Raw genomic sequence first — 230,686 nt, forward strand, 5'->3', positions numbered from 1 at the left:
TTCCAGATTGGTGAGTTCACCAACGCGGCTGGCGCGGTATTCCACGGTGATATCAACCGCTTCTACGCAGGTGACGGCACCGCGGGCATGTTCATGTCCGGCTTCTTCCCAATCATGATGTTTGGTCTGCCTGGCGCCGCGCTGGCAATGTACCTGGCTGCGCCGAAAGCGCGTCGCCCAATGGTTGGCGGGATGCTGCTGTCCGTTGCGATCACCGCCTTCCTGACCGGCGTGACCGAGCCGCTGGAATTCCTGTTCATGTTCCTGGCTCCGCTGCTGTATCTGATGCACGCGATCCTGACCGGTATCAGCCTGTTCGTTGCCACCCTTCTGGGTATCCATGCAGGCTTCTCCTTCTCCGCAGGCGCTATCGACTATGTGTTGATGTACAACCTGCCGGCGGCAAGCAGCAACGTCTGGATGCTGGTGGTGATGGGCCTGATCTTCTTCGTTATCTACTTCGTTCTGTTCAGCGCGGTTATTCGTATGTTTAACCTGAAGACGCCGGGCCGCGAAGATACGAAAGATGATGTTGTGACCAGTGAAGCCAACAGCAACACCGAAGAGGGTTTAACCCAGCTGGCAACCAGCTATATTGCCGCTGTGGGTGGCACCGACAACCTGAAAGCGATCGATGCCTGTATTACCCGTCTGCGTCTGACCGTGGGCGACTCCGCGCGCGTGAGCGATGCAATGTGCAAACGCCTTGGTGCGTCTGGTGTGGTGAAGCTGAACAAACAAACCATCCAGGTTATCGTGGGTGCGAAAGCCGAATCTATCGGCGATGAAATGAAAAAAGTGGTTGCCCGTGGGCCGGTCGCTGCCGCCTCAACGGATAACGCGCCAGTGGCTGACACGCCGGTTGCAAAACCGCAGGCTGTGCCAAATGCGGTGACCATCGCTGCGCTGGTTTCTCCGGTGACAGGTGACGTTGTTGCGCTTGAGCAGGTGCCTGACGAAGCGTTCGCCAGCAAAGCGGTTGGTGATGGCGTGGCGGTGAAACCAACGGACAAAACCGTGGTCTCTCCGGCAGCCGGTACTATCGTGAAAATCTTCAACACCAACCACGCGTTCTGCCTGGAAACGGAAAAAGGCGCGGAGATCGTTGTCCATATGGGTATCGATACCGTTGCGCTGAACGGTCAGGGCTTTACTCGCCTGGTGGAAGAGGGCGCTGAAGTGGCGGCAGGCCAGCCGATTCTGGAAATGGATCTGGAGTTCCTGAACGCCAACGCGCGCTCCATGATAAGCCCGGTAGTGTGCAGCAACATCGACGACTTCAGCGGTCTGGTGATCCAGGCGCAGGGGCAGGTAGTTGCAGGCCAAACGCCACTGTATGAGATTAAAGGCAAGTAATCGCTCCTGAGTAGAGTTATGCCTTTAGCGGCGGGGGATATCCTCCGCCGCTTTTTTTTGCAGCAATTGCCCCCATTATTTTCTTCCGGGACGTTTTAAGGGTTGTCACTACGTCCGGCTTATAAGATCATATGCCGTTATACGTTGTTTACGCTTTGAGGAATCCACGATGAGTGAGGCAGAAGCCCGCCCGAGTAACTTTATTCGTCAGATCATCGATGAAGATCTGGCCAGTGGTAAGCACACCACAGTCCACACGCGTTTCCCGCCGGAGCCAAATGGCTACCTGCACATTGGTCACGCTAAATCGATCTGCCTGAACTTTGGTATTGCGCAAGACTACCAGGGGCAGTGCAACCTGCGTTTCGATGACACCAACCCAGTAAAAGAAGACATCGAATACGTTGAGTCGATTAAAAACGACGTGCAATGGCTGGGCTTCAACTGGTCTGGCGATATCTGCTACTCCTCAGACTATTTCGATCAGCTGTATGCCTATGCGGTTGAACTGATTAACAAGGGTCTGGCATACGTCGATGAGCTCTCTGCTGACGAAATCCGTGAATACCGCGGTACGCTGACTCAGCCCGGTAAGAACAGTCCGTTCCGCGATCGTAGCGTGGAAGAGAACCTGGCGCTGTTTGAAAAAATGCGTGCCGGTGGCTTTGAAGAAGGTAAAGCGTGTCTGCGTGCCAAAATCGATATGGCGTCTCCGTTCATCGTGATGCGCGATCCGGTGCTGTACCGCATTAAGTTCGCAGAACACCACCAGACCGGTAACAAGTGGTGCATCTACCCGATGTACGACTTCACCCACTGCATCAGCGATGCGCTGGAAGGCATTACGCACTCTCTGTGCACGCTGGAATTCCAGGACAACCGTCGTCTGTACGACTGGGTGCTGGATAACATCACCATTCCTGTGCATCCGCGTCAGTACGAGTTCTCTCGTCTGAACCTGGAATACACCGTGATGTCCAAGCGTAAGCTGAACCTGCTGGTCACTGACAAGCACGTTGAAGGCTGGGACGACCCACGTATGCCGACCATTTCTGGCCTGCGTCGTCGTGGCTACACCTCCGCCTCCATTCGTGAGTTCTGCAAACGTATCGGCGTCACCAAGCAGGACAACACCATCGAAATGGCGTCTCTGGAATCCTGCATTCGTGAAGACCTGAACGAAAACGCGCCGCGCGCGATGGCGGTGATCGATCCAGTGAAACTGGTTATCGAAAACTATCCGCAGGGCGGGAGCGAACTGGTCTCTATGCCTAATCATCCGAACAAACCGGAAATGGGCACCCGCGACGTGCCGTTCAGCGGTGAAATCTGGATCGATCGTGCCGACTTCCGCGAAGAAGCGAACAAGCAGTACAAGCGTCTGGTGCTGGGCAAAGAAGTACGTCTGCGTAACGCCTATGTAATCAAAGCCGAGCGCGTAGAGAAAGATGCGGAAGGTAACATCACGACCATCTTCTGTACGTACGACGCAGAAACGCTGAGCAAAGATCCGGCGGATGGCCGTAAAGTGAAAGGTGTAATCCACTGGGTGAGCGCGCAGCATGCGCTGCCGGTTGAGATCCGTCTCTACGACCGTCTGTTCAGCGTGCCTAACCCAGGCGCAGCGGAAGACTTCCTGGCGGTTATTAACCCTGAGTCGCTGATTATCAAGCAGGGGTATGCCGAGCCGTCTCTGAAAGCCGCTGAAGCCGGTAAAGCGTTCCAGTTCGAACGTGAGGGTTATTTCTGCCTGGACAGCCGTTACAGCACGGCAGAAAAACCGGTATTTAACCGTACCGTGGGTCTGCGTGATACCTGGACTAAGATCGGCGAATAATAACGCTGCTCTGGTCAATGAGAAACAAACGCCGCGTAATGCGGCGTTTTTTTATTTAACGATCATGTCGTTAAGCATCGGGATAATCTTTTAAAGCCAACATTCCAGGTCAATGTGGTGCTACTTATTTTATTTAAAAAAGTTTGTTGTTTTCCAAATACAGAAACGCTGAAAAATATATTCTCAATCTCAATGTTACTTACTGAAAATTAGCGTATTCCCCCGCCAGTACTCGCTTCCCGGTAAATGTTACAAAGCACTACGAAATATGTGCTCTTCGTCATAATCCTGACTTTTGCCTGATTAAAAGCATTGATAATTCGCGTCGCGAAAAATAACCTAAAGACGGTAGTTAATTCGAGGGTATTTCTGACTACCCCTGACCATTTGGTCTTTTCTGATTTTCGCCGTTTAAGGCGTTTTAATTCGTCAAAGAGGAATAATCTATGCGTACGTTCAGTGGCAAACGTAGTGCGCTGGCGCTGGCTATCGCCGGTGTGACAGCAATGTCGGGCCTGGTGGTTGCGCCAGAGGCAAAAGCAGCAGGTTTCATTGAAGATTCCACCCTTACGGGCGGTATTTATTACTGGCAACGTGAGCGTGACCGTAAAGACGTCACTGAAGATAAATACAAAACTAACCTTTCTCACTCGACCTGGAACGCCAACCTGGATTTCCAGTCGGGATATGCCGCCGATATGTTCGGGATCGATATTGCAGCGTTCACCGCAATTGAAATGGCCGAAAATGGCGACAGCGGCCATCCGAACGAAATTGCGTTCTCCTCCAGCAATAAAGCTTACGACGAAGACTGGTCCGGCGATAAAAGCGGAATCAGCCTGTATAAAGCGGCTGCAAAATTCAAATATGGCCCGGTCTGGGCGCGTGGTGGTTATATCCAGCCAACCGGTCAGACGCTGTTAGCGCCGCACTGGAGCTTTATGCCAGGTACCTATCAGGGCGCGGAAGCCGGTGCTAATTTTGACTACGGCGATGCGGGGGCGTTGAGCTTCTCCTATATGTGGACCAACGAGTACAAAGCGCCGTGGCACATTGAGATGGACAAGTTCTATCAAAACGATAAAAAAACCAAAGTTGATTATCTCCACTCGCTGGGGGCGAAGTACGACTTCAAAAACGATCTGGTGCTGGAAGCGGCTTTTGGTCAGGCTGAAGGTTATATTGATCAGTACTTTGCTAAAGCCAGCTACAAATTTGATATCGCAGGTAGCCCGCTGAGCACCAGCTATCAGTTCTACGGTACGCGCGACAAGGTCAGCGATGGCAGCGTAAATGATATTTATGACGGCACCGCGTGGTTACAGGCGCTGACCTTCGGCTACAAGGTGGGTCAGGTTGATTTGCGTCTGGAGGGTACATGGGTCAAGTCAGAAGGGCAGCAGGGCTATTTCCTGCAACGTATGACGCCAACCTACGCCTCTTCCAATGGTCGTCTGGATATCTGGTGGGATAACCGCTCTGACTTCAACGCCGACGGCGAAAAAGCAGTCTTCTTCGGCGCAATGTATGACCTGAAGAACTGGAACCTGCCTGGCTGGGCAGTGGGCGCGTCCTACGCGTACGCCTGGGACGCGAAGCCAGCGGATATGGCTACGCCAGACGCCTACTACGATCCGAACTACCGTCTGAAAGAGTCTTCATACAGTCTGGATGCGATTTATACCCTGCAGGAGGGTCGTGCGAAAGGCACGATGTTCAAACTGCACTTCACCCAGTATGACAACCACTCCGATATCCCGAGCTACGCGGGCGGTTACGGCAACATCTTCCAGGATGAGCGCGACGTGAAATTTATGGTCATTGCGCCATTTACCATCTTCTGATGAATGCTGCGGCGGGCTGTGTCCCGCCGTTATGGAGACTGAACATGATGAAAAAAAGGGTAATCGTTGCGCTGCTGGCATTCGGGCTGGTGGCGTGCGCGCAGGATCAGGCGCCGAAAGAAGACTCCCGTCTTAAAGAGGCGTATAGCGCTTGCATCAATACCGCACAAGGTTCACCTGAGAAGATTGAAGCCTGTCAAAGCGTGCTGAACGTGCTGAAAAAAGACAAAGCCCATGAGCAATTCGCCACGCAGGAAAACGTTCGCGTGATGGATTACCAGGCCTGTATTCAGGCGCGTAAAACCGGTAACGATCAGGAAGTGGCGAAGCGTTGCGATAAGATTTGGGACGAGATTCGCAATAACAATAAATAAGTTGCTTTACGCCCGGTGGCGCTGCGCTTACCGGGCTTTTTCCAGGCAAAAAAAAGCCAACCTCACGGCTGGCTCAGAGTATGAACACTGACTTATTTTGCGTCGTGCGCATGTTCATTTTCGCGGCAATCCCCTTCAGCACAGTGACCGTACAGGTACAGGCTGTGGTTGGTCAGGCGGATGCCATGACGGGCGGCGATTTCACGCTGGCGTGATTCAATGGAATCATCGCTAAATTCAATGACCTTGCCACAGTCGAGGCAGATCAGGTGATCGTGGTGGTGCTGCTGAGTCAGCTCGAACACGGATTTACCGCCTTCGAAATTATGACGAGTAACAATGCCCGCGTCATCAAACTGGTTCAGCACACGATAGACGGTTGCCAGCCCAATCTCTTCACCCATATCGATAAGACGCTTATAAAGGTCTTCCGCACTGACATGGTGATTGTCTGGCCCCTGAAGCACTTCAAGGATTTTTAACCGAGGAAGCGTTACTTTCAGGCCAGCTTTCTTTAATGCGGTATTGTTGTCAGTCATGCGGAATCTGTCCTGTTGCTAAACGATTCACTTCAAAAGAAGAAGTGACAGAAAATGCACTTGGGATAATGCGTCTCATTATAGAACTGCCATGGCTAAATGAAAACTGCAAGTCTCAAGCAAAGTATGCTTATAAAAACGTGGTATCACCAACAAACTTGTTCGATGGCACCCACTTTTTACCAGGGGGATATTGTACAGGTCTGGACGAAAAAGTTAAAAGTTTGTAGCAATTAATTTAATCGGTTTTACCTGGACAACGGGCGCAACCGGAGTTGCGCCGCAGGGATATCAGGCGTTAAGGATATCGTCCAGGTTCAGCTCTTCACGAACCTGCTTAACCCATTTTTCTACACGCTCTGCGGTCAGCTCTGGCTGACGGTCTTCATCAATGGCAAGGCCAACGAAGTGATCGTCATCTGCCAGACCTTTGGAAGCTTCAAAGTGGTAACCCGCTGTTGGCCAGTGACCAACGATCGCCGCACCGCGCGGCTCAATGATGTCGCGAATAGTGCCCAGCGCATCACAGAAATACTCAGCGTAGTCTTCCTGATCGCCACAGCCAAACAGGGCAACCAGCTTGCCGTTGAAGTCGACTTCTTCCAGCGTCGGGAAGAAATCGTCCCAGTCACACTGTGCTTCACCGTAGTACCAGGTCGGGATGCCCAGCAGCAGGATGTCATAGCCCTCGAGATCTTCTTTGCTGCTCTTGGCGATGTCATGCACATCAGCAACGTCTTTACCGAGCTGTTTTTGAATGTTTTTTGCGATATTTTCAGTATTGCCGGTATCACTGCCAAAGAAAATGCCGATGATTGCCATGAGTAAAATAACCTCTTGAAACTTAATGGTATGGTGGCGCAAATTGTCCACGGATAAGGGCAATAATAGCAGAACAGGCAACCCTGCGGAAACAGCTATCACGCAGGACTGCACTCTGTGCTACATGAAAAAGGTAATATTGGGGATTTTCTGACTCACGCCTTGCCGCGTAACGTCTCAAGCTGGGCGATCAGCATCTCTTCGATCAGTTCGCTGCGGCTGATGTTGCGCGCGTCAGCTAACTCGTTAAGCGCATCGACGGCATCGGCATTCAGCTTGAGTTCGACACGCTTAAGCCCACGATTTTTATCGCGTTTAAGCTGGTTGCGTTTATTGATACGCAGCTGTTCATCGCGCGAAAGCGGATTCGTTTTCGGTCGTCCCGGTCGACGCTCATTCGCGAACAGATCTAGTGTCGTACGGTCCGTTTGTTCTTTGGCCATGATTCTGAGACTTCGGGGGAAACACGCCGCCCTGCTAATGCCCGGGCGATAAGCGCGCCATCATACATCACCCATATCCACACGCCAACGACTGGAAGCCCGTCGTCTTCCGGTCGCTGGCTTTTTAATCAATTCGCTGTATCAGTAAGATAGCGGCGAATGGCGCGCAGGACGGCATCCGGTTTTTCCGCGTGGACCCAGTGCCCGGCACCGGCGATGACGTGAGCGCGAGCCTGCGGAAATTGCGCCAGCAGCGTGTCACGGTACGCGTCAGTGACGTAAGGGGAGTTGCCGCCGCGAATAAAGAGGGTAGGGTGCGGCCAGGCGGGGACATTTTCCCACCCCACAATATGCGAATACTGATCCCACAGTACCGGGACGTTAAAGCGCCATTGTCCGTCAACAAAGGATTTCAGCAGGAACTGGACCACGCCTTCTTCATCGAGATGCTCGCGCATAACGGCTGCCGCCTGCTGGCGTGTGGAGACGCCTGACTCTGTCACAGCATTGATCGCAGCGAAAATCTCATCATGACGGCGAACGTCGTAATTGACGGGCGCAACGTCAATGACCACCAGACCGGAAATTCGCTCAGGGGCCAGCGCAGTGAGCGCCATCACCGCTTTACCGCCCATTGAATGCCCGATGAGCGTCGCTTTCTGGATATTATTCGCATCGAGGGTGTCCCGCAGATCCTGCGCCATGGCTGCGTAGGTCATCTCCTCAGAGCGCCCTGAAAGACCGTGATTGCGCATATCAACCTGGAGGATCTCGTGATCGGTCACTAAATCGCGCGCCAGCACGCCCAGGTTATCCAGGCTACCAAACAGGCCGTGAACCAGTACGATGGGAGAATTATTGTTCGGCGATTGTGCAGTTTGCGCTCGGGTATTCAATTTCATGGCAAAGTTCTTTTTTTAGGTTTGTCAGGTTAGGGTATCATGTTGACCATTCTGCCGCCCGGGGGCAAGGATCCAGTTTAATCTGACTTTTGCCGCCAACCTGGTTTGACGCTATCCGCTGTTGGGATTAGACCTTATAATCTCAACGACTTGTATTCAGATAAGATATCGCACTGGATTAAGATGAAAACAATCGAAGTTGATGACGAACTCTATCAGTATATTGCCAGCCAGACGCGGCATATTGGGGAGAGCGCGTCCGACATTTTACGGCGCATGCTTAAAATTTCCGCCGCCTCACAGCCCACTCCTGTCACTAAAGATGTCGTGTCTCAGCCGAGCGTTGTTGCACAAGTAAAACCTGCCGTCATGCCGGCAAAAGACAAAGTGCGCGCGATGCGCGAGCTGCTGCTGTCCGATGAATATGCAGAGCAGAAAAAGGCGGTTAACCGCTTTATGCTGGTGCTGTCTACACTTTATTCACTGGATAACAACGCATTTGCAGAAGCGACAGAGTCGCTGCACGGTCGCACGCGCGTTTACTTCTCAGGTGACGAGCAGACCCTGCTGCAAAATGGCAACCAAACCAAACCCAAACATGTTCCCGGTACGCCATACTGGGTGATCACCAATACCAATACGGGCCGCAAGTGCAGCATGATCGAACATATCATGCAGTCCATGCAGTTCCCGGCGGAATTGATCGAAAAGGTTTGCGGTACAATTTAACCCTTGCATCAGAAGGACCAGGCAATGGCAAATCACAGCCGTGCAGGACAACCTGCACAACAACGCGATTTGATTAACGTCGCTCAACTGACCGCGCAGTACTACGTGCTGAAGCCGGTGGTGGGCAACGCAGAACACGCAGTGAAGTTTGGTACATCTGGCCACCGCGGCAGCGCGGCGCGCCACAGCTTTAACGAACCGCACATTCTGGCCATTGCTCAGGCCATCGCGGAAGAGCGCGCCAAAAATGGCGTCACCGGTCCGTGCTATGTTGGGAAAGATACCCACGCCCTGTCTGAACCTGCCTTTATCTCCGTGCTGGAAGTACTGGCGGCAAACGGCGTAGACGTGATTGTTCAGGAGAACAACGGTTTCACGCCAACGCCTGCGGTTTCTAACGCTATTCTGGTACATAACAAAAAAGGTGGCGCGCAGGCGGACGGTATTGTGATCACCCCGTCCCACAACCCACCGGAAGATGGCGGCATCAAGTACAACCCACCTAACGGTGGCCCGGCGGATACCAACGTCACGAAAGTGGTGGAAGATCGCGCCAACGCGTTACTGGCTAACGGTCTGAACGGCGTGAAGCGCATCTCGCTGGATGAAGCCATGGCGTCCGGCCACGTGAAAGAGCAGGATCTGGTGCAGCCGTTCGTGGAAGGGCTGGCGGATATCGTCGATATGGCCGCTATCCAGAAAGCCGGTCTGAAGCTGGGCGTGGATCCGCTGGGCGGCTCCGGTATTGAATACTGGAAACGCATTGCCGAGCACTACAAGCTGGATCTGACCATCGTGAACGATCACGTCGATCAGACCTTCCGCTTTATGCACCTGGACAAAGACGGCGCGATCCGTATGGACTGCTCCTCCGAATGCGCAATGGCGGGCCTGCTGGCGCTGCGCGACAAGTTCGATCTGGCGTTTGCCAACGACCCGGACTACGACCGCCACGGTATCGTCACCCCGGCTGGGCTGATGAACCCTAACCACTACCTGGCTGTTGCGATCAATTATCTCTTCCAGCATCGTCCGCAGTGGGGCGAAGAGGTTGCGGTGGGTAAAACGCTGGTCTCTTCCGCCATGATTGACCGTGTGGTCGATGCGCTGGGCCGCAAGCTGGTGGAAGTGCCGGTGGGCTTCAAGTGGTTTGTTGACGGTCTGCACGACGGCAGCTTCGGCTTTGGTGGTGAAGAGAGCGCGGGGGCATCCTTCCTGCGCTTCGACGGCACCCCATGGTCAACCGATAAAGACGGCATCATAATGTGCCTGCTGGCGGCGGAAATCACCGCGGTTACCGGTAAGAACCCGCAGGAACATTACAACGACCTGGCAGCACGCTTTGGTGCGCCAAGCTATAACCGTATTCAGGCTGGCGCGACCTCTGCTCAGAAAGCCGCTCTGTCCAAACTCTCTCCGGAGATGGTCAGCGCAAGCACCCTGGCAGGTGACCCGATCACCGCGCGTCTGACGGCGGCACCGGGTAACGGCGCATCCATCGGCGGCCTGAAAGTGATGACCGAAAACGGCTGGTTCGCCGCGCGTCCATCCGGTACGGAAGATGCGTACAAAATCTATTGCGAAAGCTTCCTCGGCGCTGAGCACCGCCAGCAGATTGAGAAAGAAGCGGTAGAGATTGTCAGCGAAGTGCTGAAAAACGCGTAAGTGGTGTCTGGTGCGGGCTGATGCCCTCACCCAGGCCCTCTCCCACAGGGAGAGGGAGAAAACATTGATCTCGTAGGCCCGGTAAGCGTTAGCGCCACCGGGCTTCTTTTTTAACTATGCTTATTCTTCAGTTCAAACCGTGGTGACACCAGACCGTACAGCGTCCAGCCCATAAAGGTCACCATCGCGCCATACAGCATCGCCTCCTGACCGGACGAGTAGAGCGCATAGAAGCTGTAAATCGCCCCAATCAGCGCCACGATATTGGCCGCCCGGGCTTTGCGCGGATCCACCTTCGCCACCTTCTGAATAATCACCAGTGCCGCCATCGACAGAATGTACGGAATGATGTTCGTCACCACCGCCAGGTTGACCAGTACATTAAACTGGCTGTTCAGTGACGGGCTGATGGTCATCAGCGACAAACCGCTCTGGAAAATCACAATCGCCAGCATACCCTGTACCGGCGCATCCGCTTTGGTGACGCGGGAGAAGATTTTCGGGAAATAACCTTCGTCAGCGGAGGATTTGAATACCTGGGCGATGGTGAACTGCCAGCCCAGCAGCGAGCCGCAGCAGGACATTACCATCAGTCCCATGATCACTTTCCCTACCTCTGGCGTAAACATCTGCGCAAACGCCAGCCCGAACGGCGCCGTGGAGTTAGCGAGATCCATGTTGGGCACAATTCCCGCAATCACGTTGGTTGAGACGATATAGATCACCGCCGCCCCCAGCGTCCCGCCGAGTACCGCGATCGGCACGTTCTTTTCCGGGTTTTCCACCACTTCCGCATTCGCACAGGCTGACTCGAGACCGAGGAAAGCCCATAGCGTCATGGCGATGGACGATCCCACGGCGGTGAAGAACGGCACGTGGTGCGGGTTCCAGGAATTGGCGTACAGCGTCGGGCTGAACCAGAACCAGCCGATGATGCACAGACCGACAACCGGAATGATCACGCCCCAGACGGTGATGCTGCTGAGTTGTCCGGTGATGCGCGCGCCGCCAAAGTTGGCGACGGTGCAGATCCACAGCACGCCGATGGTCGCCAGCCCAATCTGCACCGGGGTCAGCGTCGCGCCAAACAGCTCCGTACCGTAACCGACAGCGGAAATGGCAATCGCCACGTTGGCGATCAGCAGCGACACGCCGTAGGTGTAGTTGGCCATAAAGTTGCCCGACTTGCCAAACGCATATTCGGCATAGCCGCCCATGCCGCCAGACTTACGGCTGAACATCCCGCACTTGGCAAACGCCCACGCCAGCGCCATTGAGCCGACTGCCGTTACCAGCCAGGAGATAATCGAAATCGTCCCCACTTCAGCGAGCTTAGTGGGCAGCATGATGATCCCGGACCCCATCATATTCACCATGGTGAGGATAGTGAGTTGTACCACGCCCATCTTGTTGGACTTACTCATAATTTTTCTCCTTTCAGCAGAGACGGCTGAGCGGCGGGTTGTTTAATGACGTAGCAGCGCACCTGTTTGCGCCCGTCACACTCCTCGACGTAAACCCCCTGTAACTCCGGCGCAAAGCCCGGCAGCAGATTGATCCCGTCTTCCAGCGCGGCGAAATAGCGCAGCACGGAACCGCCCCAGACTTCCCCCGGAACCACGCACAACACCCCCGGTGGGTAAGGCAGCGCGCCTTCCGCGGCGATACGGCCTTCCGCGTCGCGCAGTGACACCAGCTCGACCTCACCGCGCAGATAGGCATAGTTCGCCTCCTGCGGGTTCATCATGACGCGCGGGAAGTGAGACTTGCGGAACATCTCTTTCTGCAACTGCTTCACGTTATGGCGGGCGTAGAGGTCGTGCATCTCCTGACAAATCTGACGCAGGGAATAATCCGCATAACGTTCCGGATGTTGCTTATAAAGAGAGGGCAGAACCTCTTTCAGCGGCACATCGCTCTGGAGCAGTTTTTCGAAGCGCACCAGCTGGGCGACGAGCTGCTGCAATTTGCCCATGTCCTCCGCCGGGGTGAGCAGGAACAGAATGGAATTGAGGTCGCATTTTTCCGGCACGATGCCGTTTTCACGCAGGAAGTTGGCGAGGATGGTGGCGGGCACGCCGAAATCATCATACTCGCCGGTGCGGGCGTTGATGCCTGGCGTGGTCAGCAGCAGTTTGCAGGGATCAATAAAATACTGATGCTCGGCATATCCCTCAAAGGCGTGCCAGCGTTCGCCCGGAACGAAATGGAAGAAGCGCAGATCGGTGGCGATCTCCGCCGTATCCCAGCTTTCCCACGGACGGCCATCCACCGTCTCCGGCACGAACGGGCGAATAAACTGACAGTTCTGAAGGATCAGTTTTCGCGCTTCGATACCCGTCACCACGCAGTCCATCCACATGTTGCGCCCACTTTGCCCCTCGTGCATGCGGGCGTTGATATCCAGGGCGGCAAACAGCGGATAAAACGGGCTGGTGGAGGCGTGCATCATAAAGGCGTTGTTGAGGCGCTTATGCGGAACATAGCGCGGCTGGCCTTTTATGTGGCTGTCCTTCTTATGGATTTGCGAGGTTTGCGAGAAGCCTGCCTGCTGCTTATGCACCGACTGGGTAACCAGAATGCCCGGATCGTTTTCGTTCAGCTCCAGCAGCAGCGGCGAACAGTCGGCCATCATCGGGATAAACTGCTCGTAACCCACCCAGGCGGAGTCAAACAGGATGTAATCGCACAGGTGACCAATCTTATCCACCACCTGACGGGCGTTATAAATGGTACCGTCGTAGGTGCCCAGCTGGATCACTGCCAGACGGAAGGGACGTTCATCCCGCGCGCGACCAGGCGCGACTTCTGACACCAGTTCCCGCAGGTAACTCTCGTCGAAACAGTGTGCGTCAATACCGCCGATAAACCCGTACGGGTTGCGCGCTGTTTCCAGATACACCGGCGTCGCTCCCGCCTGTAACAGTGCTCCGTGGTGATTAGATTTATGGTTATTGCGATCGAACAGCACCAGATCGCCTGGCGTGAGCAGGGCATTGAGCACTACCTTATTGGAAGAGGAGGTGCCGTTCAGCACGAAGTAGGTTTTATCCGCATTAAAGACTTTTGCCGCATGCTGTTGGGCGATGCATGGCGCACCTTCATGGATCAGCAGATCGCCCATTGCCACGTCGGCATTGCACAGATCGGCGCGGAAAAGCGTTTCGCCAAAGAAATCGACAAACTGGTTTCCGGCCGGATGGCGGCGGAAGAACTGGCCTCCCTGATGTCCGGGGCAGTCAAACGCGCTGTTCCCCTGCTGGACGTAATCGACCAGCGCGCGGAAGAACGGCGGGCGGAGCTGGGTTTCGTACTTCTGCGCAGCCGCTTCAAGCTGGCGTCCGTAGTACGCATTGCTGGTGTCGGAGTACTCAAAAACGCCGTGAATACGCGACAGAAATTCAGCCGGAACCCTTTCTTCTTTATGCGTGGCAATAAACACCGGGATACCGAATCCCGTGGCTTCTATTTCTTCTATGGCGCCATTGAAAATATCGCTGACGGCCAGAACCACGGCTGCCACATCAATATAATCCGATGCGGTGATATCCACGATGTCGCGCGAAGTGGTAAAGCATTCAGGGCAGGCACGGCTGACGGCAATTTTTAACGTTTTCATCTTTATCTCTTTATTTCAGGCAATATGGGGCCCTCGACTTCTTGCGGTAAAGAAATCGATTATTTCCGGAAAAAAAAAGCAAAGCGTGTCCGCTGATACGAAATCAGTTAATTGCTTTTTTGCTGAGTCGAATTCAGTCCGCCCGGTTGCGGAGAATCTGAATCACAAGGAATGAGCGCAGGTGTTCACAGGCAACAGCCTGTAAAATAGCGTTTTTCAGGATAACCTGTAAGCAGATGCGCCAGAAGTCGAAGGACTACCGGGCGTTAAAGAGATGAAAGTCAAAACAGTTACGGTGGGCAAACATCATGATATGTGTTGTCCGCCTTATATGGGGCATTAAACGATTATTGTTTTCCATGTTCAGTTTCCTTTCAGTAATTGAAAGCATGGTCATTTTATCCAGGAAAAAGGGATTAACTGTGAAACAGATCACCAATAACCGATCATTTCAGAAATAATTAGTCGTTTTGAGTGAATAACACAGATCAAAATGCTGTTTTGTTGGTTCGGTGTTAAATTGATGTTTTAATTGTGTTTAAAGAGGGCAGATATAGCTATGAAAATAAACTCATCGTTATTTTCATGGCTATATTAAGGCTGGTATGTTTTTTATTTAAAATTAAAGTGAATGCTTATTCAGATCATAAACCGATATCCGATACCGGTTTCTGTTAATAAATGACGAGGACGCGCGGGATCGGCTTCAAGTTTCTGGCGAAGGTGTCCCATATAAATGCGTAAATAGTGACTATGCTCGACAGCATTCGGTCCCCAGACCTGGCTTAACAGCTGTCGCTGCGTTAACACTTTTCCGTGGTTACTGAGCAACACGGCCAGCAGACGAAACTCGATAGGCGTAAGGTGGATCTCTTCTTCCCCTCGCACGATGCGGCGGGCGGCAAGATCGACGCGGATATCGCCAAAGACGTACACCGGTTCAGAAGGAGTGGTGGCACTGTGTCGACGCAGCGCCACACGAAGCCGGGCCTGTAACTCGCCAATGCCAAACGGTTTGATCAGATAATCATCCGCTCCGGCATCCAGCGCGGCGATTTTATCCGTCTCTTCGGTGCGGGCAGAGAGCACCAGAATGGGCATCTGGCTCCACTGACGCACCTCACGAATAAAATCGATGCCGTCGCCATCCGGGAGTCCCAGATCCAGGATCACCAGATCTGGCTTGCGGGTGGCGGCTTCAATTAACCCCCGTTGAAGCGTTCCGGCTTCATGAACGCGCAAACCGTCGCCTTCCAGCGCGGTACGCAGAAATCGGCTGATAGCGAGCTCATCTTCAACAATCAGAACGTTAATCACAAATCCTCTGGTAATTCATCAAGTTCTGGTGGGGTTTCAAGAGGAAGTGTAACACAAAAGCGTGCCCCACCTTCCGGGCGGTTCTCTGCGGAAATGGTGCCGCCATGCACGTCAACAATCGCCTGGCAGATCGCCAGCCCCAGCCCGACGCCCGGAATGGCAGATTCCTTATTACCGCGCGCAAATTTTTCGAATATGGCGCGCTCCTGGCCGGCCGGAATACCCGGCCCGGTATCCCAGACATCGAGCCGCAGCACACGTTTATCCACCCTGGCAGCAATCCCCAGCCGGGCCTTTGCCCCGGCGTATTTAGCGGCATTTTCCAGAAGATTAATCAGCACGCGCTCAAACAGCGGGCCATCCACATGGATTAACGTCAGGGGTTCCGGCATGTCCAGCTCGATATGGCGCCCGCCGAGACCCGGCTCCAGCATCTTCAGCGCACTGCCGACAACCTCCTCAAGGGTGAGCCACTCTTTTTTGAGGTTAAACCCGCCGGACTGAATGCGCGCCATGTCCAGCAGGTTGTTCACCAGACGCGTGGTATTTAGCACGTGCTGACGAATTTCGCTGGCCTGCATCGCATGTTTTGATCCTTCCGCCGCCAGATCCAGCGTCAGAATTTCGGACTGACCAAACAGCACGGTAAGCGGGGTGCGCAAATCGTGAGACAGCGCTGCCAGCAGCGAATTGCGAATACTTTCGCGCTCGCTTGCCAGCCGCGCCTGCTCTTCGCTGGCGGTGAGCGCCAGCCGTTCAAGGGCGCTGGCGACCAGCAGGGTGAAGGTTTCCAGCAGGCGCTGCTGCTCGGGGATCATCAGCTGACGCAGGTTAGACGGCTCGACGATGACCAGCCCGTGATTTTTATCCGCGCTGCGCAGCGGCAGGATCTGGTAAGGCACCCCGGGCAGAGTGTCGGTGCCGGCACCGGCAGGTAAACCCTTATCAAAGCTCCAGCGGGCAATCGCTTCATCCCAGGGCGTCATCCCCGAAGGGGAGGTCAGCGGGCGAAGGCGCCCCTGCTCGTCGGGGAGCAAAATCAGGTTACTGGCATGAAAGGTCGAACGGATAAACTGCTCGCTGGTCTGGACGATATCCTGCTGCGTGCGGCCGACCGCCAGCGATTTTGACATCTCATACAGATGGCGGGTGCGCTGCTCGCGATAGCGGGCAATGCGTGCCTGGTAGCGCACGCCTGCCGTCAGATTCCCGATCACCAGCCCGACGGTAAGCATCACGGCAAAGGTCAGAATGTACTGCACGTCCGAGACAGCAAGCGTCCCGCGCGGAGCGATAAAAAAGAGGTCGAAGCTGATGACGTTGATCACCGTTGCCAGCACCGACGGCCAGCGGCCATAAAAGAGCGCGACCACAACGACGCCCAGCAGATAAATCATGACCAGATTGGCGGCATCGAAGGCGATGAGCCACTGGCTGGCAATCACCGTAATCAGGGCGCAAAGGACCACGGCCACGAGGCAGCCCCGGATCTGGACGCGCCATTTATCGCCAAAGGTGCGTGCGTCCGGCGTACGGCCGGGCAGGGGGGGGGCTTGTCATCCAGCGCGACGATGACTAAATCCAGATCCGGCGCGCGGCGTGCCAGCCTGTCGGCAAAAGATTCGCGGCTAAACCAGCGGCGATGCTGGCGACGTCCAATGACAATCTTGCCCAGGTTATGCTCGCGCGCGTAGCGCAGAATGGCTTTATCTTCCTGCGGATCGGACAGGGTTGCGGTTTCGGCACCCAGCTCCTGCGCCAGCCGCAGCGCGCTCAAAATGGCGCGACGCTGATTTTCCGGCAGGCCGTGAAGCTGTGGCGTTTCGACATACACCGCGTGCCAGACGCTGCCAAACTTCGCCGCAAGCCGGGCGGCGGTGCGGACCAGTTTTTCATTGCCGCTGCCGTGACCAATGCATAACAGAATGGCGTCACGCGTGTGCCAGACGCGCTCCCGCCCCTGCAGGTCTCGCCAGGCGCGCATCTGGTCATCCACGCGATCGGCGGTGCGGCGCAGGGCCAGCTCGCGCAGGGCAATCAGGTTTCCTTTGCGGAAAAAATGTTCGATAGCGCGTTCGGCCTGGCCGGCAATATACACCTTGCCTTCGTGCAGGCGCTGGCGCAGATCGTCCGGCGGCAGGTCAACCAGTACGACTTCATCGGCAGAATCAAAAAACGGATCGGGGACGGTTTCGCGCACCTGGATACCGGTTACCCCGCTCACCACGTCGTTCAGGCTTTCCAGATGCTGAACATTCACCGTAGTGAAGACGTCGATGCCGGCTTCAAGCAGCTCCTCAACATCCTGCCAGCGCTTCGGGTGGCGTGAGCCAGGCGCGTTGCTGTGCGCCAGTTCGTCCATCAGGATCAGCGCGGGGCGGCGGGCGAGGGCGGCATCAAGATCGAACTCCGTCACCAGCCGACCGCGATGGCTGATACGCTGGGGCGGCTGCGTCGCCAGCCCCGTCAGCAGCGCCGCCGTCTCTTTGCGACCGTGGGTTTCCACCACGCCGATGAGAATATCAAGCCCCTGCGCCCGAAGCCGCTGGGCTTCCGTCAGCATGGCGAAGGTTTTCCCGACGCCCGCGCAGGCGCCGAAGAAAATTTTCAGCTTGCCGCGGTGGGCTTCAGCCGTTTGTTCAAGCAGCCTGTCCGGATCCGGGCGCATGGGCTCATCGGTCATTTAGTTCTTCCTTAGCGCATCCAGCGCCAGATTCAGCTCAACAATGTTCACTACCGGCATGCCGATGAAGCTGACCAGCGGCTTTTGCGTATGTTCTGCAACCAGCTGGCTCACCTGCTCGACGGTCAGCAGACGGGCGGCGGCCACGCGTGGGATCTGCCACGCCGCTGCGTCCGGCGTCAAGCTGTAATCCAGCCCGCTCGCGGAGGCGGTGACCAGCTCAACCGGCACCTCACGGCTGGCCTGCGGATTCGCGGCGCGCAGGGCGGCAACGCGTTCAGCAACGGCTTTGTCCAGGTCAGGATTACTGCCAGCCAGATTGCTGCCGCCGGAGGCCATTGGATTATACGGGCTTTCCGCAGTGGCGGAAGGGCGTCCCTGGAAGTAGCGCGGGTCCGTAAAGTTTTGCCCAATCAGACGCGAGCCACGGTTTTCACCGTTCTGGATAATCAGCGAGCCGTTGGCCTGGTCCTCAAACCACCACTGGCCCAGGGCGGTTGTCATCAGCGGGTAAAGCCCGCCGGTAATCAGAGACAGCAGAATAAACAACAGTATAGCGGGACGTAACATCGTCATGAGATTCACCTTTTAAACCAGCCCGAACAGCATTAACAACATGTCGATAACCTTGATCCCAATAAAGGGCACCACCAGCCCACCCAGACCGTAAATCCACAGGTTACGGCGCAGCATGGCGGCGGCCGTCAGCGGCTTATAGCTCACCCCTTTCAGCGCTAGCGGAATAAGAAAGACAATAATCAGCGCGTTGAAGATCACCGCGCTCAAAATGGCCGAGGCTGGAGAGTGCAGGTGCATTACGTTCAGGGCATTCAGCTGCGGATAGGTTGCCGCAAAGGCCGCCGGGATTATGGCGAAATACTTCGCCACGTCGTTGGCGATACTGAACGTGGTCAGCGAGCCGCGCGTCATCAGCATCTGCTTCCCGATATGCACCACTTCGATCAGCTTGGTCGGGTTCGAGTCGAGATCCACCATGTTGCCCGCCTCTTTTGCCGCCTGGGTACCGGAGTTCATCGCCACCGCCACGTCGGCCTGCGCCAGCGCCGGGGCGTCGTTGGTGCCGTCGCCGGTCATCGCCACCAGACGACCTTCCGCCTGATACTGGCGAATGAGTGCCAGCTTCGCTTCCGGTGTCGCTTCGGAAAGGAAATCATCCACGCCCGCTTCGGCGGCAATGGCCGCCGCAGTCAGACGGTTATCCCCGGTGATCATCACCGTTTTAATGCCCATCTTACGCATCTGGGCGAAACGCTCTTTTATACCGCCTTTAACGATATCCTTCAGAGCGATAACCCCCAGAACGCTTGCACCTTCCGCCACCACCAGCGGGGTTGCCCCCTGACGCGCCACGCTTTCCACCAGGTGGTCGACTTCCGGAGGGAAATGTCCATTATTGGCTTCAATATGACGGCGGATGGCATCAACGGAGCCTTTACGGATCATTCGGTCCTGAATGTTAATTCCACTCATCCGTGTTTGCGCCGTGAAGGGCACGAACGTGGCGTGCAGGCTTTGTACGTCGCGCTGGCGCAGGTTAAAGCGCTGCTTGGCGAGGATCACGATACTGCGACCTTCCGGCGTCTCATCGGCCAGCGAAGAAAGCTGCGCCGCGTCGGCCAGCGTTTTTTCATCCACGCCGGGAGCAGGTAAAAAGTCAGAGGCCTGACGATTACCCAGGGTGATGGTCCCGGTTTTATCCAGCAGCAGTACGTCTACGTCACCCGCCGCTTCAACGGCGCGTCCGCTGGTGGCGATGACGTTCGCGCCCAGCATACGGCTCATCCCCGCCACGCCAATCGCGGAAAGCAGGCCGCCGATAGTGGTGGGGATCAGACAGACCAGCAGGGCGATCAGTACGGTGATGCTGACCGCTGTACCGCCGTAGGCGGAGAAGGGCCACAGGGTCGCCATTGCCAGCAGGAACACAATGGTGAGCGCCACCAGCAGAATGGTCAGGGCGATCTCGTTCGGCGTTTTACGACGCTGTGCGCCTTCCACCATGGCGATCATCCGGTCGAGAAAGGTTTCGCCCGGGTTAACGCTGCACTGGATCACCAGCCAGTCGGAAAGAATGCGCGTTCCGCCGGTAACTGAGGCGAAATCTCCGCCCGACTCACGGATCACGGGCGCGGATTCCCCGGTAATAGCGCTTTCGTCTACCGACGCGCCGCCCTCAATTACCTCCCCGTCGCAGGGGATGATGTCCCCGGCTTCCACCAGCACCACGTCACCTTTGCGCAGTTCATCCGCCGGAACGTGGTCCATCTGCGCGCCGTATTTAGGTTCGCGTAATTTGCGCGCAAAGGCGGTTTTTTTGACCCCTTTCAGACTGTTGGCCTGCGCCTTACTGCGGCCTTCCGCCAGCGCTTCGGCAAAGTTGGCGAACAGCACGGTAAACCACAGCCACAGGCTGATGGCGCCGGTAAAGGTTGCATTTCCTGAAAGGTGTCCCGTTCCCATGGCAATCGCCAGTGCGGTGGTGAGTAAACTTCCAGTCCAGACAATAAACATCACCGGGTTGTGCCACTGCACTCGCGGGCTCAGTTTTTTTACCGCATCCATGAGGGCCTGACGAACTAAGGTTGGTTCGAGCAGGGCCAGTTGTTTACGACTCATGACAAATTCTCCGCAAAATCAGCGTAAAGAGAGATATTCCGCAACCGGGCCTAACGCGAGGGCGGGGATAAAGGTCAAGGCACCTACCAGCAGAACGGTGCCAATCAGCAGGCCGACGAACAGCGCGCCGTGAGTCGGTAACGTACCGGTAGTGGTCGGCTGGATCTTCTTATTCACCAGTGTTCCGGCGATCGCCATGACGGGAATAATCACGCCGAAACGACCGAAGAACATGCAGAACGCCAGCAGACAGTTCCAGAACGGTGAGTTGGCACTTAACCCTGCAAAGGCGCTGCCGTTGTTGTTTGCGGCAGACGAAACGGCGTAAAGCACTTCGCTAAAGCCGTGAATGCCCGGGTTAAAGATGCCGCTGCGCCCGGCGTCGGTCATCAGCGCCAGGGCGGTACCGAGCAGCACAAGGGTGGGGGTGACCAGGATTGCCAGCGCGGTTAATTTCATTTCGCGGACGTCGATTTTTTTGCCGAGATATTCCGGCGTGCGGCCGATCATCAGCCCGGCGATAAACACGGCGAGCAGAACGAACAACAGCATGCCGTACAGCCCCGAACCGACCCCACCGAAGACTACCTCGCCAATCTGCATCAGCCACATCGGGATCATGCCGCCAAGCGCGGTGAAAGAGTCGTGCATGGCGTTCACCGCCCCGCAGGAGGCCGCCGTGGTGACCACCGCATAGAGGCTGCTGGCAAGAATGCCGAAGCGGCTCTCTTTGCCTTCCAGGTTGATATTGCTGTTAGCCCCCAGCTGCATGAAGTGGCTGTTGCCGTTCCATTCGGCCCACATCACCAGTGCTACGCAGACCACGAAGATTAACGACATGGCCCACAGCAGCGTACGGCCCTGGCGGCGATCGTTAACCACATCGCCAAAGGCGAAGCAGAGCGCGGCGGGGATCAGGAATATCGCCAGCATCTGTACAAAATTGGTTAATGCCGTTGGGTTTTCAAACGGATGCGATGAGTTGGCGTTGAAGAACCCGCCCCCGTTGGTGCCCAGCATCTTGATTGCTTCCTGCGACGCCACTGGCCCCATTGGCAGGAGTTCCCTGCCCCCTTCAAGCGAGGTGTAAGGGGTATAAGGCAGCAGGTTTTGCAGAGTGCCTTGCTGTATAAAGAACAGGGCAATAATCAGCGCAACAGGCACCAGGATCCAAAGGGTGATGCGCGTGACATCAACCCACGCGTTGCCGAGCGTGCTGACATTCTGACGGGCAAACGCGCGCGTCAGGGCGAAGATCACCACGATACCGCTGGATGCAGACAGAAAGTTTTGCACGGTTAACCCGGCCATCTGGCTGAAGTAGCTGAGCGTGGTTTCACCGGCGTAAGACTGCCAGTTGGTATTGGTGACAAAGCTGACCGCCGTGTTCAGCGCCAGATGCCAGGATAAACCTGGTAACTGCTGCGGATTCAACGGCAAATTGCCCTGGAGCATGAGCAGCGTAAAGAGGGCAATAAGCCCCACGATATGCAGAAGCAGTATCGCCATCAGGTACTGGCCCCAGCTCATTTCGCGGTCGCTGATACCTGAAATGCGCCAGAGCACGTTTTCAATTTTTCGCGTACCCGGCAGTGGCACGTTGTTTATCAGCCGCGCCAGCGCTGTTCCCAGCGGCGTGGCGAGCACAAGCAGCAGCAGTAAAAAGCTGGCAATAAGCAAAAACGCCTGAGCAGCCATCAGAATGCCTCCGCATTAATCAGGGCATAAATCAGATAACCCAATAACAGGAACACCAGCACGATGCCGGCAATCAGACCTGCACTCACACTCCACCTCCGGGTGACTTTTGTTGTTGTACAAACGGTAGGATTTGTGGCGCAAAGATTTCGCAAAAATCAGAAGGGCAGGTGTAAAAAAAGTATAAAAATGGGAAAGACCATAATTTAACTATTGGTAAGTAAACCGTTAACTTTTTTGTAACTTAATTACAGGCGTGAATGTAAATATTCACGAAATGGATGAAAATAAGTGGTCGGATGAGTAGTAAAATTACAAACAAAGCGGTATTATTTTAACCAGGTCACAAATTTCACATTTTCCGGAGAAGGTTTCCGGCCAACTACAGGGGAGAAAAATATGGATCTTTATAAAGAGTATCCGGCTCATATCGTGTTCATGCGTCGCACTTTCGCCGTAGTGGCTGGCGTGCTGGCCCTGCCGGTGATGCTGTTCTGGAAAGATCGCGCACGTTTTTACAGCTATCTGCACCGCGTCTGGGCGAAAACCAGCGAAAAGCCGGTGTGGATGGATCAGGCCGAGAAAGCAACCTGCGATTTCTACTGATACGGTGTGACATCGTAGCCATAAAAAAACCGCCTACAGCAAAGTGGCGGTTTTTTTGTCCCTCGGGATTCGCGGTCCGTTGGGTAATCTTGCAGCCCCTACCCGGGATTTTTATCATACCCTTCTTTAAAAAGTTCGCAATCCACTTCACCTTTATAAATTCCTAATTTTACTGAAATAACTTACTTTTGGCGTTGGTGTTAATTATGATGCCACGTCCCTTTCCGCCATCTCGCAAATGGGCATCGGTCCTGGGAAAGGTGTATCCATAGCCGTAAAGCAGCCCGCCTACCCGGGCTTGTGTCCACCGATTTATCACCGGTGGTGATAGGTGGAGCGGTTAGCAGCAGGGACCGCATAGTGAAACGCTATTTATGCATCGCGTTCATTGTCGCCAGCGCACTCGTTGTAAAGAGTGATAAACCGGATGTGTTTATTGCCTTTACCCCGATAGCGCAGGACAAGTAGCGTTAAGGCCGCCTCGGGCGGCCTTTTTTATTTCATCCCGTCTACACTTCATGGCAAAGTAGTTCAATGCATGCCTTTTTCCTTTTACGGCATGCCCTTACGGACATAATGGACAATTGCCTGGAGTTTTATGCCCACCCATCTGGTTTGGTTTCGCGCGGATTTACGCATTCACGACAACTTCGCTCTCGCGGCCGCCTGCCGCGCTAAAGACGCGAATGTGCTGGCCCTGTTTATCGCCACGCCTGAACAGTGGCGGCAGCATGACATGGCGCCCCGGCAAGCGGCATTACTCAGCGCGTATCTGAATGACCTGCAACATTCACTGGCCGAAAAAGGCATTCCGCTGATCTATAAAGAGGCCCATGATTTTGCCGCACAGCTTGAGATGGTGCAGGCAATCTGTAAGCAGCACGCGGTAACGCGTCTTTTTTACAACTACCAGTATGAATTTAACGAGCAGCAGCGGGATCGTCAGCTGGAGAAAAACCTTACGGGCGTGGTCTGTGAAGGCTTTGATGACAGCGTGATGCTCGCACCGGGCAGCGTGATGACCGGCAGTCACGAAATGTATAAAGTTTTCACGCCGTTTAAAAATGCTTTTATCAAACGCCTGAAAGAGGGGCTGCCAGAATGCGTTCCCGCTCCGGCCATAAGAGGGGAAACGATAACGGATCTGCAGGACATCAGGCTGAATTATCCCCAGCAGTCGTTTGATGAAACAGTATTCCCCGCCAGCGAGAAAGCGGCTATCGCCCGGTTGCGTCAGTTCTGCGCGCAGGGGGCGGCGGATTACGGGGCGCGGCGGGATTTTCCAGCGATTGAAGGCACCAGCCGCCTGTCGGCCTGTTTAGCGCTGGGCGCGCTCTCCCCGCGCCAGTGTTTACATCGGCTACTGGCGGAACAGCCTCAGGCGGTAGACGGGGGGGCGGGCGCAGTGTGGCTGAACGAACTGATCTGGCGTGAGTTTTATCGCCATCTGATGACGTATCATCCTGATTTATGTAAACATCGCCCCTTCATTCGTTGGACCGATAAGGTACAGTGGCAGTCGAATGATAAGCTGCTGAAGGCATGGCAGCGTGGGCTCACCGGCTTCCCGATTGTTGATGCGGCTATGCGGCAGCTCAATGAAACCGGGTGGATGCATAACCGTCTGCGTATGATTACCGCCAGCTTCCTGGTAAAGGATCTGCTTATCGACTGGCGAACCGGAGAGCGTTATTTTATCTCTCAGCTGATCGATGGCGATCTCGCGGCAAATAACGGCGGCTGGCAGTGGGCGGCCTCCACCGGCACGGATGCGGCTCCCTATTTTCGGATCTTTAATCCGACCACGCAGGGACAACGATTTGACGTCGACGGCGAGTTTATCCGTCGCTGGCTGCCTGAACTTAAGGATGTCCCCGCCAAAGCCATTCATGAACCCTGGGCATGGGCGGATAAACAGCGTGTTACCCTGAACTATCCCCGTCCCATTGTCGACCATAAACAGGCGCGCGTCGCCACGCTGGCGGCGTACGAAACCGCCCGAAAAGTTTGAGAGAATGATGATGAAAAACAGTGAACTGGAACGCCTGATTAACGAAAAACTCAACACGGCCTCGTTTAGCGACTACGGTCCGAATGGCTTACAGGTGGAGGGTCGCGAGACGGTGCAAAAAATCATCACCGGCGTAACGGCAAGCCAGGCGCTGCTGGATGAGGCGGTGCGTCAGGAAGCCGACGCGGTGATTGTCCATCACGGTTATTTCTGGAAAAACGAATCACCGATTATTCGCGGCATGAAGCGCAACCGTCTCAAAACGCTGCTGGCGAATGACATCAACCTGTACGGCTATCACCTGCCGCTCGATGCGCATCCTGAACTGGGGAATAACGTTCAGCTTGCGCAGCTGCTGGGGATTACCGTGATGGGCGAAATTGAACCCCTGGTGCCGTGGGGTGAACTGTCGATGCCGGTTCCGGGTCTGGAGCTGGCATCGTGGATCGAAGCACGCCTGGGGCGTCGTCCGCTGTGGTGCGGCGACACCGGGCCGGATACCGTGAAGCGCGTGGCATGGTGCACCGGCGGCGGCCAGGGCTTTATTGATAGCGCGGCGCGTTTCGGTGTCGACGCCTTCATTACCGGCGAGGTTTCCGAGCAGACCATTCACTCTGCCCGTGAACAAGGCCTGCATTTTTACGCGGCAGGCCATCACGCCACCGAGCGTGGCGGCATCCGCGCCCTCAGCGAGTGGCTGACGGAAAATACCGATCTGGATGTGACGTTTATTGATATCCCTAATCCGGCCTGATGAGAGGTAGTTAAGTGCAGCGAGCGCGTTGTTATCTTCTGGGTGAAACCGCAGTGGTTCTGGAACTTGAGCCTCCGGTGACGCTTGCCACGCAAAAGCGTATCTGGCGTCTGGCTCAACGACTGCCCGAGCTACCTGGCGTGGTTGAAGCTATTCCGGGTATGAATAATATCACCGTGGTGCTGCGTGATCCGCACACGGGGGCGCTGGATGCCATTGAGCGTCTGCAACGCTGGTGGGAGGAGAGCGAGGCGCTGGAGCCGGAATCGCGGACGATTGAGACCCCGGTTGTCTATGGCGGCAAGGGAGGCCCCGACCTTGGCGTGGTGGCCGAACACTGTGGATTAACGGAGAAGCAGGTTGTGGAGCTGCATAGCTCAGTCGACTATGTTGTCTGGTTTTTGGGATTTCAGCCGGGTTTCCCCTATCTGGGCGGGTTATCGCCCCAGTTGCATACGCCGCGCCGGGCTGAGCCGCGCCTGAGCGTACCGGCGGGCAGCGTGGCGATTGGTGGCGAGCAAACGGGAATTTATCCACTCGCCTCGCCGGGAGGCTGGCAGCTTATCGGGCACACGTCCACGCCGTTATTTGAACCAGGCCAGGCCGCGCCCATACTCCTGCGTCCGGGGGATACCCTGCGCTTTATCCCGCAAAAGGAGGGGATATGTTAACGCTTATTCGCGCAGGGCTTTACACCTCGGTACAGGATGCCGGGCGCTTTGGCCTGCGTCAGTCGGGCGTGAGCTACTGCGGTGCGCTTGATCGTCCCTCGCTGGAGATTGCCAACCTGCTGGTAGGCAACGCCGGCAGCACGGCGGCGTTAGAAATTACGCTGGGTCAGTGCGTGATTGAGTTTGGTCAGGAAACCTGGTTTGCCTTAACCGGCGCGGGCTGTGACGCGACGCTGGACGGCAAAGCGGTGTGGACCGGCTGGCGCCTGCGGGCGAAAGCCGGACAGCGTCTGACGCTCAAGCGTCCTCTGCACGGCGTGCGCAGCTATCTTGCGGTGGCGGGAGGTATCGACGTGCCGGAGGTGCTGGGCTCATCCAGCACCGACCAGAAAGCGGGAATGGGCGGACATGAAGGACGGCTGCTGCGCGACGGCGATCGCCTGGCGATTAAGCCATCAGCGCGCCATTTCACCACCACGCAGGGCGTGAAGCAGCTGTTGTGGGGGAATCTGATCCGCGCCCTGCCGGGGCCGGAATATCATGAGTTCGATGAGGCCTCAAAAGAGTCTTTCTGGCGCTCGCCATGGAAGATCAGCCCGCAGAGTAACCGCATGGGTTACCGGCTTCAGGGCCAGCCGCTGACCCGCACGACTGACCGGGAGCTGCTTTCCCATGGTCTGTTGCCGGGGGTGATTCAGGTGCCGGGCAACGGCCAGCCCATCGTACTGATGAACGATGCGCAAACCACGGGAGGATATCCGCGTATTGCCTGCATTATTGAAGCGGATCGCTACCATCTGGCGCAAATTCCTCTCGGTCAACCAATTCATTTTGTGCAGTGTTCGCTGGAGGAGGCGCTGAAAGCCCGTCAGGATCAGCAGCGTTATCTCGAACAGCTGGCGTGGAGGCTCGATGGTAAAGATTGATTTAAACGCCGATCTGGGGGAGGGCAGCAGCGCCGATGCGGCGCTGATGACGCTGGTCTCCTCGGTGAACATCGCCTGTGGGTTTCATGCCGGCGATGCGCAGACCATGCTGGCGAGCGTGCGCAATGCCATGAAAAACGGCGTGGCGATAGGCGCTCACCCCAGCTTTCCGGACCGGGAAAACTTTGGTCGCACGGCGATGGATCTGCCGCCTGAGACGGTTTACGCGCAAATGCTCTACCAGATCGGCGCCCTGGAGGCGATAGTGCGCGCTGAGAAGGGCGAGATGCGCCACGTCAAGCCGCACGGCATGCTCTATAACCAGGCGGCGAAAGATCCGGCGCTGGCAGACGCCATTGCCCGCGCGGTACGGGACTGCAATCCGCGTCTGTTTCTGGTTGGCCTGGCGGGCAGCGAGCTTATCCGTGCCGGCGAACGGCTGGGGCTGATTACGCGGCAGGAAGTGTTTGCCGATCGGGGATACCTGCCGGACGGCAGCCTGGTTCCGCGTACGCAGGCCGGTGCGCTGATCACCGACGAAGGTAAAGCGCTGGCGCAGACGCTGGAGATGGTGCGCTTCGGGCGAGTAACCTCAACGGAGGGTACAACGGCAAACGTTCAGGCTGATACGGTGTGCTTACACGGTGACGGCGAGCATGCGCTCCAGTTTGCGCGACGCCTGCGGGCGGCGTTCTCGGAAGAGGGCATTGTTGTCAGCGCAGAATAATCATGAAAGGACAATAACATGCCAGAAGGTCCGGAGATCCGCCGCGCGGCGGATAGCCTGGAGGCGGCGATAAAGGGCAAACCTCTGACACACGTCTGGTTTGCCTTTCCTCAACTCAAACCGTTTGAATCGCAGCTGGTGGGACAGACGGTGACCCACATTGAAACGCGCGGCAAAGCGTTACTCACCCACTTTTCCCATAACCTGACGTTATACAGCCATAATCAGCTTTACGGCGTTTGGCGGGTGGTGGAGGCGGACGAGCAGCCGCAAACGACCCGCGTGCTGCGCGTGCGGCTACAAACGGCGGATAAGGCGATCCTGCTTTACAGCGCCTCTGATATCGAAATGTTAACGCCGGAGCAGTTGCTCACGCACCCGTTCTTACAGCGGGTCGGGCCGGACGTGCTCGACATGCGTCTGACGGCAAGCGATGTGAAAGCCCGGTTGTTATCCGCCACATTCCGCAACCGGCAGTTTTCCGGGCTGTTGCTCGATCAGGCATTTCTGGCGGGGCTGGGAAACTACCTGCGGGTGGAGATCCTCTGGGAAGTGGGGCTGGCGCCGCAGCGCAAAGCGTCGCAGCTGAGCGATGAACAGCTGGAGGCGCTGTCGTACGCGTTACTGGATATTCCACGGCTGTCGTACAACACGCGCGGCGTGGTGGATGAGAACAAGCATCACGGGGCGCTGTTCCGCTTCAAGGTGTTTCATCGGGCAGGTAAAAAGTGTGAGCGGTGCGGCGGGGTGATTGAGAAGGCGACGATCTCTTCCAGGCCGTTTTACTGGTGTCCTGGGTGCCAGATGTAAAAAAGCCGGGTGGTGGCTACGCCTTACCCGGCCTACATCTCGCACTTGTAGGCCCGGCAAGCGAAGCGCCGCCGGGCGTGTTTTTTAGCGCTTAATGTCAGACTTAAAATCACGCTGCTCGTAGCCGGTATACAGCTGACGAGGACGCGCGATTTTCATGCCTTCGCTGTGCATTTCGTTCCAGTGCGCAATCCAGCCCACGGTACGCGCCATGGCGAAGATCACGGTGAACATGGAAGACGGAATACCCATCGCTTTCAGGATGATACCGGAGTAGAAATCGACGTTCGGATAGAGTTTCTTCTCGATGAAGTACGGGTCGTTCAGCGCGATGTGTTCCAGCTCCATCGCCACTTCCAGCAGATCATCTTTGGTGCCCAGCTCTTTCAGCACTTCGTGGCAGGTCTCACGCATGACGGTCGCCCGCGGGTCGTAGTTTTTGTAAACACGGTGACCGAAGCCCATCAGACGGAAGGAGTCATTCTTGTCTTTCGCGCGGCGCACGAACTCAGGAATGTGCTCAACGGAGCTGATCTCTTCCAGCATTTTCAGTGCTGCTTCGTTCGCGCCGCCGTGCGCCGGTCCCCACAGGGAGGCGATACCCGCAGCGATACAGGCGAACGGGTTCGCGCCGGAAGAGCCCGCGGTACGGACGGTAGAGGTCGAGGCGTTCTGTTCGTGGTCAGCGTGCAGGATCAGAATACGGTCCATCGCGCGTTCCAGCACCGGGTTCACTTCGTACTCTTCACACGGCGTGGAGAACATCATGCGCAGGAAGTTACCTGCGTAGGAGAGGTCGTTGCGTGGATACACAAACGGCTGACCGATAGAGTATTTGTAACACATCGCCGCCATGGTAGGCATTTTGGACAGCAGACGGAACGCCGCGATATCACGGTGACGTGGGTTATTCACGTCCAGAGAATCGTGGTAGAACGCCGCCAGCGCACCGGTAATACCGCACATGACCGCCATCGGATGAGAGTCACGACGGAACGCATGGAACAGACGGGTAATCTGCTCATGGATCATGGTGTGACGGGTCACGGTGGTTTTAAATTCATCGTACTGGGCCTGCGTCGGTTTTTCGCCGTTCAGCAGGATGTAGCACACTTCCAGATAGTTGGATTCGGTGGCTAACTGATCGATGGGGAAGCCGCGATGGAGCAGGATACCTTCGTCACCGTCAATGTAGGTGATTTTGGATTCGCAAGATGCGGTGGAGGTGAATCCAGGGTCAAAGGTGAATACCCCTTTGGAACCCAGCGTACGGATATCAATAACATCCTGACCGAGCGTGCCTTTTAGCACATCCAGTTCAATAGCATCATCACCATTTAGGGTGAGTTTTGCCTTTGTATCAGCCATTTACGGTCTCCTTAGCGCCTTATGCTTAAGACTGCGCTTTACCGGATTTGCTTTCAGCTGTTAATCATCGTTACCAGATTGTTATTTGGCTTACCGCTCAGCTCACGAGGAGAAACCAGGGTACAGAGCTATGGCGCCTTGCAGGTAAACGAATGAAATATCAGTGAAACAACAGCAAATCAGCGTTTTTGCAGTCCGAATTATTCAAACCTGTATATCACTAATAACTGTCCTGATAACTTCGGTCAATACCATCACACTGTTACATAACTATTTGTCAGGTGAAAGAGAGACCTCATAACTTTTGCGCATTATATGCCTTTTCTGATGACGTTTGTAACAATATTGTTTAACATTTGTCAAATCAGATGATTAAAAATTAAAAAGATGTTGTTATCGTGACCCCGATCACTGTTCCAGAGAAAACCCAACAAACTGTATGTAGGTTAATTGTAATGATTTTGTGAACGGCCTATACTGCCGCCAGGTCTCCGGAACACCCTGCAATCCCGAGCCACCCAGCGTTGTAACGTGTCGTTTTAGCATTTGGAAGCAATGTTTTGCATGACGCGCAGTTATAGAAAAGGAACGCTGTCTGACCCGCATCGCAGTCCGGAGGAAGGAAACAATAAGAACAGCATGTGGGCGTTATTCATGATAAGAAATGTGAAAAAACAAAGACCTGTCAATCTGGATCTCAAAACGATCCGATTCCCTGTAACAGCAATAGCGTCCATTCTGCACCGTGTTTCTGGTGTGATTACGTTTGTGGCGGTTGGTATCTTGCTGTGGTTACTGGGAACCAGCCTCTCATCTCCTGAAGGATTCCTCCAGGCCTCAGCCATCATGAACAGCTTCTTCGTGAAATTTATCATGTGGGGTATTCTGACCGCGCTGGCCTATCACGTGGTTGGCGGCGTTCGCCATATGCTGATGGACTTTGGCTACCTGGAAGAGACGTTCGAGGCCGGTAAACGTACCGCTAACATTTCATTTGTGATCACTGTCGTGCTTTCACTTCTCGCAGGAGTTCTCGTATGGTAAGCAACGCCTCCGCATTAGGACGCAACGGCGTACATGACTTCATCCTGGTCCGCGCTACCGCCATCGTCCTCACGCTCTACATCATCTATATGATCGGTTTCTTCGCCACTAGCGGCACACTGACGTGGGAAATCTGGAGTGGTTTCTTCGGATCGGCCTTCACCAAAGTGTTCACCCTGCTGGCCCTGTTCTCCATCCTTATTCATGCCTGGATTGGCATGTGGCAGGTGTTGACCGATTACGTTAAACCGCTGGCGATTCGCCTTCCGCTGCAACTGATTATTGTTGTTGCTCTGCTGGTTTACGTCATTTATGGATTTGTTGTGGTGTGGGGTGTGTAATGAAACTGCCAGTCAGAGAATTTGATGCTGTTGTGATTGGTGCGGGTGGCGCAGGTATGCGTGCCGCACTGCAAATTTCCCAGAGCGGCCAGACCTGTGCGCTGCTCTCTAAAGTATTCCCGACCCGTTCCCACACTGTGTCTGCGCAGGGCGGTATCACCGTTGCGCTGGGTAATTCCCATGAAGATAACTGGGAATGGCACATGTACGATACGGTAAAAGGTTCCGACTACATCGGCGACCAGGATGCCATCGAATATATGTGTAAAACCGGCCCGGAAGCGATTCTGGAGCTGGACCACATGGGTCTGCCGTTCTCCCGTCTGGAAAATGGCACCATCTATCAGCGTCCGTTTGGCGGCCAGTCGAAAAACTTCGGCGGCGAACAGGCGGCACGTACCGCAGCAGCGGCTGACCGTACCGGTCACGCTTTGCTGCACACCCTTTATCAGCAAAACCTGAAAAACCACACCACCATCTTCTCCGAGTGGTATGCGTTGGATCTGGTGAAAAACGCCGATGGCGCGGTGGTGGGTTGTACCGCACTGTGCATTGAAACCGGTGAAGTGGTCTATTTCAAAGCGCGCGCAACCGTGCTGGCCACCGGCGGCGCAGGCCGTATCTATCAGTCCACTACCAACGCCCACATCAACACCGGTGACGGCGTTGGGATGGCTATCCGCGCTGGCGTGCCGGTGCAGGACATGGAGATGTGGCAGTTCCACCCAACCGGTATCGCCGGTGCGGGCGTGCTGGTGACAGAAGGCTGCCGTGGTGAAGGTGGCTATCTGCTGAACAAACATGGCGAGCGCTTCATGGAGCGTTATGCCCCGAATGCGAAAGACCTGGCGGGCCGTGACGTGGTGGCGCGTTCCATCATGATCGAAATCCGTGAAGGCCGCGGCTGCGACGGCCCTTGGGGCCCGCACGCGAAGCTGAAACTCGACCATCTGGGTAAAGAAGTGCTGGAATCCCGTCTGCCGGGCATTCTGGAACTGTCCCGCACCTTCGCCCACGTCGACCCGGTGAAAGAGCCGATTCCGGTTATCCCAACCTGTCACTATATGATGGGCGGTATTCCGACCAAAGTGACCGGTCAGGCGCTGACCGTGAACGAGCAGGGCGAAGACGTGGTCATCCCTGGTCTGTTCGCGGTAGGCGAAATTGCCTGCGTATCCGTGCACGGCGCAAACCGTCTGGGCGGCAACTCCCTGCTGGACCTGGTGGTATTTGGCCGTGCGGTGGGGCTGCATCTCCAGGAATCTATTGCCGAGCAGGGCGCGTTGCGTGATGCGACCGACGACGAAATTGATGCCTCTCTTGAGCGCCTCAACCGCTGGAACGGCAACCGTAACGGCGAAGATCCGGTAGAAATCCGTAAAGCGCTGCAAGAGTGTATGCAGCACAACTTCTCGGTATTCCGTGAAGGTGACGCGATGGCCAAAGGGCTGGAGCAACTGAAAGCGATCCGCGAGCGTCTGAAGAATGCCCGTCTGGACGATACCTCGAGCGAGTTCAACACCCAGCGCGTTGAGTGCCTGGAGCTGGATAACCTGATGGAAACCGCGTTCGCGACCGCGATGTCGGCAAACTTCCGTACCGAAAGCCGTGGCGCCCATAGCCGCTTCGACTTCCCGGATCGTGATGACGAAAACTGGCTGTGCCATTCCCTGTATCTGCCAGAGTCGGAAACCATGACGCGTCGTAGCGTTAACATGGAACCGAAACTGCGTCCGGCGTTCCCGCCGAAGATTCGTACTTACTAATGCGGAGACAGGATAATGAAACTCGAATTCTCAGTTTATCGTTATAACCCGGATGTAGACGATGCTCCGCGTATGCAGGATTACACCCTCGAAGCGGAAGAAGGTCGTGACATGATGCTGCTGGATGCTTTAATCCAGCTGAAAGAAAAAGATCCTACGCTGTCGTTCCGCCGCTCCTGCCGTGAAGGGGTATGTGGCTCTGACGGTGTAAACATGAACGGCAAAAACGGTCTGGCCTGTATCACGCCAATTTCAGCGCTACAGCGTGCAGGCCAGAAAATTGTCATCCGTCCTCTGCCTGGCCTGCCGGTCGTGCGTGATTTGGTGGTGGACATGGGGCAATTCTATGCACAATATGAGAAGATTAAGCCTTACTTATTGAATAATGGGCAAAATCCACCCGCTCGCGAGCACTTACAGTCGCCTGAGCAGCGTGAAAAACTCGATGGGTTGTACGAGTGTATTCTCTGTGCATGCTGTTCAACGTCATGCCCGTCATTCTGGTGGAACCCGGATAAATTTATCGGCCCTGCGGGTCTGCTGGCTGCCTATCGCTTCCTGATCGACAGCCGCGATACCGAAACCGAGAATCGTCTGGAAGGGTTAAGTGACGCTTTCAGCGTATTCCGCTGCCATAGCATCATGAACTGCGTCAGTGTGTGTCCTAAGGGGCTGAACCCGACGCGCGCCATCGGCCATATTAAGTCGATGTTGTTGCAGCGCAGTGCGTAAGTAACAACGCCGGATGGCGCTGCGCTTATCCGGCCTACGTAACAGTAGGCCCGGTAAGCGTAGCGCCACTGGGCAAATTGCAGAAACCTTTAAAAACTGCCCTGAAGTTTAGACAGTTTCTAAAGGTTCCTTCGCGGGCCAAATGAAAAGAGCTCGCAGGTGAACCCCGGCACGTACACGTGGTGTGCGTGGTAGTTTCTACGGCGAAAGTAAGCATAAAAATGCTTAAGGGATCACGATGCAGAACGGCGCAATGAAAGCCTGGCTGGACTCTTCTTACCTCTCTGGTTCAAACCAGAGCTGGATAGAACAGCTCTATGAAGACTTCTTAACCGATCCTGACTCAGTGGACGCAAACTGGCGTTCCATGTTCCAGCAGTTGCCTGGTACAGGGGTCAAACCGGATCAATTCCATTCAAAAACACGTGATTATTTCCGTCGTCTGGCGAAGGATGCCTCACGTTACTCTTCTGCGATTTCCGACCCTGACACCAATGCGAAGCAGGTAAAAGTCCTGCAGCTTATCAACGCTTATCGCTTCCGTGGTCACCAGCATGCGAATCTCGATCCGCTGGGACTGTGGCAGCAGGAACGTGTAGCGGATCTCGATCCGGCTTATCACGATCTGACCGAGGCCGATTTCCAGGAAAGCTTTAACGTAGGTTCCTTTGCCATCGGCAAAGACACGATGAAACTGGGCGATCTGATTGATGCGCTCAAGCAAACCTACTGCGGCTCCATCGGCGCGGAATATATGCACATTACCTCCACCGAAGAGAAACGCTGGATCCAGCAGCGTATCGAATCCGTGGCGGGTCACGCGAATTTCTCAGCAGACGAGAAAAAACGTTTCCTGAGCGAACTGACGGCAGCCGAAGGCCTTGAGCGCTATCTGGGCGCGAAATTCCCGGGCGCAAAACGCTTCTCACTGGAGGGCGGCGATGCGTTAGTCCCGATGCTGAAAGAGCTGATTCGTCATGCCGGTAAGAGCGGCACGCGCGAAGTGGTGCTGGGCATGGCGCACCGTGGCCGTCTGAACGTGCTGGTTAACGTGCTGGGTAAAAAACCGCAGGATCTGTTCGACGAATTTGCGGGTAAACATAAAGAGCACCTCGGCACCGGTGACGTGAAGTACCACATGGGCTTCTCGTCGGATATCGAAACCGAGGGCGGTCAGGTTCACCTGGCGCTGGCGTTTAACCCGTCGCACCTGGAAATCGTCAGCCCGGTGGTTATCGGTTCCGTGCGTGCGCGTCTGGATCGTCTGGACGAGCCGAGCAGCAATAAAGTGCTGCCAATCACCATTCACGGTGATGCGGCAGTCACAGGGCAGGGCGTGGTTCAGGAAACCCTGAACATGTCGAAAGCGCGTGGTTATGAAGTGGGCGGTACCGTTCGCATCGTAATCAACAACCAGGTGGGCTTCACCACCTCTAACCCGCTGGATGCGCGTTCTACCCCGTACTGCACCGACATCGGTAAAATGGTTCAGGCGCCAATCTTCCACGTAAACGCGGATGACCCGGAAGCCGTTGCTTTCGTTACCCGTCTGGCGCTGGACTTCCGTAACACCTTTAAGCGCGACGTGTTCATTGACCTCTTCTGCTACCGCCGTCACGGCCACAACGAAGCGGATGAGCCAAGTGCAACCCAGCCGCTGATGTACCAGAAAATCAAAAAACACCCGACGCCGCGTAAAATCTATGCTGACAAGCTGGAAAGCGAAAAAGTGGCGACGCTGGAAGATGCGACCGAAATGGTCAATCTTTATCGCGACGCGCTGGACGCGGGTGAATGCGTGGTCAAAGAGCTGCGCCCAATGAACATGCACTCCTTTACCTGGTCGCCGTACCTCAACCACGAGTGGGACGAGAGCTACCCGAACAAGGTTGAGATGAAGCGTTTGCAGGAGCTGGCTAAACGCATCAGCACCGTGCCGGAAGCGATCGAGATGCAGTCCCGCGTGGCCAAGATCTATGGCGACCGCCAGGCCATGGCGGCGGGTGAGAAGCTGTTCGACTGGGGCGGCGCGGAAACGCTGGCCTATGCGACGCTGGTTGACGAAGGTATTCCGGTTCGTCTGTCCGGTGAAGATGCGGGTCGTGGCACCTTTTTCCACCGTCATGCGGTTGTACACAACCAGTCTAACGGTTCAACCTATACTCCGCTTCAGCACGTGCATAACGGTCAGGGCCAGTTCAAGGTCTGGGACTCCGTGCTGTCAGAAGAAGCGGTTCTGGCCTTCGAATACGGCTACGCCACCGCAGAACCTCGCACCCTGACTATCTGGGAAGCGCAGTTCGGTGACTTCGCCAACGGTGCGCAGGTCGTCATCGACCAGTTCATCTCCTCCGGTGAGCAGAAGTGGGGCCGTATGTGTGGTCTGGTGATGTTGCTGCCGCACGGCTATGAAGGACAAGGGCCGGAGCACTCCTCCGCGCGTCTGGAGCGTTATCTGCAACTCTGCGCCGAGCAGAACATGCAGGTCTGCGTGCCGTCCACCCCGGCTCAGGTGTACCACATGTTGCGTCGTCAGGCGCTGCGCGGTATGCGTCGTCCGCTGGTGGTCATGTCGCCAAAATCCCTGCTGCGTCATCCGCTGGCGGTTTCGAGCCTGGATGAACTGGCTAACGGCACCTTCCTGCCAGCCATCGGTGAAATTGACGAGCTGGATCCGCAGGCCGTTAAGCGTGTCGTAATGTGTTCTGGTAAGGTTTATTACGACCTGCTGGAACAGCGCCGTAAGAACGATCAGAAAGATGTCGCCATCGTGCGTATCGAGCAGCTTTATCCGTTCCCGCATCAGGCGATGCAGGAAGTGCTGAAACAGTACGCTCACGTTCATGATTTTGTCTGGTGCCAGGAAGAGCCGCTCAACCAGGGCGCATGGTATTGCAGCCAGCATCATTTCCGTGAAGTGATTCCATTTGGGTCTGCCCTGCGTTATGCAGGTCGCCCGGCCTCCGCCTCTCCGGCGGTAGGGTATATGTCCGTTCACCAGAAGCAGCAACAAGATCTGGTCAATGACGCGCTGAACGTCGATTAATTAAAGGATACATAATGAGTAGCGTAGATATTCTTGTTCCCGACCTGCCTGAGTCCGTAGCAGATGCAACCGTCGCCACCTGGCACAAAAAACCAGGCGACGCGGTAACCCGTGACGAAGTGCTGGTAGAAATCGAAACTGACAAAGTGGTACTGGAAGTACCGGCTTCAGCGGATGGCATTCTGGATGCAGTCCTGGAAGACGAAGGTACGACCGTGACTTCTCGCCAGATCCTGGGTCGCCTGCGTGAAGGCAACAGCGCGGGCAAAGAGTCCAGCGCGAAATCTGAAGAGAAAGCGTCTACCCCAGCCCAGCGCCAGCAGGCGTCTCTGGAAGAGCAAACCAATGACGCGCTCAGCCCGGCGATCCGTCGCCTGCTGGCTGAGCACAGCCTCGATCCGGCAGCCATCAAAGGCACCGGCGTGGGTGGCCGTCTGACTCGCGAAGATATCGACAAGCATCTGGCAAAAGCGCCTTCAGAGGCGAAAGCGGAAGCGAAAGCCCCTGCGGCAGCACCAGCGGCACAGCCAGCTCTGGGCGCACGTAGCGAAAAACGCGTGCCGATGACCCGCCTGCGCAAGCGCGTGGCCGAGCGTCTGCTGGAAGCGAAAAACTCCACCGCGATGCTGACCACCTTCAACGAAGTCAACATGAAGCCAATCATGGACCTGCGCAAGCAGTACGGTGACGCGTTTGAAAAACGTCACGGTATCCGTCTGGGCTTCATGTCCTTCTACGTGAAAGCGGTAGTTGAAGCGCTGAAACGCTACCCGGAAGTGAACGCGTCTATCGATGGCGATGACGTGGTTTACCACAACTACTTCGACGTCAGCATGGCGGTTTCTACCCCACGCGGCCTGGTCACCCCGGTTCTGCGTGATGTGGACACCCTGGGTATGGCTGACATTGAGAAGAAAATCAAAGAGCTGGCCGTGAAAGGCCGCGACGGCAAGCTGACCGTTGAAGACCTGACTGGCGGTAACTTCACCATTACCAACGGTGGCGTGTTCGGCTCGCTGATGTCTACCCCGATCATCAACCCGCCGCAGAGCGCGATCCTGGGTATGCACGCCATTAAAGATCGTCCAATGGCGGTAGACGGTAAAGTTGAGATCCTGCCGATGATGTACCTGGCGCTCTCATACGATCACCGCCTGATCGACGGCCGCGAGTCCGTAGGCTTCCTGGTTGCCATTAAAGAGCTGCTGGAAGATCCAACGCGTCTGCTGCTGGACGTTTAGTAACTATTTAGCATCACCTGCCCTGTAGGCCGGATAAGCGTAGCGCCGGTCTACAGGTTTGAAGATAACGATTACCCTGAAGGATGGATAGAACACATGAACTTACATGAATATCAGGCCAAACAGCTGTTTGCCAGGTCAGGCTTACCGGCTCCGGTGGGTTATGCCTGTACTACCCCGCGTGAAGCAGAAGAAGCCGCATCTAAAATCGGTTCCGGCCCGTGGGTAGTTAAATGTCAGGTTCACGCTGGTGGCCGTGGTAAAGCGGGCGGTGTGAAGGTTGTTAAGAGCAAAGAAGAGATCCGTGCGTTTGCTGAACATTGGCTCGGCAAGCGTCTGGTAACCTACCAGACAGATGCGAATGGCCAGCCGGTCAACCAGATCCTGGTTGAAGCGGCAACCGACATCGCGAAAGAATTGTACCTCGGCGCAGTCGTAGACCGTAGCTCCCGTCGCGTGGTGTTCATGGCATCTACCGAAGGCGGCGTGGAAATCGAAAAAGTGGCGGAGGAGACCCCGCACCTGATCCACAAAGTGGCAATCGATCCGCTGGCGGGCCCAATGCCTTACCAGGGACGTGAGCTGGCGTTCAAACTGGGTCTGGAAGGCAAGCTGGTTCAGCAGTTCACCAAGATCTTCATGGGGCTGGCGACCATCTTCCTGGAGCGCGATCTGGCGCTGATCGAGATCAACCCGCTGGTGATCACCACCCAGGGCGACCTGATCTGCCTCGACGGCAAGCTGGGCGCTGACGGCAACGCGCTGTTCCGCCAGGCGGATCTGCGCGAAATGCGCGACCAGTCTCAGGAAGATCCGCGTGAAGCGCAGGCTGCCCAGTGGGAGCTGAACTACGTGGCGCTGGATGGCAACATCGGCTGCATGGTTAACGGTGCGGGCCTGGCAATGGGCACCATGGACATCGTTAAGCTGCACGGCGGTGAGCCAGCGAACTTCCTCGACGTGGGCGGTGGCGCAACCAAAGAGCGCGTAACCGAAGCGTTCAAAATCATTCTCTCTGACAGCAACGTAAAAGCGGTTCTGGTGAACATCTTCGGCGGTATCGTACGTTGCGACCTGATCGCCGACGGTATCATCGGCGCGGTAGGAGAAGTGGGCGTTAACGTTCCGGTTGTTGTACGTCTGGAAGGGAATAACGCTGAACTCGGCGCGAAAAAACTGGCTGACAGCGGCCTGAATATTATTGCAGCGAAAAGTCTGACGGATGCAGCTCAGCAGGTTGTTGCCGCAGTGGAGGGGAAATAATGTCCGTTTTAATTAATAAAGATACCAAGGTTATCTGCCAGGGCTTCACCGGTAGCCAGGGGACTTTCCACTCCGAACAGGCGATTGCCTACGGTACGCAGATGGTTGGCGGCGTAACGCCAGGTAAAGGCGGCACCACGCACCTGGGCCTGCCGGTGTTCAACACCGTGCGTGAAGCAGTAGAAGCGACGGGCGCAACCGCGACCGTGATCTACGTTCCAGCGCCGTTCTGCAAAGACTCTATTCTGGAAGCGATCGACGCAGGCATTAAGCTGATCATCACCATCACCGAAGGCATCCCGACGCTGGATATGCTGACCGTGAAGGTGAAGCTGGACGAAGCAGGCGTGCGCATGATCGGCCCGAACTGCCCAGGCGTTATCACCCCAGGCGAATGCAAAATCGGCATCATGCCGGGCCACATTCACAAACCGGGCAAAGTGGGCATCGTGTCCCGTTCCGGTACCCTGACCTATGAAGCAGTTAAGCAGACCACCGATTACGGCTTCGGCCAGTCCACCTGCGTGGGCATCGGCGGTGACCCGATCCCTGGCTCTAACTTCATCGACATCCTGAAGCTGTTCCAGGAAGATCCACAGACCGAAGCGATCGTGATGATCGGTGAGATCGGTGGTAGCGCGGAAGAAGAAGCGGCTGCTTACATCAAAGATCATGTGACCAAGCCGGTGGTGGGTTACATCGCGGGTGTGACCGCGCCAAAAGGCAAACGTATGGGGCACGCGGGCGCGATTATCGCTGGCGGTAAAGGTACGGCTGATGAGAAATTCGCAGCACTGGAAGCCGCAGGCGTGAAAACCGTTCGCAGCCTGGCGGATATCGGTGAAGCACTGAAATCCATCATTAAGTAAGTCCTCTCTGCTCCCCGAATGGGGCGCGTTGAAGTATAAAAAAATGTCCGTTTCGACATGGTTGGCCGCTGTAAAGCGGCCTTTTTTTATTGCCTGCGTTTAGCCACCAGAGTGAATTTATAGTCGTCGGTGTTAAACACGTTGCGACTGTATTCAAATACCCGGCCGTCTTTAAGGAAGCCGCGGGAAACTTTTTCAAGAATTGGTTTTGCCGGATCGAGCGCCAGGGCGGCAATCGCCTCGTCCGATGGCATGACTGGCACCAGCTCCTGCTCGCTGCGATCGATAACCAGCTTTTTGACCTGCTCAATGTAATGGTATTTCGACTGTTCCATCACTTCCCAGGTGAGGTCGGGGAACATCGCCAGCGGCATCCATGTCTCTTCCAGATTCACCGGCTTTTCCCTGATGAAGCGTACGCGCTTGACGTGCCAGACCTTATCATCCGGATTGAGCGCCAGTTTTGCCGCGAGCCGCTCATCGGCTTTCACCACTTCGAAGACGCTGACGTCGCTGTGCGTATCAACGTTGCGATCCGCCAGTTTTTCGTAAAAGCCGGTAAGCTGATAAATATCGTAATTCACCCGCTCTTCTTTTACATACGAGCCACTGCCCTGAATGCTTTCGATGATCTGCTCGTCGGCGAGCAGCTTCAAAGCCTGCCGCACGGTGACACGGCTAACGTTAAATGCCTCCTGAAGGCTGGATTCCGTCGGCAGCGCGTCTCCGGGTTTTAATTCCCCGGCGTTAATCTTCTCGCGGAACGCATCGGCGATCTGCCGGTACATCGGTTTATTGCCCATTGTGTTACGCCTTTTTAATACCTTTTTAGGGGAATTATGCCTTCAGTGACTGATTTGTAAATAATACAAATTAAATACAAATATCGTTGTTAGTGAAAATGATCACATAAATGTATTATCCAGTCTGCCACAATCCTCCCCAGACAATAACTTTGGATAGGTGAGGATCTTATGAACCTGACGACTCTGACCGACCCCCGTGCTGTCTGCGTGCAGGCGCAGTTTACCAGCCGTGATGAGGCAATCCGTCAGCTTGCGACGCGGCTGGTAGCGTTGGGCAAAATAGCCGACGCCGATACGTTTCTGGCAGAGGTTTTCCATCGCGAATCGCTTGGCCCGACGGCGCTGGGCGAGGGGCTGGCCGTACCCCATGGTAAATCAGCGGCAGTAAAGGAAGCGGCTTTTGCCGTGGCAACACTGCGCGAGCCGCTGGCCTGGGAAGGCGTGGACGGACCGGAGGAGGTCGAGCTGATTTTTTTGCTCGCCATTCCTCCCGCACAAGCGGGATCAACGCATATTCAGGTGCTGACGGAACTGACGTCCCGCCTGGCGGATGACGATCTCAGGGCGCACGTGATGACGGCGACCAGCGCGGAAGCGGTGCTTGCTGCGCTGGAAACGGCGCCTGAGGCGCAAGAAACCGCCGTCGCAGAGAATGCCCCGACGATCGTCTGCGTTACCGCCTGTCCGGCCGGGATCGCCCATACCTACATGGCAGCGGAATATCTCGAAAAAGCGGGACGTAAGCTCGGCGTCAATGTAGTGGTCGAAAAGCAGGGGGCAAACGGTATTGAGGGGCGCATCACCGCGCAGCATTTGCAGGAGGCAAAAGCGTGTATCTTCGCGGCGGAAGTGGCGATCAAAGAGCGTGAGCGTTTTCAGGGGATCCCCGCCATTTCCGTGCCCGTCGCGGAACCCTTGCGCCATGCGGAAGCGCTCATTGAGCGTGCGCTGGCGCTACAGCCTGTATCCGATGCGCGTCCTGCGCACGTCGACACGGACGCGAAAAAGTCCGTTAAAACCGAACTCAAGCAAGCGCTGCTCAGCGGTATCTCCTTTGCGGTGCCGCTGATTGTCGCTGGCGGCACGGTGCTGGCCGTGTCGGTACTCCTGGCGCAAATCCTTGGCTTGCAGCACCTGTTCGATCAGGAAAACTCGTGGCTGTGGATGTACCGTAAACTGGGCGGTGGGATGCTCGGCATTCTGATGGTCCCTGTTCTGGCGGCCTATACCGCTTACTCGCTGGCGGATAAACCTGCGCTTACGCCGGGATTTGCGGCGGGCCTTGCCGCCAATATGATCGGCTCCGGCTTTCTGGGGGCCATCGTCGGCGGGCTGATTGCGGGCTACCTGATGCGCTGGGTGAAAAACCACATCCGGCTGAGTAGCCGCTACAACGGCTTTCTGACCTTTTATCTCTATCCGGTGATTGGCGTACTGGGCGCAGGCAGCCTGATGCTGTTTGTGATCGGCGAACCGGTGGCCTGGATCAATAACGCCCTGACCGCCTGGCTTAATGGTCTCTCCGGTGCGAACGCGTTGCTGCTGGGGGCGATCCTGGGCTTTATGTGCTCGTTCGATCTGGGCGGTCCGGTCAACAAAGCCTCTTACGCGTTCTATCTGGGCGCGATGGCCAACGGCGTATACGGGCCTTATGCGATCTTCGCCTCCGTCAAAATGGTTTCGGCCTTTACCGTGACGGCATCAACGATGCTGGCTCCGAATCTGTTTAAACAGTTCGAAATTGAGACCGGCAAATCCACCTGGCTGCTGGGGCTGGCGGGCATCACCGAAGGGGCAATTCCGATGGCTATCGAGGATCCGTTGCGAGTCATCGGCTCATTTGTTCTGGGGTCAATGGCGACCGGAGCGATTGTCGGAGCGATGGGTATTGGGCTCTCCACCCCGGGCGCGGGCATTTTCTCTCTCTTCTTACTGCATGATGCCGGGCTGGGCGGCGTGATAGCCGCTGCCGGCTGGTTTGGCGCCGCGCTGGTGGGCGCCGCAATCTCTACGCTCATTTTACTGCTCTGGCGACGCCAGGCCGTGAAGAGCGGTACCTACGTGACTGAAGACATACCATCCTAAACACGCACTGACAGGAAACGAAGATGAAAGCTGTATCTCGCGTTCATATCACGCCACATATGCACTGGGACCGGGAGTGGTACTTCACCACCGAAGCGTCACGTATTCTTCTGGTCAATAATATGGAAGAGATCCTCACCCGTCTTGAGCAGGACGCAGAGTATAAATACTACGTTCTCGACGGCCAGACGGCGGTGCTGGAAGATTATTTTGCCGTGAAACCGGAAAACAGGCCACGCGTGAAGGCGCTGGTGGCGGCCGGGAAGCTGATTATCGGGCCGTGGTATACCCAGACGGACACCACCCTTGTCTCCGGCGAGTCGATTGTGCGCAATCTGATGTACGGCATGCGCGACTGTCTGGCCTTTGGCGAGCCGATGAAAATTGGCTATCTGCCGGACTCCTTCGGCATGTCTTCCCAGCTGCCACACATTTACAACGGTTTTGGCATCACGCGCACCATGTTCTGGCGCGGCTGTTCCGAGCGGCACGGTACCGATAAAACCGAATTTCTCTGGCAAAGCCAGGACGGCAGCGAAGTGACGGCACAGGTGCTGCCGCTGGGCTACGCGATTGGTAAGTACTTACCGGAGGATGAAGCCGGACTGCGCAAACGGCTCGACAACTACTTCGAGGTGCTCGAAAAAGCCTCCGTGACGAAAGAAATTTTGCTGCCTAACGGCCATGATCAGATGCCGCTCCAGCAGAACATATTTGCGGTGATGGATAAGCTGCGCAAAATCTATCCGCAGCGTCAGTTTGTGATGAGCCGCTTCGAGGAGGTGTTTGACCATATCGATGCGCACCGCGATGAACTGGCGACGCTGAAAGGGGAATTTATTGACGGTAAATATATGCGGGTGCACCGGACGATCGGCTCCACGCGGATGGACATCAAAATCGCCCACGCCCGGATAGAGAATAAAATCGTCAACGTCCTCGAGCCGTTGGCTACGCTTGCCTGGACGCTGGGCTTTGACTATCACCACGGCTTGCTGGAAAAAATGTGGAAAGAGATCCTCAAGAATCACGCCCACGACAGTATCGGCTGCTGCTGCAGCGATAAAGTGCATCGCGAGGTGATGTCACGCTTTGAGCTGGCGGAAGACATGGCTGATAACCTGACGTGCTTCTATATGCGCAAGATTGTCGACAACATGCCGCAGAGCGAGGAAGACAAACTGGTGATGTTTAACCTCACGCCCTGGCCGCGTGAGGAAGTGATCAACACCACGATACGTCTGCGCGCCAGCCAGTTCCGCCTGTTGGACGAAAAGGGAAATGAAATCCCTTATTATCTCCGCAGCGCGCGTGAGATAGACCCCGGGCTGATTGACCGGCAGATAGTGCATTACGGCAACTACGATCCCTTCATGGAGTTTGACATCCAGCTCAACCAGATCCTGCCATCTATGGGTTACCGCACGCTCTATATCGAGCCGCACGTGGCCGGCAAACTGCAGACGCCAGATAAATCGCCGGAGGCGTTACTGGAAAATGCTTTCTGGGAAGTAACGTTAAACGAGGACGGTACTTTGCGTCTGCTCGATAAAGCGTCCGGGCTTATCTATGACCGCGCGCTGGAAATTGAAGAGAGCTCGGATGATGGCGATGAGTACGACTACTCGCCTTCACGGGAAGAGTGGAGACTCTCTTCCGCGCAGGGCGAACATGAGGTTGAGGTGATCCACGAGGCCTGGCAGAGCAGGGCGGTGATCCGCCATCGAATGGCAGTGCCAGCGGATCTCGCTGAACGTTCTGCGCGTCAGCAGACGGGAACGCTTGAGGCAGAACTCACGGTCACGCTCAGCCATAACAGCCGACGTATCGACGTCGAGGCACGTCTCGGAAATCACGCGGATGACCACCGTGTGCGGGTGCTGATCCCGACACCATTCACCACAGAGACGGTCTTAGCCGATACCCAGTTTGGTTCGCTGACGCGCCCTGTACAGGATGAAGCGATGGCAGACTGGCAGGAGGAGGGATGGAAGGAAGCGCCGCTGCCGGTGTGGAATCTGCTCAACTACGCGGTGCTCCAGGAACGGCGTAACGGGATGGCGCTATTTACCGAAGGGTTGCGCGAATTCGAAGTAACAGGTGAGCGTCAAAACACGTTTGCCCTGACGTTGCTTCGCGGCGTCGGGTTGCTTGGGAAGGAAGACTTACTTCTGCGCCCTGGCAGACCGTCCGGGATCAAAATGCCGGTGCCTGATTCGCAGATGCGGGGCCAGTTAACCTGTCGCTTTAGCCTGTTCAGTTTTAATGGTACGCCCGTCAGTGCTGGCGTTGCGCAGCAGGCGAAGTCGTGGTTAACGCCAGTGCACTGTTATAACAAAATTCCGTGGGATGCGATGAAGCTTAACCGTGCCTCTTTCACCACACCCTGTAGCTATAGCCTGCTAACGCTGGCGCCTAACGGATGTGTACTCAGTGCGCTGAAAAAAGCGGAGGATCGTGACGAGATGATTCTTCGTCTGTACAACCCTTCGGAGACCCGCTCCTGTGACGTGGCTTTGTCTGTGAACCGTGAGGTCCAGGCCTGTTGCGAAACGGACATGAATGAGGTGTGCAAAGCGCAAGGGGAGGAGGGCTCAGCCATTACGGGGCCTTTCCGGCCAGGCCAGTCACGGACCTTCAGCATAAAAATTGAAAGGTAATCTCAAGAACAATATCAAGGCCGCAACCCTGCGGCCTTTATTTCATCAAATAGTCACTAAAGGGTGTTAATTTTAAGATTAGCGAAGGTGAATGAAATGTAATCTTTTTGGCGGGTAGTAAAGCGAAAGAAAAATACTGTGAAGCGGATAACATTATATGTTTCTCTCCCTGCAAAAAGGTCTTTTTTCACACGCGTTAATAAAAATCACAACTGTTTATATTATCTTCTGGCTTTTATAACCATTAATGCCTTTAAATATACATGTTATTAACAAGGTTTTTACTATCCATGTCACAAAGAAACATCATTAACAGTACCGGCTGTTTTTGATTTAAATCAATGTTTAATCCTTGGAAAAAGGCTCCAAAAGGCGTTAAATTGTTCCCGATCAAAATGGCCGAAAAGTGGTAATTTTGCTATAAATTGATCGCCGTCGAAAAACGTAAATCTGTTCGAATAAAAACCTGTTTATTGTAAGGGTTTTGCAGCGTATTATATTTACGGGATCAATTTGGTTTTTTCTTAACGTATTTGTAACCTTTCATCATTGCTTTTTCCTCCTGTAGAGAATAAGCAACGAAGAAGGGAAGCAGATAACTTTGTATTGGGGCATGCGTGTGGATCCTTATCTAACGGGGTTCACTCTCGGAGTCTTCATGCGATGAGCAAGGAGTCATAATGTTAGACGTAGTCGAACTGTCGCGCTTACAGTTTGCCTTGACCGCGATGTACCACTTCCTTTTTGTGCCGCTGACGCTCGGTATGGCGTTCCTGCTGGCCATCATGGAAACGGTTTACGTCCTCTCCGGCAAACAGATTTATAAAGATATGACCAAGTTCTGGGGCAAGTTGTTTGGTATCAACTTTGCGCTGGGCGTGGCAACCGGTCTGACCATGGAGTTCCAGTTCGGGACAAACTGGTCTTACTATTCCCACTATGTAGGGGATATTTTCGGTGCGCCGCTGGCCATTGAAGGTCTGATGGCCTTCTTCCTCGAATCCACCTTTGTAGGTCTGTTCTTCTTCGGTTGGGACCGTCTGGGTAAAGTCCAGCATATGGCGGTAACCTGGCTGGTGGCATTAGGCTCCAACTTGTCCGCACTGTGGATCCTGGTGGCGAACGGCTGGATGCAAAACCCAATCGCCTCTGATTTCAACTTCGAAACCATGCGTATGGAGATGGTCAGCTTCGCTGAGCTAGTCCTGAACCCGGTTGCCCAGGTTAAATTCGTGCACACCGTGGCGTCTGGCTATGTGTGCGGCGCGATGTTCGTGCTGGGCATCAGCTCCTACTATATGCTGCGCGGCCGTGACTTCGCGTTCGCCAAGCGTTCTTTCGCTATCGCAGCAAGCTTCGGTATGGCCGCGATTCTGTCCGTTATTGTTCTGGGTGATGAATCCGGTTACGAAATGGGTGACGTGCAGAAAACCAAACTCGCCGCAATTGAAGCTGAATGGGAAACCCAGCCGGCACCGGCAGCGTTTACCCTGTTCGGCGTGCCTGACCAGGACGCGCAGGAAAACCGCTTCGCCATTCAAATTCCTTACGCTCTGGGTATTATCGCCACGCGCTCCGTCGACAAACAGGTGACTGGCCTGAAAGATCTGATGGTGCAGCATGAAGAGCGTATCCGTAACGGGATGAAAGCCTACTCGCTGCTGGAACAGCTGCGCGCCGGCTCTACCGACCAGGCCGTTCGCGATCAATTTAACGACGTGAAGAAAGACCTCGGTTACGGTCTGCTGCTGAAACGCTATACCCCGAACGTCTCCGACGCGACGGAAGCGCAGATTCAGATGGCAACCAAAGACTCTATTCCACGCGTTGCGCCGCTGTACTTCGCGTTCCGCATCATGGTGGGTTGCGGCATTATCATGCTGCTGATCATCGCGGCCTCGTTCTGGTCAGTCATTCGTAACCGTATCGGTGAGAAAAAATGGCTGCTGCGCACCGCGCTGTACGGTATCCCACTGCCATGGATTGCTATCGAGTCCGGCTGGTTTGTTGCGGAATATGGCCGTCAGCCATGGGCGATCGGTGAGGTGCTGCCAACAGCGGTAGCGAACTCCTCCCTGACCGCAGGCGACCTGATCTTCTCCATGCTGCTGATTTGCGGTCTGTACACCCTGTTCCTGGTGGCTGAACTGTTCCTGATGTTCAAGTTCGCGCGCCTTGGCCCAAGCAGCCTGAAAACCGGTCGCTACCACTACGAGCAGTCTGTTACGACTACTCAGCCGGCACGCTAAGACAGGAGTCATCAAATGATCGATTATGAAGTATTGCGTTTTATCTGGTGGCTGTTGATCGGCGTTCTGCTGATTGGTTTTGCGGTCACCGATGGTTTCGATATGGGCGTGGGCATGCTCACCCGTTTCCTCGGTCGTAATGACACCGAGCGTCGAATCATGATCAACTCCATCGCCCCGCACTGGGACGGTAACCAGGTGTGGCTGATCACCGCAGGCGGCGCGCTGTTCGCTGCCTGGCCGATGGTTTACGCGGCTGCGTTCTCCGGCTTCTATGTGGCGATGATTCTGGTGCTGGCCTCTTTATTCTTCCGTCCGGTAGGTTTTGACTACCGCTCCAAGATTGAAGACACCCGCTGGCGTAACATGTGGGACTGGGGCATCTTCATTGGTAGCTTCGTTCCACCGCTGGTCATTGGTGTGGCGTTCGGTAACCTGTTACAGGGCGTACCGTTCCACGTCGACGAATATATGCGTCTGTTCTACACCGGTAACTTCTTCCAACTGCTGAATCCGTTTGGTCTGCTGGCTGGCGTGGTGAGCGTGGCGATGATCATCACCCAGGGCGCAACCTATCTCCAGATGCGTACCGTGGGTGAACTGCACCTGCGTTCCCGTGCGACCGCTCAGGTGGCGGCGCTGGTGACGCTGGTCTGCTTCGCGCTGGCAGGCGTGTGGGTCGTGTACGGTATTGATGGCTACGTGGTGACCTCCGCCATTAACCATACCGCACCGTCTAACCCGTTGACCAAAGAGGTGGCGCGTCAGGCTGGCGCATGGCTGGTGAACTTCAACAATATGCCTGCGCTGTGGGCTATCCCTGCTCTGGGTGTGCTGCTGCCACTGCTGACAGTGTTAATGTCTCGTCTGGAGAAAGGCGCTATGGCGTTCGTGTTCTCTTCCCTGACGCTGGCGTGCATTATCCTGACGGCAGGTATTGCTATGTTCCCATTCGTGATGCCATCCAGCACCATGATGAATGCTAGCCTGACCATGTGGGATGCAACGTCCAGCCAGTTGACGTTGAACCTGATGACGTACGTTGCTTGCGTGTTCGTGCCGATTATCCTGCTCTACACCGCCTGGTGTTACTGGAAAATGTTCGGTCGCATCACTAAAGAACATATCGAAAGCAACACCCACTCTATGTATTAAGTAAGGAGCTGAATATGTGGTATTTCGCATGGATTTTAGGGACGCTTCTTGCCTGTGCATTTGGTGTCATCACTGCCCTGGCGCTTGAGCATGTAGAAGCGTCTAAAGCAGGTGAAGATAAGCACTAATGAATATTATCGCAACGTTATATGCGGTAATGGACAAGCGCCCCCTGCGGGCGCTTTCCCTCATTATGGCATTACTGCTGGCGGGCTGTATCTTCTGGGACCCGTCGCGCTTCGCGGCTAAAACCAGCGAGCTTGAGATCTGGCACGGCTTCTTGATTATGTGGGCGGTGTGTGCAGGTGTGATTCACGGTGTCGGCTTTCGTCCGAAAGCGCTTCACTGGCAGGGCATCTTCTGCCCGCTGATTGCCGATCTGGTTCTTCTCGCCGGTTTGATTTTCTTCTTCTTCTGAATAAGAAATGTCCGTTAATGATATGGGCTTACCCGAGCCCATAAAAATTTACTCTCCGTTTACTTTCCCCCATTCCAAACCATCATTCCCGCGCGTATAGTAGCGAAGTTTGAAAGCTCCAACTTTTCTTGTATTACCGGGATGTAAAGTGAATACAACGCTGTTTCGATGGCCGGTACGTGTCTATTACGAAGATACCGATGCCGGTGGTGTGGTCTACCACGCCAGCTACGTTGCTTTTTATGAACGGGCACGCACAGAGATGCTGCGCCATCATCACTTTAGTCAACAGGTGCTGTTGGCTGAGCGAGTTGCCTTCGTGGTACGCAAGATGACGCTTGAGTATTTTGCGCCTGCCAGACTCGACGATATGCTCGAAGTCCAAACAGAAATTACATCAATGCGCGGAACTTCACTGGTTTTCACGCAGCGGATAGTCAATGCAGAGAACACGGTACTGAACTCAGCTGAAGTCCTGATTGTCTGTGTTGATCCAACCATAATGAAGCCTCGTGCGCTTCCTAAGTCTATTGTCGCGGAGTTTAAGCAGTGACTGACATGAATATCCTTGATTTGTTCCTGAAGGCAAGCCTTCTGGTTAAACTTATCATGTTGATTTTGATTGGTTTTTCAATCGCATCCTGGGCCATCATCATCCAGAGAACGCGTATCCTCAATGCCGCTGGCCGCGAAGCCGAAGCGTTTGAAGATAAGTTCTGGTCGGGTATAGAGCTTTCTCGTCTCTATCAGGAAAGCCAGGGACGCCGTGATAACCTTTCAGGCTCCGAACAAATTTTTTATAGTGGTTTCAAAGAGTTCGCTCGCTTACACCGTGCTAACAACCATGCGCCGGAAGCCGTGGTAGAAGGTGCGTCGCGTGCGATGCGCATCTCCATGAATCGCGAACTGGAAAATCTTGAAACGCATATTCCTTTCCTCGGAACCGTTGGCTCCATCAGCCCGTATATCGGCCTGTTTGGTACGGTGTGGGGGATCATGCACGCCTTTATCGCCCTGGGGGCGGTGAAGCAGGCAACCTTGCAGATGGTGGCACCGGGTATCGCAGAAGCACTGATCGCGACCGCAATCGGTCTGTTCGCGGCAATTCCGGCGGTAATGGCGTACAACCGTTTGAACCAGCGCGTGAATAAACTGGAACTGAACTACGACAACTTTATGGAAGAGTTCACCGCGATTCTGCATCGTCAGGCGTTTACCAGCACCGAGAGCAACAAGGGGTAAACCATGGCCAGATCGCGTGGACGAGGTCGTCGCGAGCTCAAGTCCGAAATCAATATCGTTCCGTTACTGGACGTGCTGCTGGTGCTGCTGCTGATCTTTATGGCGACAGCGCCCATCATCACCCAGAGCGTGGAAGTGGATCTGCCGGATGCGACAGAATCACAGGCGGTAAGCACCAATGACGATCCTCCGGTCATCATTGAGGTTTCCGGCGTAGGGCAGTACAGCGTGGTGGTAGAGAAAGATCGTATGGATCAGCTTCCGCCCGAGCAGGTTATTGCTGAAGCGCAACGACGCCTGGAGTCAAATCCGAAGACGGTCTTCTTAATCGGTGGTGCGAAAGACGTACCATATGATGAAATTATCAAAGCGCTGAACTTGCTACATAGCGCGGGCGTTAAGTCAGTTGGCTTAATGACTCAGCCTATTTGATCATCTGCGTAGTTTTTGGGAACCGATAGTGTCAAAGGCAACCGAACAGAACGACAAGCTTAAGCGAGCGATAATCGTCTCCGCAGTGCTGCACGTGATTCTTTTTGCAGCGCTGATCTGGAGTTCGTTCGATGAGCACCTTGATGCATCAGGCGGCGGTGGGGGCTCGTCCATCGACGCCGTCATGGTGGATCCCGGTGCGGTAGTGCAGAACTATAATCGCCAGCAACAGCAGCAGGCGAGTGCAAAACGTGCGGAAGAACAGCGTGAAAAACAGGCGCAACAGCAGGCGGAAGAGCTACGTGAAAAGCAGGCCGCCGAGCAGGAGCGTCTGAAGCAGCTTGAGAAAGAGCGTTTGCAGGCACAGGAAGCGGCGAAAGAGCAGGCGGAGCAGCAGAAACAGGCTGAAGCCGCTGCGAAGAAAGCTCAGGAACAGCAGAAGCAAGCGGAAGAGGCGGCAGCCAAAGCCGCAGCAGACGCTAAGGCGCAGGCAGATGCTCAGGCGAAAGTAGCCGCAGAAGCAGCGAAAAAAGCCGCTGCTGACGCGCAGAAGAAGGCCGAAGCAGAAGCCGCGAAGAAAGCCGCTGCTGATGCGAAGAAGAAAGCGGAAGCCGAAGCCGCGAAAAAAGCCGCTGCTGACGCACAGAAGAAAGCCGAAGCAGAAGCCGCGAAGAAAGCCGCCCAGGAAGCAGAGAAAAAAGCGGCCGCCGAAGCGGCGAAGAAAGCGGCTGCCGCTGAGAAAGCTGCGGCAGAAAAAGCCGCCGCTGCGGAAAAAGCCGCTGCTGATAAAAAAGCTGCAGCTGAGAAAGCCGCTGCTGATAAAAAAGCTGCAGCTGAGAAAGCCGCTGCCGATAAGAAAGCAGCAGCCGAAAAAGCCGCTGCTAAAAAGGCCGCTGCCGCTGAGAAAGCTGCCGCAGCCGCAGGAGTTGACGATCTGCTGGGCGACCTGAGTTCCGGTAAGAATGCACCGAAAACGGGCGGTGGGGCGAAAGGAAATGGACAGCCGTCAAAAGACAGCGGTACCTCCGGAGCCAACGGTGGGGCAACAGGTGCAGATATCAGTGCTTATGCCAAACAGATCCAGGTTGCGATTCAGAGCCGACTCTTTGATGCAGGCCTGTATCAGGGCAAGCAATGCGTACTGCACATCAATCTTGCGCCAGACGGCAGGTTGAAAAGCGTGACGTCTGAAGGGGGCGATCCTGCGCTCTGTCAGGCAGCGTTGGCCGCAGCCAGATCGGCGAACATTCCTAAACCGCCTAGCGAGGCTGTTTATGAAAGGATAAAAGATGCCAAACTGGACTTTAAGCTGTAATCAACTCTTCTAACGGAAGTATGAAAAACAGTCTATGGTCGTAAACAGGATAAGTAGTTTTGTCTATTTGGGTTTGTTAACATTCTGCTAAATTATCGTGGGTAAGGTTACCCAGATAAGGGAGATATGATGAAGCAGGCATTACGTGTAGCAGTTAGTTTTTTAATGCTGTGGGCAGCTGTACTGCACGCAGAAGTACGTATCGAGATCACCCAGGGGGTGGACTCGGCGCGTCCGATTGGTGTCGTTCCGTTCCAGTGGGCAGGCCCGGGCGCTGCGCCTGAAGATATTGGCGGCATTGTTGCAGCTGACCTGCGTAACAGCGGTAAATTTAACCCATTAGATCGTTCCCGCCTGCCTCAGCAGCCGGGTACTGCGCAGGACGTTCAGCCTGCTGCATGGTCTGCGCTGGGTATTGATGCGGTAGTTGTCGGTCAGGTTACGCCTGCACCAGACGGCGGCTATAACGTTGCGTATCAGCTGGTTGATACCGGCGGTGCGCCGGGTACCGTTCTGGCTCAGAACACGTATAAAGTGAACAAGCAGTGGCTGCGCTACGCTGGCCATACGGCGAGTGACGAAGTGTTCGAGAAGCTGACCGGTATTAAAGGTGCGTTCCGTACCCGTATCGCGTACGTGGTTCAGACCAACGGCGGACAGTTCCCGTATGAGCTGCGCGTCTCTGACTACGATGGCTACAACCAGTTCACCGTTCACCGTTCTCCACAGCCGCTGATGTCTCCGGCATGGTCTCCTGACGGCTCTAAGCTGGCGTACGTGACCTTCGAGAGCGGCCGTTCCGCGCTGGTTATTCAGACGCTGTCTAACGGTGCCGTGCGCCAGGTTGCTTCATTCCCGCGCCACAACGGTGCACCTGCGTTCTCTCCGGATGGGACTAAGCTGGCCTTTGCCCTGTCTAAAACCGGTAGCCTGAACCTGTATGTGATGGATATTGGATCTGGTCAGATCCGCCAGATTACGGACGGCCGTAGCAACAATACTGAACCAACCTGGTTCCCGGACAGCCAGAATCTGGCCTTTACGTCTGACCAGGCGGGTCGTCCACAAGTCTATAAAATGAATATCAACGGCGGAGCAGCGCAGCGTATTACCTGGGAAGGTTCTCAGAACCAGGATGCTGACGTCAGTGCCGATGGTAAAACAATGGTAATGGTTAGCACTGCGGGTGGTCAGCAGCACATTGCCAAACAAGATCTGGTAACGGGAGGCGTACAAATACTGTCGTCAACGTTCCTGGATGAAACGCCAAGTCTGGCACCTAACGGCACTATGGTAATCTACAGCTCTTCTCAGGGGATGGGATCCGTGCTGAATCTGGTTTCTACAGATGGGCGTTTCAAAGCGCGTCTTCCGGCAACTGATGGACAGGTAAAATCACCTGCCTGGTCGCCGTATCTGTAATAATAATTAATTGATTACTAAAGGAATCTTAGAAATGCAACTGAACAAAGTGCTGAAGGGGCTGATGATCGCTCTGCCTGTTATGGCAATCGCAGCGTGTTCTTCTAACAAGAACGCAAGCAATGACCAGAGCGGCGAAGGCATGATGGGTGCCGGCACCGGTATGGACGCTAACGGCAATGGCAATATGTCTTCTGAAGAGCAAGCGCGTCTTCAGATGCAGCAGTTACAGCAGAACAACATCGTTTACTTCGATCTGGATAAATACGACATCCGTTCTGACTTCGCTGCGATGCTGGATGCGCACGCAAACTTCCTGCGTAGCAACCCGTCTTACAAAGTCACCGTAGAAGGTCACGCGGACGAACGTGGTACTCCGGAGTACAACATCTCCCTGGGTGAACGTCGTGCAAACGCTGTTAAAATGTATTTGCAGGGTAAAGGCGTTTCTGCTGACCAGATCTCCATCGTTTCTTACGGTAAAGAAAAACCAGCAGTACTGGGTCACGACGAAGCGGCTTACTCCAAAAACCGTCGTGCCGTACTCGTTTACTAAGAGAATTGCATGAGCAGTAACTTCAGACATCATCTGATGAGTCTGTCGTTACTGGTTGGAATAGCGGCCCCCTGGGCCGCTTTTGCTCAGGCACCAATCAGTAGTGTCGGCTCAGGCTCGGTAGAAGACCGGGTTACTCAACTCGAGCGTATTTCTAACGCTCACAGCCAACTTTTAACTCAACTCCAGCAGCAGCTTTCCGATAACCAGAATGATATTGATTCCCTTCGTGGTCAGATTCAGGAGAGCCAGTATCAGCTTAATCAGGTTGTGGAGCGCCAGAAGCAAATTTTGTTGCAGATGGATAGCCTGAACAGCGGCGGAGCAACAGCACAGCCAGCAGCAGGCGATCAAAGCGGTACGGCGACGCCTGCACCTGCGGCAGATGCCTCCGCGTCGTCAGGTGCGCCTGTACAGAGCGGTGACGCGAATACGGACTATAACGCGGCCATTGCCCTGGTGCAGGATAAATCGCGCCAGGACGATGCTATCGTTGCGTTTCAGAACTTCGTTAAGAAGTACCCTGATTCCACTTACCAGCCAAATGCGAACTACTGGCTGGGTCAGTTGAATTACAACAAGGGTAAAAAGGATGATGCGGCGTTTTATTTTGCCTCTGTGGTGAAAAATTACCCGAAATCACCGAAAGCGCCTGATGCGATGTATAAAGTCGGCGTGATCATGCAGGACAAAGGCGACACTGCAAAAGCCAAAGCGGTTTATCAGCAGGTGGTTGCAAAATTCCCGGGTACAGACGGCGCCAAACAAGCGCAAAAACGTTTAAGTTCGATGGGTTGATTATCGCATGACCAGAAATCGCGTCATTTCTGGTCGTGCAGCATGATTCCTAAGCAGTTAAGTGATCTTCATCGAAATTTTTGTTGCGCAGAATTCTTAAATCAGTAATATATGCCGCCGTTGCCACGGGATATCAAACAACGTGAAAGCAGCGCAAAAGTGGGTCGTTAGCTCAGTTGGTAGAGCAGTTGACTTTTAATCAATTGGTCGCAGGTTCGAATCCTGCACGACCCACCACTTAAAGCAGTTCCGGCAGTACAGAGTGGGTGATTAGCTCAGTTGGTAGAGCATCTCCTTTACACGGAGGGGGTCGGCGGTTCGAGCCCGTCATCACCCACCACTCGGGTCGTTAGCTCAGTTGGTAGAGCAGTTGACTTTTAATCAATTGGTCGCAGGTTCGAATCCTGCACGACCCACCAATTTTATTGGTTCCGAGTGATAATTCAGGCAACACCCGAATGGGTCGTTAGCTCAGTTGGTAGAGCAGTTGACTTTTAATCAATTGGTCGCAGGTTCGAATCCTGCACGACCCACCAGCCTGAATAGATTTGAAGTACATCCCGCAAGGGGTCGTTAGCTCAGTTGGTAGAGCAGTTGACTTTTAATCAATTGGTCGCAGGTTCGAATCCTGCACGACCCACCAATTTTAATGTCTTACTCAGATACTACACGTGAAGGATAACGTTGCTTTAGCAACGGCCCGAAGGGCGAGGCGAAGCCGAGTCATCCTGCACGACCCACCAGTGTTGAAAGGCGCCCTAAAGGCGCCTTTTTGCTATCTGTCGTTCGCCAGTGCCTTGTAAGTCGGGTAAGGCGAAGCCGCCACCCGACAGATGCTACCGGCATCAATTCCCGATGACATTCCCCCTCAAATTCGCTATCTTGTTTAGTATACAAAACACCATTGCCTCATTTTTGTTATCTCATGCAAAACAAAGGCAATATTGTTAAGCCAGTAAAACGAGAAGCCATAATGAGTGTGATGTTTGATCCCGAAACCGCAATCTATCCCTTCCCGCCGAAGCCAGCTCCGCTAAGCCGGGATGAGAAGCAGTTCTATCGTGAAAAAATCAAGCGCCTCCTTAAAGAGCGTGATGCGGTGATGGTGGCGCATTACTACACCGACCCGGAAATTCAGCAGCTGGCGGAAGAGACGGGCGGCTGTATCTCAGACTCCCTGGAGATGGCGCGTTTCGGTGCTAAGCATTCAGCCTCCACGCTGCTGGTCGCGGGGGTTCGTTTTATGGGTGAAACGGCAAAAATCCTCAGCCCGGAAAAAACGATTCTGATGCCTACGCTGAATGCCGAATGTTCTCTTGACCTCGGTTGCCCGATTGATGAGTTCACCGCCTTCTGTGATGCCCACCCTGACCGTACCGTGGTGGTCTATGCCAATACGTCTGCGGCGGTGAAAGCCCGGGCAGACTGGGTAGTAACGTCCAGTATTGCCGTTGAGCTGATTGAACATCTGGACAGCCTGGGGGAGAAAATCATCTGGGCGCCCGATCGTCACCTGGGAAACTACGTACAAAAACAGACCGGTGCGGATGTTCTGTGCTGGCAGGGCGCCTGTATCGTTCACGACGAGTTTAAGACCCAGGCACTGACCAGGATGAAACGCTTATACCCGCAGGCCGCAATTCTGGTGCATCCGGAGTCGCCGCAGTCGATTGTTGAGATGGCGGACGCCGTCGGCTCAACCAGCCAGTTGATAAACGCGGCAAAAACCCTGCCGCACAAGCAGCTCATCGTGGCGACCGATCGCGGTATCTTCTATAAAATGCAGCAGGCCGTACCAGAAAAAGAGCTGCTCGAAGCGCCAACCGCCGGAGAAGGGGCGACCTGTCGAAGCTGCGCGCACTGCCCGTGGATGGCGATGAATGGACTTAAGGCGATAGCGGAGGGGCTGGAGATCGGTGGCGCAGCGCATGAGATCCACGTGGACGCCGCCCTGCGCGAAGGCGCGTTAATTCCGCTTAACCGTATGCTGGATTTTGCGGCTACACTACGTACTTAACTTATTACGCCCCGGAGAAAAAATGGATTTTTTTAGCACACAGAACATCCTGGTTCATATCCCGATTGGTGCGGGCGGCTATGACCTGTCGTGGATTGAAGCGGTAGGTACGCTGGCCGGTTTACTCTGTATCTGGCTGGCCAGCCTTGAGAAGATCAGTAACTATGCGTTCGGGCTGATAAACGTCACGCTGTTTGCGATCATCTTCTTCCAGATCCAGCTCTACGCCAGCCTGCTTCTGCAGCTGTTCTTCTTCGCGGCCAATATCTATGGCTGGTACGCCTGGTCGCGGCAAAACAGTCAGCAGGAGGCGGAGCTGCAAATCCGCTGGCTGCCGTTGCCAAAAGCCATTGCCTGGCTCGCGGCCTGCGTGGTGGCAATCGGCTTTATGACCGTCTTTATTGACCCGGTATTTGCCTTCCTGACGCGCGTGGCGGTCTCGGTCATGTCGGGTCTGGGATTAAACGTGACGATGCCTGAGCTTCAGCCTGATGCCTTCCCGTTCTGGGATTCCTGCATGATGGTGCTGTCGATTGCCGCAATGATCCTGATGACCCGTAAATACGTTGAAAACTGGCTGCTGTGGGTGGTCATCAACGTGATTAGCGTGGTGATTTTTGCCCGTCAGGGCGTTTATGCCATGTCGCTGGAGTATATGCTGCTGACCGTCATTGCCCTGAACGGTAGCCGCATGTGGATCAACAGCGCGCGTGAGCGTGGCTCTCGCGCGCTTTCCCGCTAATGGTGATGCTCGTGTGAGTGGCCGGACTGCGCCTCGTTCAGGTGACAGTCTGGCCCGTTACAGGGCTGATACTCCATCTGGATGGTGGAGTGCGCAATTTCGTAGTGATGCTCAAGGAAGTGCCGAATACGTTCAAGCAACGCATCGTGATCGTGGGGCGGAATAACCTGAACGTGCAGCGTCATAAGCGGTTTCTCACCCACCAGCCAGACGTGAACGTGGTGAACGTTACGGACTTCAGGAATGGAACGACACAGATTGCGTTTTAGCTCGCCAATATCCAGCGACGTGGGAGCGCCTTCCAGCAGTTCATTCACGCTCTCTTTCAACAGCCGCCAGGCACTGCGTAATACAAGGCACGATACCAGCACGGAAAGAATCGGGTCGATGGGGGTCCAGCCCGTACCCATAATGATCAGCGCGGCGACGATGGCACCTACGGAACCCAGCAGATCGCCCAGCACGTGAAGCGCCGCGGCCCGTACGTTCAGATTTTTTTCGCTGCTGCCGCGGTGCAATATCCAGAATGCCAGAATATTGGCGACCAACCCGGCAATAGCAATCACCATCATCGTCGTTCCGGCTACCGGTTGTGGATGACGAAAGCGCTGAAACGCCTCCCAGACGATAAGAATGGTAATAACCACCAGTGCAATCGCATTCACGAACGCAGCAAGTGTGGTCAGTCTGAGCCAGCCAAAGGTGTGGCGGGCATTGGGAGGGCGACGGGCAAACTGCACGGCCAGCAGAGCAAACAGGAGCGCGGCAGCGTCGGTCAGCATATGCCCGGCATCGGCCAGCAGCGCCAGCGATCCGGAGATCAGTCCGCCTGTCACCTCAATAATCATAAAGGTGGCAGTGACGCCAAAAGCCAGCAGAAGCCGTTTGGCATTTTCATCGCCAGTGGAGTGGGAATGGGAGTGGGAGTGCGCCATGGTATCGTTCCTGATTTATTATTATTTTTAGTGTAGCGTTTTTAAGAGCTTAAATAAAAAAGGAGAGCATTCGCTCTCCCTCTTTTACCTTACGGAAGATTACTGGGTAGTACCGTCCGTTTTGGTATTGGCATCGCTGCCCACTTTGTCATTCGGGTCCGGGCATTTCCCGTCTTTACACATTGAGTTTTTGTGAACTTCGTCAGTGCTCATACCGTCATGGTTCATCGTGCCGGTATTCGTACCGCCGGTGTTGGTATTGCCCGTGTTGATATTACTGTTATCAACATTATTTGGCGCGATATTCTGTTTTGCATCCGGCGCAACCTGGCCCGCTTCGGCAGCGGCATTCGCGTCGCCGTTGCTGCCGGAGGAGCCTGTATCGGCTGCCAGTACGCTACCGCTTGCCAGGGTAAGGGTTGCCGTCAGGAAAAGCGTAGTCAGTTTCGTCATTTTCATCATGGTGCTCCTGTTCTTATCGTTACGCTGGATAACATTCTCCAACAGTGCATCTTGTTCAGTGGCGAAAGATCCCAGATTCCTGAATTATGTCAGGATGGAATCGCGTATAAATATTTAAAAACAGTCGTTACAAGTAAAAAGCTTAGGCGAGATCTCATTTTTCGCTATTTTGTTGCGTATTTTAGGCGAATTCCAGGAATTATCTGCGCGAAGTGTAAAAGCCCGTTTACACTTCGTGACCGACAAGTTAGATTGAAAGCATTGCTTTCATTACTAAAGATATGGCAGAGCCGGAAAGAAGATGAATTATCAGAACGACGATTTACGCATTAAAGAGATCAATGAGTTATTACCTCCCGTAGCGCTCCTTGAAAAATTCCCCGCCACCGAAAATGCCGCCAACACGGTGTCTCATGCCCGCAAGGCGATCCACAAGATCCTGAAAGGTAGCGACGATCGTCTTCTGGTGGTCATCGGACCGTGCTCCATTCACGATCCTGCTGCGGCCAAAGAGTACGCGTCACGTCTGCTCACCCTGCGCGAAGAGCTGAAGGGCGAACTGGAAATTGTGATGCGCGTTTATTTCGAAAAACCGCGTACCACCGTGGGCTGGAAAGGGTTGATCAACGATCCGCACATGGACAACAGTTTCCAGATCAACGACGGCCTGCGTATTGCGCGTAAGCTGCTGCTGGAGATTAACGACAGCGGGCTGCCTGCTGCCGGAGAATTCCTCGATATGATCACCCCGCAGTATCTGGCTGACCTGATGAGCTGGGGCGCTATTGGTGCGCGTACGACTGAATCGCAGGTTCACCGTGAGCTGGCGTCTGGCCTGTCATGCCCGGTGGGTTTCAAAAACGGCACTGATGGCACCATCAAAGTCGCTATTGATGCCATCAATGCGGCTGGCGCGCCGCACTGCTTCCTGTCGGTGACTAAGTGGGGCCACTCGGCTATCGTGAATACCAGCGGTAATGGCGATTGCCATATCATTCTGCGCGGCGGTAAAGAGCCTAACTACAGCGCAAAACACGTGGCGGAAGTGAAGGCGGGTCTGGAGAAAGCGGGACTGGCGCCGCAGATCATGATCGATTTCAGCCATGCGAACTCAAGCAAACAGTTCAAAAAGCAGATGGAAGTTGGTGCAGACGTTTGTCAGCAAATCGCCAACGGTGAACGCGCAGTGATTGGGGTGATGATTGAGAGCCATCTGGTGGAAGGCAATCAGAACCTGGAGGGCAGCGAGCCGCTGGTCTACGGTAAGAGCGTGACGGATGCCTGCATTGGCTGGGATGATACCGATGCGATCCTGCGTCAGCTGGCGGATGCGGTAAAAGCGCGTCGCGGTTAAGTTTATCGCGGGCAATAAAAAAGCGTGGATTGCTCCACGCTTTTTTTATGTCCGGCGAAATTACTTCGCTTTACCCTGGTTCGCCACGGCCGCCGCTTTTGCAGCGATTTCGTCGGCGTTACCCAGGTAGTAATGTTTAACTGGCTTGAAGTTTTCGTCGAACTCGTACACCAGCGGCACGCCGGTAGGGATGTTCAGCTCGAGAATTTCATCTTCACCCATGTTGTCCAGGTATTTCACCAGCGCACGCAGGGAGTTACCGTGAGCAGCGATAATGACGCGCTCGCCGCTTTTCAGGCGTGGCAGAATGGTTTCATTCCAGTAAGGCACAACACGGTCGATGGTCAGCGCCAGGCTTTCGGTCTGCGGCAGTTCAGCCTCAGTCAGCTTCGCGTAACGCGGATCGTGGCCCGGGTAGCGCTCGTCATCTTTGCTCAGCTCTGGAGGCGTGACCGCAAAACCACGACGCCACTGCTTAACCTGCTCGTCACCGTATTTTTCTGCGGTTTCCGCTTTGTTCAGACCTTGCAGCGCACCGTAGTGACGCTCGTTCAGTTTCCAGGATTTCTCAACCGGCAGCCAGGCCTGATCCAGCTCGTCCAGAATGTTCCACAGGGTATGGATGGCACGTTTCAGCACAGAGGTGTAAGCAAAGTCAAAGGTGAAGCCTTCTTCTTTCAGCAGCTTACCTGCCGCTTTTGCTTCGCTCACGCCTTTCTCGGACAGATCAACGTCATACCAACCGGTGAAGCGGTTTTCGTTGTTCCACTGGCTTTCGCCGTGGCGCACCAGGACAAGCTTAGTATTAGCCATTTCTTACTCCTCAAGCATTTTGAATGATAACAATTCTCATTATATTGCCGTGACTGTGCCAGCAGCAACGCTTAACCCTAACCATAGCGAAAATAGTTCGAGAGTGTAAGATGCATGTGAATCCAGGGTTATGATTTTGTCTGCGATCGCCGCTATTTTCAGCAAGCTGAGCGGAAAAAAGCCCTCGCGGTGAGGGCCAGGCTTTTTGCCGGATGGCGCTTCGCTTATCCGGCCTACATTCGTAGGCCCGTGCACGCGTAGCGCCGCCGGACATTATGCGCGCGGAATGAAATGATACTCTGTGACGCTTACGTACTCTTCACCCGGACGCAGCACGCAGTCCGGCTGCGGCCATTCAGGATGGTTAGGACTGTCCGGCAGGAACTCGCTCTCCAGCGCCAGACCTTGCCAGGCGGCGTAGTCGTTATGTTCACGCGCCGTGGTCCCCTCCAGGTAGTTACCGGAGTAGAACTGCAGGGCAGGGGCGGTGGTGTAGACCGTCATCTGTAACTTCTCATCCGCAGACCAGACCTGTGCGGCAGGTTGAGAAAGATCGCCTTTCGCCTGCAACAGGAAAGCGTGGTCGTAGCCTTTCACCTTGCGCTGATCGTCATCACTCAGGAAATCCTGGGCGATGGTTTTCGGCTGACGGAAATCAAAGCTATTACCGCTTACCGGTTTCAGCCCCTGATAAGGGATCCCCATCTCATCGACCGGCAGATACGCGTCCGCCAGGATCTGGAGTTTGTGGCTGCGGACATCGGTCTGATTGCCGTCAAGGTTGAAATAGGCGTGGTTAGTCAGGTTGACCGGACACGGCTTGTCGACGGTCGCGCGGTACTCAATGGCGATACGATTATCTTCGGTCAGGGTAAAGCGTGCGGTTGCGGTGAGATTGCCCGGGAAGCCCTGGTCTCCGTCGAGGGAGTCCAGAGAAAACCAGACCTCACGGTCATTTTGCTGCACAATCTTCCAGCGACGTTTATCAAACCCTTCCGGGCCGCCGTGCAGCTGATTTTCACCCTGGCTGGCAAGCAGGGAATAGGTTACGCCGTCCAGCGTAAACCGGCTTCTGGCGATGCGGTTGGCGTAGCGGCCTATGGATGCGCCCAGAAAAGCGGTCTGCTCGATATATTGCTCGGGCGATGCGCAGCCGAGCAGGGTTTCGCGCACGCTGCCGTCAGGCATTGGTACGCGGGCAGAAAGTAACGTTGCGCCCCAGTCCATCAGCGTAACCACCATCCCGGCGCTGTTGCGCAGGGTCAACAGGCGATACGGCAGACCATCCGGTGCGAGAGTAGGTGTTTCGTTTAGCACTGTCCGGCTCCTTGTGATGCTTTGCAGACATAGAAAGTTTCTTTGATGCCCGTTTTGGCTTCGTACTGTTTAGCCACCGCGTCCTGAATGGCAGGGACCAGCTCTTCCGGCACCAGGGCGACGACACAGCCGCCAAATCCACCCCCGGTCATACGCACGCCGCCTTTGTCGCCAATCGTGGCTTTCACAATTTCAACCAGGGTGTCGATTTGTGGCACGGTGATTTCGAAATCGTCGCGCATGGAGGCATGCGATTCGGCCATCAGCTCGCCCATCCGTTTCAGGTCACCTTTCGCCAGCGCGGAGGCGGCTTCTACGGTACGGGCATTTTCCGTCAGCACGTGACGCACGCGCTTCGTGACAACCGGATCCAGTTCGTGGGCAACCTTGTTAAATTCGTCAAGTGAGACATCACGCAGGGCTGGCTGCTGGAAGAAGCGCGCGCCGGTTTCACACTGCTCGCGGCGGGTGTTGTACTCGCTCCCCACCAGTGTGCGTTTGAAGTTGCTGTTGATGATCACCACAGCCGCACCTTTTGGCAGTGGAACCGCTTTGGTCCCGAGGGAGCGGCAGTCAATCAGCAAAGCATGTTCTTTCTTGCCCAGCGCGGAAATCAGCTGATCCATAATGCCGCAGTTGCAGCCCACGAACTGGTTTTCCGCTTCCTGACCGTTGAGGGCGATCTGCGCCCCGTCCAGCGGCAGATGATAAAGCTGCTGGAACACGGTGCCGACCGCCACTTCCAGCGATGCGGAAGAGCTTAATCCCGCGCCTTGCGGCACGTTGCCGCTGATCACCAGATCGGCCCCGCCGAAATTCTTGTTACGCTTCAGAAGATGCTTCACCACGCCGCGAACATAGTTCGACCACTGCTGGCTGTCGTGGGTCACGATCGGTGCATCAAGGGAAAATTCGTCAATTTCGTTGCCGTAATCCGCGGCGATCACTCGCACGTTACGATCTGAACGTTTCGCGCAGGCGATCACCGTCTGGTAGTCGATGGCACACGGCAGGACAAAACCGTCGTTATAGTCGGTGTGCTCGCCGATCAGATTAACGCGGCCTGGCGCCTGGATAATATGGGTGGCAGGGTAGCCAAATTTTTCAGCAAACAGGGATTGTGTTTTATCTTTCAGACTCATTTTTAAACTCCTGATTCGCGGTAATGGACGTCGCTAACGGCACGCAGGCGTTCTGCCGCCTGTTCCGCCGTCAGGTCGCGCTGGGTTTCCGCCAGCATTTCATAGCCCACCATGAATTTACGTACCGTCGCAGAACGCAGCAGCGGCGGATAGAAGTGTGCATGTAACTGCCAGTGTTGATTCTCTTCGCCGTTAAACGGCGCACCGTGCCAGCCCATGGAGTAGGGGAAGGAACACTGGAACAGGTTGTCGTAGCGGCTGGTCAGTTTTTTCAGCGCCAGGGCAAGGTCGTCTCGCTGGGCGTCGCTGAGGTCCGTAATACGCTGAACATGGGCCTTTGGCAGCAGCAGCGTTTCAAACGGCCACGCCGCCCAGTAAGGGACTACCGCAAGCCAGTGCTCGGTTTCCACCACAGTGCGGCTGCCGTCCGCCAGTTCACGCTGGGTGTAATCCACCAGCATCGGCGAACCGTTCTGGGCGAAATAGGCTTTTTGCAGCCGGTCTTCACGTTCGGCTTCGTTCGGCAGGAAGCTGTTCGCCCAGATCTGACCGTGCGGGTGCGGGTTAGAGCAGCCCATCGCCGCGCCTTTATTTTCAAATACCTGCACCCACGGATAGGTCTGGCCCAGCTCCGCCGTTTGCGCCTGCCAGGTGCTGACCACCTCTTTCAGCGCCTCAACGCTCAGCTCCGGCAGCGTTTTGCTGTGATCGGGAGAGAAGCAGATCACGCGGCTGGTGCCGCGGGCGCTTTCGCAGCGCATCAGCGGGTCATGGCTTTCCGGCGCGTCCGGCGTATCGGTCATCAGCGCCGCAAAATCGTTAGTGAAAACGAAGGTGCCCTTGTAGGTCGGGTTTGTATCGCCCGTCACGCGCGTGTTGCCCGGACAGAGGAAGCAGTCCGGATCGTGCTGTGGCAGCGACTGTTTTGCAGGCGTCTCTTGCGCCCCCTGCCAGGGGCGCTTGGCGCGATGCGGTGAAACTAAAATCCATTGCCCGCTGAGCGGGTTAAAACGACGATGCGGGTGATCAACGGGATTGAATTGTGTCATGACAAATCCTTAATCCGGATAACCCTGCGGATGGCGTGACTGCCAGTGCCAGGTATCCTGTGCCATTTCATCAAGCGTGCGGGTAACACGCCAGTTAAGCTCTTTATCCGCTTTGGTGGCATCGGCCCAGTAAGCCGGGAGGTCGCCATCACGACGCGGCGCGAAGTGATACTTCACTGGCTTGCCGCAGGCTTTACTGAAGGCATTCACCACATCCAGCACGCTGCTGCCGACGCCGGCGCCGAGGTTGTAAATATGCACGCCCGGTTTATCCGCCAGCTGCTGCATCGCCGCCACGTGGCCGTCGGCCAGATCCATCACGTGAATGTAATCGCGCACGCCGGTGCCGTCTTCGGTGGGATAATCGTTACCAAAAATCGCCAGGGAGTCGCGACGCCCTACGGCAACCTGCGCGATATACGGCATCAGGTTATTTGGAATGCCCTGCGGATCTTCACCCATGTCGCCTGACGGATGCGCGCCAACCGGGTTGAAGTAGCGCAGCAGCGCGATGCTCCACTCAGGCTGGGCTTTTTGCAGGTCGGTCAGGATCTGCTCTACCATCAGCTTGCTTTTGCCATACGGGCTTTGCGGCGTACCGGTCGGGAAGCTTTCAACGTAAGGAATTTTTGGCTGATCGCCGTAGACGGTCGCGGAAGAGCTGAAGATAAAGTTTTTCACGTTTGCCGCACGCATGGCGGAGATCAGACGCAGGGTACCGTTGACGTTGTTGTCGTAGTACTCAAGCGGTTTTGCTACCGATTCGCCAACCGCTTTCAGGCCCGCGAAGTGGATAACGGTTTCAATCGCGTGATCGTGAAGGATTTCGGTCATCAATGCTTCATTGCGGATATCGCCTTCCACGAAAGTCGGCTGTTTACCCGAAAGGCGTTCAATGACCGGCAGCACGCTGCGCTTACTGTTGCACAGGTTATCAAGAATGACGACATCGTGGCCGCTTTGCAGAAGTTGTACGCAGGTATGACTTCCTATGTAACCGCTACCACCTGTTACCAAAACTCGCATATTTCGCTCCATTAGGCTTATGGTATGAATTAACCATAGCATATCAGAGACGCGAAAAGTGTGACATGGGATAAAATAGTGGTATCGTTTACACTGGTTTTCACAGGCGCTTTTTCACAGACTGAGTGCATTGTAGATCAAAGAGATAGAGATGTATTGTTGCAGGTTGTCTGAAAAGCGGAGGGCAGCGCCCTCCACGCGTTAATCGATTTTGCTCAGCAGGTAGCGGTAATGCTCGCCGTCAGGCACAAATTCCAGCCGATGGGTGATGCAGGATGGGGCATCCTCAGCATGGTGGGAGACAAACAGCAGCTGGGTTTCACCTTCGCTAATCAGGACATCCACAAAGCGGCGGATCAGCTGACGGTTGAGGGGATCCAGCCCCTGCAACGGTTCATCAAGAATCAGCAGAGTAGGATGCTTAACCAGCGCGCGGACGATCAATGCCAGCCGCTGCTGCCCCCACGACAGGCTGTGGAATGGCGCATCGGCTACCCGGTTGTCCATACCCAGAATATCCAGCCACTGCTGCGCCAGCTTGTGCTGCTTGTCGGATACCGCCTGATAAATACCAATGGAATCGAAGAAGCCAGAGAGGATCACGTTTCGCACCGTAGTGCTCACCCGGTAGTCCAGATGCAGGCTGCTGCTGACATAACCGATATGCTTTTTGATATCCCAGATGGTTTCCCCGCTGCCGCGGCGGCGGCCGAAGAGGGTCAAATCGTTGCTGTAACCCTGCGGGTGATCGCCAGTGATCAGGCTTAGCAGCGTGGATTTACCCGCCCCGTTGGGGCCGACGATCTGCCAGTGCTCACCAGGATTAACCGTCCAGCTGAGATGATTAAGAATAGGGCGATCGTCGTAAGCAACCACCCCATCGCGCAGCACAATGCGCGGCTGGTCAGGATCCAGCCCGTGGCGTGCCGAAGGGGCATCCGGCTCCGGCAGCGCAATACCGTCCAGTTTCTCGCTGTGGGCCAGCTGTGCAATTAGCGCCTGCCGGAGCAGTACGGCTTTCTCGCCGGTTTCGGTCAGGCTACAGTCCGCCAGCACGCCCGCGTAATGTACGAAATCCGGGATCTCATCAAAGCGGTTAAGGACCAGCACAAGGGTGTATCCCTGCTGGTTAAGCGACGCCAGCAACGCTGCCAGCTGCGCGCGGGACTGCACATCCAGTCCGTCAAACGGTTCATCCAGAATCAGGAGTTCCGGCTCGCTCATCAGCGCCTGACACAGCAGCGTTTTGCGCGTCTCGCCGGTAGAGAGATATTTAAAGCGGCGGTTAAGCAGGGCGGTAATGCCAAATTGCTCCGCCAGCTGCTGACAGCGGGCAGGATCTTTTATCTCATCCTGGATAATGTCCGCCGTCGTGCGGCCGGTATCTTCTTCGCCGGGGCTGAGCAAATCGGTATTGTTACGCTGCCACTCATCGCTGACCAGCTTTTGCAGCTGTTCAAAGGAAAGGCGCGTAAGCCGGGTAAAGGTGCACTGACGCTCACCCTTCAGCTGGGTTAATTCGCCTGCCAGAGCGCGGGCCAGCGCGGATTTTCCGCTGCCATTCGTGCCCACAAACGCCCAGCTTTCTCCGGCGCGAAGGGTTAACTCTGGCAGCGATAAGGTACGGGTATCGCTAAGACGAAACGTGCCTTGCGAAATATGCAATGATGACATGTGTTATCCCATTTTTTGCAGCAACAGATGTCAGGGATACTCAGTGTTGGTGGGGTTGTCAATGCGCTTAGCACAATGTGGCGATAATTACCCGGTCTGCATTGAAATATGCGGTCACCACAGCACCTTCATCTAATTCGGTCGCGTCGTTCACCGGAACGGTGGCGCAGAGCGACTGTCCATCCGGCAGGGTCATCAGCACTTCACACTGTTCTGCGCCGCGCTCGATGTGGCTGATACGCCCGCGTAGCTGGTTGTCGGCCTCGGAGGCCTGCTCAGGGTTAAGCGTGATGCTGATCCAGGGCGCTTTGAGTAATACCAGCACCTCCTGACCTTCGTTCAGCCCAAGGCGTTGACCACTTTGCGCGGTGATGGCGGCTTTCAGGCGCGTTGTGCCGTCCGCGAGCAGGATCTCAATATGCTCCTGCACCTGCGAATGATCGCGCCCCGTCACCGTACCAAACCATTGGTTGCGGGCGCTGGTCTGCAAAGAGAAGCGGGAGATGGCGCCCAGCAGGCTGTCCAGCGGCAGGTTGTCGTCATCGCTCAGCACATCAAATGCTTTTTGCTGGATCTGCGCCAGTAAGTCATAGAGCTGGATCAGGCGTTGCCCGTAACGCGTCAACACGGCGCCGCCGCCGCCTTTTCCGCCGGTGGCGCGCTCTACCAGCGTTTGTTCGCTCAGGGTGTTCATGTCGTTAATCGCATCCCAGGCGCTTTTATAGCTGATGCCGGCGTTTTTGGCTCCCTGGCTAATCGAGCCAGTTTGTTCTATTTGTTTTAACAGGGCGATGCGTCGCGGATCGGCGAAAAGCTTCTGCTGAAGTCGTAGGGTGAGGAGAATTTCGGCCTGCATAACAATGTCCCGGCAAAAAGGTTATTGTGACCCAAATGTCCGGGTGCGGAAAGCGCACCGCACAAAAGGGGATGTTTTTCTTACTTTTCAGGGTAGAATAAGCCGTTCACAAGATCTGGAGAAAACCATGTTAGAGTTGTTGAAAAGTCTGGTATTCGCGGTAATCATGGTGCCAGTAGTGATGGCTATCATCCTCGGTGCCATCTACGGCCTGGGTGAAGTGTTCAACGTCTTTTCGAACATTGGTCATCGTCGTGACCAGCCTAAAAAGCAGCAATGATTTCCTCCAAAACGCCCGGCCAGCCCGGGCGTTTTGCTCTCAAGTTTATTCCTCTCCCGCCGATATCTTTTACAACGTTCCTTGAGTTTACGCATTAATGGGTACGATTTAGCGCTAGGAACGCCTGCGATATGTCGTTATATTTGTTTGTATATAACGATACACACAGGAGCTTCAAATGGCACGTTCATGGGTACGCCTTTTCGCAGGGGCAACGCTGACTCTCTCACTCACCGCCCACGCGCTGGCGGATGAAGGAAAAATCACGGTCTTTGCGGCGGCGTCGCTGACTAACGCGATGCAGGATATTGCTGCGGTATACAAAAAAGAGAAAAACGTCGAGGTCGTTTCGTCGTTTGCCTCCTCGTCCACGCTGGCCCGCCAGATCGAAGCGGGGGCTCCGGCTGATCTGTTCATCTCTGCCGATCAGAAATGGATGGACTACGCGGTGGAGAAAAAATCTGTTGATACGGCTAGCCGCGAAACGCTGCTGGGAAATAGCCTGGTGGTGGTCGCGCCCGCAAACAGCAAGCAGGGCGACATCGCCATCAACAAACAGACGGACTGGACCCGTCTGCTCAACGGTGGCCGTCTGGCGGTGGGCGATCCGGAGCATGTCCCTGCCGGGATTTATGCGAAAGAAGCGCTGCAAAAACTGGGCGCATGGGAGACCTTATCGCCGAAGCTGGCTCCCGCAGAAGATGTGCGCGGCGCGCTGGCGCTGGTGGAGCGTAACGAAGCGCCACTCGGGATCGTTTACGGCTCCGATGCCGTCGCCAGTAAAGGTGTGAAGGTGGTCGGTACCTTCCCGGAAGACTCGCATAAGAAAGTAGAATATCCTGTTGCGATAGTTGATGGACATAAAAATGCGACCGTGACGGCCTTCGTTGACTACCTGAAGGGGCCTGAAGCGTCCGCTATCTTTAAACGTTACGGATTTACGACTCACGAATGATATTAACCGAACCTGAATGGCAGGCCGTGCTGCTGAGCCTGAAAGTCTCTTCCCTGGCGGTTGCGCTGAGTTTGCCCTTTGGGGTGTTCTTTGCCTGGTTACTGGTTCGCGTGAAGTTTCCAGGCAAAGCCCTGCTCGACAGTGTTCTCCATCTTCCGCTCGTGTTACCGCCTGTGGTGGTCGGCTATCTGCTGCTGATCTCCATGGGGCGACGCGGTTTTATCGGCGAATGGCTGTACGACTGGTTCGGCCTGACCTTTGCTTTCAGCTGGCGCGGCGCGGTTCTGGCCGCGGCAGTAATGTCCTTCCCGCTAATGGTGCGCGCTATCCGCCTGGCGCTGGAAGGGGTGGATATCCGGCTAGAGCAGGCCGCCCGCACGCTGGGCGCAGGCCGCTGGCGGGTATTCCTGACCATTACGCTTCCGCTCACCTTACCGGGCATTATCGTCGGTACGGTGTTAGCCTTCGCCCGCTCACTGGGTGAGTTCGGCGCGACCATCACCTTTGTGTCCAACATTCCCGGCGAGACGCGGACCATCCCGTCGGCCATGTATACCCTGATTCAAACCCCGGGTGGCGAAGGTGCGGCGGCCCGGCTGTGTATTATTTCGATTGTACTCGCCCTGGTCTCGCTGCTGGTGTCTGAATGGCTGGCGCGCCTCTGCCGTGAACGGATGGGGAAACCGTGATGCTGGAACTCAACTTTACGCAAACCCTGGGCAGCCACACTCTGACGCTTAACGAAACGCTGCCTGCCAGCGGTATCACCGCCATTTTTGGCGTTTCCGGGGCAGGGAAAACGTCGCTGATTAATGCGATTAGCGGCCTGACGCGTCCCCAGTCTGGCCGTATTGTGTTAAATAACCGCGTCTTAAACGACGCGGAGAAGAAGGTCTGCCTGTCACCGGACAAGCGCCGCATCGGCTATGTGTTTCAGGATGCGCGCCTGTTTCCGCACTACAGCGTGCGCGGAAATCTGCGCTATGGCATGGCAAAAAGCATGGCCGGACAGTTCGATAAGCTGGTGGCGCTGCTGGGCATCGAACCGCTGCTCGATCGTCTCCCGTCTTCGCTGTCGGGTGGTGAAAAACAGCGCGTGGCGATTGGCCGCGCCCTGTTAACCGCGCCGGAATTGTTGCTGCTGGATGAGCCGCTGGCCTCGCTGGATATTCCGCGCAAGCGCGAGTTGCTGCCGTATCTGCAACGTCTGGCGCGGGAAATCAACGTGCCCATGCTGTACGTCAGCCATTCGCTGGATGAGATCTTACATCTGGCCGACAAAGTGCTGGTGCTGGAAGCGGGCAGGGTGAAGGCATTCGGCAATCTGGAGGAGGTGTGGGGCAGCAGCGTTATGCATCCATGGCTGCCAAAGGAGCAGCAGAGCAGCATTCTGAAGGTGAGCGTGCTGGAGCACCATCCGCACTACGCGATGACCGCGCTGGCGCTGGGTGACCAGCATTTGTGGGTGAATAAAATCGATACGCCGATTCAGTCCACGTTACGGATCCGCATTCAGGCGTCGGATGTCTCCCTGGTGCTGCAACCGCCGCTGCAAACCAGTATCCGCAATATTTTGCGCGCAAAAGTGGCGCAGTGTTTTGATGATAACGGCCAGGTAGAAGTGCAACTGGAAGTGGGCAACAGAACGCTGTGGGCGCGCATCAGCCCGTGGGCCAGGGATGAGTTAGGCATCAAGCCTGGCCTGTGGCTTTACGCGCAAATCAAGAGCGTCTCTATCACCGCCTGATTACAGCAGGTTGGTATAAATATACTGCGCGATGCTGTCGGTGGTGTTATCGCCAATCACCACGTTAGCACGCGCTTTCACCGCATCATCGGCGTTGCCCATCGCCACGCCCGTTCCGGCCGCTTCCAGCATGCTGATGTCGTTATAGTTATCGCCGAAGGCAATCACGTCCTGCATTGACCAGCCCTGTGACTCAACGAACTGGGTCAGACGCTTTCCTTTGCTGTTGCCTTTGCGGGCGATATCCACCTGATCGTGCCAGGACCATTCACATTCCAGACCCAGCGTATGCTCGACATGTTTTGCGAAGGTGTTCAGTTTGGCGGTGTCTTCATCGGTCAGGGCAAATTTCCAGATTGCCTGGACGTCTTCCGCCGCCTGGCGCAGGGAGGAAACCTGAGTGAACACCGGACGCTGCGCTTCCGGCAGAGACAGGGCCCAGTTGCTGGTGCGGATCACATGGCCGGTAGGGCGTTCATACAGCATGGCGTTATCCACATACATCAGGCCGTGAATCGCGTGCTCATCCAGTAAATCAATCAATTGCAGCGCCTGCGGAACGGGAAGCGGATCAGAGGTTAAAACCTTTTTTGCCTGATAATCATACAAATAAGTGCCATTACAACAAATTGCAGGTGTATCTAAGCCCAGTGCCTGATAAAAAGGATGAATGGCTACGTGATGTCGACCCGTTACGATGAGAAGTTGATACCCCGCTTCCCGGGCTCGTTTGAGGGCCTCAAGAGAAGAGGGGAGCAGGGTTTTCTGAGGGGTAAGCAGTGTTCCGTCTAAATCCAGGGCAATCACTCGCGAGGTCATTTTTTCTTCCGGGTTAATGTTGAATTTAAGGTCTGTCGGGATGGTACACCGAGAGCGGAACCCTGCAAAATCCCGGACTACAATTCAGCATTCACCGTTAAAAATAATCAGGAGTATTCATGAAACAAACCGTTTATACCGCCAGTCCTGAAAGTCAGCAGATCCATGTCTGGCGTTTGAATACAGAAGGTTCGCTTACGCTGGTTCAGGTTGTTGATGTGCCAGGCCAGGTGCAGCCGATGGTCGTCAGCCCGGATAAACGTTTTCTTTATGTCGGGGTACGCCCGGAATTCCGCGTACTCGCATACCGCATCTCCCCGGATGACGGCGCGCTGACCTATACCGCAGAAGCGCCGCTGCCGGGCAGCCCGACCCATATTTCTACCGACCATAAAGGCAACTTTATCTTCAGCGGCTCCTACAATGCAGGCTGCGTGAGCGTCACCCGCCTGGAAGACGGTATTCCCGTTGAAACCGTCGACGTGGTAGAAGGGCTTGAGGGTTGCCACTCCGCCAACATTTCGCCGGATAACCGCACGCTGTGGGTGCCAGCGCTGAAGCAGGATCGCATCTGCCTGTTTACCCTGAGCGATGACGGTCATCTGGCCGCGCAGAGCCCGGCGGAAGTCACCACCGTGGAAGGCGCAGGCCCGCGCCATATGGTCTTCCACCCGAATCAGCAGTATGCCTATGTCGTTAACGAGCTGAACAGCTCGGTAGATGTCTGGGAGCTGAACGATCCTAACGGGCAGATCGAGTGCGTACAGACGCTGGACATGATGCCAGCTGATTTCTCCGATACACGCTGGGCGGCAGACATTCACATCACGCCGGATGGCCGCCACCTGTATGCCTGTGACCGTACCTCCAGTCTGATCACCGTCTTCAGCGTCTCAGAAGACGGCAGCGTTCTGGCAGTTGAGGGCTTCCAGCCGACAGAAACCCAGCCGCGCGGCTTTAATGTCGATCACAGCGGCAAATACCTGATTGCGGCGGGGCAGAAATCCCACCACATCGCGCTCTATGAAATCAAAGGCGTGCAGGGTCTACTGGAAGAGAAAGGACGCTATGCGGTCGGACAAGGGCCGATGTGGGTTGTGATTAACGCTCACTGATCCGTAGACGAAAAAAAACCTCGCACATGCGAGGTTTTTTTATGCGTGGTTAATGCATGAGGTAGGCCGGGTAAGGCGTAGCCGCCACCCGGCAGCAGGCATTTTACTGCTTCGGTTCAGCAACCACTTTGCTACCCAGACCGCGGTTGTTGTATTCCCACATGCGGTTGAAGTTAGCGTCGTTCAGGTTACGCTGCACGTTGTCTTTATCATCCACCGTGCCGGTGTTGCCGGAGAAAGGACGTTTCGAGATCGCCGCATCCGCCCACGGTTTCGCCATGTTAAAGCCTTCGTTAATCACGCTGTCGCGGATCACGACCTGGCCGTTAGTGGCGGAGTCCACGTCCAGAGAGCGGCCAAGCTGCGCCACGCCATCGCCAGCAGCAGTAAAGCGGCTATTCACGGCCAGGAAGCCATAGAACAGATTGGACTGCGTGGCCGGGGCAAAGACGTAACCTTCCTGCTGCGTACGTGAATTCACCACGCGGAAGTCGGTGTTATCAAACACCACCGCGCCGCGACCGGAGACCATATCCACGTCGCCTTCAATGTAGCTGTTGGTGACCAGAGTACGCGTCAGACGATTGTTCTGAAGGGTATTCTGCACGCCGCTGTTGGTCACGAAGAAGGTATTCTGGCGGCCCAGGATATTGACGTTGTTAATCTGTACCTTGTCGCCATCGCTACGCAGCGCCACGGCCTGGTGATTACCGGCGTCAACGCTGTCGCCCAGGGTGTTCTGAATGGTCAGGTTCTGCAATTGCAGGCCATTGTTCTGTGACCAGAATACCGCCGAGCACATCACGCCAATGGTGGCGGCACGTTTGCGCTGGCAGTTATCAAACATATACCACGCCGGTTTACCTGGCATGTATTTACCGGCCGGGTTCACCAGATGGCGCCAGGTGGTGCTGTCGATCTCTGAATCAATCGCCAGGCCAATTTTCACGTCGACCGCTTTTTCGCCAAGTCCGTAAAGCGTAATGCTTCCCGGTGCAGCCGGAACATAAACGGTTCCTTCGTATTCACCCGGCATGATGGCAATGTACTGACGAGATGCGCTGTGTTTGGTGATTGCGGCATCAACAGCTGCCTGAATTGAGGTGTGCGTAACGCCCTCTGCTCCGGCCGGGCCGACAACGAAGTCTGGCTGTTTCGGCAGGTTAATAGAAGAAGGCGTCCATGGGGCTGCATTGGGATCCATCGCCGAGAAATAGTGCGCACGGGTGAAGTTCTTCGCTTCAGCCGCTGACAGGATCGGACGGGAAGCGGTGCCCGGAGCAACTTGCTCAGAAGGTTGCTGATCCGGTGGTGTTGAACTGCAAGCGGATAAAGTCACGCCAAAGGCGAGTGCCAACGCCAGACGGGAAATCCTGGAAATATTCAAGGTAATGCTCCTGGGTATGCAAGTCTTATCTGAATAGACGAAATAGCCTGCTTTTTTATACTAAGTTGAGCGAAACGGGAAGATAAAAACGGGAAAAGTTGCATTTTTGCCCGCAGGCGACGGGAAAGTCATCACAAATAAATAACATTTTTCTGCAAGGCGGTTGACAGCAGGTGACAGATGAAAATAAATGTCTATACAACCCATGACAAGCGGAAGGCACATGCAGCAGCTTCATCCCGATGATGTGATATGGCGAAATGCGCGACTGGCGACCCTGGCGACAGGTGAGCCGGAACCCTACGGCCTGAAAGAACAACATGCCCTCGTCGTGCGCGGCCAGACGATTGCGGCCGTTATTCCTGAAGCCGAGATCCCCTCCGGGCATCGTCAGTGTGTCGATCTCGACGGGCGTCTGGTTACTCCCGGCCTGATCGATTGCCACACCCATCTGGTGTTCGGCGGCGATCGCGCAGCGGAATGGGAACAACGGCTTAACGGCGTGTCGTATCAGACCATCAGCGCGCAGGGCGGCGGTATTAACGCCACGGTCACGGCGACCCGCAACAGTTCGCCGGAAACGCTCCTGAGGGTGGCGCAGCAGCGGCTCCAGCGGCTGATGAATGAAGGCGTAACGACCGTTGAAATCAAATCGGGATACGGACTGAATGCCCAGGCCGAAGAGAAAATGCTGCTGGTTGCCCGCCAGCTCAGCCTGAACAATCTGGTCGATATCAGCCCGACGCTGCTGGCCGCGCACGCCGTTCCTGCCGAGTACCGACAGGATCCGGATGCCTATCTCACGCTGGTCTGTGAGCAGATCATGCCCACGCTGTGGCAAAAAGAGTTATTTGAAGCGGTGGACGTGTTTTGTGAAAACGTCGGCTTTACCCCGGTGCAAACCGAGCGCCTGTTCCGGGCCGCCGCCGCGCTCGGGATCCCGGTAAAAGGGCATGTAGAGCAACTGTCGAATCTGGGCGGCGCGGCGCTGGTCAGCCAGTATAAAGGGCTGTCGGCCGATCATATTGAGTATCTCGATGATTCAGGTATTCAGGCGATGGCGCAAAGCGGCACGGTGGCGGTATTGCTCCCCGGCGCGTTCTATTTTCTTCAGGAGCGCCAGCGTCCACCGGTGGCGCAGCTCAGAGAGCAGGGCGTGCCGATGGCGGTGGCTACCGACTACAACCCGGGCACCAGCCCGTTTGCCAGCCTGCATCTGGCAATGAACATGGCCTGCGTCCAGTTTGGCCTCACGCCGGAAGAGGCCTGGGCTGGCGTGACGCGGCATGCGGCGCAGGCGCTAGGTCGTGGCGCGACGCACGGGCAGTTAAAGCCCGGTTATGTGGCTGATTTCGTCGTCTGGGAGGCGAATCATCCGGTTGAGATGGTTTACGAGCCGGGGCGGAATCCTTTATATCAACGCGTGTTTCGGGGGCAGGTAGCATGAAATTGTGGCATCCCGTTTCCCCGCAGGTCTGGCAGGGTCGTGACGACAGCGCCGAATCCAGCACCGCGAAACGTCTCTTCCAGACCATACAGCAGCGCGAACACTTTGTACCCGTGCCGTCAGGCATCGCCCTGCTGGGCTTTGAATGTGATGAAGGGGTTAAGCGTAACCAGGGCAGGCCCGGTGCTGCACAGGCTCCCGATGTGCTGCGCGGCGCGCTGGCGAATATGGCGAGCCATCAGGGGCATGCGCGCCTCGTGGATATGGGCTCCATTTTTGTTGAAGGCAATGCGCTGGAGGCGGCACAGCAGGCGCTGAGCGAGGCCATAACCGCGTGCCAGCAATCCGGGATGCGTACTCTGGTTTTTGGCGGTGGACATGAAACCGCCTGGGCGCACGGGCGCGGCGTGCTTGACGCCTTTCCGAACGATCGCATTGCGGTGATCAACCTGGATGCGCACCTCGATTTACGTAAGGCTGAACGGGCTACGTCCGGCACGCCGTTCCGCCAGCTGGCGCACTACTGCGCGTCGCAGTCGCGGGCGTTTCACTACGCCTGCCTGGGGGTAAGCCGTGCGGCGAATACCCAGGCGCTGTGGGAGGAAGCTGAACGGTTGAACGTGATGCTGGTTGAAGATCTCGATTTTCGCCGGGATGCGCTATCCGCGCTGGATAGCGTGCTTGCGCAGGCAGACCGGGTCTATCTCACCATTGACCTCGATGTGCTGCCCGCCGCAGAAATGCCCGCCGTATCCGCCCCTGCGGCGTTGGGGATCCCGGCGCTGGATCTGTTCCCGGTGATTGAGCGTATCTGCCGAAGCGGTAAACTACAGGCGGCGGATCTGGTGGAATATAATCCGCACTACGACCGGGACGGTCAGGGGGCGAAGCTTGCCGCCCGACTGGCCTGGCAAATTGCTCACTGGTGGGCATAACAACATTCAAGGAGTCATGATGTTTTCACGCTCGCCCCTGCCGCAGCCGAGCCCTCCCGCGCCTTTTTACGAAAAGGTGAAGCAGGCGATCAGCGAAAAAATTGCTGCCGGCGTCTGGCGTCCGCACGACCGTATTCCCTCCGAAGCTGAACTGGTCGCGCAGTTTGGCTTTAGTCGAATGACCATTAACCGGGCGCTGCGGGAACTGACCGATGAAGGGTTGCTGGTGCGTTTGCAGGGTGTCGGAACCTTTGTCGCCGAGCCAAAAGGACAGTCGGCGCTGTTTGAAATCCGCAGCATTGCCGATGAAATTGCCGCCCGCAACCATCAGCACCACTGCGAAGTGCTGGTGCTTGAAGAGACGCAGGCCAGCGCCGAACAGGCCATTGAGCTGAACGTTAACGAGGGCACCCGGATCTTCCATTCGGTGATGGTGCATTATGAGAACGATATTCCGGTCCAGATTGAAGATCGCTGCGTCAACGCGGAGCGGATCCCGGACTACCTGAACCAGGATTACACCCAAACCACACCGCATGCGTATCTCTCGCTCGTCGCCCCGCTGACGGAAGGGGAGCATATCGTGGAGGCCGTGCGCGCCACGCCTCAGGAGTGCGAGTTGTTGCGTATTAAAGAGCACGATCCCTGCCTGCTGATCCGCCGTCGTACCTGGTCATCCTCGCAGATCGTGTCGCATGCGAAGCTGCTGTTCCCGGGGAATCGTTACCGGTTGCAGGGCCACTTTATGTCATAAGTTTTATAAGCGTGATCGCTAACGCAATATAGCAAAATTGTATCTTTTTTGTTAAATCCGACCTTGTGTGTGCTTGTCTATACAAGTATATCTAAATGCATCACCTGTCCCTTATGAGGAACACACAATGTCGTCAGATAAATACCGCAAGCAGGATGTCCGCGCCGCGCGCGGCACCACGCTCACCGCAAAAAGCTGGCTCACCGAAGCACCGCTGCGCATGTTGATGAACAACCTTGATCCTGAGGTAGCAGAAAATCCCCATGAGCTGGTGGTCTACGGCGGCATTGGCCGCGCCGCGCGCAACTGGGCGTGCTATGACGCGATTGTTGAGTCTTTGACGAATCTCGAAAACGACGAAACGTTGCTGGTGCAATCCGGCAAACCGGTTGGCGTATTCAAAACCCATAAAAATGCGCCCCGTGTGCTGATTGCCAACTCCAACCTGGTGCCGCACTGGGCGACGTGGGAACACTTCAACGAGCTGGACGCAAAAGGGCTGGCCATGTATGGCCAGATGACCGCGGGCAGCTGGATCTACATCGGCAGCCAGGGGATTGTGCAGGGCACCTATGAAACCTTCGTGGAAGCGGGCCGACAGCACTATAACGGCTCACTGAAAGGCCGCTGGGTGCTCACCGCCGGACTGGGCGGCATGGGCGGCGCGCAGCCGCTGGCCGCGACGCTGGCGGGCGCGTGCTCCCTGAACATTGAGTGCCAGCAGAGCCGCATCGATTTCCGTCTGCGTACCCGCTATGTTGATGAACAGGCCGACAACCTCGATGACGCGCTGGCGCGCATCAAAAAGTACACCGCTGAAGGCAAAGCCGTGTCGGTTGCCCTGTGCGGCAACGCGGCGGATATTCTACCGGAACTGGTGGCGCGCGGCGTGCGTCCGGATCTGGTCACCGACCAGACCAGCGCTCACGATCCGCTCCACGGCTATCTGCCAAAAGGCTGGACGTGGGAAGACTACCAGCAAAAAGCGGAAACCGATCCTGAGGGCACGGTACTGGCGGCTAAACGCGCCATGGCGGAACACGTCTCCGCGATGCTCGCCTTCAGTAAGATGGGGATTCCGACCTTTGATTACGGGAATAACATCCGCCAGATGGCGAAAGAGATGGGGGTGAATAACGCCTTTGACTTCCCCGGCTTCGTGCCCGCCTATATTCGTCCGCTGTTCTGCCGCGGCATCGGGCCGTTCCGCTGGGTTGCCCTGTCCGGCGACCCGGAGGATATCTACAAAACCGACGCCAGAGTGAAGGAAATTGTCGCCGACGACGAGCACCTGCACCGCTGGCTGGACATGGCGCGCGAGCGCATTAATTTCCAGGGCCTGCCAGCGCGTATCTGCTGGGTCGGGCTGGAGTGGCGGCAAAAACTCGGCCTCGCCTTTAACGAAATGGTGCGCAGCGGCGAAGTCTCCGCGCCGATCGTCATTGGCCGCGACCACCTGGACTCCGGCTCTGTCGCCAGTCCGAACCGTGAAACCGAAGCCATGCGCGACGGCTCGGATGCGGTCTCCGACTGGCCGCTGCTGAATGCCCTGCTGAACACCGCCAGTGGCGCAACCTGGGTGTCGCTGCACCACGGCGGCGGCGTCGGGATGGGCTTCTCCCAGCACTCCGGGATGGTCATCGTCTGTGACGGTACCGACGAAGCGGCGGCACGTATTGCTCGCGTGCTGCATAACGACCCGGCAACCGGCGTAATGCGCCACGCGGATGCGGGTTACGAGATTGCCATTGATTGTGCCAAAGAGCAGGGCCTGAACCTGCCGATGATCCCCGCCACACAAGGAAAGCCTGCATGAACGCGTTAACACTTACTCCCGGCTCTTTGTCGCTCAAACAGCTGCGTCACGTCTGGCGTCAGCCGGTGACACTCGCCCTTGATGAAAGCGCCCACCGTGCCATTAACGACAGCGTGGCCTGCGTGGAGGCGATTGTAGCGGAGGGGCGCACCGCCTACGGCATCAATACCGGGTTTGGCCTGCTGGCGCAGACCCGCATTGCCACGCACGATCTGGAGAATTTACAACGTTCGCTGGTGCTCTCGCACGCGGCGGGGGTTGGCCAGCCGCTGGACGATGAGATCGTCCGCCTGATGATGGTGTTGAAAATCAACAGCCTGGCGCGTGGGTTTTCCGGCATTCGTCTGAGCGTGATCCAGGCGCTGATGGCGCTGGTGAATGCTGAAGTTTATCCGTGTATCCCGGCGAAGGGCTCCGTTGGAGCTTCCGGCGATCTGGCGCCGCTGGCGCATATGTCGCTGCTCCTGCTGGGTGAAGGCCAGGCGCGCTGGCAAGGGGAGTGGTTGCCTGCGAAAGAGGCGCTGAAAAAAGCCGGCTTAACGCCGATTACTCTTGCAGCAAAAGAAGGGCTGGCGCTGCTCAACGGCACGCAGGCGTCGACGGCCTTTGCGCTGCGCGGTCTGTTTGAAGCAGAGGATCTGTTCGCCTCCGCAGTGGTGTGTGGTGCGCTGACCACTGAAGCGGTGCTCGGCTCGCGTCGTCCGTTCGATGCCCGCATCCACGAGGTGCGCGGCCAGCGTGGTCAGATTGATGCCGCAGCCATGTACCGCCACGTACTTACCGATACCAGCGACATTGCCGATTCGCATCACAACTGCGAGAAGGTGCAGGATCCGTATTCTCTGCGCTGCCAGCCGCAGGTGATGGGCGCATGCCTGACACAGCTTCGCCAGGCGGCAGAAGTGCTGCTGGTGGAGGCCAATGCGGTGTCCGACAACCCACTGGTGTTTGCTCAGGAAAACGAGGTGGTCTCCGGCGGCAACTTCCACGCCGAGCCGGTGGCGATGGCCGCAGATAATATCGCGCTGGCGATTGCCGAAATCGGAGCGTTGTCCGAGCGTCGAATCGCACTAATGATGGATAAACACATGTCCCAGCTGCCGCCGTTCCTGGTGCGCAACGGCGGCGTGAACTCGGGCTTTATGATCGCCCAGGTCACCGCCGCAGCACTGGCAAGCGAAAACAAAGCCCTGTCGCATCCGCACAGCGTGGACAGCCTGCCAACGTCAGCAAATCAGGAAGATCACGTTTCGATGGCCCCGGCTGCCGGGCGTCGACTGTGGGAGATGGCCTCCAACACCCGCGGCGTGCTGGCGGTGGAATGGCTGGCGGCGTGTCAGGGTATTGATTTGCGCGAAGGGCTAAAATCCAGCCCGCTGCTGGAGCAGGCGCGTCATACGCTGCGCGAGCACGTTACGCACTACGATGAGGACCGCTTCTTTGCGCCGGATATTGATAAGGCGATACAGCTTCTGGAAGAAGAAACCCTTGCAGGACTGCTACCTTCCGTGCTGTGATTTTTACCCTCACCCTAACCCTCTCCCTGTGGGAGAGGGGATTGTTAGGTTTTCTCCCTCTCCCTGTGGGAGAGGGCCGGGGTGAGGGCATCAGCCCGCACGATTACGAATACATCGCCGTAATCGACGCGCTGCCCAGCGAATGGAAATGGACGTTAAAGCCTACCATTGCCCCGCTCGCCCCTTCGTCAACCTCAATCTTGTCCACATCCAGCGCGTGCACCGTGAAGATATAGCGGTGCGTTTCCCCTTTTGGCGGCGCCGCGCCGCCGTAGCCCGCTTTGCCAAAGTCCGTGCGGGTCTGAATCGCACCGTCGGGCAGGGCAACCAGATCGGAACCGGAACCCTGCGGCAGCACGCGGGTGTCGGCGGGCAGGTTTGCCACGATCCAGTGCCACCAGCCCGAGCCGGTTGGCGCATCTGGATCGTAGCAGGTCACGACAAAACTTTTGGTTCCCGCTGGTACATCGTCCCACGCCAGATGGGGAGAGATATTATCTCCCTGATAACCCATCCCGTTAAACACGTGACGTTCCGGCAGCTTTTCGCCGTCGCGCAAATCTTTACTGATGATTTTCATCCTATTTCCCTCGTTACTCACTCATTCAGAAAGTGTAACGCATGGGGTTAAATCGTGAAATGCGCTGATATGTTAACGGCTTTAACCACTGCCCCGGTCAGCTTGTGGAGCTGATCCGGAGAAATGCTGTACGGCGGCATGAGGTAAATCAGCTTACCGAAAGGTCGCACCCAAACGCCCTGGTCAACGAAGAAGCGCTGCAACGCGGCCATGTTCACCGGATGCGTTGTCTCGATCACCCCGATGGCGCCCAGCACGCGGACGTCCGCGACGTATTCCGCCTCCGCCGCCGCGCTTAGCTGCTGCTTCAGCTGCGCCTCAATCGCCGCCACCTGCGTCTGCCACTCGCCGCTCTCCAGAATGGCGAGGCTTTCGCTTGCCACTGCGCAGGCCAGCGGGTTGCCCATAAACGTCGGGCCGTGCATAAAGCAGCCCGCGTCGCCGTCGCTGATGGTGTCGGCAACCTGGCGGGTGGTGAGCGTGGCGGAGAGCGTCATGGTGCCGCCGGTGAGCGCTTTCCCCAGGCACAGAATATCCGGCGCGATCCCCGCATGCTCGCAGGCAAACAGCTTCCCGGTACGGCCAAAGCCGGTGGCGATCTCATCGGCAATCAGCAAAATCCCTTCGCGGTCGCACATCTTCCGAATGCGCTTCAGCCACTCGGGGTGATACATCCGCATTCCGCCCGCGCCCTGCACAATCGGTTCGAGAATAACGGCGGCAATCTCGTGGCGATGGGCCGCCATCAACCGCGCGAAGCCCACCATGTCCATCTCGTCCCATTCGCCGTCGAAGCGGCTCTGCGGGGCTGGCGCAAACAGGTTTTCCGGCAGGTAGCCTTTCCACAGGCTGTGCATGGAGTTGTCCGGATCGCACACCGACATCGCCCCGAAGGTGTCGCCGTGATAGCCGTTGCGGAAGGTGAGGAACCGCTGGCGCGTTTCGCCCTTCGCATGCCAGTACTGCAACGCCATTTTCATCGCCACTTCCACGGCCACCGAGCCGGAATCAGCCAGGAAAACACACTCCAGCGATTCAGGCGTCATCGCTACCAGGCGACGGCATAAATCCACCGCGGGCTGATGCGTGATCCCGCCAAACATCACGTGTGACATCTGGTCAATCTGCGCTTTCATCGCCGCGTTCAGACGCGGGTGGTTGTAGCCATGGATCGCCGCCCACCAGGAGGACATCCCGTCAACAAGCCGCTCGCCGCTGGCGAGATGCAGCTCGCAGCCGTGGGCCGAGGCTATCGGATAGACGGGAAGGGGGCGGGTCGTGGAGGTGTAAGGGTGCCAGATATGCTGCTTGTCGAAGGCGAGATCGTCCTGGGTCATAATCGACTTGTAAACCATTTTGAAAAGTTTTAGGTTTACAAGTATAAACCGAACCGACAATTAACAAAACCCTTTGGAGAAGCCCGATGGCTCACCACGCACGCTGGACGATGTCGCAAGTCACTGAATTATTCAACAAACCTTTCCTGGAGCTGATGTTTGAGGCGCAACAGGTGCACCGCCAGCACTTCGATCCGCGTCATGTTCAGGTCAGCACGCTGCTGTCGATTAAAACCGGGGCTTGCCCGGAAGACTGCAAATATTGCCCGCAAAGCGCGCGCTATAAAACCGGTCTCGAATCCGAGCGCCTGATGGAAGTCGAGCAGGTGCTCGACTCAGCGCGCAAGGCCAAAAACGCTGGCTCAACCCGCTTCTGCATGGGCGCGGCGTGGAAAAACCCCCATGACCGCGACATGCCCTATCTGGAGCAGATGGTGAAGGGGGTGAAGGAGATGGGGCTTGAAGCCTGCATGACCCTGGGTACGCTGAACGAGGAGCAGGCGCAGCGCCTCTCGGCGGCAGGACTGGATTACTACAATCACAACCTCGATACCTCGCCGGAATTCTACGGCAACATCATCACCACGCGCACCTATCAGGAGCGTCTGGATACGCTGGATAAAGTGCGTGATGCGGGGATCAAGGTCTGTTCCGGCGGGATCGTGGGACTGGGCGAAACGGTAAAAGATCGTGCCGGCCTGCTGTTACAGCTGGCGAACCTGCCGACCCCTCCGGAAAGCGTGCCCATCAACATGCTGGTGAAGGTAAAAGGTACGCCGCTGGCGGATAATGAGGACGTGGATGCCTTCGATTTCATCCGCACCATCGCGGTGGCGCGCATCATGATGCCAACCTCTTACGTTCGCCTCTCTGCCGGTCGCGAGCAGATGAGCGAGCAGACCCAGGCGATGTGCTTTATGGCCGGGGCCAACTCCATCTTCTACGGTTGCAAACTGCTGACCACACCAAACCCGGAAGAGGACAAAGACGTTCAGCTGTTCCGCAAGCTGGGGCTGAACCCACACCAGACCGGGGTACAGGCGGGGGATAACGAGCAACAGCAGCAGCTGGAGCAGCAGATTTTCAACGCCGACACTGACCAGTTCTACAACGCGGCAGCCGTATGACCTGGCAGGCACGTATCAGAACCGCGCTCGACGAGCGGCGGGCGGCGGATGCATTTCGGGTACGCAGGGCAGTGGAAAACGGTGCAGGCCGTTTTCTCACCCGGGAAGGAGAGCGGTTCTGTAATTTCTCCAGCAACGATTATCTGGGCCTGAGCCAGCACCCGCAAATCGTTCGTGCCTGGCAGCAGGGCGCGGATCGTTACGGCGTGGGCAGCGGTGGCTCCGGGCACGTCAGCGGCTACACCACGGCCCATCAGGCGCTGGAGGAAGCGTTGGCCGACTGGCTGGGCTACCCGCGGGCGCTACTGTTTATCTCCGGTTTTGCCGCGAATCAGGCGGTGATTGCCGCCCTGATGGGCAAAGACGACCGCATCATCGCGGACCGCCTGAGCCACGCCTCCCTGCTTGAAGCCGCCAGTCTCAGCCCGGCACAGCTGCGGCGTTTTGCCCATAACGATGCCTCTCAGCTGAACGTCCTGCTGGGTAAACCCTGTTCAGGGCTTCAGCTGGCGGTCACGGAAGGGGTATTTAGCATGGACGGCGACAGCGCGCCCCTGGCCGCGTTGCACGACGCCGCAAAACAGCAAAACGCATGGCTGCTGGTCGACGATGCCCACGGCATTGGCGTCACCGGCGAGGAGGGGCGCGGAAGCGCTTATCAGCAGGGCGTCAGGCCGGAACTGCTGGTGGTCACCTTCGGCAAAGGCTTCGGCGTCAGCGGTGCCGCGGTGTTGTGCAGCGAGCCGGTGGCCGACTACCTGGTGCAGTTCGCCCGGCACCTGATCTACAGCACCAGCATGCCCCCGGCGCAGGCCGTGGCACTCTCTGCGTCGCTTGCGGTGATCCGCGGCGAAGACGGCGCTGAACGCCGGGCTCGCCTGGCCGACCATATTCAGCGTTTCCGCCGGGGGGTAAGCGAACTGCCTTACCGGCTTACCGACTCGCACAGCGCCATTCAGCCCGTGATTGTGGGTGAAAACCATCGGGCGCTGATGCTGGCACAGGCGCTACGAGAACGTGGGCAGTGGGTCACGGCGATCCGCCCACCCACCGTGCCGCCAGGCACCGCGCGCTTGCGTCTGACGCTTACGGCAGCGCACGAGCCGCAGGATATCGATACGCTTCTGGAGGCACTGTATGTCTCCCGTCAATAAACAGGCCGTTGCCGCCGCGTTTGGCCGGGCAGCGCAAAGCTATTCTCAGCACGATGAGCTGCAACGCCTGAGCGCGCGCGGGCTGCTGGCCGCGCTCGGTGAGGGGCATTTTATGCAGGTGCTGGACGCGGGCTGCGGGCCAGGAGGCAATAGCCGCTACTGGCGCGCAACGGGCAGCCACGTCACGGCGCTGGATTTATCCGCGCAGATGCTGGATGAAGCCCGCCAGCAGCAGTCAGCAGACCGTTATCTGGTGGCCGATATCGAGGCCATCCCGCTGGAGGATGCGCTGTTTGACCTCGTCTGGAGCCATCTGGCGGTGCAGTGGTGCACCAGCCTGTCGCAGGCGCTACGCGAGCTTTACCGCGTGGCACGGCCCGGCGGAGCGGTGGCCTTTACCACCCTGCTGGAAAGTTCGTTGCCGGAGCTGAATCAGGCGTGGAGGGCGGTGGATGCGCAGCCGCACGCCAACCGGTTTCTCTCGCACGAACAGGTCACTCAGGCGCTGGCAGGCTGGCGCTATCGCAGTGAGGTCCAGACCGTCACCCTCGAATTTAGCGATGCGTTAAGCGCCATGCGCTCTCTTAAGGGGATAGGCGCGACGCACCTGCACGCCGGTCGGGAGAAGAAACCCCTTACCCGCGGCCAGCTCCAGCGTCTGGAGCTGGCCTGGCCGCAGGAACGGGGCCGGTTCCCGCTCTCTTATCATCTTTTTCATGGGATTATTGAACGTGACTGAACGTTATTTTGTTACCGGTACGGACACCGAAGTCGGTAAAACGGTTGCCAGCGCCGCGCTGTTGCAGGCGGCGCGTCTGCTGGGGAAAACAACGGCCGGGTATAAGCCCGTAGCCTCCGGCAGCGAGATGACGCCGGAAGGCTTACGCAATACTGATGCGCTGGCGCTACAGCGTAACAGCAGCCTTGCGCTGGCCTATTCTGCGGTGAACCCCTATACCTTTGCTGAACCCACCTCGCCGCACATCGTCAGCGCCGATGAAGATCGTTCGATTGATTTTTCGGTGCTCTCTTCCGGATTACGCAACCTGGAAACGCAGGCCGACTGGGTGCTGGTGGAGGGGGCTGGCGGCTGGTTTACCCCGCTGTCCGACGAGCAGACATTTGCTGACTGGGTGCAGGCCGAACAGCTTCCGGTCATTCTGGTGGTTGGCGTGAAGCTTGGCTGTATCAATCACGCCATGCTGACCGCTCAGGCCGTGCAGCAGGCCGGGTTGCGTCTGGCAGGGTGGATTGCCAATGACGTGGTTGCGCCGGGTAAACGTCATGCTGAGTATCTGGCGACGCTGAAGCGGGTGCTGCCTGCGCCGTTTCTCGGCGAGATCCCGTGGCTTGCCGACGGCGCAGAGCAGGCGGAAACCGGACGCTATCTTGACCTCAGCGCCTTATGTCCCGCGCCATCCAGTGCGCAATAAGGTCGTCATCCAGCTCGTTAACGTGGCCCTGTGCCACGTTACGCCCGCGATAGAGCATGCAGAAACGATCCGCTACCCGGCGGATAAACGACAGCTGTTGCTCCGCTAACAGCACCGTCATTCCCAGCTCCCGATTCAACCGTACCAGCAGTTGACCCAGCCTGCGGGCGAAGCCTTGCCCTGCGCCATACATGGGCTCATCCAGAATCAACACGCGCGGGCGATTAACCAGCGCACTGGCGAGGGCCAGCTGATACTGGTCGTCGGGGGACAGCGCAGAGGCACGGCTCTGTCGCAGCGGATAGAGCTCCGGAAACAGGGCGTACACGTCATTTTTTGATGTCGGGTCGGATTTCCCCGTCGCCCGCATAGCGATATGCAGATTTTCATCGACGGTCAGCTGGGAAAATATCCGCCGATCCTGCGGGACGTAGCCTATCGTTGGCGGCGCCGTTAATGCTGACGCAGGGCTGAGCAAATTACGCGGCGGCGCGCCAGCTTCATGCCATATGATGGTGCCGCTCTCAACGGGCACCTTTCCGGTAATGCAGTTCATGAGCGTGGATTTACCCATGCCAGGCAGGCCAACAATGCCCGTACAGATGCCTTGCGGGAAATCGATATTCACGTTCCATAGCGTATGTTGGCTTCCGTAAAACTGATTTACAGCACGCAGACTCAACATCTTTCTCTCCTTAAAAATGTGTGGGGTAATGCTCAGGCTGATATCTGCAAAACGCCTGCCAGAAACAAAATAATGATTAAAAAAGAGCCATTTTTAGGAATAACCCACTGCTAAAAGCTTAACGTTTGTTCGAATTGCACGCTCCCGGTGCCGTGCGTGTCGAATCGTGGTGCAGGGAAAATGACGGAATTGTGATTAAGATCTCGCCGGTTACTTATGAAAAAATGAACGTTTTCCAGGCAAAAAAGAGTGATAAAAATTTTTTACTGCCGCTTCGTGGGAAAAACCGGGAATTTGCTGGAGTGCATGCTGTACGGGCTGGAGGCAGTTATCCACTATTCCTGTGGATAACCTTGTGCATTAGAGTTAGAAAACACGCGATAAGCGAGAGAATACGCGGGTTACGCCCAAATTGATGCGAAACGCGGCTTTAGGAAATAGTCTATATTTTTTAACGAATTAGATAAAAGCAATTCCCTCAGCGCCAGCGACACCTGTTGCCATAAAACTTTCATAACCGCCCTTGACAAATGTTAAAAAAGTAATAGTTCTGGGGATAACCCCCTGAGGCTGGTGTTTTATATTGTCACAGTTGAAATTTAGCTCGCGAACGCACTAATCCTTTCTGCGCTACGCTAAATATCCTGACACGATACTGGTTTTCCATCCAGTGTTTTTTACTGGCAATCCTGGCCACAACGAGTAAAATTACTCACCTGCCGCTTATTCTGTCATCAGGTCGTCGCCCATGAGTAAACCGTTCAAATTGAATTCTGCTTTCCGTCCTTCCGGGGATCAGCCCGAGGCCATTCGTCGCCTGGAAGAGGGGCTGGAAGACGGGCTGGCGCACCAGACCCTGCTGGGGGTAACCGGTTCGGGTAAAACCTTCACTATTGCCAACGTCATTGCCGATCTCCAGCGTCCTACGATGGTTCTTGCGCCGAACAAAACGCTGGCGGCGCAGCTGTATGGTGAGATGAAAGAGTTCTTTCCGGAAAACGCGGTGGAGTATTTCGTCTCCTACTACGACTACTACCAGCCGGAAGCCTACGTTCCCAGCTCCGACACGTTTATCGAGAAAGATGCCTCGGTGAACGAACATATCGAGCAGATGCGTTTGTCGGCGACCAAGGCGCTGCTGGAGCGTCGTGATGTGGTGGTGGTGGCCTCGGTGTCGGCGATCTACGGCCTGGGCGATCCGGATCTCTATCTCAAGATGATGCTGCACCTGACGCAGGGGATGATCATCGATCAGCGGGCGATTTTGCGCCGTCTGGCGGAGCTGCAGTACACCCGTAACGATCAGGCGTTCCAGCGCGGGACCTTCCGCGTACGTGGTGAGGTGATTGATATCTTCCCGGCGGAATCGGACGACATGGCGCTGCGCGTGGAGCTGTTCGATGAAGAGGTTGAACGCCTGTCGCTGTTCGACCCGCTGACCGGTCATGTGGAGTCGGTGATCCAGCGCTTCACCATCTACCCGAAAACGCACTACGTGACGCCACGCGAGCGTATCGTACAGGCGATGGAAGAGATTAAAATTGAGCTGGCAGACCGCCGCAAGGTGCTGCTGGCGAACAACAAGCTGCTGGAAGAGCAGCGCCTGAGCCAGCGTACCCAGTTCGATCTGGAGATGATGAACGAGCTGGGTTACTGCTCCGGCATCGAAAACTACTCGCGCTACCTCTCCGGACGCGGGCCGGGCGAAGCGCCGCCGACGCTGTTTGACTACCTTCCGGCGGACGGCCTGCTGGTGATCGACGAATCCCACGTTACGATCCCCCAGATCGGCGGGATGTACCGCGGTGACCGCGCGCGTAAAGAGACGCTGGTGGAGTACGGATTCCGACTGCCGTCAGCGCTGGACAACCGTCCGATGAAGTTTGAAGAATTTGAGGCGCTTGCTCCGCAGACCATCTACGTATCGGCGACGCCGGGCAACTACGAGCTGGAGAAATCCGGTGATGACGTGGTGGACCAGGTTGTGCGTCCGACCGGGCTGCTGGATCCGATTATCGAGGTGCGTCCGGTGGCGACGCAGGTGGACGATCTGCTCTCGGAAATACGTGCCCGTTCCGCCATCAACGAGCGTGTACTGGTGACCACGCTCACCAAACGTATGGCGGAGGATTTGACGGAGTATCTGGAAGAACACGGCGAGAAGGTGCGGTATCTGCACTCGGATATTGATACCGTGGAGCGTATGGAGATCATCCGCGACCTGCGCCTGGGCGAGTTCGACGTGTTGGTGGGTATCAACCTTCTGCGAGAAGGTCTGGATATGCCGGAAGTGTCGCTGGTGGCGATTCTGGACGCGGACAAAGAGGGCTTCCTGCGTTCCGAGCGCTCGCTGATCCAGACCATTGGCCGTGCCGCGCGTAACGTCAACGGGAAGGCGATTCTGTACGGGGATAAAATCACCCCTTCGATGGCCAAAGCGATTGGCGAAACGGAACGTCGTCGCGAGAAGCAGCAGCGCTATAACGAAGAGCACGGCATCACGCCGCAGGGGCTGAACAAGAAAGTGGTGGATATCCTGGCGCTGGGTCAGAACATTGCGAAGACCAAAGCGAAAGGGCGCGGCAAGGCCCGTTCAGTGGTGGAAGAGGATACCGTCGCGCTGACCCCGAAAGCGTTGCAGCAAAAGATCCACGAGCTGGAAGGGCAGATGATGCAGCACGCGCAGAATCTGGAGTTCGAAGAGGCTGCGCAAATCCGCGATCAGCTGCATCAGCTGCGGGATCTGTTTATTGCGGCATCGTAGTTTTTTGCCCGGTGGGGTTTTCTCCCTCTCCCTGTGGGCTGAGGGATCCCCAGTAATTTTTTTATGCAGAAGCAATAAAGTTGCTTTCTAAATGACTGAGGGCTGTCAGCGATGCCCTGGTCCGGCTGTAAATCGCTGAGGCGTTTGCCTTCCGGCCGGGGCGAGGCGCAGGGATGCGCCGAGAGGGCGGCTTTACAGGGACGTTGCCTCCGCCCGTACCCGATAAGCCGGAAGGAATAAGCCGAGGGCACCGCGAAGCGGCGATTTACCGCCGGGAGCCCGGGTCGCCAGGGTGGTGGCGACTGAGCCACCCTGGCACGTTCACCGGTCATGTCGTTACAGAGTAGCAAGGTACATAAAGTGAACGGAATGACCACCACCGCCGTATGTTCCCCTCACCCTAACCCTCTCCCCGGAGGGGCGAGGGGATTGCTCAGTGCTCGCATTAATTTGTGGGGATCCCTCAGCCCTGTGGGAGAGGGCCGGGGTGAGGGCATCAGGCCGCACAAAACGAACCTAACCTAATGCCTGAATCGCCTTCTCCAGCGCCTCGCGCAGCAGATGGCGGTCGTGGCGATATTTAATATCGCTGGCTTCCAGCGGCTCCTGCACCACCACGCGATCGCCAATCCCCGACACATCTACTTTTGGCCCGACCACGACACCATCGATAATTTTCTTACCAACATACTGTTCCATCAGGTCCAGCTTATCCGCCAGCGACAGGCTTGCCGCGGCCGGACTGAGTTCGCGGCCTAAATTACCGATATAGACCATGGGCGCAGGCGTTCTGCGCAGCGCCTGCGCCAGCTCTTTCACCAGCAGGATCGGCATCAGGCTGGTATAAAAACTCCCCGGCCCAATCAGGATCAGATCGGCCTCGCCAATCGCTTCAACCGCTTCACGCGTTGCGGGTACGCTGGGGTAGGTCATCAGCTCTTTTGGCGGAAGGAGAAGCTGGTCGATATTCACTTCACCATACACTTCGTGATCGTCAGCATCGATCGCCATCAAATCTACCGGCTGTTCGGACATCGGGATCAGGAACGCATCCACTTTTAGCAGGTTACGAATTAAATTGATCGCTTCCAGAGGGCGCACGCTCAGGTGATCCAGCGCCTTTAACATCAGATTTCCAAGGTTATGGCCTGAAAGTTCGCCATTTCCCCCAAAACGGTACTCAAACATCGCCGAGGCCACGCTTGGCTCAGTGATGAGCTGGTTGAGGCAGTTGCGCATATCACCCCAGGCTATCCCGCCTTCAGCACGTCGGATCCGCCCGGTTGAGCCGCCGTTGTCCGTTGTTGTCACGATGCCCGTCAGGCGTGAGCCCAGTGACGATAACGACGACATAACCCGTCCCAGACCGTGACCTCCTCCAAGAGCGACCACGCGGTCCAGATCCGCAAAAGTGCGATTGCGCATACCTATTCCTTATCCTGTTAAGCTTGCGTCACAGTAACGCAACTACTCCTAAAAGACGATGCCTCTCACAAACCATAATGACGTATATCAATGCGAAAGCGCTGTTTTTGCGTATTCTGTAGTGAAAATGCACGATAACATCGTTATGTATAAATTTATATAGCGAAAAGCGACAATGGCGAAGTGGCGATTTCCACGCTACTATCGCCATAACCACGTTTTCAAAACTGAAAACATACACTCTAGCCCTGGCGCCTGTGTCGAGAGATATGGCGCCCTGGCCGTGGCGGATTTGCCACCAGGGTACAGAAAGAAATGACTGTGCCTCCCGATCTGGAAAGGTGTACATGGCTTCACAACTTACTGATGCTTTCGCGCGTAAGTTTTTCTACTTACGTTTGTCGATTACCGACGTGTGTAACTTCCGTTGCACCTACTGCCTGCCCGATGGCTACAAGCCGGGCAGCGTCACCAATAATGGCTTTCTCTCCGTGGAAGAAGTACGCCGCGTCACGCGCGCGTTCTCTGAACTCGGTACGGAAAAAGTGCGTCTTACCGGGGGAGAGCCCTCCCTGCGCCGTGATTTCCCTGACATCATTGCCGCCGTGCGTGAAAACGAACGTATCCGCCAGATAGCGGTGACCACCAACGGTTACCGCATGGCGCGTGACGTGGCGAACTGGCGCGATGCGGGGCTGACGGCGATCAACGTCAGCGTCGATAGCCTGGACGCCCGTCAGTTCCACGCCATTACCGGCCAGGATAAGTTCCAGCAGGTAATGGACGGCATCGATGCCGCGTTCACCGCCGGTTTCGACAAGGTCAAAGTCAATACCGTGTTGATGCGTGATGTGAACCACCATCAGCTGGACACCTTTCTGGCGTGGATCAAACCGCGCCGCATTCAACTGCGTTTTATTGAGCTGATGGAGACCGGGGAGGGCAGCGAGCTGTTCCGTCGCCATCACATCTCCGGCATGGTCCTGCGTGACGAACTGCTGAAACGCGGCTGGATCCACCAGATCCGCCAGCGCAGCGATGGCCCGGCGCAGGTCTTTTGTCATCCGGATTATGAAGGCGAAATCGGCCTGATCATGCCCTATGAAAAAGACTTCTGTGCCAGCTGCAACCGCCTGCGCGTCTCCTCTGTTGGCAAGCTGCACCTCTGCCTGTTCGGGGATGGCGGCGTCGATCTGCGCGATTTGCTGGAAGACGACGCCCAACAGGACGCGCTTGAAGCACGCATTTCCGAGGCGCTGACGCACAAAAAGCAGACCCATTTCCTGCATCAGGGCAACACCGGCATTACTCAGAACCTGTCCTATATCGGCGGGTAATCAGGCTTTAGAAGGAACCAGAAGATGAGTCAGGTAAGCGCGGAATTTATCCCGACACGCATTGCTATTCTTACCGTTTCCGAACGTCGTGGTGAAGAGGATGATACCTCCGGCCACTGGCTGCGCGAGGCGGCACACGAAGCCGGGCACCAGATTGTTGATAAAGCGATCGTCAAAGAGAACCGTTACGCCATTCGCGCTCAGGTTTCACAGTGGATTGCGAGTGATGACGTCCAGGTTGTACTGATCACTGGCGGCACCGGCTTTACCGCAGGCGACCAGGCGCCGGAAGCGCTGCTTCCGCTGTTCGATCGCGAAGTAGAAGGCTTCGGCGAAGTGTTCCGCATGCTCTCATTTGAAGAGATTGGCACCTCTACGCTCCAGTCCCGTGCCGTCGCGGGGGTAGCGAACAAGACGCTGATCTTCGCCATGCCGGGCTCGACCAAAGCCTGCCGCACCGCGTGGGAAAACATTATTGCCCCGCAGCTGGATGCCCGTACCCGTCCGTGTAATTTCCATCCCCATTTAAAGAAATAAGCTATGTCACAACTGACCCACATAAACGCCGCTGGCGAAGCGCATATGGTGGATGTCTCCGCCAAAGCCGAAACGGTGCGCGAGGCGCGTGCTGAAGCGTTCGTCACCATGCTGCCGGAGACGCTGGCGATGATTATCGACGGTAGCCATCACAAGGGTGATGTGTTTGCCACCGCCCGCATCGCCGGTATTCAGGCCGCTAAACGCACCTGGGACCTCATCCCGCTCTGCCATCCGCTGATGCTTAGCAAAGTGGAGGTAAATTTGCAGGCGCAGCCGGAGCATAACCGCGTGCGTATCGAGTCCCTGTGCCGCTTAACCGGGAAAACCGGTGTGGAGATGGAGGCGTTAACGGCAGCCTCCGTGGCGGCGCTGACCATCTACGACATGTGTAAAGCGGTGCAGAAAGATATGGTGATTGGCCCGGTGCGTCTGCTGGCAAAAAGCGGCGGCAAATCCGGTGATTTTAAGGTGGGAATCCATGATTAAGGTGCTCTTTTTTGCCCAGGTCCGTGAGCTGGTTAATACCGACAGCCTGACGCTGGACGGCTCTTTCGAAAACGTCGCCGCCCTGCGTGCGCATCTGGCGGCGCAAAGCGACCGCTGGGCGCTGGCGCTGGATGAAGGCAAACTGCTGGCCGCCGTGAATCAGACGCTGGTGGAGTTGACCCACCCGCTGGCCGATGGGGATGAAGTGGCCTTCTTCCCGCCGGTCACAGGGGGTTGAGATGACGGAAACCCGAATTCTGGTTGGCCATGAGCGTTTTAACGTGGGCACGGAATATGACTGGCTGGCCGGGCGCGACGAAGACGGCGCGGTCGTGACCTTTACCGGGAAAGTGCGTAATCATAATCTCGGCGACAGCGTAAAAGCGCTGACGCTGGAGCACTATCCGGGAATGACCGAAAAATCGCTGGCGGCCATTGTCGAAGAGGCGCGAGGCCGCTGGCCGCTGGGGCGCGTTACGGTTATCCATCGCATCGGCGAAATGTGGCCCGGCGAAGAAATTGTATTTGTCGGCGTCACCAGCGCCCATCGCGGGAGTGCTTTTGCGGCGGGGGAGTTCATCATGGATTACCTCAAAACTAAAGCGCCGTTCTGGAAGCGTGAAGCGACGCCGGAAGGTGAGCGCTGGGTGGAATCGCGGGACAGCGACAAACAGGCTGCCAGCCGCTGGTAACAGGTTTACGTGGATGTGTTAGTCTTAACGTGTGTGTTTACTTAATCAGGAGTGAATCATGGACCGATTTCCGCGTTCCGATTCGATAGTTCAGCAGACCCGTAGCGGGCTGCAAACCTACATGGCTCAGGTATATGGCTGGATGACGGTTGGCCTGCTGCTTACCGCGTTTATCGCGTGGTATGCGGCAAACACGCCTGAACTGATGATGTTTATCTTCTCCAGCAAAATCACCTTCTTTGGGCTGATTATTGCGCAACTGGCGCTGGTATTCGTGCTCTCCGGGCTGGTGCACAAGCTCAGCGCGGGCATGGCGACCACGCTGTTTATGCTCTATTCGGCGCTGACCGGGCTGACGCTCTCCAGTATTTTCATCGTTTACACCTACTCCTCCATCGCCAGCACCTTTGTGGTGACCGGCGGGATGTTCGGTGTGATGAGCCTGTACGGTTACACCACCAAACGTGACCTGAGCGGCTTCGGCAACATGCTGTTTATGGGGCTGATAGGGATTGTGCTGGCGTCGCTGGTGAACCTGTGGTTGAAGAGTGACGCGCTGATGTGGGCGGTGACCTATATCGGGGTGGTGATCTTCGTGGGCTTAACCGCCTACGACACCCAGAAGCTGAAAAACATCGGTGAACAAATTGATGTTCGCGACAGTTCAAACCTGCGCAAATACTCGATTCTGGGCGCGCTGACGCTGTATCTGGACTTCATCAACCTGTTCCTGATGCTGCTGCGTATCTTCGGCAACCGTCGCTAGTGAGGGTGGCGCTGTCTGATGCCCTCACCCTGACCCTCTCCCACAGGGCTGAGGGTTCCCCACAAATTAATGCGAGCACTGAGCAATCCCCTCGCCCCTCCGGGGAGAGGGTTAGGGTGAGGGGAACATACGGCGGTGGTGGTCATTCCGTTCACTTTATGTACCTTGCTACTCTGTAACGACATGACCGGTGAACGTGCCAGGGTGGCTCAGTCGCCACCACCCTGGCGACCCGGGCTCCCGGCGGTAAATCGCCGCTTCGCGGTGCCCTCGGCTTATTCCTTCCGGCTTATCGGGTACGGGCGGAGGCAACGTCCCTGTAAAGCCGCCCTCTCGGCGCATCCCTGCGCCTCGCCCCGGCCGGAAGGCAAACGCCTCAGCGATTTACAGCCGGACCAGGGCATCGCTGACAGCCCTCAGTCATTTAGAAAGCAACTTTATTGCTTCTGCATAAAAAAATTACTGGGGATCCCTCAGCCCACAGGGAGAGGGAACAAACCCTAAAAACGGCAACGAAGTTGCCGTTTTGCTTTTATTTTGCCATCGCCTTCTCGTTTTTGGCGCGCAGCTTCTTCGCCCGACTCTCCAGCACCAGATAACAGACCGTTGCCAGCGCCAGCGGCAGGAAGTAGTAGATCATGCGGTACGCGAGCAGGGCAGCGATAATCGTCCCGTGAGACACATGCTCCCCTGCAAGCAGCGCGATAAACACCGCTTCCAGTACGCCGATCCCCGCCGGAATATGCACAATTACCCCGGCAATACTGCTTACCAGCAGCACGCCCAGCACGAAGAAGTAATTCACATCTTCGCCAATCAGCAGCCAGATAATGGCCCCCATCGCCATCCAGTTGGCGCTGGAAACCACCATTTGCAGGACGGCAAACTTCCATGACGGCAGCACCAGCTTCTGCCCTTTAATGGTCATATGACGACGTTTGGCAAAGGCGCAGGCCCAAAGGTAGGCGGCGATGATCAGCAGCAGTACGATGCCCAGAATGCGCAGGGTGGCCTCATCGATGTACCAGTGCGCAGGCAGCTGCACCACGCCAATGGTGAAGATCACCCCGCCGAGCAGGATATACCCCAGCCAGTTGGTGGTGATACTCAGCGAGAAAATACGCGTGATGGTGCCGCCCGGTAAGCCAAGGCGGGAGTACAGGCGATAGCGCATTCCAATCCCGCCCACCCAGGTGCTCAGCGTCAGGTTAAAGGCGTAGCAGATGAATGACACCAGCATAACCTGCCGTTTGGCAAGCTTATGCCCGCAGTAGGCGCGTCCCAACAGGTCATAGCAGCCGTACATCAGGTAGCTCACAATCACCAGGCCAACCGCCCCCAGCAGGACTGTCCGGTTGTAGTTGCGAATAACCTTCCACACCTCTTCCCAGTCCACCTTTTGGGCATACACCACCAGCAGGACCGCGACGGCAATGAAGAACAGCCAGGTCAGGATTTTTTTCGCCAGCCGCCAGCGAGGATGAGATTTCGACATCAGGTTTTCCCTCCATCTTCCGCCTCTACGCGGTCCTGGGTTTCCATTTCGGGTTGCACTGGCGGATCCACCAGCGCCAGTTTCGGTGTATGCGCGGGCAGCCAGCCCACCATGGCCGGGAAGTGGCGCAGGAAGTGGAACACCACCACGCCGATGCCAACGTTCCACCAGCTGCGTTTCGGCACCATGGACTCATCCACACGCACGCAGTCTTTATTGATCAGACCCTGAAGGTTATCGCGCAGGGTCTGATTAAACTGGCGATCGTGGATGATCAGGTTCGCTTCCAGATTGAGCGATAAGCTCAGCGGATCGAGGTTGCTTGAGCCAACGGTCGCCCAGTGGTCATCCATCACGGCCACTTTGCCGTGCAGCGGGCGGCGGCGATATTCATAGATTTGCACGCCGCTTTTGACCAGATAGCGATAGAGCAGACGCGCGCCCACCTTCACAATCGGCATATCGGGCTCACCCTGGACGATGAGCTTCACGCTCACGCCGCGTCGGGCCGCGTTGCGCATGGCGTGCAAAATCCGGTAACCGGGGAAGAAATAGGCGTTGGCGATAATCACCTCGCGCTTCGCGTTCGCCAGCATCTTCAGGTAGTGACGTTCGATATCGTCCCGGTGCTCCTCGTTATCCCGCCAGACGAACAGCGCCTGCGCCTCGCCGGGCTTGCGGTTCTCTTCCGGGCGATGGCGGCGTCGCCACCAGCGGCGTGCGGCCTCTTTGCCGGGTAAGTTTTCCAGCACGAACAGCTGGATGTCCTGAACCACCGGTCCCTCAATGCGGATCGCGTAGTCCTGTTTCGCTTCGGGACCATAATCCGACATATGCTCGGCGGAGTAGTTAATGCCGCCAACGAAGGCCACCGTTTCATCCACCACCACAATTTTGCGGTGCATACGGCGGAACAGGTTGGTGCGCATCCCGAACAGACGCGGGCCGGGATCGTAATAGCGGAATACCACCCCTGCGGCGGTGAGCTCGTTAACAAATTCGTCGCTGAGATCCGGCGAACCATATCCGTCGAGCAGGACCTCGATTTTTATACCGCGACGAGCGGCTTGCAGCAGTGCGCTGTGCAACTGCCTGCCCACGTCGTCTTCAAACCAGATAAACGTTTCCAGAAAGACTTTCTGCTGTGCGTGGCTAATCGCCTCAAAGACTGCCGGATAAAAGTTATCGCCATTTTCCAGCAGCGTAATACGGTTACCTTCCTGCCATGTGCATTTCATAAGTGGATCTCCGCGCTGAGTGGGGCATGGTCGGAGAGATGTCGCCAGTTGAGTAAAGCCAGCGCCGTCGGGCTGCTGGCGTGGGCATTTTTTACGTAGATGCGGTCAAGGCGCAGCAGGGGGAAGCGCACCGGAAACGTCCGCGCGGGACGACCGCGTGAGCGGGTAAAAATCTCCTCCAGCCCCGCATTCACCTTCAGCGGATGATTGGCCCGCTGTCGCCAGTCGTTAAAATCACCGGCCACCACCACGGGCTCGCCCTCCGGCAGCGCATTGGTCCAGTCTGCCAGCATCTGTAGCTGAGCCTGACGGTGGGCCTCACGCAGGCCAAGATGAACGCAGCCCACATGAATGGGAAAATCGAGCGCCGGTGGCGTGATGCGGCAGTATAACAACCCGCGTTTTTCGCTCTCGCCAACGGAGACGTCCCGGTTCTCATAATGCTCGATAGGAAAACGCGACAGCACTGCGTTACCGTGATGCCCCTCCGGGTAGACCGCATTGCGCCCGTAGGCGTAATCGCTCCACATGGTATCCGCCAGAAACTCGTAATGGGGCGTGTCGGGCCAGTTTTCGAAATGCATCGGGTGCACTTCGTGCGCGCCCATGACCTCCTGAAGGCAGACAATATCGGCGCTGACGGTGCGTACCGCGTCGCGCAGCTCCGGTAAAATGAAGCGGCGGTTAAATGCTGTGAAGCCCTTATGAATATTTATCGTCAGCACCTTAAGCGAGAAATGCTGCGTTCTTTTGCTCATAAACACCTTCCTGGGTGACTATCCCGATGAAAATAAAGTGTAGTAGGCGTCACAAAAAGATGCGGCGTTACGGAATTTTCCGTAAAGTGCGGTAGTCTGAATTAGCAGAGAAAAATCCTTCAGGAGAGAAGCCATGAAGTGGCAACAACGCGTTCGTGTCGCAACCGGTTTAAGTTGCTGGCAGATAATGTTGCATTTACTGGTCGTGGCCGTACTGGTGATGGGCTGGATGAGCGGCACGCTGGTGCGTGTCGGCTTAGGGTTATGTGTGGTTTACGGCGTGACCGTGCTGTCGATGCTGTTTTTACAGCGTCACCACGACGCGCGCTGGCGTGAAGTGGGTGATGTGCTCGAAGAGCTCACCACCACCTGGTATTTTGGTGCGGCAATGATCGTCCTGTGGCTGTTGTCACGCGTGCTGCAAAACAACCTGCTGCTGGCCCTGGCGGGTCTGGCTATCCTCGCAGGGCCTGCGGTGGTGTCGTTGCTCACCAAAGAGAAAAAGCTACGCGATGTTTCGTCTAAACATCGCATAGGCCACTGAGCCCGTTGTGGCCGCGATGACCAGTAGCGGCCACAAACTTCCCCACACAATATCCAGACTCGCATCCTTCAGATAGATTTGCTTGGTGATATCCGTGAAGTGACGAATCGGGTTTATCCATGTCAGATCCTGTAACCACACTGGCATGTTCTCCACTGGCGACACGTACCCTGAAAGCAAAATCGCCGGCATCATAAAGACAAACACCCCGATAAACGCCTGCTGCTGCGTTGAGCAGAGCGCGGAAATCAGCAGCCCAAACCCCACCAGCGACAGGCCGTAAATCACCATCGTGAAGTAAAACAGCGCCAGCGATCCGGCAAACGGGATCTGGTACGCCCATATTCCCACCCCCAGCACGATGGTGGCCTGGAACGTCGCGACAATCAGTGCCGGCACCGCCTTGCCGACAAATATCTGCCATGTAGCGAGCGGCGAGACAAGCAGCTGATCCAGCGTACCTTGCTCACGTTCGCGTGCCACGGACAGCGAGGTGACAATCATCACGCCAATAGTGGTGATCATGGCGATTAACGACGGCACCACAAACCACTTGTAGTCCAGATTCGGGTTGTACCAGTTGCGCACCACCAGCTCGCTGTTGTTGGGTTTGGGTTTGTCCGCCATCAGCTCCTGCTGGTAGTCCTTCACTACCTGCTGCAAATAGTTCGCCGCTATCTGGGCGCTGTTGGAGTTACGCCCGTCGAGGATCAGCTGCATCGGCGCGGTCTGGAAGGTGTCCAGATTGCGGGAGAAATCCGCCGGGAAGCGCACCAGCAATAATGCTTTCTGCGTGTCGATGGTGGGCTGGATCGCCTGCGGGCTTTGCAGCAGCAGGACATGGGTAAAGGCTTTGGCGCGGGCGAAACGCTGCGTCAGCTCGACGGAATGCTTGCCATTGTCTTCGTTGTAAATGGCGATGGTAGCGTTGGTGACCTCCAGCGTGGCGGCAAACGGAAACAGTACAACCTGAAGCAGCACCGGCAGCACCAGAATGGCGCGGGTCTGCGGCTCGCGCAGCAAGGATTGCAGCTCTTTGCGGATCAATGTCCATAAACGGTGAAACATCGCGTCGTCCTCCTGTCGGGTGGCGCTTGCGCTTACCCGACCTACAAAATCCGATGGCTAATCTAATCTTCTTTTCGTTTTCATCCACGTCAGCCCGATAAACATCACCGCCGACGCCAGCAAAAACAGGGTGTTGATAATCAGCACTACCGGGATGTTCCCCGCCAGAAACAGGCTTTGCAGGGTGCTCACAAAGTAGCGTGCCGGAATGATGTAGGTCACGGCACGGATCACCGCTGGCATACTGTCAATCTGGAAGATAAAGCCGGAGAGCATGATCGACGGCAGGAAGGCGGCATTAAGCGCCACCTGCGCGGCGTTAAACTGGTTGCGGGTGATGGTGGAGATCAGCAGCCCCATTCCCAGCGTGCTGAGTAAAAACAGGCTGGTAATAAAGAACAGCACCACCAGCGAACCGCGGTACGGCACGCCAAGAATAAATACCGAGACCAGCATACAGAGCAGCATCGCCAGCATGCCGAGGAAGTAGTAGGGGATCAGCTTGCAGAGCAAAAGCTCGACGCGCGTCACTTCGGTGGAGAGCAGCGCCTCCATGGTGCCGCGCTCCCATTCGCGGGCGATCACCAGCGAGGTGAGGATCGCGCCAATTACCGTCATGATGATAGTGACCGCACCCGGGATAATAAAATGCTGGCTGATGGCGGCGGGGTTAAACCAGTAGCGCGTCTGCACGTCAATCAGCGGTTCAAACTTCTCCCCCCGGTCTTCGGCGCGCTGCATCTGCCAGAGCTGCCAGATCCCCTCCGCATAGCCCTGCACGAAGTTGGCGGTGTTCGGTTCGCTGCCGTCGGTGATCACCTGAATTGGCGCATCGGCGCCCGGGCGTGCCATGTTGGCGGCGAAATCGACCGGGATGACGATCAGACCGCGAATTTTACCGGCCTGCATTTTCTGGATCAGTTCCTGCCGGTTGTCGCTGATGGTGGCATCGATGTAGGGCGAGCCGGTCATGGCGTGGGTGAAGTCCAGCGCCTCTTCGCTCTGCTGCTCCAGCAGGATCCCAACCCGCAGCTTGCTGGAATCGAGGTTAATCCCGTAGCCAAAAATAAACAGCAGCAGCAGGGGGATCACCACCGCAATCAGCCAGCTGCTGGGGTCACGCACAATCTGCCGCGTCTCTTTGACGCACAGGGCGCGCACCCGGCGCCAGGAGAGGGCGTTACTGCGCATGAGGATTCTCCTTATCCCAGTCGTGGATGAGGGTGATAAACGCCTGCTCCATGGTCGGGTCCGGCTGTGCGTCGTCGGCGGCCTGCGCTTTCAGGTCGTCCGGCGTGCCGTGGGCAATCAGCTTGCCGCGATAGACCAGCCCGATGCGGTCGCAGTACTCTGCCTCGTCCATAAAGTGGGTGGTGACCATCACGGTCACGCCTTTTTCCACCATGCTATTGATATGCAACCAGAATTCACGGCGGGTGAGGGGATCCACGCCTGACGTAGGTTCATCAAGAAAGAGGATGTCGGGCTCGTGCATCAACGAACAGGCCAGCGCCAGCCGCTGTTTGAAGCCAAGCGGCAGCGCGTCGGTAGCGTGTGAGGCGATATCGGTCAGGCCAAAGGCGTCGCACATGCGGCCGATTTTCTCGTTCTGCGCCCGTCCCCGCAGGCCGTAGACGCCGGAGAAAAATCGCAGATTTTGCTCCACCGTCAGGTTGCCGTAGAGCGAAAACTTCTGCGCCATATAGCCCAGATGCTGGCGCGCCTTGCCGGAGCTGACTTTGAGATCCATGTTCAGCACCAGCGCTTTGCCGGAGGTCGGTACCAGCAGGCCGCACATCATTTTAAAGGTGGTGGATTTCCCTGCACCGTTCGGCCCGAGCAGGCCAAATATCTCGCCGCGCTTCACGGCAAAATTGACGTTATCGGTGGCGGCGAAATCGCCAAATTTTTTGGTGAGCGATTTCGCTTCAATGACCGTTTCGCCCGGCGTGCCTTCCACCGTGTGCAGAATGGCGCCAAGCGGTGATTCTGAGGTTCCCGCCCCGCCCAGCAGATCGATAAACGCATCTTCAAAGCGCGGCGCGGTCTCTGTCATGTCGATTTCAGGCATCCCCTGCGCACGCCGGATATCGTCGGCGGTGGCCTCTTTTTTGAGGATCACGCGCACCGAACGGCCCTGAATCATCCCGTCGCTCACCTGGGGCAGCTTCAGCACCCGTTGCAGCAGCTTGCGGTTGGATTCCTGCGCGCTGTGTAGCAGAAAACTGCGCCCGGCCATGGTTTGCGTCAGCTCGGTGGGCTCGCCCTGATAGAGCAGTTCGCCTTCGTTCATCAGCAGCACGTCACGGCACTGCTCTGCTTCATCAAGGTAAGAGGTACTCCAGAGGATCAGCATGCCGTCACCCGCCAGCTCGTGCACCATCTGCCACAGCTCGCGGCGGGAAATCGGGTCCACGCCGACGCCGGGTTCATCCAGCAACAGCACCTTCGGTTCGCCCACCAGCGTGCAGGCCAGCCCCAGCTTCTGCTTCATCCCGCCGGAAAGTTTGCCCGCCAGCCGATCGGTGAACGGGCCGAGGGAGGTAAACGCCAGCAGACGCTCGAAGGTTTTCTGCCGGGTTTCGCCGGTAACGCTGCGCAGATCGGCATACAGGTTGAGGTTTTCCATTACCGTCAGATCTTCATACAGACCAAACTTCTGCGGCATATAGCCGAGTATGCCGTGGAGCGCCGCGTCGTCTTTGATGGGATCGAGGCCAAGCACGCTGGCGCTGCCTTCATCCGGCTTCAGCAATCCCGCCAGCATCCGCATCAGCGTGGTTTTACCCGCGCCGTCCGGCCCCACCAGCCCGGTCACATAGCCTTTCTGAATCGTACAGTTCAGCGGCGCTACCGCCGGTTTAGCCATTCCCGGGAAGCGTTTGACCAGATTATTGAGCTGGATAACCGCATCATTCATGTTGTTCCCCGTCGTTTAAGGTCACGGTAACAGGCATGCCCTGACGCAGCGCGTCGTCCGCATCGGTGACGATGATGCGCAGGCGATACACCAGGTCGGTACGCAGATCCGGGGTTTCAACGGTTTTTGGCGTGAACTCGGCCGTTGGGGAGACGAAGCCCACTTTGCCGTGATACGGCTTGTCCGGGCGACCATCGGTGTAGAGCAGCAGTTCGCGGCCCGGCTGCATCTGGCCAAGATTCGGCTCATCAATGTAAGCGCGCACCCACACCGGACGGGTTAAGGAGAGCGTTAACACGGTGCTGCCCGCGCTGAGCATGCTGCCCGGCTCCACGGCGCGGGTCATCAGCGTACCGTCAGACGGGGCGATTAACGTGGTGTCGTGCAGATCCAGCTCCGCCTGGGCTAACTGCGCCTGCGCCTGCTCAAGGCTGGCCTTCGCCTGGGCAATGTCCTGCGCGCGGTTACCGGTGCGGTACTGGCTTAACTTATCCTGGGCAGATTTCAGCGTCGCCTGCGCCTGGTCGCGGGATGAGCGCGCATTTTCCAGGTCGTTGGCGGAAATGGTGCGGCTTTTCCATAAGCCTTGCTGACGGTTATAGAAATTCTGCGCATAGTCATAGGCGGCTTTTGCCTGCTTAACGGCAGCGGCCGCCTGGGCGATCTCTTCATCACGATAGCCCGCCAGCATCAGGTCGTACTGCGCCTGTGCGACGGCGACGCCCGCTTTTGCCTGCATCAACGCGTTTTCAAACGGGGCTTTGTCCAGCATCCCCAGCGTCTGCCCGGTTTTGATGGCATCGCCTTCGTCAACGCTCAGCGAGGCCAGCCGTCCGCCGACGCGGAAGCTCATGTTCACGGTGCGGATATCCACGTTGCCGTACAGCGTCAGGCCACGATCCTGCTGGCTCTGATACCACAGCCAGCCGCCTGTTCCCGCAGCAAGCAAGACAACAACCACCAGAATGATGGCGACAGGTTTTTTCATGACTTCTGGCTCCTTTGCGTTAAGCCTTGCAGGATCAGATCAACGTGACAGGTAATGACCTGGCTAATTTGCGCGGCTTTATCCTCATCGAATTGTGTCCAGCCCGTACGTAACAGGATGGTCTCACGCCCCAGACGGAAGGCGAGCACTTCGCCCAGCAGGGCGTGGGTATGCAAAATGGTGTCCGTATCGCTGGCGTTCCGTCCGGTATAGGCGGCAATCAGTCGGGTCAGATGGCTATGCATCGGGGCGATCACCTGATCGTGCACCAGCTGGTACGCGGCAGTGGGGGAGAGCTGCTCGCGGGAGATAAATTTGCTCAGGTTCAGCGTATCGTCGTGCGTCAGCAGGCGAATCATGTTGTGACAGGCGTTAAGGATCAGCTGGCGGATGGCAACCCGGTCCGGCTCTGGCTGGCTGAACAGCGCGGTGGCTTCTTCCACGTGTGGGCGAAAGCTGGTGCCGATAAAATCCGCGATCCACTGGGCGCAGGCGAGGTATAAATCCTCTTTTGAGCCAAAATAGTAGGTAATGGCCGCAATATTCTGCCCGGCCTGCGCGGCGATATCCCGCGTGGTGGCATGCAGACCATACTCGCCAAACTGCGCCAGCGCAGCGGCGATAAGCTGACTTTTCGCCTGTTCGCCTTTGGTTGTCGTTGGGGTTGTATTCATAGCAGCATTAAAAATTAATCAATCGATTGATTAAGATTATGCCTGATTTGCGCAAACGTCGAGTCATCGCCGGGGATATTTTATGCGCCACGTCACAAAAGCTGCTACACTCCGCTCCTTCGCGACATTGTGGTTTTTGTCCTTCTATTCGTTATATCTCCCTGAAAACTACACCTGTGATGGTCGGGGCGGTTCGGAGTTTTTATGTCTTTTGATTCCCTTGGTCTGAACCCGGAAATTCTGCGCGCCATCGCAGAGCAGGGCTACGTTGAGCCAACCCCTATTCAGCAGCAGGCTATCCCGGCCGTTTTGCAGGGCCGTGACCTGATGGCAAGCGCGCAGACCGGTACTGGTAAGACCGCGGGCTTTACCCTGCCGCTGCTGGAGCTGCTGGTAAAAAACCAGCCACACGCCAAAGGCCGTCGTCCGGTGCGTGCGCTGATCCTCACCCCAACCCGCGAGCTGGCGGCCCAGATTGGTGAGAACGTGCGTGAATACAGCCGCTATCTCAACATTCGTTCGCTGGTAGTTTTCGGCGGGGTAAGCATTAACCCGCAGATGATGAAGCTGCGCGGCGGCGTGGACGTGCTGGTGGCAACGCCGGGGCGTCTGCTGGATCTCGAACACCAGAACGCGGTGAAGCTCGATAACATCGAAATTCTGGTGCTGGACGAAGCCGACCGTATGCTGGACATGGGCTTCATCCACGACATTCGCCGCGTGCTGGCGAAGCTGCCGACGCGTCGTCAGAACCTGCTCTTCTCCGCGACCTTCTCCGACGAGATCAAGGCGCTGGCGGAAACGCTGCTGCATAACCCGCTGGAAGTGGAAGTCGCGCGCCGCAACACCGCCTCCGAGCAGGTGACGCAGCACGTGCACTTTGTAGATAAGAAGCGCAAGCGGGAACTGCTCTCCCAGATGATCGGCCAGGGCAACTGGCAGCAGGTGCTGGTGTTTACCCGCACCAAGCACGGCGCCAATCACCTGGCGGAACAGCTGAATAAAGATGGCATCCGCAGCGCGGCCATTCACGGCAACAAGAGCCAGGGCGCGCGTACCCGCGCGCTGGCAGACTTCAAGTCCGGCGACATACGCGTGCTGGTGGCAACCGACATCGCCGCACGCGGTCTGGATATCGAAGAGCTGCCGCACGTGGTGAACTACGAGCTGCCAAACGTGCCGGAAGATTACGTTCACCGTATCGGCCGTACCGGACGCGCGGCGGCAACCGGGGAAGCGCTCTCTCTGGTTTGCGTGGATGAGCACAAGCTGCTGCGCGACATCGAACGCCTGCTGAAGAAAGAGATCCCGCGCATTGAAACCCCGGGCTATGAAGTTGACCCGTCAATCAAAGCCGAGCCAATTCAGAACGGTCGTCAGGGTGGCGGGCGCGGTCAGGGCGGCGGTGGTCGCGGTCAGCAGCCGCGTCGTGCCGAAGGCGGCGCGCCGAAATCTTCGGGCAAACCGCCGCGTCGTAATAACGACAGCAAACCGGCCGGTGAAAACCCATGGCGTAGCGGCGAAGGGAAACCGGCAGGCGAGGGACAGCGCCGACGCCGCCCGCGTAAGCCTGCTAACCCGCAGTAATCTGGAAGCCCGGTCGTAAAGCCGGGCTTTTCTTTTTGCGGCAGCGGAGAGAAAGTGCCACAATAGTGGCTGTTTATACAGTATTTCAGGTTTTCCGATGGCTTTAACCGCTGCGCTCAAGGCGCAAATTGGCGCATGGTATAAGGCGCTACAACAGCAGATCCCCGATTTTATCCCCCGAGCCCCGCAGCGGCAGATGATTGCCGACGTGGCAAAAACGCTCGCCGGGGACGACGGGCGACATCTGGCGATTGAAGCCCCGACCGGCGTCGGGAAAACCCTGTCGTATCTTATTCCCGGCATTGCCATCGCGCGGGAAGAAGATAAAACGCTGGTGGTCAGTACCGCTAACGTGGCCTTGCAGGATCAGATCTTCAGCAAAGATTTGCCGCTGCTGCGCAAAATTATCCCCGATTTACGGTTTACCGCCGCCTTTGGTCGCGGGCGCTACGTCTGTCCGCGCAATCTGGCGGCACTGGCCAGCAGTGAACCCTCCCAACAGGATCTGCTCGCGTTTCTTGATGACGAGCTGACGCCAAACAACAAGGCGGAGCAGGAGCAGTGCGCAAAGCTGAAGGCCGATCTCGACGGCTACAAGTGGGACGGCCTGCGGGATCACACCAACCAGGCGATCGGCGACGACCTGTGGCGCAGGCTCAGCACCGATAAAGCAAGCTGCCTGAACCGTAACTGTCACTACTATCGCGAGTGCCCGTTCTTTGTCGCCCGGCGTGAGATTCAGGAAGCGGAGGTGGTTGTCGCCAACCACGCGCTGGTCATGGCTGCACTGGAGAGTGAAGCGGTCCTGCCGGAGCCCAAAAACCTGCTGCTGGTGCTCGATGAAGGTCATCATCTGCCCGACGTGGCGCGAGATGCGCTGGAGATGAGCGCGGAAATTACCGCCCCGTGGTTTCGCCTGCAACTGGATCTGTTCTGCAAACTGGTGGCAACCTGCATGGAGCAGTTCCGTCCGAAAACCACGCCGCCGCTGGCGGTTCCGGAGCGGTTGAGCGAGCACTGTGAAGAGGTGTACAGCCTCATCGCCTCGCTGAATAATATTCTTAACCTGTATCTCCCCGCCACCCAGGAGGCGGAACACCGCTTTGCGATGGGTGAGTTGCCGCAGGAAGTGATGGAGATTTGCCAGCAGCTGGCGAAGCACCTGGAAAAGCTGCGCGGGCTGGCGGAGATGTTCTTAAACGATCTCAGCGAGAAAACCGGTACTCACGACGTGGTGCGTTTGCACCGCATTCTGCTGCAAATGAATCGTGCGCTGGGGATGTTTGAAGCGCAGAGCAAACTCTGGCGGCTGGCTTCGATGGCGCAGGCGTCCGGCGCGCCGGTGACTAAGTGGGCCACCCGCGAAGTACGAGACGGGCAGGGACATCTCTTCTTCCACTGCGTGGGCATCCGCGTGGCCGATCAGCTGGAAAAGCTGATCTGGCGCAGCGTTCCGCACGTGGTAGTGACGTCAGCGACTCTGCGTTCCCTGAACAGCTTCTCAAGGTTGCAGGAGATGAGCGGCCTGAAAGAGAAAGCGGGCGACCGCTTTGTGGCCCTGGACTCGCCGTTCAACCACTGTGAGCAGGGAAAGCTGGTCATTCCGCGCATGAATTATGAGCCGCTTATCGATAACGAAGAGCAGCATATTGCGGAAATGGCGGCCTACTTCCGCGAGCAGGTTGAGAGTAAAAAATACCCCGGTATGCTGGTGCTGTTTGCCAGCGGTCGGGCGATGCAACGCTTCCTGGAGCACGTCACCGATCTGCGCTTACTCCTGCTGGTGCAGGGCGATCAGCCGCGCTATCGGCTGGTGGAAACCCACCGTAAACGCATTGATAACGGCGAGCGCAGCGTGCTGGTGGGGTTACAGTCCTTTGCGGAAGGGCTTGATTTGAAAGGCGACTACCTGACGCAGGTGCATATCCATAAAATCGCCTTCCCGCCCATCGACAGCCCGGTGGTGATCACCGAAGGCGAATGGCTGAAAAGCCTTAACCGTTATCCGTTTGAAGTGCAAAGCCTGCCTGCAGCGTCGTTTAACCTGATTCAGCAGGTCGGGCGCTTGATCCGTAGCCACGGCTGCTGGGGCGAGGTGGTGATTTATGACAAACGACTGCTCACCAAAAACTACGGCCAGCGGCTGCTGAATGCGCTGCCGATCTTCCCGATTGAGCAGCCGGACGTGCCGGAAGTAAAAAAACGCCCGACAAAACTGGCTGCCGGGCGTCGAAAAAGCTTCCGTGCTAAGGGGCGCGGTCCTACTGGTAAGTGAAGGTCACCTGGATCACGCTGCTGAACGTGCCGGCAGAGATGGGCATCGAGGTGGCGTAATAGCGTGCGGCCAGCGGGAACGTGGCCGTGTGGTCTGACGGGTTTATGGCAGCGTTAAAGGCGGCCTGCGGGGCAATCAGTATCTTGTCCTGACGATCTGCCAGCTCCAGTGCCAGCCCCTTTGCGCTACCGAGATTGGCAAATTTGGTGGGATGGGTGCTGTCGGCCTGACCGTAGAAAAAGGCGGTGGCAAGCGCCAGCGTGGCCGGGCAGTGCGACACCGAAAGGGAAAAGTCCTTCCACTCGCCGGTATCGCCCACGTCTTTAAAACTACCCGATGCCGCCTGGCCTAAGTCCACCGTCAGGTTGCGGCTGGCACTGTCAATGACGCACGTGTTGGCGTAAATGTTACCCGTCATCTGGATCTGTATATCATCGGCGTGGGCCTGGGCGATCAGCCCCAGCGCGAGAATCAATGCGGTTTTTTTCATGACGTTCACTTATAAGCGAGGGTGATGGTTGCCACAGTATTGGCTGGCCCGGGGGTGACTACATTGCTGACCTGCTCGTAGCGAACCTCAAACGGGATCACCAGCGTTTCGTTGGCTACGGCCTGATTTTGGGTACTTACATAGGTACCGAAGGTGGCGAGATGGTCATCAAATAGCATTCTTACTCCGACGCCTGTAGCCATGCCGGTCTGCTGCGTGAGTTTGATCACCCCCTCAAATGCTGTGTCATATCCATTCGCGCTGGTGATTTTTAGCTCAGGCTGTACGGTTGTGTCACAGTTGACGGTGATATTAAATTTTTGAGCAGGGCTGGATAAAAAACCTACGCTGATGAAATCACTGACGGGAAAATCGCCCAAATTAACGGTGAGATTTTTCGGTAAAACGGAGCAGGTGACCTGATGAAGAATAACATTACCTGCATAGGCGATGTGGTTAGGGTTGCCGATCCCTTCATGGCCGAAAACGCCAATGCCAAATTCGGTTTGAGACTGCACCAGCGTACCGGATGTCACGGTGTCACTCGTTTTAACCAGCTCAAGCGTTATTTCAAAGCTAAAAGTCTGTGTTCCATCGGTAGAGACGTAGCCAACAGGCGTTCCACGTGAATCGCACTGCACGCCGCCAGCGCCGCTAATTCGCTGCCCGTGATCATTCATCAATGCTACGCCAATCCCCGGCACACCGGATTCGTATACCCCCTGAGCCCTGGCATTTCCGCTCCGGTGCCGTAGTAGCAGGAGACAATCTCCAGGCCGCTGTCGGTACTCTGATCGCAATGCCCGGCAACATGAACGCTCTGCTCTGTACCCGGGATAGTTGCGCCAACTGCCAGCGTCGTCGGGACAGAAATGGATGCCACGTTGATCATTTTGGGGAGATCCGGCGTGGTGCAGGTCGCCTTCGCATGCGGCATGAATAACGCAGCGGTTCCCAGAATCAGTAAGAAAAAGCACTGTTTAATCATTTGCATAATGTTTTGCCTTTAGGGGAGATCAGTGACACTGCGCGGCAGCGTTAATGATGCTGGTTTTCGCTTTCTCATCCGTGAGCACATAGTCAGCGACGCAATGCTCGTTTGCCTCCTGTCCCCAGGAAACGCGGAGATGCCCTTGCTGTGGCAGACCCGAGAGATAGGTCTGGCCGTCATTCCCGACGATAAATTCGCTGTCCTTGTCCTCGGTGGTAACCGTTGCGCCGAACGGCAGCGGTTTACCGTTTTGCGTGAGCGTCATCAGGACGCGATTGCCCACGCGCGTCGTGAAGCTGGCGCGCACAATGGCTCCGCGGGTTGGCGTCACAATTTGTGCCGCATGGGTGACGTCGGCGTCCTCCGGCAGCGTTTCCGTATCCAGCGCAATAGTGTTGTGGCGATACGCGGTGACGAACGGTACGACGGTGTAGCCGCGGAAGTCGGTTTCAACGCCGGTCTGGTTAGTGATATGCGTGCCGTGCGTACCCGGGGCTTTCACGAGCGCAATGGTCTCACCGAGCGGCTGGCTCAGCGTGATGCCGTTTGCATGGGCAATCACGCCTCCCTGCAAGCCGACGTTCAGTGTTTGCTGATATTTATCCTGACTGACGCCACCGCTCACTTCACCGTATGTCGCTTTGTAGTCGGCGTTAACGCTGGTGGAGTTACCGCTGCCGGTGCTGCTCAGCCCCTCCTGGAGATTCCAGTTCAGGTTGTCTTCTTTCAGGGCCGTACCGTTCAGGCCGATGTTCTGCGTGGTGCCATCTTTCGTGTTGTTCAGGTTGTACGTGGCCCAGGTGTTATGCATCCAGCGATCCAGCGGAACCGAAACGCTCAGCGAGAACTGGTTGTCGTTCGTCACCGCATTACCGTCCAGATCGCTGTCGTGAGTGTTTTTATTCATGCTGTAGCTAAGGCTGTAGCTAACGCCGTGCCAGCTGTTGTTGTAGCTGACGCTCATGGAGGTCATGTCCTGATTCTGGCTCCAGTAGGTTTCCTTCACCATGCTCAGCGTGACCGATCCCCAGCCTTCTGGTAGCGTCTGGTCGATGGTGGCTTCGGTACGGGCGCGGCGCTGCTGTGGCGCAGACCAGTTATCGGCGCGGGTATACGACTCCATGGTGTCGTCCAGGGTGTAAAACCCCTTGCTGTTGTAGCGATAGCCCGCAAGCGAAAAGTTGGTGCCTGAACCGGCGAAATCTTTGCTGTAGCGTACGCGCCACGATTTGCCTGTGCTGGACTGCTGTTTTTTCAGCAGGGCTCTGGCGCGAGTCACGTCAATGGAGAACGCCCCTAAATCACCCATGTTTTTCCCGGCGCCTATCGCCTGCGACTGATAATGACTGCTCTGCTGTACGCCGCCGGAGGCCGTGAAGCCGTGGGGTAAACCATAGATGGCGCTCCCCTGAGCAAACGGGGTCTTTTCAACATCTTTGTCATAAGAACGATAACGCCCGGCAGTTACGCTGTAGCGCAGGTTTTTTTCACGCTGCAATACCGGAACGGAGGCAAACGGCACCACGAAATGACTTTCGCTGCCGTCAGTTTCTTTCACCGTGACCTGGAGGTCGCCGCTGCTGCCGGTGGGGTAGAGATCGTTAATTTCGAAGGCCCCCGGCGCGACCGTGTTCTGATAAATCACGTACCCGTTCTGGCGCACCATCACCAGCGCGTTGCTGTGGGCGGTGCCACGAATAATAGGCGCATAGCCTTTTTCGCTGTCGGGAAGCATGTCGTTATCGGATTTCAGCTCCACGCCGGTGTAAGGGACACTGTCAAAAACATCAGCAGGTGATGAGCTCTGGCCAACGGTGATATCGCTTTTCATCGCCACAATATCGCGTTGCGCATAGGTATAAACGGAGGTGAATTTCTGTTCCTCCTCATTGCCTGTGGTGCTGCGATTCCAGGTGGAATAGTTGCGAAGGCGCCATGCGCCAACGTTTAAACCCGGACGCAGGTTCACGTACTGGCTACTGCTATCCTCTTCACCCTGCTGGCGCGCATGGCTCTGGCTGGCGTTGACGCTGTAATTAATCAAGCCCGCGTTGATCCCTTCGTCAAACTCTTTCGGGTCGATGTAACCGCGTGGCACCTGTCCGAGCGCCTTTTGCGGAATGCTCAGCAGCAGCTGCTGGTTGCGAACGTGAAAGATTGCAGATGAAGCAGGGATGACACCTAGATCGGCACACTGGCCTTTGGCCATGAGCTGAGGAAACTTTTGGGTCTTGATACCGAGGCTTTTTAACTCACCCATGCTAAAGCAAGGTTGTAACGTGTCGTTGCCCTGCGAATCTTTCTCAAGCGTAAAGGTCACGTTGCGGGTATCAATTTTATTATTATTGATAAACACCGCGACCTCATATTTCCCCGGTGCCTGGCCGGGACCTTTTTCATAGACGGACAGTTCGGTTTTACCCTGCTGGGGATTATCAATATCCAGCAGGGCGGGGTTAAAATAATCATCAGCCATAACCTGCTGCGCAAAGATGGCTATTGCCAGGCCACAGAGAATGACCAGCAATGAAGACATTCGGCAGGTGAACGGCTTTTTGTGGCTGTACATGATTATTTTATTACCGGAACAATTAATGAACGGATTTCGACCAGGAATGGCTGATGCTGCCGTAATCATTAATAATGGAATACGTCACGTTTGAGCCCCCGACATTACCCGGTATGGCAAAATGTGTTTCTGATTTCGGAACAGCCCAGGTCGCTTTTGTGACTTTCTGACCGTTAAGCGTGACGGTCTGGAAATTCATATAGAAAGGCGTAGGGTTATTCACCACCAGGTCGTTACCTTCGCGATGCCATTCAAGCTTATCCGCCACATCTTCTGGTCGGCCTTTTACCGCGGACGGGCGATACAGCAATTTAATGCGGGTATTAATGGCAATTTGCAGCGTATTTACTCCCTCAACGTGTTTTGAGGAAGGGATCGCTTTGATATTCAACCAGTACAGAGATTCCCTGTCTTCCGGTAAATTTCCGCCCGTGCGTACCACGCGCAGAACGTTATCTTCTTTTGCATCCAGACGGAAAAGCGGCGGGGTGATCAGGAATGGGGCTTTGGCCGGGTTTTTACCGCCAGAATCGACCCAGGACTGTACCAGATAATCCGTCGTATCTGGGTTTGACAGGCCAAGAGATGATTCCTTTTTATCTCCTTGATAGACCAGCCGGGTACCATTAATCACGACGCCCGCATGTGCAGAGGCTGCTATCAGTAAAAGAGTGCTCAGTAAATAACCGTGGCGCATAAAGATTTCTCAATAAATAGAAGAGATATTAATGCCCGCAAAAGCATTAATATCTCAGGATTGATAAGATCAGTTATAAATAACGGTGAAAGTCGATACAGAGTTGGCAGGGCCTGCGGTAATGGCGGCCTGAGTTTGAATATAACGCGCACCGAATTCCAGGTCGTTAACTGCCGTGCCGGAGGCTAAAGGATATTGCTGCGAAGGCGTATACAGAGTGACAGGCTGCCCGGAAGCATCCATCAACTGAATGGCTACACCGGTTGCCGCATCGGTATCTGGCGTTAATGCCAGCGCGGCATTATTATCCGCATCCGGGGTACCACCGAAGTTAATCGCAGCCGAGGTCACTGTTTCCGGACAATTGGTTAACTTAATATCAAACTTCGTTGATGTGCTGGTAGAGCCTGCGCCGGTAAATACCGTTTTAGACACCTTACCCAACTGAACGTTTAATGGATTACTTAATCCATTCACGACCTGGCAAGCAGAATCGATAATTTCACCGGTGAAATTAATCTGACCTTCACCGTTAGTTGCCGCAAATGCGGATGCAGAACATCCCACCGTTGCGGCGATAAAAAAACCTAATGCAACCTTGTTCATAGTTAATCCTGATGTGATTCTGGTAAAAGCGTTGCCTGGACGTTTTTACCGTTGACCCTTAATGATTTTTCGATGTTTATTTAATCAAAAAAAGGGTCGCTGCGGATCTTTTGTCCCAATCACAAATAATGTAAATAGTGCTTGAGTTTAATTTTTTTATATGAAAACAGCAGGTTGATAATGATCACAAAACACTATCGGGTCTGTGTTCATCGGGCTATATTGTTAACAAGATAATGCAGTCAGGAGAAATGTCGTGGATTACCGCAAAATTATCAAAGAGGTAGGGCGTGGGAAAAACCACGCTCGCGATCTGGACCAGGAAACAGCCCGCGCGTTGTACACGCATATGCTGAATGGCGACGTGCCGGAACTGGAAATGGGCGGCATTTTGATTGCGCTGCGTATTAAAGGGGAAGGTGAGGCGGAGATGCGCGGCTTTTATGAGGCCATGCAGTCGCAGACCATGCGCTTAACCCCGCCCGTCACGAAGCCGATGCCAATTGTGATCCCGACCTACAACGGCGCGCGTAAGCAGGCAAACCTCACGCCGCTGCTGGCTATTCTGTTGCAGAAACTCGGTTTCCCGGTAGTAGTGCATGGCGTGAGCGAAGATCCGACGCGCGTGCTGACAGAAACCATCCTGGCGTTGTTAGGTATTGAACCGACCCTCCATGCCGGTCAGGCACAGGCAAAGCTGGAGGGGAATCAGCCGGTCTATATCCCCGTTAGCGCGCTCTGCCCACCGCTGGAAAAGCAGCTGGACATGCGCTGGCGCATGGGCGTACGTAACAGCGCTCACACCCTGGCGAAGCTGGCGACGCCGTTTGCCGAAGACGCCGCGCTGCGTCTTTCCAGCGTCTCCCATCCGGAATACGTGACGCGAGTCGGGCAATTCTTTGCCGAAATCGGTGGACGCGCGCTGCTGATGCACGGTACAGAAGGCGAGGTTTACGCCAACCCGCAGCGTTGTCCACAGCTGATGCTGATTGAGCCCGCCGGGACGCGGGTCGTTGTCGAACGTGGGGAAGAGAACAGAGATGCGATCCTGCCTGAGTCGAAAGATCCGCAGGTCACCGCGCGCTGGATTGTGCAGTGTCTGGCCGGGAAGGTGCCGGTTCCGCAGTCAATCAAGCTGCAAATGGCCTGCTGCCTGCTGGCTGCAGGGGAAGTCGAGTCCGTGGAAGCCGGGTTGCAGCGCGTGGCGCAGTCATTTTAAGCAAAAAAAAGCCCGTCCAGTGGCGGACGGGCAAACAAGGGTAACAACAACAGGGTCAATGAGGGTTGGAGCATCTCACCAGAGGGTATGGCGAGGGTGGAGCATAATTTGTTCGATTACTTGTAGATAACCGCAGTACCGCTCAGTTTGTTATTACCGTTAGTGGAAGTGATGGTGTATCCACTTGCGCCCGCGGCGGCAGCTTTTTCAGCCAGTTTTGCTTCCAGACCGTCCAGCGTGGTCGCGCCTTCAGCACTCACCACACCGATTTTGTTCAGATCCTGTGCCTGAGTAGAGGAGACTGGCTCTACAGCGAAAGCGCCGAAAGACAGAGCGGACAGGGCAACAGCGGCAACAGCATATTTGATGGTTTTCATAGGTCAATTCTCGCAGGTTATTCTGTTAAGGGGACGATGTTCCGTCGATGTGATAAGTATCACGCTTTTTAGCGGAAGATAAAATCGAAGAGAATTGACGTGGTTGGTCAAAAAAATTGAATGACAAATAACTTATTGATTATTAATAAAATCAGAAGCGCAATTGACACTTCTTGCGGATACGCTTTACAGACACAATCAGAAGGGCACGTTTTGCTACGCGCTTCGCTGAAAGTCGTGAGCGTAAAGTAAACTGTTGGTGCGGTTAACTACGGTAAAGGAAAGTCAACGTAACTGGCTGTCTTTCGATCCTCTACGATTATATCCTGAATGTGAAGCATTTTTTAAATCTTTCTCCTGCTGACAGGTGATGCAAAGCCGTACTCCGGGAATGGCTTTACGTCGTGCCTCAGGAATGGGATCCCCGCACTCTTCGCATTCCGTCAAACTTTCGCCGCGCGGAATTTCACCGCGAGCACGCGCAACCGCATCTTCAATGGTACTGTTGATCTGTTCGTTAACGGCGTCGTCATTCGCCCAGCCGGAAGCCATGATGTTCTCCTGAAAGGGTCAAGTCATGCATTTTAATATGGGGTGAAAAAACGCACAGTCAAGGCGCAGGCAGAGAGAACTGCATCTGCCGGGCAGATGCAGTTTGGAAGGCGGTAAGTTATTTATAGATAGTCGCGGTACCGTACATATGGTTATCGCCACCGGCGGCGTTCACCACGAAGCCTTTAGCGCCTTCCTGACGGGCTTTTTCGGCCAGCTTGTCCTGAAGGTCATCAAGGTTGCTTGCCCGGCTGACAGAGACCGTCCCGGCCGCGCGTAGCTGGCTGGTGTCGGTACTGTCGGTCAGAGGTTGAACGGACAAGGCAGAGAATGATGCGCCTGCCAGCGCACCCGCAATAATAAAGGTCAGATACTTTTTCATAATCACATCCTCAGGGGAAACAACAGGTGATTCCTGTTAAGTTTAGAAGCCTGATGCGTGTGATTTAGCGCAAAAATTTGATGATGATCTGCTTATTTTTTGAACGATAAATTCTGACAATTTGTTGACAGATCATAGACATACAGGTTGCTGATTTTTGTCGTTTTTTTGTGCGACTCAGACAGATATTTACCCCCGCGCCGTCACAGGGTATCTTACGCGGCTGTTTAAAGGAGAATGCCATGACTTCCCACAAGCCGGGATTGCACCCGCGTAACCGCCACCGTAGCCGCTACGATATGAAAGCCCTGTGTCTGAGCTGCCCTGAATTGCAGGGTTTTATCGTTCAGACACCAGCCGGTGAACCGTCGGTAAACTTTGCCGATCCGCTGGCGGTTAAAACGCTGAACAAAGCGCTGCTGGCCCATTTTTATGGTGTGACGCACTGGGACATCCCTGATGGCTTTCTCTGCCCGCCGGTCCCGGGCCGTGCGGATTACGTCCATCATCTTGCCGATCTGCTGGCGGATGACCACGATGGCGTAGTGCCGAAACAGGCTACCGTCCTTGATATCGGTACGGGCGCGAACCTGATCTACCCCCTGATAGGCGCACATGAGTACCAGTGGCGATTTACCGGCAGCGAGATCGGTGATGAGGCCTTCGCCAGCGCGCAGGCCATTATCAACGCTAACCCGGGGTTAAGCCGGGCCATACGTCTGCGTCGTCAGAAGGATGCCGCTGCAATTTTCACCGGCATTATTCATAAGAACGAACAATATGATGCCACCCTGTGCAACCCGCCATTCCACGACTCCGCCGCGTCCGCGCGTGCGGGAAGTGAACGCAAGCGGCGTAACCTGGGCCAGGCCGAAGATGGCGCGCTGAACTTTGGCGGCCAGCAGCAGGAGCTGTGGTGCGAGGGCGGGGAAGTAGCCTTTATTCTGCGCATGATTGCCGAGAGTAAAGGCTTCGGTCGTCAGGTGAAATGGTTTACCACGCTGGTCTCTCGTGGCGATAACCTGCCGCCGCTTTACCGCGCGCTGACCGACGTCGGGGCGGTGAAAGTGGTTAAAAAAGAGATGGCGCAGGGCCAGAAGCAGAGCCGCTTTATTGCCTGGTCCTTTATGGACGATAACAAACGTCGCAAATAATCGTTTCTCGGGCCGGGTAAGGCGAAGCCGCCACCCGGCTCGGTTACAGCGTCGGCTCCTGCGGAGGGAGCAGCGAAGCGGGCGGCGACAATACCTGATACGTCTGCACCGGCGCTCTCACGTTCGCCAGATCGAAGTGTTTTTTCACCATGCTGTCCAGGGCAAAGCGCACCGTCCACTGTTTCAGCGGCTGGGTGGTGAACGACACGCGCAGGGTAAAGGCAGTGTTCGTCAGCCCGACGATGCCCGCAAACGACGGCTCACCAATTACCAGCCCGCGAATATCCTCCATCTCCATCAGTTCGCTCACCGCATCCCGCAGCGCCTGTTTCGCCTTATCTGCATCTTCGTGACGATCGACATCATAATTCGCCACCACCGAACCAATGCCGCGCACAAAGTTGGCAAAGGTGGTGATCGATGACCACGGAATAATGTGGTACGCCCCGGTATCCTGACGTACGCCGACGGAGCGAATGGACATCCTCTCCACCGTTCCGGTGAGCGGTCCAATGGTCACCAGATCCCCGGTGTTCATCCCGTTCTCAAACTGGATAAAAATGCCGGTGATAATATCCTTCACCAGCGTCTGCGAACCAAAGGAGATCGCCAGTCCCAGGGCACCGGCACCCGCCAGCAGTGGGGCGATATTTACGCCGATTTCCGACAACACAATCATGATGGTAATGGTGCTAATGATCACCGCCAGCGCGTTGCGGAACAGCGTCAGCAGTGTGCGGGCGCGGGCGCTTGGCAGGGGCCTGCCGTGGACATCCGACACCAGACGGTTTTCGATAAGGCTTGCCAGCAGCGTCCAGCCGACGGCGGAGAAGAACAGGATCAGCGCGATACGAATAAGAATATCGACGGTCTTTTCTCCCGCACCGTTATGCAGCCAGTTCCAGAAATCAAACAGTCCCCACGCATTCAGCAGCAGCATAATTGCCACGCAGACCGTCAAAATACGCGCCACCTTCAGCGACACCGATGTCCAGCCATTTACCCGTTTTTGCAGCTCGGGGTAATTACGCTGAACCTGCGGCGACAGGGTGATCGTCTTCGACAGCCAGCGGGAGAGTAGGCCAGAAACAAAGGCCGCGATGCCGATAATCGCCAGGCTTTTGAACGTCGCCCCCATCATAAATTTCAGGCTGTTGCCCGGATCGAACAGCGAGAAGAAACACAGCACAATAAAATAGGCGCTGGCCAGCCAGTGCCACACCAGCGCAAAGGCGCGAATAAAGAGGCTGAAAAAGGAGAGGGAGCGATCGGCCAGGTGAAGCAGACTGTCGGTGATCGCTTTTTTATTGTGGAAGATGAGGTACAGCGCCCAGACGGTAATACAGAGCATGATCAGCACGTTCGCCAGGGCCCCGAACTGCACGTTAACCTGGTTGGAAATAATCGGGACGGCGACCAGCAGGCCATAGCCGATCAACCCGCTCAGCACGCTGAGCCGAACCGCCCAGTATTTGGCGCTCCGATCCGAAATGGCGAACGGGCGAAGTTCCGGCACGCGCGGACAGAATATTAACCGCAGGAGCGCCTTAAAGAACTCGATCAGGGCAAAGGCGTTCAGGAACAGCCCCTGCTGAAAGGCGATGGTTTTGTTCCCGGTATTAAGACGGTCGGCCAGCATCTGGCCGACAAACAGCGTCAGCGCCAGCAGCAGCAAATCGATGATAAAGGCCCCGGTAATCATTGCCGGAAGATGCAGCCAGCTGCTTTTATGCTGATTCTTTTTACGTCCCCAGTGGCCCATCTTCCGGTAAAGCGGCCAGACAGACAGGCGCAACAGCCAGTAAAAAATGAATACCGCGGCGGCCAGAATAGAAAACTGGGTCGCGGCTGCAGAAAAGGTGTGGGGATTAAAAGGCTTATGCGAGGTGCCAACAAGGTTGCGATAGAGCTGGGCAAAACGCGACGACAGGGCTTCCCCGTAGCGGCGACTGATATCGGTGACGTTTTCCAGTACCGTCTTTTCGTCTTCGACTTCCGGCGGCGCGATAGTCGGAACCGGATCCTGAGGCGGTGTGGCGGCCACTTTCCTCAGCTGATCGATAAGCTCCTGCCGGGACGTGTCGTTCTCAAGCACGTCGGCAAGTGCGCTGTAAGCGGCTTTTTTCTTTTCAGCGTCGGGTTCTGGCGGCGCATTTTGCTGGGTGGCGGTGGCTCCGGTGGTGACGCCGGGAATGGTTACAGCAAGTGATGGCGCGCTAAACAGGGTAAACAGTAGCAACAGGATCCACGGCACGGCGTCCTCCGACAAAAATATCGTGCAAAATGATAAGTATAGAGCGCGCGGAGCGGAGGGGAGTTTTTGGGAACAATCCGGCATAAAAAAGCCGGGCATGCCCGGCTCTGTGTATGGCTATCAGGAGACGTGTTGCAGGAACTCCTGGAGGCGCTGGCTAGGTGGGTTCGCAATCAGCGCCTGCGGATTACCGTCTTCCGCGATGCGGCCCTTATCAATGAAGATCAGACGGGACGCCACTTTTTCGGCAAAGCCGATTTCGTGGGTAACGATCACCATCGTCATGCCTTCTTCTGCCAGATCCTGCATCACTTTCAACACCTCGTGACGCAGCTCCGGGTCGAGTGCGGAGGTTGGCTCATCAAACAGCATCATCTTTGGCTTCACCGCCAGCGCACGGGCAATGGCCACGCGCTGCTGCTGGCCACCGGACAGCTCGGAAGGATAGTGGTGTGCACGCTCCGCCAGACCCACTTTCGCCAGCAGATCTTTTGCCAGCGTTTCTGCCGCCGCTTTGCTGGCCCCACGCACGCGCAAAGGACCGAACATCACGTTTTCCAGCGCCGTCAGGTGCGGGAACAGGTAGAACTGCTGGAACACCATGCCCGCTTCCTGGCGGATCAGGCGCTCGTCCACTTTCGGATCGTTCACCTTCAGACCATCGACGATCAAATCGCCGCTGGTGATCTCCTCGAGCTTGTTAATGCAGCGCAGCAGGGTGGATTTTCCGGAACCCGACGGCCCGATGATCACCACCACTTCACCCTGCCTGATGTTCAAATCGATATTGTGCAGCACCTGGGTTGGACCAAAGTGCTTGGAAACATTTTTAAATTCAATCACAGGATTTTCATCCTTCTTTCAAGACGACGCAGAACAAAGCTCAGGACAAGCGTGATAATCAGGTAGACAACGGCGACCGCACTCCAGATTTCCAGGGCGCGGAAGTTACCCGCGATGATCTCCTGGCCCTGACGGGTCAGCTCGGCCACGCCGATAACAATAAACAGCGAGGTGTCTTTAATGCTGATGATCCACTGGTTGCCCAGCGGCGGCAGCATGCGGCGCAGCGCCAGCGGCAGGATCACGTGACGGATCGTTTCGCGACGGGAAAGACCTAACGCCAGGCCAGCTTCGCTGAAGCCTTTATGAATCGACAGCACCGCACCGCGGGTGATTTCCGCAATGTAGGCGCCGGAGTTGATCATAATGGTGACGACAGCTGCGCTGAACGGGTCAATGCGCAGATCGTTGAAGGCCATCGGCAGGGCGAAGTAGATAAACATGACCTGCACCACAATGGGGGTGCCGCGGATCACTTCGATGAAAACCAGTGCGATGTGGTTTGCAATCCAGCCGCCGTAGGTGCGGGCGAAACCGGCCACCAGACCGATAATTAACCCGCCAACCAGACCGAGGACCGAAATCCACAAGGTCATTTTAGCGCCTTCAAGCAAGAGAGGAATGGCAGGCCAGATGGCGCTCCAGTCAAACTGCATGATGTATTCCTGTATACCGTGGTGAAAAACGAAAAACGTAGGCCCGGTAAGCGGTAGCGCCACCGGGCGTTACAAACCTGAAGTCAGGTGAAATTATTTAGGCTCGGTACCGAACCATTTTTTGTAGATTTCGTTATAGGTGCCGTTCTCTTTCAGGGTTTTCAGCGCGCCGTTAACTTTATTACGCAGGTCGTCGCTGCCTTTCGGGAACGCAATACCGTACTGCTGAGCTTCCAGGGAATCACCTACCGCTTTGAACTTGCCGTTACCGGCGGTTTTGATGAAGTAAAGGATGTTAGGCGTGTCGTGCAGCACCGCGTCTGCGCGGTTGGTGCCCAGTTCCATGTAAGCGTTGTCGATGTTCGGGAACTGACGCAGGTCTTTGGTTTTGATATTGGCTTTCGCGTAATCAACGGAACCGGTGCCGCTCTTCACGGCGACCACTTTACCGTCGAGATCTTTCACGCTTTTCACGTCGTTGTTATCCGCTTTCACCATCACCAGCAGGCCGCTTTTGTAGTAGCCATCAGAGAAATCGATAGCTTTTTTACGCTCTTCGGTAATGGTGATGCCCGCCAGCGCCAGGTCAACGTTTTTGGTTTGCAGTGCCGGGATAATGCCGCTGAAATCCATTGGCTTCAGGGTGTAATCCAGTTTGAGTTCTTTTGCGACAGCGGCCCACAGATCAACGTCAAAACCAACGTATTTATCACCCTGTTTGAATTCAAACGGTACGAACGCCGTGTCAGTCGCCACAACCAGTTTGTCGGCAGCCTGCGAGGACACCGCAAACGCCAGGGTAAGTGCAGCCAGTGAAACTTTTAATACAGACTTCATAGCATTTCCTTTTATATCCACGGGGCGATCCCCTGCGAGAACCTCAGGCACAATGAAAAAATCGTGCCAGTTTTACAAGCTGTTGTTTTGCAAAGGGGATAATGTCACGCATTGCACAAAAAGCGTGGCAATTCTGTCAGGTTGCACCAGCATGGAGCACCGTTTTGGTGCGCTTCGTTAAGGTCTTCTGACAGGGGGATATTTAGCGCAGAATCTGACGAAAAAACAATCTTCCGTTAACGGTTGTGTGAGGTGATTATTACATTTTATTCACTTTTGCGGCCGTTGCGGACAAAAGTGTGCACCATAAATGTGCAAAACCCCCGCCAGGGGCGAGGGTTATTCAGACAATCCGCAGGGATTATTCGATGTTTGACTCAATGAACCACAGGAACTGATCCAGGTCGCGTGACGCGGCAGTGAAGATATCAGCGGTGTCTTCATCTTTGGCTTCGCCAATCGCTTTACGAACATCGTTCGCGACAATCGCATAACGGTCCGCCAGCTCTTTCAGGTGATCCTGAACGGTATGGATATCCAGCGGATAGCTTTTCAGTGGCGTTTTGCTGTTGATCACCTGCGTGGTACCCAGAGCCACACCGCCCAGCTGTACGGCGCGTTCGGCCATGGTATCCAGATGAGTCACCAGTGCTGTGCGGAAGCCATCCAGCATTTCATGAACGGCAATAAAGTTTGCACCGCGCATATTCCAGTGGGCCTGTTTGGTGATCAGCGAAAGATCGATGAACTGGACCACCTGGCGATTCAGCAGCTCAATGGTCGCTTTTTTATCGCTATCCGATACATCGTTACGGGTATAAAGCAGATTAGACGCTTTCGTTTTCACCAGTTTAGCGGTACTCATAATCTCATATCCTCTTGATGTTTGTGTCCCAGGTAATTACGGGATTAAGTATAGCACCGGATTTTTTCTCTGCGGTTTGGCGCTGCCTATCGGTTTAATAGCGAAAGGATGGTTGAAGTTCTAACTTAATGATTTTAAAGTTATTTATATAAATTGATGCAGATCAATCTTAATTCGTTAAGTGACAAGGCGGGCAGGTGAAATATTTTGGCAATATAAGAGAGTTTGTAAGAAATTATTTGAAGGGCTGACGAGACCTATATTCTGCATGGCCGGTAAGCCATGCAGAATTTAAGGGCTAGTTGAGGTCAATCTTATGTACTTTTGGTTCCGGGCGCATGGTCAATGTAGAGCCCATTGACGCCGCGATAATGGAACAGAGCGCCAGCGTCTGCACCAGTGTCAGGGTTTCGCCGAGGAACATCATTCCAGAGATGGCAGCCAGCGCGGGCTCCATGCTCATGAGCGTACCAAAAATACGCGTAGGCAGACGCGTCAGGGCGATCATCTCCAGAGAGTAGGGCAGCGCCGTGGAAAGAATGGCGACCGCCAGCCCAACCGGCAGGATTGACCACTGCCATATTGAGTCCGTTGCTTGTGCCATGCCGATCGGGACAAAGATAACCGCGGCAATCAGCGAGCCTAAGGCGACCGTCGCGGGGCCGTGCTCTTCGCCCGCACGCTGGCCAGTGAGAATATACACCGCCCAGCACGCCCCTGCGCCCAGCGCCAGAGCGGCCCCTGTCAAATCGATTTGTGAAACGCTTTGGCCGAGCGGCAGAAGGAACCATAGCCCCAGCACAGCCAGTATGACCCAGATAAAGTCTACCGGGCGACGAGAAGAAAAGAGGGCAACCGCCAGCGGGCCGGTAAATTCAAGCGCGACCGCGATCCCCAGCGGGATAGTCTGAATAGAGAGGTAGAACATGTAGTTCATCCCTCCCAGCGCCAGCCCATAAAAAAGCAGAGGCAGTCGCTGCTCCTTTTTAAACCGTAGCCGCCAGGGTTTAAAGACAACCACGAGGATCAGGGTGCCTAATGCGATACGCAGCGCCGTGACGCCGGGCGCACCAATCAGTGGAAACAGCGATTTTGCCAGCGACGCGCCGCTTTGTATGGACATCATCGCGATAAGTATGACTGCCACCGGCATCCAGACCGACGATTTACGAGGTAAACCTGGCATCCTTTCTCCTGTCAATTTTTGTCAAAAGAGGTAAAAGTCGCAGTGTAATGGAAATAACCTGCAACGGTTGAGCTACTGTTGAAAAAAAATCCAGGGAAAATCCGTAAAATGAGAAAACGTTGCTGATTTTATCGCCTGAAAGATTAGGAATAATCTGGATGAACTAAATGGCGATGACGCGCACTATTAGCATTTACAGGTGAAAATCTGGAGTTATTTGAACGAGATAGCTGATGCTGGAAATGTTCTGTTACAGGAAAGGTCGCATTAGACATCGTGAATGACAAAGAGTTTCACAGATTTTTTTGATATATTTAAAACTTACGGACTTACTTGAAGCACATTTGAGGTGGTTATGAAAAAAATTGCATGTCTTTCAGCACTGGCAGCTGTTCTGGCTGTTTCCGCAGGTACCGCTGTAGCGGCAACTTCAACTGTAACTGGTGGTTACGCTCAGAGCGATATGCAGGGCGTTATGAACAAAACCAACGGTTTCAACCTGAAGTACCGTTACGAGCAAGACAACAACCCGCTGGGTGTGATCGGTTCTTTCACTTACACTGAGAAAGATCGTACTGAAAATGGCTCTTACAATAAAGGTCAGTACTACGGCATCACCGCGGGTCCTGCTTACCGCCTGAATGACTGGGCAAGCATCTACGGTGTTGTAGGTGTTGGCTACGGTAAATTCCAGCAGACCGAAAACCAGGGTCTGAACCGTACTGCAAGCAACAGCGACTACGGTTTCTCCTATGGCGCAGGTATGCAGTTCAACCCAATCGAAAACGTTGCTCTGGACTTCTCCTATGAGCAGAGCCGTATCCGCAACGTTGACGTTGGCACCTGGATCGCGGGCGTAGGTTACCGCTTCTAATCACTTCGGTGAGCCAGTAAAAAATCCGCCCAATGTGGCGGATTTTTTTTGTTTGTACCCTCTCCCAGTGGGAGAGGGCCAGAGTGAGGGCATCAGCCTGCACGAGACGACAGAGATCACTTACTCTTAATATCGAAAATATCCGTCCCCAGATGGTTATAGTCAACTTTCTGTAACCTGAAGTTGGTAATGTAAACTGGCGGGCCCTTCTTCCCGGAGATAAACGGGTAATCATTTTTTATCTCTTTCGCCTTAATCCCCGTCCACTGTGAGAAGAATTTCAGGAAATCGTTCGCGGAACGGCGCGCTTTGATGATGCGATGCGTTTTGTCATCACTCGACAGCACCATAAACGGTACCTGGAAGTTCTGCTGAAACTTGTCATCGTGGGCCAGATACTGCACCTCTTTACCGCGCTCCTTAAACGCCAGACCGTGGTCAGAGAAATAGACCATCGAGAAGCTATCGCCGCTGTTGCGCAGCTGCGCGTACAGCTTGCTGAGCAGATCGTCGGTTTGCGTCATGGTGTACAGATAACACGAGGTCTCTTTGGATTGCACAAACTCCGCATATTTTCCCCCGGTACGATCGCATGCCTGCGGGTGTGACCCCATCAGGTGCAGGACGATCAGCTGCGGCTGGGTGCGCTGAGTGGCAAAGACCTGCGCGGTCATTTTTAGCAACGCTTCATCTTTTGTGTTTTTATCGGCTTCGAAATCACCGCTTTTCAGGAACTGTACCTCGTCGGCACGCTTCGCGATGCTGGCAATGGCGGTATCATACTCGCCGATCTGCCCCTGGTTGGAGAACCACCACGTCTGAAAACCTGCCCGGTTGGCCAGGGTGACAAAATTATCCTGAAACTGCGGTTTTCCATCCACGACACGGTTGAGCGTCAGACCGAGAGATTTCTGCGTCGAACCGCTGGCCGCCACGTAATCGGTAAACAGCGTACCGTTGACGGAGCTGGCAAACGGCGTGTTATCCCAGTGACCGCCAAACGCGCCGAGCGCATCGCGACGCGCGCTTTCACCGATCACCACCACATAGGTGTGATACTTCGGTTTCACCGCCAGCACGTTCCAGGTATCTTTCATGGTGGAAAGCTCGGCCATACGCGCCTGCTCGTCGAGCACTTCCTCGTTATTCACTACCACGTCTTTAACGAAGCGAAACACCGGATACCCGGTATCTTTAAGCTTAAACACGCCGCCCCAGGCCAGATTTTGTACCGGCGCAACAAAAAACGTCACTACGCTAAAGGCCAGGCACAGGCTTTCAATTTTACCCCATGTTTTTTTCCCGACCTGCTTACGGCGAACCGCAATCACGCCGAGAGCAAAAATGAAAAGGCCAACCACGTAGTTGTACCACGGGAAGATCGTCAGGATCTCTGTAGACTCTTCCATATTGGTGGAGTGGAGCGCCAGCAGGGTATTAAAGTTCGGCGCGCCATAGGCCTGGCCGAACGGGAAATAGGCGGCAGCCACCAGAGAACAGATCCCGATAAGCACTTTCTGCATGCGCGGTGCGCTTCGCCATAGCAGGTGAAGAATGCAGGTGAACCCGACGGCATAAAGCAGGCTAAAGGGGTAGCCAAGAGCAAAGTTAATCAACAGCGATTGCAAAAAATAGAATCCCGTCCACGGGCTTAGGGCCCGGCTGCGGGTAACAAGTGTATCAATCAGGGTTACGTTCATAGATCACTATCACGAAAACGCCATGTGCTCACCCTGGCGTCAAGGGTCAAAGCCTGCCGGACAGTGCGTGGAAAGGGAATGGAGGTCCGCTTCAGCGAGCCGCAAATTGTGCAGGGCTGCAAGAAGATAGTGCGAGCGTGAATCAAGGTCAACAGTTGCTAAACAGATGTTTTGCGAAGGGGGCTGCAAATCCGCAAAAATAATCAGGAAAAAGTGAGTTTACAACGAAAGTGTGACAGGAAAATGAAGCGGCGTGCCGCGACGCCGCTTAGTGAGAAGATTTGTCGTCCTGATGCGGTTTGGCGTTAAACATATCGCACAGCATGTTCAACAGCATTAGACGCACTTTAAAAGGAGAGTGGGTAAACACGTTCATACACCTCTTGAATTCATTCATAAGACCTCCTGATTCATGATCCCTTCGATCCGTGAAGGGTGACTGCATTACATAAAGATATAGCACAGGCTATATTGTATAGCTATGGCTAATTCGTTAATTTTTTGTGCTTGTAGAGCTATGGTTTACAATGTGCGCTCCGTTACAGGGCGCTGGAAGCGTCAACCCATTGAGGAAGCACAATGAACCGTCGCGCAGGTAAGCCAACAACAAAAAAAACGACGCAACTGGTGAACGTTGAAGAACATGTGGAAGGCTTCCGCCAGGTGCGTGAGGCGCACCGCCGGGAGCTGATTGATGATTATGTTGAACTGATCTCCGATCTGATTCGTGAAGTTGGAGAAGCGCGCCAGGTGGATATGGCCGCACGCCTGGGGGTGTCGCAGCCAACCGTTGCCAAAATGTTAAAACGTCTGGCGTCGGTCGGGCTGATCGAGATGATCCCCTGGCGCGGGGTGTTTCTCACCGCTGAAGGCGAAAAGCTGGCGCAGGAGAGCCGCGAGCGCCATCAGATCGTCGAGAATTTTTTACTGGTGCTGGGCGTCAGCCCGGAAATTGCCCGTCGGGATGCCGAAGGTATGGAACACCACGTCAGCGAAGAGACGCTGGTGAAGTTCCGCGAATTTACGCTCAAATATGGCCCCGCCGCTGAATGAACATCCCCGGCTTGCAGGCCCTGAAACGCGATCGTTTTTTCCATCTTTTACTTATCACTGGCGTTGGGCTCAGCGTCTTTGTTCCCTTCACGCCGCACACCTGGCCAGCGGCCATAGACTGGCGCACCATTATTACCCTGAGCGGTTTGATGATGCTCACCAAAGGCGTGGAGCTGAGCGGCTATTTTGACGTGCTGGGGCGCAAAATGGTGCGCCGCTTCGCCACCGAGCGCAAGCTGGCTCTGTTCATGGTCTTTTCGGCGGCGCTGCTGTCGACGTTCCTCACTAATGACGTAGCGCTGTTTATCGTGGTGCCGCTTACGCTCACGCTGCGTAAGCTGTGCGAAATACCGGTTACCCGTCTGATTATCTTTGAAGCGCTCGCCGTCAATGCAGGCTCGCTGCTCACGCCGATCGGTAACCCGCAGAACATTCTGCTGTGGGGACGCTCCGGCCTGTCGTTTACCGCATTTACCTGGCAGATGGCGCCGCTGGCGCTGGCGATCGTGGCGACGCTGCTGGTGGTGGGCTGGTTTGCTTTCCCGAATAAATCGTTGCAGTACCACAGCGGTACCACCGGCCCCCAGTGGCAGCCGCGTCTCGTCTGGAGCTGCCTGGGACTGTATATCGTTTTCATTACCGCGCTGGAGTTAAACCAGGCGCTGGCGGGCGCGCTGCTGGTGGCGTGTGGCTTCCTGTTCCTCGCCCGGCGGGTGCTGGTGAGCGTTGACTGGACGCTGCTGCTGGTGTTTATGGCGATGTTTATTGACGTCCATCTACTGATCCAGCTCCCGGTATTGCAGACCGTTCTCCATAGCGTCAGCGGTCTGTCGCAGCCGGGACTATGGCTGACGGCGATTGGTCTCTCGCAGGTGATCAGTAACGTGCCGTCCACCATTTTGCTGCTTAACTATATTCCCCCAACGGTACTGCTGGCGTGGGCGGTCAACGTCGGCGGCTTTGGGCTGCTGCCCGGCTCGCTGGCCAACCTCATCGCCCTGCGGATGGCCAACGATCGCCGCATCTGGTGGCGCTTCCATTTATGGTCAATCCCGATGCTGCTCTGGTCTGCGGCGGTCGGTTTCGGACTATTCCTTCTCATATAGTGCGCAATTTGTCAGTTTTTCCTGGCAAATGTATAGCAACGTCCTAGCTTTAGTGAACGGCATAGTGTGATGCCGCTCACTGACAGGACCGTTGCTGAACTATGGCAGAAGATCAAAATCCACCTGCTGACGAGCAGGATCAAAACAATAACGAGCGCAAGCGCCCGGGCAAAAAACCGTTAATTATCCTTGGCATCGTGGTCATCGTGATGGTGATTGTGGCGCTGGTCTGGTGGTTTTTGACCCGTAACGAAGAGACCACCGACGACGCCTTCACCGACGGCGACGTAGTGACCATTGCCCCAAAAACGGCAGGCTACGTTACCGAACTTCGCGTGCGGGATAACCAGCGTGTAAAGAAAGGGGATGTGCTGGTGGTGATCGATCCGCGTGATACCACCGCCCAGCGTGATCAGGCTCAGGCCCAGCTTGGGCTGGCGGTTGCGCAGTTGCATCAGGCACAGGCGCAGCTGGCGCTCTCGAAGGTGCAATATCCCGCCCAGCGCGATGAAGCCAAAGCCCAGGTACTGAAAGCCCAGGCGGATATGGCCAACGCTCAGGCGGAGTACCGCCGTCAGCGCGGCGTTGACCCCCGCGCGACCACACAACAAAGCATCGATGCCGCGAACGCTCAACTGCGGAGTGCACAGGCGGGTCTGGCCAGCGCGCAGGCGCAGCTGGAGGTGGCGGAGCAGGTCCAGTTGCAAATCCGCCAGCAGGAGACTAACGTCGAAGCCCGCGAACGGCAGGTCGATCAGGCCAGAGCGCAGTTGGAAACCGCCAACCTGAACCTCTCTTATACCGAAGTCCGCGCCCCGTTCGACGGTTTTGTCACCAAACGCAACGTCCAGCCTGGTACGCTGGTGCAGGCAGGCACGGCACTGTTCTCGCTGGTTTCCCCGAACGTGTGGGTGGTGGCGAACTTCAAGGAGTCGCAGCTTGAACGTATGAAGCCGGGCGACAAAGTGACCGTGTCCGTCGATGCCTGGCCGGATATGGCGCTCGAAGGCCATATTGACAGCATCCAGCAGGGCAGCGGCTCGCGCTTCTCCGCCTTCCCGTCGGAAAACGCCACCGGTAACTTTGTGAAGATCGTTCAGCGCGTGCCGGTGAAAATCGTCATTGATAAGGGGCTGGATCCGAACAAACCGCTGCCGCTGGGGCTGTCGGTTGAACCGAAGGTCACCGTGGAATGACGGACAGCAGCCACGAAAACTGGAAGCCCGCCAGTAACCCGTGGGCGGTGGCGATTGTGGTCACCCTGGCGGTGTTTATGGAAATTCTGGACACCACCATCGTCAACGTGGCGCTGCCCCACGTCGCGGGGTCGCTCTCGGCCAGCTATGACGAATCTACCTGGGTGCTCACCAGCTACCTGGTGGCGAACGGCATCGTGCTGCCGATCTCGGCCTTCCTGAGCCGGCTGTTTGGCCGCAAGCAGTTCTTCCTGATCTGCATTGTGATGTTCACCATCTGCTCGTTCCTGTGCGGCATCGCCACCGAGCTTTGGCAAATCATCCTGTTCCGTGTGATGCAGGGCTTTTTTGGCGGCGGGTTGCAGCCCACGCAGCAATCGGTGCTGCTCGATTACTTCAAGCCGGAGGACAGGGGCAAAGCCTTTGGCCTTTCATCCATTGCCATTATCGTCGCGCCGGTACTTGGCCCGACGCTGGGAGGCTGGATCACCGATAACTACTCCTGGCGCTGGGTGTTCTTTATCAATATTCCGGTAGGGATTGTGACGGTGCTGGCCATCTATCAGCTGCTGGAAGATCCGCCGTGGGAGAAAAAGTCGGAAGAGAAGCTCACCGTCGACTGGACGGGGATCGGCCTGATCGCTCTCGGACTTGGCTGTTTGCAGGTGATGCTCGACCGGGGCGAAGATGATGACTGGTTCTATTCGAACTTTATCCGCACCTTCGCGGTACTGACGCTGGTCGGCATTATCGGCGCGATCTACTGGCTGATGTATGCCAAAAAGCCGGTGGTGGATCTGCACTGTATGAAGGATCGCAACTTTGCGATCTCCAGCCTGCTGATGGCGGGGATGGCGATGATCCTCTACGGCAGTTCGGTGGTTATTCCGCAACTGGCGCAGCAGGATTTGGGCTATACCGCCACCTGGTCCGGGCTGGTGCTCTCGCCCGGCGCGGTGCTGATTGTGCTGACTATTCCGCTGGTACTGAAGCTGATGCCGGTGGTGCAGACGCGCTGGATCATCGCCTTCGGCTTTACCTGCCTGGCGGTGTCCTTCTTCTGGTCCCGGACGCTGACGCCGGATATCGATTTCGAAACGCTGGTGCTGTTTCGCAGCGCCCAGTCGATTGGACTCGGGTTCCTGTTTGTGCCCCTCACCACCATCGCCTTTATCTCGATCCCGAGGCGGCTTAACGCCGACGCGGCGGCGCTGTTTACCATGTTCCGCAACGTGGCCGGCTCGATTGGGATTTCGCTCTCGACGGCGGCGATCACCGAGCGCTCGCAGGCGCACAGCGCGCATCTGGCTTACCACGCTTCGCCGTTTAATGAGCAGTTCCAGCTGGCGATACGCGAAAGCGCCCAGGCGATCCAGAACTTCACCACTCAGGTGGGCGATCCGACCGGCATTGCCACCGGGCGGATGTACCAGACCATGATCGAGCAGTCGCGCTTTCTGGCCTACATTGACGTCTTCACCATTCTGAGCGCGGTGGCCTTCTTACTGATTCCGTTTTGTTTGTTGCTCTCGCCGGTTAAGAGCGAGGGGAGTGCAGGAGCACACTGATGATACACAGACGTTTACACCCCCTGATGATAATGATGCTGCTGGTGGGCTGCGCCGTCGGGCCGGACTACCAACAGCCTGCACCGCCCGCCACCACGCACTGGAACGATAAGGGCGACGGCGCGGTGAAATCACAAACGTCCTCCGCGGCAACTAACCCGCGCTGGTGGAAAACTTTCGGCTCGCCGCAGCTCGACAGCCTGATTGAACGCGCCATCGCCGGAAATCTGACGCTACAGCAAACGGTATTGCGCATTGCCGGCGCGCGCGAACAGATTAACCAGGCCGGCGGGGCATTTTTCCCGTCGGTGAATGGCAATGTGCAGGCGACGCGCCAGCAGCTTGGGCTGGAAGGGGAGCTGAAATCCCACGGCGTGTATGACCAGTTGAGTAATGTCGATCCGCAGCTGCGAAGCGCGTTAGGCCCGCTGACGCAGCCGATTAACCTCTATCAGGGCAGCTTCGACGCTCAGTGGGAAATCGACCTGTGGGGCAAGGTGCGCCGTCAGGTAGAAGCGGCCGAGGCGCAGCAGCGGGCGGCGATCGAGCAGCGTAACGATGCGCTGGTCTCGCTGGAAGCCGAAGTGGCGCGGGCGTGGCTACAGCTGCGAGGAGCGCAGAGCATCATTGCCACGCTTAATACGCAAATTGAAAGCGCGCAGCAGACGCTGGATCTGACCGAAAGCCGCCAGCGGGGCGGGCTGTCACCGCAGATGGACGTAGAAAACGCCCGGGCGCAGCTGGGCAATCTTGAAGCCCAATTGCCGCAGTATCAGGCGCAGGAACGCCAGGCGATGAACGGGCTGGCCATCCTGCTCGGCAAACCGCCGGGGGCGCTGGATGCCGAATTACAATCCGTGCAGCCGATGCCAGCGTTGCCGGATATTGTGCAAACCGGCATTCCGTCAACGCTGGCGCGTCGGCGCCCGGACGTGCGCGAAGCTGAGGCGAACCTCCATGCCGCCACGGCGCAAATTGGCGTCTCGGTAGCCGAACTGTTCCCAAGCTTCACCCTCTCCGGGCAGTTTGGCCTGCGTAACAGCGAATCCGGCTGGCTGACCGACTGGAGCAGCCACTTTTACAGCTTCGGTCCGCAGGTCTCCATCCCCATCTTCCAGGGCGGTCGGCTGGTCTCCAGCGTCAAGGTGGCCCGCGCACAGCAAGGGGCGGCGGTGCTGGACTACCGTCAGACGGTGCTGACGGCGCTCGGCGACGTTGAAAACGCGCTGGTGAGCTATCGCACTGACCAGCAGCGTGAGGCGGGCCTGGCGAAAACCATCGACGCGCTGCAAAACGCTTTTGATCTCGCCAGCGACAGCTACCGGCAGGGGATCGCCAGTTTTATTGACGTGCTGGACGCCCAGCGTCAGCTCGCTCAGGCCGAACAGCAGCGGGCGCAGGCGCAGGTGCAGAGCGCGCTTGACCTGGTGGCGCTCTACAAAGCCCTCGGCGGCGGCTGGGAGCCGTATCAGCAGGTTCAGCTGCCAGACTACAGCGTCTTTGGCGATGCCCCGCGCGGATAGATTCAGAGGATTGGGCAAGAAACGGACAGGAACGCCACATTCGCGATGGCTGGGGGGCGGGTATAACTAACAGACACCCAATCGACATGCGAGGAAAGCGTTATGCGTTATCAAAAACTGGGCAATACCGGACTGTTTGTTTCTGAACTCTGCCTCGGCACCATGACCTTCGGCGGCGAGGGCGGCATGTGGGGCAAGATTGGCCAGCTTAGGCAAAACGAAGCCGAGCAGCTGGTGGGCCGCGCGCTGGACGCGGGCATCAACTTTATCGACACTGCCGACGTCTATTCGGAAGGACGCTCGGAGGAGATCCTCGGGCAGGCGCTGAAAAACCTGAACGTTCCACGTGAAAACGTGGTGGTCGCCACAAAGGTGTTTGGTGAAACGGGCACGGCGGGAGTGAACTCACGCGGCGGCTCGCGCTATCACATTATCGACAGCGTAAAGAACAGCCTGCGCCGCCTGCAGCTCGATCATATCGATCTCTATCAGCTGCACGGTTTCGACCCCGCGACCCCCATTGAGGAGACGCTTTACGCACTGGATAACCTTGTGCAGCACGGTCACGTGCGATACATCGGCGTCTCGAACTTGACTGCGTGGCAGATTGCCAAAGCGCTCGGTATTTCTGAACGTCTTGGGCTGGCGCGTTTCGCATCGTTGCAGGCGTATTACACCATTGCCGGACGTGACCTGGAGCGCGAGCTGGTGCCGATGATGCAGAGCGAAGGCGTCGGATTAATGGTCTGGAGCCCGCTGGCGGGCGGCCTGCTGAGCGGAAAATACGGTCGTGACGGGCAGAGCGAAACCGGAGGCCGCCGTCTGGAATTTGACTTCCCGCCGGTGAATAAAGATCGCGCCTTCGACTGCGTGGACGTAATGCGCGTCATTGCCGAGCGTAGGGGCGTCTCCGTGGCGCAAATCGCGCTGGCATGGCTGCTGCATCAAAAAGCGGTGACCAGCGTCATTATTGGTGCGAAACGCGTCGATCAGCTGGACGATAATATTGCCGCCACCGGGATCCGCTTAAGCGAAGACGAGCTTAAACAGCTTGATGCCGTCAGCGCGCTGCCGCGCGAATATCCAGGCTGGATGCTGGAGCGGCAGGGGGAATACCGACGTAGTCAGCTCGCGCAGCAGTAACCTTCCTTTTCCCCGGTGGCGCTTCGCTTACCGGGGCTACTATCTCTGGTCTTTATTTCAACCCACCTCACAAAAAATGCTCCTTCTCTTTGCCTGATGTTTCATCTCGATCTATATGACTAGTCATTAAATTTAAATGACTAGTCATATAGGGAGAGACCATGAACAAATCACTGCAAGCCAGTTTTTTATGGGGCAACTCGGTATCCAGCATGCAGACGGAAGGGGCATGGAATGAGGGCGGGAAGGGGATGTCGGTATATGACATTCGGGAAGCAGGAGAAAACATCTCCGACTGGAAAGTGGCGACCGACTCCTACCACCGCTACCGGGAAGATTTCGATCTGATGCAGGATCTGGGCATGAACTGCTACCGCTTCCAGATCTCCTGGAGCCGCGTCTGCCCGCAGGGTGACGGCGAGTTCAACGCCGAAGGTATCGCGTTTTACGACCGCTTTATTAACGATCTGCTCGCCCGCGGTATTGAGCCGATGGTCTGCCTCTACCACTTCGATATGCCGCTGGCGCTGGCGCAGGAGTACAACGGCTTCAACGAACGCCGGGTGATGGAGGCCTTTATCCGCTACGGCAAGAAGATGATCGACTGCTACGGCGATCGCGTGAAGTACTGGCTGACCTTCAACGAGCAGAACATTTTCCATATGCCGGAAGCTTTTCGCATTTCCGGTTACATGAAAGGCGAGCAAACCCTGCGCGAGCTGTATGAGCTTCAGCACCATGCGATGGTGGCGCACATGACTCTGACCGAATACCTGCACCAGACTAAGCCGGGCAAGCTGATGGGCGGCATGCTGGCGCACCAGTTGATTTATCCAGCCACCTGCAAACCGCGTGATATCTTCTGCGCCCAGCAGTACGACGAATTCCTCAACCAGAACCTGCTGCGCGTCTTCGCGGGACAGGGCTACAGCCCGGCGGTGAAGGCGGTGGTGGAGCAGGAGGGCTTCGGTGATATCTACCGCGCAGACGATCTCGCGCTGTTTGCGCGCACGAAGAACGACTTTATGGCCTTCAGCTATTACGCCAGCAAAACGCTGGACAGCGATGCCATTCCTGAAGGCACGCCGGTGAACCATTACCTGCTGCATGGCGAGAAAAATAACCCGTACCTGAAAGCCACCGAGTGGAACTGGCAGATCGACCCGCTGGGCTTTCGCACCATCATCACCCGCTATGCCAACGACTGGCGGATGCCGGTATTCCCGATTGAAAACGGCATCGGCGTGATCGAGTCCTGGGACGGGGTAAACCCGATCGAGGACACCTACCGCATCGACTACCACCGGGCGCACATCGAGGCGATGAAAGCGGCAATATTCGAGGACGGGGCAGAGGTAATGGGCTACCTCGGCTGGGGCTTAATCGACATTCTCAGCTCGCAGGGTGACATGCGTAAGCGCTACGGCGTGGTCTACGTCAACCGTGAAAATCACGACCTGAAAGACCTTAAGCGCGTGCCGAAGAAGAGCTACGCGTGGTTAAAACAGGTTATCCATACTAACGGACGCGAGATGTAAGCCGTACGCTGCCGGGCCGTTTTTGTGACTGATTGATGGGAATACTCCGCTATGTCTGAAACAAAAATAACACCGCACATGCAGTCTTTTGTCGATAAATTTGTTGAGTTCTCGGCGCGCCTGGCAAACCAGGTACACCTGCGATCCCTGCGGGACGCTTTCGCCACGGTGATGCCGATTTTCATCCTCGCCGGTCTGGCGGTGCTGGTGAACAACGTCGTGTTTCCATGGGTGCTGGAAGGCGACACGCTCACGCAGTTTAAGGTGTGGGGCGAGGCGATTATCAACGGCACGCTGAACATCGCCGCGCTGCTGCTGGCGCCGATGATCGCCTGGTCGCTGGCGCGCAACAAAGATTTCGACAATCCGGTCTCGGCAGTGGTTATCGCCGTCAGCAGCTTCATCATCATGATGCCGATGAGCTTACAGATTACGCCTGTCGGCAGCGACGCCACGGTGAACGTCACCCAGGTGCTGACGTTCGCCAATATCGGCTCGACCGGGATTTTCGCCGGGGTGCTGATTGGGCTGCTCTCAACCGAGCTGTTTATCGCCATTTCACGGCTGAAGGCGCTGCACATTTCGCTGGGGGAGAACGTGCCTCCGGCGGTGAGCAAATCCTTTACCGCGCTGATCCCGACAATCCTCACGCTCTCCCTGTTTGCGGTGCTGGCGGCCATACTGGCGAACGTGCTGCATACGGATCTGATCCATCTCATTACGACATTCATTCAGCAGCCGCTGCGGCTGATCAACACCAGTCTGCCCGGGACGATCTTCATTTACAGCTTCGGTAACTTCCTGTTCACGCTCGGTATTCATCAGTCGGTAGTCAACAGCGTGGTGCTGGAGCCGTTTCTGCTGATTAACACCAACGAGAACATGCTGGCCTTTGCCAACGGCCAGCCGATCCCACACATCATCAACAACATTTTTGTGCCGACCTTTGGCATGGTGGGCGGGACGGGCAGCACTATCTCATTGCTGATCGCTATCTTCATCTTCTCAAGACAGAAATCAGCGAAGCAGGTGGCGCGTCTGTCACTGGCGCCGGGTCTGTTCAACATCAACGAGCCGGTGATTTTCGGCCTGCCGATTGTCTTTAACCTGCCGCTGATGATCCCGTTTGTGCTGCTGCCCGCCATCGGGATTTACTTTGCGTGGCTCTGTACCACGCTGGGTCTGATGTCGCGCTGCGTGGTGATGATCCCGTGGACCACGCCGCCGATCCTCAGCGCCTGGCTGGCGACGGCGGGGGACTGGCGGGCGGTGGTGGTGCAGTTGGCAATCATCGTATTTGGTGTATTCTTCTACCTGCCTTTCCTCAAGGTGGCCGAGCGAGTGGCCGTGAAAAACAGCGGGACAGAAAACTAATTTAAGGAAGGAAGATGGCGGCGAAGTACATCACCATAGCGCGGGAAATTAAGAAACGCATTATTACCCAGCAGTACGCCGCCAATGAACCGTTGCCGGACCAGTTCGCGCTGGCGGCGGAATTCAGCACCAGCCGGATGACCATTCAGCAGGCGATGCGTCAGCTGATCGTAGAAGGGCTGGTCTATACCCGGCAGGGACAGGGCACGTTTATCCGCAAAAATTTCCTCCAGCTTTCCCAGTGGGATCTCTCCGGCAGCGACTACTTTGGGGCGACCAAAACCTGGGAACATTTAGGCACGGTGACGAGCCAGGTGGTGCACTTCGAACTTCGCTTCCCGAACGAGAAAGAGCAGGCCTCGCTGATGATAAATCCGGATACGCCGATCTATGACTTCATCCGTCTGCGTTTACTCAACGGTGAGCCGATGTCCCTGGACGCCACGGTGATGCCGCTCAATCTGGTGCCCGGGCTGAACAAAACCCATCTTGAAAGTTCGGTATTCCGGTATGTGCAGGAGACGCTGGGGCTGAAGATCATGGGATCGTATCGTGTGGTGCGGGCGCTGAAGCCCAGTGCGCTGGATATGCAGCATCTGGTCTGTGAGCCAACCGACCCGGTGCTGGAGGTCGAGCAGGTGATCTATCTGGAAGATGGTACGCCGCTGGAGTACGCCCATTGTCACTATCGCTATGATCATGGCGGCATCGTAATTGTGAATAACGGATAAAAAAAAGCGGGCCTTGAGGCCCGCTTTGTTCGTGCTCGCGATTAGTTCAAACGCACCGGCATACCGGAACGGTTCTGAATCGCCTGGTCAACGATGGTCGTGTCAACATCCGCCTGAGAGGTAACGGACTGCACCGCGCTGGTCAGCTTAATCGGTACGATTTCGTTGTTGTTGATCTGATCTTCGCTGGTGGACAGCGGGTTATGCACTTCAATGTAACGGCTGCCGTCCGGCTCTGACGTCGCTTTCACCGGTTCGTTAATGAACTGCACGCGCGTACCGACCGGCACGTTATCGAACAGGAATTTGATGTCTTCATTACGCAGACGTACGCAGCCGTGGCTTACGCGCAGGCCGATACCGAAGTTGGCGTTAGTACCGTGGATGGCATACAGACGACCAATGTACAGCGCGTACAGACCCATCGGGTTATCCGGGCCAGCAGGCACAACGGCCGGCAGCGGTTCACCGGCAGCAATGTACTCAGCGTGCATTTTGGCGGTCGGCGTCCAGGTTGGGCCCGCTTTCTTACGCTCCACTTTGGTGGTCCAGTTCAGCGGGGTGTCTTTACCCAGCTGACCGATACCGATAGGCAGCACGATCACGGTGTTGGTGCCTTTCGGGTAGTAATACAGACGCATTTCGGCGCTGTTAATCACGATACCTTCGTGCACGGTATCCGGCAGGATCAGCTGCTGTGGAATGTTGAGTACGGTACCCGCTTTCGGCAGATACGGGTCAACGCCCGGGTTCGCTTCCAGCATGTTAGACAGGCCGAGCTGATACTGCGCCGCGAAGTATTCCAGCGGCTGAGTGTTACCTTCCGGAACCGTCACCACCTGGTTTTCACCCACCAGACGGCTTCCGTCTGTCGGCAGGGGATACGTCACCGCAGACGCGGTCTTACAAAAACCTACTACGGCTAACGCCGCCGCAAAAAGCGTTGTTAATTTCATGTTCATGTTATGCGAGGTATCTAAGCCATTCTGGCGATGAGTTGAGAAGTCTGAATCTGTAATGGGAGCGCATTATATGTGCATTCCCGTTAACTGGGAATTCAGATGTGTACGAAATCACATTTTTTTCGATTTTGTTAAAGTTTAGTGGATTACCGCAACACAGGATCTCAATTCGGAATTGTGGCATAATGCCGCGTTTATCACACTTTTCGCAGGAATCTCTCCGTGTTAGTTACCAGCAACGTCACTATGCAGTTTGGCAGTAAGCCGCTGTTCGAAAATATTTCCGTCAAATTTGGCGGCGGCAACCGTTACGGCCTGATTGGTGCCAACGGTAGCGGAAAATCCACCTTTATGAAGATCCTCGGCGGTGACCTGGAGCCGACGCTGGGCAACGTGTCGCTCGACCCGAACGAGCGTATCGGTAAGCTGCGTCAGGATCAGTTCGCCTTCGAAGAGTTCACCGTGCTCGACACCGTGATCATGGGGCATGCGGAGCTGTGGGAAGTGAAGCAGGAGCGCGATCGTATCTACGGTCTCGCTGAGATGAGCGAAGAAGACGGTTACAAAGTGGCCGACCTGGAAACGCAATACGGCGAAATGGACGGCTACTCTGCGGAAGCGCGTGCGGGCGAACTGCTGCTGGGCGTCGGCATTCCTGTTGAACAGCATTATGGTCCGATGAGCGAAGTTGCGCCAGGCTGGAAGCTGCGTGTGCTGCTGGCGCAGGCGCTGTTCTCTAATCCAGACATCCTGCTGCTCGACGAACCGACCAACAACCTGGACATCGACACCATCCGCTGGCTGGAGCAGACGCTGAACGATCGCGACAGCACCATGATCATCATCTCGCACGACCGTCACTTCCTTAACATGGTGTGTACCCACATGGCGGATCTGGATTACGGCGAGCTGCGCGTTTATCCGGGCAACTACGATGAGTACATGACGGCGGCAACCCAGGCGCGTGAACGTCTGCTTGCCGACAACGCCAAGAAGAAAGCGCAGATTGCGGACCTGCAATCCTTCGTGAGCCGCTTCAGCGCCAACGCCTCTAAATCGCGCCAGGCAACGTCGCGTGCCCGTCAGATCGACAAAATCAAGCTCGAAGAGGTAAAAGCCTCCAGCCGTCAGAACCCGTTCATCCGCTTCGAGCAGGACAAGAAGCTGTTCCGTAACGCGCTGGAAGTGGAAGCCCTCACCAAAGGCTTCGATGAAGGCCCGCTGTTCAAAAACTTCAACCTGCTGCTGGAAGTGGGCGAGAAGATTGCTATCCTGGGCGCCAACGGCGTGGGTAAATCTACCCTGCTAAAAACTCTGGTGGGCGAAATGCAACCGGATAACGGTACCGTGAAATGGTCTGAAAACGCGCAGATTGGTTACTACGCGCAGGACCATGAATATGAGTTCGAAAACGATCTGACCGTCTTCGACTGGATGAGCCAGTGGAAGCAGGAAGGCGACGACGAGCAGGCGGTACGCAGCATTCTGGGGCGTCTGCTGTTCAGCCAGGACGACATCAAAAAGCCCGCCAAAGTGCTCTCCGGTGGTGAAAAGGGCCGTATGCTGTTCGGCAAGCTGATGATGGAAAAACCGAATATCCTGGTGATGGACGAACCAACCAACCACCTGGATATGGAATCGATCGAATCCCTGAACATGGCGCTGGAGATGTATCAGGGCACCCTAATCTTCGTCTCTCACGACCGTGAGTTCGTCAGCTCCCTGGCGACCCGCGTGATTGAAATCACGCCAGAGCGCGTGGTGGACTTCACCGGTAACTACGAAGATTACCTGCGCAGTAAAGGTATCGAGAGTTAAAAAAATAGCCGGGTGGCGGCTTCGCCTTACCCGGCCTACGTTCTATCCCCTCTCCCTGTGGGAGAGGGTTAGGGTGAGGGCATCAGGCCGCACTAAACCACCCACTCGCCCCCTTCAACCCCGTTCACCCGCAGCGTACGTTTTTCCCCCGTCGGTAACGACACCTTCAGTGCCTTCCATGCCGGACGATAGTCGCCGCGCGCATTCACCTTCAGGTTGATACTTGCGCCGTCGCACACCATCTCCCATTCCACCCACAGCGCATTGCCGTTCAGGTAGCCCCAGCTTTCGCCGTCATCCTCAAACAGCAGCCCGGAGGTGGTGCCGACGCCTTTCACCGGGAACAGTTTTAGCTCACGGGTAACGTCTTTATCGGCGCTCACGTGACGGATGCGTTCGCTGAGCGGCAAACCGGCCCCTGCGCGCACCAGAAGCGGCAGCTTTTCCAGCGGCGCATCAAGGACGATCGATTGCCCGCCCGCATACCACGTGTGGGTGTAAAAATCGTACCAGCCGGTTTCGTTATCCGGCAGCCAGACGCGGCGCTCGCGCTGCCCGGCTTCGACGACGCTGGCCACCAGCAGGTCACGGCCCAGCAGGAAGTCGTCGCACTCTTCAAAGGTCTGCGCATCGTGCTCATGATCGAGGAAGGTCGGGCGCAGCATCGGCTCGTCGTCGGCGTGCGCCTGCCAGAGCAGGGTGTAGAGGTACGGCAGCAGGCGATAGCGCAGTTCAATGGCGCTGCGAATCGCAGGGGTCACGCTCGGGTACATCCACGGTTCGTTCACGGTGCGATCGTCATTCCACGAGTGGATGGTAAAGCGCGGATGCATCACGCCGTTCTGTACCCAGCGCACGAACAGCTCGGCATCCGGCTTGTCGCCGGAGAAACCGCCGACGTCGTGACCGACGTTGAACAGTCCGGACAGGCTCATGCCCAGGCCCATGCGGATGTTATAGCGCAGGGTGTCCCAGTTGGTACGGTTGTCGCCGCTCCAGGTCTGAACGTAGCGCTGCATTCCGGCACAGCCGGAGCGGGAGATCAGATACGGACGTTTATCCGGCGCAAAGCGCTGCTGTGCTTCCAGCGAGGCGCGCATCATCAGCAGCGGCATCACCGGGCGAATATGCTTGATGGCGATCGCCTGGCCGAAGCCATAGCAGCGCGCTTCCCCGTCCCACACTTCATACTCGTTGTTGTCGTTCCAGGTGGAGTCGATGCCCATCTCCAGCAGCTGCGTGGTCACGCCGTTCTGCCACCACTGCACCGTCTGCGGGTTGGTGAAATCGAGATGCGATCCTTCGTCATCCCAGAAGCTGGAACGTTCAGGCGCATCGGTTTCTGAATCGCGAATGAACAGGCCGCGTTCCGCCACTTCGCCGTAGCGGGGATGATCCTGCAACAGACACGGCTTGATGTTTGCCGCAAGCCGCAGCCCCGCGTCGTGGAACGCCTGGCTCATCACCTTCGGCTGCGGCACTTTGTCGTAGTTCCAGTTAAAAACGTAGCGCTTGCCGTTAATCGAGGTATAGCCGGAGGAGAGCTGGAACGAGTCGCACGGAATGGCATGCTCATCGCACAGGCGGATGAAGTTCATCAGCTGGTCCTGCGCGTCCGGCGCGTCGGTGTAGTGCATGGTTGAGCCGCTGTAGCCCAGGCTCCACTTCGGTCCGAACAGCGTTTTCCCCGTCAGGCGCACGAAGGCTTTCGTCACGTCCAGCACGCGCTTGCCGGTGAAGAGGTAGTAGTCAATATCGCCCGCTTCCGCCTGCCAGCGGCGGTAGGCGGTGTGATAGTTGTCGATCTCGTTACCCAGATCCAGCCAGCAGCTGCTCAGGTTATCGTAGAACAGGCCGTAGCTCACGTCATCGCGACGGGTGAGGGTGAACGGGATGTGCTTGTAAAGCGGATCGGTGCTGGCGGCGTTATAGCCCATCGCGTCCAGGTTACGCATCTCATAGCGTTTGCCGTTACGCTGTAAATCCCCCGCTTTCTCACCCAGACCGTAAAAACGTTCATCCTTACGGCGGCTGAGATAGTGCGCCACGCCGTCACCGTGGGCGTTCAGCAGGTAGGCGCTGGTGGGACGGTCGTTAACCAGCGGCTGCCACTCGCCCGCTTCATTGCGGTAGTGCCACTCCAGCCACAGGGGCTGGTGGACGGTGACGCGCAGCTGTTCGGTCGCTACGGTTAACGCATCGCCCTGCTGCGTCAGTGTCCAGGCCGGGCAGGTGAAGCCGCTGACATCGTCACGACGGCGGCCTTCCCACGGTACGTCTTGTTCCGGCGCGATGCTCCAGGTGCGGTCCAGCGCCAGCTGGCCTTTACGCTTGATCAGCACGCGGAACAGATTCTCTTCCAGCACATACAGGCACAGACGGTGCTGGTTATCCACCAGCAGTTCCAGATGATTCGCCGACTGCGTATCGATGGTCCAGTTTTTCAGGGTTTTCATATGCAATACATCCACTATCAGGCGCGCTTGGCGCGACGTTCAGCAATAAATGCCACCAGGAAGAAAGCGCCAATCAGGTCAAAGAAGCCCATGGCGATAAAGAGCGGGTTGAAGCCGATTTTGTCGGCGGTCACCCCAATCAAAAGAGAGAACAGGAAGCTGGCGATCCACGCCGCTGAGCCGCGCATGCCGTTAACCGTCGCCATCTGGCCCTTGTCGAACGACTCCACGACCAGCGCGCTCAGCATGCAGGAGATAATCTGGTGGCCGAAACCGCCGATGGAGATCAGCACGATGGTGATATACGGGTCGCGGGTCACGGCCACAACGGCCAGAGAAATCATCAAAAACGCGCCGGTCACTGAACTTGCCACCACCGAGTTGACGCGGGTGCAGCCGAACCAGCGGGTATAAAGCCGGGTGAGGTAGCCGCTCGCCACGCTGCCGAGGTCGGCGGCGAGGAACGGCAGCCAGGCGAACATCGCGATCTGTTTCAAATCCATGCCGTGCTCTTTGGCGAGGTACAGCGGCACCCAGAAGCTCAGCACCGCCCAGGCGGGTTCCGCCATAAAGGCCGGAATGGCGATACCGTAGAACCGTTTGTTCTTCGAGACGGTTTTCAGCGCGGTCAGAAAGGGCAGCCTGACCGGTGCGGGTTCGTTATCCTGTTTGATAAACGCCAGCTCGTCGCGGCTCAGGTTCGGGTGCTGCTCCGGGTTGTGATAGAAGATCCACCACAGGATCACCCACAGCAGCGCCAGCACGCCGGTAAACATAAACGCACCCTGCCAGCCGAACGACGCATGAGCGAAGTAAATGATTGGCGGAGCCAGCATCGCACCGATGGAGAAGCCCACGCCCGCCCAACCGGCGGCAACAGGACGCTCTGATTTCGGGAACCATTCACCGATGGTTTTGGCGTTCGCTGGCGTGGCGGCGGCTTCGGACGCGCCCATAAAGAAGCGCAGGATCGCGAGATGCAGCCAGCTCCCGGCACCTGCGTGGAAGATACACATCAGCGCCCAAATCCCGGCGCAGACCATAAAGCCAATCTTGAGGCCGATAACGTCAATCAGCCAGCCGCAAAGGGGCTGGAAAATGGTATAGGCGATCTGGAACGCGCCGACGATCCACGAGTATTGCTCGGTGGTGATACCAAGGCTCTCTTTCAGCTCGGGGGCGAGAATACCTAACGAGTTACGGGTGATGTAGTTTACGGTCACGCCAAGAAGAAACAGCACCAGTACGTACCAGCGCAGATTCTTAATGACGCGACGGGTTTTGCTTGTCGCAACGGTGTTGTTGATGTCCTGACTCATTTTCTTCTCCACAAGACGGACGGTAAGGGACAAAGGTTCAGGTGTCACACAGCGTCAGGCGTTTGAAAGTTATCTGTTTTAGAGTGCTAAGCTGCTATACAACTAGTATGGAAGTTGTGTGACAGGTTCACCTTAAGAGAGAAATTGAGCAGGAAATAGTGGATTTTGTGCAAACTTTCTCATAAACGAGGTTTAATTTTCGGCATTATGGCCTTCTCGCAAGTTATTACCTGATAAAGATGTTGTGAAAATTTTTTCATTTCACATCCGGAGCCAGATCACAAAATGGATAAAAGGCTTAAAATCACCGAAATCGCCGCCCGTACCCGGCTCTCCATCAGCACCGTTTCCCGCGTGCTGGCGGGGAAGGCAAACACCAGCGAAAAAGCACGGGCAACGGTGCTGGCATGCGCGCGGGAGCTGGGGGTAATAGAGGGCATGGCGGCGGGGCGTCTGCTGCTTAACAGCCTGATGGTGTTTGCCCCGCAGCGGGCGTTTGACGAGCGGTCTGACATCTTTTACTACCGCGTCATCCAGAGCGTGAGCAAAGGGCTGGCCTCGCACGAGGTTCGCCTGCGTTACTGTGCGCTGGAGGAGAACGACAGCGACGCCCAGCTGTTTCTGGCCCGCATGAACGAAGTGGACACCCAGGCGGCGATCCTCCTCGGTATCGACGATCCGCATATCCACGATCTGGCGGTAGACGTGGGCAAACCCTGCATGCTGATTAACTGCCGGGACCGCCACATGCGCCTGCCCGCCGTCGCGCCGGATCACCGCGCCATTGGCGAGCGGGCGGCGGAGTACCTGTTCGAGATGGGGCACCGGGAGGTGATGAATGTGCTGTGTTTGCGTCGCTATACCATGGAGCTGCGCCTGTCGGGGATCCGCGACGCGTGGCACGGCCATAACCTCAGGTTTAGCGACCGGCGCGATCTGCTGATGGTGCCAAGCTTTAGCGCCAAAGAGACGGAGCAGCTGGTGAGTGAGTGGCTTCACCAGCAAAAAGGGAAAGATCTGCCGACGGCGTTCCTGGTGGGCGGCGACTTTATGGCGGCGGGGACCATCAGCGCCCTGCAAAAACACGGTCTGCGCGTGCCGCAGGATGTCTCGGTGATGAGCATCGACGGCTTTAATCTCGCGGCGATTCAGGATGTGCCTCTGACGGCGGTGCATGTCCCGCGCGATGAGCTGGGAACAGAAGCGGTATATATGCTCCAGCAGCGGCTGATGCGCCCGGACGCGCCGGTGGGTACGTTGCTGCTGAACGGCACGCTGGCCGTGCGGGAATCGGTACGGCGGATACGTCAGGGAAAACGACGCACCGCCGTTGAGCGGGAAGGGCTTTACGACAGTTAAGCCATGCCCAGCGCGCGCTTGCCGTGGATGTTCAGATCGTTCACGGTGAAACGGTCCTGCCAGCTTTTCTCATAATCCTCGCGCGGGAAATCTCCCGGTGACGCGCCGGTTTCCAGCGCTTCCTTGACCTTTTTCGCGTAGGCGAGGTTTTTCTCGCACATCGGCGCGGCAGGAATATACATCACGTTGCCCCAGCCCTGTTGGTTTTCCACCGGCGCGACCGAGTGGATCACATCGCAGTGCCACCAGACAGAATCACCGGCTTCCAGCGCGGGAATGCTGGTCAACGCTTCGATGAGCAGCGGATGCCACTTCTCAGAAATCGGCAGCACGCGCCCCGGCGCCACGCCGCACAGTTCGTCTTCCGGCACGTCGTCCAGCAGCGGACGCAGCAGAATGTAAGCCATCGCTTCCGGGATCGGCACCACGTGCAGCAGCCCCTGGCCGGGGATCATGTCCGACAGTGCCGTCCAGCCCTGGAAGGTGCGGAACACGGAGCATTTGGTGGTGTTATCCACCGTGTACTCTTCCACCTCGGTACGGTGCGCAGCATTCCACGGATCGTATTTCTCAACGTTGCCGTCAAACACGCGGGCAAAGACCTGCTGATAAGCGGGCAGCAGCCAGCGCTCCAGCGCGCCGGAATCGGTGTGTGCGCCAAGTCCTTTCGAGGTTGTTCCTGGTGGGCGGCGGCGAATGCGGTCCGGATAAATTACGCTCACGTCCGGGTCGAACCACTGCTTACCGTTGCTCTCAAATGTCCATAAACGGTTCAGGAACGACTGTACCTGTGCCATCTCTTCACTCTGGCGCGCCTGCATTTGCGCCTGAGACCAGTAGATCGGATAAATCTCCGGGCGAGAGGCCGTTAAGGTGCCGAAGAAGTTATCGCCGGGTCCTTTGTAAACCTCGTCAAACTTATTCAGATCGAGGTAGTCGAGCATCGATTGATCCCATGCCAGCGCCTGCTCGCGCGGGAAGTGGCTTTTGATCACCGCGCAGCCGCGACGTTTAACCGCTTCGCGCTGTTCGGCGGTGATCGTACCGTTTTTCACATCCGTAAAGGGGATTACCGGCCATACGGATTCACCTTTATTTTTAAGGGCGTTAATTTCCGCCACGCGGGCGGCGATTTTGTCGCTAAGCCGGTCGAACACTGCCTGCACGTCACCGATCTGGGCCCGTAGCGCGCGTTTCATCTGACGAATTGCCGCTTTGTGGTCCGCTGGCAACGTTTCGCTGGTAAAGGTCATAACTGCCTCGCATCTTTCATTCGAAAGTAAAAGTGTCTACAAGTGATACTTTAAGTTAAAAATAAGTTAATGCAAGTTTAAAACCTTGACGGGCGCCACAGGATGGAAAAAGAGTGAAGGGGCCGGAGTGAGGCTCCGGCAGGTAGGGGATCAGACGTCGAACGGGGAGTGGGCGTCGAGCACGGCCTGAATCACATTCAGCGCGCCCTGATGGTTGTTATCGTCGGTAGTGTAACGGCTGACCGCTTTAATGCTTTCTGCCGCATTGCCCATCGCAAATGAATATTTCACCAGCTTCAGCATTTCCGCATCGTTGCCGCTGTCGCCAATGCCGACGCACGCCTGCGGGGAGACTTTCCAGCGTTTCAGCAGACGACTGATGCCGTTGGCTTTGTGCAGGCCCGGGATAATCAAATCGACAAAACCGAAGCCGCTGGTAACCGGCTTCATGATGCCGTCCAGGGAGACATGCAGTTTATCGACCAGGTTCGGGATATCGCTGTCCGGCAGGTTCAGGGAGAATTTAAACAGCACGTCGTCAATGTCGCGGTAATCGCTGATGGGTTTTAAGCGATGGTAGTGTTTCGACATCAGCTTCACGAACGCTTCTGGAGCCTTATCGCTGACGTACGCGCTCTCCAGCCCGCAGGCCACAAAATTCAGCCCTTTGTCTTTCAGTAGTTCACCAATTACGATCTGCGACTCATGACGCGTTAGCTCACCGTGGAAAATCTGTTCGCCGTGGTCGAACACCAGCGCGCCGTTTTCCGCGACGAAGGAGATCTGATCTTTCAGCTCCGGGAAAAAGGAGATGAGCTGGTAATACTGGTTGCCGCTGGCGACAACAAATTCGATGTTACGGGCTTTAAGCTGCTCAAACTGTGCCTGGAAGCGGTCACGATCGTACTGCTTGGCATCATCAAGGAAAGTTCCGTCCATATCGGTGACGATAACTTTTACGGTCATACTGTGCTCCTGGGTCACTGCGTTTTGAAACATTCTAATAACAAGGTGACGGGGAGCACAAATTTAATTTCGAATGAAAGTCAGAAAGCCGGGTGGCGGCTTCGCCTTACCCGGCCTACGGGGAGACAATGTAGGCCTGGTAAGCGAAGCGCCACCGGGCGTTTTTTTACAGTGTATGCTCGGTACGGGCAATAATATCGTCCTGCGCATCCGGTGACAGGGCGGTGAAGAACGCCGAGTAACCCGCGACGCGCACCACCAGGTCACGATACTGATCAGGGTGTTTCTTCGCTTCCAGCAGCGTTTCGCGCGAGACAATGTTGTACTGAATATGCCAGCCCTTATGCACCTCGAAGAAGGTGCGCAGCAGCACCATCAGCTTCTGGCGATCGCTGTCGTTTTCCAGCGTCGACGGGTTCAGCTTCTGGTTAAGCAGCACGCCGCCGAGGATCGCTTCCGTCGGCAGTTTACCCACGGAGCCAATCACCGCCGTCGGGCCGAGGTGGTCGGTACCGGAGGCCGGGCTTGCCCCTTCCGCCAGCGGGGTGTGCGCTTTACGTCCGTCCGGCGTCGCCATGGTTGCTGCGCCAAACGGCACGTTTGCGGAGATAGACGACGTGCCCGCGTAGTAGTTACCCCCAATTGGGCCACGGCCGTAGCGTGGGTTGTGATACTGCTTCAGTTCTTCAATGTAGGTTTCGTAGGCACGGGTCAGCAGCAGGTCCACGCTGTCGTCGTCGTTGCCGTACTTCGGCGCGCCGTTGATCAGGCGCTGGCGCAGCTGCTCGTGGGTCAGCCCCTCGAAGTCATCCGCCAGCGCCGCCGCCAGCTGTTGCTGACCGATAACGCCCTGGTCAAACACCAGCTTCTTCACCGCGGCCAGGCTGTTACCGAGGTTGGCGATCCCCACCTGAAGGCCGGAAACCCAGTCATACTTCGCGCCGCCCTGCTTAATGCTCTTCGCGCGTTCGATGCAGTCGTCCACCAGCGCCGAGCAGAGAATATCGTGGACGTTCTCTTCCAGCATGGTGTCCACCACGTACTCGATCTCAATGGATTTGCGGGTGTAGTAGCGGATCTGGTTATCCCACGCCGCCATCACTTCGTCGAAATTGCCGAAATTACCGGCCGAAAGCGCTTTTTCCTGCGGCAGGAATACCTGGCCGCTGGTGGCATCGCGACCGCCTTCCAGCGCTGCCAGCATCACGCGGGCGAAGTTGATAAAGCTCATGCCGGTGCAGCGATAGCCCCACTTTCCGCCGACGGCGGTTTCGATGCAGCCAATCGCCGCATAGTCATACGCGTCCTCTCGTTCCACGCCGAGCTTGATAAATTCCGGGATGACGATTTCATCGTTGTTAAACGCCGGCATCCCGAAGCCGCAGCGGATCACCTGCACGCAGGCGTCGAGGAAGTCGTTGCTCATGCCAGCGTGGTAGCGCACGCTCAGGTTTGGCTGGGTGGAGCGCAGACGGCCGCAGGATTCCAGAATTGCGTAGGAGAGCGGGTTGACCGCGTCCATTGGCTCGCCGTTGACCAGCTTCTGGCCGCCGATGGTGACGTTCTGATACAGCGGGCTGCCCGCAGAGGCTTTGGAGTGCGAGCCGGAGCGGATTTTGTTCACCTCCAGCAGCTTCAGCCAGCAGCTGTGCAGTAGCTCGATGGCGTGCTCGCGATCCAGGCTCTGGTCCAGCTCCACGTCGCGGCGATAGTACGGGTAAAGGTACTGGTCCATACGGGCAAAGGAGACGGAGTGACCGTTGGACTCAATTTGCAGGATCAGCTGAATGAAGTAGCACAGCTGTAGCGCCTGCCAGAAGGTTTTTGGCGGCTGGTGGGCGATGATGTCGCAGTTTTCCGCCATCGCCAGCAGCTCGTCGCGGCGGCTGTCGCGGGTTTCGCTGGCGGCCATCTCACGTGCCAGATCGGCGAAGCGCCTGATGTGCAGGCTTACGGCTTCCAGCACGATATCAATGGCTTTCAGGAACTGATCGCCGTGCAGATCGTCCAGTACCGTCAGGTTGATGCGCGAGCGGCGCTCGGCTACTTTCGCGCGCAGGCCGTCGAGCCCTTTCTCCAGCACCAGCGGGAAATTCACCGCCAGGTGTGCGTCACCGGAGGTCATGTTGCCTTCCGCTTTGATGATGCCGGTTTCCAGCAGGCCCTTCTGCTCGTCGGTAAACATACCGTAGCAGCGATCCTGTACCGTCTGGCCGCGCCACCACGGGCAGATTTCATGCAGAACGCGTTTATTCTCTTCGCTCACCGCAAAGCCTGCACCTGGACGGTCCGCCAGATCGTCAATCTCTTTCTCAATCCAGGAGACGGTATATTCCGGGAAGATCGGCGCGGCACGCACTTCGCTGGCCTGGTTACCGATAATCAGCTCGTCGTGCTTGATCCAGATGGTACGTTTTGCCAGGTGGTGGGCAAGGGCCAGCGCGCGACGTACCGGGATCGGCTTGTCCAGATGCTGCTGATACATTTCGGTATAGTGCTGCGCGCGTTCAGTACAGACCGGCGGCTTAACGATATGCACCAGAGCCGTTTTGTGCGCCTTGATGCGCTCGCTGAGGGTGTTGAGATTCAGGGTGGTCATAAGTTTATCCTCGTAAGGTCGCGGTTAACCCTTTCTGGCAGGCATACTGCTGCGCGAAGTCCAGCAGGGCAGGGTTATCCAGCGGTTTGTCAGGGGCAGAGTAGGGTTGGCCGAGCAGGGTGTATTTGTTCATGCCCAGCGTGTGATACGGCAGATAATGAATATCATCGACGCCGAGTTCATCGGCGGCGAAGTTGGTAATGGCGGTAACCGACGCTTCATCGGCGTTAAAGCCCTGGATCAGCGGCACGCGGATGGTGATCTTCTTCCCGACGGTAGCCAGGCGCTTCAGGTTGTCCAGGATCCGCTTAGCAGAACCATCGGTCCACTGCTTGAACACCTCGCCGTCGACATGTTTCAGATCCGCCAGGAACAGATCGACATACGGCAGTGAAGGCTCGATATAATGCCAGGGCACGTGAAGGCAGGTTTCAACCGCAGTATGAATGCCTTGTTCATGGCTGGCTTTAAACAGGGCGTGCGCCAGGTCAGGATTCATAAACGGCTCGCCGCCGGAAAGGGTGATCCCGCCGCCGCTGCGGTCGTAGAAGGGCTTGTCGCGCAGCACGGTGGCCATAATCTCCTCCACCTGCTTCTCTTCACCGCAGACGGTAAGCGCCTGCGTCGGGCAGCAGTCGGTGAGGGCAGTGAGCGTCTCTTCGCTTAATTTTTCACGATGGATGATCAACTCGTTCAGCGCGCGTTCAACACACCCTGGCGCGGCCTGCTGACACAGGTCACAGCCGTCCAGACACAGACGGGCGTCAAACAGGACGTCCCGCGTGCGGGAGCGGCTTTCCGGGTTCTGGCACCAGCGACAGCCCAGCGAGCAGCCTTTCAGGAACACCACGGTTCGAATACCGGGGCCGTCGTGGGTGGAGTAACGCTGTATGTTGAAGATCATTTTTTTGCCCTCTGATTACATATGAAGATTAAATTACTTTCGAATGAAAGTTATCTTGATATGGGTCAATTCATGAGCAGGTTTTCTCGTGATAGGGTAAATGCAGGCTAATTTTGAGGGTGACATCATGGAACTTTATCTCGACACATCTGACGTTGCGGCAGTCAAAAAGCTGGCGCGTATCTTCCCGCTGGCGGGCGTGACCACTAACCCAAGCATTGTGGCGGCGGGTAAAACGCCTTTGGAAGAACTGCTGCCCGCGCTGCACGACGCGCTGGGCGGCAGGGGCCGGCTGTTCGCCCAGGTGATGGCGAAGACCGCCGAGGGGATGGTGGAAGACGCACGTAAGCTGCGCGCGATAATCAATGACCTGGTGGTGAAAGTGCCCGTGACCGCTGAAGGGCTGGCGGCGATCAAAATGCTGAAAGCAGAAGGGATCCCGACCCTGGGTACCGCGGTATACGGCGCAGCGCAGGGGATGCTCTCCGCGCTGGCGGGTGCTGAGTATGTGGCCCCTTATGTAAACCGCGTGGACGCGCAGGGCGGGGACGGGATCCAGACCGTGATTGAACTGCAACAATTGCTGACGCTGCACGCACCGCAGTCAAAAGTGCTAGCCGCGAGCTTTAAAACGCCGCGCCAGGCGCTGGACTGCCTGCTGGCAGGGTGCGAGTCCATCACGCTGCCGCTGGACGTGGCGCAGCAGTTTATTACCTCTCCGGCAGTAGATGCGGCAATTGTGAAGTTTGAGCAGGACTGGCAGGGGGCGTTTGGGCGGACGTCTATTTGATGCTGTTGCCGGGTGGCGCTAGCGCTTACCCGGCCTACGATTTTCTCCCTCTCCCTGTGGGAGAGGGCCGGGGTGAGGGCATCAGGCCGCAGCGGGGTTTAACCTCCGCACACCTCACACCCCGGATTACGCATCAGCTTCATTTCGCGGAACTGGCAGGTCATCGCGTCATATATCACGATTTTGCCCGCTGCGGGCGTGCCGTAATGCGCCAGCACCTTAATCGCCTCCATCGCCTGCAAGGAACCAATCACCCCAACCAGCGGCGCCATCACGCCCGCCTCGACGCAGGTCAGCGCATTCTCGCCAAACAGACGGCTCAGGCAGCGGTAGCAGGGCTCTCCCTCAACGTAGGTGAAAACGCTGATTTGCCCCTCCATGCGGATGGCCGCGCCGGAAATTAGCGGCGTTTTATGGGCAAAGCAGCCCGCATTGAGCTGGTTGCGAACGGCGACGTTATCGGTGCAGTCCAGCACCAGGTGATGCCGAGCAATCTGCGCAAACAGCGCGTCGTCATCCAGCATCGCGTCAATCAGGGTGAACTGAACGTTGGGGTTAATTCGCGCCAGCGCCGTGCGCGCAGATTCCACTTTCGGCTGACCAACCGTCGCGTCGCTGTGCAGCGTCTGGCGTTGCAGGTTCGACACCGACACGGTATCGAAATCCAGTAGCGTCATGCGGCCGACGCCCGCCGCAGCCAGATATTGCGCCGCCGCGCAGCCCAGCCCGCCAAGGCCGACAACCAGCACGCTGGCCGCCTTGAGCGCTTCCTGACCCTCGAAATCAAACCCGCGCAGCACGATCTGGCGGTTGTAGCGCATCATCTCCGGGTCGCTCAGTTCCACCGTCATGTCAGCCTCCGAACAGGTGGTTAAAGCGTTCCACTTCAACCCATTCGTCCGCCTCAACGTGGCCGCGATCGCGCTCCAGCACGATAAAGCAGTTACCCTGGCTGAAGGAGCTAAAGATGTGCGAACCCTGATGCCCGGTGGTGCTCACCTCCAGCTCGCCATCGGCGTTGCGCGCCAGAATGCCGCGCTGGAAATCGAGACGGCCCGGAGATTTTTTGAGGCGCGTTGCCGTCCGCACGCGCACACGTTCCGGCAGCGGGTCGGCATTGTTGCCTGAAAGCTTCGCCAGCAGCGGGATCACCAGCTGGTAGAAGGTCAGCGCGGCAGAGACCGGGTTACCCGGCAGGCCACAGAACCAGCTGTGCGGAAGTTTGCCAAACGCGAACGGTTTGCCCGGTTTAATCGCCAGCTTCCAGAAGGCGATTTCACCCAGCTCTTCAAGCAGGGTTTTGGTGTAATCCGCTTCGCCAACCGATACGCCGCCAGAGCTGATCACCACGTCGGCAGAGGCGTCCGCGTCGATAAACGCCGTGCGCAGTTTCTCCGGATCGTCAGGAATGATGCCGAGGTTAATCACCTCGCAGCCCAGTTGCTCAAGCATCAGGTGCACCGCCAGACGGTTGGTGTCGTAAATCTGCCCCTCGTTCAGCGGCTGACCCGGAAGCTGTAGCTCGTCTCCCGTTGAGAACACCGCCACGCGTACCTTGCGGACAACGTCAATCTCCGCGATGCCAAGCGATGCCAGCACCGGCAGTTCGGCGACCGTCAGTTTTTGCCCGGCGGCAAAGACCGTTGCGCCGAGGGTAATGTCTTCCCCGATGTGGCGGATATTCTGTCCCGCTTTGACGCTGGCGGTAAAACGCACGCCGTCGTCCGTTAGTTCGGTCTCTTCCTGCATCACCACGGCTTCACAGCCCTTTGGCACCGGCGCGCCGGTCATAATGCGCACGCAGGTGCCCGCTGGCCACTCACCGTTGAACGGCTGCCCGGCAAAGGCTTTACCTGCCACCGGCAGCGGCTGACCCGTTTGCAAATCCGCCAGACGTACGGCATAGCCGTCCATCGCCGCGTTATCGAACCCCGGCACGTTCAGCGGCGAGACGATATCGCGCGCGGCAATACGGCCAAAACAGCGCACAAGCGGCAGCGTCTCAACGTCGTGCAGGGGAGTAATACGATCAAGCATCTGCGAGAGTGCCGTCTCAAGCGGCATCAGTCCGGCGGTAAAATCCATGGTGGGCTCCTGCGGAGTAACAACGAAAGCGCTCATTATGGCAGAAAAGTGCGGCTAACTGTATGACCCGATGGGTGTACGCTTTACATCACAGTTGCGTCTTTCTATATTCAAAAATCATCTGAAGATTCGTCGACGATAATGATATTTATAGAAAAAGCAGCCAGCCAGGCTGATGGGTGATGCGAAATGAGTAAAGCGGTTATCGCAATTCATGGCGGTGCCGGGGCAATCACCCGTGCACAGCTCAGTCCCGAGCAGGAGAAGCGTTATATTGATGCGCTGAACGCCATTGTGGAAACAGGCCAGCGCATGCTGGAAGCGGGCGAAAGCGCGCTGGACGTGGTGACCGAAGCGGTGCGCCTGCTGGAGGAGTGTCCGCTGTTTAATGCCGGTATTGGCTCGGTCTTTACGCGCGATGAAACGCATGAACTGGATGCCTGCGTGATGGACGGTATCACCCTGAAAGCGGGGGCGGTGGCGGGCGTCAGCCGACTGCGCAATCCCGTGCTGGCCGCGCGTCTGGTGATGGATCAAAGCCCGCATGTGCTGCTGACCGGGGCGGGGGCGGAGAAATTTGCCGTCGAGCACGGGATGGATACGGTCTCGCCCGATCTTTTTTCCACCGAGGAGCGTTACCGGCAGTTGCTGGAGGCCCGTACAGCGGGGATGACGCAGCTGGACCATGCCGCGCCGCTCGATGAACGCAGCAAAATGGGCACGGTAGGCGCGGTGGCGCTGGATAAAGCCGGTAACCTCGCCGCCGCGACGTCGACAGGCGGTATGACCAACAAGCTTCCCGGACGCGTCGGCGACAGTCCGCTGCCGGGGGCCGGGTGTTACGCCAATAACGCCACCGCGGCGGTGTCATGCACCGGCACCGGCGAAGTGTTTATCCGCGCGCTGGCGGCCTACGACATTACCGCGCTAATGGATTACGGCGGATTAAGCCTGAGTGAGGCCTGCGAGCGGGTGGTAATGGAGAAACTGCCAGCCCTGGGCGGAGAAGGTGGCTTAATCGCGGTGGATCGGGAGGGCAACGTGGCGCTGCCGTTCAACAGTGAAGGGATGTACCGGGCGTGGGGGTATGCCGGCGATGCGCCCAGCACAGGCATTTATCGTGAATAAGGGGGCATTGCGTGCCGCACAGTGAAGAGCTGGACAACTGCGAAGTGCTGGCTGTCCACCAACTGAATATTGCCTTTCAGGAAGAGCGGCAGTTCATCCCTGCAGTACAGAATTTATCGTTTTCGCTCAGGCGCGGCGAGACGCTGGCGATTGTCGGCGAGTCCGGATCCGGTAAATCGGTTACCGCGCTGGCGCTGATGCGTCTGCTTGAGCAGACGGGCGGGCAGGTCACCAGCGAGCGGATGCTGTTGCGCCGTCGCAACCGTCAGGTTATCGATCTCAACGAGCTGAGCGCGTCCCGGATGCAGGGGGTGCGCGGGGCGGATATTGCGATGATTTTTCAGGAGCCGATGACCTCCCTGAACCCGGTCTTCCCGGTGGGCGAGCAGATTGCCGAATCTATCCGCCTGCATCAGGGATTGAGCGGTGATGAGGCGCTCAACGAAGCTAAACGGATGCTGGAGCTGGTACGTATCCCTGAGGCGCACGCGATTTTGTCCCGCTATCCGCATCAGCTTTCCGGTGGCATGCGCCAGCGGGTGATGATTGCGATGGCGCTGTCGTGCCGTCCGGCGGTGCTCATTGCGGACGAACCCACCACGGCGCTGGATGTCACCATTCAGGCCCAGATCCTGCAACTGATTAAGGTGTTGCAGCAGGAGATGGAGATGGGGGTGATATTCATCACCCACGATATGGGGGTGGTGGCGGATATTGCCGATCGGGTGCTGGTTATGCATCAGGGCAATGCCGTGGAAACCGGCACGGTGGAGCAGGTCTTTCATGCGCCGGTGCATCCTTATACTAAAGCGCTGCTGGCGGCGGTCCCGCGTCTGGGCGCCATGAATGGCAGTGATTTTCCGCGCCGTTTTCCGCTGTTCTCTCAGACCGAACAGGGCCAGCAGGAAGACGAAACCGAGCAGAACACGGTGGTTTCCGGCAGGCCGATCCTTGAAGTGCGTGAACTGGTGACCCGTTTCCCGCTGCGCAGCGGGATCCTTAACCGCGTGAAGCGCGAAGTGCATGCGGTTGAATACGTCAGTTTTGATCTCTGGCCGGGCGAAACGCTGGCGCTGGTGGGGGAGTCCGGCTGCGGTAAATCCACCACCGGGCGGGCGCTGCTCAGGCTGGTTGAGTCGCAGGAGGGGAGCATCACCTTCAACGGTGAGCGCATCGATACACTCCCCAATGGTAAATTGCAGGCGGTACGCCGGGATATTCAGTTTATTTTTCAGGATCCTTATGCGTCGCTCGATCCGCGCCATACGGTGGGGTACTCGATTATGGAGCCGCTGCGGGTGCACAACCTGCTCGACGGTGAAGCCGCGCAGCGCCGCGTCGCGTGGCTGCTGGAGCGCGTGGGCCTGAAACCGGAGCATGCCTGGCGTTATCCGCACGAATTTTCTGGCGGTCAGCGACAGCGTATCTGCATAGCCCGGGCATTGGCCCTGAATCCGAAAGTGGTGATTGCGGATGAGTCCGTATCAGCGCTGGATGTCTCCATCCGCGCGCAAATCATCAATCTCCTGCTCGATTTACAGCGGGATTTGGGCATTGCGTTTCTGTTTATCTCTCACGATATGGCGGTGGTTGAGCGGATCAGCCATCGCGTGGCGGTGATGTACATGGGGCAAATTGTTGAAATTGGCCCCCGTCGGGCGGTATTTGAAAACCCGCAGCATCCGTACACCCGCAAGCTGATGGCCGCCGTACCGGTTGCCGATCCTGAGCATCGTCACGCCCAGCGCGTGCTGTTGCAGGACGAAATGCCGAGCAATATTCGTAAACGGGGCGAAACTCTGGAGCGCGTGGCGCTGCGTGAAGTCGGTCCCGGTCATTTTGTCGCACCCCCGCGTCAGGGCAATGCATTCTCGCGGTTATAACTTACAACAGGCAGGAGAACACAATGGTTCCTTTTGTTGCTCGTCAATGGCTGCTTGCCGCGAGCGTGACGGCTGCGCTGGCCGCCGCCCCCGCGATCGCGGCGAAAGACGTGGTGGTGGCTGTGGGGTCTAACTTCACGACGCTGGATCCGTATGATGCTAACGACACCCTTTCTCAGGCGGTGGCAAAATCCTTCTACCAGGGGCTGTTCGGCCTGGACCGCGAGATGAAGCTGAAAAACGTGCTGGCGGAAGGCTATACCGTGTCGGACGACGGGCTGGTCTATACCGTTAAGCTCCGTACCGGCGTGAAGTTCCAGGACGGCACCGACTTCAACGCCGAGGCGGTTAAGGTCAACCTGGACCGAGCCAGCAATCCGGAAAACGGTCTTAAGCGCTATAACCTGTATAAAAATATCGCCCAAACCGAGGTGGTTGATCCGGCGACGGTGAAGATCACCCTCAAAGAGCCGTTCTCGGCGTTTATCAATATCCTGGCGCATCCCGCGACGGTGATGATTTCCCCTGCGGCGTTGAAGAAATACGGCAAAGAGATTGGCTTCCACCCGGTGGGGACCGGACCGTACGAACTGCTTACCTGGAACCAGACCGATTTTGTGAAGGTGAAGAAATTCGCCGGATACTGGCAGCCGGGGCTGCCGAAGCTGGATACCCTCACCTGGCGGCCGGTCGTGGACAACAATACCCGCGCCGCGATGCTGCAAACCGGCGAAGCGCAGTTTGCCTTCCCGATCCCCTACGAACAGGCAGCGTTGCTGGCGAAAAACAGCAAGCTGGAGCTGGTGGCCAGCCCGTCGATTATGCAGCGCTACATCAGCATGAACGTCACGCAGAAACCGTTTGATAACCCGAAGGTGCGCGAAGCCATCAACTACGCCATTAACCGCCAGGCACTGGTGAAGGTGGCCTTTGCCGGCTACGCCACCCCGGCGACGGGCGTGATGCCGCCAACCATTGAGTACGCGCAGAGCTATCAGCCGTGGCCGTACGATCCGGCGAAAGCGCGGGAACTGCTGAAAGAGGCGGGCTATCCGAACGGCTTTAGCACCACGCTGTGGTCGTCGCATAACCACAGTACCGCGCAGAAGGTGCTGCAATTTACCCAGCAGCAGCTGGCGCAGGTGGGCATTAAAGCCAGGGTCACGGCGATGGATGCCGGACAGCGCGCGGCGGAAGTGGAAGGCAAAGGACAGAAAGAGAGCGGCGTGCGGATGTTCTACACCGGCTGGACGGCTTCAACCGGTGAAGCGGACTGGTCCCTGTCGCCGCTGTTTGCTTCCCAGAACTGGCCGCCAACGCTGTTCAATACCGCGTTCTACAGTAATCCGCAGGTGGATAAGGATCTGGCCGATGCCCTGAAAACCACCAAACCGGAAGAGAAAGCGCGCCTGTACAAAGAGGCGCAGGACATTATCTGGAAAGAGTCGCCGTGGGTGCCGCTGGTGGTGGAAAAACTGGTCTCAGCCCACAATAAAGCGCTGACCGGTTTTTACATCATGCCGGATACGGGCTTTAGCTTTGACGACGCGGATCTAAAATAAAACTCATGCTGAATTATGTGTGTAAACGCCTGCTGGGGCTTATCCCGACGCTGCTGATTGTGGCCGTGCTGGTGTTTTTGTTTGTCCACATGCTGCCCGGCGATCCGGCGCGTTTGATTGCCGGACCGGAAGCGGATGCGACGGTTATCGAACTGGTACGTCAACAGCTCGGTCTTGATCAGCCGCTGTATCGGCAATTTCTGCGCTACATTGGCAATGTCCTTCAGGGCGATTTCGGCATCTCGATGGTGTCGCGTCGTCCGGTGTCGGAGGAGATTGCCAGCCGCTTTATGCCCACCTTCTGGTTAACGATTGCCAGTATGAGCTGGGCGGTTGTGTTTGGCCTGGGCGCGGGAATCGTTGCCGCCGTCTGGCGCAACCGCTGGCCGGATAAGCTCGGTATGGCGCTGGCAGTCACCGGTATCTCTTTCCCGGCGTTTGCGCTGGGTATGCTGCTGATGCAGATTTTCTCCGTCGAGCTGGGCTGGTTGCCCACCGTCGGGGCCGACACCTGGAAGCACTACATTCTGCCCTCTATGACGCTTGGCGCAGCCGTTGCGGCAGTGATGGCCCGTTTCACCCGCGCCTCCTTTGTCGACGTGCTGAGCGAAGATTACATTCGCACCGCGCGGGCAAAAGGGGTGAGTGAGAAATGGGTCATTCTGAAGCATGGTTTTCGTAATGCGATGATCCCGGTGGTCACGATGATGGGGCTACAGTTCGGCTTCCTGCTGGGCGGTTCTATCGTGGTTGAGAAGGTCTTTAACTGGCCGGGGCTGGGGCGCCTGCTGGTCGACTCGGTCGATATGCGTGACTATCCGGTTATTCAGGCTGAAGTTCTGCTTTTCTCGCTGGAGTTTATTCTTATCAACTTAGTGGTGGACGTGCTGTACGCCGCCATTAACCCGGCCATCAGGTATAAGTAAGATGCGATTACTGAACTGGCGTCGCCAGGCCATTTTAAACGCTATGCCGGGGATCAGGCCGGACCATATTCGCACCCCGTGGGTTGAGTTCTGGCGTCGATTCCGTCGTCAGCCCGTCGCTATGGTCGCCGGGTTGTTTGTGTTACTGCTGATCCTGGTGGCGATTATCGCCCCCTGGATAGCCCCGTTTGATGCGGAAAATTACTTCGATTACGACCGGCTGAACGATGGACCGTCGATGATGCACTGGTTTGGCGTGGACTCGCTCGGGCGCGATATTTTTAGCCGCGTGCTGGTAGGGGCGCAGATCTCGCTGGCGGCCGGGGTCTTTGCGGTGCTGATGGGCGCAGCGATTGGCACCGTGTTTGGGCTGGTGGCCGGGTACTATGAAGGCTGGTGGGACCGCATCATCATGCGTATCTGCGACGTGCTGTTTGCCTTTCCCGGTATTCTGCTGGCGATTGCCGTGGTGGCGGTGATGGGCAGCGGCATGGCGAACGTCATCATCGCCGTGGCGGTATTCACGATTCCCGCTTTCGCGCGCCTGGTACGTGGCAACACGCTGGTGCTGAAGCAGCAGACCTTTATCGAGTCGGCCCGCAGCATGGGAGCCAGCGATGCCACAATCCTGTTCAGCCATATTCTGCCGGGAACGGTCTCGTCTATCGTGGTCTATTTCACCATGCGCATAGGCGTGTCGATTATCTCGGCGGCCAGCCTGTCGTTTCTGGGGTTAGGCGCACAGCCGCCGACGCCGGAGTGGGGCGCGATGCTGAACGAGGCGCGGGCGGATATGGTGATCGCCCCGCACGTGGCGATCTTCCCGAGCCTGGCCATTTTCCTGACCGTGCTGGCGTTTAACCTGCTGGGCGATGGGCTGCGCGACGCGCTGGATCCGCGGATTAAGGGGTAGGTTTTTGCAGGAACTTACCCCTCACCCTAACCCTCTCCCCTGAGGGGAGAGGGGACTGCTCGGTGCGGTCTGTTCCCCCTCGCCCCTTTGGGGGAGGGCCGGGGTGAGGGGTTAAAGATTAAACCCGGCTGCCCCACAAATCATACTCGTCGGCGTTTTCAACCTTCACGCGAATAATATCGCCCGGCTTGACGTTGGTTTCCCCGTTCAGGTACACCGCGCCGTCGATTTCAGGCGCATCCGCCATGCTGCGGCCAATCGCGCCTTCTTCGTCCACTTCGTCGATAATGACCAGAATTTCGCGGCCCACTTTCTCCTGCAAGCGTTCAGCAGAGATCTGCTGTTGCAGCTGCATAAAGCGGTTCCAGCGTTCCTCTTTGACCTCTTCCGGTACCTGGTCCGCCAGCTCGTTGGCCGTTGCGCCTTCAACCGGGCTGTACTTGAAGCAGCCCACGCGATCCAGACGCGCTTCTTTCAGGAAGTCGAGCAGCATCTGGAAATCTTCTTCGGTTTCACCCGGGAAGCCAACGATGAAGGTGGAGCGCAGGGTCAGATCCGGGCAGATTTCGCGCCACTGCTTGATGCGCGCCAGCTGGCGGTCAACGGATCCAGGACGCTTCATCAGCTTCAGAATGCGCGGGCTGGCGTGCTGTAACGGGATATCCAGATACGGCAGGATTTTGCCTTCCGCCATCAGCGGAATCACGTCGTCAACGTGCGGGTAAGGGTAGACGTAGTGCAGACGCGTCCAGATCCCGAGCTTAGCAAGCTGCTCGCACAGGCCGACCATGCTGGTTTTTACCGGCTCGCCGTTGTGGAAACCGGAGCGGTGTTTGACGTCCACGCCGTAGGCGGAGGTGTCCTGGGAGATGACCAGTAACTCCTTCACGCCCGCGTCGGCCAGGCGTTTGGCTTCTGCCAGCACCTCGCCAATCGGACGGCTCACCAGATCGCCACGCATCGACGGGATGATGCAGAAGGTGCAGCGATGGTTGCAGCCTTCGGAAATTTTCAGGTAAGCATAGTGGCGCGGCGTCAGCTTCACGCCCTGCTCCGGCACCAGGCTCAGGAACGGGTTGTGCTTTGGCTTTGGTACGTAGTGATGAACATGTTCCAGCACCTGCTCGTAGCTGTGCGGGCCGGTGATCTCCAGTACCTTCGGGTGCACTTCGCGGATCTGATCCACCTTCGCGCCCAGGCAGCCGGTGACAATCACTTTGCCATTTTCCGTCAGGGCTTCACCAATGGCTTCCAGTGACTCCTGGACCGCGCTGTCGATGAACCCGCAGGTGTTGACGATCACCATGTCGGCGTTGTCGTAGCTTGGCACCACGTCATAGCCTTCAGTGCGAAGTTCAGTCAGGATGCGTTCGGAATCCACCAGGTTCTTCGGGCAGCCCAGGGAGACAAAGCCGATTTTCGGCGGGTGCGTAACATTGCTCATAGGTTAAAAATTCATCAATTATGGAGTTATCAGGGCGGGATTTTACAGCGTATCGCGGGGGATTTATACACTCTTGATGGCGCAGTTGAGGCGGGCAATCGTTGTAACATTGTAAAGAATGTTAATCAGTTATCGTTTATTGATCTCAGGCATCACATTGTACAAAAAATGACCTTATTATTAATAGGGTAACATGGCTGACAGAGGAGGAAATAGCATGTCCGTTGACAGACTGAAACGCGATCTGCTTAACAAGCTGATCAACGCCCGAATCGACCTGGCTGCATATCTGCAACTCCGCAAGGCGAAAGGGTATATGTCAGTCAGCGAAAGCGAAAATCTGCGTGATAATTTCTTTGAACTTTGCAATTTCATGCGTGAAAAAGCACCCATCCTGAAAGCGCACTGCGCTGAAAACGAACTAGTGGCGCTGCGCCGCGCCGCCGAGGTGCTTTCCATCGCCGGGGTCTGTTTGATGAACGGACGTCACGACTGCCCGAATTTTATTGCCGTTAACGCGGAGAAGCTTGAAAACTGCCTGACCACGCTCGCGCTTTGCATCATGTGTCTGAACAAGCCGGAAACGCTTGCCCGACACTGAACCGGGGGAGGCAACTCCCCCTTTTGATTAAGCTTTTGTAAAAGTGTTAACGCACCCGGGAACAGTGGCTAATCTTTAAGCCATATGCCGATAAAGGAGTGCGTTATGCCTCGATCCTCGCTGCTTTTCCTCCCTGTACTGTTATTCCCGCTTTCGCTGCTTGCGGCGCCCGAGACGGTTAAGGTCGACGTGCTACAGACAAAACTGGATCACCCCTGGTCGCTGGCGTTTCTGCCTGATAATAAGGGGCTGCTGATCACGCTAAAAGACGGGCAGCTTAAGCACTGGCAGGCAGGGAAAGGGCTCTCCGATCCGATTGTCGGCGTGCCGAAGGTCTGGGCGAGCGGCCAGGGCGGATTGCTGGACGTGGTGCTGGCCCCGGATTTTGAACAATCACGGCGGATCTGGCTCAGCTTCGCCGAGGCGGGTGATGATGGAAAAGCGGGCACCGCGGTGGGCTACGGGCGGTTGAGCGATGACCTCTCGCGCATTGAGGGCTTCCAGGTGGTGTTCCGACAGATGCCGAAGCTCTCTACTGGCAACCACTTTGGCGGACGGCTGGTGTTCGACGGCAAAGGCCATCTCTTTATTGGCTTAGGTGAAAACAACCAGCGCCCGACGGCGCAGGATCTGGATAAGCTTCAGGGTAAGGTGGTGCGCCTGACGGAGGACGGGAAAGTGCCGCCGGATAACCCGTTTGTGAACACCGCCGGTGCACGGCCTGAAATCTGGTCTTACGGCATTCGCAACCCGCAGGGGATGGCGATGAACCCGTGGAGCGACGCGCTGTGGCTTAATGAACACGGCCCTCGCGGCGGGGATGAGATCAACATTCCTGAAAAAGGCAAAAACTACGGCTGGCCGATGGCGACGCACGGGATCAACTACAGCGGCCTGAAAATCCCGGAAGCGAAAGGCGAGCACGTTGAGGGCACTGAAAAACCGCTGTTTGTCTGGAAAGTGTCGCCCGCCGTCAGCGGCATGGCGTTCTACAACAGCGACGTCTTCCCGCAATGGAAAAACAAGCTGTTTATCGGCGCGCTGAAGGAGAAAGACGTCATCGTGCTGAGCGTGAAGGGCAATACCGTGACGGAGGACGGGCGCATTCTTGGGGATAAAGATCATCGAATTCGCGATGTGCGCGTCGGGCCGGATGGTTATCTGTACGTGCTGACCGACGAGACGGACGGGCAGCTTTGGAAAGTCAGCCCGTCCGGGTCGTAATCAGGTCACCGGGATCATCACCACGTTGCGATACGCCGGGCGCTCGCTGAGCTGCTGGATCCAGCGCTGAAGGTGAGGGCGCGGGGTCCAGCTGAGACCCATGTTAGTGAGGTTCCAGACGAAAGGGGCGACGGCGATATCGCCCACGCCGAACGTGTCGCCGGAGAACCAGGTATGCTTCGCCAGTTCGTCGTCCATCATCGCAAACAGCGACTCGCACGCGTCCTGGGCGGCATGAATGGCGGGATAATCACGATCGGCTTCCGGCGTACGGATAAGCCCCATCAGGATCACGCGGTGCGTTGGGGAAAGCGTCTGGTTTGCCCAGTCCATCCATTTTTCGCCCTGCGCGCGCTGGGCTGGATTTTCTACCCACAGCCGACCCTGGCCGTACTGCGCGGCGAGGTATCGCACGATGGTGTTAGACTCCCACAGCGTGGCGTCTGTCTCGTCATCGCGCAGTAGCGGCACCAGTCCGTTTGGGTTCATCGCCAGGTAGTCCGCGTCTTTATTCACGCCAAACTCCAGGCCCGCCATAACCTGCTTAAACGGTAAATCCAGCTCTTCCAGCGTCCAGAGCACTTTTTTCACGTTGGTCGAATTGTTCCTGCCCCACAGCGTAATCATATTTACTCCCGATGAGATGTGAATCCGAGTCAGCTTTTCGCCATGGTGAGATAAACCTAACAATTACGCAACAGATGCTAAAAAAAACACCGCAATCAAAGCGTATCTGAATGTTATTGCATAAACTTTAAAAACTTTACCTGGAACAGGTTTCTTTGAAGGCTGTAGTGCGCTATTACTCATCGCTTCTTGCGACACGGTGATTGTGACGTGATTTTTAGAATGGACACTCGGGTGGCATTTATGACGCAAAAAATTTCCTCTCTGCGCAGCCTGGCGGCAGGCTCGGCGCTGCTTTTCCTTTTTGCCCCAACGCTCCATGCGGCGGAACAGACAGCGCCCGAAGCGCCGCCTGTTGATGCGCGCGCCTGGATCCTGATGGATTACGCCAGCGGGAAAGTGCTGGCGGAAGGTAACGCCGACGAGAAACTCGACCCGGCGAGCCTGACGAAAATTATGACCAGCTATGTGGTCGGCCAGGCGTTGAAAGCGGGCAAGATCAAGCTGAATGACATGGTCACCGTCGGGAAAGATGCCTGGGCGACCGGTAATCCGGCGCTGCGCGGCTCGTCCGTGATGTTCCTGAAGCCTGGCGACCAGGTCTCCGTGTCCGATCTGAATAAAGGGGTCATTATTCAGTCGGGAAATGATGCCTGTATTGCGCTGGCCGATTACGTCGCGGGCAGTCAGGACTCATTTATTGGGCTGATGAATGGCTACGCGAAAAAACTGGGTCTGACCAATACCACTTTTAAAACTGTTCACGGCCTGGATGCGCCGGGTCAGTTCAGTACCGCGCGCGATATGGCGCTGCTGGGCAAAGCGCTGATCCATGACGTGCCGGATGAGTACGCTATCCATAAAGAGAAAGAATTTACCTTCAACAATATCCGCCAGCCTAACCGTAACCGTCTACTGTGGAGTAGCAACGTTAACGTGGACGGCATGAAAACCGGTACAACTGCCGGGGCCGGATACAACCTGGTGGCTTCTGCGACGCAGGGCGATATGCGCCTGATCTCAGTGGTGCTGGGAACGAAAACCGACCGAATTCGTTTTAACGAATCCGAAAAACTGCTGACCTGGGGTTTCCGCTTCTTTGAAACCGTCACGCCGATTAAGCCGGACGCTACCTTCGTGAGTCAGCGCGTCTGGTTTGGTGATAAAAGTGAAGTGAACCTGGGAGCGGGTGAAGCGGGTTCCGTCACCATTCCACGCGGTCAGCTGAAAAACCTGAAAGCCAGCTATACCCTGACCGAGCCACAGCTCACCGCACCGCTGAAAAAAGGTCAGGTGGTCGGGACGATAGATTTCCAGCTTAACGGCAAATCTATTGAGCAGCGTCCGCTGGTGGTAATGGAAGCGGTGGAAGAGGGCGGCTTCTTCAGCCGGATGTGGGACTTTGTGTTAATGAAATTCCACGGCTGGTTTGGCAGCTGGTTCAGCTAAGTTTTTGCCGGGTGGCGGCTTCGCCTTACCCGGCCTACAACGGCTCGAACGTAGGCCGGGTAAGCGCAGCGCCACCCGGCATAACCTCAATACATCAACTTCACCTTCTGCGCTTTCGCGTATGCCACCAGCTCGTCATCCGGGCGGCAATCACTGACGATGGCGTCAAAGCGCGACAGTTCTCCCATCCTTGCAGGACGGACCTTGCCAAATTTACTGTGATCAACCACCAGCACATGCTGCTGCGCGGCGTTGAGCGCCCACTGTTTCACCGGTAACTCTTCAAGATTAAAACAGGTTGCCCCCTGTTTCACATTCACGCCCGCCGCAGAGTAAAAGGCGATATCAGGGCATACATTGCTCAGCGTGTCCTGAATATTTAGCGGCTTGAAGATGGCGTTGCTGGCATGAAACTCGCCGCCACACAAAATCACCCGGCAGGCTGGTTTCTCCTGCAAGGCCAGGAAGGTATTTAGCGAATAACAGACGGCGGTAAAGGGAACGGTGCTGTCGATGGCCTCGATGATCCACGGGGTTGTCGTACCGCAGTCAAAAAACAGCGTTTGATGCGGCTGCACCAGCGAGGCGGCGAGCCGCGCGGCTTTGCGCTTCTCTTCCACCAGGCGTGTTTTTTGATCGCTTAACAGATAATGGCTGGCGCTACGCGGCTCCAGAACAATATACCCGCCAAGCAGCACAACGGGGGCGCTGTCGCTGTTCAGATCGCGACGAATGGTCATTTCAGACACGCCAAGCAGGGAAGCGGCTTCCTTAAGATGCAGCTTATCGCTGCGCTTCAGCGCCTGAAGCAGCTGAGCAATGCGGTCATCGCGACGTGTTTCCATAGATCCTCGGGCTAAAAAAGTGAGCCCCCGCAGGGCGGGGGCTCAAGTGTAACCTGACGGACCGGGGTTAGTCACGTATCCAGCCTTTGCGGATCGGAAGGGCAAACAGAACGCGATAGGCCTGTGATAATCCACGATAAAGCGCCGGGCCAAAAAGGCTCCACAGGATGGCTGCGCTGACGCAGCCCATCAGCCCCACCAGGAAACCGCCGACCATATCCAGCGGCCAGTGCACCCCCAGGTAGACGCGGGACCAGGCGATGGCGACTGCCACGCCCATCAGCACTACGCCGGACCACAGGCGATGCCAGAACAGGAAGGCCAGCGCAAAGGTGAAGATCACCGTGCCGTGATCGCTCGGGAACGAGTCATCCGGCGCATGGTGCAGGAAGTTGTAGCCGACGCGATCGACAAACGGACGATCGTGCGGGAAGGCGTGACCCAGCACGTAGCTTGCCAGCACGCTCACGCCAATTGCCATCGCCATTTTGATCACCAGATGGCGCTGGGCGGTGACCTGTGTACGAGGTCCCCATAACCAGAGGATCACCGCCAGCGCCGGTACAATGCTAATCAGATCTTTCGCAATGAATGTGGCGAGATCGATCATCCATTCCGGTGACGACGGTGTGGCGTTGAGCAGGTAAAACAGTTCGTAGTTCAGATTTTCTAACATAATCTCGTTACTCTTTAGCAAACCGGGCGGAAACCAGCCCGTAAACCAGCACCTGGGAAAACCAGACCCACCACCCGGCCCACAGGTTGTGAGAGAAAAAATGCGCGCCGCGCATGACCTGCCCGAAGCCCATCACCAGCCCCATAACAACGCCTGACGCGACAAAGGACCATGCCAGGCGCGGACGTTCACGCCAGAAGGCAAAAAACAGCCCCATCACCATAAACCCGCTGGAGGCGTGGCCGCCGGGAAAGCAGCGTCCCGGTCCGCTGTCTGCCGGAACGGCGCTGAACAGGGGATACGAAACGGACCTGCCGCCATATTCCACCAGATCCCACGGACAGCTGTGGTGGCTTATGCTTTTCAGCACCCCTACTACCAGCGCACCCAGCCCCATCAGAAGCGCGGCCGTTACCAGTCGGGCATTGCGTTTGTAAGCGCCGTAAATCAGCGATGCGGCAGCGATAACAATGGTCACATATTTCGCCAGCCGATGGTTCAGCAGATCCAGCAACGGGTTTTGCTGTAGCGGAAAATGATGCGCCGCTGCGTCATACCAGAAACCGGTTATCCATCGGTCAAGCGATTCATCGCGCGAAAGCCAGGTAAAAAGCACCGCAAGGGCAATAAGCACGAAAAGTTGATAACCATAAAAGCGGGGAGGCAAACGGTAAAGACGTTTTGTCTTATTTGTCGGTAACTTAGATAATTCTGAAGGGCTGACGGCGTGTGTCATAGTTTCGGTCAATAACGTGAAATAGCACTATCATAGGGAGGGCAACTTAAGGAAACCTTAAACAACAACGATAAGTGCGTTATTTCTGTTTTTTCACGTTAATTTGCTATCTCAGACAGCGGCAATTCATTACACTCATCGCGATTTTTTCATACTAAAGAGATTGCATGATAAACCGTTCTTCTTCCGGTAATCGTCTGGGTCGTCAGGCGTTACTTTTTCCTCTGTGTCTGGTGCTTTACGAATTCTCTACCTACATCGGCAACGACATGATCCAGCCCGGCATGCTGGCTGTGGTTGAGCAGTACAACGCAGGTATTGAGTGGGTACCGACATCCATGACCGCCTATCTGGCGGGCGGCATGTTTTTACAGTGGCTGTTAGGGCCGCTGTCGGATCGTATTGGCCGCCGTCCGGTGATGCTGACGGGCGTAGTGTGGTTTATCGTCACCTGTCTCACCACGCTGCTGGCGCAGAGTATTGAGCAGTTCACACTGCTGCGTTTCCTTCAGGGCGTGAGCCTGTGCTTTATTGGCGCCGTGGGCTATGCCGCTATTCAGGAGTCGTTTGAGGAGGCGGTGTGTATCAAAATTACCGCGCTGATGGCAAACGTGGCACTGATTGCACCGCTTCTTGGGCCGCTGGTGGGAGCCGCATGGGTTCACGTCGCGCCGTGGGAGGGGATGTTCGTCCTCTTTGCCGCGCTTGCGGCTATCTCTTTCTTTGGCCTGCACCGTGCGATGCCGGAAACCGCCACCCGCCTGGGCGAAAAGCTCTCGCTTAAAGAGCTGGGGCGGGATTATAAGGCAGTGCTGAAAAATGGCCGTTTTGTCGCGGGCGCATTGGCGACGGGCTTTGTCAGCCTGCCACTGCTGGCGTGGATTGCCCAGTCGCCGGTCATTATCATCAGCGGCGAACAGCTTAGCAGCTATGAGTATGGCCTGTTACAGGTGCCGATTTTTGGCGCGCTGATTATCGGTAACCTGGTGCTGGCGCGTCTGACGTCGCGCCGTACCGTGCGTTCGCTGATTATTTTGGGCGGCTGGCCCATAGCGGCAGGGCTGATTATCGCGGCGGTGGCGACCGTAGCCTCGTCTCATGCGTACCTGTGGATGACGGCGGGGCTGAGTGTTTACGCGTTTGGTATCGGCGTGGCGAATGCTGGCCTGGTGCGCCTGACGCTGTTCGCCAGTGAAATGAGTAAAGGCACGGTGTCTGCCGCGATGGGGATGCTGCAAATGCTGATTTTCACCGTCGGTATTGAGGTGAGCAAGCATGCTTATGCGTTTGGCGGAAACGGGCTCTTCAGCCTGTTCAATCTCGCAAACGGTGTGCTGTGGGTAGGGCTGATGGTGGTGTTCCTGAAGGACAAACGCGTCGGAAGCGCACTGCAACCGTAATCCTTATTTCCTCTCCCTGTGGGCTGAGGGATCCCCACAAATTAATGCGAGCACTGAGCAATCCCCTCGCCCCTCCGGGGAGAGGGTTAGGGTGAGGGGAACATACGGCTGTGGTGGTCATTCCGTTCACTTTATGTTCCTTGCTACTCTGTAACGACATGACCGGTGAACGTGCCAGGGTGGCTCAGTCGCCACCACCCTGGCGACCCGGGCTCCCGGCGGTAAATCGCCGCTTCGCGGTGCCCTCGGCTTATTCCTTCCGGCTTATCGGGTACGGGCGGAGGCAACGTCCCTGTAAAGCCGCCCTCTCGGCGCATCCCTGCGCCTCGCCCCGGCCTGCAGGAAACGCCTTAGCGATTTACAGCCGGACCAGGGCATCGCTGACAGCCCTCAGTCATTTAGAAAGCAACTTTATTGCTTCTGCATAAAAAAATTACTGGGGATCCCTCAGCCCTGTGGGAGAGGGTTAGGGTGAGGGCACCAGACCGCACGGAATCAATTAAACGGCGCCTTCCCCTCCAGCACCATATCAATCACGTCCAGCACCCCTTCGTCATTATTGTTCGGCGCTTCATAGCGGGCCACAGCCTTTATATGCGGTCTGGCGTTGGCCATCGCGAAGCCAAACCCAGCCTGGCGCAGCATCTCCACGTCGTTACCGCTGTCGCCAAAGGCCACCACTTCACTGTCCTCAATGCCCCAGCGCGCTTGCAGGATCCGCAGGCCGTTAGCTTTGTGCACGCCAGGGATTATCAGGTCGATACTGCCGTGACCCGTGGTCACCGGCACCATGATGTCGCCAAGCTTCTCATGCAGCAGCGCCTGAATGCGCGGTATTTCGTCGTCAGAGACGTTAAGCCCGAACTTGAAGAAAATATCGTTGAGGTTGTCAAAGCTGCTGACGCTTTCAAGGCGGTGATAGTATTTCGCCGCAATCTCTTTGAAGAGGTCGTTATACGTTTTCAGCGTGTAGGCGCTGTTTTTTCCGCAGGCAATTATCTCAATGCCGGGCACGTCGTTTAACAGGGTGGCGACGGTCAGAAAATGCTCTTTCGACAGTTCGCCGTTAAACACGTCTTCGCCCGCATCCACCACCCAGCCGCCGTTTTCGGCGACGAAGGCGATTTCATGGGCGATCTCGGGGAAAAATGAGATCAACTGGTAGTACTGGTTTCCGCTGGCGACCACAAAACGGATGCCTTGCGCTTTCATGCGCGCGTACTGCGCCAGAAAACGCGCGCGATTATAGGTTTTCGCATCGCTCAGGAAGGAGCCATCCATGTCGACTGCAATCAGTTTAACGCTCATATCCCTTCTCCATTGTCGTTTGTTCTGCTTCCGGTTTTGCCACCGCACGCGCCACCAGGGCGGCAATAATCACTAACCCTAACACCACCAGCATGGCGCTGCGCAACCCGTAGTGCTCACCGAGGAATCCAAGCAACGGTGGCCCCACCAGGAAGGCAAGGTAGCCCGTGGTCGCCACAACGCTCACGCGCGTCGGCGCATCGGGACCGGTATCGCTGGCAGCGGAAATGGTCAGCGGGAAGCCAAGGGAGGCGCCCAGCCCCCACAGGATCACCGACACACCGGCAATCCAGTCCACATCCACAAAGATGATCATCGCTATGCCCAGCCCACCCAGCAGGGCGCTGGCACGGACGACCGCCACGCGGCTGTAACGGTCGATAAACCAGCCGCCGGTAAAGCGTCCGACGGTCATGCCGAGCGTAAATCCAGCGTAGATCAGCGAGCCGGAGGTGGGGCTAAATCCGTGCCCGTCCACCATCAGCAACGGTAGCCAGTCGTTGGCGGAGCCTTCAGCAAATGCCATCGCCAGCACCACTACGCCAATCAGCATTAGCTGGAAATCACGATAGAAGGGCAACCCTTTTGCCACAGACTTCTGTTCGTCCGAGGCGTGTTGTCCTGTGCCTGCGGGAATAGCCCTGATGCCGGTGAGGATCGGGATAATACAGACCAGCGCCGCCAGCAAAATGTGCACATTGGCCGCAATGCCCAGCGCCGTCAGCGCCATCCCCACGCCCGCGCCCGCCAGCGTGCCGAGACTGTAAAAGCCATGCATCATGGGCAGCACCGTTTTGTTCATCGCCTGTTCGACGGCGGCTCCCTCGACGTTAATGGCCACTTCAGCCGCACCAAAGCTGCCGCCAAATACCATCAGCCCAAGGGCAAACATCAGCGGCGAGGCGAACCACAGCGCCACGCTCAAAGCGAACATTCCCACCACGGCGCAGCACATGGTGGTACGGATCACCGCGCGCGTGCCAAAGCGCTTCACCAGCCAGGCCGAGCAGAGGATGCCGCTCATCGAGCCAATCGACAGGCCAAACAGCACGATCCCCATCTCCGCCGTCGAGACGGATAGCGTATCGCGGATTGCCGGGGTGCGCGTTGCCCAGGAAGCCATCAGCAGCCCGGGGATGAAGAAGAACATAAACAGCGCCCACATGCGCAGATGCAGGGCTTTGCGAGGAGAAGTTAGCGTCATTGGGATCAGCACCAGAAGTACAACAATAGCGACAACACTAGCAACTTTGTGTACATTTGTACATAAACCGGATGAGGATTTTATGAGCAGACCACCAAACGACCCTAACCGCCGCGAGAAGATACTCCAGGCGACGCTGGACACCATTGCTGAGCACGGTATTCATGCCGTCACGCACCGCAAAATTGCCACCTGCGCAGGCGTACCGCTGGGGTCGATGACCTACTATTTCGACGGGATGGAGTCGCTTCTGGAGGAGGCGTTCACGTGGTTTACGCAGCAGATGTCTCAGCAGTACCGGGATTTCTTCGCGGGGGTGACCGGGCGGGAGAGGGCGTGCGAGGCCATTACCACGCTGATCCACAGTTCAGCCGTGACCACGCCACACAATATGGCGCTGATGTATCAGCTGTACGCTTTTATGCACCGCAGCGCCGCGCTGAAAACGGTGATGCAGGACTGGATGAAGATGAGCCAGACTACGCTTGAGCAGTGGTTTGATCCGGCCACCGCCCGTGCGCTGGATGCGTTTATCGAGGGGATGACGCTGCATTTTGTAACCGACCGGTCGCCGTTAACCCGGGAGGAGATCCGGGCGATAGTGGGACGGATTGCAGGCGAGGATACCGTCTGATAGCGCTCGCCCCGGCCACGCCTGATGTCAGGAGATTTTTTCCCCGCTGGCGTCAACGACGACTTCGCCATCTTCCTTCGTAAATGCCCCTTTTTGCGCGTCCGGAAGGATGTCGAGAACGACTTCAGAAGGGCGGCACAGACGTGTACCCAGCGGCGTCACCACAATCGGACGGTTAATCAGAATGGGGTACAGCAGCATGAAATCGATAAGCTGGTCATCGGTGAAATTTCCCCCGGCAAGGCCCAGTTGCTCATAAGGCTCGACGTTTTTGCGCAGCAGATCGCATACGGAAATCCCCATGTCTGCAATCAGCCTGGTCAATTCATCACGCGACGGTGGGTTCTCAAGATAGAGAATAATTTCGGGTTCCGTACCGCTGTTACGGATCATCTCCAGCGTATTGCGCGACGTGCCGCAGGCCGGGTTGTGGTAGATAGTGATGTTGCTCATATCCGTTACTCATTACAGTGTGAAGGAGAGACGTAGCGCCAGCGCGGCGAGCGTCACAAACAGAACCGGTAGCGTCATTATGATGCCCGTCCTGAAATAGTAGCCCCAGGTAATGGTCATGTTTTTCTGTGCCAGCACATGAAGCCATAGCAGGGTAGCCAGGCTACCGATGGGGGTGATTTTCGGCCCCAGATCGCAGCCAATCACGTTAGCGTAAATCATCGCCTCCTTAATCAAGCCTGTTGCCGCACTACTCTCAATGGAGAGCGCGCCGATCAATACCGTTGGCATATTGTTCATTATGGATGACAGAAAGGCGGTGATAAATCCGGTTCCCAGCGTAGTGGCCCAGAGTCCGTGTCCGGCTAAGCGATCAAGAACGCCTGAAAGAGACTCCGTCAGCCCGGCATTACGCAGGCCATACACCACCAGATACATCCCCAGCGAAAAGATAACGATCTGCCAGGGTGCGCCGCGCAGCACTTTCCCGGTGTTAATGGCGTGCCCGCGTTTAGCAACGGCAAATAAAATCAGCGCGCCAGTTGTTGCGATAGCGCTGACCGGGATACCCAGAGGTTCAAGCACAAAGAAACCGACGAGCAGTAGCAGCAGCACGATCCAGCCCGTTCTGAACGTCGGCAGGTCATGAATGGCCCGTGCGGGCTCGCGGAGTTTTGCCAGGTCATATTCCGGCGGTATTTCCTTGCGGAAGAACAGATGCAGCATCACCAGCGTCGCGGCAATTGCGGCGATATCAACCGGGATCATCACCGAGGCGTATTCGCTAAAGCCCAGCTTAAAGAAGTCCGCTGAGACGATGTTGACCAGGTTGGAGACAATCAGCGGCAGGCTGGCGGTATCGGCGATAAATCCCGCCGCCATCACGAACGCCAGCGTGGCCTGCTTGCTGAACCCCAGCGCCAGCAGCATGGCGATAACGATAGGTGTCAGGATCAATGCCGCACCGTCATTGGCGAACAGCGCCGCCACGGCCGCACCCAGCAGCACGATCCAGGTAAACAGCAACCGCCCGCGACCATTTCCCCAACGAGCAACGTGCAGCGCCGCCCACTCGAAAAAACCGGACTCATCCAGCAGCAAACTGATAACGATTACCGCGATAAACGTGGCCGTCGCATTCCAGACGATGTTCCAGACCACCGGAATGTCGTTAACGTGGATCACACCGCTCGCCAGCGCCAGCGCGGCGCCAATGGTGGCACTCCAGCCGATACTGAGCCCTTTGGGCTGCCAGATAACCAGTACCAGCGTAAACAGAAAAATAGCCCCTGCCAGAAACATCTTTTACTCCGTTATATCTGTTTTTGTGAAAGTGTTGTGGTCAGCACGAGCCCGGGAGGCGGTTTTTCAGCTTCATACGTGTCTCTTCTCGCAGGCAGTTCCAGCTGGTGTCGATAACGGTTGCCGCCCATGCAGGCATGTTGGGAGAGAGACGGTAGTAGATCCACTTACCCTCGCGACGGTCGATGGCCAGCCCGGCCTCGCGCAGTAAGGCCATGTGGCGGGAGACTTTCGGCTGCGGCTCGTTGGTAGCGGAGCAGAGATCGCAGACGCACAACTCGCCCGCTTCACGCAGAAGCATGACGATGGAGAGCCGCGTTTCATCGGAGAGGGTTTTGAAGAGCTGAACGGGGTGAAGCATCTGGCGATCCTGCGTGGTTTTTGTCATATACATTAAATCATATATGTTTGTGGCGAGTGAGGGAAGGGCAATAAGGGCAAATAAATGTCCTCAGTGAAGTACCATTACGTTGAGCCGTCGTCTTTGAGCCACAGACAGGGCGGGATTAGAAGATTAATGATTCCTGGTTTTGTTGAATATCTTCAATGTTATGAGACAGACGATCGTTGCAGATGTTAACAGAATCAAAATATCAATATTTGTATATGTTTCGTACATTGTCTCCGCATTAATATCACCATAGATGAAGCCGCAAATAGCAGTTGCAACGTCGTGGTTAATATAAGCTGTTGAAGGACCCAGCGTGCGTCCTGGCAGAAAGCTAATTAACGCAAACCAGACGGCCTTAAGCAGTCTTGAGCCCCATTTACAGGCAAGGGTAGTGATATCCACCGTCAATAACCTCAATACAGCCGCGAGCCATATGTGAACGCATACATGGAACCTGAATAAGCTCTGTGTTCATAAGAGCGTTACGGATTAATGCTAATCGGAGTTATGGGCGATTGATATACACCCTTCTGACACTGTACCGGGATGGAGTCTGAACAGCCCGCGATAGACGTGATCAATCCATGTTCCATCGTCGATTCCCCAGTCATCCTTATATAAAGCAAACCACTCATCACGGCCAAATTCCGCACCGGATCTTATTTTGTTCCATTGGTTAAGATAAAAAATAATTTTATGTGAGATTTGGAGGATCGTTTGGGTTTCTTGTTTTAACGGCGCAACCGGGCGACAGGGCAGAGCTGGCACGGTACAAGGGGAATTTAAGGATTTCTGGGAAACTGAAAAATTACGTCTGGAAGCGCCCGTGAGCTTTGGTTATTCTTTGTTCGGGTTCAGAACAATACGTATGAGATATGGATATTAAACAGGTTGCATTAGGGATTCTCGATGGGATCTCCTCCATACCGAACACAGCTTACATGGGCGTTGTAAGAAGCTGGGAGGGAAGCGGGCTTGCCGGGGATAGCGCTAAACAAAGAAACCAGGCTGAGACGGAGCGTTTTTTCTATATGCTCAAGAGCCTGGGTAATGCTGAGTCACCATTACGCAGACTGATAACTATCGTTTTCACGTCGTTCTATCAGAAACTCAATGATGATGGTAAAGAGGCCGTAAACAATAAATTGGGTTACGGAGCCGGGAGCGTTGGTGGGCGAGCAGCAGGGCAAATAGCTTTGGCACAGACAACCGCAAGTCTGATGTTGAATCGTCTGGCGATTGATCAGGCGTACAAGCATTTTATTCGGTTCAGCGCTTCAGCAGCGTTAAACGTCGTGATGTTTCAGGGAATCATTGAAGAATCAGCCAGAGCGTCAAGACGGATGAAAGCCAAATATCCCTCTACATACGCCAGGGTGTCAAAAGAGAGTCTGGATATGGTCTACTTTCTCGTTGAACAGCAGTTAGAGCCTTACCTGGTGTTCATTGAAGGACACCCTATTGATTGCAAAGGAATACAGAATGAAATTTGTAAAATCGTTAATGTCCCACGCAATTGAGGGAACTATCACCTTTCTGGCTGTGCTTTTTGCTATGGGGTCATTCTTCTGGTTTGAAAGTACATGGATGAAATTCACCGGTTGTTTTGGGGCGTTGATAGTTGGCTATGTGCTTTCATACGGAGCCGCAAAAATTAGAGGCGGGTGAGCTTTATCGCTCGATTTTGTCGAATCAAACCTGACATACAAAAAATCCGTCGCATAATGTCGCCAATAACCCGAAACTATGCAATTGATTGAATTTAAAAGCTATTTTTTAGGGAAACAAAAAACCCATCAACCTTGAACCAAAAATGGCGGGGTTGATGGGCTCCACAAATTGGGGACATCAAAGAAAAGCAGTGGCACTAGTTATGACTGCATCCTGCGTAAAAAGTTCTGCGCGTAACGAAAATTTTTTCAGCCACACGCAATCTTGAGATTTATCCGAGTCCTGGCCAGATAATGATGATCAGCGTACCTGCCAGCGTCAGCAGCACGTTTGCGATGGCGTAGGTGCCTGCATAGCCCAGCGCCGGGATGTTGCTGCGCGCGGTGTCGCTGATGATCTCCATTGCCGGTGCGCAGGTGCGCGCGCCCATCATCGCGCCGAAGAGCAGGGCGCGGTTCATGCGGAGCACGTAGGCGCCGAACAGGAAGCAGATGACTACCGGTACCAGGCTGACGATAAGTCCGGAAACCAACATTTGCCAGCCGACCGCACCCAGGCCATTGCCAATGCCGCTCCCGGCGCTTAAGCCGACACCCGCCATAAAGACCATCAGACCGAACTCTTTCACCATGTTCAGCGCTCCCTGAGGGATGTAGCCGAAGGTGGGATGGTTCGCTCGCAGGAAGCCCAGCATGATCCCGGCGAACAGCAGACCGGCAGCGTTACCGATGCCGAAGCTAAAGTTACTGAACTGGAAGGTGATCATTCCGATCATCAGGCCAACAATGAAGAAGGCGCAGAAGGCTAACAGGTCCGTCACCTGACTGTGAATCGAGATAAAGCCGATACGGTCGGCAACGGTTTTAACACGTCGGGCATCGCCGCTGACCTGCAACACATCGCCTTTATTAAGCACCACGTTATCGTCGATAGGCATTTCAATCTGGCTGCGGATCACGCGGTTGAGGAAACAGCCGTGGTCGGTCAGCTTCAACTGCGCCAGACGGCGGCCCACGGCGTTGTGGTTCTTCACCACAATCTCTTCGGTGACGATACGCATGTCCAGCAGGTCGCGGTCGAACACTTCTTTCCCGTTGCGGAAGCTCGGATCGAGACGCGCGTGGGCGTCCGGGTAGCCAACAAGGGCGATGTCATCGCCCATCTGGAGCACCGCGTCACCGTCCGGGTTTGCCAGAATGCCGTTACGACGGATACGTTCGATGTAGCAGCCGGTCTGACGGTAGATCCCCAGCTCGCGCAGGTTTTTCCCGTCGGTCCAGGCAACCAGCTCTGGCCCGACGCGGTAGGCGCGGATCACCGGCAGGTATACTTTACGTTTGGAGTCCGTATCCAGACCACGCTCTCGGGCAATGGTCTGGGCGCTGGTCTGGAGATCCTGGTGCTGAAGTTTTGGCAGATAGCGCGCGCCCACAATCAGGCTCACCAGACCAATCAGATAGGTCAGGGCATAGCCCAGGCTCAGGTTATCCAGTGCGGCGGAAAGCTGCGTGCCTGCCATGCCAGAATGACGAAGCGTATCCCCCGCGCCAACAAGCACCGGCGTGGAGGTCATCGAGCCTGCCAGCATACCGGCCGTTAAGCCGATGTCCCAGCCAAACAGTTTGCCCAGCCCTAACGCAATCAGCAGGGCGCTGCCGACCATCACCAGCGCCAGCATCAGATAATTTTTGCCGTCTCGGAAGAAAATGGAAAAAAAGTTCGGACCGGCTTCCACGCCAACGCAGAAAATAAACAGCATGAAACCTAAGTTAAGCGCGTCCGTGTTAATACTGAAATGTTGCTGACCTAATAACAGGGAGACGACTAAAACGCCAATGGAATTACCAAGTTGAACTGAACCCAGGCGCAATTTACCCAGACAAAGGCCCAGTGCCAGTACCACAAATAATAACAGGATGTAATTCCCATTTAACAAGTCTGCGACGTTTATATTCACGGAGGCTAACTTCTTGTTTACCAGTAAGTTGTTGAATGAAAGGACTATTTGGGCTACTGTTTTCAGAGTCAGGGAATCACTTTGCACCTCCCTGCTTCCTGATAAATACCCTAAACACTAGCAGGCGGTTAGTTTAATCGTAATAGCTACCGACAGCCACCTATTATCGCACGACTTGTGTGCGTGCTTTGGCAAGGATTGCCGCAATGCTTTATCTGACTGGGCGTCCACCGGACGATTTTTGTATTTGATAGAGATAAGTCAGGAGGATAGTTTGAACTTTAAACGAAACTGGGTTGGCGTAATCAGCTGCTTTTTGCTGTTTACGGTCGTTTGCATGTCGCTTGCTTTTAATGTGAAGGGCGCCTTCAGAGCGTCCGGTCATCCCGAGCTGGGCCTGTTGTTCTTCATCCTGCCGGGGGTAGTGGCCAGTTTTCTCTCGCGCAAAGGCGAGGTGGTAATGCCGCTGCTGGGGGCCATCCTTGCGGCGCCCCTCTGCCTGCTTCTGATGCGCGTGCTGTTTCTCTCGTCGAGAAGCGTCTGGCAGGAAGTGGCGTGGCTACTGAGTGGCGTTTTCTGGTGTGCGCTGGGCGCGCTCTGTTTCTTATTTATGCGCAGCCTGCTGCAACAGCGGAAGCACCATAAATAAAAACGCCCTCAGGGTGAGGGCGTCTTAGCATTACTGAGCGGCAAACAGGCCCAGGTGCTCTTTGGCGTACGCTTCGAAATCGGTGCAGCCGCCGATGTGTTTCTGATCGAGGAAGATCTGCGGCACGGTTTCAACCGGTTTACCCACGGTTTTTTCCAGATCGGCTTTGCTGATGCCTTCCGCGTGGATATCCACGTAACGGAAGTTGAAATCATCACGTTCTTCAGTCAGTTTCTCAGCCAGCTCTTTCGCGCGCACACAGTAAGGGCATCCTGGACGACCAAAAATTACTGCAAACATTTCTCTCTCCTCAAAAAACAAGCCTGACGGCGAATAATCCCTATAGTGCACGATAACCTGCCGTCATGGAAAGAAGGTTTCACCTGTCACTTTGATACAGTCAGGCTATGTTTCGCCAATTACATCAGGTGGATGATTGCCTATACTGGCTGCCATACGTTTTACGCAATACAAAGAGAGACAAAATGACGCCAACCATTGACCTGCTTCGTTCCCACCGTTCCATTCGCCATTTCACCGATGAGCCGATCACCCAGGCGCAGCGGGACGCGATCATCGACAGCGCAAGAGGCACCTCCAGCTCCAGCTTTTTGCAGTGCAGCTCCATTATCCGCATCACCGATCCGGCGATGCGTGAGCAGCTGGTAACGCTGACGGGCGGACAAAAGCACGTTGCCCAGGCGGCTGAGTTCTGGGTGTTCTGCGCCGATTTTAACCGTCACCTGCAAATCTGTCCTGAGGCGGAGCTGGGGCTGGCGGAACAGCTGCTGCTGGGCGTGGTGGATACGGCATTGATGGCGCAAAACGCGTTCACGGCGGCGGAATCGCTGGGGCTTGGCGGCGTCTATATTGGCGGGCTGCGTAATAACATCGAAAGCGTGACGCAACTGCTGAAGCTGCCGAAACACGTGTTGCCGCTGTTTGGTCTGTGCCTCGGCTGGCCGGCGGATAACCCGGATCTGAAGCCGCGTATTCCTGCTGCGATGCTGGTGCATGAAAACCACTACCAGCCGGTCGATCAGGACGTTCTGCATCAATACGATGAAGAGCTGGCGAACTACTATCTGACGCGCGACAGCAACAACCGCCGCGATACCTGGAGCGACCATATTCGTCGCACCATCATTAAAGAAAACCGCCCGTTCATTCTTGATTACCTGCACAAACAGGGCTGGGCAACGCGATAGTCCCTTCCTCCTGCGCCTCGTGTATGATAGGCAGGCTTTTCCCATGTCTTTAGAGAGGTGCAGGGTGAAAATTGCCATATTGTCCCGGGATGGAACGCTCTATTCATGTAAACGCCTGCGAGAAGCGGCGGCGAAACGCGGACATCAGGTTGAGATCCTCGATCCGATGTCCTGCTATATGAACATCGACCCTGCGGCGTCGTCGATTCATTACAAAGGCCGCAAACTCCCGCATTTTGATGCGGTAATTCCCCGCATTGGCTCCCAGATCACCTATTACGGCACGGCCGCGCTGCGCCAGTTTGAAATGCTGGGAAGCTATCCGCTCAATGAGTCCGTGGCGATCTCACGCGCCCGCGATAAGCTGCGCTCGTTGCAACTGCTGGCGCGCCAGGGGATCGATTTGCCCGTCACCGGGATTGCTCACTCCCCGGACGACACCAGCGATTTAATCGACATGGTGGGTGGTGCGCCGTTGGTCATTAAGCTGGTGGAAGGCACGCAGGGTATTGGGGTGGTACTGGCGGAGACGCGTCAGGCGGCGGAAAGCGTGATTGACGCCTTTCGCGGTCTGAATGCCCATATTCTGGTGCAGGAGTATATTAAAGAGGCCAAAGGGTGCGACATCCGCTGCTTTGTGGTGGGCGATGAAGTGGTTGCCGCCATAGAGCGGCAGGCGAAAGAGGGCGACTTCCGCTCTAACCTGCACCGCGGCGGTATCGCGCGGGTGGCCCTTATCAGCGAGCGCGAGCGTGAGATTGCGGTGAAAGCGGCGCAGACGCTGGGTCTGGACGTGGCGGGGGTCGATCTGCTGCGTGCCGACCGCGGGCCGCTGGTGATGGAAGTTAACGCCTCGCCGGGGCTGGAAGGGGTGGAAAAAACCACAGGCGTCGATATTGCAGGTAAAATGATCGCATGGATTGAACGCCATGCGACGCCGGGATTTTGCCTGAAAACGGGCGGTTAAATGGATCGGCGCGCACTTTTTGCGTAAGCTGGACAACGTTTTTATTTAAGAGGCTGCACAGCGATGGATTTACAGGTCGTACCTACACTGGATACGTTACGTCAATGGCTCGATGATGCCGGTATTACTTTTTTCGAATGCGACTCCTGCCAGGCGCTGCATCTGCCTCACATGCAAAATTTCGATGGTATTTTTGATGCCAAAATCGATCTGATTAACGACGTGATCCTGTTCTCGGCGCTGGCTGAAGTGAAGCCTTCAGCGCTGCTTGCACTGGCATCCGATCTGTCAGCGATTAACGCCAGTTCTTTGACCGTGAAAGCGTTTCTCGACATACAGGATGATAATCTGCCGAAGCTGGTGGTTTGCCAGTCTTTATTCTCCGGCGCGGGGCTCTCCTTCAAACAGTTCGCCTGGTTTATGCGCCTGAGCGAAGAGCAAATTTCCATGGTAATGATGGAAGCCAACGCACATCACCTGCTGTATAGCGCGGAAGATGATGCCGAGAATAATGATGCATCTTCCAATTTTCTCCACTAAGCCTGTCTGACTTTTGCGCAGTCGCTACCAGAGCGGCTGCATAACACCGCTTTTTCTGCTGCTTTTAACCTTTCTTTAAAGAATTTTTCACCTCCTCTCGGGCCGTTTCGGCTTATCACGTAGACATAATCTGCATAAAAAATTGATAAAAGGCGTTTTTTCGTCTGGGCTATAGCCGGAGACACGGGCTACAGTTATTCTTGCGGTGCTTAAAAAAGCGAGCGGAACCTGCCGGGAAGAGGGGTGTGTTTTATTTCGGGCAGAGCGACAAACTATGCATGAATATTGCATATCTTCAGGCTGCACAGTTTTGGTTCGTTTGTTAACGAGCTTTCAGAAGGAATAACAATATGATCGCCTTGAATAAAAAATGGTTATCGGGTCTGGTTGCGGGTGCTCTGATGGCCGTCTCTGCCGGCACGCTCGCTGCGGAACAAAAAACGCTGCACGTCTATAACTGGTCTGACTATATTGCGCCGGACACCGTCGCGAATTTTGAAAAAGAGACCGGCATTAAGGTTGTCTACGACGTATTCGATTCCAACGAAGTACTGGAAGGCAAACTGATGGCGGGCAGTACCGGTTTCGACCTGGTGGTGCCCTCTGCAAGCTTCCTGGAGCGTCAGCTGACCGCCGGTGTCTTCCAGCCGCTGGACAAGAACAAGTTATCGAACTGGAAAAACCTCGATCCGGAAGTGCTGAAGCTGGTGGCGAAGCATGATCCGGACAACAAATACGCCATGCCTTACCTGTGGGCGACCACTGGTATTGGCTTTAACGTGGATAAAGTCAAAGCGGCGCTGGGCCCGGACGTCAAACTGGACAGCTGGGACGTGGTGCTGAAGCCGGAAAATCTCGAGAAGCTGAAAAGCTGCGGCGTCTCTTTCCTCGATGCGCCGGAAGAGATTTTCGCCACCGTGCTTAACTATCTCGGCAAAGATCCAAACAGCAGCAAGGCCGACGACTACACCGGTCCGGCGACCGACCTGCTATTGAAGCTGCGTCCGAATATTCGCTACTTCCACTCCTCTCAGTACATCAACGACCTGGCTAACGGGGATATCTGCGTGGCCATTGGCTGGGCGGGTGACGTCTGGCAGGCAGCGAACCGTGCGAAAGAGGCGAAAAACGGTGTGAATGTTTCCTACTTCATTCCGAAGGAGGGGGCGCTGGCGTTCTTCGACGTCTTCGCGATGCCGGCTGATGCGAAAAACAAAGAGGAAGCGTATCAGTTCCTCAACTACCTGATGCGTCCGGAAGTGATTGCCCACATCAGCGACCACGTCTACTACGCCAACGGTAACAAGGCCTCCGTGCCGCTGGTGAGCGAAGAAATCCGCAATAATCCGGCGATCTACCCGCCAGCCGATGTGTTTGCCAAGCTCTTCACCCTGAAAGTGCAGGAACCGAAAATTGACCGTGTGCGTACCCGCGCGTGGACCAAGGTGAAAAGCGGTAAGTAACGGCGTTTGATATCGTTGCCCGGTGGCGCTGTCGCTTACCGGGCCGACAAATCCCGTAGGCCGGGCAAGCGTTAGCGCCGCCCGGCGATGCGCACCCTGACGGTGCGTTTGCACCAGTGTTGATCTATGCCGGAGAGCACCCCGTGAATGACGCGATCCCCCGCCCGCAGGCGAAAGTCCGTAAAGCGCTGACCCCGCTTCTTGAAATTCGAAACCTCACCAAATCCTTCGACGGCCAGCATGCCGTGGACGATGTCAGCCTGACGATCTACAAAGGTGAAATTTTTGCTTTGCTCGGCGCATCCGGCTGCGGTAAATCGACCCTGCTGCGTATGCTGGCCGGGTTTGAACAACCTACCGCCGGGCAGATCGTGCTGGATGGGGTAGACCTCTCCAGCGTGCCGCCGTACCAGCGGCCCATTAACATGATGTTCCAGTCCTATGCCCTGTTCCCGCACATGACCGTCGAGCAGAACATCGCCTTCGGCCTGAAGCAGGACAAACTGCCGAAAGCCGAAATCACCGCGCGCGTGGCGGAGATGCTGAGCCTGGTGCACATGCAGGAGTTCGCGAAGCGTAAGCCGCATCAGCTTTCCGGCGGCCAGCGTCAGCGCGTGGCGCTGGCAAGAAGTCTGGCCAAACGGCCGAAATTACTCCTGCTCGACGAGCCGATGGGCGCGCTGGATAAAAAGCTGCGCGACCGGATGCAGCTGGAAGTGGTGGATATCCTTGAGCGCGTAGGGGTGACCTGCGTGATGGTGACGCACGACCAGGAAGAGGCGATGACCATGGCCGGGCGCATTGCGATCATGAATCGCGGTAAGTTCGTGCAGATAGGCGAGCCGGAGGAGATTTACGAACACCCGACAACCCGCTACAGCGCGGAGTTCATCGGCTCGGTAAACGTCTTCGAAGGGCTGTTGAAGGAACGCCAGGACGACGGTCTGGTGATTGAATCGCCGGGGCTGGTGCACCCGCTTAAGGTTGATTCTGATAATTCCGTGGTGGACAACGTGCCGGTTTACGTTGCCCTGCGCCCGGAAAAAATCATGCTTTGCGATGAGCCGCCCGCCGATGGCTATAACTTTGCCGTGGGCGAAGTGGTACACATCGCCTATCTCGGCGATCTGTCGATTTACCATGTCCGCCTGAAAAGCGGGCAGATGCTCAGCGCCCAGTTACAGAACGAACACCGGTATCGCAAGGGACAGCCAACCTGGGGCGACGAAGTGAGCCTGTGCTGGGATGCGGACAGTTGCGTAGTCCTGACGGTATAAGGAGCGGTCATGAGCACACTTGAACCTCCAGCCCGCGTCAAAAAACCGGGCGGTTTCTCGCACTGGCTGGCGCGCGTGCAGATGGCGCATGGCCGCAAGCTGGTCATCGCCATGCCCTATATCTGGCTGATCCTGCTGTTTCTGCTGCCGTTCCTGATCGTCTTTAAGATCAGCCTGGCGGAGATGGCGCGGGCGATCCCACCGTATACCGATCTGTGGGAGTGGGCCGACGGGCAGCTGACGCTGACCTTAAACCTCGGGAATTTCCTGCAACTGACTGAGGATCCGCTCTATTTCGAAGCCTATTTACAGTCGTTACAGGTTGCGGCGATCTCAACGATCTGCTGCTTGTTGATGGGCTACCCGCTGGCGTGGGCAGTGGCGCACAGCAAGCCGTCGACGCGAAATATTTTACTGCTGTTGGTCATTTTACCGTCGTGGACATCGTTCCTGATCCGCGTGTACGCGTGGATGGGGATCCTGAAGAATAACGGCATACTGAATAACTTCCTGCTGTGGCTTGGGGTGATCGACCAGCCGCTGACGATCCTGCATACCAACCTTGCGGTGTATATCGGGATTGTCTATGCCTATCTGCCGTTTATGGTGCTGCCAATCTATACGGCGCTGACGCGAATCGATTACTCGCTGGTGGAAGCTTCGCTGGATCTCGGCGCACGCCCATTGAAGACGTTCTTCAGCGTCATTGTGCCGCTCACAAAAGGCGGGATCATCGCCGGATCGATGCTGGTGTTTATCCCGGCGGTCGGGGAGTTTGTGATCCCCGAACTGCTCGGCGGCCCGGACAGCATCATGATTGGCCGCGTGCTGTGGCAGGAGTTCTTCAATAACCGCGACTGGCCGGTGGCCTCGGCGGTGGCGATTGTCATGTTACTGCTGCTGATCGTGCCGATCATGTGGTTCCACAAACATCAGCAGAAACAGATGGGAGACCACGGATGAACAACTTACCGGTAGTACGCTCCCCGTGGCGAATTCTGATCCTGATTATCGGCTTTACCTTCCTGTACGCGCCTATGCTGATGCTGGTGATCTACTCGTTCAACAGCTCTAAGCTGGTCACCGTCTGGGCGGGCTGGTCGACGCGCTGGTACAGCGAGCTGTTCCACGATGATGCGATGATGAGTGCGGTGGGGCTGAGCCTGACCATTGCGGCGCTGGCGGCGACGATGGCCTGCGTGCTGGGCACGATTGCCGCGCTGGTGATGGTGCGCTTCGGCCGTTTTCGCGGAGCAAATGGTTTTGCGTTTATGATCACCGCCCCGCTGGTCATGCCGGACGTCATCACCGGTCTGTCGCTGCTCCTGCTGTTTGTCGCGCTGGCGCACGCCATCGGCTGGCCAGCGGATCGCGGGATGTTCACCATCTGGCTGGCGCACGTCACCTTCTGTACGGCGTATGTGGCGGTGGTCATCTCCTCGCGGCTGCGCGAGCTGGATCGCTCCATTGAAGAGGCGGCGATGGATCTCGGCGCCACGCCGCTGAAGGTCTTTTTCATCATTACGCTGCCGATGATTATGCCGGCGGTGATCTCCGGCTGGCTGCTGGCGTTCACGCTCTCGCTCGACGATCTGGTTATCGCCAGCTTTGTGTCGGGGCCGGGCGCGACGACGCTGCCGATGCTGGTCTTCTCCAGCGTGCGCATGGGGGTGAATCCGGAGATTAATGCCCTGGCCTCCATCATCCTCGGGGTGGTCGGAATTGTCGGATTTATCGCCTGGTATTTGATGGCGCGCGCGGAAAAGCAGCGCGTGCGCGATATCCAGCGTGCAAGACGCGGCTGAAGGAATTATTATTTCCAGTGATGTGCCGCGTATGACGCGGCACTGTTTTTCAGGGAAGTAAAAACATTGGGATTCTTGCAAAAAACACGTCATTCGCACGCCCGTCCGAACGTCCCTGCGCTGGTGCAGGTGGCGGCGCTCGCCATTATTATGATCCGCTGCCTGGATGTGCTGATGATTATGAACACGCTGGGCCCGCGAGGCATGGGGGAGTTCATTCACCGCAGCGCGCAGACGTGGAATCTGACGCTGGTGTTTCTCAGCAGCCTGATGCTGGTGTTTATTGAGATCTACTGTGCGTTCTCGCTGGTAAAGGGGCGCAACTGGGCGCGCTGGGTATATTTTCTTACGCAGATCACCGCCGCCAGCTATCTGTGGGCCGCCTCGCTGGGCTATGGCTATCCGGAGCTGTTCAGCATTCCCGGCGGCTCCCGCCGCGAGATTTTCCATTCCTTAGTGATGCAAAAATTGCCGGACATGCTGGTGCTCTGCCTGCTCTATGTTCCCGCCTCCAGTCGGCGGTTCTTCCGCCTGCAATAATGTGTATAATCGCAGCCCTCGTGATTCTTAAGGTTTTCATATGCAGTGCGCACTCTATGACGCCGGACGCTGCCGCTCCTGTCAGTGGATAGAACAGCCGGTCCCTCAACAACTCACCGCCAAAATGGTCGACCTGCAACAGCTGCTGGCAGCACACGCGGTGGGCGAGTGGTGCGCACCCGTCAGCGGGCCGGAGCAGGGCTTTCGTAATAAAGCCAAAATGGTGGTCAGCGGCAGCGTCGAAAAGCCGCTGCTGGGCATGCTGCACCGTGACGGCACGCCCGTCGATCTCACCGGCTGTCCGCTGTATCCCGCCTCGTTTGAGCCGGTGTTTACCGCCCTGAAACCCTTTATCGCCCGCGCGGGGTTAACGCCCTATAACGTTGCCCGCAGACGCGGCGAGCTTAAGTACCTTCTGCTGACCGAAAGCCAAATCGACGGCGGGATGATGCTGCGCTTTGTGCTGCGTTCGGAAACCAAACTGGAGCAGCTTCGCGCGGTGTTGCCGTGGCTGCAGGAACAGCTTCCGCAGCTCAAGGTCATTACTGCTAATATTCAGCCGGTGCATATGGCGATCATGGAAGGAGAGAAAGAGATTTTCTTCACCGAACAGCATGCGCTGGCGGAGAATTTCAACGGCGTGCCGCTGTGGATCCGTCCGCAAAGCTTCTTCCAGACTAACCCCACCGTCGCCAGCGCGCTGTACGCGACCGCGCGCGACTGGGTGCGTGCGTTACAGGTTCATCACATGTGGGATCTGTTCTGCGGCGTCGGCGGCTTTGGCCTGCACTGTGCCACGCCAGACATGCAGCTCACCGGGATTGAAATTTCTGCGGAGGCCATCGCCTGCGCGAAACAGTCCGCCGCGGAGCTGGGGCTGACGAATCTGCACTTCCAGGCGCTGGACTCGACCCGGTTCGCCACCGGTCAGGGCAACGTGCCGGAGCTGGTGCTGGTGAACCCGCCGCGCCGGGGTATCGGCCAGGCGCTCTGCGACTACCTGAGCCAGATGGCGCCGGAGTACATCGTCTACTCCAGCTGTAACGCGCAGACCATGGCGAAGGATATCGCCAGCCTGCCGGGCTACCGCATTGCGCGCGTTCAGCTCTTTGATATGTTCCCGCACACTGCGCATTACGAAGTGCTGACGTTGCTCGTGAAATCTTAAACAAAATGTGAACTCTTCCCCCGCTCGAAATCAGGTAAGCTTACGTCATAACAAATGATTGAAGGCTTACCCATGAAGCAGATCCTGCTGGTAGAAGACGACCACGATATCGCTGCACTCCTGCGTCTTAACCTGGAAGATGAAGGCTACGCCATTACCCACGAGCCGGACGGGGGCAACGCCTTACAGCGTCTTGATAAACAGCCGTGGGACGCGGTGATCCTCGATCTGATGCTGCCGAATGTTGATGGTCTGGAGATTTGCCGCCGTATCCGCCAGATGACCCGCTACCTGCCCATTATCATCATTAGCGCCCGCAGCAGTGAAACTGACCGTATTACCGGCCTGGAAACCGGGGCGGATGATTATCTGGCAAAACCTTTCTCGGTGCAGGAGCTGATTGCCCGCATTAAGGCGCTGTTTCGTCGTCAGCAGGCGATGGGCCAGGCGCAGACGGACGGCATTATTCAGGCGCACGGTCTGACTATCGATCCGCTGGCGCGCACCGTGCGTCTTAACGGTCAACACGTCGATCTCACCCCGCGTGAATTTGAACTGCTCTATTTTTTTGCCCGCCATCCCGGAGAGGTCTTTTCACGGCTGGCATTGCTGGAGCAGGTGTGGGGGTATCAGCACGAAGGCTACGAACACACCGTCAACACTCATATTAACCGCCTGCGCATCAAAATAGAGAAAGATGCCGCCGAGCCGGAGATCGTTCGCACCGTCTGGGGCAAAGGCTACAAATTTGCGGAGCAGAATCATGATGCGTCGCTTTAGCCTGAGCCAGCGCCTGACGCTGCTGTTTACGGTGTTACTGTTGCTCTGCGCCACCGTCGCCTGTGCGGTGCAGCTCTACGTTAGCATGCAGTACGGCAATGCGATGGTGCAGCGTCTCTCAGGCGGGCTGGCGCAGCAGATTGCGCAGCGGGAAGCGATTCTGGATTCGCAGGGCAGGGTGGATCGCAGCGCCTTAAAGCCGCTGTTCGATCGGCTGATGACCTTTAATCCGAGCGTCGAGCTGTATGTTGTCTCGCCTGATGGCGATATCCTGGCCGATGCCGCCCCGCCGGGGCACATTCAGCGGCAAAAAATTGACCTCGCGCCGATACAGAATTTCCTGAGCGGGACGGTGATGCCGGTGTTTGGCGACGATCCCCGAAGCCAGAATAAGAAAGTCTTCAGCGCCACCCCGCTGCGACAGGACGGCGAGCTGAAGGGGTATCTGTACATTATTTTGCAGGGGGAGGAGTCCAACGCGCTGGCGGAGATGGCCTGGCACAAAGCGCTCTGGAGTACGGCGCTGTGGTCGATGCTGCTGGTGGCGCTGTTTGGTCTGCTGGCGGGGCTGCTGCTCTGGTACTGGGTGACGCGCCCGGTTAAACAGCTCACGCTGGACGTGGCCGGGCTGGAGCAGGACAGCATCAGCGCGATTAAGCAGCTGGCGGCCCAGCCGCTCGAGCCTGCCGGCCAGGATGAAGTGGCGATCCTGCGCAATACCTTTATCGAGCTGGCGCGCAAAATCACCTCTCAGTGGGATCGGCTGGCCGACAGCGACCGCCAGCGCCGGGAGTTTATCGCCAACATTTCGCACGACTTACGCACCCCGTTGACGTCGCTGCTGGGTTATCTGGAAACGCTGTCGCTGAAATCCGCCACGCTGTCGCCGCAGGAGCATCAGCAGTACCTCGCTACCGCGCTGCGTCAGGGGCAAAAGGTACGCCATCTGTCGCAGCAGCTGTTCGAGCTGGCGCGTCTTGAGCACGGCGGCATCAAGCCCCAGCGCGAGCGTTTTGCCATGGCTGAACTGATTTCCGACGTGGCGCAGAAGTTTGAACTTACCGCCCGCACGCGCGAGGTGAACCTGCGTATTGATGTGCCGGGGCGATTGCCGCTGGTGAACGCCGACGTGTCGATGATCGAGCGCGTGGTCACTAATCTTCTGGATAACGCCATCCGTCATACGCCGAGCGGCGGAGAAATTCGTCTGGCGGTCTGGCAGGAGAATGAACGACTTCAGGTCGAAGTGGCAGACAATGGTACGGGCGTAGATGCCTCGCTGCGCGACGATTTGTTCCAGCGACCGTCAGCGTTAAATCCTCAGGCGTCGCGGGAGAACCGTGGGGGATTAGGGCTGTTAATCGTGAAGAGAATGCTGGAGCTGCACGGTGGCGGGATCAGGCTGATGGAGTCCGTGAGCGGGGCGCGGTTCAGGTTCTTTGTGCCGCTATGAGAAATTGCCGGGTGGCGCTGCGCTTTCCCGGCCTACAGACCACCCCCGTAGGCCAGACCACCCGGCAAAAAGAGATTACTGCGGGAACCACTGCTCGCTGATTTTCTGGTATGTGCCGTCAGCTTTGATCGCTTTCAGCGCGCCGTTCAGTTTTTCCAGCAGGGCTTTGTTATCCGGACGTACCGCGATGCCGAGGCCGGTACCAAAGTATTGCGGATCGGTCACTTTCTCCGTCGCTGTACCCAGCTGCGGGTTGGTTTTCAGCCACTCATTCACCACCGCGGTGTCGCCAAATACGCCATCGATACGGCCATTTTTCAGGTCGATAATTGCGTTCTGGTAGCTGTCATAGGCCACGGTTTTCACTTCAGGATGCTTGTCCTGGAGATATTTCTGGTGCGTGGTGCCGTTTTCCATGCCGATGCGCTTGCCTTTCAGCTCGTCGAAAGACTTATAAGCCCCTTTCTTCGCAATCACTACCGCAGAGTTCGCGTAGTACGGGTCGGTGAACGCGACCTGCTTGCTGCGCTCTGGGGTGATATCCATGCCGGAGATCACCGCATCGTATTTTTTAAATTTCAGGGACGGGATCAGGCTGTCAAACGCGTGGTTAGTAAAGGTGCAGTCGGCCTGCATCTGCTTGCACAGCGCTTTCGCCAGGTCAATGTCAAAGCCGACGATCTGGTTGCTGGCATCCAGCGATTCAAACGGCGGATAGGTGGCAGAAACGCCAAAATTGATTTTATCTGCGGCGGATGCGCCTGCGGCGAAGGTTGCGAGTAATGCGGCCAGAACTAACTTTTTCATTGTAATGCTCCCGTCTGTCTTATTTATGCGCCGTGTCTGCGGCCTGGATATACAATGCCATTTACTGAATTTATATGCAATAAAAATGATTAAATATTACATTTATTGCAAAAAAAAGCGGATAACCCATCAGGTTACCCGCTCAATGAATACCGTTTTATGCAATGGCGTGATTAATTCCTGCGCTCAAACGCCAGCGCCTTACGCTCGATAAGACGCATCATCAGCGTCAGCAGACCGTTGACCACCAGATAGACCAGACCCGCCGCACCGAACACCATCACGTCGTAGGTACGTCCGTACAGCAGCTGCCCGTGGCCCATCACTTCCATCAGGGTGATGGTGTAGGCCAGAGAGGTGCTTTTGAACACCAGAACGACTTCGTTGGAATAGGAAGAGAGCGCACGCTTAAAGGCGTATGGCAGCAGGATCGCCAGCGTGTCCTTCTTGCTCATGCCCAGCGCACCGCAGGACTGCCACTGGCCTTCCGGGATCGCGCGGATCGCGCCGTAAAACAGCTGCGTGGTATAGGCCGCGCTGTTCAGTGAGAGAGCTATCAGGGCGCAGAGCCATGGCTCAGAGAGCAAATGCCAGATAACCGGATATTCCTGTAACGACGGGAACTGCCCTGGACCGTAGTAAATCAGGAAGATCTGCACCAGCAGCGGCGTACCGGTAAAGAGCGTAATGTAGCCACGGACAATCCACACCAGCACCGGCGTTTTCAGCGTCAGGACGATGGTGAAGAACAGCGCCAGGATCAGCGCTACGATGATAGACGCAACGGTCAGCGTCAGGCTGGTGTGCAGCCCTTTCATCAGTTCGGGTAAATAATCCAGCATCAGCCTGGTCTCCGTTCAAAACGCGTTGCGCGCAGATCAATACGCTTCAGAACGTACTGGCTCAGCAACGTGATCACCAGGTAGATAGCCGCCGCGACGATGTACCAGGTAAATGGCTCCTGCGTACGGGTGGCGATACTTTTGGTTTGCAGCATCAAATCGTTCACGCTGATCAGGCTCACCAGCGCGGTATCTTTCAACAGTACCAGCCACTGGTTGCCCAGCCCTGGCAGGGCATGACGCCACATCTGCGGCATCACCAGGCGGAAGAAGATCGCCGCTTTCGACAGGCCCAGCGCCTGACCGGATTCCCACTGTCCCTGCGGTACCGCTTTCAGCGCGCCGCGCAGCGTTTGTGACGCATAGGCCGAATAGAGCAGGGAGAGCGCAATTACGCCGCACAGGAACGGACTGACGTCGAAGTTCTCAATCTGCATTTGCACCGGGATCTGCGCAAAGCCGAGATTAATCGTAAAGCCGTCCGACAGCGTTAACAGCAGCTGTGAGGAGCCGAAATAGATAAACAGAACCACCAGAATTTCCGGCAGTCCACGCAGCACAGTTACCAGCGCTGAACCGAGCCATGCGACAGGGCGCCACTTAACGGACTCCCACACCGCAAAGAACATCGCCAGTACGAGGCCGATAATCAGTGCACAAACGGCAAGGCCGACGGTCATCCCGGCGGCGCTTGCTAAAGGAAAAATTTCATTCATCAGGAATTACTTCTGGAACCATTTTTTGTAGATGGTTTCGTAGGTGCCGTCTTTCTTCACTTTTTCCAGCGCAGCGTTGAATTTCTGCTGCAGCTCGGTGTTGCCCTGACGTACGGCAATACCCAGACCTGTACCGAAGTAGTCTTTATCTGTCACCTTGTCACCCACGGCGGCCAGCTTGTCGTTCGCTTTCAGCCATTCAGTCACGACAGCCGTGTCCCCGAACACCGCATCGATACGGCCGTTTTGCAGGTCCAGCTTCGCATTCTGGTAGCTGTCATACGGCACGGTGGTGATTTCCGGGTGCTTATCCATGATGAATTTCTGGTGCGTGGTGCCGTTCTGCACGCCGACTTTCTTGCCTTTCAGCAGGTCAACGGAGGCGTATTTACCTTTCTGACCAATGAACAGCGCCGAGTTGTCGTAGTAAGGGGTGGTGAACAGAACCTGCTTTTCACGCTCCGGAGTGATGTCCATACCGGCCATCACGGCGTCGATACGGCGGAACTTCAGGCTTGGGATCAGGCTGTCGAACGCCTGGTTGCTGAAGGTACAGGTCGCGTCGATCTCTTTACACAGGGCATTTGCCAGATCCACGTCGAAGCCAACAATCTTGTTGTTCGCATCAATGGATTCAAACGGAGGGTAGGACGCTTCAGTGGCGAAACGGATGGTCTGGGCTGCGGTAGCGGAAAGGCTGACGCTAGCAAGCAGCGCGGCAATCAATACTTTTTTCATTATAATTTCCCTAACACATCAGTGTGATAAGTAGTTTTTGAAGGCATCGGTTTGCGGGTTGGTGAAGCAGCTCGCATCACCTTGCTCAACGATATACCCGTTTTCCATGTAGACCACGCGGCTGGCGGTTTTGCGCGCCACTTCCACCTCGTGGGTCACGATGACCTGGGTAATGTTGGTTTCCGCCAGTTCACGAATGATACTCACGATCTGGGCAGTAATTTCCGGGTCCAGCGCCGCGGTTGGTTCGTCGAACAGCAGCACCGCTGGCTCCATCATCAGCGCACGGGCGATCGCCACACGCTGTTGCTGACCACCAGAGAGATGCAGAGGATAACGGTCGCTGTACGGTTTCAGACGCAGACGTTCCAGCAGCTTTTCAGCTCGCGCCATCGCCTGGTCTTTGCTTAAGCCAAGCACGCGGCACGGGGCTTCAATCAGGTTTTGCACCACCGTCAGATGCGGCCAGAGATTATATTGCTGGAAAACCATGCCCACGTTTTGACGCAGTTCACGAATCGCTTTATCAGAAGGGGTTTTCGCGAAGTCAAAATGGTTACCGGCGATGGCCAGCGTTCCCGAACGGGGCATTTCAAGCAGATTTAAAACACGCAGAAGGGAGCTTTTTCCCGCACCGCTTGGGCCGAGCAAAACCAGCGTTTCGCCCTCCGGGCAGCTCAGCGTAATGTCGAACAGCGCCTGGTGTGCGCCGTAGAAGCAGTTAATGCCGTTTAGTTTAATACTCATCGGGGCAGTCTTTACTCATCCAGGCAATCTATAGCAATTGAGGCCGCAGATAGTACCGTTGACAGAATAGTTATGCAATATTTCTGCGTTAAAAGTTAAATATAACCCGTGTTTCCTCTTAAACATAGCACAAAATAGCGACGGGAAAGGGGGGCGAGAATAAATGTCGGCATTCCGCATGAAATGCCGGACATTTTACGGGGTTAACGTTTATTTAACGTATGCGTTAGCGGTTCTCAATCGACTGGCGAAGGGTGCCCGCCGGAGCATGAACGCTGCCGCCAATGTAGCGCACATCATCTATTGCCCAGCACTGGCCTTCACGGATCATCAGCACCTCATCCTGCCAGGTTTGCGTCCCCTGGGTTAGCTTCACGCGCAGAGGAATATTCCGTGCGTCGGTATTCGGAATGGTGGACGCGCTGGCGACGTCGGCGCTGTCCGGCAGCGTGGCGCGGCTGGAGAACGGATCGGATGAAAGCAGCGCGTTTTGCTGCGGATCGCGCGAGGCGTCATTAAGCAGTTTCGCCAGATTATCGCTCAGGTACGGGCGCAGGGCGGTGAGGTCATTACCGCGATGCTGAATGCGATAATCATAGAACTGTTGCGCCACGGCGTCCGGGCCGCCCTCAATGCAGGGGCCGCTGCGGGAACCGATATCCTTAAAGGCTGGCGTGACCGGCGTAGTGCAGGCGCTGAGCACCAGCGCGCAGGGCACTAAAAGCGTTAAAGCAGAGTAGCGCATGTTGATTTCCTTATTTATTAACTATCCTTTCAATCATAGCGTAACGAACCGATAATGCAGTTGCTAACGCATTGAACGCTAAAGACGGAGAGGAAGTATGCAATTTTCAACAACACCAACCCTGGAAGGTCAACCCATTACCGAGTACTGCGGCGTGGTCACCGGTGAGGCGATTCTGGGCGCCAACATCTTCCGGGACTTCTTTGCTGGCATTCGGGATATCGTCGGCGGGCGCTCCGGTGCCTACGAGAAAGAACTGCGTAAAGCGCGTGACATTGCGTTTAAGGAGCTGGGCGAGCAGGCCAAAGCGCTGGGCGCGGATGCGGTGGTGGGCATTGATATCGACTACGAAACGGTCGGGAAAGATGCCAGCATGCTGATGGTGAGCGTAAGCGGCACGGCGGTGAAAACCCGTCGATGAAGCGTTCGCTCTCAACCCTCCTGCTGGCATTGTTGCTGGCAGGATGCGCCTCGGAAGAGGGCATTGTTGATAAAGGCGCGTACGAACTTGATACGCGCCATCAGGCGCAGGCGGCCTACCCGCGCATAAAGGTGCTGGTGATCCATTACACCGCCGATGATTTCGACACCTCGCTTGCGACCTTGACCGATAAAAACGTCAGCTCTCACTATCTCATCCCCGCAAAGCCCCCAGCTCCGCAGGGCAAACCGCGTATCTGGCAGCTGGTGCCGGAGAGCGAGCTGGCCTGGCATGCAGGTATTAGCTTTTGGCGTGGGACCAACCGCATAAATGATACCTCCGTCGGCATTGAGCTGGAAAACCGCGGCTGGCGGAAAACCGATGGTGTGAAAACCTTTACCCCCTTCGAACCGGGGCAAATTGCGGCGCTGATCCCGCTTGCCAGAGACATCATCGCCCGCTACGACATTAAACCGCAGAACGTTGTGGCCCATTCGGATATCGCCCCGCAGCGTAAAGACGACCCTGGCCCGCTGTTTCCGTGGCGCGAGCTGGCGCAGCAGGGCATCGGAGCCTGGCCCGAACCGGCGCGGGTAAATTTTTATATCAACGGGCGACCGCATTATCAGCAGGTTGATACCGCAGCACTGCTCGATCTGCTGGCGCGCTACGGTTACGAGGTGCCAGAAAACAGCACGCCTGCACAGCAAAAACGCATCATCATGGTGTTCCAGATGCATTTCCGTCCGCAGTTATGGAATGGCGTAGCGGATGTTGAAACCATGGCGATTGCCGAAGCACTTTTAGAGAAATACGGGCAGGGGTAAACCTTTGGCTTACCCCCAAATGAGTATATTTCCGCAAGTTTCTATTAGATTAATCCTAAGTACAATCTCATTTCATTTTTAGTTAATTGACTTAAAATTATTCGGATTTAAGATGGACACATAGCACGCTAAGCAATTTAGCGAATAAAAAACTTTACTCTTTTTTTTATTCTTGAGTTTTTCATCAGGAAAATATTTATGGTTCGGTATGAATGCCGTTGCCATGTTTTTTTAAAATCACATCTTAAAACGGGTATAACAATGTTAAGCATCTATGGAAAAAAATTACGTCCGCAACATGAAATGGAAAAGATTATTTCTGCAACCTCATGCGTTGAAGAAAGAACGTTAAAAAAATGGCAGAAGATTTCCACTGCTGATTCCGGTTTAATTCATATTATCGTCAGCGGCGAAGTCGAATTTCGACGTGACTCTGACGAACTGTGCTTGTTCACCGTTACCGGGCAATGCATTTTCGGCCTGTCGTCGATGTATTACAACGCCACCCATATGTACGGCCTTGTTCGGTCGAATACGGTTGTTCGCTCGATCAAGAAAGAGGTCTTCGCCCAGCTGATGACCGAGAAAAACCTGTGGCCTGAACTGACAAAAGTGCTTTCCTGGTACATATGCCTGATGAGCAAGCGCGATGATATTCTGGTCGCTCGCAGCGCATATTCTGTTGTTCGCGAATTTTTATATGAGATCAACGACCTGATTGTACAGCATCAGCGTGATATTAACGTTTATGATTACATTCAGGAATACACTAACCTGGCACGTAGCACCATTATTAAAATCCTCTCCGATCTGAAAAAAAGGTCAATATATTGTGGTGGAAAAAGGTCGACTGCTTAACCTCACCGCACTGCCTGAAAAATATTAATGCCTACTCCCGCCGGTCTCCTTTATCACTGAAAGGGGAACGGCTGTTTTCACTGTTTTTAACACTTGCTTGTGAATTATCCTGCGTTTCGTCAACCGGCGGTGCGGGAATTTTTCCTTGAGAATAATCCTGCTCCTGCTCTTTTAATGCCTGTTTAAATAATTCCGTCAATGATGACTCTTCACTGCTCGTGCTGGCGGGGGCGGTATCGTGCTCATGCGCCTCAGTTCCGGGTAGGGTATCCCGCGAGGGGTCTTGCGGCACCGCGCCGTCGGGCGCCTGCTGCCAGTCGGCATCATCACTGATGATCGGCAGATCCTGCATCGGTGGAACATCAACAGGCACTGGCGCAGCTTTAGGCTGCGGATGCGGGAACGGTTTACTCACGTACACGTAGTGCATCTCCGAAAGCTGGGTTTCCGGTTTGGCAACGCTGGCGTTGACCGGTTCAGGCGCCGGGTGGCGCATGTTCCAGTAGACATGCATATACAGGCCGACAACCAGCATGGCGCAAAGGCCGACCATCCATAATGCTGTTTTGCCGAAAACGTTTTTCAGGCTGGGGAGGCGGTACGAAAACCAGACCGCTTCCCCGGTTGTATAGCTGCGCTGGGCCGCAAGGCAGATGGTCGACATTAGGCTTTCTTCTCCTGCATTTTTGCGTCCGGGGTAGTGCGGGTGGCCTGAATCAGTACGCTCGGCGTGCTGTTGGTTACGCGCATCAGCTGCATCAGCGTTTCTTCGCCGGGGATGCCATCCACGTGCAGATGCATTTTTTGCTGAAACTCACGGGTGCGTTTCATCATCTCAGCGGTCCAGATCCGGGCATGCGTTTCGGGCTGGTTCAGCGCCAGGCTTAACTGCTGATCGAGCCAGGCCATGTCTTTGCTGTCGCTGGCCGCGCCGATCGCGTCTTTTCCTTCCGGTGTCAGGCGGTGCAACTGGGTGAAGTTGCCGGTCGCATGCCGGTTAAACCAGCTGCGGCTCACCTGCCAGGTCCGGTTATTCATTAACAGGTCAATTGATGTATCTCCGACCCTGGCGACCACCGCATAGTTAAGGTGACCGCTGGTTTTCAGTTCACTGACCCACGGATACCCTTCCTGCGCCAGCGTCTCCGGCGACGCGTTCCCCTGTTTACACATCAGGTTCACTTTAGCGGCGTTCTGGCACAGCGCATCTTCGGCCGAGGCGTCATATCCCCACATCAGATAGAGCTGGTGCATCGCATCCGGCTGATTAACCATTTCATTGTCGATAACCGGCACCACGGGCGCCTCCGTTTTTCGCGTCGGCTGTTTCCAGCTGACGGGGACCGGCAGCTGGATGGGAAGGTGCCCGCTGATGGATGAGGTTAAATACCAGCCGCAGGCGGCAAACAGCACCGAAGCGAACAGCCCCACGGTTGCCAGACGCTTACCGTGTTTTTTCGCGGGCAGGATCTCTCCCGCCGCCAGGCGTAAATGACGCGGGCTGACCTGCGACGCGCGTTCCGTCCAGGCAGCGAGCATTGACAGGTGCGCCAGTTCGTTAAGTTTGCTGATGTTGCCTTTGGTCAACGTGTGCATTTTGCGCACGCGGGCCGGCGTTAACGGCGAATTTTCACAGCCGTGTTCTTCGCATTGCGCCTGCACATAGCTCAGGAATTCGCGGCAGGTCAGGGGGCGCAGGACATGACGAGTGTGTGTATATTCGCGCAGTTCAGGTTGCTTAAGCAGGATTTCCTGATCCGCAGTGCCCGTCAGCACCACGGAGAGCCGGAAGTTCAGCTCCTGGGCTCGCGTGAGCAGCGTACCCAGGACTTCACGGCAGCTCTCTTTCATGGCTTCGGCGTGTGAAATCACCAGCACTCTGGTTTTCGCTTTTCCCTCGTGCCACTGGCGCAGGATGGCATCCACCGCCTGCAGGCGATTCTTGCTCTCTTTCGTTACCGGATTGAGCTTGTACAGCAGGCTACTGGCACTCAGTTTGGGAAACGCATTGATAACAAGGACGTTACTGTGGCGGGTTTTTAGCGCATCGCTGAAGTGACCCAGAAGCGGGGCGTCGTCGCAAAAGAGCCCGATAATTCCCGCCTGCTGGGTTTTCTCTTTCAACAGGTTGAACACATCCTGATGATAAGGCACCAGAAAATCCCCGGATAAACGGGCGATCGATCTGAATGGCGGATTTTTAAAATTAAAGTGGCTCTGATACATAACGACTTACCGTCTCTGATTAGGAATAGCAACAGCATCAGAAAGTAAGGTAACGCCCCTGAACGGTCAATTTGCAAACAGGGTAAAAATATCCTGCTGGCAGCGTCTAACATTTGGATTTTATACGGTCAATATTTTTCTTTATGAAAGTTAGCGGCGAAGTCAGTGGTCGCATTTGCACCAGCTTATTACTATTTTCATCCATATTGGCGCAGTATGACGCTGCTTATTTTTGCTTTGCTATAGGCCGGATAAAAAATGAGGTTCTCATTTCTTTCACGGTGGATAACGCCTTGTATTATGTTTGTGCTGCTGATCTTTTGCGGCCAGCAAGGGTATCTCACCTTTAAAGATTATAAAAAAGTTATGAATAAGTTGGCTAATGCCGATCAACAGCCGCTGAAAAAAACGCGCGAAGAGAAATCCTTTACGCTTTTTACGGCAGCCGTGCGTCAGGAAATCTTACCGGGTGCGGAGAAAGCCCCGCTGGCAGCTGAAATCGAAGGTATTGTGAACAGCGATGACGCCTGGCTCTCCTTTGCTGTCATCAAAACGCCAGGCGGTCAGAGAAGCTACCGTGAGGGTGAACCTCTCTCTGGATTTAACGACGCATTTATTCAGGAAATAAACAAAGATAATGTGGTGGTTAATTATGAAGGTACTACGCAGATTCTGGCATTAAATAAACCGGACTATTTTAAGGGTGGCGTGGATAGCGGCCCGGTAACGAAATCGACAAAAGATGTTGGCGCAGAGAGTGTGCATCTTGATGATTATCTGGTGTTAAAACCCATAACTGAAAAGGGCCGACTGGAAGGCTACAGGATAAACCCAAGGAATGCCTCCGCCTTTTACAGCCAGTCAGGTCTGGAAAAAGGCGATGTGGCGGTTCAGGTTAACTCTGTCGATATGACCGATGAAGCAAAAGCGAAAAGCATTATTGCCAACTGGTCAAAAATGAAAGAAGCGGAGGTCATCGTACGACGTCACGCTCACCTTGAAAATATTCGGATTAATGTTCTAAACAATTAAAAAGTGTGCAGACATGAAAAAAATTCCCTGGGCGTGCGTGGCGCTGACCGCATTGTCGTTATATTCCAGTTCGCTGCTTGCAGCTAACTTTAGCGCGAGTTTTAAAAATACTGATATTCGCGAGTTTATCGATACGGTAGGCCGCAATCTCAATAAAACCATTCTGGTCGATCCGTCCGTCCAGGGAACCGTCTCGGTCCGAACCTACAACGTGCTGACGGAAGATGAGTACTATCAATTCTTTCTGAGCGTGCTGGATCTCTACGGCCTGTCGGTGATCCCGATGGACAACGGCATGGTCAAAGTGGTGCGCTCAAGCGTAGCGCGTACCGCCGGTGCGCCGCTGGCAGACAGCAAAAATCCGGGCAAAGGTGACGAGATCATCACCCGCGTGGTGCGCATGGAAAACGTGCCTGTTCGTGAGCTGGCCCCGCTGCTGCGTCAGCTCAACGATGCCACCGGTATCGGGAATGTGGTCCACTTTGAGCCGTCCAACGTCCTGCTGTTAACCGGTAAAGCCTCGGTGGTGAACCGGCTGGTGGATCTGGTGCAGCGCGTCGATAAAGACGGCATCCAGCGTCGCGAAATCATCCCGCTGCGCTTTGCGTCCGCCAAAGAACTCTCGGAGATGTTGAATAACCTCAACAATGAAGAACAGAAAGGGCAGAACGCGCCGCAGCTGGCGACTAAAGTCGTCGCGGATGACGAAACCAACAGCCTGGTGATCAGCGGCGCGGAAGATGCGCGGGCGCGCACCCGTTCCCTTATTCATCAGCTGGATCGTGAGCAGAATAACGAGGGCAATACCCGCGTCTTCTACCTCAAGTATGCCAGCGCCACCAAAGTGGTGCCGGTTCTCACCGGGATTGGTGAGCAGCTGAAAGACAAGCCGGGTGCGGCCAAAGCGAAATCCGCGAGCGCCTCAACCGATCTGAATATTACCGCCGACGAGTCAACCAACTCCCTGGTGATCACCGCACAGCCTAACGTGATGAACTCCCTCGAGAAAGTGATCGACAAGCTGGATATTCGCCGTCCGCAGGTGCTTGTGGAAGCGATCATTGCCGAAGTGCAGGACGGTAACGGCCTGGATCTTGGCGTGCAGTGGACCAGCAAGCACGGCGGGGTGCAGTTTGGCTCCACCGGCCTGCCAATCAGCCAGATTAAAAATGGCACCATGAAAGGGGCAAGTTTCACTGGCCTTGCGACCGGCTTCTTTAACGGTGACTTCGGTGCGCTGGTGACCGCGCTTTCCACTGACGGCAAAAATGACATCCTCTCCACGCCAAGCGTGGTCACGCTGGATAACAAAGAAGCGTCGTTCAACGTCGGTCAGGATGTGCCGGTGCTTTCCGGTTCGCAAACCACCAGCGGCGACAACGTCTTTAACTCGGTTGAGCGTAAAACCGTAGGGACCAAGCTGAAGATTGTGCCGCAGATTAACGATGGCGACATGATCCATCTGAAGATTGAGCAGGAAGTGTCGAGTGTCGACAACAGCGCGACGGAAGACTCCAGCCTCGGCCCAACCTTCAACACGCGCACGATTAATAACGAAGTGATGGTCCACAGTGGTCAGACGGTGGTGCTCGGCGGTCTGATGGAAAATGTGACCAAACAGTCCGTGTCCAAAGTGCCCCTGCTCGGCGATATCCCGCTGGTCGGTCAGCTGTTCCGCTACACCTCGCAGGATACTTCCAAACGCAACCTGATGGTGTTTATTCATACCACCGTCCTGCGTGACGACGACAACTACAGCGCGGCCTCGAAAGAGAAATATGACCAGATCCGGGTGCGCCAGATGCAGCGAGTGGAGGAGAAAAAGCTCGGTATTGTTGAGCCGACTGACAACGCCGTCCTGCCCGCGTTTCCCTCTGCAAGCACTGGCGCCGCACCGGTGAAAACCAGCGCCACGCGCAATCCGTTTAAAGAATAGCGCGGAGGGGTAACGTGGACGAACTGAGTAAAACACTGTGTAGCAGCAGCTACGCAAAAGATAACGGCGTTCTGTTTTACAACAATGATGTCTATATCCGGGACGACACTCCTGCGCATGCTCTGCTGGAGGTGCGCCGGGTGCTGGGCCGTGCTTTCATCCCCGTCACTGTGACGCCGGAAGCGTTTGACGAGATGCTGGCCAAAATCTGGCAGCAGAGCAGCGGCGTGTCGCAGCAGCTGGTGGACGACATGGATGCGGATATCGACCTGATGGCGTTAACCGAGGAGATCCCGGATAACGAAGATCTGCTTGATAACGACGAAAACTCGCCGGTGATCCGCCTGATCAACGCCATTCTCGGCGAGGCGGTTAAGGACGGCGCGTCGGATATCCATATCGAAACCTTCGAGCGCACGCTGAGCATTCGCTTCCGCGTTGACGGCGTGCTGCGCCCGGTGCTGCAACCGGCGCGTAAGCTCGCCCCGCTGCTGGTGTCGCGTATCAAGGTAATGTCGAAACTCGACATTGCCGAAAAACGTCTGCCGCAGGATGGCCGTATCTCACTGCGCATTGGCCGCAAGGCGATCGACGTGCGCGTCTCGACCATTCCGTCCCAGTACGGCGAGCGCGTGGTCATGCGCCTGCTCGACAAAAGCAATCTCAAGCCCGACATCAACAAGCTGGGCCTGATCGATGAAGAGCTGGAGAAGTTAAAAGGGCTGATTGAGCGCCCGCATGGCATTATCCTGGTCACCGGGCCGACAGGCTCCGGTAAAAGTACCACCCTGTACGCCATTCTTTCGGCGCTGAACGGTCACGAACGCAACATCCTGACCGTGGAAGACCCGATCGAATATGAGCTGGAAGGGGTGGGGCAGACGCAGGTTAACCCGCGCGTGGACATGACCTTTGCCCGCGGGCTGCGCGCTATTCTGCGTCAGGACCCGGACGTGGTGATGATCGGGGAAATTCGTGACGGTGAAACCGCGCAAATTGCGGTACAGGCGTCGCTCACCGGTCACCTGGTCATGTCTACGCTGCACACCAACAGCGCCGCAGGGGCGATAACCCGTCTGCGGGATATGGGGCTGGAGTCGTTTTTAATCGGTTCATCGCTGCTCGGTGTCATTGCCCAGCGTCTGGTGCGTCGGCTGTGTACGCACTGCCGGACCACCAGTCCGCTGGATGCCAATGAAAAAGCGTTGTTCAGCTTTATGGACGCGCCGCCAAAAGCGATTTATCGCGCGGTGGGGTGTGAACACTGCCGTCAGAGCGGCTATCAGGGCCGCGCCGGTATTCATGAGTTTCTGGTGGTGGACAGTACCATGCGCCGCGCCATCCATGAAGATAAGGACGAAATGTCCATAGAAACGCAGCTCTTTAAGCAGGCCTACAGCCTGCGTGAAAACGGGCTGCTGAAGGTGATTAGCGGCGTGACGTCTCTGGAAGAAGTCATGCGCGTCACCGCCGAGCGTGGGGGGGATGCGTAATGGCTTTCTACGCCTGGACGGCGACGAGTGCCGCGGGAAAAACCCAGCGCGGGACGTTACAGGCCGAGGGACAGAAGCAGGTTCGCCAGTGGCTTCGCGAGCAAAAGCTGATGCCCGTGAGTATCACCGAAACCCGCGAAACGGCGACAGGCGGGAAAGCGAAAACCGGGGGGAAGCTATCTACCCCGGTGCTGTCGATGTTTACCCGTCAGCTTTCGACGCTGGTGAACGCCGCGCTGCCGCTGGAAAGTGCGCTGAAGGCGATCTCTAAGCAGACGGAAGATAAAAAGCTGGCGGCGATGGTGGTGGAGATCCGCGAGAAGGTGGTCGAGGGGCATACGCTGTTCGACGCATTTAGCCAGTTTCCACGCACCTTCGACAAACTTTACTGCACGCTGGTGATGGCCGGTGAAAAGACCGGCCACCTGGGCGACGTGCTGGAGAAGCTGGCGGAGTACAACGAACAGCGCCAGAAGATGAAAAGCAAGCTGACGCAGGCGATGGTCTACCCGATTACCCTCACCGTGGTCGCTATCGCGGTGATCGGCATTCTGCTGGTGGCGGTGGTGCCGCAGGTGATTGAGCAGTTTACCCACATGAAACAGCAACTGCCGATCACCACCCGGACGCTGATTGCGGTAAGTGATTTCCTGCAAGCCTGGGGTATCTGTATTGTCGGCAGCCTGACGGGGGCGTTCGTCGGCTTCAAAACCTGGGTGCGAAACGTGAAAAACCGTTTTCGCTGGCACAGCTGGCTGGTGAACGGCTCGCCGATTAAAAAGCTGGTGTGCGCCATCAACAGCGCCCGCTATATCCGTACCCTGAGCATTTTGCAGGCCAGCAGCGTGCCGCTGCTGGAGGGGATGTATATCGCGATGGACGGTATTGAAAATCTCTATGCCCGTCAGGTGCTTGAGCAGGCCGCCGATACCGTACGTCAGGGGGCGTCGCTGTATGCGGCGCTGGAACAGGCGAAATTATTCCCGCCAACCATGCTGTATATGATTGCCTCCGGTGAAGAGAGCGGGGAATTAGGTAATTTAATGGATCGCGCGGCGGAAAATCAGGAATCGGCATTACAGCATCGAATTACATTAACGCTGTCGGTATTTGAACCGGCGCTAGTGGTATCCATGGCGACGATTGTTTTATTCATCGTTCTTTCAATATTACAACCGCTTCTGCAACTTAATAATATGGTAGGTTAAATCATGGCTCTAAAACGTAAAAACCTGGCTCGCCAGGCGGGCTTCACATTGCTCGAATTAATGGTGGTGATTGTTATTCTTGGCGTTCTGGCGAGTATGGTAGTGCCAAACTTAATGGGTAATAAAGAAAAAGCGGATACGCAAAAGGCGACCAGCGATATTGTCGCGCTCGAAGGCTCGCTGGATATGTATAAGCTGGACAACCACCGCTACCCGACCACAGAGCAGGGTTTGCAGGCGCTGGTGACGAAGCCGGAAATCGCACCAATCCCGAACGGCTATCGCACGGATGGCTATATTCGCCGCCTGCCGCAGGATCCATGGGGCAGCGATTATATTCTGGTCAGCCCAGGTGAACACGGTGCGGTGGACATTTTCTCTGCGGGTCCGGACGGCGAAGCGAATACTGCCGATGACATTACCAACTGGTCTCTGGATAAGAACGAGAAGTAATGAAAAATCAACGCGGCTTTACGTTGCTGGAAATTATTCTGGCGCTGGTGATATTTGCCAGCTGCGCCATGATGGTGGTGTCCACCATTCCTTCGCGCAGCGGCGCGGATATATTTGGCCAGCAATTAAAAGCGCTCGTTGATTATGGTTCAGACCGTGCGGTGATGGACGGAAATATTGTCGGGCTGGTGATCGCCACTGATAAATATCAGCTGGTGACGAGCGCGGATAAAAATGGCGAGCGTCACTGGGTGCCATTATCTGCCGGACGTATTACCACCAAAGGTGATTTTCCGGAAGAGATGCACGTGTCGCTCTCGCCGCAGCGCCTGGCCGCGACGGTGGCGTCCGAGCCACAGGTGATCTTTTTACCGGACGGTGAAATCAGCCGCTTTACGCTGACGCTGCAAAGTTACGACAAACAGCACCATTTCCGCGTGGTGTCGCAGGGTGCGGCGCCGGTATCGGTAGAAAACGATGGCTAACGACAACACAAAGCAAAAGGGGATGACGCTGCTGGAGGTGATGGTCGCGCTGGTGATTTTCTCCACCGCCGCGCTGGCGCTAATGAACTCGGTCTCCCTGAACGTGCGTTTTACCCATGGTCTGGCCGATACCTTGCAGGCCAGTTGGGTGGCGGAAAATCAGCTGGCGGAAGCGCAACTCACCAAAACCGACTTCCCGGATGCTGAGCAGCAGGGGACGGAAATCATGGGCGGGCGCAGCTGGAACTGGCGTAAGCAGCGGGTGAAAACCGCCGACAACGGCTGGGCGAACTCCATTCGCGTCTATGCGGAAGGCGATGAGAGCCAGCCGGTTATTTCCCTGCACATCATTCCGCCGGGAGAGAGCAAGTGAAGAAAACGCGACGCCAGCGCGGATTTACCCTGCTGGAGATCATGATTGCGCTGACTATTTTCGCGGTAATCAGCACCCTGGCCTGGCAAATTCTGGACGGCGCGATGCGTACCAGCTCGGCCACCGATGCCAGCGCCGCTAAGCTCAACCAGCTTCAGCGCGGCTGGAGTCTGATGGAGCGCGATTTTTTCCAGCTACAGGCGCGAGCGCCGCGTAATGAGCCAGATCTGTTCCGTCAGGAGGGCGATGCCCTTGAACTGACCACCCTGAATGGCGTGAGCGGAACGGTCCAGCTGGAGCGCGTGCGCTGGCGGCTGGAAGAGGGGCGTTTGTACCGCGACGTCTGGCAGGTCATTGACGGCCCGGTGGACGTTAAGCCTGACGAAGTGCCGATTGTCAGCGGCGTAAAAGCATTGCAGTGGCGGTTTTATCGTCAGGGCTGGCAGACAGCCTGGCACGACGCCGCCCATCTGCCGGACGGCGTGGAGGTCACGTTGACGATGGAAAACGGGGATACCTGGCGCTGGGTGTTCACCACGCCAGGGGATATGCCGGAGGTGGCCGCTGCCCCAGAGAAAGCCGCCGACGCGCCTGCGACGACTCCGGACGCAGCCCCTGCGCCTTCGTCGGAGACCAGACCATGAACCGAATCCGTCAACAAAAGGGCGTCGCCCTGCTGGTGGTGCTGATTTTGCTGGTGATGATGTCGGCGCTGGCCGCCAAAATCAGCCAGCAGTTCTGCCGTAATTTGCAGAAAACGCATTATCAGATAAGCCAGCAGCAGCTGCGCTGGGCGATGCAGGCCCAGGAAAAAGTGGTGAAGGACAGGTTACAGACCGATGCCAGCGGCGAGAGCAAGCCGCTGGCGCTGGACGGCGACTGGCATCAGCCGCTGGAGACGCAGGGAGAAGACTACACGGTCGTGAGCCAGGTGGAAGACGCTCAGGACTGCTTTAACGTCAATAACCTGTTGACCGCCGACGTCGCGCCCCAGGGGCAAAGCGCTCCCGCTGTGGCGGAAAAACCGCGTAAAGAGCGGATTGTTGAACAACTCCTGACGGAAAGCGGGCTCAGTCCGGGCACGGCGGAGGCGGTCTATTTCCAGCTGGTGGATTATCTCGATGGTGACAGCACCACGGCGAAAGAGGGTGCCGAAAGCGATGCGTGGGCTGGCGTCGTGCCCGCCCGGCAACCGGCAAACCAGATGATGCGCAGCATCGCGGAGATCAAACTGCTGCCAGCGTTCCCGGTTACGGCATATCCGAAGGTGAGCAAGCTGTTATGCGCGCTGCCGGACGCCGCCAGCAAGGTGGACGTTAACACCCTGCAACCGGAACAGGCCGCTGTGCTGGCGGCCCTGTTTCCGGGAAAATTCACGCAGGATGACGCCGTTCGTCTGCTGGATACACGTCCGGAATCGGGCTGGGAAAATATGGACGCGTTCAGCAAAGCGCTGGAGCAGACCTTCCCGCAGTTAAAAGACGATCTCCCGCAGGTGGCAGATCAATTTTCTATAAACAGCCGGTACTTCCGCGTGAATTACAGCGGCAATACCGATGAATTAACGCTTCGCGTGGTCAGCCAGCTTCAGATGAATAACGAAGCCGGTGAGATCGTGACGTGGCAGCGTCGTTACCGAATGATTGAATAAGAAAAGTAGAACGTTATGAAACAGGTACTTTTTGTTCGCCCCGACAGCCGCGAGGTCGGGAAAATAATGTGCTGTGAGTCCGGCAGCGAGCGCGTCGAGGTGCTCGACAGCCTGGAGATGCTGGCCGAACACCCGCTGGCTACACGCGTTTGTCTCCTGCTGCCCGGCAGCGACATGATTTTCCGCCATTTCACGCTGCCGAAAAAGGTGGCTTCTCAGGCGATGGCCTTCTCGTGGATGGCGGAAGAGACGCTGATTGGCGACGTGGACAACCTCCACTGGACAGTGCTCTACAAAAAAGGCGCTGACGTCGACGCCGTTGCCATTGACGCCGACCGCCTGCGTGCGGCATTGACCCGCTGTCACGAGGCCGGATTAAACGTGATTCAGGCCCTGCCTGATGCCTGGCTGCTGCCCGTGGCGGCAGGGGGCAGCACGCTGGTCGCACAGGATAAAGGCTACTGGCTGCGTTTATCTCCCCACGTGGCGGGTGAAATGGAGGGAACCCTGCTGCCGCTGTTGATGCAGAAAGCCGGAGACGGGGAAGTGTGTTGCTACGGCGACGCGCCTGCGGACGTTCACGTTGACGTACAGCATGCCTGGCAGCATCCGCTGGTGCTGATCCAGCCGCAGTGGAAAACCTGTCGTGTGAATCTGCTTCACGGTGAATTCAGCCTTAAGGCCGGTCATGGCCAGGCCGCAAAAAGCATGAAAGCAGCGATGATAGCGGCGGGCCTGCTGTCCGTTGGTCTGCTGCTGGGGCCGCGCATTGCGATGGCCTGGATGCTGGTGCAGCAGGAAAATCGGGTTCAGCAGGAGATCGTTCAGGTTTATCAGCACCATTTCCCCAGCATGCGCCAGCAGACCAATATCAAATATCACTTTGGCCAAAGCCTGAAAAAACAGAGCAAGGGGTTCTTTCTTCAGCTTGAGGAGCTGGAGAAAGCCCGGCAGTCAGTCCCTGCGATGGAGATCGATCTGCTGGAATACGATGCGCAGCAAAACACCCTGACGCTGAGCGTTAGCGCGCAAAGCCAGCCCGCGTTGCAGGCGTTTGTGAACCAGACCAGTGAGAATTTTGATTTTACCTTACAACCTGTTTCAACAACCGAACCGTATACCGCCATGATCGCAGGGAAACATAAATGAAAGAGCGAATCGCGCAGCTGAAATCACGCTATCAGAATTACAGCGCCCGGGAAAAAATCATTTTAAAAATATGTGCCGTTGCCATTGTGGGGGCTGCGGTGTATTACACAGGAGTAATTCCCTTGGATAATATGATTCAAAATAGTAAATCGACGCTTAAAAGACAAAAAGAGACGCTCAACTGGATGCGCAGTGAAATTGATAAAAATCATCTTCAGGTCCAGTTAGTTAAAACGAATAATCCGCGTACGGTGGTCGAGAACAGCGCTCATGAAATTAATCTTTCACTGACGGATGTGCGCCAGGAGGGGCAAACTTTATCGTTCGTGGTGAATCGGGTAAATGTATATGAATTAAAAAGCTGGCTGCGTGAAATTAATCAGACCTCCGGCGTGACATTGCAAAAAATAAACCTCACGCCGGTTGACCACCTCAGCGATGTGAAAGCACAGGTGCAGCTTACCTGGTCAAAAAGCGCATGAATACCTTCACGCTGATGCGGGAGGCCTGTCCGCTCGGTTTCCCGATGATGAGTGCTATCCTGGGCGGGATTATGGGCAGTTTTCTAGGCGTTGTTGCCGAGCGCGTACCGGGAATGGTGATGGATGAGGAGGGGAGCGGCAATCTGCTCTTTCCTGCCTCGCACTGCCCGGTGTGTCAGCACACGCTTGCTGCATGGGAAAATATCCCGCTGCTCAGTTGGCTGTTATTACGGGGGCGCTGCCACCAGTGCGGCAGCGCGATCCCACTGCGACTCTTTTTGGTGGAACTGTTCTCCGCGCTGTTTTTTGGCATCACGGCCTGGTGCATGCCGGACGTTCAGGCGCTGTTCTCTTTGTGGTTACTGGCGGCTTTTTTACTGCCGCTGGCCATGATCGACTGGCAGCATCAGTTGTTGCCGGACTGCCTGACCCAGCCGCTGCTGTGGGCGGGGTTAGTGCTCCATGCTATTGACCACACATTGCCGCTACGTGATGCGCTGTTTGGCGCGGTGGCGGGCTATCTGTCGCTCTGGCTGCTCTACTGGGCTTTTCGTCTGATCGCCGGACGAGAAGGGCTGGGTTACGGGGATTTTAAGCTACTGGCGGCGCTGGGCGCCTGGTGCGGCTGGCAGGCATTACCCTCCATTGAACTGGCGGCAGCGTTAAGCGGTATTGTCGGTTATTTCGCCGTCAATAATTTAAATAAAAATAACCTCACTATTTCTTTTGGTCCTTACCTCGCCTTTTCTGGAATCGTGGTGTTTATTAGTCAGCAGTTTGCTTTCACATTTTAAATATACTGGTCAAGGTTTTTTATAAATCTTTTTGATGCTGGGAGAGAAGGACGACTCTTTACGCTCGGTGTATCGTAGGAGATATAAGCTACACGGGATTTGGCTTGTATCTTTTTATGGAGGAATACAGCGCAGCAACAATTTTTTGTTTACGGCACTCACGTTGGTTAAATACGCATTACGCGAAACGCATCCATGATCTCACGGAAGGCATGGGTTATTACGTTATAAATAAATTTATCAGGAAATAAAAATGAAATTTATGAAACCAAAATATCTGGCGCTCTTTATTGCGGCGGCCACCAGCTCCGCATTTGCAGCTGCGCCGGGTACGCCTTCTATTACATCGGGCAATGATAAATTTGCGCTGGTAGAAGTGGATCAGGCGGCACAGGATTACAACAACCTCATCAAAGTGCATAAAGAGGGTGTTGATGTAAAAGTGGAATGGAACGTCTGGAGCGGTGACGCCCCAACGTCTGCAAAAGTGCTGCTGGACGGCAAGACCGTCTGGACCGGCGCGGGCAGCGCGGCGGGTTCTGCGACCTTCAAAGTCAAAAAAGGGGGCCGCTATCAGGAACAGGTCGAACTGTGTAACGACAGCGGCTGTACCAAAAGCGCAAGCAAACTGATTATCGTGGCGGATACCGACGGAAGCCATTTGCTGCCGCTGAATACGCCGCTGCTGGAAAATAACAAAGCTTTCGCTCAGCATACCGATAAAGTCGTCGGTGCCTATTTCCCTGAGTGGGGCGTTTACGATCGAAACTTCTCTGCGGATAAGATCCCGGTCGCGAACATTAACCACCTGCTGTATGGCTTTATTCCAATTTGCGGCGGCGACGGTATTAACGACAGCGCCAAATCTTCAGGTGCACTGGAATCCCTGAAACGCGCCTGTGCTGGCCGTCAGGACTACACCGTGGCCATTCACGATCCATGGGCTGCATTGCAGAAACCGCAGAAAGGCGTAAGCAACTGGGACGATCCCTACAAAGGTAACTATGGGCAGCTGATGGCGATGAAAAAAGCCCATCCTGACCTGAAAATTCTGCCATCCATTGGTGGCTGGACCCTGTCCGATCCGTTCTATCAGATGGATAACAAAGTACTGCGTGACCGTTTCGTGGCGTCGGTAAAAGACTTCCTGACCACCTGGAAAGTGTTTGACGGCGTGGATATTGACTGGGAATTCCCGGGCGGCGGCGGTGAAAACGCCAAACTCGGCAATCCTCAGACCGATAAAGCTACCTACACCGCGCTGATGCACGACCTGCGTCAGATGCTGAATGAACTGTCTGCGGAAACCGGTCGTACCTACGAGCTGACTACTGCAATCGGTGCCGGTAAAGATAAGATCGAAGACGTGGACTATAACACCACGCAGCAGTACCTCGACCATATCTTCCTGATGAGCTACGACTTCTACGGTGCCTGGAGCAATACCGATCTGGGCCACCAGACCGCCCTGTACGGTGCTTCCTGGAAACCAGACACTAACTACACCACCGATAACGCGGTGAAAGCGATGCTGGAGCAGGGCGTTAAGCCAGGCAAGATCGTGGTAGGCGCAGGTATGTATGGCCGCGGCTGGACCGGCGTTCATGGTTATACCGGCGATAATCCATTTACCGGCACCGCAACCGGACCAATTAAAGGGACATGGGAAAGCGGTATCGTTGACTATCGTCAAATCGTCAACCAGATGCTGGGCAAACCGGGCTGGGAATACAAATATGACGAAGCGGCTGAAGCGCCGTACGTGTTCAACAAGTCCACCGGTGAGCTGGTGACGTACGATAACGCCCGTTCCGTTATGGCGAAAGGCAAATACGTACTGAACAAAAACCTGGGCGGACTGTTCGCATGGTCTATCGAGTCTGATAACGGCGATATCCTGAACGCCATGAACGAAAGCCTGCTGGGCGGAAGTTCCATCCCGGATCTGCCTGTTGAGACTAACCATGCGCCAGTGGCTTCAGCTGCCGATCAAAATGTCACCGGTCCTGCAACCGTGACCCTGGATGGCTCTGCTTCCAGCGACCAGGACGACGATGCGCTGACCTATAAATGGACGCAGGTTTCAGGCCCTTCTGTGACCATCGCCAATAGCACCAAAGCGAAAGCCAGCTTTAGCGTTCCGGCTGTGACAAGCGACCAGAACCTGGTCTTCCGTTTGACCGTAACCGACGCTAAAGGGCTGAGCAATGCTGTTGACGTCCAGGTTGTGAATAAAGCGCCTAAAGCCAACCAGGCGCCGGTAATCAATGCTATGGAAGCCGTTACCGTTCAGTCCGGTGAAGCAATTTCTCTGCACGCACAGGCATCCGATCCTGATGGTGACGCGCTGACCTACAGCTGGAGCGTACCGGCTGATATGAACGCGACCGGCACTGATTCGGCCAACGTTCGCATCACTGCGCCAGAAGTGCACAATACCTCTTCCTACACCCTGAGCGTTATTGTGACGGACGGTAAAACCAGCGTGCAGTCTGACGTGCAGGTGACGGTGGAGCCTAAGCCGGCTGACGAGGTAACGCCTCCTGCCGATGACGTCACACCACCGGCTGACGACGTAACCCCGCCAGCTGATGATACCACCGGCAGCTGCGACGCACCTGTCGATGCCAACGCCAGCAAATACGCTGCGTGGGACGCGAGCAAAATCTATAACAACGGCGATACCGTAAGCTTCGACCACCTCGTGTGGAAAGCGAAATACTGGACTCAGGGCAATCAGCCTGGCTTCGGTATGGACGCGTGGGAGCTGGTAAGCAACGTGAAGATGAACTGGCGTTCTGACCTGGTCTACAACGGCGGCGACACCACCACCTATGAAGGTAACGTTTACCGTGCGAAATGGTGGACCCGTGGTGATAACCCAGCAAATAGCGACGTATGGGTAAAAGAAGGCGCATCAACAGATTGCAAATAATCTAACCCATTAATTACTCCCCCTTCTGAGGGGGAGTAATTAAAAATTCATTTTACAGGATGTTTCTAAGGAGAAATAACCAATAAAGTCAGCAGGTAAAAATGAAAAAGCTCATTTTGTTGTTATTAATAATAAGCCAGGGCGCTCTGGCAAACTGTTGGGATAAAGCGGCGCGTTATTATCATGTCGACCCTTATTTACTCTACGCGATAGCGAATGTGGAATCCGGTATGAATCCGTACGCGGTTGGGAAAAACCGCGATGGCACGCGGGATGTCGGGCTGATGCAAATCAACAGCTCGCATTTTACCGCGCTGGAAAGCAGAGGCATCGATGAGTATCGCTTAATGACCGAGCCGTGTACCTCCATCATGGTGGGTGCCTCCATTCTCTCCGGAATGATAAGAGTATATGGCTATAACTGGGAAGCGGTAGGCGCTTATAACGCCGGGTTGAAGAAAGAGAATTATCCGCAGCGGATGAAATATGCCCATAAGGTCTGGGCTAAATATCAGCAATTAAAATTAGCAGCACGCGATTAACGTTTTTTATTTTTGAAGAATTCCTGAAGGTGTTCTTCGAAAAGTGAAAACAGCTGAATGTGGTTTATGTATTAACGGAATAATACCTAAGCCGGGATATTAACATTTAATTTGAAACGAACAGGAAAACTGAAATGAACAAAAGGACGTTACTGAGTGTACTTGTTGCTGGTGCTTGCGTTGCACCTTTTATGGCGCAGGCCGCCTCTTTGCAGGCGACCACCGGCGAGCCGTACACCATGAAAGCCAGCGATCTGGCGAAGAAAGAGCATGAGCTCACTAACTTCCCGCTGATGGCCTCCGTTAAAGAGACTATTCAGACCCTGGACAACGCGCAGGTCGAACTGATTGAGCCAGGCCGCGCGGCGAACCCGGACAACGTCAAACGCGTTGAAGGGATTGTGAAAGCCAGCGACTGGGAATATCTCTTCCCGCTGCGTGCACAGGCTTATACCTACAGCAACTTCCTGAAAGCCGTGGGTAAATTCCCGGCGCTGTGTAAGACCTACAACGACGGTCGTGACAGCGACGCTATCTGCCGCAAAGAGCTGGCGACCATGTTTGCCCACTTTGCCCAGGAAACCGGCGGCCACGAAAGCTGGCGTCCGGAAGCCGAATGGCGTCAGGCGCTGGTCCACGTGCGTGAAATGGGCTGGAGCGAAGGGCAGAAGGGCGGCTATAACGGCGAATGTAATCCGGACGTCTGGCAGGGACAGACCTGGCCTTGCGGTAAAGACAAAGACGGCGATTTCCTGAGCTATTTCGGACGCGGTGCGAAACAGTTGTCCTACAACTACAACTACGGTCCATTCTCTGAAGCGATGTACGGCGACGTGCGTACCCTGCTCGATAAACCTGAGCTGGTGGCGGACACCTGGCTGAACCTGGCCAGTGCTATCTTCTTCTTCGCCTATCCACAGCCGCCAAAACCAAGCATGTTGCAGGTGATCGACGGTACATGGCAGCCGAACGATCACGATAAAGCCAACGGCCTGGTCCCGGGCTTCGGTGTAACAACCCAGATCATCAACGGCGGCGTTGAGTGCGGCGGCCCGACTGAAATTGCGCAGTCTCAGAACCGTATCAAGTATTACAAAGAATTTGCGAACTACCTGAAAGTCCCTGTTCCGGCGAACGAAGTGTTGGGTTGCGCCAACATGAAGCAGTTCGACGAAGGTGGCGCAGGCGCCCTGAAGATTTACTGGGAACAGGACTGGGGATGGAGCGCGGATACCCCGGACGGCAAGACTTACTCTTGCCAGCTGGTGGGCTATCAGACACCGTTCAGCGCGTTCAAAGAGGGCGACTACAGCAAGTGCGTGCAGAAGTTCTATAACGTGAATATCGTGAATGACGACGGTTCCTCGGTGACGCCGGACGAAACCCCGGTCACGCCAACGCCAACACCTTCTGAAGATGTTACGCCGGCCCCAACGCCAGCGCCAGTTCCGGATGAAACTCCGGTTGAACCTGTCGCGGTGAACCACGCGCCGGTTGCGCAGATTGCGGGCCCAATAGGTGCCGTTGAAGCGGGCGCGCAGGTTTCTCTGAGCGCGGAAGGCTCTACCGACGCAGACGGCAACAAGCTGACCTACACCTGGCGTTCTCAGGATGGCCAGACCGTGACCGGCGAAGATAAAGCGGTGGTGACCTTTAAGGCGCCTGAGTCTGCAACGGCGCAGCAGTATGAAGTGAGCCTGACCGTCAGCGATGGCGAGCTGAGCAGCACCACGTCTTACCTGCTCAACGTGAAAGCGAAAGCGGCAACGCCATCCGGAGAAGATACGTCTTACCCGGCATGGAGCGCGAACAGCAAGTACAACGCCGGTGATATCGTGAACAACCACGGTAAATTGTTCCAGTGCAAACCGTTCCCGTACAGCGGCTGGTGTAACAGTGCGCCGACGTACTATGAGCCGGGTGCAGGCCTGGCTTGGGCTGAAGCCTGGACGGCTCTGTAAAAGCAAACGGCAACCCTCGGGTTGCCGTTTTAATGTTTGCACCCTCTCCCTGTGGGCTGAGGGTTCCCCACAAATTAATGCGAGCACTGAGCAATCCCCTCGCCCCTCCGGGGAGAGGGTTAGGGTGAGGGGAACATACGGCGGTGGTGGTCATTCCGTTCACTTTATGTTCCTTGCTACTCTGTAACGACATGACCGGTGAACGTGCCAGGGTGGCTCAGTCGCCACCACCCTGGCGACCCGGGCTCCCGGCGGTAAATCGCCGCTTCGCGGTGCCCTCGGCTTATTCCTTCCGGCTTATCGGGTACGGGCGGAGGCAACGTCCCTGTAAAGCCGCCCTCTCGGCGCATCCCTGCGCCTCGCCCCGGCCGGAAGGCAAACGCCTCAGCGATTTACAGCCGGACCAGGGCATCGCTGACAGCCCTCAGTCATTTAGAAAGCAACTTTATTGCTTCTGCATAAAAAAATTACTGGGGATCCCTCAGCCCTGTGGGAGAGAGCCGGGGTGAGGGCATCAGTCCGCACTCTCTGTTTTTTGCCGGGTGGCGCTGCGCTTACCCGGCCTACATGAGGCTGGAACGCTTACCGGTGTAACTTCCCGTGATCCCGCAACCACGCCGCCGTACGCACTATCCCTTCATCGAGCGAGATAATCGGTTTATACCCCAGCTCGTTCTCCGCCCGAGAAATATCCAGCGTAAAATCAAAGTTGAGCTTCGACACACCGTAATGCGTCAGCGCAGGCTCTTTCGCCGATTTACTGCCAAAGCGCTCCATGCTGCGGGCAATCATGTCCAGCATCGGGTAGGGAACGGAACGGATCCGGCAGTCGATTTTTAACTCATCAATCAGCCTTTGCACAATGCTGCGCAGGGTACAGGGTTCGCCGTTGGTGATGTTATAGGCGCGGCCCGACACCAGCTTATCGCACTCCGGCTGGCTCGCCAGCCACATGGCGTGAACGGCATTTTCGTAATAGGTCATGTCTACCAGCGCATCGCCGCCGCGCGGTAACAGCACGCTGCCGTAATGGTGCATCATCTGGGCCAGTCGCGGGATAAAGACTTTGTCGTGCGGCCCAAACAGGCTCTGTGGTCGCAGCACGGTAAAGCGGGTGTGCGGATTTGACTGGGCCAGCAGGTCGATCACCTCTTCGCCAGCCGCTTTACTGCGGGCAAATTCACAGGCAAAGCGCGCAGGGCGGAAATCTTCCTGAATATCACGATGATGGTGATAATCAAAATAGAGCGACGGGGAAGAGATATGAATAAAGTTACGCACGCCCCAGGCGACGGCCCATTCGCCCAGACGGCGCGTGGCGCGCACGTTGGCGAGATCGAAGGCTTCCTGGGTACCCCACGGGGAGGTAAAACTGGAGCAGTGCCACAGCGTATCGATACCGGCGAGCATCACCTTGGCCTGAGAGGAGACCAGCTCCGTCAGGTCGGCATGGACAAACTCAGCGCCCATTTTTTGCAAGAGCTTGCCCATCGCCTCGTTGCGACCGGTGGCCCTCACGCTGATGCCTTTGTTGCGCAGAAATTCGACCGCATTTCGGCCTAAGCCGCTGGTCGCCCCGGTAACCAGTACCTTCATAACAATCCACTGTGTTGAAAAGAATTTCGTGCGCATTCTTTCGTGAATTACGATGTGTTGCAATGGGAAAGGTGAAAGAAAAAGGGTTTTATTTAATTACTTTCCCGCTTTTCTTCTGCCAGTTGCGCAATCCTTTTCGCCATTCCGCGGAAGATAAACAGGTGTGCCGGGATCATCAGCAGCCAGTAGAACAGCCCGGGCATTCCGTGCGGGTGCCACCACGCCCGAACGTCCAGCTCGCGGTGATCGCCTTTGTCTTTAAGGGTGAAGCAGAGCCGCCCCAGCCCCGGTGCCTTCATGCCAAACAGCAGCGCCAGCTGTTTTTCCGGCTCAACGATGATCACCTTCCAGCTGTCGACCGTATCGCCCACGTTCAGATACGGGGCGGCAGGACGGCCTTTTGCCAGCCGGTGACCCACCAGTAGGTCCAGCGCGCCGCGCGTTTGCCAGAGGATATTGCCGAAGAAATAGCGCTCTTTGCCGCCGATCTGGTTCACAACGTCCCACAGCCCTGAGAGGCTGGCAGTGGTTTTTACCGTACAGCCCGCCTGTTTTGGGTAATAGCCGTACTCGGGCCGCCAGCGGGCAAACGCCTGCGGATCGTAGCCCCAGTCGCTGGAGTTCACCAGCTTCTCTTCTTCTTTCAGCGTATTGCGTACGGCATCGTCGAAGGGGATCAATTCCTGAGGGATCAAGGCACGCAGTTCACGATCGTCCGCCAGCAGATCGTGTTTCAGTCCCTGTATAAGCGCTTTGGCAGTCGTCGGCGGCACGGAGGTGATCACATTCAAAAACCACACCGAAATCCAGCGGGTCGGAAAGGGGACGGGCACCAGCCAGCGGCGGCGGCCACTCACCCGCATAAAATGTTCGAACTGCGCCTGATAGCTCAACACTTCCGGGCCAGCCGCCTCCAGCACACGATGCGCCGCCGCCGGATGATCCAGCAATGCCACCAGATAGTGGAGTAAATTCTCCAGCGCAATGGGCGTGGTGCGCGAGCGTACCCAGCGCGGCGGTGTCAGCACAGGCAGGTTGTAGACCATATCGCGCATCACTTCGAACGCGGCGGAACCCGCGCCGACGATGATCCCTGCCCGCAGTTCGGTGACGGGGATACGGGCGCTTCGCAATGTCTCTGCCGTCAGTTGCCGGGCGCGCAGATGGTCTGACTGCTCGTTCTCAGGCGCCTGAAGCGAGCTTAGAAAGATCACCTGCTTTACCGGCGTTTGCAGCAGCGTATCACGTACGTTCATCGCCACCTGACGCTCGTGGGCGATAAAATCGCCGCCTTCGCCCATGCTGTGAACAAGGTAGTAAAGCGTATCGACCCCTTCCAGCAGCGCAGGAAGCGCTTTCGGCCAGTTAAGGTCAACGTTGTGACACGTCACGCCAGGCAAATGTAGCTTTTGCAGGCGTTCCGTGTTGCGTGCCACTGCCAGCACCTGGTGCCCCTGCTGGCTTAACGCAGTGGTCAGATGCTGACCGATATACCCGCTGGCACCGAGCACCAGAATACGTTGCGGCACGGTATGCTCCTTAACGCTGTAAAAACGCCTGCCAGTGTTTCACCACCTCGGTCAACTGCTCGCGGTTAACGTCAAGATGCATCACCAGTCGCACGACCGGGGAGGCGTTGATCAGCACGCCTCGGGCTTTCATAAATTCGCCCAGCGCGGCAGCATGCTCATTGCCGACGCGGACAAACAGCATGTTGGTGTCATGACGCATGACATCAGCGCCGATTTCACGCAGCTGCGCTGCCATCCACGCCGTATTGTCGTGATCGTCTTTCAGGCGTGACACGTTATTTTTCAGGGCGTACAGTCCGGCAGCCGCCAGAATACCCGCCTGACGCATCCCGCCGCCGGTCATTTTGCGCCAGCGGTTGGCGCGTCTGATGTAGTCCGCGCTGCCAACCAGCAGGGAACCTACCGGCGTGCCCAGCCCTTTAGAGAGGCAAATGGTGAACGAGTCGCAATATTGGGTGATCTCTTTCAGCTCGCAGCCGTACTCCACCACGGCGTTGAAGATACGTGCGCCGTCAACGTGCAGGCCGAGCTTGCGCTCGCGGGTAAAATCCCATGCCGCTTTCAGGTATTCGCGCGGCAGGACTTTACCGTTATGGGTGTTTTCGAGGCTCAGCAGTTTAGTGCGGGCGAAGTGAATATCATCGGCTTTGATTTTTGCCGCGACTTTGTCCAGCGGCAGCGTACCGTCCGGCGCAGCATCGATCGGCTGCGGCTGGATGCTGCCGAGCACCGCCGCGCCGCCGGCTTCGTACAGGTAGTTATGCGCCCCCTGGCCAACGATATACTCTTCGCCGCGCTCGCAGTGGCTCAGCAGCGCCACCAGGTTAGCCTGCGTGCCGGTGGGCAGGAACAGGGCAGCCTCTTTACCGCTCAGCTCGGCCGCATAGCGCTGGAGTTCGTTGACCGTCGGGTCATCGCCGTAGACGTCGTCCCCGACCGGGGCGGCCATCATCTCTTCGAGCATGGCGCGGCCCGGACGGGTAACGGTATCACTACGTAAATCAATCATTTCACATCCCTTTCATTTAAGAGGTCTTGTGAAATGTTTTACCTGAGCCAGTTGGTTTTTGCCAGTTCGATCACTTCGTCACCGCGCCCGCTGATGATGGCGCGCAGCATGTAGAGGCTAAAACCTTTAGCCTGTTCCAGCTTGATTTGAGGCGGGATTGCCAGCTCTTCTTTGGCGACCACCACATCCACCAGCACCGGGCCGTCGATGGAGAAGGCACGTTGCAGGGCTTCGTCCACCTCTGAGGCTTTCTCCACCCGAATACCGGTGATACCGCAGGCTTCGGCGATGCGGGCGAAGTTGGTGTCGTGCAGCTCGGTGCCGTCCGTGAGGTAGCCTCCGGCCTTCATCTCCATCGCCACAAAGCCCAGCACGCTGTTGTTAAAGACCACGATTTTCAGCGGAAGCTTCATCTGCGCCACCGACAGGAAATCCCCCATCAGCATACTGAACCCGCCGTCGCCGCACATCGCCACCACCTGACGTTCCGGTGCCGTTGCTTTCGCGCCCAGCGCCTGCGGCATGGCGTTGGCCATTGAGCCATGGTTGAACGAGCCAAGCAGGCGTCGTTTGCCGTTCATTTTCAGATAGCGCGCGGCCCAGACGGTGGGCGTACCCACGTCGCAGGTGAAGATGGCATCGTCGTCGGCGAAGTGGCTGATCTGCTGCGCCAGATACTGCGGGTGGATCGCTTTTTCGCTCGGTTTGGCGAGATCGTCCAGCCCCTTACGCGCATCGCGATAGTCGCTCAGGGCTTTATCGAGGAATTTGCGGTCCGTTTTTTCTTCCAGCAGCGGCAGGAGGGCGGCGAGGGTGGATTTAATATCGCCGATAAGCGCCATATCCACCTTGCTGTGCGCGCCGATGCTACCGGGATTAATGTCGATCTGGATAATTTTCGCATCCGTCGGGTAGAACGCGCGGTACGGGAACTGGGTGCCGAGCAGGATCAGCGTATCGGCGTTCATCATGGTATGGAAGCCGCTGGAAAAACCGATCAGCCCGGTCATGCCCACATCGTACGGGTTATCGTATTCAACGTGCTCTTTCCCGCGCAGGGCGTGCACAACTGGCGCCTTCAGCTTAGCGGCAAATTCCACCAGCTCTTTATGCGCGCCGGCACAGCCGCTGCCGCACATCAGGGCGATATTGCTGGAGTATCGCAGCAGTTGCGCCAGCTTTTTAAGCTCTTCATCCGCAGGGGTAATGGTTGGCTGTGGCGCAGAGTACCAGTGGGTGGTGGCGGTTTCAGGTGCGGCCTTCAGCGCCACGTCCCCCGGCAGCACAACCACCGAAACCCCGCGATTCAGGATCGCCTTACGCATGGCTATCGCCAGCACCTGTGGGATCTGCTCCGGCGACGAGACCAGCTCGCAGTAGTGGCTGCATTCACGGAACAGCTCCTGAGGATGCGTCTCCTGAAAATAGCCGCTGCCGATTTCGGATGACGGAATATGTGCGGCAATCGCCAGCACCGGAACATGGTTGCGGTGACAGTCGAAAAGACCGTTGATAAGGTGCAGGTTTCCCGGTCCGCAGGAACCTGCACAGACGGCGAGTTCGCCCGTGAGCTGCGCTTCGGCACCCGCGGCAAAGGCGGCGACCTCTTCATGGCGGGTGGGCATCCATTCAATGGTCTTCATCTTGTTGAGGCTGTCGCTGAGTCCGTTCAGCGAATCGCCGGTGACGCCCCAGATACGCTTTACGCCAGCCTGTTCCAGGGTTTTCGCTATGTATGCAGCCACGGTTTGTTTCATGGTGGTCCTTCTCCTTTATGTGATATCGCTTACAAGCTTAGAAGAAAGTCACTGTATTGGCTGCCTGGTATTCCATACGCACAGGCAGTAGGCACAACGTAAGCCGGGTAAACGCAGTGTCACCCGGCAACAAATGGGGGCACTGCGCCAGATTATGCCAGCACCAGGTCTCCCTGCGGATGGCATGAACACGCCAACACGTAACCCTCTGCAATTTCCGCATCGGTCAGCGTCATGGTGCTGGTGACGGTGTATTCACCGGAAACCACCTTCGTCTTACAGCAGCCGCACACACCCGCGCGACAGGCTGCCGCTACCGGCACGTTATTGCTTTCGAGCGCTTCAAGCAGCGTGGTGCCCACGCGACCAAAGAAGGTCTGCGCCGGTTGCAGCTTCGTGAACTTCATCCCGCTGGTCGCCGCTGCCGCTACAGGCGTGAAGAACTGCTCTTTGAAGAAGCGGGGCACGCCGAGCGCTTTCACTTCTTTCTCCACGATCTCCATGTACGGCGCCGGGCCGCAGGTCATCACGGTACGATCCGCAATGTCCGGCACGCTTTGCAACATTTCGCGGCTCAGACGCCCCGCGACAAAACCGTGCGTCGCGTTGTGCTCAGCCACCAGGGTCACCGGATAATTTCGCCATTCCTCGGCAAAAATCACATCTTCCGGGGAACACACGCTAAAGATCACCTGCACGTCGGCCTGAGGACGGTATTTCGCCAGCCAGCGGCGCATCGACATAATCGGCGTTACGCCACAGCCTGCCGCCAGAAGCAGGAATTTGTCTTCCTTCTTGTCGTCACAGGTGAACTCGCCCTGCGCGTCAGACAGCCAGATGTAATCCCCGCGCTTCACGTCACGGGTCAGCCACCGGGAGCCTGCGCCGTCATCAATACGACGGACGGTGAGCGTTATGTATTCGCTCACGCCCGGCGTGGAGGAGATCGTGTAGGCGCGCAGGGTATCCGCCGAATTACGCACACTCACCAGCGCATACTGACCTGCGCGGTACGGGTAGTAGTCATGGCACAGCAGCGACAGTGTCCACACATCCGGCGTCTCCTGTTGGATGTGATGAACCTGCATCCGCCACGGACATTGTGAGGTTGGCATGGTCATGAGTTACTCCTTACGCGCTCAGCAGTTGCTTCATATCATCTTCAACGTTGGTCACGGAACGCAGACCAAATTTCTCGTTCAGGATGGCCAGCAGGTCCGGCGTCAGGAAGCCTGGCGCGGTCGGCCCGGTGACGATGTTGGTCACGCCGAGAGAGAGCAGGGTCAACAGAATAACGATCGCTTTCTGCTCGAACCAGGAGAGCACCAGCGACAGCGGCAGATCGTTCACGCCGCAGCCCAGTTTCTCTGCCAGCGTGACCGCCAGAATGATGGCTGAATACGCATCGTTACACTGACCAGCATCCACCAGGCGTGGCAGACCTTCGATGTTGCCGAAGTCCAGCTTGTTGAAACGGTATTTACCGCAGGCCAGGGTCAGGATCAGACAGTCTTCCGGAACGCGGGTGGCGAAATCGGTGAAATAGTTACGTTCCCCGCGCGCGCCGTCACAGCCGCCGATCAGGAAGATGTGACGCAGTTTTTCACGGCTGACGAGGTCAATCAGTGAATCCGCCGCACCCAGCAGGGTTTCACGGCCAAAACCGACGGTGATGAGGTGCGGAATTTCGCTGTACGGGAAGCCAGCCATCTGCTGCGCCTGCGCAATAACCGGACCGAAATCATCGCCTTCAAGGTGGCTCACGCCCGGCCAGCCGACGATGCTGCGGGTCCAGATTCGGTCGTCATACGCGCCCACGGTAGGGTCGATGATGCAGTTAGAGGTCATGACGATTGGGCCAGGGAAGCGGGCGAACTCCACCTGCTGGTTCTGCCAGCCGCTGCCGTAGTTACCGATCAGATGCTTAAATTTACGCAGTTCCGGGTAGCCGTGCGCGGGCAACATTTCGCCGTGGGTATAGACGTTAACGCCGGTGCCTTCGGTCTGCTTCAGCAGGTTGTAGAGATCTTTCAGGTCGTGGCCGGAGATCAGGATGCATTTACCTTCGGTCGCTTTGACGTTGACCTGCGTCGGCGTTGGGTGACCGTAGGTGCTGGTTTCACCGGCATCCAGAATGCTCATCACTTTGAAGTTCATCTGGCCGATTTCCATCGAGCATTCCAGCAGGGCGTTCATGTCGGAAGGCCAGGTGCCCAGCCATGCCATGATTTTGTGGTACTGGGCATAAATGTCGTTGTCGTACTGGCCGAGTACGTGCGCGTGCTCCATATACGCCGCAGCACCTTTCAGACCGTACAGGCACAGCAGGCGCAGGCCGAGGATGTTCTCGCCAATCGCCGCTTTGTCTTTATTGGGAGTAAATTCGGCGGCCTGACGCTGTAGCTCGCCCAGGTCGTCGCTCACCAGCTGTAGTTCCGCCATCGGGTTGTCCACGCGGGCGCTGGCGTCGGCATTCAGGCATTGCGCTTTCAGGGCTTCACGCAGGGCAATCGCTTCGCGGGCATAGCCCACAATGCGTGGCGAATCGAAGTTAACGTTAGTCAGCGTGGAGAAAAATGCGCGCGGCGCAAAGCTGTCGACATAGTGATCGACAAGGCCATATTCACGGGCCTTGAAGGCCCAGGCGGATAAGCCTTGCAGCGCCGCAATCAGCAGGTCCTGGAGATCGGACGTTTCTGCGGTTTTGCCGCACATACCCTGCGCGTAAGAGCAGCCGTTGCCTGCCGGGGTACGGATGGTTTGTTCACATTGCACACAAAACATAATCACACCTGTTAAAGTTATATTTGAAATACATGTTTAAGGTTATGCCTGTGCCACAACGGAGAAAAGTGCTTTCTTATACTAAATGGAGGGTTATTGATTTAGCGCAATTTTGGCGGCAGGTTCACTACCGCCAAAGCAGTATCAGGCTGAGAAGAACGCCATCAGAATGGGGACCAGCAGGCTCAGAATAAAGCCGTGTACAATAGCGGCAGGAACCATCTCCAGACCTCCCGAGCGCTGTAACACCGGCAGGGTAAAGTCCATTGAGGTGGCCCCGCACAGGCCCAGCGCGGTAGAGCGGCTGCGGCGTACCAGGCCGGGGATCAGCATGATGGCTATCAGCTCGCGCGCCAGATCGTTAAAGAAGGCGGCGCTGCCGATCACCGGACCAAACGATTCGGTCAGCAGAATACCGGACAGCGAATACCAGCCAAAACCGGATGCCATCGCCAGGCTGGTTTTCAGCGGCAGATCGAGAATAAAGGCGTTAATCACTCCCCCCGCCATTGAGCTGGCCACAACGATAACGGCAACCATCATGCCCCGGCGGTTAAGGACAATCTGTTTCAGCGTCATGCCATTATTTCGCAACTGAATACCGATCAGGAAGAGCAGGAAAATCAGCGTATATTCGCTGGCTTCCGTAGCGTGCTGTAAAAAAGCCCATCCGGTTAGCCCCAGTAAAAAACCGAGCACCACCACGCCGCACAGCTTTAATGATTCCAGCGCCATCGCAATTCGGGAGGGAAGCTTTTCCTGATGGTGGTGATTTTTCCAGGGAATAGTGCGTTCCAGCCAGAACAGCGCGGCAATATTGCACAGCAGAATAACCACTACCGTAACCGCAGAATAATGCAGGATGGAAAGCAAGTTCGTCGCCAGATTATCCAGGAAGGCCAGGCTGATCCCCATAAAGAACAGAATGACGTAAACAATCCAGCTGAGAAAACGATTAATAAGCTTTAAGGCCGATTCATGACGCAGCGGAATAAGATAGCCCACAATCAGGGGCAGAAGAATGATGAGGAGTCCTGAGAACATGAACAGCCGGTCCTTTTGAGTATCATTTAAGCGCCAGAGACACTACCCAATAAAGGCTGTGAGGTAAAGCTACAAAAAAAGCCGGGTGGCGGCTACGCCTTACCCGGCCTACAAAGTGCACACTCACGTAGGTCGGGTAAGCTTTAGCGCCACCCGACATTACAGGCCGCACTTAATTAATCGCGTTTTTCCAGCAGGGTGCGATACAGCACGCCGCCCAGAATACCGCCAATAATTGGCATCACCCAGAACAGCCACAACTGTTCAAGCGCCCAGCCGCCCTGGAAAATAGCCACCGCAGTGCTGCGTGCCGGGTTAACGGAGGTATTGGTCACCGGGATGGAGATCAGGTGGATAAGCGTCAGCGCCAGACCAATAGCAATGGGGGCAAAGCCCGCAGGCGCGTATTTGTCCGTTGCGCCGTGGATCACCAACAGGAAACCTGCGGTGAGCACAATTTCAATCACGATAGCAGACAGCATTGAGTAGCCGCCTGGAGAGTGTTCGCCGAAGCCGTTTGACGCAAATCCGCTGGCCGCGGCGTCAAACCCGGCTTTTCCGCTGGCAATGACGTACAACACCGCCGCGGCAATAATACCGCCAATAACCTGGGCAATAATATAGCCAATAATATCTTTCGCCGGGAAACGTCCGCCCGCCCATAAACCTAACGTGACGGCCGGGTTGAAATGACCGCCGGAAATATGCCCCACGGCGAATGCCATGGTTAATACGGTTAAACCGAATGCCAGCGCGACGCCGACAAATCCAATACCTAATTCCGGAAATGCGGCTGCGAGTACTGCGCTACCGCAGCCACCAAACACCAGCCAGAATGTACCAAAGCATTCTGCCGCTAATTTTCTGAACATAACCACCTCAATAATAAACGTCCGCGCCCATTCCTGCGCGCGGGTTATATCGCCATAAAGGGATGACGACTCAAAGAGCCAGTATTTTGAAACCATCAACATCCCTTCGCCACTCAAATAAATTCACTAAATTTGATTTAAGGCAATGTGATGTCAATCCTTGTTCAGAACGGAGGTAATTAGAGCATAGCCCAATATTTAAGGGGGCGTATATTCTGCTGTCGTGACCTACAGCCTGCCGCTATACTGCTGATAACTTGAAGGAAAAAGTGGCCGAAATGCGGGGGATGTATGCTACTCGAACGTGTGGAGATTGTCGGGTTTCGCGGGATTAACCGCCTGTCGCTGCAACTGGAACAGAACAACGTCCTGATAGGCGAAAACGCCTGGGGTAAATCCAGCCTGCTGGATGCCCTGACGCTGCTGCTTTCGCCCGAAGAGAACTTGTACCACTTCGTCCATGATGACTTCTGGTTTCCGCCGGGGGATGTCAACGGGCGCGAGAAACACCTGCATATCATTCTGACCTTCCGCGAATCCGAGCCCGGTCGCCATCGCGTGCGTCGTTTTCGCCCTATGTCGCCCTGCTGGGTGCCCTGTGAAGATGGGTTCCAGCGTATTTTCTATCGCCTTGAGGGCGAAATGGCGCAAAACGACGGGGTATTAACCCTGCGTGAATTTCTTGATGAGAAGGGGAATCCGATCCCGCTCGATAATATTGACGAGCTTGCCCGCCATCTTATCCGCCTCTCCCCCGTGTTGCGCTTACGAGACGCGCGCTTTATGCGGCGGATCCGTAACGGCAGCGTGCCGAATATGCCGGAGGTGGAGGTGACCGCCCGCGAGCTGGATTTCCTCGCCCGTGAACTGGTCTCGCGGCCGCAGAACCTCACCGACGGCCAGATCCGTCAGGGACTGTCTGCCATGGTCCAACTGCTGGAGCACTACTTCTCCGAGCAGGGAACGGGGCAGGCGCGCCACCGCCTGATGCGCCGCCGCTCGCACGACGAGCAACGAAGCTGGCGCTATCTCGATATTATCAACCGCATGATCGACCGCCCCAGCGGGCGCACGCATCGGGTGATCCTGCTGGGATTATTCTCCACGCTTTTACAGGCGAAAGGGACGGTGCGCCTGGATCGGGACGCGCGCCCGCTGCTGCTGGTGGAAGATCCGGAAACGCGGCTGCACCCGATTATGCTTTCCGTGGCGTGGCATCTTCTTAATCTGCTGCCGTTGCAGCGTGTCACCACCACGAATTCCGGCGAGCTGCTCTCCCTGACGCCGGTGGAGTATGTCTGCCGCCTGGTGCGTGAATCCTCGCGGGTCACCGCCTACCGGCTCGGGCCCGGCGGGTTAAATGCCGAAGATGGCCGGCGCATTGCGTTTCATATCCGTTTTAACCGAGCCTCTTCCCTGTTTGCCCGCTGCTGGTTGCTGGTGGAAGGTGAAACTGAAACCTGGGTGATAAACGAGCTGGCGCGCCAGTGCGGGCACCACTTTGATGCCGAAGGGATCAAAGTGATCGAATTTGCTCAGTCTGGCTTAAAGCCGCTGATCAAATTTGCGCGCCGGATGGGGATAGAGTGGCACGTGCTGGTGGATGGCGATGAGGCGGGTAAAAAATATGCGGCGACCGTGCGTAGCCTGCTCAATAACGATCGTGAAGAGGAGCGGGAACATCTGACCACGCTGCCCGCGATGGACATGGAGCACTTTATGTACCGCCAGGGATTTGACGACGTCTTTCACCGCGTGGCGATGATCCCGGTGGATGTGCCCATGAATATGCGTCGGGTGATTGCCAAAGCTATCCATCGGTCGTCAAAACCGGATTTGGCCATTGAAGTCGCGACGGAAGCGGGCAGGCGGGGCGTGGAGTCGGTGCCCACGCTGCTGCGTAAAATGTTCTCCCGCGTCCTCTGGCTGGCACGCGGGAGAGCCGATTAACGGGCAGTCGCCTGCGATACCTGTTGGAGCAGGCTATCAAGCAGGATATAGCGGCGGCGGTACTCGGACCGTTTTTTACTCGCAATCTCTTCCATCGGTTTGCGTGGCATGGTCAGTGGCAGGGCAAAGTTGCCGTTCTCCTGCTGCTGTCCGCCAAGGGAGCGCCAGAAGCTGTCATAGTCAGCCAGCAATTTTCCCTCTTTTTTCTTGCGATAGCGCCAGCTGCGGTAGATGTGGGTGGCGTTACTCACCGCGAGGATCTGCTCGACGGGGAAGGCGCCTGCCAGCGTCATGACCGCTTCAACCAGCAGACGTTTTGGGAACAGTCCGTGACAGGCTTTGGTCGCCAGCTGAATGTACTCGTGCGGGACATGCGCTTTCGCCCCCTGCATTCCGCCGATGAAGAGCGTTGACTTGCCCTGGTATTTGCACAGCGTAAAGGTCAGCTCGGCCAGCACCGTGTTCTGGTGGTCGCAAAAAGTGAGGGTCGCTTCCCCTTCTTTGTCCAGAAACGCATCCGCGCTCAGGCGAACGCTAAACTGCTGCTCCTCTTTGCCCGTTAACGTCACCAGCGTGATGCCCTGGCTGGAAAGGTAGCCGTTCAGCAGTGACGCCGGAAGATGGCGGCTCATCATCTGATAGTGATTGTCCAATGCGTCCAGCGTATTCTGACGGCCCATATTGACGGTCAGCCACGGTCGGTGCAGGCGGCACGGCAGGCCGGGCTGCACG

Annotated in this window: 207 protein-coding genes, 5 tRNA genes, 4 pseudogenes and 1 riboswitch (2 of these 217 running past the window's edge); of the genes and pseudogenes, 123 read left to right on the top strand and 93 right to left on the bottom strand. The window is 56.2% G+C overall.

The features are described from left to right. From nagE to chiQ, 4 genes are all read left to right on the top strand, one after another. Positions 1–1,356, top strand: the 3' portion of a protein-coding gene (gene nagE / locus HWQ15_RS14710; RefSeq protein ID WP_063149445.1) for a PTS N-acetyl glucosamine transporter subunit IIABC. It extends 594 nt beyond the left edge of the window; 1,356 of the gene's 1,950 nt are visible here — the last part of the coding sequence; the start codon falls outside the window, past its left edge; the stop codon is at positions 1,354–1,356. 169 nt (positions 1,357–1,525) lie between these two features. After that, positions 1,526–3,193 (top strand): glutamine--tRNA ligase, encoded by a 1,668-nt coding sequence (gene glnS / locus HWQ15_RS14715; protein WP_015571127.1) that lies wholly within the window; start codon positions 1,526–1,528, stop codon positions 3,191–3,193. Between the two features lie 446 nt (positions 3,194–3,639). After that, positions 3,640–5,037 (top strand): chitoporin, encoded by a 1,398-nt coding sequence (chiP, locus tag HWQ15_RS14720; RefSeq protein WP_063149446.1) that lies wholly within the window; start codon positions 3,640–3,642, stop codon positions 5,035–5,037. A 47-nt stretch (positions 5,038–5,084) separates the two neighbouring features. Further along, positions 5,085–5,411 (top strand): ChiQ/YbfN family lipoprotein, encoded by a 327-nt coding sequence (chiQ, locus tag HWQ15_RS14725; protein ID WP_032621829.1) that lies wholly within the window; start codon positions 5,085–5,087, stop codon positions 5,409–5,411. Between the two features lie 92 nt (positions 5,412–5,503). Here chiQ and fur read toward each other — a convergent pair whose 3' ends face one another. The 4 genes from fur to ybfF all read right to left on the bottom strand — a co-directional run bounded on the left by fur (position 5,504) and on the right by ybfF (position 8,117). Then, positions 5,504–5,950: a ferric iron uptake transcriptional regulator gene (fur, locus tag HWQ15_RS14730; RefSeq protein ID WP_003858655.1), complete on the bottom strand. Its 447-nt coding sequence runs from the start codon at positions 5,948–5,950 to the stop codon at positions 5,504–5,506. 291 nt (positions 5,951–6,241) lie between these two features. Further along, complete coding sequence (gene fldA, locus HWQ15_RS14740) at positions 6,242–6,772, bottom strand: flavodoxin FldA (RefSeq protein WP_003858653.1); 531 nt, start codon at positions 6,770–6,772, stop codon at positions 6,242–6,244. Between the two features lie 155 nt (positions 6,773–6,927). Then, positions 6,928–7,215 (bottom strand): LexA regulated protein, encoded by a 288-nt coding sequence (gene ybfE, locus HWQ15_RS14745; protein WP_003858652.1) that lies wholly within the window; start codon positions 7,213–7,215, stop codon positions 6,928–6,930. Between the two features lie 128 nt (positions 7,216–7,343). Then, positions 7,344–8,117: an esterase gene (ybfF, locus tag HWQ15_RS14750; protein WP_022647446.1), complete on the bottom strand. Its 774-nt coding sequence runs from the start codon at positions 8,115–8,117 to the stop codon at positions 7,344–7,346. Positions 8,118–8,300: 183 nt separating this feature from the next. On the opposite strand from ybfF, the gene seqA reads away from it, so the two are divergent. Then, a complete protein-coding gene (gene seqA, locus HWQ15_RS14755; protein WP_058645948.1) occupies positions 8,301–8,846 on the top strand; it encodes a replication initiation negative regulator SeqA in 546 nt (181 codons plus the stop codon). A 24-nt stretch (positions 8,847–8,870) separates the two neighbouring features. Continuing rightward, a complete protein-coding gene (pgm, locus tag HWQ15_RS14760; protein ID WP_063149448.1) occupies positions 8,871–10,511 on the top strand; it encodes a phosphoglucomutase (alpha-D-glucose-1,6-bisphosphate-dependent) in 1,641 nt (546 codons plus the stop codon). A 110-nt stretch (positions 10,512–10,621) separates the two neighbouring features. Here pgm and potE read toward each other — a convergent pair whose 3' ends face one another. From potE to kdpF, 9 genes and pseudogenes are all read right to left on the bottom strand, one after another. Beyond that, a complete protein-coding gene (gene potE / locus HWQ15_RS14765) occupies positions 10,622–11,935 on the bottom strand; it encodes a putrescine-ornithine antiporter (RefSeq protein ID WP_022647448.1) in 1,314 nt (437 codons plus the stop codon). After that, complete coding sequence (gene speF / locus HWQ15_RS14770; RefSeq protein ID WP_063149449.1) at positions 11,932–14,130, bottom strand: ornithine decarboxylase SpeF; 2,199 nt, start codon at positions 14,128–14,130, stop codon at positions 11,932–11,934. The genes potE and speF overlap by 4 nt, the downstream gene beginning before the upstream one ends. 256 nt (positions 14,131–14,386) lie before the next feature. Continuing rightward, the gene (gene speFL / locus HWQ15_RS14775) at positions 14,387–14,491 is read right to left on the bottom strand and encodes a leader peptide SpeFL (RefSeq protein WP_003858645.1); all 105 of its coding nucleotides are present in this window, start codon (positions 14,489–14,491) and stop codon (positions 14,387–14,389) included. Between the two features lie 278 nt (positions 14,492–14,769). Next, the gene (kdpE, locus tag HWQ15_RS14780; RefSeq protein WP_022647450.1) at positions 14,770–15,447 is read right to left on the bottom strand and encodes a two-component system response regulator KdpE; all 678 of its coding nucleotides are present in this window, start codon (positions 15,445–15,447) and stop codon (positions 14,770–14,772) included. Beyond that, positions 15,444–18,130, bottom strand: a pseudogene (gene kdpD / locus HWQ15_RS14785) (two-component system sensor histidine kinase KdpD). The gene kdpE and the pseudogene kdpD overlap by 4 nt, the downstream one beginning before the upstream one ends. Then, a complete protein-coding gene (kdpC, locus tag HWQ15_RS14790; protein WP_063149451.1) occupies positions 18,131–18,706 on the bottom strand; it encodes a potassium-transporting ATPase subunit KdpC in 576 nt (191 codons plus the stop codon). A 12-nt stretch (positions 18,707–18,718) separates the two neighbouring features. Next, positions 18,719–20,767 (bottom strand): potassium-transporting ATPase subunit KdpB, encoded by a 2,049-nt coding sequence (gene kdpB / locus HWQ15_RS14795; RefSeq protein ID WP_063216341.1) that lies wholly within the window; start codon positions 20,765–20,767, stop codon positions 18,719–18,721. A gap of 18 nt (positions 20,768–20,785) precedes the next feature. Beyond that, positions 20,786–22,465, bottom strand: coding sequence for a potassium-transporting ATPase subunit KdpA (kdpA, locus tag HWQ15_RS14800; protein ID WP_176587398.1), 1,680 nt, complete (start codon positions 22,463–22,465; stop codon positions 20,786–20,788). After that, a complete protein-coding gene (gene kdpF / locus HWQ15_RS14805; protein WP_003858638.1) occupies positions 22,465–22,554 on the bottom strand; it encodes a K(+)-transporting ATPase subunit F in 90 nt (29 codons plus the stop codon). Before kdpF ends, kdpA begins: the two co-directional genes overlap by 1 nt. Positions 22,555–22,864: 310 nt before the next feature. On the opposite strand from kdpF, the gene HWQ15_RS14810 reads away from it, so the two are divergent. The 7 genes from HWQ15_RS14810 to nei all read left to right on the top strand — a co-directional run bounded on the left by HWQ15_RS14810 (position 22,865) and on the right by nei (position 28,970). Continuing rightward, entirely contained in the window at positions 22,865–23,071 is a 207-nt protein-coding gene (locus HWQ15_RS14810) for a YbfA family protein (RefSeq protein WP_014069366.1), read from the top strand. Between the two features lie 598 nt (positions 23,072–23,669). Beyond that, positions 23,670–25,082, top strand: coding sequence for a deoxyribodipyrimidine photo-lyase (gene phrB / locus HWQ15_RS14815; protein ID WP_063149454.1), 1,413 nt, complete (start codon positions 23,670–23,672; stop codon positions 25,080–25,082). Positions 25,083–25,092: 10 nt separating this feature from the next. Then, positions 25,093–25,836 (top strand): type 2 GTP cyclohydrolase I, encoded by a 744-nt coding sequence (locus tag HWQ15_RS14820; RefSeq protein ID WP_003858635.1) that lies wholly within the window; start codon positions 25,093–25,095, stop codon positions 25,834–25,836. Between the two features lie 14 nt (positions 25,837–25,850). Next, entirely contained in the window at positions 25,851–26,507 is a 657-nt protein-coding gene (pxpB, locus tag HWQ15_RS14825; RefSeq protein WP_063149455.1) for a 5-oxoprolinase subunit PxpB, read from the top strand. Further along, a complete protein-coding gene (gene pxpC / locus HWQ15_RS14830) occupies positions 26,501–27,433 on the top strand; it encodes a 5-oxoprolinase subunit PxpC (RefSeq protein WP_022647458.1) in 933 nt (310 codons plus the stop codon). Before pxpB ends, pxpC begins: the two co-directional genes overlap by 7 nt. Continuing rightward, entirely contained in the window at positions 27,420–28,160 is a 741-nt protein-coding gene (pxpA, locus tag HWQ15_RS14835; RefSeq protein ID WP_023299609.1) for a 5-oxoprolinase subunit PxpA, read from the top strand. Before pxpC ends, pxpA begins: the two co-directional genes overlap by 14 nt. Positions 28,161–28,178: 18 nt before the next feature. Next, positions 28,179–28,970: an endonuclease VIII gene (gene nei, locus HWQ15_RS14840; RefSeq protein ID WP_047746797.1), complete on the top strand. Its 792-nt coding sequence runs from the start codon at positions 28,179–28,181 to the stop codon at positions 28,968–28,970. Positions 28,971–29,054: 84 nt separating this feature from the next. Here the strand turns inward: nei and HWQ15_RS14845 are convergent, their stop codons facing one another. Then, on the bottom strand, positions 29,055–30,338 hold the full coding sequence (locus HWQ15_RS14845; RefSeq protein ID WP_006809584.1) for a citrate synthase: 1,284 nt from the start codon (positions 30,336–30,338) through the stop codon (positions 29,055–29,057). A 639-nt stretch (positions 30,339–30,977) separates the two neighbouring features. Here HWQ15_RS14845 and sdhC point away from each other — a divergent pair. The 8 genes from sdhC (at position 30,978) to sucD (ending at position 40,640) form a co-directional block, all read left to right on the top strand. Next, positions 30,978–31,382, top strand: coding sequence for a succinate dehydrogenase cytochrome b556 subunit (gene sdhC, locus HWQ15_RS14850; protein WP_026080740.1), 405 nt, complete (start codon positions 30,978–30,980; stop codon positions 31,380–31,382). Further along, complete coding sequence (gene sdhD / locus HWQ15_RS14855) at positions 31,376–31,723, top strand: succinate dehydrogenase membrane anchor subunit (protein ID WP_003858621.1); 348 nt, start codon at positions 31,376–31,378, stop codon at positions 31,721–31,723. Before sdhC ends, sdhD begins: the two co-directional genes overlap by 7 nt. Next, positions 31,723–33,489, top strand: a complete 1,767-nt coding sequence (gene sdhA / locus HWQ15_RS14860; RefSeq protein WP_003858619.1) for a succinate dehydrogenase flavoprotein subunit — start codon at positions 31,723–31,725, stop codon at positions 33,487–33,489. The genes sdhD and sdhA overlap by 1 nt, the downstream gene beginning before the upstream one ends. A gap of 15 nt (positions 33,490–33,504) precedes the next feature. Then, on the top strand, positions 33,505–34,221 hold the full coding sequence (locus HWQ15_RS14865; RefSeq protein WP_022647461.1) for a succinate dehydrogenase iron-sulfur subunit: 717 nt from the start codon (positions 33,505–33,507) through the stop codon (positions 34,219–34,221). Positions 34,222–34,459: 238 nt separating this feature from the next. After that, on the top strand, positions 34,460–37,267 hold the full coding sequence (gene sucA, locus HWQ15_RS14870) for a 2-oxoglutarate dehydrogenase E1 component (protein WP_022647462.1): 2,808 nt from the start codon (positions 34,460–34,462) through the stop codon (positions 37,265–37,267). 14 nt (positions 37,268–37,281) lie between these two features. Next, positions 37,282–38,508 (top strand): 2-oxoglutarate dehydrogenase complex dihydrolipoyllysine-residue succinyltransferase, encoded by a 1,227-nt coding sequence (gene odhB, locus HWQ15_RS14875; RefSeq protein WP_023299612.1) that lies wholly within the window; start codon positions 37,282–37,284, stop codon positions 38,506–38,508. 96 nt (positions 38,509–38,604) lie between these two features. After that, complete coding sequence (gene sucC, locus HWQ15_RS14880; RefSeq protein ID WP_022647464.1) at positions 38,605–39,771, top strand: ADP-forming succinate--CoA ligase subunit beta; 1,167 nt, start codon at positions 38,605–38,607, stop codon at positions 39,769–39,771. Next, entirely contained in the window at positions 39,771–40,640 is an 870-nt protein-coding gene (gene sucD / locus HWQ15_RS14885; protein WP_006809578.1) for a succinate--CoA ligase subunit alpha, read from the top strand. The genes sucC and sucD overlap by 1 nt, the downstream gene beginning before the upstream one ends. Before the next feature lie 86 nt (positions 40,641–40,726). Here sucD and HWQ15_RS14890 read toward each other — a convergent pair whose 3' ends face one another. Beyond that, a complete protein-coding gene (locus HWQ15_RS14890) occupies positions 40,727–41,443 on the bottom strand; it encodes a GntR family transcriptional regulator (protein WP_022647465.1) in 717 nt (238 codons plus the stop codon). A gap of 171 nt (positions 41,444–41,614) precedes the next feature. On the opposite strand from HWQ15_RS14890, the gene mngA reads away from it, so the two are divergent. From mngA to pnuC, 20 genes are all read left to right on the top strand, one after another. After that, a complete protein-coding gene (mngA, locus tag HWQ15_RS14895) occupies positions 41,615–43,531 on the top strand; it encodes a PTS 2-O-a-mannosyl-D-glycerate transporter subunit IIABC (protein WP_063216339.1) in 1,917 nt (638 codons plus the stop codon). A 23-nt stretch (positions 43,532–43,554) separates the two neighbouring features. Then, positions 43,555–46,191: a mannosylglycerate hydrolase gene (gene mngB / locus HWQ15_RS14900; RefSeq protein WP_063149457.1), complete on the top strand. Its 2,637-nt coding sequence runs from the start codon at positions 43,555–43,557 to the stop codon at positions 46,189–46,191. Between the two features lie 680 nt (positions 46,192–46,871). Beyond that, positions 46,872–48,440, top strand: coding sequence for a cytochrome ubiquinol oxidase subunit I (cydA, locus tag HWQ15_RS14905; protein WP_023299615.1), 1,569 nt, complete (start codon positions 46,872–46,874; stop codon positions 48,438–48,440). Positions 48,441–48,455: 15 nt separating this feature from the next. Further along, entirely contained in the window at positions 48,456–49,595 is a 1,140-nt protein-coding gene (cydB, locus tag HWQ15_RS14910) for a cytochrome d ubiquinol oxidase subunit II (RefSeq protein WP_022647469.1), read from the top strand. 14 nt (positions 49,596–49,609) lie between these two features. Continuing rightward, positions 49,610–49,723, top strand: a complete 114-nt coding sequence (gene cydX, locus HWQ15_RS14915) for a cytochrome bd-I oxidase subunit CydX (protein WP_014169181.1) — start codon at positions 49,610–49,612, stop codon at positions 49,721–49,723. Further along, positions 49,723–50,013, top strand: coding sequence for a cyd operon protein YbgE (gene ybgE, locus HWQ15_RS14920; protein ID WP_003858596.1), 291 nt, complete (start codon positions 49,723–49,725; stop codon positions 50,011–50,013). Before cydX ends, ybgE begins: the two co-directional genes overlap by 1 nt. Before the next feature lie 148 nt (positions 50,014–50,161). Further along, a complete protein-coding gene (ybgC, locus tag HWQ15_RS14925; RefSeq protein ID WP_003858593.1) occupies positions 50,162–50,566 on the top strand; it encodes a tol-pal system-associated acyl-CoA thioesterase in 405 nt (134 codons plus the stop codon). Then, on the top strand, positions 50,563–51,255 hold the full coding sequence (gene tolQ / locus HWQ15_RS14930; RefSeq protein WP_022647470.1) for a Tol-Pal system protein TolQ: 693 nt from the start codon (positions 50,563–50,565) through the stop codon (positions 51,253–51,255). Before ybgC ends, tolQ begins: the two co-directional genes overlap by 4 nt. A gap of 3 nt (positions 51,256–51,258) precedes the next feature. Next, complete coding sequence (tolR, locus tag HWQ15_RS14935; protein WP_003858589.1) at positions 51,259–51,687, top strand: colicin uptake protein TolR; 429 nt, start codon at positions 51,259–51,261, stop codon at positions 51,685–51,687. Between the two features lie 28 nt (positions 51,688–51,715). Further along, entirely contained in the window at positions 51,716–53,002 is a 1,287-nt protein-coding gene (gene tolA / locus HWQ15_RS14940) for a cell envelope integrity protein TolA (RefSeq protein WP_063149458.1), read from the top strand. Positions 53,003–53,131: 129 nt separating this feature from the next. Beyond that, a complete protein-coding gene (gene tolB / locus HWQ15_RS14945) occupies positions 53,132–54,424 on the top strand; it encodes a Tol-Pal system beta propeller repeat protein TolB (RefSeq protein WP_045308832.1) in 1,293 nt (430 codons plus the stop codon). A 34-nt stretch (positions 54,425–54,458) separates the two neighbouring features. Next, positions 54,459–54,980, top strand: coding sequence for a peptidoglycan-associated lipoprotein Pal (pal, locus tag HWQ15_RS14950; protein ID WP_003858578.1), 522 nt, complete (start codon positions 54,459–54,461; stop codon positions 54,978–54,980). A gap of 9 nt (positions 54,981–54,989) precedes the next feature. Next, positions 54,990–55,778 carry a cell division protein CpoB gene (gene cpoB / locus HWQ15_RS14955; protein ID WP_045621772.1) on the top strand — a complete coding sequence of 263 codons (789 nt, stop codon included), beginning with the start codon at positions 54,990–54,992 and terminating at the stop codon, positions 55,776–55,778. A gap of 161 nt (positions 55,779–55,939) precedes the next feature. After that, positions 55,940–56,015, top strand: a tRNA-Lys gene (locus HWQ15_RS14960). 27 nt (positions 56,016–56,042) lie between these two features. After that, a tRNA-Val gene (locus tag HWQ15_RS14965) sits at positions 56,043–56,118 on the top strand. Between the two features lie 3 nt (positions 56,119–56,121). Then, a tRNA-Lys gene (locus HWQ15_RS14970) sits at positions 56,122–56,197 on the top strand. 41 nt (positions 56,198–56,238) lie between these two features. Next, positions 56,239–56,314, top strand: a tRNA-Lys gene (locus tag HWQ15_RS14975). A 31-nt stretch (positions 56,315–56,345) separates the two neighbouring features. After that, positions 56,346–56,421: transfer RNA gene (locus tag HWQ15_RS14980), tRNA-Lys, on the top strand. Positions 56,422–56,751: 330 nt separating this feature from the next. After that, a complete protein-coding gene (gene nadA / locus HWQ15_RS14985) occupies positions 56,752–57,795 on the top strand; it encodes a quinolinate synthase NadA (protein ID WP_032676358.1) in 1,044 nt (347 codons plus the stop codon). Positions 57,796–57,817: 22 nt separating this feature from the next. After that, the gene (pnuC, locus tag HWQ15_RS14990) at positions 57,818–58,537 is read left to right on the top strand and encodes a nicotinamide riboside transporter PnuC (RefSeq protein WP_022647475.1); all 720 of its coding nucleotides are present in this window, start codon (positions 57,818–57,820) and stop codon (positions 58,535–58,537) included. On the opposite strand, the gene zitB is transcribed toward pnuC, so the two are convergent. Further along, positions 58,534–59,472 carry a CDF family zinc transporter ZitB gene (gene zitB, locus HWQ15_RS14995; RefSeq protein ID WP_022647476.1) on the bottom strand — a complete coding sequence of 313 codons (939 nt, stop codon included), beginning with the start codon at positions 59,470–59,472 and terminating at the stop codon, positions 58,534–58,536. The two genes, pnuC and zitB, sit on opposite strands and share 4 nt — an antisense overlap. Before the next feature lie 99 nt (positions 59,473–59,571). Further along, on the bottom strand, positions 59,572–59,931 hold the full coding sequence (locus tag HWQ15_RS15000) for a protein YbgS (protein ID WP_022647477.1): 360 nt from the start codon (positions 59,929–59,931) through the stop codon (positions 59,572–59,574). 304 nt (positions 59,932–60,235) lie between these two features. On the opposite strand from HWQ15_RS15000, the gene aroG reads away from it, so the two are divergent. Next, positions 60,236–61,288 (top strand): 3-deoxy-7-phosphoheptulonate synthase AroG, encoded by a 1,053-nt coding sequence (gene aroG, locus HWQ15_RS15005; protein ID WP_022647478.1) that lies wholly within the window; start codon positions 60,236–60,238, stop codon positions 61,286–61,288. Between the two features lie 60 nt (positions 61,289–61,348). On the opposite strand, the gene gpmA is transcribed toward aroG, so the two are convergent. The 7 genes from gpmA to modE form a co-directional block, all read right to left on the bottom strand. Then, entirely contained in the window at positions 61,349–62,101 is a 753-nt protein-coding gene (gene gpmA / locus HWQ15_RS15010; RefSeq protein ID WP_003858562.1) for a 2,3-diphosphoglycerate-dependent phosphoglycerate mutase, read from the bottom strand. A 273-nt stretch (positions 62,102–62,374) separates the two neighbouring features. Beyond that, a complete protein-coding gene (gene galM, locus HWQ15_RS15015) occupies positions 62,375–63,418 on the bottom strand; it encodes a galactose-1-epimerase (RefSeq protein WP_058677412.1) in 1,044 nt (347 codons plus the stop codon). After that, positions 63,412–64,560 carry a galactokinase gene (galK, locus tag HWQ15_RS15020; protein ID WP_023305717.1) on the bottom strand — a complete coding sequence of 383 codons (1,149 nt, stop codon included), beginning with the start codon at positions 64,558–64,560 and terminating at the stop codon, positions 63,412–63,414. The genes galM and galK overlap by 7 nt, the downstream gene beginning before the upstream one ends. A 2-nt stretch (positions 64,561–64,562) precedes the next feature. Next, complete coding sequence (gene galT / locus HWQ15_RS15025; RefSeq protein WP_063149460.1) at positions 64,563–65,609, bottom strand: galactose-1-phosphate uridylyltransferase; 1,047 nt, start codon at positions 65,607–65,609, stop codon at positions 64,563–64,565. Positions 65,610–65,618: 9 nt separating this feature from the next. Further along, positions 65,619–66,635 carry a UDP-glucose 4-epimerase GalE gene (gene galE, locus HWQ15_RS15030; protein WP_023299622.1) on the bottom strand — a complete coding sequence of 339 codons (1,017 nt, stop codon included), beginning with the start codon at positions 66,633–66,635 and terminating at the stop codon, positions 65,619–65,621. 201 nt (positions 66,636–66,836) lie between these two features. Then, positions 66,837–68,309, bottom strand: coding sequence for a molybdate ABC transporter ATP-binding protein ModF (modF, locus tag HWQ15_RS15035; RefSeq protein WP_022647483.1), 1,473 nt, complete (start codon positions 68,307–68,309; stop codon positions 66,837–66,839). 67 nt (positions 68,310–68,376) lie between these two features. Beyond that, complete coding sequence (gene modE, locus HWQ15_RS15040) at positions 68,377–69,165, bottom strand: molybdenum-dependent transcriptional regulator (protein WP_045309133.1); 789 nt, start codon at positions 69,163–69,165, stop codon at positions 68,377–68,379. A 127-nt stretch (positions 69,166–69,292) separates the two neighbouring features. Between modE and HWQ15_RS15045 the strand changes: the two genes are divergently transcribed. The 4 genes from HWQ15_RS15045 to modC all read left to right on the top strand — a co-directional run bounded on the left by HWQ15_RS15045 (position 69,293) and on the right by modC (position 72,147). Further along, positions 69,293–69,445, top strand: a complete 153-nt coding sequence (locus HWQ15_RS15045; RefSeq protein ID WP_003858549.1) for an AcrZ family multidrug efflux pump-associated protein — start codon at positions 69,293–69,295, stop codon at positions 69,443–69,445. Positions 69,446–69,623: 178 nt separating this feature from the next. Continuing rightward, positions 69,624–70,400 carry a molybdate ABC transporter substrate-binding protein gene (modA, locus tag HWQ15_RS15050; protein ID WP_032624637.1) on the top strand — a complete coding sequence of 259 codons (777 nt, stop codon included), beginning with the start codon at positions 69,624–69,626 and terminating at the stop codon, positions 70,398–70,400. Then, on the top strand, positions 70,397–71,089 hold the full coding sequence (gene modB / locus HWQ15_RS15055) for a molybdate ABC transporter permease subunit (RefSeq protein WP_063149461.1): 693 nt from the start codon (positions 70,397–70,399) through the stop codon (positions 71,087–71,089). The genes modA and modB overlap by 4 nt, the downstream gene beginning before the upstream one ends. Continuing rightward, on the top strand, positions 71,089–72,147 hold the full coding sequence (modC, locus tag HWQ15_RS15060) for a molybdenum ABC transporter ATP-binding protein ModC (RefSeq protein ID WP_017384950.1): 1,059 nt from the start codon (positions 71,089–71,091) through the stop codon (positions 72,145–72,147). Before modB ends, modC begins: the two co-directional genes overlap by 1 nt. Here the strand turns inward: modC and HWQ15_RS15065 are convergent, their stop codons facing one another. Then, positions 72,148–72,966, bottom strand: coding sequence for a pyridoxal phosphatase (locus tag HWQ15_RS15065; RefSeq protein ID WP_063149462.1), 819 nt, complete (start codon positions 72,964–72,966; stop codon positions 72,148–72,150). It abuts the gene before it with no gap. 119 nt (positions 72,967–73,085) lie between these two features. Between HWQ15_RS15065 and pgl the strand changes: the two genes are divergently transcribed. After that, positions 73,086–74,081, top strand: a complete 996-nt coding sequence (gene pgl / locus HWQ15_RS15070) for a 6-phosphogluconolactonase (protein WP_063149463.1) — start codon at positions 73,086–73,088, stop codon at positions 74,079–74,081. Positions 74,082–74,184: 103 nt separating this feature from the next. On the opposite strand, the gene HWQ15_RS15075 is transcribed toward pgl, so the two are convergent. Continuing rightward, positions 74,185–75,468, bottom strand: coding sequence for a putative acyl-CoA thioester hydrolase (locus HWQ15_RS15075; protein ID WP_063149464.1), 1,284 nt, complete (start codon positions 75,466–75,468; stop codon positions 74,185–74,187). 223 nt (positions 75,469–75,691) lie between these two features. Between HWQ15_RS15075 and hutI the strand changes: the two genes are divergently transcribed. The 5 genes from hutI to hutH all read left to right on the top strand — a co-directional run bounded on the left by hutI (position 75,692) and on the right by hutH (position 81,937). Then, positions 75,692–76,915, top strand: coding sequence for an imidazolonepropionase (hutI, locus tag HWQ15_RS15080; protein ID WP_063149465.1), 1,224 nt, complete (start codon positions 75,692–75,694; stop codon positions 76,913–76,915). Then, complete coding sequence (gene hutG / locus HWQ15_RS15085) at positions 76,912–77,850, top strand: formimidoylglutamase (RefSeq protein WP_063149466.1); 939 nt, start codon at positions 76,912–76,914, stop codon at positions 77,848–77,850. The genes hutI and hutG overlap by 4 nt, the downstream gene beginning before the upstream one ends. Positions 77,851–77,869: 19 nt before the next feature. Then, complete coding sequence (locus tag HWQ15_RS15090) at positions 77,870–78,604, top strand: histidine utilization repressor (RefSeq protein WP_032624629.1); 735 nt, start codon at positions 77,870–77,872, stop codon at positions 78,602–78,604. Positions 78,605–78,731: 127 nt separating this feature from the next. Next, entirely contained in the window at positions 78,732–80,420 is a 1,689-nt protein-coding gene (hutU, locus tag HWQ15_RS15095; RefSeq protein WP_003858533.1) for a urocanate hydratase, read from the top strand. Then, the gene (gene hutH, locus HWQ15_RS15100) at positions 80,417–81,937 is read left to right on the top strand and encodes a histidine ammonia-lyase (RefSeq protein ID WP_063149467.1); all 1,521 of its coding nucleotides are present in this window, start codon (positions 80,417–80,419) and stop codon (positions 81,935–81,937) included. The genes hutU and hutH overlap by 4 nt, the downstream gene beginning before the upstream one ends. A 103-nt stretch (positions 81,938–82,040) precedes the next feature. Here the strand turns inward: hutH and HWQ15_RS15105 are convergent, their stop codons facing one another. Both HWQ15_RS15105 and bioA read right to left on the bottom strand, forming a co-directional pair. Then, a complete protein-coding gene (locus HWQ15_RS15105; RefSeq protein WP_003858531.1) occupies positions 82,041–82,517 on the bottom strand; it encodes a kinase inhibitor in 477 nt (158 codons plus the stop codon). A gap of 47 nt (positions 82,518–82,564) precedes the next feature. Further along, positions 82,565–83,872, bottom strand: coding sequence for an adenosylmethionine--8-amino-7-oxononanoate transaminase (gene bioA, locus HWQ15_RS15110; RefSeq protein WP_063149468.1), 1,308 nt, complete (start codon positions 83,870–83,872; stop codon positions 82,565–82,567). Positions 83,873–83,940: 68 nt separating this feature from the next. On the opposite strand from bioA, the gene bioB reads away from it, so the two are divergent. The 4 genes from bioB to bioD are packed head-to-tail and all read left to right on the top strand — an operon-like array spanning position 83,941 to position 87,568. After that, positions 83,941–84,981 carry a biotin synthase BioB gene (gene bioB / locus HWQ15_RS15115; RefSeq protein ID WP_017384942.1) on the top strand — a complete coding sequence of 347 codons (1,041 nt, stop codon included), beginning with the start codon at positions 83,941–83,943 and terminating at the stop codon, positions 84,979–84,981. Next, positions 84,978–86,135, top strand: coding sequence for an 8-amino-7-oxononanoate synthase (gene bioF / locus HWQ15_RS15120; protein ID WP_063149469.1), 1,158 nt, complete (start codon positions 84,978–84,980; stop codon positions 86,133–86,135). The genes bioB and bioF overlap by 4 nt, the downstream gene beginning before the upstream one ends. After that, positions 86,119–86,874: a malonyl-ACP O-methyltransferase BioC gene (bioC, locus tag HWQ15_RS15125; protein WP_063149470.1), complete on the top strand. Its 756-nt coding sequence runs from the start codon at positions 86,119–86,121 to the stop codon at positions 86,872–86,874. Before bioF ends, bioC begins: the two co-directional genes overlap by 17 nt. After that, on the top strand, positions 86,867–87,568 hold the full coding sequence (bioD, locus tag HWQ15_RS15130; protein ID WP_074143142.1) for a dethiobiotin synthase: 702 nt from the start codon (positions 86,867–86,869) through the stop codon (positions 87,566–87,568). Before bioC ends, bioD begins: the two co-directional genes overlap by 8 nt. Here bioD and HWQ15_RS15135 read toward each other — a convergent pair. Then, complete coding sequence (locus tag HWQ15_RS15135; protein ID WP_023305730.1) at positions 87,531–88,253, bottom strand: ABC transporter ATP-binding protein; 723 nt, start codon at positions 88,251–88,253, stop codon at positions 87,531–87,533. The two genes, bioD and HWQ15_RS15135, sit on opposite strands and share 38 nt — an antisense overlap. A 748-nt stretch (positions 88,254–89,001) precedes the next feature. Here HWQ15_RS15135 and uvrB point away from each other — a divergent pair. Then, on the top strand, positions 89,002–91,017 hold the full coding sequence (uvrB, locus tag HWQ15_RS15140) for an excinuclease ABC subunit UvrB (RefSeq protein WP_003858519.1): 2,016 nt from the start codon (positions 89,002–89,004) through the stop codon (positions 91,015–91,017). Between the two features lie 516 nt (positions 91,018–91,533). On the opposite strand, the gene yvcK is transcribed toward uvrB, so the two are convergent. Further along, a complete protein-coding gene (gene yvcK / locus HWQ15_RS15145; RefSeq protein WP_023299636.1) occupies positions 91,534–92,442 on the bottom strand; it encodes a uridine diphosphate-N-acetylglucosamine-binding protein YvcK in 909 nt (302 codons plus the stop codon). Positions 92,443–92,668: 226 nt separating this feature from the next. Continuing rightward, positions 92,669–92,802: riboswitch (molybdenum cofactor riboswitch) on the top strand. Here yvcK and moaA point away from each other — a divergent pair. From moaA to HWQ15_RS15175, 6 genes are all read left to right on the top strand, one after another. Next, positions 92,790–93,779 carry a GTP 3',8-cyclase MoaA gene (moaA, locus tag HWQ15_RS15150; protein ID WP_022647500.1) on the top strand — a complete coding sequence of 330 codons (990 nt, stop codon included), beginning with the start codon at positions 92,790–92,792 and terminating at the stop codon, positions 93,777–93,779. (Overlaps the previous riboswitch by 13 nt.) A gap of 24 nt (positions 93,780–93,803) precedes the next feature. Beyond that, positions 93,804–94,316, top strand: coding sequence for a molybdenum cofactor biosynthesis protein B (gene moaB, locus HWQ15_RS15155; RefSeq protein ID WP_022647501.1), 513 nt, complete (start codon positions 93,804–93,806; stop codon positions 94,314–94,316). Positions 94,317–94,319: 3 nt separating this feature from the next. Then, a complete protein-coding gene (gene moaC, locus HWQ15_RS15160) occupies positions 94,320–94,805 on the top strand; it encodes a cyclic pyranopterin monophosphate synthase MoaC (protein WP_063149700.1) in 486 nt (161 codons plus the stop codon). Continuing rightward, on the top strand, positions 94,798–95,043 hold the full coding sequence (moaD, locus tag HWQ15_RS15165) for a molybdopterin synthase sulfur carrier subunit (RefSeq protein WP_038415713.1): 246 nt from the start codon (positions 94,798–94,800) through the stop codon (positions 95,041–95,043). Before moaC ends, moaD begins: the two co-directional genes overlap by 8 nt. Position 95,044: 1 nt before the next feature. Next, positions 95,045–95,497, top strand: coding sequence for a molybdopterin synthase catalytic subunit MoaE (gene moaE / locus HWQ15_RS15170; protein ID WP_022647503.1), 453 nt, complete (start codon positions 95,045–95,047; stop codon positions 95,495–95,497). 58 nt (positions 95,498–95,555) lie between these two features. Beyond that, positions 95,556–96,263: a Bax inhibitor-1/YccA family protein gene (locus HWQ15_RS15175; protein WP_015571081.1), complete on the top strand. Its 708-nt coding sequence runs from the start codon at positions 95,556–95,558 to the stop codon at positions 96,261–96,263. Positions 96,264–96,795: 532 nt separating this feature from the next. Here HWQ15_RS15175 and HWQ15_RS15180 read toward each other — a convergent pair. The 3 genes from HWQ15_RS15180 to HWQ15_RS15190 are packed head-to-tail and all read right to left on the bottom strand — an operon-like array spanning position 96,796 to position 99,754. Next, a complete protein-coding gene (locus HWQ15_RS15180; protein ID WP_003858505.1) occupies positions 96,796–97,758 on the bottom strand; it encodes a YbhN family protein in 963 nt (320 codons plus the stop codon). Further along, positions 97,758–98,996: a cardiolipin synthase ClsB gene (gene clsB, locus HWQ15_RS15185; RefSeq protein ID WP_022647504.1), complete on the bottom strand. Its 1,239-nt coding sequence runs from the start codon at positions 98,994–98,996 to the stop codon at positions 97,758–97,760. The genes HWQ15_RS15180 and clsB overlap by 1 nt, the downstream gene beginning before the upstream one ends. Then, positions 98,993–99,754, bottom strand: a complete 762-nt coding sequence (locus HWQ15_RS15190; protein ID WP_022647505.1) for an endonuclease/exonuclease/phosphatase family protein — start codon at positions 99,752–99,754, stop codon at positions 98,993–98,995. The genes clsB and HWQ15_RS15190 overlap by 4 nt, the downstream gene beginning before the upstream one ends. A 133-nt stretch (positions 99,755–99,887) precedes the next feature. On the opposite strand from HWQ15_RS15190, the gene HWQ15_RS15195 reads away from it, so the two are divergent. Beyond that, positions 99,888–100,298 (top strand): YbhQ family protein, encoded by a 411-nt coding sequence (locus HWQ15_RS15195; RefSeq protein WP_003858499.1) that lies wholly within the window; start codon positions 99,888–99,890, stop codon positions 100,296–100,298. Here the strand turns inward: HWQ15_RS15195 and HWQ15_RS15200 are convergent. The 5 genes from HWQ15_RS15200 to cecR are packed head-to-tail and all read right to left on the bottom strand — an operon-like array spanning position 100,260 to position 105,948. Beyond that, positions 100,260–101,366, bottom strand: a complete 1,107-nt coding sequence (locus HWQ15_RS15200) for an ABC transporter permease (protein ID WP_038415714.1) — start codon at positions 101,364–101,366, stop codon at positions 100,260–100,262. The genes HWQ15_RS15195 and HWQ15_RS15200 overlap by 39 nt on opposite strands. Positions 101,367–101,423: 57 nt before the next feature. Beyond that, on the bottom strand, positions 101,424–102,557 hold the full coding sequence (locus tag HWQ15_RS15205) for an ABC transporter permease (protein WP_022647507.1): 1,134 nt from the start codon (positions 102,555–102,557) through the stop codon (positions 101,424–101,426). Then, positions 102,547–104,286, bottom strand: coding sequence for an ATP-binding cassette domain-containing protein (locus HWQ15_RS15210; protein WP_022647508.1), 1,740 nt, complete (start codon positions 104,284–104,286; stop codon positions 102,547–102,549). Before HWQ15_RS15210 ends, HWQ15_RS15205 begins: the two co-directional genes overlap by 11 nt. After that, positions 104,279–105,274 carry a secretion protein HlyD gene (hlyD, locus tag HWQ15_RS15215; protein ID WP_022647509.1) on the bottom strand — a complete coding sequence of 332 codons (996 nt, stop codon included), beginning with the start codon at positions 105,272–105,274 and terminating at the stop codon, positions 104,279–104,281. The genes HWQ15_RS15210 and hlyD overlap by 8 nt, the downstream gene beginning before the upstream one ends. After that, entirely contained in the window at positions 105,271–105,948 is a 678-nt protein-coding gene (cecR, locus tag HWQ15_RS15220) for a transcriptional regulator CecR (protein WP_046618586.1), read from the bottom strand. The genes hlyD and cecR overlap by 4 nt, the downstream gene beginning before the upstream one ends. Positions 105,949–106,152: 204 nt before the next feature. On the opposite strand from cecR, the gene rhlE reads away from it, so the two are divergent. Both rhlE and dinG read left to right on the top strand, forming a co-directional pair. After that, on the top strand, positions 106,153–107,535 hold the full coding sequence (gene rhlE / locus HWQ15_RS15225) for an ATP-dependent RNA helicase RhlE (RefSeq protein WP_063149512.1): 1,383 nt from the start codon (positions 106,153–106,155) through the stop codon (positions 107,533–107,535). A gap of 97 nt (positions 107,536–107,632) precedes the next feature. Beyond that, a complete protein-coding gene (gene dinG / locus HWQ15_RS15230; RefSeq protein ID WP_038415719.1) occupies positions 107,633–109,810 on the top strand; it encodes an ATP-dependent DNA helicase DinG in 2,178 nt (725 codons plus the stop codon). Here the strand turns inward: dinG and HWQ15_RS15235 are convergent. From HWQ15_RS15235 to HWQ15_RS15255, 5 genes and pseudogenes are all read right to left on the bottom strand, one after another. Then, positions 109,797–110,300 (bottom strand): fimbrial protein, encoded by a 504-nt coding sequence (locus tag HWQ15_RS15235; protein WP_023299643.1) that lies wholly within the window; start codon positions 110,298–110,300, stop codon positions 109,797–109,799. The genes dinG and HWQ15_RS15235 overlap by 14 nt on opposite strands. Positions 110,301–110,305: 5 nt before the next feature. Beyond that, positions 110,306–111,294: pseudogene (locus HWQ15_RS15240) on the bottom strand (fimbrial protein). Between the two features lie 22 nt (positions 111,295–111,316). Next, positions 111,317–113,860 (bottom strand): fimbria/pilus outer membrane usher protein, encoded by a 2,544-nt coding sequence (locus tag HWQ15_RS15245; RefSeq protein WP_139153398.1) that lies wholly within the window; start codon positions 113,858–113,860, stop codon positions 111,317–111,319. 22 nt (positions 113,861–113,882) lie between these two features. Then, entirely contained in the window at positions 113,883–114,557 is a 675-nt protein-coding gene (locus tag HWQ15_RS15250) for a molecular chaperone (RefSeq protein ID WP_022647515.1), read from the bottom strand. A gap of 69 nt (positions 114,558–114,626) precedes the next feature. After that, the gene (locus HWQ15_RS15255; RefSeq protein ID WP_022647516.1) at positions 114,627–115,163 is read right to left on the bottom strand and encodes a fimbrial protein; all 537 of its coding nucleotides are present in this window, start codon (positions 115,161–115,163) and stop codon (positions 114,627–114,629) included. Positions 115,164–115,419: 256 nt separating this feature from the next. Between HWQ15_RS15255 and ybiB the strand changes: the two genes are divergently transcribed. Continuing rightward, on the top strand, positions 115,420–116,382 hold the full coding sequence (gene ybiB / locus HWQ15_RS15260) for a DNA-binding protein YbiB (RefSeq protein WP_022647517.1): 963 nt from the start codon (positions 115,420–115,422) through the stop codon (positions 116,380–116,382). A 116-nt stretch (positions 116,383–116,498) separates the two neighbouring features. Here the strand turns inward: ybiB and ybiJ are convergent, their stop codons facing one another. The 3 genes from ybiJ to mcbA form a co-directional block, all read right to left on the bottom strand. Next, on the bottom strand, positions 116,499–116,759 hold the full coding sequence (ybiJ, locus tag HWQ15_RS15265) for a DUF1471 family protein YbiJ (RefSeq protein ID WP_003858474.1): 261 nt from the start codon (positions 116,757–116,759) through the stop codon (positions 116,499–116,501). A gap of 285 nt (positions 116,760–117,044) precedes the next feature. Next, a complete protein-coding gene (locus HWQ15_RS15270) occupies positions 117,045–117,311 on the bottom strand; it encodes a DksA/TraR family C4-type zinc finger protein (RefSeq protein ID WP_063149511.1) in 267 nt (88 codons plus the stop codon). A gap of 118 nt (positions 117,312–117,429) precedes the next feature. Beyond that, on the bottom strand, positions 117,430–117,693 hold the full coding sequence (mcbA, locus tag HWQ15_RS15275; protein ID WP_022647519.1) for a DUF1471 family periplasmic protein McbA: 264 nt from the start codon (positions 117,691–117,693) through the stop codon (positions 117,430–117,432). Between the two features lie 242 nt (positions 117,694–117,935). On the opposite strand from mcbA, the gene rlmF reads away from it, so the two are divergent. Continuing rightward, a complete protein-coding gene (gene rlmF / locus HWQ15_RS15280; RefSeq protein WP_048966420.1) occupies positions 117,936–118,847 on the top strand; it encodes a 23S rRNA (adenine(1618)-N(6))-methyltransferase RlmF in 912 nt (303 codons plus the stop codon). 43 nt (positions 118,848–118,890) lie between these two features. Here the strand turns inward: rlmF and ybiO are convergent, their stop codons facing one another. The 6 genes from ybiO to rhtA all read right to left on the bottom strand — a co-directional run bounded on the left by ybiO (position 118,891) and on the right by rhtA (position 125,488). Continuing rightward, positions 118,891–121,101 carry a mechanosensitive channel protein gene (gene ybiO / locus HWQ15_RS15285; protein WP_038415723.1) on the bottom strand — a complete coding sequence of 737 codons (2,211 nt, stop codon included), beginning with the start codon at positions 121,099–121,101 and terminating at the stop codon, positions 118,891–118,893. A gap of 120 nt (positions 121,102–121,221) precedes the next feature. Next, complete coding sequence (glnQ, locus tag HWQ15_RS15290) at positions 121,222–121,944, bottom strand: glutamine ABC transporter ATP-binding protein GlnQ (RefSeq protein ID WP_022647522.1); 723 nt, start codon at positions 121,942–121,944, stop codon at positions 121,222–121,224. Next, positions 121,941–122,600, bottom strand: a complete 660-nt coding sequence (gene glnP, locus HWQ15_RS15295) for a glutamine ABC transporter permease GlnP (protein ID WP_010428919.1) — start codon at positions 122,598–122,600, stop codon at positions 121,941–121,943. Before glnP ends, glnQ begins: the two co-directional genes overlap by 4 nt. Before the next feature lie 93 nt (positions 122,601–122,693). Beyond that, a complete protein-coding gene (gene glnH / locus HWQ15_RS15300; RefSeq protein WP_003858455.1) occupies positions 122,694–123,437 on the bottom strand; it encodes a glutamine ABC transporter substrate-binding protein GlnH in 744 nt (247 codons plus the stop codon). A gap of 361 nt (positions 123,438–123,798) precedes the next feature. After that, positions 123,799–124,302 carry a DNA starvation/stationary phase protection protein Dps gene (gene dps / locus HWQ15_RS15305; protein WP_000100801.1) on the bottom strand — a complete coding sequence of 168 codons (504 nt, stop codon included), beginning with the start codon at positions 124,300–124,302 and terminating at the stop codon, positions 123,799–123,801. 298 nt (positions 124,303–124,600) lie between these two features. Continuing rightward, on the bottom strand, positions 124,601–125,488 hold the full coding sequence (gene rhtA / locus HWQ15_RS15310; RefSeq protein ID WP_023305742.1) for a threonine/homoserine exporter RhtA: 888 nt from the start codon (positions 125,486–125,488) through the stop codon (positions 124,601–124,603). A gap of 355 nt (positions 125,489–125,843) precedes the next feature. Here rhtA and ompX point away from each other — a divergent pair, with 355 nt between their 5' ends. Beyond that, on the top strand, positions 125,844–126,362 hold the full coding sequence (ompX, locus tag HWQ15_RS15315; RefSeq protein ID WP_003858450.1) for an outer membrane protein OmpX: 519 nt from the start codon (positions 125,844–125,846) through the stop codon (positions 126,360–126,362). Positions 126,363–126,478: 116 nt separating this feature from the next. Here ompX and HWQ15_RS15320 read toward each other — a convergent pair whose 3' ends face one another. Both HWQ15_RS15320 and mntS read right to left on the bottom strand, forming a co-directional pair. Further along, on the bottom strand, positions 126,479–128,062 hold the full coding sequence (locus HWQ15_RS15320; protein WP_022647524.1) for a phosphoethanolamine transferase: 1,584 nt from the start codon (positions 128,060–128,062) through the stop codon (positions 126,479–126,481). Positions 128,063–128,330: 268 nt separating this feature from the next. Beyond that, a complete protein-coding gene (gene mntS, locus HWQ15_RS15325; RefSeq protein ID WP_022647525.1) occupies positions 128,331–128,459 on the bottom strand; it encodes a manganase accumulation protein MntS in 129 nt (42 codons plus the stop codon). 182 nt (positions 128,460–128,641) lie between these two features. Between mntS and mntR the strand changes: the two genes are divergently transcribed. From mntR to HWQ15_RS15370, 9 genes are all read left to right on the top strand, one after another. Next, positions 128,642–129,115 carry a manganese-binding transcriptional regulator MntR gene (gene mntR, locus HWQ15_RS15330; protein ID WP_022647526.1) on the top strand — a complete coding sequence of 158 codons (474 nt, stop codon included), beginning with the start codon at positions 128,642–128,644 and terminating at the stop codon, positions 129,113–129,115. Further along, positions 129,112–130,221, top strand: coding sequence for an anion transporter (locus HWQ15_RS15335; RefSeq protein WP_063149510.1), 1,110 nt, complete (start codon positions 129,112–129,114; stop codon positions 130,219–130,221). The genes mntR and HWQ15_RS15335 overlap by 4 nt, the downstream gene beginning before the upstream one ends. A 101-nt stretch (positions 130,222–130,322) precedes the next feature. Then, positions 130,323–131,417: an HlyD family secretion protein gene (locus HWQ15_RS15340; protein ID WP_022647528.1), complete on the top strand. Its 1,095-nt coding sequence runs from the start codon at positions 130,323–130,325 to the stop codon at positions 131,415–131,417. Further along, on the top strand, positions 131,414–132,985 hold the full coding sequence (locus HWQ15_RS15345) for a DHA2 family efflux MFS transporter permease subunit (RefSeq protein ID WP_022647529.1): 1,572 nt from the start codon (positions 131,414–131,416) through the stop codon (positions 132,983–132,985). Before HWQ15_RS15340 ends, HWQ15_RS15345 begins: the two co-directional genes overlap by 4 nt. Then, positions 132,985–134,508 carry an efflux transporter outer membrane subunit gene (locus HWQ15_RS15350; protein WP_022647530.1) on the top strand — a complete coding sequence of 508 codons (1,524 nt, stop codon included), beginning with the start codon at positions 132,985–132,987 and terminating at the stop codon, positions 134,506–134,508. The genes HWQ15_RS15345 and HWQ15_RS15350 overlap by 1 nt, the downstream gene beginning before the upstream one ends. Positions 134,509–134,610: 102 nt before the next feature. Then, a complete protein-coding gene (locus HWQ15_RS15355) occupies positions 134,611–135,651 on the top strand; it encodes an aldo/keto reductase (protein ID WP_063149509.1) in 1,041 nt (346 codons plus the stop codon). A gap of 161 nt (positions 135,652–135,812) precedes the next feature. Then, complete coding sequence (locus HWQ15_RS15360) at positions 135,813–137,189, top strand: glycoside hydrolase family 1 protein (protein WP_063149508.1); 1,377 nt, start codon at positions 135,813–135,815, stop codon at positions 137,187–137,189. A gap of 51 nt (positions 137,190–137,240) precedes the next feature. Beyond that, positions 137,241–138,563 carry a PTS sugar transporter subunit IIC gene (locus HWQ15_RS15365; protein ID WP_063149507.1) on the top strand — a complete coding sequence of 441 codons (1,323 nt, stop codon included), beginning with the start codon at positions 137,241–137,243 and terminating at the stop codon, positions 138,561–138,563. A 14-nt stretch (positions 138,564–138,577) separates the two neighbouring features. Then, positions 138,578–139,294 carry a GntR family transcriptional regulator gene (locus HWQ15_RS15370; protein WP_015571043.1) on the top strand — a complete coding sequence of 239 codons (717 nt, stop codon included), beginning with the start codon at positions 138,578–138,580 and terminating at the stop codon, positions 139,292–139,294. Positions 139,295–139,335: 41 nt separating this feature from the next. Here the strand turns inward: HWQ15_RS15370 and ldtB are convergent, their stop codons facing one another. After that, entirely contained in the window at positions 139,336–140,256 is a 921-nt protein-coding gene (gene ldtB, locus HWQ15_RS15375; protein ID WP_003858435.1) for a L,D-transpeptidase, read from the bottom strand. Between the two features lie 222 nt (positions 140,257–140,478). On the opposite strand from ldtB, the gene HWQ15_RS15380 reads away from it, so the two are divergent. Then, positions 140,479–142,074 carry an ABC-F family ATPase gene (locus HWQ15_RS15380; RefSeq protein ID WP_023299657.1) on the top strand — a complete coding sequence of 532 codons (1,596 nt, stop codon included), beginning with the start codon at positions 140,479–140,481 and terminating at the stop codon, positions 142,072–142,074. Positions 142,075–142,166: 92 nt separating this feature from the next. Here the strand turns inward: HWQ15_RS15380 and HWQ15_RS15385 are convergent, their stop codons facing one another. Together HWQ15_RS15385 and HWQ15_RS15390 are read right to left on the bottom strand one after the other, a co-directional pair. Continuing rightward, a complete protein-coding gene (locus HWQ15_RS15385; RefSeq protein ID WP_063149506.1) occupies positions 142,167–144,530 on the bottom strand; it encodes a TIM-barrel domain-containing protein in 2,364 nt (787 codons plus the stop codon). A 17-nt stretch (positions 144,531–144,547) separates the two neighbouring features. Further along, positions 144,548–145,849 (bottom strand): MFS transporter, encoded by a 1,302-nt coding sequence (locus HWQ15_RS15390; protein ID WP_023299659.1) that lies wholly within the window; start codon positions 145,847–145,849, stop codon positions 144,548–144,550. 285 nt (positions 145,850–146,134) lie between these two features. On the opposite strand from HWQ15_RS15390, the gene HWQ15_RS15395 reads away from it, so the two are divergent. Beyond that, positions 146,135–147,208 carry a LacI family DNA-binding transcriptional regulator gene (locus tag HWQ15_RS15395; protein ID WP_032676354.1) on the top strand — a complete coding sequence of 358 codons (1,074 nt, stop codon included), beginning with the start codon at positions 146,135–146,137 and terminating at the stop codon, positions 147,206–147,208. Here HWQ15_RS15395 and HWQ15_RS15400 read toward each other — a convergent pair. The 4 genes from HWQ15_RS15400 to HWQ15_RS15415 form a co-directional block, all read right to left on the bottom strand. After that, entirely contained in the window at positions 147,205–148,461 is a 1,257-nt protein-coding gene (locus HWQ15_RS15400) for a DUF1479 domain-containing protein (protein ID WP_022647538.1), read from the bottom strand. The two genes, HWQ15_RS15395 and HWQ15_RS15400, sit on opposite strands and share 4 nt — an antisense overlap. 150 nt (positions 148,462–148,611) lie before the next feature. Beyond that, on the bottom strand, positions 148,612–149,427 hold the full coding sequence (locus HWQ15_RS15405) for a Cof-type HAD-IIB family hydrolase (RefSeq protein ID WP_023299662.1): 816 nt from the start codon (positions 149,425–149,427) through the stop codon (positions 148,612–148,614). A 166-nt stretch (positions 149,428–149,593) separates the two neighbouring features. After that, entirely contained in the window at positions 149,594–152,026 is a 2,433-nt protein-coding gene (locus tag HWQ15_RS15410; protein WP_023299663.1) for a formate C-acetyltransferase/glycerol dehydratase family glycyl radical enzyme, read from the bottom strand. A gap of 4 nt (positions 152,027–152,030) precedes the next feature. Continuing rightward, a complete protein-coding gene (locus HWQ15_RS15415; protein ID WP_063216391.1) occupies positions 152,031–152,930 on the bottom strand; it encodes a glycyl-radical enzyme activating protein in 900 nt (299 codons plus the stop codon). A gap of 127 nt (positions 152,931–153,057) precedes the next feature. On the opposite strand from HWQ15_RS15415, the gene fsa reads away from it, so the two are divergent. Further along, positions 153,058–153,720 (top strand): fructose-6-phosphate aldolase, encoded by a 663-nt coding sequence (gene fsa / locus HWQ15_RS15420; RefSeq protein ID WP_048966437.1) that lies wholly within the window; start codon positions 153,058–153,060, stop codon positions 153,718–153,720. A 98-nt stretch (positions 153,721–153,818) separates the two neighbouring features. Here the strand turns inward: fsa and moeB are convergent, their stop codons facing one another. Next, a complete protein-coding gene (gene moeB, locus HWQ15_RS15425) occupies positions 153,819–154,571 on the bottom strand; it encodes a molybdopterin-synthase adenylyltransferase MoeB (protein ID WP_063149504.1) in 753 nt (250 codons plus the stop codon). Between the two features lies 1 nt (position 154,572). Continuing rightward, a complete protein-coding gene (gene moeA / locus HWQ15_RS15430; RefSeq protein ID WP_063149503.1) occupies positions 154,573–155,805 on the bottom strand; it encodes a molybdopterin molybdotransferase MoeA in 1,233 nt (410 codons plus the stop codon). A gap of 189 nt (positions 155,806–155,994) precedes the next feature. On the opposite strand from moeA, the gene iaaA reads away from it, so the two are divergent. From iaaA to gsiD, 5 genes are read left to right on the top strand one after another with little or no spacing between them, the layout of a single operon-like run. Beyond that, on the top strand, positions 155,995–156,933 hold the full coding sequence (gene iaaA, locus HWQ15_RS15435) for a beta-aspartyl-peptidase (RefSeq protein WP_023299667.1): 939 nt from the start codon (positions 155,995–155,997) through the stop codon (positions 156,931–156,933). An 11-nt stretch (positions 156,934–156,944) separates the two neighbouring features. Then, positions 156,945–158,816 carry a glutathione ABC transporter ATP-binding protein GsiA gene (gene gsiA, locus HWQ15_RS15440; RefSeq protein ID WP_063149502.1) on the top strand — a complete coding sequence of 624 codons (1,872 nt, stop codon included), beginning with the start codon at positions 156,945–156,947 and terminating at the stop codon, positions 158,814–158,816. Between the two features lie 23 nt (positions 158,817–158,839). Further along, positions 158,840–160,378 (top strand): glutathione ABC transporter substrate-binding protein GsiB, encoded by a 1,539-nt coding sequence (gene gsiB / locus HWQ15_RS15445; protein WP_063149501.1) that lies wholly within the window; start codon positions 158,840–158,842, stop codon positions 160,376–160,378. 5 nt (positions 160,379–160,383) lie between these two features. Further along, positions 160,384–161,304, top strand: a complete 921-nt coding sequence (gene gsiC, locus HWQ15_RS15450; protein ID WP_048966434.1) for a glutathione ABC transporter permease GsiC — start codon at positions 160,384–160,386, stop codon at positions 161,302–161,304. 1 nt (position 161,305) lies between these two features. Continuing rightward, positions 161,306–162,217, top strand: coding sequence for a glutathione ABC transporter permease GsiD (gsiD, locus tag HWQ15_RS15455; protein ID WP_048966435.1), 912 nt, complete (start codon positions 161,306–161,308; stop codon positions 162,215–162,217). Between the two features lie 118 nt (positions 162,218–162,335). On the opposite strand, the gene rimO is transcribed toward gsiD, so the two are convergent. Then, a complete protein-coding gene (rimO, locus tag HWQ15_RS15460) occupies positions 162,336–163,661 on the bottom strand; it encodes a 30S ribosomal protein S12 methylthiotransferase RimO (protein WP_022647549.1) in 1,326 nt (441 codons plus the stop codon). 217 nt (positions 163,662–163,878) lie between these two features. Here rimO and bssR point away from each other — a divergent pair, with 217 nt between their 5' ends. Both bssR and HWQ15_RS15470 read left to right on the top strand, forming a co-directional pair. After that, entirely contained in the window at positions 163,879–164,262 is a 384-nt protein-coding gene (gene bssR, locus HWQ15_RS15465) for a biofilm formation regulator BssR (RefSeq protein ID WP_063149500.1), read from the top strand. 105 nt (positions 164,263–164,367) lie between these two features. Then, positions 164,368–165,486, top strand: coding sequence for a PQQ-dependent sugar dehydrogenase (locus HWQ15_RS15470; RefSeq protein ID WP_063148416.1), 1,119 nt, complete (start codon positions 164,368–164,370; stop codon positions 165,484–165,486). On the opposite strand, the gene HWQ15_RS15475 is transcribed toward HWQ15_RS15470, so the two are convergent. After that, the gene (locus tag HWQ15_RS15475) at positions 165,487–166,113 is read right to left on the bottom strand and encodes a glutathione S-transferase family protein (RefSeq protein WP_022647552.1); all 627 of its coding nucleotides are present in this window, start codon (positions 166,111–166,113) and stop codon (positions 165,487–165,489) included. It abuts the gene before it with no gap. A gap of 243 nt (positions 166,114–166,356) precedes the next feature. Here HWQ15_RS15475 and dacC point away from each other — a divergent pair, with 243 nt between their 5' ends. Then, positions 166,357–167,562 (top strand): serine-type D-Ala-D-Ala carboxypeptidase, encoded by a 1,206-nt coding sequence (gene dacC / locus HWQ15_RS15480; RefSeq protein WP_063149514.1) that lies wholly within the window; start codon positions 166,357–166,359, stop codon positions 167,560–167,562. 86 nt (positions 167,563–167,648) lie between these two features. On the opposite strand, the gene deoR is transcribed toward dacC, so the two are convergent. The 3 genes from deoR to HWQ15_RS15495 form a co-directional block, all read right to left on the bottom strand. Beyond that, complete coding sequence (gene deoR, locus HWQ15_RS15485; protein WP_063149499.1) at positions 167,649–168,407, bottom strand: DNA-binding transcriptional repressor DeoR; 759 nt, start codon at positions 168,405–168,407, stop codon at positions 167,649–167,651. A gap of 67 nt (positions 168,408–168,474) precedes the next feature. Then, on the bottom strand, positions 168,475–169,083 hold the full coding sequence (gene ybjG / locus HWQ15_RS15490; RefSeq protein ID WP_022647555.1) for an undecaprenyl-diphosphate phosphatase: 609 nt from the start codon (positions 169,081–169,083) through the stop codon (positions 168,475–168,477). A gap of 7 nt (positions 169,084–169,090) precedes the next feature. Continuing rightward, complete coding sequence (locus HWQ15_RS15495) at positions 169,091–169,819, bottom strand: phosphatase PAP2 family protein (RefSeq protein WP_048965570.1); 729 nt, start codon at positions 169,817–169,819, stop codon at positions 169,091–169,093. A gap of 167 nt (positions 169,820–169,986) precedes the next feature. Between HWQ15_RS15495 and HWQ15_RS15500 the strand changes: the two genes are divergently transcribed. Next, positions 169,987–171,219 (top strand): MFS transporter, encoded by a 1,233-nt coding sequence (locus HWQ15_RS15500; RefSeq protein WP_063149498.1) that lies wholly within the window; start codon positions 169,987–169,989, stop codon positions 171,217–171,219. 495 nt (positions 171,220–171,714) lie between these two features. On the opposite strand, the gene HWQ15_RS15505 is transcribed toward HWQ15_RS15500, so the two are convergent. Both HWQ15_RS15505 and HWQ15_RS15510 read right to left on the bottom strand, forming a co-directional pair. Continuing rightward, on the bottom strand, positions 171,715–172,527 hold the full coding sequence (locus HWQ15_RS15505; RefSeq protein ID WP_022647558.1) for a Cof-type HAD-IIB family hydrolase: 813 nt from the start codon (positions 172,525–172,527) through the stop codon (positions 171,715–171,717). Next, complete coding sequence (locus HWQ15_RS15510) at positions 172,517–173,731, bottom strand: MFS transporter (protein ID WP_063149645.1); 1,215 nt, start codon at positions 173,729–173,731, stop codon at positions 172,517–172,519. The genes HWQ15_RS15505 and HWQ15_RS15510 overlap by 11 nt, the downstream gene beginning before the upstream one ends. An 82-nt stretch (positions 173,732–173,813) precedes the next feature. Here HWQ15_RS15510 and HWQ15_RS15515 point away from each other — a divergent pair, with 82 nt between their 5' ends. After that, the gene (locus HWQ15_RS15515; protein WP_032624580.1) at positions 173,814–174,365 is read left to right on the top strand and encodes a TetR/AcrR family transcriptional regulator; all 552 of its coding nucleotides are present in this window, start codon (positions 173,814–173,816) and stop codon (positions 174,363–174,365) included. A 27-nt stretch (positions 174,366–174,392) separates the two neighbouring features. On the opposite strand, the gene arsC is transcribed toward HWQ15_RS15515, so the two are convergent. From arsC to HWQ15_RS15535, 4 genes and pseudogenes are all read right to left on the bottom strand, one after another. Further along, complete coding sequence (gene arsC, locus HWQ15_RS15520; RefSeq protein ID WP_063149646.1) at positions 174,393–174,818, bottom strand: glutaredoxin-dependent arsenate reductase; 426 nt, start codon at positions 174,816–174,818, stop codon at positions 174,393–174,395. A gap of 12 nt (positions 174,819–174,830) precedes the next feature. Further along, positions 174,831–176,120, bottom strand: coding sequence for an arsenic transporter (locus tag HWQ15_RS15525; RefSeq protein ID WP_063149647.1), 1,290 nt, complete (start codon positions 176,118–176,120; stop codon positions 174,831–174,833). A gap of 40 nt (positions 176,121–176,160) precedes the next feature. Beyond that, positions 176,161–176,481, bottom strand: coding sequence for a metalloregulator ArsR/SmtB family transcription factor (locus HWQ15_RS15530; RefSeq protein WP_015571018.1), 321 nt, complete (start codon positions 176,479–176,481; stop codon positions 176,161–176,163). A gap of 406 nt (positions 176,482–176,887) precedes the next feature. Further along, positions 176,888–177,189 (bottom strand): annotated as a pseudogene (locus HWQ15_RS15535) (tlde1 domain-containing protein); the annotation flags it as partial. Between the two features lie 197 nt (positions 177,190–177,386). On the opposite strand from HWQ15_RS15535, the gene HWQ15_RS15540 reads away from it, so the two are divergent. Beyond that, the gene (locus HWQ15_RS15540; protein ID WP_046618550.1) at positions 177,387–178,031 is read left to right on the top strand and encodes a hypothetical protein; all 645 of its coding nucleotides are present in this window, start codon (positions 177,387–177,389) and stop codon (positions 178,029–178,031) included. 422 nt (positions 178,032–178,453) lie between these two features. Here HWQ15_RS15540 and HWQ15_RS15545 read toward each other — a convergent pair whose 3' ends face one another. Then, on the bottom strand, positions 178,454–180,139 hold the full coding sequence (locus HWQ15_RS15545) for an aspartate:alanine antiporter (protein WP_001024855.1): 1,686 nt from the start codon (positions 180,137–180,139) through the stop codon (positions 178,454–178,456). A gap of 274 nt (positions 180,140–180,413) precedes the next feature. On the opposite strand from HWQ15_RS15545, the gene HWQ15_RS15550 reads away from it, so the two are divergent. Continuing rightward, positions 180,414–180,788: an inner membrane protein YbjM gene (locus tag HWQ15_RS15550; protein WP_023299682.1), complete on the top strand. Its 375-nt coding sequence runs from the start codon at positions 180,414–180,416 to the stop codon at positions 180,786–180,788. A gap of 30 nt (positions 180,789–180,818) precedes the next feature. On the opposite strand, the gene HWQ15_RS15555 is transcribed toward HWQ15_RS15550, so the two are convergent. Beyond that, the gene (locus tag HWQ15_RS15555; protein ID WP_014169305.1) at positions 180,819–181,088 is read right to left on the bottom strand and encodes a GrxA family glutaredoxin; all 270 of its coding nucleotides are present in this window, start codon (positions 181,086–181,088) and stop codon (positions 180,819–180,821) included. A gap of 185 nt (positions 181,089–181,273) precedes the next feature. Between HWQ15_RS15555 and nfsA the strand changes: the two genes are divergently transcribed. The 11 genes from nfsA (at position 181,274) to HWQ15_RS15610 (ending at position 191,989) form a co-directional block, all read left to right on the top strand. After that, positions 181,274–181,996, top strand: a complete 723-nt coding sequence (gene nfsA / locus HWQ15_RS15560; RefSeq protein ID WP_023299683.1) for a nitroreductase NfsA — start codon at positions 181,274–181,276, stop codon at positions 181,994–181,996. A 64-nt stretch (positions 181,997–182,060) separates the two neighbouring features. Next, positions 182,061–182,963 carry a 30S ribosomal protein S6--L-glutamate ligase gene (gene rimK / locus HWQ15_RS15565; RefSeq protein WP_032621711.1) on the top strand — a complete coding sequence of 301 codons (903 nt, stop codon included), beginning with the start codon at positions 182,061–182,063 and terminating at the stop codon, positions 182,961–182,963. A 63-nt stretch (positions 182,964–183,026) separates the two neighbouring features. Beyond that, complete coding sequence (locus tag HWQ15_RS15570) at positions 183,027–183,503, top strand: YbjN domain-containing protein (RefSeq protein ID WP_022647571.1); 477 nt, start codon at positions 183,027–183,029, stop codon at positions 183,501–183,503. A 350-nt stretch (positions 183,504–183,853) separates the two neighbouring features. Then, complete coding sequence (potF, locus tag HWQ15_RS15575; RefSeq protein WP_022647572.1) at positions 183,854–184,966, top strand: spermidine/putrescine ABC transporter substrate-binding protein PotF; 1,113 nt, start codon at positions 183,854–183,856, stop codon at positions 184,964–184,966. A gap of 143 nt (positions 184,967–185,109) precedes the next feature. Further along, the gene (gene potG, locus HWQ15_RS15580) at positions 185,110–186,243 is read left to right on the top strand and encodes a putrescine ABC transporter ATP-binding subunit PotG (protein WP_017693732.1); all 1,134 of its coding nucleotides are present in this window, start codon (positions 185,110–185,112) and stop codon (positions 186,241–186,243) included. Positions 186,244–186,252: 9 nt separating this feature from the next. Further along, on the top strand, positions 186,253–187,206 hold the full coding sequence (potH, locus tag HWQ15_RS15585; protein WP_022647573.1) for a putrescine ABC transporter permease PotH: 954 nt from the start codon (positions 186,253–186,255) through the stop codon (positions 187,204–187,206). Next, entirely contained in the window at positions 187,203–188,048 is an 846-nt protein-coding gene (gene potI, locus HWQ15_RS15590; RefSeq protein WP_063149648.1) for a putrescine ABC transporter permease PotI, read from the top strand. The genes potH and potI overlap by 4 nt, the downstream gene beginning before the upstream one ends. Positions 188,049–188,090: 42 nt before the next feature. Then, on the top strand, positions 188,091–188,588 hold the full coding sequence (locus HWQ15_RS15595) for a YbjO family protein (RefSeq protein WP_087878582.1): 498 nt from the start codon (positions 188,091–188,093) through the stop codon (positions 188,586–188,588). 40 nt (positions 188,589–188,628) lie between these two features. Next, complete coding sequence (gene rlmC / locus HWQ15_RS15600; protein WP_063149649.1) at positions 188,629–189,756, top strand: 23S rRNA (uracil(747)-C(5))-methyltransferase RlmC; 1,128 nt, start codon at positions 188,629–188,631, stop codon at positions 189,754–189,756. 72 nt (positions 189,757–189,828) lie between these two features. After that, complete coding sequence (locus HWQ15_RS15605) at positions 189,829–190,536, top strand: response regulator transcription factor (protein ID WP_063149658.1); 708 nt, start codon at positions 189,829–189,831, stop codon at positions 190,534–190,536. Next, the gene (locus HWQ15_RS15610; RefSeq protein ID WP_032624570.1) at positions 190,520–191,989 is read left to right on the top strand and encodes a sensor histidine kinase KdpD; all 1,470 of its coding nucleotides are present in this window, start codon (positions 190,520–190,522) and stop codon (positions 191,987–191,989) included. The genes HWQ15_RS15605 and HWQ15_RS15610 overlap by 17 nt, the downstream gene beginning before the upstream one ends. A gap of 75 nt (positions 191,990–192,064) precedes the next feature. On the opposite strand, the gene artJ is transcribed toward HWQ15_RS15610, so the two are convergent. From artJ to HWQ15_RS15640, 6 genes are all read right to left on the bottom strand, one after another. Further along, a complete protein-coding gene (artJ, locus tag HWQ15_RS15615; RefSeq protein ID WP_015571008.1) occupies positions 192,065–192,796 on the bottom strand; it encodes an arginine ABC transporter substrate-binding protein ArtJ in 732 nt (243 codons plus the stop codon). A gap of 173 nt (positions 192,797–192,969) precedes the next feature. Further along, a complete protein-coding gene (gene artM, locus HWQ15_RS15620) occupies positions 192,970–193,638 on the bottom strand; it encodes an arginine ABC transporter permease ArtM (protein ID WP_022647579.1) in 669 nt (222 codons plus the stop codon). Further along, entirely contained in the window at positions 193,638–194,354 is a 717-nt protein-coding gene (gene artQ / locus HWQ15_RS15625; protein WP_003858367.1) for an arginine ABC transporter permease ArtQ, read from the bottom strand. The genes artM and artQ overlap by 1 nt, the downstream gene beginning before the upstream one ends. A gap of 6 nt (positions 194,355–194,360) precedes the next feature. Then, positions 194,361–195,092 carry an arginine ABC transporter substrate-binding protein ArtI gene (gene artI / locus HWQ15_RS15630; RefSeq protein ID WP_006174322.1) on the bottom strand — a complete coding sequence of 244 codons (732 nt, stop codon included), beginning with the start codon at positions 195,090–195,092 and terminating at the stop codon, positions 194,361–194,363. An 18-nt stretch (positions 195,093–195,110) separates the two neighbouring features. Next, the gene (gene artP / locus HWQ15_RS15635) at positions 195,111–195,839 is read right to left on the bottom strand and encodes an arginine ABC transporter ATP-binding protein ArtP (RefSeq protein WP_006809439.1); all 729 of its coding nucleotides are present in this window, start codon (positions 195,837–195,839) and stop codon (positions 195,111–195,113) included. A 226-nt stretch (positions 195,840–196,065) separates the two neighbouring features. Further along, the gene (locus HWQ15_RS15640; protein ID WP_022647580.1) at positions 196,066–196,584 is read right to left on the bottom strand and encodes a lipoprotein; all 519 of its coding nucleotides are present in this window, start codon (positions 196,582–196,584) and stop codon (positions 196,066–196,068) included. Positions 196,585–196,681: 97 nt separating this feature from the next. On the opposite strand from HWQ15_RS15640, the gene HWQ15_RS15645 reads away from it, so the two are divergent. The 3 genes and pseudogenes from HWQ15_RS15645 to HWQ15_RS15655 all read left to right on the top strand — a co-directional run bounded on the left by HWQ15_RS15645 (position 196,682) and on the right by HWQ15_RS15655 (position 198,718). Further along, positions 196,682–197,005, top strand: coding sequence for a heavy metal-binding domain-containing protein (locus HWQ15_RS15645; protein WP_003858361.1), 324 nt, complete (start codon positions 196,682–196,684; stop codon positions 197,003–197,005). Beyond that, positions 197,002–197,832, top strand: a complete 831-nt coding sequence (locus tag HWQ15_RS15650; RefSeq protein ID WP_023305777.1) for an N-acetylmuramoyl-L-alanine amidase — start codon at positions 197,002–197,004, stop codon at positions 197,830–197,832. Before HWQ15_RS15645 ends, HWQ15_RS15650 begins: the two co-directional genes overlap by 4 nt. Positions 197,833–198,093: 261 nt before the next feature. Next, positions 198,094–198,718: pseudogene (locus tag HWQ15_RS15655) on the top strand (helix-turn-helix domain-containing protein). Positions 198,719–198,721: 3 nt separating this feature from the next. On the opposite strand, the gene HWQ15_RS15660 reads toward HWQ15_RS15655, so the two are convergent. Then, positions 198,722–199,354, bottom strand: coding sequence for a hypothetical protein (locus HWQ15_RS15660; protein WP_045623349.1), 633 nt, complete (start codon positions 199,352–199,354; stop codon positions 198,722–198,724). Further along, a complete protein-coding gene (locus tag HWQ15_RS15665; protein ID WP_063149650.1) occupies positions 199,354–200,916 on the bottom strand; it encodes an ExeA family protein in 1,563 nt (520 codons plus the stop codon). Before HWQ15_RS15665 ends, HWQ15_RS15660 begins: the two co-directional genes overlap by 1 nt. Before the next feature lie 300 nt (positions 200,917–201,216). On the opposite strand from HWQ15_RS15665, the gene gspC reads away from it, so the two are divergent. From gspC to HWQ15_RS15740, 15 genes are all read left to right on the top strand, one after another. After that, the gene (gene gspC / locus HWQ15_RS15670) at positions 201,217–201,948 is read left to right on the top strand and encodes a type II secretion system protein GspC (protein ID WP_063149651.1); all 732 of its coding nucleotides are present in this window, start codon (positions 201,217–201,219) and stop codon (positions 201,946–201,948) included. 13 nt (positions 201,949–201,961) lie between these two features. Beyond that, on the top strand, positions 201,962–203,884 hold the full coding sequence (gspD, locus tag HWQ15_RS15675) for a type II secretion system secretin GspD (protein ID WP_023299693.1): 1,923 nt from the start codon (positions 201,962–201,964) through the stop codon (positions 203,882–203,884). Between the two features lie 14 nt (positions 203,885–203,898). Continuing rightward, on the top strand, positions 203,899–205,377 hold the full coding sequence (gspE, locus tag HWQ15_RS15680) for a type II secretion system ATPase GspE (protein WP_063149652.1): 1,479 nt from the start codon (positions 203,899–203,901) through the stop codon (positions 205,375–205,377). Further along, the gene (gene gspF, locus HWQ15_RS15685; protein WP_058676878.1) at positions 205,377–206,585 is read left to right on the top strand and encodes a type II secretion system inner membrane protein GspF; all 1,209 of its coding nucleotides are present in this window, start codon (positions 205,377–205,379) and stop codon (positions 206,583–206,585) included. The genes gspE and gspF overlap by 1 nt, the downstream gene beginning before the upstream one ends. Positions 206,586–206,588: 3 nt before the next feature. Beyond that, positions 206,589–207,038 carry a type II secretion system major pseudopilin GspG gene (gene gspG, locus HWQ15_RS15690; RefSeq protein WP_038415752.1) on the top strand — a complete coding sequence of 150 codons (450 nt, stop codon included), beginning with the start codon at positions 206,589–206,591 and terminating at the stop codon, positions 207,036–207,038. Beyond that, positions 207,038–207,523 (top strand): type II secretion system minor pseudopilin GspH, encoded by a 486-nt coding sequence (gspH, locus tag HWQ15_RS15695; protein WP_038415753.1) that lies wholly within the window; start codon positions 207,038–207,040, stop codon positions 207,521–207,523. Before gspG ends, gspH begins: the two co-directional genes overlap by 1 nt. After that, on the top strand, positions 207,516–207,896 hold the full coding sequence (gene gspI, locus HWQ15_RS15700; protein WP_022647591.1) for a type II secretion system minor pseudopilin GspI: 381 nt from the start codon (positions 207,516–207,518) through the stop codon (positions 207,894–207,896). Before gspH ends, gspI begins: the two co-directional genes overlap by 8 nt. After that, positions 207,893–208,540: a type II secretion system minor pseudopilin GspJ gene (gspJ, locus tag HWQ15_RS15705; protein WP_063149654.1), complete on the top strand. Its 648-nt coding sequence runs from the start codon at positions 207,893–207,895 to the stop codon at positions 208,538–208,540. The genes gspI and gspJ overlap by 4 nt, the downstream gene beginning before the upstream one ends. Further along, positions 208,537–209,547, top strand: coding sequence for a type II secretion system minor pseudopilin GspK (gspK, locus tag HWQ15_RS15710; protein WP_063149655.1), 1,011 nt, complete (start codon positions 208,537–208,539; stop codon positions 209,545–209,547). The genes gspJ and gspK overlap by 4 nt, the downstream gene beginning before the upstream one ends. 15 nt (positions 209,548–209,562) lie before the next feature. Further along, positions 209,563–210,696, top strand: a complete 1,134-nt coding sequence (gspL, locus tag HWQ15_RS15715; protein ID WP_063149656.1) for a type II secretion system protein GspL — start codon at positions 209,563–209,565, stop codon at positions 210,694–210,696. Further along, positions 210,693–211,178, top strand: a complete 486-nt coding sequence (gene gspM / locus HWQ15_RS15720) for a type II secretion system protein GspM (protein WP_022647595.1) — start codon at positions 210,693–210,695, stop codon at positions 211,176–211,178. Before gspL ends, gspM begins: the two co-directional genes overlap by 4 nt. Then, positions 211,175–211,972: an A24 family peptidase gene (locus HWQ15_RS15725; RefSeq protein ID WP_023299702.1), complete on the top strand. Its 798-nt coding sequence runs from the start codon at positions 211,175–211,177 to the stop codon at positions 211,970–211,972. The genes gspM and HWQ15_RS15725 overlap by 4 nt, the downstream gene beginning before the upstream one ends. Before the next feature lie 253 nt (positions 211,973–212,225). Further along, entirely contained in the window at positions 212,226–214,907 is a 2,682-nt protein-coding gene (locus HWQ15_RS15730) for a glycosyl hydrolase family 18 protein (protein ID WP_063149657.1), read from the top strand. A gap of 101 nt (positions 214,908–215,008) precedes the next feature. Continuing rightward, entirely contained in the window at positions 215,009–215,449 is a 441-nt protein-coding gene (iagB, locus tag HWQ15_RS15735; RefSeq protein ID WP_023299704.1) for a type III secretion system invasion protein IagB, read from the top strand. 134 nt (positions 215,450–215,583) lie between these two features. Beyond that, positions 215,584–217,410 carry a chitinase gene (locus HWQ15_RS15740; RefSeq protein ID WP_022647599.1) on the top strand — a complete coding sequence of 609 codons (1,827 nt, stop codon included), beginning with the start codon at positions 215,584–215,586 and terminating at the stop codon, positions 217,408–217,410. Between the two features lie 582 nt (positions 217,411–217,992). Here HWQ15_RS15740 and HWQ15_RS15745 read toward each other — a convergent pair. The 8 genes from HWQ15_RS15745 to aqpZ form a co-directional block, all read right to left on the bottom strand. Then, the gene (locus HWQ15_RS15745; protein ID WP_022647600.1) at positions 217,993–219,006 is read right to left on the bottom strand and encodes an NAD(P)-dependent oxidoreductase; all 1,014 of its coding nucleotides are present in this window, start codon (positions 219,004–219,006) and stop codon (positions 217,993–217,995) included. A gap of 92 nt (positions 219,007–219,098) precedes the next feature. Beyond that, positions 219,099–220,535: an SDR family oxidoreductase gene (locus HWQ15_RS15750; protein WP_063149048.1), complete on the bottom strand. Its 1,437-nt coding sequence runs from the start codon at positions 220,533–220,535 to the stop codon at positions 219,099–219,101. Between the two features lie 10 nt (positions 220,536–220,545). Further along, entirely contained in the window at positions 220,546–221,547 is a 1,002-nt protein-coding gene (ltaE, locus tag HWQ15_RS15755; RefSeq protein ID WP_063149047.1) for a low-specificity L-threonine aldolase, read from the bottom strand. A 38-nt stretch (positions 221,548–221,585) separates the two neighbouring features. Further along, on the bottom strand, positions 221,586–223,304 hold the full coding sequence (gene poxB / locus HWQ15_RS15760; protein ID WP_022647603.1) for a ubiquinone-dependent pyruvate dehydrogenase: 1,719 nt from the start codon (positions 223,302–223,304) through the stop codon (positions 221,586–221,588). Positions 223,305–223,456: 152 nt separating this feature from the next. Beyond that, positions 223,457–224,425, bottom strand: a complete 969-nt coding sequence (gene hcr, locus HWQ15_RS15765) for an NADH oxidoreductase (RefSeq protein WP_063216308.1) — start codon at positions 224,423–224,425, stop codon at positions 223,457–223,459. A gap of 10 nt (positions 224,426–224,435) precedes the next feature. Beyond that, positions 224,436–226,088: a hydroxylamine reductase gene (hcp, locus tag HWQ15_RS15770; protein WP_023299708.1), complete on the bottom strand. Its 1,653-nt coding sequence runs from the start codon at positions 226,086–226,088 to the stop codon at positions 224,436–224,438. Positions 226,089–226,232: 144 nt separating this feature from the next. Next, a complete protein-coding gene (locus HWQ15_RS15775; protein ID WP_022647606.1) occupies positions 226,233–227,132 on the bottom strand; it encodes a lysine exporter LysO family protein in 900 nt (299 codons plus the stop codon). Between the two features lie 176 nt (positions 227,133–227,308). Beyond that, entirely contained in the window at positions 227,309–228,004 is a 696-nt protein-coding gene (gene aqpZ / locus HWQ15_RS15780) for an aquaporin Z (protein WP_026080729.1), read from the bottom strand. Positions 228,005–228,295: 291 nt separating this feature from the next. On the opposite strand from aqpZ, the gene HWQ15_RS15785 reads away from it, so the two are divergent. Further along, positions 228,296–229,954: an ATP-dependent endonuclease gene (locus HWQ15_RS15785; RefSeq protein WP_063149046.1), complete on the top strand. Its 1,659-nt coding sequence runs from the start codon at positions 228,296–228,298 to the stop codon at positions 229,952–229,954. On the opposite strand, the gene HWQ15_RS15790 is transcribed toward HWQ15_RS15785, so the two are convergent. Further along, positions 229,951–230,686 carry the 3' portion of a VirK/YbjX family protein gene (locus HWQ15_RS15790; RefSeq protein WP_063216310.1) on the bottom strand. The gene runs 221 nt beyond the window's last position, so the window shows 736 of its 957 coding nt (coding positions 222–957); its start codon lies off the right edge, out of view — the gene reads right to left on this strand; the stop codon is at positions 229,951–229,953. The genes HWQ15_RS15785 and HWQ15_RS15790 overlap by 4 nt on opposite strands.

The sequence above is a fragment of the Enterobacter sp. DSM 30060 genome (assembly GCF_013375955.1).
Classification (GTDB): domain Bacteria; phylum Pseudomonadota; class Gammaproteobacteria; order Enterobacterales; family Enterobacteriaceae; genus Enterobacter; species Enterobacter intestinihominis.

What these genes read in the sequence shown, in the direction of transcription:
- HWQ15_RS14890 (WP_022647465.1), bottom strand. Translation starts at nt 41,443, where the DNA reads ATGGGCAATAAACCGATGTACCGGCAGATCGCCGATGCGTTCCGCGAG.
- HWQ15_RS15390 (WP_023299659.1), bottom strand. Translation starts at nt 145,849, where the DNA reads ATGAGTCAGGACATCAACAACACCGTTGCGACAAGCAAAACCCGTCGC.
- rlmC (WP_063149649.1), top strand. Translation starts at nt 188,629, where the DNA reads ATGCAGTGCGCACTCTATGACGCCGGACGCTGCCGCTCCTGTCAGTGG.
- modC (WP_017384950.1), top strand. Translation starts at nt 71,089, where the DNA reads ATGCTGGAACTCAACTTTACGCAAACCCTGGGCAGCCACACTCTGACG.
- rhtA (WP_023305742.1), bottom strand. Translation starts at nt 125,488, where the DNA reads ATGCCAGGTTTACCTCGTAAATCGTCGGTCTGGATGCCGGTGGCAGTC.
- gsiD (WP_048966435.1), top strand. Translation starts at nt 161,306, where the DNA reads ATGCGATTACTGAACTGGCGTCGCCAGGCCATTTTAAACGCTATGCCG.
- HWQ15_RS15725 (WP_023299702.1), top strand. Translation starts at nt 211,175, where the DNA reads ATGAATACCTTCACGCTGATGCGGGAGGCCTGTCCGCTCGGTTTCCCG.
- aqpZ (WP_026080729.1), bottom strand. Translation starts at nt 228,004, where the DNA reads ATGTTCAGAAAATTAGCGGCAGAATGCTTTGGTACATTCTGGCTGGTG.
- bioB (WP_017384942.1), top strand. Translation starts at nt 83,941, where the DNA reads ATGGCTCACCACGCACGCTGGACGATGTCGCAAGTCACTGAATTATTC.
- HWQ15_RS15370 (WP_015571043.1), top strand. Translation starts at nt 138,578, where the DNA reads ATGGCGGCGAAGTACATCACCATAGCGCGGGAAATTAAGAAACGCATT.
- sdhA (WP_003858619.1), top strand. Translation starts at nt 31,723, where the DNA reads ATGAAACTGCCAGTCAGAGAATTTGATGCTGTTGTGATTGGTGCGGGT.
- hutG (WP_063149466.1), top strand. Translation starts at nt 76,912, where the DNA reads ATGAAATTGTGGCATCCCGTTTCCCCGCAGGTCTGGCAGGGTCGTGAC.
- HWQ15_RS15405 (WP_023299662.1), bottom strand. Translation starts at nt 149,427, where the DNA reads ATGACCGTAAAAGTTATCGTCACCGATATGGACGGAACTTTCCTTGAT.
- HWQ15_RS15665 (WP_063149650.1), bottom strand. Translation starts at nt 200,916, where the DNA reads ATGTATCAGAGCCACTTTAATTTTAAAAATCCGCCATTCAGATCGATC.
- HWQ15_RS15785 (WP_063149046.1), top strand. Translation starts at nt 228,296, where the DNA reads ATGCTACTCGAACGTGTGGAGATTGTCGGGTTTCGCGGGATTAACCGC.
- HWQ15_RS15470 (WP_063148416.1), top strand. Translation starts at nt 164,368, where the DNA reads ATGCCTCGATCCTCGCTGCTTTTCCTCCCTGTACTGTTATTCCCGCTT.
- hlyD (WP_022647509.1), bottom strand. Translation starts at nt 105,274, where the DNA reads ATGAAAAAACCTGTCGCCATCATTCTGGTGGTTGTTGTCTTGCTTGCT.
- potH (WP_022647573.1), top strand. Translation starts at nt 186,253, where the DNA reads ATGAGCACACTTGAACCTCCAGCCCGCGTCAAAAAACCGGGCGGTTTC.
- zitB (WP_022647476.1), bottom strand. Translation starts at nt 59,472, where the DNA reads ATGGCGCACTCCCACTCCCATTCCCACTCCACTGGCGATGAAAATGCC.
- pxpC (WP_022647458.1), top strand. Translation starts at nt 26,501, where the DNA reads ATGTTAACGCTTATTCGCGCAGGGCTTTACACCTCGGTACAGGATGCC.
- mntS (WP_022647525.1), bottom strand. Translation starts at nt 128,459, where the DNA reads ATGAATGAATTCAAGAGGTGTATGAACGTGTTTACCCACTCTCCTTTT.
- pgl (WP_063149463.1), top strand. Translation starts at nt 73,086, where the DNA reads ATGAAACAAACCGTTTATACCGCCAGTCCTGAAAGTCAGCAGATCCAT.
- gspH (WP_038415753.1), top strand. Translation starts at nt 207,038, where the DNA reads ATGAAAAATCAACGCGGCTTTACGTTGCTGGAAATTATTCTGGCGCTG.
- HWQ15_RS15320 (WP_022647524.1), bottom strand. Translation starts at nt 128,062, where the DNA reads ATGAACGTAACCCTGATTGATACACTTGTTACCCGCAGCCGGGCCCTA.
- HWQ15_RS15335 (WP_063149510.1), top strand. Translation starts at nt 129,112, where the DNA reads ATGAACATCCCCGGCTTGCAGGCCCTGAAACGCGATCGTTTTTTCCAT.
- HWQ15_RS15540 (WP_046618550.1), top strand. Translation starts at nt 177,387, where the DNA reads ATGGATATTAAACAGGTTGCATTAGGGATTCTCGATGGGATCTCCTCC.
- HWQ15_RS15775 (WP_022647606.1), bottom strand. Translation starts at nt 227,132, where the DNA reads ATGTTCTCAGGACTCCTCATCATTCTTCTGCCCCTGATTGTGGGCTAT.
- HWQ15_RS15190 (WP_022647505.1), bottom strand. Translation starts at nt 99,754, where the DNA reads ATGAGCAAAAGAACGCAGCATTTCTCGCTTAAGGTGCTGACGATAAAT.
- sucC (WP_022647464.1), top strand. Translation starts at nt 38,605, where the DNA reads ATGAACTTACATGAATATCAGGCCAAACAGCTGTTTGCCAGGTCAGGC.
- cydX (WP_014169181.1), top strand. Translation starts at nt 49,610, where the DNA reads ATGTGGTATTTCGCATGGATTTTAGGGACGCTTCTTGCCTGTGCATTT.
- potE (WP_022647448.1), bottom strand. Translation starts at nt 11,935, where the DNA reads ATGAGTAAGTCCAACAAGATGGGCGTGGTACAACTCACTATCCTCACC.
- mngA (WP_063216339.1), top strand. Translation starts at nt 41,615, where the DNA reads ATGAACCTGACGACTCTGACCGACCCCCGTGCTGTCTGCGTGCAGGCG.
- HWQ15_RS15660 (WP_045623349.1), bottom strand. Translation starts at nt 199,354, where the DNA reads ATGTCGACCATCTGCCTTGCGGCCCAGCGCAGCTATACAACCGGGGAA.
- artM (WP_022647579.1), bottom strand. Translation starts at nt 193,638, where the DNA reads ATGCTGGATTATTTACCCGAACTGATGAAAGGGCTGCACACCAGCCTG.
- HWQ15_RS15065 (WP_063149462.1), bottom strand. Translation starts at nt 72,966, where the DNA reads ATGACCTCGCGAGTGATTGCCCTGGATTTAGACGGAACACTGCTTACC.
- HWQ15_RS15345 (WP_022647529.1), top strand. Translation starts at nt 131,414, where the DNA reads ATGACGGACAGCAGCCACGAAAACTGGAAGCCCGCCAGTAACCCGTGG.
- glnP (WP_010428919.1), bottom strand. Translation starts at nt 122,600, where the DNA reads ATGCAGTTTGACTGGAGCGCCATCTGGCCTGCCATTCCTCTCTTGCTT.
- gspL (WP_063149656.1), top strand. Translation starts at nt 209,563, where the DNA reads ATGAAACAGGTACTTTTTGTTCGCCCCGACAGCCGCGAGGTCGGGAAA.
- gpmA (WP_003858562.1), bottom strand. Translation starts at nt 62,101, where the DNA reads ATGGCTAATACTAAGCTTGTCCTGGTGCGCCACGGCGAAAGCCAGTGG.
- rhlE (WP_063149512.1), top strand. Translation starts at nt 106,153, where the DNA reads ATGTCTTTTGATTCCCTTGGTCTGAACCCGGAAATTCTGCGCGCCATC.
- HWQ15_RS15105 (WP_003858531.1), bottom strand. Translation starts at nt 82,517, where the DNA reads ATGAAAATCATCAGTAAAGATTTGCGCGACGGCGAAAAGCTGCCGGAA.
- HWQ15_RS15400 (WP_022647538.1), bottom strand. Translation starts at nt 148,461, where the DNA reads ATGACCTTTACCAGCGAAACGTTGCCAGCGGACCACAAAGCGGCAATT.
- potF (WP_022647572.1), top strand. Translation starts at nt 183,854, where the DNA reads ATGATCGCCTTGAATAAAAAATGGTTATCGGGTCTGGTTGCGGGTGCT.
- cpoB (WP_045621772.1), top strand. Translation starts at nt 54,990, where the DNA reads ATGAGCAGTAACTTCAGACATCATCTGATGAGTCTGTCGTTACTGGTT.
- fldA (WP_003858653.1), bottom strand. Translation starts at nt 6,772, where the DNA reads ATGGCAATCATCGGCATTTTCTTTGGCAGTGATACCGGCAATACTGAA.
- gspK (WP_063149655.1), top strand. Translation starts at nt 208,537, where the DNA reads ATGAACCGAATCCGTCAACAAAAGGGCGTCGCCCTGCTGGTGGTGCTG.
- HWQ15_RS15555 (WP_014169305.1), bottom strand. Translation starts at nt 181,088, where the DNA reads ATGTTTGCAGTAATTTTTGGTCGTCCAGGATGCCCTTACTGTGTGCGC.
- ybgE (WP_003858596.1), top strand. Translation starts at nt 49,723, where the DNA reads ATGAATATTATCGCAACGTTATATGCGGTAATGGACAAGCGCCCCCTG.
- HWQ15_RS15210 (WP_022647508.1), bottom strand. Translation starts at nt 104,286, where the DNA reads ATGAATGATGCGGTTATCCAGCTCAATAATCTGGTCAAACGCTTCCCG.
- galT (WP_063149460.1), bottom strand. Translation starts at nt 65,609, where the DNA reads ATGACACAATTCAATCCCGTTGATCACCCGCATCGTCGTTTTAACCCG.
- nadA (WP_032676358.1), top strand. Translation starts at nt 56,752, where the DNA reads ATGAGTGTGATGTTTGATCCCGAAACCGCAATCTATCCCTTCCCGCCG.
- fur (WP_003858655.1), bottom strand. Translation starts at nt 5,950, where the DNA reads ATGACTGACAACAATACCGCATTAAAGAAAGCTGGCCTGAAAGTAACG.
- HWQ15_RS15180 (WP_003858505.1), bottom strand. Translation starts at nt 97,758, where the DNA reads ATGTCGAAATCTCATCCTCGCTGGCGGCTGGCGAAAAAAATCCTGACC.
- hutI (WP_063149465.1), top strand. Translation starts at nt 75,692, where the DNA reads ATGCAGCAGCTTCATCCCGATGATGTGATATGGCGAAATGCGCGACTG.
- HWQ15_RS14845 (WP_006809584.1), bottom strand. Translation starts at nt 30,338, where the DNA reads ATGGCTGATACAAAGGCAAAACTCACCCTAAATGGTGATGATGCTATT.
- HWQ15_RS15200 (WP_038415714.1), bottom strand. Translation starts at nt 101,366, where the DNA reads ATGTTTCACCGTTTATGGACATTGATCCGCAAAGAGCTGCAATCCTTG.
- ldtB (WP_003858435.1), bottom strand. Translation starts at nt 140,256, where the DNA reads ATGAACATGAAATTAACAACGCTTTTTGCGGCGGCGTTAGCCGTAGTA.
- nfsA (WP_023299683.1), top strand. Translation starts at nt 181,274, where the DNA reads ATGACGCCAACCATTGACCTGCTTCGTTCCCACCGTTCCATTCGCCAT.
- kdpC (WP_063149451.1), bottom strand. Translation starts at nt 18,706, where the DNA reads ATGACGATGTTACGTCCCGCTATACTGTTGTTTATTCTGCTGTCTCTG.
- moaC (WP_063149700.1), top strand. Translation starts at nt 94,320, where the DNA reads ATGTCACAACTGACCCACATAAACGCCGCTGGCGAAGCGCATATGGTG.
- sucA (WP_022647462.1), top strand. Translation starts at nt 34,460, where the DNA reads ATGCAGAACGGCGCAATGAAAGCCTGGCTGGACTCTTCTTACCTCTCT.
- moaB (WP_022647501.1), top strand. Translation starts at nt 93,804, where the DNA reads ATGAGTCAGGTAAGCGCGGAATTTATCCCGACACGCATTGCTATTCTT.
- odhB (WP_023299612.1), top strand. Translation starts at nt 37,282, where the DNA reads ATGAGTAGCGTAGATATTCTTGTTCCCGACCTGCCTGAGTCCGTAGCA.
- pxpA (WP_023299609.1), top strand. Translation starts at nt 27,420, where the DNA reads ATGGTAAAGATTGATTTAAACGCCGATCTGGGGGAGGGCAGCAGCGCC.
- modF (WP_022647483.1), bottom strand. Translation starts at nt 68,309, where the DNA reads ATGTCATCATTGCATATTTCGCAAGGCACGTTTCGTCTTAGCGATACC.
- HWQ15_RS15205 (WP_022647507.1), bottom strand. Translation starts at nt 102,557, where the DNA reads ATGCGCAGTAACGCCCTCTCCTGGCGCCGGGTGCGCGCCCTGTGCGTC.
- sucD (WP_006809578.1), top strand. Translation starts at nt 39,771, where the DNA reads ATGTCCGTTTTAATTAATAAAGATACCAAGGTTATCTGCCAGGGCTTC.
- aroG (WP_022647478.1), top strand. Translation starts at nt 60,236, where the DNA reads ATGAATTATCAGAACGACGATTTACGCATTAAAGAGATCAATGAGTTA.
- HWQ15_RS14810 (WP_014069366.1), top strand. Translation starts at nt 22,865, where the DNA reads ATGGATCTTTATAAAGAGTATCCGGCTCATATCGTGTTCATGCGTCGC.
- iaaA (WP_023299667.1), top strand. Translation starts at nt 155,995, where the DNA reads ATGAGTAAAGCGGTTATCGCAATTCATGGCGGTGCCGGGGCAATCACC.
- phrB (WP_063149454.1), top strand. Translation starts at nt 23,670, where the DNA reads ATGCCCACCCATCTGGTTTGGTTTCGCGCGGATTTACGCATTCACGAC.
- ybfE (WP_003858652.1), bottom strand. Translation starts at nt 7,215, where the DNA reads ATGGCCAAAGAACAAACGGACCGTACGACACTAGATCTGTTCGCGAAT.
- chiQ (WP_032621829.1), top strand. Translation starts at nt 5,085, where the DNA reads ATGAAAAAAAGGGTAATCGTTGCGCTGCTGGCATTCGGGCTGGTGGCG.
- bioA (WP_063149468.1), bottom strand. Translation starts at nt 83,872, where the DNA reads ATGGTTTACAAGTCGATTATGACCCAGGACGATCTCGCCTTCGACAAG.
- HWQ15_RS15195 (WP_003858499.1), top strand. Translation starts at nt 99,888, where the DNA reads ATGAAGTGGCAACAACGCGTTCGTGTCGCAACCGGTTTAAGTTGCTGG.
- potI (WP_063149648.1), top strand. Translation starts at nt 187,203, where the DNA reads ATGAACAACTTACCGGTAGTACGCTCCCCGTGGCGAATTCTGATCCTG.
- HWQ15_RS15395 (WP_032676354.1), top strand. Translation starts at nt 146,135, where the DNA reads ATGGATAAAAGGCTTAAAATCACCGAAATCGCCGCCCGTACCCGGCTC.
- HWQ15_RS15250 (WP_022647515.1), bottom strand. Translation starts at nt 114,557, where the DNA reads ATGCGCCACGGTTATTTACTGAGCACTCTTTTACTGATAGCAGCCTCT.
- gsiB (WP_063149501.1), top strand. Translation starts at nt 158,840, where the DNA reads ATGGTTCCTTTTGTTGCTCGTCAATGGCTGCTTGCCGCGAGCGTGACG.
- HWQ15_RS15495 (WP_048965570.1), bottom strand. Translation starts at nt 169,819, where the DNA reads ATGACACACGCCGTCAGCCCTTCAGAATTATCTAAGTTACCGACAAAT.
- HWQ15_RS15605 (WP_063149658.1), top strand. Translation starts at nt 189,829, where the DNA reads ATGAAGCAGATCCTGCTGGTAGAAGACGACCACGATATCGCTGCACTC.
- HWQ15_RS15135 (WP_023305730.1), bottom strand. Translation starts at nt 88,253, where the DNA reads ATGTTGAGTCTGCGTGCTGTAAATCAGTTTTACGGAAGCCAACATACG.
- cydB (WP_022647469.1), top strand. Translation starts at nt 48,456, where the DNA reads ATGATCGATTATGAAGTATTGCGTTTTATCTGGTGGCTGTTGATCGGC.
- rlmF (WP_048966420.1), top strand. Translation starts at nt 117,936, where the DNA reads ATGACTTCCCACAAGCCGGGATTGCACCCGCGTAACCGCCACCGTAGC.
- moeA (WP_063149503.1), bottom strand. Translation starts at nt 155,805, where the DNA reads ATGGATTTTACCGCCGGACTGATGCCGCTTGAGACGGCACTCTCGCAG.
- hcp (WP_023299708.1), bottom strand. Translation starts at nt 226,088, where the DNA reads ATGTTTTGTGTGCAATGTGAACAAACCATCCGTACCCCGGCAGGCAAC.
- HWQ15_RS15255 (WP_022647516.1), bottom strand. Translation starts at nt 115,163, where the DNA reads ATGAACAAGGTTGCATTAGGTTTTTTTATCGCCGCAACGGTGGGATGT.
- bssR (WP_063149500.1), top strand. Translation starts at nt 163,879, where the DNA reads ATGTCCGTTGACAGACTGAAACGCGATCTGCTTAACAAGCTGATCAAC.
- gspG (WP_038415752.1), top strand. Translation starts at nt 206,589, where the DNA reads ATGGCTCTAAAACGTAAAAACCTGGCTCGCCAGGCGGGCTTCACATTG.
- pnuC (WP_022647475.1), top strand. Translation starts at nt 57,818, where the DNA reads ATGGATTTTTTTAGCACACAGAACATCCTGGTTCATATCCCGATTGGT.
- moaD (WP_038415713.1), top strand. Translation starts at nt 94,798, where the DNA reads ATGATTAAGGTGCTCTTTTTTGCCCAGGTCCGTGAGCTGGTTAATACC.
- HWQ15_RS15510 (WP_063149645.1), bottom strand. Translation starts at nt 173,731, where the DNA reads ATGACGCTAACTTCTCCTCGCAAAGCCCTGCATCTGCGCATGTGGGCG.
- gspI (WP_022647591.1), top strand. Translation starts at nt 207,516, where the DNA reads ATGGCTAACGACAACACAAAGCAAAAGGGGATGACGCTGCTGGAGGTG.
- HWQ15_RS15570 (WP_022647571.1), top strand. Translation starts at nt 183,027, where the DNA reads ATGGATTTACAGGTCGTACCTACACTGGATACGTTACGTCAATGGCTC.
- modE (WP_045309133.1), bottom strand. Translation starts at nt 69,165, where the DNA reads ATGCAGGCCGAAATTCTCCTCACCCTACGACTTCAGCAGAAGCTTTTC.
- HWQ15_RS15530 (WP_015571018.1), bottom strand. Translation starts at nt 176,481, where the DNA reads ATGCTTCACCCCGTTCAGCTCTTCAAAACCCTCTCCGATGAAACGCGG.
- pal (WP_003858578.1), top strand. Translation starts at nt 54,459, where the DNA reads ATGCAACTGAACAAAGTGCTGAAGGGGCTGATGATCGCTCTGCCTGTT.
- HWQ15_RS14820 (WP_003858635.1), top strand. Translation starts at nt 25,093, where the DNA reads ATGAAAAACAGTGAACTGGAACGCCTGATTAACGAAAAACTCAACACG.
- gspF (WP_058676878.1), top strand. Translation starts at nt 205,377, where the DNA reads ATGGCTTTCTACGCCTGGACGGCGACGAGTGCCGCGGGAAAAACCCAG.
- cydA (WP_023299615.1), top strand. Translation starts at nt 46,872, where the DNA reads ATGTTAGACGTAGTCGAACTGTCGCGCTTACAGTTTGCCTTGACCGCG.
- HWQ15_RS15515 (WP_032624580.1), top strand. Translation starts at nt 173,814, where the DNA reads ATGAGCAGACCACCAAACGACCCTAACCGCCGCGAGAAGATACTCCAG.
- HWQ15_RS15740 (WP_022647599.1), top strand. Translation starts at nt 215,584, where the DNA reads ATGAACAAAAGGACGTTACTGAGTGTACTTGTTGCTGGTGCTTGCGTT.
- HWQ15_RS15410 (WP_023299663.1), bottom strand. Translation starts at nt 152,026, where the DNA reads ATGACCACCCTGAATCTCAACACCCTCAGCGAGCGCATCAAGGCGCAC.
- HWQ15_RS15000 (WP_022647477.1), bottom strand. Translation starts at nt 59,931, where the DNA reads ATGAAAATGACGAAACTGACTACGCTTTTCCTGACGGCAACCCTTACC.
- tolB (WP_045308832.1), top strand. Translation starts at nt 53,132, where the DNA reads ATGAAGCAGGCATTACGTGTAGCAGTTAGTTTTTTAATGCTGTGGGCA.
- speF (WP_063149449.1), bottom strand. Translation starts at nt 14,130, where the DNA reads ATGAAAACGTTAAAAATTGCCGTCAGCCGTGCCTGCCCTGAATGCTTT.
- gspC (WP_063149651.1), top strand. Translation starts at nt 201,217, where the DNA reads ATGTTTGTGCTGCTGATCTTTTGCGGCCAGCAAGGGTATCTCACCTTT.
- HWQ15_RS15235 (WP_023299643.1), bottom strand. Translation starts at nt 110,300, where the DNA reads ATGAAAAAAACCGCATTGATTCTCGCGCTGGGGCTGATCGCCCAGGCC.
- ltaE (WP_063149047.1), bottom strand. Translation starts at nt 221,547, where the DNA reads ATGATTGATTTACGTAGTGATACCGTTACCCGTCCGGGCCGCGCCATG.
- HWQ15_RS15475 (WP_022647552.1), bottom strand. Translation starts at nt 166,113, where the DNA reads ATGATTACGCTGTGGGGCAGGAACAATTCGACCAACGTGAAAAAAGTG.
- HWQ15_RS15505 (WP_022647558.1), bottom strand. Translation starts at nt 172,527, where the DNA reads ATGAGCGTTAAACTGATTGCAGTCGACATGGATGGCTCCTTCCTGAGC.
- ybjG (WP_022647555.1), bottom strand. Translation starts at nt 169,083, where the DNA reads ATGTTAGAAAATCTGAACTACGAACTGTTTTACCTGCTCAACGCCACA.
- dinG (WP_038415719.1), top strand. Translation starts at nt 107,633, where the DNA reads ATGGCTTTAACCGCTGCGCTCAAGGCGCAAATTGGCGCATGGTATAAG.
- glnS (WP_015571127.1), top strand. Translation starts at nt 1,526, where the DNA reads ATGAGTGAGGCAGAAGCCCGCCCGAGTAACTTTATTCGTCAGATCATC.
- HWQ15_RS15500 (WP_063149498.1), top strand. Translation starts at nt 169,987, where the DNA reads ATGATAAACCGTTCTTCTTCCGGTAATCGTCTGGGTCGTCAGGCGTTA.
- HWQ15_RS15650 (WP_023305777.1), top strand. Translation starts at nt 197,002, where the DNA reads ATGAAGCGTTCGCTCTCAACCCTCCTGCTGGCATTGTTGCTGGCAGGA.
- HWQ15_RS15365 (WP_063149507.1), top strand. Translation starts at nt 137,241, where the DNA reads ATGTCTGAAACAAAAATAACACCGCACATGCAGTCTTTTGTCGATAAA.
- modA (WP_032624637.1), top strand. Translation starts at nt 69,624, where the DNA reads ATGGCACGTTCATGGGTACGCCTTTTCGCAGGGGCAACGCTGACTCTC.
- artJ (WP_015571008.1), bottom strand. Translation starts at nt 192,796, where the DNA reads ATGAAAAAGTTAGTTCTGGCCGCATTACTCGCAACCTTCGCCGCAGGC.
- hutH (WP_063149467.1), top strand. Translation starts at nt 80,417, where the DNA reads ATGAACGCGTTAACACTTACTCCCGGCTCTTTGTCGCTCAAACAGCTG.
- HWQ15_RS15640 (WP_022647580.1), bottom strand. Translation starts at nt 196,584, where the DNA reads ATGCGCTACTCTGCTTTAACGCTTTTAGTGCCCTGCGCGCTGGTGCTC.
- gspD (WP_023299693.1), top strand. Translation starts at nt 201,962, where the DNA reads ATGAAAAAAATTCCCTGGGCGTGCGTGGCGCTGACCGCATTGTCGTTA.
- mntR (WP_022647526.1), top strand. Translation starts at nt 128,642, where the DNA reads ATGAACCGTCGCGCAGGTAAGCCAACAACAAAAAAAACGACGCAACTG.
- artP (WP_006809439.1), bottom strand. Translation starts at nt 195,839, where the DNA reads ATGAGTATTAAACTAAACGGCATTAACTGCTTCTACGGCGCACACCAG.
- tolR (WP_003858589.1), top strand. Translation starts at nt 51,259, where the DNA reads ATGGCCAGATCGCGTGGACGAGGTCGTCGCGAGCTCAAGTCCGAAATC.
- ompX (WP_003858450.1), top strand. Translation starts at nt 125,844, where the DNA reads ATGAAAAAAATTGCATGTCTTTCAGCACTGGCAGCTGTTCTGGCTGTT.
- moeB (WP_063149504.1), bottom strand. Translation starts at nt 154,571, where the DNA reads ATGACGGTGGAACTGAGCGACCCGGAGATGATGCGCTACAACCGCCAG.
- sdhD (WP_003858621.1), top strand. Translation starts at nt 31,376, where the DNA reads ATGGTAAGCAACGCCTCCGCATTAGGACGCAACGGCGTACATGACTTC.
- HWQ15_RS15340 (WP_022647528.1), top strand. Translation starts at nt 130,323, where the DNA reads ATGGCAGAAGATCAAAATCCACCTGCTGACGAGCAGGATCAAAACAAT.
- moaE (WP_022647503.1), top strand. Translation starts at nt 95,045, where the DNA reads ATGACGGAAACCCGAATTCTGGTTGGCCATGAGCGTTTTAACGTGGGC.
- HWQ15_RS15385 (WP_063149506.1), bottom strand. Translation starts at nt 144,530, where the DNA reads ATGAAAACCCTGAAAAACTGGACCATCGATACGCAGTCGGCGAATCAT.
- mngB (WP_063149457.1), top strand. Translation starts at nt 43,555, where the DNA reads ATGAAAGCTGTATCTCGCGTTCATATCACGCCACATATGCACTGGGAC.
- dps (WP_000100801.1), bottom strand. Translation starts at nt 124,302, where the DNA reads ATGAGTACCGCTAAACTGGTGAAAACGAAAGCGTCTAATCTGCTTTAT.
- kdpA (WP_176587398.1), bottom strand. Translation starts at nt 22,465, where the DNA reads ATGGCTGCTCAGGCGTTTTTGCTTATTGCCAGCTTTTTACTGCTGCTG.
- HWQ15_RS15045 (WP_003858549.1), top strand. Translation starts at nt 69,293, where the DNA reads ATGTTAGAGTTGTTGAAAAGTCTGGTATTCGCGGTAATCATGGTGCCA.
- speFL (WP_003858645.1), bottom strand. Translation starts at nt 14,491, where the DNA reads ATGGAAAACAATAATCGTTTAATGCCCCATATAAGGCGGACAACACAT.
- chiP (WP_063149446.1), top strand. Translation starts at nt 3,640, where the DNA reads ATGCGTACGTTCAGTGGCAAACGTAGTGCGCTGGCGCTGGCTATCGCC.
- HWQ15_RS15245 (WP_139153398.1), bottom strand. Translation starts at nt 113,860, where the DNA reads ATGTACAGCCACAAAAAGCCGTTCACCTGCCGAATGTCTTCATTGCTG.
- arsC (WP_063149646.1), bottom strand. Translation starts at nt 174,818, where the DNA reads ATGAGCAACATCACTATCTACCACAACCCGGCCTGCGGCACGTCGCGC.
- kdpB (WP_063216341.1), bottom strand. Translation starts at nt 20,767, where the DNA reads ATGAGTCGTAAACAACTGGCCCTGCTCGAACCAACCTTAGTTCGTCAG.
- dacC (WP_063149514.1), top strand. Translation starts at nt 166,357, where the DNA reads ATGACGCAAAAAATTTCCTCTCTGCGCAGCCTGGCGGCAGGCTCGGCG.
- HWQ15_RS15270 (WP_063149511.1), bottom strand. Translation starts at nt 117,311, where the DNA reads ATGGCTTCCGGCTGGGCGAATGACGACGCCGTTAACGAACAGATCAAC.
- glnH (WP_003858455.1), bottom strand. Translation starts at nt 123,437, where the DNA reads ATGAAGTCTGTATTAAAAGTTTCACTGGCTGCACTTACCCTGGCGTTT.
- HWQ15_RS15745 (WP_022647600.1), bottom strand. Translation starts at nt 219,006, where the DNA reads ATGAAGGTACTGGTTACCGGGGCGACCAGCGGCTTAGGCCGAAATGCG.
- bioC (WP_063149470.1), top strand. Translation starts at nt 86,119, where the DNA reads ATGTCTCCCGTCAATAAACAGGCCGTTGCCGCCGCGTTTGGCCGGGCA.
- moaA (WP_022647500.1), top strand. Translation starts at nt 92,790, where the DNA reads ATGGCTTCACAACTTACTGATGCTTTCGCGCGTAAGTTTTTCTACTTA.
- modB (WP_063149461.1), top strand. Translation starts at nt 70,397, where the DNA reads ATGATATTAACCGAACCTGAATGGCAGGCCGTGCTGCTGAGCCTGAAA.
- HWQ15_RS15090 (WP_032624629.1), top strand. Translation starts at nt 77,870, where the DNA reads ATGTTTTCACGCTCGCCCCTGCCGCAGCCGAGCCCTCCCGCGCCTTTT.
- HWQ15_RS15525 (WP_063149647.1), bottom strand. Translation starts at nt 176,120, where the DNA reads ATGTTTCTGGCAGGGGCTATTTTTCTGTTTACGCTGGTACTGGTTATC.
- rimO (WP_022647549.1), bottom strand. Translation starts at nt 163,661, where the DNA reads ATGAGCAATGTTACGCACCCGCCGAAAATCGGCTTTGTCTCCCTGGGC.
- HWQ15_RS15415 (WP_063216391.1), bottom strand. Translation starts at nt 152,930, where the DNA reads ATGATCTTCAACATACAGCGTTACTCCACCCACGACGGCCCCGGTATT.
- HWQ15_RS15360 (WP_063149508.1), top strand. Translation starts at nt 135,813, where the DNA reads ATGAACAAATCACTGCAAGCCAGTTTTTTATGGGGCAACTCGGTATCC.
- pgm (WP_063149448.1), top strand. Translation starts at nt 8,871, where the DNA reads ATGGCAAATCACAGCCGTGCAGGACAACCTGCACAACAACGCGATTTG.
- galE (WP_023299622.1), bottom strand. Translation starts at nt 66,635, where the DNA reads ATGCGAGTTTTGGTAACAGGTGGTAGCGGTTACATAGGAAGTCATACC.
- sdhC (WP_026080740.1), top strand. Translation starts at nt 30,978, where the DNA reads ATGTGGGCGTTATTCATGATAAGAAATGTGAAAAAACAAAGACCTGTC.
- HWQ15_RS15175 (WP_015571081.1), top strand. Translation starts at nt 95,556, where the DNA reads ATGGACCGATTTCCGCGTTCCGATTCGATAGTTCAGCAGACCCGTAGC.
- hcr (WP_063216308.1), bottom strand. Translation starts at nt 224,425, where the DNA reads ATGACCATGCCAACCTCACAATGTCCGTGGCGGATGCAGGTTCATCAC.
- fsa (WP_048966437.1), top strand. Translation starts at nt 153,058, where the DNA reads ATGGAACTTTATCTCGACACATCTGACGTTGCGGCAGTCAAAAAGCTG.
- artI (WP_006174322.1), bottom strand. Translation starts at nt 195,092, where the DNA reads ATGAAAAAAGTATTGATTGCCGCGCTGCTTGCTAGCGTCAGCCTTTCC.
- yvcK (WP_023299636.1), bottom strand. Translation starts at nt 92,442, where the DNA reads ATGCGCAATCGCACTTTTGCGGATCTGGACCGCGTGGTCGCTCTTGGA.
- gspM (WP_022647595.1), top strand. Translation starts at nt 210,693, where the DNA reads ATGAAAGAGCGAATCGCGCAGCTGAAATCACGCTATCAGAATTACAGC.
- gsiC (WP_048966434.1), top strand. Translation starts at nt 160,384, where the DNA reads ATGCTGAATTATGTGTGTAAACGCCTGCTGGGGCTTATCCCGACGCTG.
- mcbA (WP_022647519.1), bottom strand. Translation starts at nt 117,693, where the DNA reads ATGAAAAAGTATCTGACCTTTATTATTGCGGGTGCGCTGGCAGGCGCA.
- nei (WP_047746797.1), top strand. Translation starts at nt 28,179, where the DNA reads ATGCCAGAAGGTCCGGAGATCCGCCGCGCGGCGGATAGCCTGGAGGCG.
- ybfF (WP_022647446.1), bottom strand. Translation starts at nt 8,117, where the DNA reads ATGAAATTGAATACCCGAGCGCAAACTGCACAATCGCCGAACAATAAT.
- cecR (WP_046618586.1), bottom strand. Translation starts at nt 105,948, where the DNA reads ATGAATACAACCCCAACGACAACCAAAGGCGAACAGGCGAAAAGTCAG.
- clsB (WP_022647504.1), bottom strand. Translation starts at nt 98,996, where the DNA reads ATGAAATGCACATGGCAGGAAGGTAACCGTATTACGCTGCTGGAAAAT.
- uvrB (WP_003858519.1), top strand. Translation starts at nt 89,002, where the DNA reads ATGAGTAAACCGTTCAAATTGAATTCTGCTTTCCGTCCTTCCGGGGAT.
- HWQ15_RS15355 (WP_063149509.1), top strand. Translation starts at nt 134,611, where the DNA reads ATGCGTTATCAAAAACTGGGCAATACCGGACTGTTTGTTTCTGAACTC.
- ybiJ (WP_003858474.1), bottom strand. Translation starts at nt 116,759, where the DNA reads ATGAAAACCATCAAATATGCTGTTGCCGCTGTTGCCCTGTCCGCTCTG.
- artQ (WP_003858367.1), bottom strand. Translation starts at nt 194,354, where the DNA reads ATGAATGAAATTTTTCCTTTAGCAAGCGCCGCCGGGATGACCGTCGGC.
- galK (WP_023305717.1), bottom strand. Translation starts at nt 64,560, where the DNA reads ATGAGTCTGAAAGATAAAACACAATCCCTGTTTGCTGAAAAATTTGGC.
- bioF (WP_063149469.1), top strand. Translation starts at nt 84,978, where the DNA reads ATGACCTGGCAGGCACGTATCAGAACCGCGCTCGACGAGCGGCGGGCG.
- HWQ15_RS15730 (WP_063149657.1), top strand. Translation starts at nt 212,226, where the DNA reads ATGAAATTTATGAAACCAAAATATCTGGCGCTCTTTATTGCGGCGGCC.
- poxB (WP_022647603.1), bottom strand. Translation starts at nt 223,304, where the DNA reads ATGAAACAAACCGTGGCTGCATACATAGCGAAAACCCTGGAACAGGCT.
- seqA (WP_058645948.1), top strand. Translation starts at nt 8,301, where the DNA reads ATGAAAACAATCGAAGTTGATGACGAACTCTATCAGTATATTGCCAGC.
- HWQ15_RS15610 (WP_032624570.1), top strand. Translation starts at nt 190,520, where the DNA reads ATGATGCGTCGCTTTAGCCTGAGCCAGCGCCTGACGCTGCTGTTTACG.
- HWQ15_RS15645 (WP_003858361.1), top strand. Translation starts at nt 196,682, where the DNA reads ATGCAATTTTCAACAACACCAACCCTGGAAGGTCAACCCATTACCGAG.
- deoR (WP_063149499.1), bottom strand. Translation starts at nt 168,407, where the DNA reads ATGGAAACACGTCGCGATGACCGCATTGCTCAGCTGCTTCAGGCGCTG.
- HWQ15_RS15350 (WP_022647530.1), top strand. Translation starts at nt 132,985, where the DNA reads ATGATACACAGACGTTTACACCCCCTGATGATAATGATGCTGCTGGTG.
- HWQ15_RS14865 (WP_022647461.1), top strand. Translation starts at nt 33,505, where the DNA reads ATGAAACTCGAATTCTCAGTTTATCGTTATAACCCGGATGTAGACGAT.
- hutU (WP_003858533.1), top strand. Translation starts at nt 78,732, where the DNA reads ATGTCGTCAGATAAATACCGCAAGCAGGATGTCCGCGCCGCGCGCGGC.
- iagB (WP_023299704.1), top strand. Translation starts at nt 215,009, where the DNA reads ATGAAAAAGCTCATTTTGTTGTTATTAATAATAAGCCAGGGCGCTCTG.